Source organism: Pseudomonas abietaniphila, assembly GCF_900100795.1.
GTDB classification, from domain to species: Bacteria; Pseudomonadota; Gammaproteobacteria; order Pseudomonadales; family Pseudomonadaceae; genus Aquipseudomonas; species Aquipseudomonas abietaniphila.
Genome location: NZ_FNCO01000008.1, coordinates 1 through 230,686, shown reverse-complemented (window position 1 = coordinate 230,686; position 230,686 = coordinate 1). Strand labels below are relative to the sequence as shown.

196 protein-coding genes, 1 tRNA gene, 4 pseudogenes and 1 riboswitch (1 of these 202 cut by a window edge) are annotated in these 230,686 nt (G+C 58.6%); of the genes and pseudogenes, 96 read left to right on the top strand and 105 right to left on the bottom strand.

Going from position 1 to position 230,686, the window contains the following annotated elements:
- The 3 genes from gcvT to BLS87_RS17200 form a co-directional block, all read left to right on the top strand.
- A protein-coding gene (gene gcvT, locus BLS87_RS17210; protein ID WP_074753785.1) for a glycine cleavage system aminomethyltransferase GcvT crosses the window boundary here: on the top strand, positions 1-109 show its 3' portion. Its footprint begins 1,013 nt before the window's first position; only the last 109 of its 1,122 coding nucleotides appear in the window; its start codon lies off the left edge, out of view; its stop codon occupies positions 107-109.
- A gap of 393 nt (positions 110-502) precedes the next feature.
- Positions 503-715, top strand: a complete 213-nt coding sequence (locus BLS87_RS17205) for a cold-shock protein (protein WP_010220199.1) — start codon at positions 503-505, stop codon at positions 713-715.
- A gap of 96 nt (positions 716-811) precedes the next feature.
- Complete coding sequence (locus BLS87_RS17200; protein WP_074753783.1) at positions 812-1,300, top strand: RDD family protein; 489 nt, start codon at positions 812-814, stop codon at positions 1,298-1,300.
- Between the two features lie 49 nt (positions 1,301-1,349).
- Here BLS87_RS17200 and lptG read toward each other — a convergent pair whose 3' ends face one another.
- A complete protein-coding gene (lptG, locus tag BLS87_RS17195) occupies positions 1,350-2,411 on the bottom strand; it encodes an LPS export ABC transporter permease LptG (protein ID WP_074753781.1) in 1,062 nt (353 codons plus the stop codon).
- On the bottom strand, positions 2,404-3,522 hold the full coding sequence (gene lptF / locus BLS87_RS17190) for an LPS export ABC transporter permease LptF (RefSeq protein ID WP_074753779.1): 1,119 nt from the start codon (positions 3,520-3,522) through the stop codon (positions 2,404-2,406). Before lptF ends, lptG begins: the two co-directional genes overlap by 8 nt.
- Positions 3,523-3,841: 319 nt before the next feature.
- On the opposite strand from lptF, the gene BLS87_RS17185 reads away from it, so the two are divergent.
- The 5 genes from BLS87_RS17185 (at position 3,842) to rlmF (ending at position 10,453) form a co-directional block, all read left to right on the top strand.
- Positions 3,842-5,329, top strand: coding sequence for a leucyl aminopeptidase (locus BLS87_RS17185; RefSeq protein WP_074753777.1), 1,488 nt, complete (start codon positions 3,842-3,844; stop codon positions 5,327-5,329).
- A gap of 72 nt (positions 5,330-5,401) precedes the next feature.
- Positions 5,402-5,830 carry a DNA polymerase III subunit chi gene (locus BLS87_RS17180; protein ID WP_074753776.1) on the top strand — a complete coding sequence of 143 codons (429 nt, stop codon included), beginning with the start codon at positions 5,402-5,404 and terminating at the stop codon, positions 5,828-5,830.
- 7 nt (positions 5,831-5,837) lie between these two features.
- Positions 5,838-6,275, top strand: a complete 438-nt coding sequence (locus BLS87_RS17175; protein ID WP_074753774.1) for a DNA polymerase III subunit chi — start codon at positions 5,838-5,840, stop codon at positions 6,273-6,275.
- A 136-nt stretch (positions 6,276-6,411) separates the two neighbouring features.
- Positions 6,412-9,258, top strand: coding sequence for a valine--tRNA ligase (locus tag BLS87_RS17170; RefSeq protein ID WP_074753772.1), 2,847 nt, complete (start codon positions 6,412-6,414; stop codon positions 9,256-9,258).
- 169 nt (positions 9,259-9,427) lie between these two features.
- Positions 9,428-10,453, top strand: coding sequence for a 23S rRNA (adenine(1618)-N(6))-methyltransferase RlmF (gene rlmF, locus BLS87_RS17165; protein WP_074753770.1), 1,026 nt, complete (start codon positions 9,428-9,430; stop codon positions 10,451-10,453).
- Positions 10,454-10,552: 99 nt separating this feature from the next.
- Here the strand turns inward: rlmF and BLS87_RS17160 are convergent, their stop codons facing one another.
- Positions 10,553-10,834 (bottom strand): HU family DNA-binding protein, encoded by a 282-nt coding sequence (locus tag BLS87_RS17160; RefSeq protein ID WP_074753768.1) that lies wholly within the window; start codon positions 10,832-10,834, stop codon positions 10,553-10,555.
- 353 nt (positions 10,835-11,187) lie between these two features.
- Here BLS87_RS17160 and yejK point away from each other — a divergent pair, with 353 nt between their 5' ends.
- Complete coding sequence (gene yejK, locus BLS87_RS17155; RefSeq protein ID WP_074753766.1) at positions 11,188-12,189, top strand: nucleoid-associated protein YejK; 1,002 nt, start codon at positions 11,188-11,190, stop codon at positions 12,187-12,189.
- A 4-nt stretch (positions 12,190-12,193) separates the two neighbouring features.
- Complete coding sequence (locus BLS87_RS17150; protein ID WP_074753764.1) at positions 12,194-12,550, top strand: glutaredoxin family protein; 357 nt, start codon at positions 12,194-12,196, stop codon at positions 12,548-12,550.
- A 146-nt stretch (positions 12,551-12,696) separates the two neighbouring features.
- Here BLS87_RS17150 and BLS87_RS17145 read toward each other — a convergent pair whose 3' ends face one another.
- The 11 genes from BLS87_RS17145 to BLS87_RS17095 form a co-directional block, all read right to left on the bottom strand.
- Positions 12,697-14,916, bottom strand: a complete 2,220-nt coding sequence (locus BLS87_RS17145) for an alpha/beta hydrolase (RefSeq protein WP_143024408.1) — start codon at positions 14,914-14,916, stop codon at positions 12,697-12,699.
- Positions 14,917-15,393: 477 nt separating this feature from the next.
- On the bottom strand, positions 15,394-16,326 hold the full coding sequence (locus tag BLS87_RS17140) for a glutathione S-transferase family protein (protein ID WP_074753760.1): 933 nt from the start codon (positions 16,324-16,326) through the stop codon (positions 15,394-15,396).
- A 64-nt stretch (positions 16,327-16,390) separates the two neighbouring features.
- A complete protein-coding gene (locus tag BLS87_RS17135; protein ID WP_074753758.1) occupies positions 16,391-16,720 on the bottom strand; it encodes a GIY-YIG nuclease family protein in 330 nt (109 codons plus the stop codon).
- Positions 16,721-16,803: 83 nt separating this feature from the next.
- On the bottom strand, positions 16,804-22,212 hold the full coding sequence (locus BLS87_RS17130) for an NEL-type E3 ubiquitin ligase domain-containing protein (protein ID WP_341845435.1): 5,409 nt from the start codon (positions 22,210-22,212) through the stop codon (positions 16,804-16,806).
- A gap of 123 nt (positions 22,213-22,335) precedes the next feature.
- Positions 22,336-22,821: a nuclear transport factor 2 family protein gene (locus BLS87_RS17125; RefSeq protein ID WP_074753756.1), complete on the bottom strand. Its 486-nt coding sequence runs from the start codon at positions 22,819-22,821 to the stop codon at positions 22,336-22,338.
- Between the two features lie 87 nt (positions 22,822-22,908).
- Entirely contained in the window at positions 22,909-24,204 is a 1,296-nt protein-coding gene (locus BLS87_RS17120) for a CynX/NimT family MFS transporter (protein ID WP_074753754.1), read from the bottom strand.
- A gap of 1,110 nt (positions 24,205-25,314) precedes the next feature.
- Entirely contained in the window at positions 25,315-25,443 is a 129-nt protein-coding gene (locus BLS87_RS34945; protein ID WP_279616216.1) for a hypothetical protein, read from the bottom strand.
- 84 nt (positions 25,444-25,527) lie between these two features.
- A complete protein-coding gene (locus BLS87_RS17110) occupies positions 25,528-26,292 on the bottom strand; it encodes an amino acid ABC transporter ATP-binding protein (protein ID WP_062386562.1) in 765 nt (254 codons plus the stop codon).
- 10 nt (positions 26,293-26,302) lie between these two features.
- Positions 26,303-27,400, bottom strand: a complete 1,098-nt coding sequence (locus tag BLS87_RS17105; RefSeq protein WP_074753751.1) for an amino acid ABC transporter permease — start codon at positions 27,398-27,400, stop codon at positions 26,303-26,305.
- A gap of 10 nt (positions 27,401-27,410) precedes the next feature.
- Complete coding sequence (locus BLS87_RS17100; protein WP_074753749.1) at positions 27,411-28,592, bottom strand: amino acid ABC transporter permease; 1,182 nt, start codon at positions 28,590-28,592, stop codon at positions 27,411-27,413.
- A gap of 65 nt (positions 28,593-28,657) precedes the next feature.
- Positions 28,658-29,689 carry an amino acid ABC transporter substrate-binding protein gene (locus tag BLS87_RS17095; protein ID WP_074753747.1) on the bottom strand — a complete coding sequence of 344 codons (1,032 nt, stop codon included), beginning with the start codon at positions 29,687-29,689 and terminating at the stop codon, positions 28,658-28,660.
- 489 nt (positions 29,690-30,178) lie between these two features.
- On the opposite strand from BLS87_RS17095, the gene BLS87_RS17090 reads away from it, so the two are divergent.
- A complete protein-coding gene (locus BLS87_RS17090) occupies positions 30,179-30,835 on the top strand; it encodes an alpha/beta hydrolase (protein ID WP_074753745.1) in 657 nt (218 codons plus the stop codon).
- A gap of 107 nt (positions 30,836-30,942) precedes the next feature.
- A complete protein-coding gene (gene rhlB, locus BLS87_RS17085) occupies positions 30,943-32,412 on the top strand; it encodes an ATP-dependent RNA helicase RhlB (RefSeq protein ID WP_074753743.1) in 1,470 nt (489 codons plus the stop codon).
- 109 nt (positions 32,413-32,521) lie between these two features.
- Here rhlB and moaE read toward each other — a convergent pair whose 3' ends face one another.
- The 5 genes and pseudogenes from moaE to BLS87_RS17060 all read right to left on the bottom strand — a co-directional run.
- A complete protein-coding gene (gene moaE / locus BLS87_RS17080; protein ID WP_074753741.1) occupies positions 32,522-32,983 on the bottom strand; it encodes a molybdopterin synthase catalytic subunit MoaE in 462 nt (153 codons plus the stop codon).
- Between the two features lie 2 nt (positions 32,984-32,985).
- Positions 32,986-33,237, bottom strand: coding sequence for a MoaD/ThiS family protein (locus tag BLS87_RS17075; protein WP_074753739.1), 252 nt, complete (start codon positions 33,235-33,237; stop codon positions 32,986-32,988).
- On the bottom strand, positions 33,234-33,719 hold the full coding sequence (gene moaC / locus BLS87_RS17070; protein WP_074753737.1) for a cyclic pyranopterin monophosphate synthase MoaC: 486 nt from the start codon (positions 33,717-33,719) through the stop codon (positions 33,234-33,236). The genes BLS87_RS17075 and moaC overlap by 4 nt, the downstream gene beginning before the upstream one ends.
- A 235-nt stretch (positions 33,720-33,954) precedes the next feature.
- The gene (locus tag BLS87_RS17065) at positions 33,955-35,349 is read right to left on the bottom strand and encodes a PhoH family protein (RefSeq protein WP_074753735.1); all 1,395 of its coding nucleotides are present in this window, start codon (positions 35,347-35,349) and stop codon (positions 33,955-33,957) included.
- Positions 35,350-35,777: 428 nt separating this feature from the next.
- Positions 35,778-36,941, bottom strand: a pseudogene (locus tag BLS87_RS17060) (polysaccharide deacetylase family protein); the annotation flags it as partial.
- Positions 36,942-37,259: 318 nt separating this feature from the next.
- On the opposite strand from BLS87_RS17060, the gene yaaA reads away from it, so the two are divergent.
- Positions 37,260-38,039 (top strand): peroxide stress protein YaaA, encoded by a 780-nt coding sequence (gene yaaA, locus BLS87_RS17055; RefSeq protein WP_074753733.1) that lies wholly within the window; start codon positions 37,260-37,262, stop codon positions 38,037-38,039.
- A gap of 62 nt (positions 38,040-38,101) precedes the next feature.
- On the opposite strand, the gene BLS87_RS17050 is transcribed toward yaaA, so the two are convergent.
- The 3 genes from BLS87_RS17050 to BLS87_RS17035 all read right to left on the bottom strand — a co-directional run bounded on the left by BLS87_RS17050 (position 38,102) and on the right by BLS87_RS17035 (position 47,454).
- Complete coding sequence (locus BLS87_RS17050; RefSeq protein WP_074753731.1) at positions 38,102-38,722, bottom strand: hypothetical protein; 621 nt, start codon at positions 38,720-38,722, stop codon at positions 38,102-38,104.
- A 527-nt stretch (positions 38,723-39,249) separates the two neighbouring features.
- Positions 39,250-45,705 carry a two-partner secretion domain-containing protein gene (locus BLS87_RS17040; protein ID WP_074753727.1) on the bottom strand — a complete coding sequence of 2,152 codons (6,456 nt, stop codon included), beginning with the start codon at positions 45,703-45,705 and terminating at the stop codon, positions 39,250-39,252.
- Between the two features lie 30 nt (positions 45,706-45,735).
- The gene (locus BLS87_RS17035; RefSeq protein WP_074753725.1) at positions 45,736-47,454 is read right to left on the bottom strand and encodes a ShlB/FhaC/HecB family hemolysin secretion/activation protein; all 1,719 of its coding nucleotides are present in this window, start codon (positions 47,452-47,454) and stop codon (positions 45,736-45,738) included.
- Positions 47,455-48,330: 876 nt separating this feature from the next.
- On the opposite strand from BLS87_RS17035, the gene BLS87_RS17030 reads away from it, so the two are divergent.
- The 12 genes from BLS87_RS17030 to BLS87_RS16975 all read left to right on the top strand — a co-directional run bounded on the left by BLS87_RS17030 (position 48,331) and on the right by BLS87_RS16975 (position 65,079).
- Positions 48,331-49,647, top strand: coding sequence for a nucleotide sugar dehydrogenase (locus BLS87_RS17030; protein ID WP_074753723.1), 1,317 nt, complete (start codon positions 48,331-48,333; stop codon positions 49,645-49,647).
- A gap of 131 nt (positions 49,648-49,778) precedes the next feature.
- Positions 49,779-51,260, top strand: a complete 1,482-nt coding sequence (gene alg8 / locus BLS87_RS17025; RefSeq protein ID WP_074753721.1) for a mannuronan synthase — start codon at positions 49,779-49,781, stop codon at positions 51,258-51,260.
- A gap of 63 nt (positions 51,261-51,323) precedes the next feature.
- A complete protein-coding gene (locus BLS87_RS17020) occupies positions 51,324-52,496 on the top strand; it encodes a PilZ domain-containing protein (protein ID WP_074753718.1) in 1,173 nt (390 codons plus the stop codon).
- Between the two features lie 2 nt (positions 52,497-52,498).
- Positions 52,499-53,911, top strand: coding sequence for an alginate biosynthesis TPR repeat lipoprotein AlgK (algK, locus tag BLS87_RS17015; protein ID WP_074753714.1), 1,413 nt, complete (start codon positions 52,499-52,501; stop codon positions 53,909-53,911).
- On the top strand, positions 53,908-55,413 hold the full coding sequence (locus BLS87_RS17010) for an alginate export family protein (RefSeq protein ID WP_074753710.1): 1,506 nt from the start codon (positions 53,908-53,910) through the stop codon (positions 55,411-55,413). The genes algK and BLS87_RS17010 overlap by 4 nt, the downstream gene beginning before the upstream one ends.
- A 27-nt stretch (positions 55,414-55,440) precedes the next feature.
- Positions 55,441-57,072 (top strand): mannuronan 5-epimerase AlgG, encoded by a 1,632-nt coding sequence (algG, locus tag BLS87_RS17005; RefSeq protein ID WP_083370697.1) that lies wholly within the window; start codon positions 55,441-55,443, stop codon positions 57,070-57,072.
- A gap of 13 nt (positions 57,073-57,085) precedes the next feature.
- The gene (locus tag BLS87_RS17000) at positions 57,086-58,525 is read left to right on the top strand and encodes an alginate O-acetyltransferase (protein WP_074753706.1); all 1,440 of its coding nucleotides are present in this window, start codon (positions 57,086-57,088) and stop codon (positions 58,523-58,525) included.
- A 7-nt stretch (positions 58,526-58,532) separates the two neighbouring features.
- On the top strand, positions 58,533-59,669 hold the full coding sequence (locus BLS87_RS16995) for a mannuronate-specific alginate lyase (protein ID WP_074753957.1): 1,137 nt from the start codon (positions 58,533-58,535) through the stop codon (positions 59,667-59,669).
- Between the two features lie 215 nt (positions 59,670-59,884).
- Positions 59,885-61,450 (top strand): MBOAT family O-acyltransferase, encoded by a 1,566-nt coding sequence (locus BLS87_RS16990; RefSeq protein ID WP_074753702.1) that lies wholly within the window; start codon positions 59,885-59,887, stop codon positions 61,448-61,450.
- Between the two features lie 10 nt (positions 61,451-61,460).
- On the top strand, positions 61,461-62,654 hold the full coding sequence (locus tag BLS87_RS16985; RefSeq protein WP_074753698.1) for an alginate O-acetyltransferase: 1,194 nt from the start codon (positions 61,461-61,463) through the stop codon (positions 62,652-62,654).
- 38 nt (positions 62,655-62,692) lie between these two features.
- Entirely contained in the window at positions 62,693-63,349 is a 657-nt protein-coding gene (locus BLS87_RS16980; RefSeq protein ID WP_074753955.1) for an alginate O-acetyltransferase AlgF, read from the top strand.
- Between the two features lie 275 nt (positions 63,350-63,624).
- Entirely contained in the window at positions 63,625-65,079 is a 1,455-nt protein-coding gene (locus BLS87_RS16975; RefSeq protein WP_074753694.1) for a mannose-1-phosphate guanylyltransferase/mannose-6-phosphate isomerase, read from the top strand.
- Between the two features lie 92 nt (positions 65,080-65,171).
- Here BLS87_RS16975 and BLS87_RS16970 read toward each other — a convergent pair whose 3' ends face one another.
- Positions 65,172-67,979 (bottom strand): RHS repeat-associated core domain-containing protein, encoded by a 2,808-nt coding sequence (locus BLS87_RS16970; RefSeq protein ID WP_074753690.1) that lies wholly within the window; start codon positions 67,977-67,979, stop codon positions 65,172-65,174.
- 229 nt (positions 67,980-68,208) lie between these two features.
- Positions 68,209-71,025, bottom strand: coding sequence for an RHS repeat-associated core domain-containing protein (locus BLS87_RS16965; protein WP_074753686.1), 2,817 nt, complete (start codon positions 71,023-71,025; stop codon positions 68,209-68,211).
- 163 nt (positions 71,026-71,188) lie between these two features.
- Here BLS87_RS16965 and BLS87_RS16960 point away from each other — a divergent pair, with 163 nt between their 5' ends.
- The 3 genes from BLS87_RS16960 to BLS87_RS16950 all read left to right on the top strand — a co-directional run bounded on the left by BLS87_RS16960 (position 71,189) and on the right by BLS87_RS16950 (position 74,823).
- Entirely contained in the window at positions 71,189-71,653 is a 465-nt protein-coding gene (locus tag BLS87_RS16960) for a multidrug transporter (protein WP_074753682.1), read from the top strand.
- A gap of 27 nt (positions 71,654-71,680) precedes the next feature.
- Entirely contained in the window at positions 71,681-72,505 is an 825-nt protein-coding gene (locus BLS87_RS16955; protein ID WP_074753680.1) for an SDR family oxidoreductase, read from the top strand.
- Positions 72,506-72,723: 218 nt separating this feature from the next.
- On the top strand, positions 72,724-74,823 hold the full coding sequence (locus BLS87_RS16950) for a hypothetical protein (RefSeq protein WP_074753678.1): 2,100 nt from the start codon (positions 72,724-72,726) through the stop codon (positions 74,821-74,823).
- Positions 74,824-75,011: 188 nt separating this feature from the next.
- Here BLS87_RS16950 and BLS87_RS16945 read toward each other — a convergent pair whose 3' ends face one another.
- The 5 genes from BLS87_RS16945 to BLS87_RS16925 form a co-directional block, all read right to left on the bottom strand.
- Positions 75,012-77,276: a PI-PLC domain-containing protein gene (locus BLS87_RS16945; protein WP_074753676.1), complete on the bottom strand. Its 2,265-nt coding sequence runs from the start codon at positions 77,274-77,276 to the stop codon at positions 75,012-75,014.
- A gap of 434 nt (positions 77,277-77,710) precedes the next feature.
- A complete protein-coding gene (locus BLS87_RS16940) occupies positions 77,711-78,565 on the bottom strand; it encodes an efflux RND transporter periplasmic adaptor subunit (protein ID WP_074753675.1) in 855 nt (284 codons plus the stop codon).
- An 18-nt stretch (positions 78,566-78,583) separates the two neighbouring features.
- Positions 78,584-78,784, bottom strand: coding sequence for a DUF1656 domain-containing protein (locus BLS87_RS16935; protein WP_074753673.1), 201 nt, complete (start codon positions 78,782-78,784; stop codon positions 78,584-78,586).
- A complete protein-coding gene (locus tag BLS87_RS16930; RefSeq protein WP_074753671.1) occupies positions 78,774-80,972 on the bottom strand; it encodes an FUSC family protein in 2,199 nt (732 codons plus the stop codon). The genes BLS87_RS16935 and BLS87_RS16930 overlap by 11 nt, the downstream gene beginning before the upstream one ends.
- 267 nt (positions 80,973-81,239) lie before the next feature.
- Positions 81,240-82,751 (bottom strand): efflux transporter outer membrane subunit, encoded by a 1,512-nt coding sequence (locus BLS87_RS16925; RefSeq protein ID WP_074753669.1) that lies wholly within the window; start codon positions 82,749-82,751, stop codon positions 81,240-81,242.
- Positions 82,752-82,932: 181 nt separating this feature from the next.
- Between BLS87_RS16925 and BLS87_RS16920 the strand changes: the two genes are divergently transcribed.
- On the top strand, positions 82,933-83,880 hold the full coding sequence (locus BLS87_RS16920) for a LysR family transcriptional regulator (protein WP_074753667.1): 948 nt from the start codon (positions 82,933-82,935) through the stop codon (positions 83,878-83,880).
- A gap of 205 nt (positions 83,881-84,085) precedes the next feature.
- On the top strand, positions 84,086-85,060 hold the full coding sequence (locus BLS87_RS16915; protein WP_074753665.1) for a 2-hydroxyacid dehydrogenase: 975 nt from the start codon (positions 84,086-84,088) through the stop codon (positions 85,058-85,060).
- 187 nt (positions 85,061-85,247) lie between these two features.
- On the opposite strand, the gene BLS87_RS16910 is transcribed toward BLS87_RS16915, so the two are convergent.
- On the bottom strand, positions 85,248-86,147 hold the full coding sequence (locus tag BLS87_RS16910) for a DMT family transporter (RefSeq protein ID WP_074753663.1): 900 nt from the start codon (positions 86,145-86,147) through the stop codon (positions 85,248-85,250).
- Between the two features lie 133 nt (positions 86,148-86,280).
- Between BLS87_RS16910 and BLS87_RS16905 the strand changes: the two genes are divergently transcribed.
- Positions 86,281-87,156, top strand: a complete 876-nt coding sequence (locus tag BLS87_RS16905) for a helix-turn-helix domain-containing protein (protein ID WP_074753661.1) — start codon at positions 86,281-86,283, stop codon at positions 87,154-87,156.
- 177 nt (positions 87,157-87,333) lie between these two features.
- On the opposite strand, the gene BLS87_RS16900 is transcribed toward BLS87_RS16905, so the two are convergent.
- The 3 genes from BLS87_RS16900 to BLS87_RS16890 all read right to left on the bottom strand — a co-directional run bounded on the left by BLS87_RS16900 (position 87,334) and on the right by BLS87_RS16890 (position 91,475).
- The gene (locus tag BLS87_RS16900) at positions 87,334-89,676 is read right to left on the bottom strand and encodes a TonB-dependent siderophore receptor (RefSeq protein ID WP_074753659.1); all 2,343 of its coding nucleotides are present in this window, start codon (positions 89,674-89,676) and stop codon (positions 87,334-87,336) included.
- A gap of 183 nt (positions 89,677-89,859) precedes the next feature.
- Positions 89,860-90,870, bottom strand: coding sequence for a FecR family protein (locus BLS87_RS16895; RefSeq protein ID WP_074753657.1), 1,011 nt, complete (start codon positions 90,868-90,870; stop codon positions 89,860-89,862).
- Positions 90,867-91,475, bottom strand: a complete 609-nt coding sequence (locus tag BLS87_RS16890; protein ID WP_083370696.1) for an RNA polymerase sigma factor — start codon at positions 91,473-91,475, stop codon at positions 90,867-90,869. The genes BLS87_RS16895 and BLS87_RS16890 overlap by 4 nt, the downstream gene beginning before the upstream one ends.
- Before the next feature lie 264 nt (positions 91,476-91,739).
- On the opposite strand from BLS87_RS16890, the gene BLS87_RS16885 reads away from it, so the two are divergent.
- The 3 genes from BLS87_RS16885 to BLS87_RS16875 all read left to right on the top strand — a co-directional run bounded on the left by BLS87_RS16885 (position 91,740) and on the right by BLS87_RS16875 (position 93,474).
- Positions 91,740-92,159, top strand: a complete 420-nt coding sequence (locus tag BLS87_RS16885; RefSeq protein ID WP_074753655.1) for an HPF/RaiA family ribosome-associated protein — start codon at positions 91,740-91,742, stop codon at positions 92,157-92,159.
- A 428-nt stretch (positions 92,160-92,587) separates the two neighbouring features.
- Positions 92,588-92,917 (top strand): DUF3509 domain-containing protein, encoded by a 330-nt coding sequence (locus BLS87_RS16880; protein ID WP_074753653.1) that lies wholly within the window; start codon positions 92,588-92,590, stop codon positions 92,915-92,917.
- A gap of 221 nt (positions 92,918-93,138) precedes the next feature.
- Positions 93,139-93,474 carry a YXWGXW repeat-containing protein gene (locus tag BLS87_RS16875; protein WP_074753651.1) on the top strand — a complete coding sequence of 112 codons (336 nt, stop codon included), beginning with the start codon at positions 93,139-93,141 and terminating at the stop codon, positions 93,472-93,474.
- A 76-nt stretch (positions 93,475-93,550) separates the two neighbouring features.
- On the opposite strand, the gene BLS87_RS16870 is transcribed toward BLS87_RS16875, so the two are convergent.
- Positions 93,551-94,039, bottom strand: coding sequence for a phosphate-starvation-inducible protein PsiE (locus tag BLS87_RS16870; RefSeq protein WP_074753649.1), 489 nt, complete (start codon positions 94,037-94,039; stop codon positions 93,551-93,553).
- Positions 94,040-94,293: 254 nt separating this feature from the next.
- On the opposite strand from BLS87_RS16870, the gene BLS87_RS16865 reads away from it, so the two are divergent.
- Positions 94,294-94,554: a YebG family protein gene (locus BLS87_RS16865; RefSeq protein ID WP_074753647.1), complete on the top strand. Its 261-nt coding sequence runs from the start codon at positions 94,294-94,296 to the stop codon at positions 94,552-94,554.
- A gap of 69 nt (positions 94,555-94,623) precedes the next feature.
- Here the strand turns inward: BLS87_RS16865 and BLS87_RS16860 are convergent, their stop codons facing one another.
- The 12 genes from BLS87_RS16860 to BLS87_RS16800 form a co-directional block, all read right to left on the bottom strand.
- Positions 94,624-95,685 (bottom strand): alpha/beta fold hydrolase, encoded by a 1,062-nt coding sequence (locus BLS87_RS16860; protein ID WP_208605175.1) that lies wholly within the window; start codon positions 95,683-95,685, stop codon positions 94,624-94,626.
- Between the two features lie 5 nt (positions 95,686-95,690).
- On the bottom strand, positions 95,691-96,449 hold the full coding sequence (locus tag BLS87_RS16855) for an HvfC/BufC N-terminal domain-containing protein (protein WP_074753645.1): 759 nt from the start codon (positions 96,447-96,449) through the stop codon (positions 95,691-95,693).
- Entirely contained in the window at positions 96,446-97,288 is an 843-nt protein-coding gene (gene bufB / locus BLS87_RS16850; RefSeq protein WP_074753643.1) for an MNIO family bufferin maturase, read from the bottom strand. The genes BLS87_RS16855 and bufB overlap by 4 nt, the downstream gene beginning before the upstream one ends.
- A 435-nt stretch (positions 97,289-97,723) precedes the next feature.
- On the bottom strand, positions 97,724-99,055 hold the full coding sequence (locus BLS87_RS16840) for an acetamidase/formamidase family protein (protein WP_074753639.1): 1,332 nt from the start codon (positions 99,053-99,055) through the stop codon (positions 97,724-97,726).
- 97 nt (positions 99,056-99,152) lie between these two features.
- Positions 99,153-99,428, bottom strand: coding sequence for a BufA2 family periplasmic bufferin-type metallophore (gene bufA2, locus BLS87_RS16835; protein ID WP_074753637.1), 276 nt, complete (start codon positions 99,426-99,428; stop codon positions 99,153-99,155).
- 68 nt (positions 99,429-99,496) lie between these two features.
- Complete coding sequence (locus BLS87_RS16830; protein ID WP_074753635.1) at positions 99,497-100,273, bottom strand: alpha/beta fold hydrolase; 777 nt, start codon at positions 100,271-100,273, stop codon at positions 99,497-99,499.
- 60 nt (positions 100,274-100,333) lie between these two features.
- Positions 100,334-100,774 carry a DoxX family protein gene (locus BLS87_RS16825; protein ID WP_074753633.1) on the bottom strand — a complete coding sequence of 147 codons (441 nt, stop codon included), beginning with the start codon at positions 100,772-100,774 and terminating at the stop codon, positions 100,334-100,336.
- Positions 100,774-101,049 (bottom strand): BufA1 family periplasmic bufferin-type metallophore, encoded by a 276-nt coding sequence (locus tag BLS87_RS16820; RefSeq protein WP_074753949.1) that lies wholly within the window; start codon positions 101,047-101,049, stop codon positions 100,774-100,776. The genes BLS87_RS16825 and BLS87_RS16820 overlap by 1 nt, the downstream gene beginning before the upstream one ends.
- Positions 101,050-101,504: 455 nt before the next feature.
- The gene (locus tag BLS87_RS16815) at positions 101,505-102,611 is read right to left on the bottom strand and encodes a dihydrolipoamide acetyltransferase family protein (protein WP_074753631.1); all 1,107 of its coding nucleotides are present in this window, start codon (positions 102,609-102,611) and stop codon (positions 101,505-101,507) included.
- Positions 102,612-102,629: 18 nt separating this feature from the next.
- Positions 102,630-103,634 (bottom strand): alpha-ketoacid dehydrogenase subunit beta, encoded by a 1,005-nt coding sequence (locus tag BLS87_RS16810; protein WP_074753629.1) that lies wholly within the window; start codon positions 103,632-103,634, stop codon positions 102,630-102,632.
- Positions 103,624-104,724, bottom strand: a complete 1,101-nt coding sequence (gene pdhA, locus BLS87_RS16805) for a pyruvate dehydrogenase (acetyl-transferring) E1 component subunit alpha (RefSeq protein ID WP_074753627.1) — start codon at positions 104,722-104,724, stop codon at positions 103,624-103,626. Before pdhA ends, BLS87_RS16810 begins: the two co-directional genes overlap by 11 nt.
- 104 nt (positions 104,725-104,828) lie before the next feature.
- A complete protein-coding gene (locus BLS87_RS16800) occupies positions 104,829-105,851 on the bottom strand; it encodes a Glu/Leu/Phe/Val dehydrogenase family protein (protein ID WP_074753625.1) in 1,023 nt (340 codons plus the stop codon).
- Positions 105,852-106,057: 206 nt separating this feature from the next.
- Between BLS87_RS16800 and BLS87_RS16795 the strand changes: the two genes are divergently transcribed.
- A complete protein-coding gene (locus BLS87_RS16795; protein WP_074753623.1) occupies positions 106,058-106,861 on the top strand; it encodes a SirB1 family protein in 804 nt (267 codons plus the stop codon).
- Here the strand turns inward: BLS87_RS16795 and BLS87_RS16790 are convergent.
- The 7 genes from BLS87_RS16790 to BLS87_RS16760 all read right to left on the bottom strand — a co-directional run bounded on the left by BLS87_RS16790 (position 106,858) and on the right by BLS87_RS16760 (position 115,310).
- Positions 106,858-110,310, bottom strand: a complete 3,453-nt coding sequence (locus tag BLS87_RS16790) for a dermonecrotic toxin domain-containing protein (protein ID WP_074753621.1) — start codon at positions 110,308-110,310, stop codon at positions 106,858-106,860. The two genes, BLS87_RS16795 and BLS87_RS16790, sit on opposite strands and share 4 nt — an antisense overlap.
- Before the next feature lie 265 nt (positions 110,311-110,575).
- Entirely contained in the window at positions 110,576-111,100 is a 525-nt protein-coding gene (locus BLS87_RS16785) for a hypothetical protein (RefSeq protein ID WP_074753619.1), read from the bottom strand.
- 189 nt (positions 111,101-111,289) lie between these two features.
- Positions 111,290-112,201, bottom strand: a complete 912-nt coding sequence (locus BLS87_RS16780) for an SDR family oxidoreductase (RefSeq protein ID WP_074753617.1) — start codon at positions 112,199-112,201, stop codon at positions 111,290-111,292.
- Positions 112,202-112,327: 126 nt separating this feature from the next.
- On the bottom strand, positions 112,328-113,302 hold the full coding sequence (locus BLS87_RS16775) for an alpha/beta fold hydrolase (RefSeq protein WP_074753615.1): 975 nt from the start codon (positions 113,300-113,302) through the stop codon (positions 112,328-112,330).
- The gene (locus BLS87_RS16770; protein WP_167362077.1) at positions 113,302-114,063 is read right to left on the bottom strand and encodes a class II aldolase/adducin family protein; all 762 of its coding nucleotides are present in this window, start codon (positions 114,061-114,063) and stop codon (positions 113,302-113,304) included. The genes BLS87_RS16775 and BLS87_RS16770 overlap by 1 nt, the downstream gene beginning before the upstream one ends.
- Positions 114,064-114,240: 177 nt before the next feature.
- Positions 114,241-114,927, bottom strand: a complete 687-nt coding sequence (locus BLS87_RS16765) for an LrgB family protein (RefSeq protein ID WP_074753612.1) — start codon at positions 114,925-114,927, stop codon at positions 114,241-114,243.
- Positions 114,924-115,310, bottom strand: coding sequence for a CidA/LrgA family protein (locus BLS87_RS16760; RefSeq protein WP_074753611.1), 387 nt, complete (start codon positions 115,308-115,310; stop codon positions 114,924-114,926). Before BLS87_RS16760 ends, BLS87_RS16765 begins: the two co-directional genes overlap by 4 nt.
- Before the next feature lie 141 nt (positions 115,311-115,451).
- Between BLS87_RS16760 and BLS87_RS16755 the strand changes: the two genes are divergently transcribed.
- Complete coding sequence (locus BLS87_RS16755) at positions 115,452-116,324, top strand: LysR family transcriptional regulator (RefSeq protein WP_074753610.1); 873 nt, start codon at positions 115,452-115,454, stop codon at positions 116,322-116,324.
- A 3-nt stretch (positions 116,325-116,327) separates the two neighbouring features.
- Here BLS87_RS16755 and BLS87_RS16750 read toward each other — a convergent pair whose 3' ends face one another.
- Positions 116,328-116,783, bottom strand: a complete 456-nt coding sequence (locus BLS87_RS16750) for a flavodoxin (RefSeq protein ID WP_074753609.1) — start codon at positions 116,781-116,783, stop codon at positions 116,328-116,330.
- A 98-nt stretch (positions 116,784-116,881) separates the two neighbouring features.
- On the opposite strand from BLS87_RS16750, the gene BLS87_RS16745 reads away from it, so the two are divergent.
- Together BLS87_RS16745 and BLS87_RS16740 are read left to right on the top strand one after the other, a co-directional pair.
- Positions 116,882-117,328 carry a PAS domain-containing protein gene (locus tag BLS87_RS16745; RefSeq protein ID WP_074753608.1) on the top strand — a complete coding sequence of 149 codons (447 nt, stop codon included), beginning with the start codon at positions 116,882-116,884 and terminating at the stop codon, positions 117,326-117,328.
- A gap of 82 nt (positions 117,329-117,410) precedes the next feature.
- Complete coding sequence (locus BLS87_RS16740) at positions 117,411-118,016, top strand: hypothetical protein (RefSeq protein ID WP_074753607.1); 606 nt, start codon at positions 117,411-117,413, stop codon at positions 118,014-118,016.
- A gap of 79 nt (positions 118,017-118,095) precedes the next feature.
- Here BLS87_RS16740 and BLS87_RS16735 read toward each other — a convergent pair whose 3' ends face one another.
- Positions 118,096-119,043, bottom strand: a complete 948-nt coding sequence (locus BLS87_RS16735) for a MerR family transcriptional regulator (RefSeq protein ID WP_074753606.1) — start codon at positions 119,041-119,043, stop codon at positions 118,096-118,098.
- A gap of 219 nt (positions 119,044-119,262) precedes the next feature.
- Here BLS87_RS16735 and BLS87_RS16730 point away from each other — a divergent pair, with 219 nt between their 5' ends.
- The 6 genes from BLS87_RS16730 (at position 119,263) to BLS87_RS16705 (ending at position 122,703) form a co-directional block, all read left to right on the top strand.
- Positions 119,263-119,832, top strand: coding sequence for an antibiotic biosynthesis monooxygenase (locus BLS87_RS16730; RefSeq protein ID WP_074753605.1), 570 nt, complete (start codon positions 119,263-119,265; stop codon positions 119,830-119,832).
- A 338-nt stretch (positions 119,833-120,170) separates the two neighbouring features.
- Entirely contained in the window at positions 120,171-120,881 is a 711-nt protein-coding gene (folM, locus tag BLS87_RS16725; protein WP_074753604.1) for a dihydromonapterin reductase, read from the top strand.
- A gap of 21 nt (positions 120,882-120,902) precedes the next feature.
- Positions 120,903-121,463, top strand: a complete 561-nt coding sequence (folE, locus tag BLS87_RS16720) for a GTP cyclohydrolase I FolE (protein WP_074753603.1) — start codon at positions 120,903-120,905, stop codon at positions 121,461-121,463.
- Positions 121,464-121,467: 4 nt separating this feature from the next.
- Positions 121,468-121,839 (top strand): dihydroneopterin triphosphate 2'-epimerase, encoded by a 372-nt coding sequence (folX, locus tag BLS87_RS16715; RefSeq protein WP_074753602.1) that lies wholly within the window; start codon positions 121,468-121,470, stop codon positions 121,837-121,839.
- A gap of 233 nt (positions 121,840-122,072) precedes the next feature.
- Positions 122,073-122,369 (top strand): DUF1244 domain-containing protein, encoded by a 297-nt coding sequence (locus BLS87_RS16710; protein ID WP_074753601.1) that lies wholly within the window; start codon positions 122,073-122,075, stop codon positions 122,367-122,369.
- Positions 122,362-122,703 carry a HopJ type III effector protein gene (locus BLS87_RS16705; RefSeq protein WP_074753600.1) on the top strand — a complete coding sequence of 114 codons (342 nt, stop codon included), beginning with the start codon at positions 122,362-122,364 and terminating at the stop codon, positions 122,701-122,703. Before BLS87_RS16710 ends, BLS87_RS16705 begins: the two co-directional genes overlap by 8 nt.
- Positions 122,704-122,887: 184 nt before the next feature.
- Here BLS87_RS16705 and trxB read toward each other — a convergent pair whose 3' ends face one another.
- Entirely contained in the window at positions 122,888-123,850 is a 963-nt protein-coding gene (gene trxB, locus BLS87_RS16700) for a thioredoxin-disulfide reductase (RefSeq protein WP_074753599.1), read from the bottom strand.
- Between the two features lie 176 nt (positions 123,851-124,026).
- Positions 124,027-124,626 carry a peroxiredoxin gene (locus tag BLS87_RS16695; RefSeq protein ID WP_074753598.1) on the bottom strand — a complete coding sequence of 200 codons (600 nt, stop codon included), beginning with the start codon at positions 124,624-124,626 and terminating at the stop codon, positions 124,027-124,029.
- A gap of 261 nt (positions 124,627-124,887) precedes the next feature.
- Between BLS87_RS16695 and cysZ the strand changes: the two genes are divergently transcribed.
- The 3 genes from cysZ (at position 124,888) to BLS87_RS16680 (ending at position 127,403) form a co-directional block, all read left to right on the top strand.
- On the top strand, positions 124,888-125,643 hold the full coding sequence (gene cysZ / locus BLS87_RS16690) for a sulfate transporter CysZ (protein ID WP_074753597.1): 756 nt from the start codon (positions 124,888-124,890) through the stop codon (positions 125,641-125,643).
- Positions 125,644-125,649: 6 nt separating this feature from the next.
- Positions 125,650-126,126: a hypothetical protein gene (locus BLS87_RS16685; protein WP_074753596.1), complete on the top strand. Its 477-nt coding sequence runs from the start codon at positions 125,650-125,652 to the stop codon at positions 126,124-126,126.
- Between the two features lie 110 nt (positions 126,127-126,236).
- Positions 126,237-127,403, top strand: coding sequence for a glycosyltransferase family 4 protein (locus tag BLS87_RS16680; protein WP_074753595.1), 1,167 nt, complete (start codon positions 126,237-126,239; stop codon positions 127,401-127,403).
- A 112-nt stretch (positions 127,404-127,515) separates the two neighbouring features.
- Here the strand turns inward: BLS87_RS16680 and BLS87_RS16675 are convergent, their stop codons facing one another.
- The 3 genes from BLS87_RS16675 to BLS87_RS16665 form a co-directional block, all read right to left on the bottom strand.
- On the bottom strand, positions 127,516-128,619 hold the full coding sequence (locus BLS87_RS16675) for an NADH:flavin oxidoreductase (protein ID WP_074753594.1): 1,104 nt from the start codon (positions 128,617-128,619) through the stop codon (positions 127,516-127,518).
- 291 nt (positions 128,620-128,910) lie between these two features.
- Positions 128,911-129,393, bottom strand: a complete 483-nt coding sequence (locus BLS87_RS16670) for a glutathione peroxidase (RefSeq protein WP_074753593.1) — start codon at positions 129,391-129,393, stop codon at positions 128,911-128,913.
- A 133-nt stretch (positions 129,394-129,526) separates the two neighbouring features.
- Positions 129,527-130,012 carry an FKBP-type peptidyl-prolyl cis-trans isomerase gene (locus BLS87_RS16665; RefSeq protein WP_062386835.1) on the bottom strand — a complete coding sequence of 162 codons (486 nt, stop codon included), beginning with the start codon at positions 130,010-130,012 and terminating at the stop codon, positions 129,527-129,529.
- On the opposite strand from BLS87_RS16665, the pseudogene BLS87_RS16660 reads away from it, so the two are divergent.
- From BLS87_RS16660 to BLS87_RS16650, 3 genes and pseudogenes are all read left to right on the top strand, one after another.
- A pseudogene (locus tag BLS87_RS16660) lies at positions 130,011-130,344 on the top strand (DUF3565 domain-containing protein). The gene BLS87_RS16665 and the pseudogene BLS87_RS16660 overlap by 2 nt on opposite strands.
- 76 nt (positions 130,345-130,420) lie before the next feature.
- Positions 130,421-132,514, top strand: coding sequence for a phosphate acetyltransferase (gene pta, locus BLS87_RS16655; protein ID WP_074753592.1), 2,094 nt, complete (start codon positions 130,421-130,423; stop codon positions 132,512-132,514).
- Between the two features lie 84 nt (positions 132,515-132,598).
- Positions 132,599-133,498: an acyltransferase gene (locus BLS87_RS16650; protein ID WP_074753591.1), complete on the top strand. Its 900-nt coding sequence runs from the start codon at positions 132,599-132,601 to the stop codon at positions 133,496-133,498.
- Positions 133,499-133,559: 61 nt separating this feature from the next.
- On the opposite strand, the gene BLS87_RS16645 is transcribed toward BLS87_RS16650, so the two are convergent.
- Positions 133,560-134,258 (bottom strand): YiaD family glycine zipper/OmpA-like lipoprotein, encoded by a 699-nt coding sequence (locus BLS87_RS16645; RefSeq protein WP_074753590.1) that lies wholly within the window; start codon positions 134,256-134,258, stop codon positions 133,560-133,562.
- 124 nt (positions 134,259-134,382) lie between these two features.
- On the bottom strand, positions 134,383-135,027 hold the full coding sequence (locus BLS87_RS16640) for an MBL fold metallo-hydrolase (RefSeq protein ID WP_074753589.1): 645 nt from the start codon (positions 135,025-135,027) through the stop codon (positions 134,383-134,385).
- A 499-nt stretch (positions 135,028-135,526) separates the two neighbouring features.
- Here BLS87_RS16640 and BLS87_RS16635 point away from each other — a divergent pair, with 499 nt between their 5' ends.
- From BLS87_RS16635 to BLS87_RS33795, 4 genes are read left to right on the top strand one after another with little or no spacing between them, the layout of a single operon-like run.
- Positions 135,527-136,879, top strand: coding sequence for a hypothetical protein (locus BLS87_RS16635; protein WP_074753588.1), 1,353 nt, complete (start codon positions 135,527-135,529; stop codon positions 136,877-136,879).
- 21 nt (positions 136,880-136,900) lie between these two features.
- Positions 136,901-137,083: a hypothetical protein gene (locus tag BLS87_RS34195; protein WP_074753587.1), complete on the top strand. Its 183-nt coding sequence runs from the start codon at positions 136,901-136,903 to the stop codon at positions 137,081-137,083.
- Positions 137,071-138,330: an ATP-grasp domain-containing protein gene (locus tag BLS87_RS16625; protein WP_074753586.1), complete on the top strand. Its 1,260-nt coding sequence runs from the start codon at positions 137,071-137,073 to the stop codon at positions 138,328-138,330. The genes BLS87_RS34195 and BLS87_RS16625 overlap by 13 nt, the downstream gene beginning before the upstream one ends.
- 34 nt (positions 138,331-138,364) lie before the next feature.
- A complete protein-coding gene (locus BLS87_RS33795) occupies positions 138,365-139,249 on the top strand; it encodes a carbamoyltransferase N-terminal domain-containing protein (protein WP_208605174.1) in 885 nt (294 codons plus the stop codon).
- 8 nt (positions 139,250-139,257) lie between these two features.
- Here the strand turns inward: BLS87_RS33795 and BLS87_RS35240 are convergent, their stop codons facing one another.
- From BLS87_RS35240 to BLS87_RS16610, 3 genes and pseudogenes are all read right to left on the bottom strand, one after another.
- Entirely contained in the window at positions 139,258-139,581 is a 324-nt protein-coding gene (locus BLS87_RS35240; protein WP_244165853.1) for a CZB domain-containing protein, read from the bottom strand.
- 96 nt (positions 139,582-139,677) lie between these two features.
- Positions 139,678-140,292: pseudogene (locus tag BLS87_RS35235) on the bottom strand (methyl-accepting chemotaxis protein); the annotation flags it as partial.
- Positions 140,293-140,440: 148 nt separating this feature from the next.
- The gene (locus tag BLS87_RS16610) at positions 140,441-141,253 is read right to left on the bottom strand and encodes a sulfite exporter TauE/SafE family protein (protein ID WP_074753583.1); all 813 of its coding nucleotides are present in this window, start codon (positions 141,251-141,253) and stop codon (positions 140,441-140,443) included.
- 115 nt (positions 141,254-141,368) lie between these two features.
- Between BLS87_RS16610 and BLS87_RS16605 the strand changes: the two genes are divergently transcribed.
- Entirely contained in the window at positions 141,369-142,154 is a 786-nt protein-coding gene (locus tag BLS87_RS16605; protein WP_074753582.1) for an AraC family transcriptional regulator, read from the top strand.
- A gap of 355 nt (positions 142,155-142,509) precedes the next feature.
- On the top strand, positions 142,510-143,709 hold the full coding sequence (locus BLS87_RS16600) for a cyclic di-GMP phosphodiesterase (RefSeq protein WP_074753581.1): 1,200 nt from the start codon (positions 142,510-142,512) through the stop codon (positions 143,707-143,709).
- Between the two features lie 50 nt (positions 143,710-143,759).
- Here BLS87_RS16600 and BLS87_RS16595 read toward each other — a convergent pair whose 3' ends face one another.
- From BLS87_RS16595 to BLS87_RS16565, 7 genes are all read right to left on the bottom strand, one after another.
- Positions 143,760-144,032, bottom strand: a complete 273-nt coding sequence (locus BLS87_RS16595; protein ID WP_425262227.1) for a helix-turn-helix domain-containing protein — start codon at positions 144,030-144,032, stop codon at positions 143,760-143,762.
- On the bottom strand, positions 144,029-145,360 hold the full coding sequence (locus tag BLS87_RS16590) for a type II toxin-antitoxin system HipA family toxin (protein ID WP_244165851.1): 1,332 nt from the start codon (positions 145,358-145,360) through the stop codon (positions 144,029-144,031). Before BLS87_RS16590 ends, BLS87_RS16595 begins: the two co-directional genes overlap by 4 nt.
- Before the next feature lie 101 nt (positions 145,361-145,461).
- Entirely contained in the window at positions 145,462-148,227 is a 2,766-nt protein-coding gene (locus BLS87_RS16585) for a winged helix-turn-helix domain-containing protein (protein WP_074753579.1), read from the bottom strand.
- A gap of 419 nt (positions 148,228-148,646) precedes the next feature.
- Complete coding sequence (locus tag BLS87_RS16580) at positions 148,647-150,011, bottom strand: DUF1329 domain-containing protein (protein WP_074753945.1); 1,365 nt, start codon at positions 150,009-150,011, stop codon at positions 148,647-148,649.
- A 15-nt stretch (positions 150,012-150,026) separates the two neighbouring features.
- Positions 150,027-151,886 (bottom strand): DUF1302 domain-containing protein, encoded by a 1,860-nt coding sequence (locus BLS87_RS16575; protein WP_074753578.1) that lies wholly within the window; start codon positions 151,884-151,886, stop codon positions 150,027-150,029.
- A 367-nt stretch (positions 151,887-152,253) separates the two neighbouring features.
- Positions 152,254-153,930, bottom strand: a complete 1,677-nt coding sequence (locus tag BLS87_RS16570; protein ID WP_074753577.1) for a fatty acid--CoA ligase — start codon at positions 153,928-153,930, stop codon at positions 152,254-152,256.
- A gap of 173 nt (positions 153,931-154,103) precedes the next feature.
- Entirely contained in the window at positions 154,104-154,733 is a 630-nt protein-coding gene (locus BLS87_RS16565; protein ID WP_074753576.1) for a LysE family translocator, read from the bottom strand.
- Positions 154,734-154,821: 88 nt separating this feature from the next.
- On the opposite strand from BLS87_RS16565, the gene BLS87_RS16560 reads away from it, so the two are divergent.
- The 3 genes from BLS87_RS16560 (at position 154,822) to BLS87_RS16550 (ending at position 157,698) form a co-directional block, all read left to right on the top strand.
- Positions 154,822-155,787: a 2-hydroxyacid dehydrogenase gene (locus BLS87_RS16560; protein WP_074753575.1), complete on the top strand. Its 966-nt coding sequence runs from the start codon at positions 154,822-154,824 to the stop codon at positions 155,785-155,787.
- A gap of 77 nt (positions 155,788-155,864) precedes the next feature.
- Positions 155,865-156,863, top strand: coding sequence for a class I SAM-dependent methyltransferase (locus BLS87_RS16555; RefSeq protein WP_074753574.1), 999 nt, complete (start codon positions 155,865-155,867; stop codon positions 156,861-156,863).
- A gap of 39 nt (positions 156,864-156,902) precedes the next feature.
- A riboswitch (yybP-ykoY riboswitch) is annotated at positions 156,903-157,024 on the top strand.
- A gap of 89 nt (positions 157,025-157,113) precedes the next feature.
- Positions 157,114-157,698 (top strand): TMEM165/GDT1 family protein, encoded by a 585-nt coding sequence (locus BLS87_RS16550; protein ID WP_074753573.1) that lies wholly within the window; start codon positions 157,114-157,116, stop codon positions 157,696-157,698.
- Positions 157,699-157,833: 135 nt separating this feature from the next.
- Here the strand turns inward: BLS87_RS16550 and BLS87_RS16545 are convergent, their stop codons facing one another.
- Entirely contained in the window at positions 157,834-158,652 is an 819-nt protein-coding gene (locus BLS87_RS16545; RefSeq protein ID WP_074753572.1) for a M48 family metallopeptidase, read from the bottom strand.
- A gap of 294 nt (positions 158,653-158,946) precedes the next feature.
- On the opposite strand from BLS87_RS16545, the pseudogene BLS87_RS35230 reads away from it, so the two are divergent.
- Positions 158,947-160,230: pseudogene (locus tag BLS87_RS35230) on the top strand (methyl-accepting chemotaxis protein); the annotation flags it as partial.
- 15 nt (positions 160,231-160,245) lie between these two features.
- Complete coding sequence (locus BLS87_RS35225) at positions 160,246-161,088, top strand: methyl-accepting chemotaxis protein (RefSeq protein ID WP_425262231.1); 843 nt, start codon at positions 160,246-160,248, stop codon at positions 161,086-161,088.
- Positions 161,089-161,312: 224 nt separating this feature from the next.
- Here BLS87_RS35225 and BLS87_RS16535 read toward each other — a convergent pair whose 3' ends face one another.
- Genes BLS87_RS16535 through BLS87_RS16525 form a run of 3 tightly spaced genes read right to left on the bottom strand, consistent with a single transcriptional unit; the run spans position 161,313 to position 162,445 of the window.
- On the bottom strand, positions 161,313-161,942 hold the full coding sequence (locus BLS87_RS16535) for an SOS response-associated peptidase (protein ID WP_074753570.1): 630 nt from the start codon (positions 161,940-161,942) through the stop codon (positions 161,313-161,315).
- Positions 161,943-161,993: 51 nt separating this feature from the next.
- Complete coding sequence (locus tag BLS87_RS16530; RefSeq protein ID WP_074753569.1) at positions 161,994-162,254, bottom strand: putative signal transducing protein; 261 nt, start codon at positions 162,252-162,254, stop codon at positions 161,994-161,996.
- Entirely contained in the window at positions 162,254-162,445 is a 192-nt protein-coding gene (locus BLS87_RS16525) for a CPXCG motif-containing cysteine-rich protein (protein WP_074753568.1), read from the bottom strand. Before BLS87_RS16525 ends, BLS87_RS16530 begins: the two co-directional genes overlap by 1 nt.
- A 130-nt stretch (positions 162,446-162,575) precedes the next feature.
- Here BLS87_RS16525 and BLS87_RS16520 point away from each other — a divergent pair, with 130 nt between their 5' ends.
- Positions 162,576-163,739 carry a 1-acyl-sn-glycerol-3-phosphate acyltransferase gene (locus BLS87_RS16520; RefSeq protein ID WP_083370693.1) on the top strand — a complete coding sequence of 388 codons (1,164 nt, stop codon included), beginning with the start codon at positions 162,576-162,578 and terminating at the stop codon, positions 163,737-163,739.
- A gap of 207 nt (positions 163,740-163,946) precedes the next feature.
- Here BLS87_RS16520 and BLS87_RS16515 read toward each other — a convergent pair whose 3' ends face one another.
- Complete coding sequence (locus BLS87_RS16515; protein WP_074753566.1) at positions 163,947-164,216, bottom strand: hypothetical protein; 270 nt, start codon at positions 164,214-164,216, stop codon at positions 163,947-163,949.
- A 138-nt stretch (positions 164,217-164,354) separates the two neighbouring features.
- On the opposite strand from BLS87_RS16515, the gene BLS87_RS16510 reads away from it, so the two are divergent.
- Positions 164,355-164,558 (top strand): hypothetical protein, encoded by a 204-nt coding sequence (locus BLS87_RS16510; protein ID WP_074753565.1) that lies wholly within the window; start codon positions 164,355-164,357, stop codon positions 164,556-164,558.
- A gap of 69 nt (positions 164,559-164,627) precedes the next feature.
- On the opposite strand, the gene BLS87_RS16505 is transcribed toward BLS87_RS16510, so the two are convergent.
- Positions 164,628-165,209, bottom strand: a complete 582-nt coding sequence (locus BLS87_RS16505; RefSeq protein ID WP_074753564.1) for a YajG family lipoprotein — start codon at positions 165,207-165,209, stop codon at positions 164,628-164,630.
- Positions 165,210-165,453: 244 nt separating this feature from the next.
- Here BLS87_RS16505 and BLS87_RS16500 point away from each other — a divergent pair, with 244 nt between their 5' ends.
- A complete protein-coding gene (locus BLS87_RS16500) occupies positions 165,454-165,687 on the top strand; it encodes a hypothetical protein (protein ID WP_074753563.1) in 234 nt (77 codons plus the stop codon).
- A gap of 732 nt (positions 165,688-166,419) precedes the next feature.
- Positions 166,420-167,925, top strand: a complete 1,506-nt coding sequence (mqo, locus tag BLS87_RS16495; protein WP_074753562.1) for a malate dehydrogenase (quinone) — start codon at positions 166,420-166,422, stop codon at positions 167,923-167,925.
- Between the two features lie 85 nt (positions 167,926-168,010).
- Here mqo and BLS87_RS16490 read toward each other — a convergent pair whose 3' ends face one another.
- The 5 genes from BLS87_RS16490 to BLS87_RS16470 form a co-directional block, all read right to left on the bottom strand.
- Positions 168,011-168,475, bottom strand: a complete 465-nt coding sequence (locus tag BLS87_RS16490) for a hypothetical protein (protein ID WP_074753561.1) — start codon at positions 168,473-168,475, stop codon at positions 168,011-168,013.
- A gap of 199 nt (positions 168,476-168,674) precedes the next feature.
- Positions 168,675-168,962: a PA4642 family protein gene (locus BLS87_RS16485; protein WP_074753560.1), complete on the bottom strand. Its 288-nt coding sequence runs from the start codon at positions 168,960-168,962 to the stop codon at positions 168,675-168,677.
- A gap of 68 nt (positions 168,963-169,030) precedes the next feature.
- Complete coding sequence (locus tag BLS87_RS16480; protein ID WP_074753559.1) at positions 169,031-169,522, bottom strand: hypothetical protein; 492 nt, start codon at positions 169,520-169,522, stop codon at positions 169,031-169,033.
- Positions 169,523-169,629: 107 nt separating this feature from the next.
- Positions 169,630-170,082 (bottom strand): hypothetical protein, encoded by a 453-nt coding sequence (locus BLS87_RS16475; protein ID WP_143024404.1) that lies wholly within the window; start codon positions 170,080-170,082, stop codon positions 169,630-169,632.
- A 142-nt stretch (positions 170,083-170,224) separates the two neighbouring features.
- Complete coding sequence (locus BLS87_RS16470) at positions 170,225-170,782, bottom strand: hypoxanthine-guanine phosphoribosyltransferase (protein ID WP_074753557.1); 558 nt, start codon at positions 170,780-170,782, stop codon at positions 170,225-170,227.
- Positions 170,783-170,981: 199 nt separating this feature from the next.
- Between BLS87_RS16470 and upp the strand changes: the two genes are divergently transcribed.
- Together upp and BLS87_RS16460 are read left to right on the top strand one after the other, a co-directional pair.
- Positions 170,982-171,620: a uracil phosphoribosyltransferase gene (gene upp, locus BLS87_RS16465; RefSeq protein WP_074753556.1), complete on the top strand. Its 639-nt coding sequence runs from the start codon at positions 170,982-170,984 to the stop codon at positions 171,618-171,620.
- A complete protein-coding gene (locus tag BLS87_RS16460; RefSeq protein ID WP_074753555.1) occupies positions 171,620-172,900 on the top strand; it encodes a uracil-xanthine permease family protein in 1,281 nt (426 codons plus the stop codon). Before upp ends, BLS87_RS16460 begins: the two co-directional genes overlap by 1 nt.
- A gap of 165 nt (positions 172,901-173,065) precedes the next feature.
- On the opposite strand, the gene hemH is transcribed toward BLS87_RS16460, so the two are convergent.
- Positions 173,066-174,094, bottom strand: a complete 1,029-nt coding sequence (gene hemH, locus BLS87_RS16455) for a ferrochelatase (protein WP_074753554.1) — start codon at positions 174,092-174,094, stop codon at positions 173,066-173,068.
- 14 nt (positions 174,095-174,108) lie between these two features.
- Positions 174,109-175,011 (bottom strand): TIGR01777 family oxidoreductase, encoded by a 903-nt coding sequence (locus BLS87_RS16450; RefSeq protein WP_074753553.1) that lies wholly within the window; start codon positions 175,009-175,011, stop codon positions 174,109-174,111.
- 301 nt (positions 175,012-175,312) lie between these two features.
- Between BLS87_RS16450 and BLS87_RS16445 the strand changes: the two genes are divergently transcribed.
- The 12 genes from BLS87_RS16445 (at position 175,313) to BLS87_RS16390 (ending at position 185,736) form a co-directional block, all read left to right on the top strand.
- Positions 175,313-176,299, top strand: coding sequence for an NAD(P)/FAD-dependent oxidoreductase (locus BLS87_RS16445; RefSeq protein ID WP_074753552.1), 987 nt, complete (start codon positions 175,313-175,315; stop codon positions 176,297-176,299).
- On the top strand, positions 176,296-176,511 hold the full coding sequence (locus BLS87_RS16440) for a TIGR02450 family Trp-rich protein (protein WP_074753551.1): 216 nt from the start codon (positions 176,296-176,298) through the stop codon (positions 176,509-176,511). Before BLS87_RS16445 ends, BLS87_RS16440 begins: the two co-directional genes overlap by 4 nt.
- 485 nt (positions 176,512-176,996) lie before the next feature.
- Entirely contained in the window at positions 176,997-177,977 is a 981-nt protein-coding gene (locus BLS87_RS16435) for a YbgA family protein (protein WP_074753550.1), read from the top strand.
- 12 nt (positions 177,978-177,989) lie between these two features.
- Positions 177,990-178,919, top strand: coding sequence for a MerR family transcriptional regulator (locus BLS87_RS16430; protein ID WP_143024403.1), 930 nt, complete (start codon positions 177,990-177,992; stop codon positions 178,917-178,919).
- Between the two features lie 9 nt (positions 178,920-178,928).
- Positions 178,929-180,374, top strand: a complete 1,446-nt coding sequence (phrB, locus tag BLS87_RS16425) for a deoxyribodipyrimidine photo-lyase (protein ID WP_074753548.1) — start codon at positions 178,929-178,931, stop codon at positions 180,372-180,374.
- Positions 180,367-180,792: a nuclear transport factor 2 family protein gene (locus BLS87_RS16420; RefSeq protein WP_074753547.1), complete on the top strand. Its 426-nt coding sequence runs from the start codon at positions 180,367-180,369 to the stop codon at positions 180,790-180,792. The genes phrB and BLS87_RS16420 overlap by 8 nt, the downstream gene beginning before the upstream one ends.
- The gene (locus BLS87_RS16415; protein ID WP_074753546.1) at positions 180,789-181,565 is read left to right on the top strand and encodes an SDR family NAD(P)-dependent oxidoreductase; all 777 of its coding nucleotides are present in this window, start codon (positions 180,789-180,791) and stop codon (positions 181,563-181,565) included. Before BLS87_RS16420 ends, BLS87_RS16415 begins: the two co-directional genes overlap by 4 nt.
- Entirely contained in the window at positions 181,562-182,809 is a 1,248-nt protein-coding gene (locus BLS87_RS16410; RefSeq protein ID WP_074753545.1) for an NAD(P)/FAD-dependent oxidoreductase, read from the top strand. Before BLS87_RS16415 ends, BLS87_RS16410 begins: the two co-directional genes overlap by 4 nt.
- Positions 182,806-183,603 (top strand): DUF1365 domain-containing protein, encoded by a 798-nt coding sequence (locus BLS87_RS16405; protein WP_074753544.1) that lies wholly within the window; start codon positions 182,806-182,808, stop codon positions 183,601-183,603. Before BLS87_RS16410 ends, BLS87_RS16405 begins: the two co-directional genes overlap by 4 nt.
- Complete coding sequence (locus BLS87_RS16400; RefSeq protein WP_074753543.1) at positions 183,590-184,852, top strand: SAM-dependent methyltransferase; 1,263 nt, start codon at positions 183,590-183,592, stop codon at positions 184,850-184,852. The genes BLS87_RS16405 and BLS87_RS16400 overlap by 14 nt, the downstream gene beginning before the upstream one ends.
- Entirely contained in the window at positions 184,845-185,360 is a 516-nt protein-coding gene (locus BLS87_RS16395; RefSeq protein WP_074753542.1) for a DUF2878 domain-containing protein, read from the top strand. Before BLS87_RS16400 ends, BLS87_RS16395 begins: the two co-directional genes overlap by 8 nt.
- A 58-nt stretch (positions 185,361-185,418) precedes the next feature.
- The gene (locus BLS87_RS16390; RefSeq protein WP_074753541.1) at positions 185,419-185,736 is read left to right on the top strand and encodes a YkgJ family cysteine cluster protein; all 318 of its coding nucleotides are present in this window, start codon (positions 185,419-185,421) and stop codon (positions 185,734-185,736) included.
- Between the two features lie 142 nt (positions 185,737-185,878).
- Here BLS87_RS16390 and BLS87_RS16385 read toward each other — a convergent pair whose 3' ends face one another.
- From BLS87_RS16385 to hemA, 6 genes are all read right to left on the bottom strand, one after another.
- Positions 185,879-186,397, bottom strand: a complete 519-nt coding sequence (locus BLS87_RS16385; protein ID WP_074753540.1) for an acyloxyacyl hydrolase — start codon at positions 186,395-186,397, stop codon at positions 185,879-185,881.
- A 112-nt stretch (positions 186,398-186,509) separates the two neighbouring features.
- A complete protein-coding gene (gene murI / locus BLS87_RS16380; protein ID WP_074753539.1) occupies positions 186,510-187,310 on the bottom strand; it encodes a glutamate racemase in 801 nt (266 codons plus the stop codon).
- A gap of 32 nt (positions 187,311-187,342) precedes the next feature.
- Complete coding sequence (locus tag BLS87_RS16375) at positions 187,343-188,095, bottom strand: molybdopterin-synthase adenylyltransferase MoeB (RefSeq protein ID WP_074753538.1); 753 nt, start codon at positions 188,093-188,095, stop codon at positions 187,343-187,345.
- The gene (prmC, locus tag BLS87_RS16370) at positions 188,089-188,922 is read right to left on the bottom strand and encodes a peptide chain release factor N(5)-glutamine methyltransferase (RefSeq protein ID WP_074753537.1); all 834 of its coding nucleotides are present in this window, start codon (positions 188,920-188,922) and stop codon (positions 188,089-188,091) included. Before prmC ends, BLS87_RS16375 begins: the two co-directional genes overlap by 7 nt.
- Positions 188,923-190,005 (bottom strand): peptide chain release factor 1, encoded by a 1,083-nt coding sequence (gene prfA, locus BLS87_RS16365; protein WP_074753536.1) that lies wholly within the window; start codon positions 190,003-190,005, stop codon positions 188,923-188,925. It lies immediately after the preceding gene.
- Complete coding sequence (gene hemA, locus BLS87_RS16360; RefSeq protein WP_074753535.1) at positions 190,002-191,279, bottom strand: glutamyl-tRNA reductase; 1,278 nt, start codon at positions 191,277-191,279, stop codon at positions 190,002-190,004. Before hemA ends, prfA begins: the two co-directional genes overlap by 4 nt.
- 258 nt (positions 191,280-191,537) lie before the next feature.
- Here hemA and BLS87_RS16355 point away from each other — a divergent pair, with 258 nt between their 5' ends.
- The 9 genes from BLS87_RS16355 (at position 191,538) to BLS87_RS16315 (ending at position 199,799) form a co-directional block, all read left to right on the top strand.
- Entirely contained in the window at positions 191,538-193,265 is a 1,728-nt protein-coding gene (locus BLS87_RS16355; protein ID WP_074753534.1) for a tetratricopeptide repeat protein, read from the top strand.
- A gap of 3 nt (positions 193,266-193,268) precedes the next feature.
- Positions 193,269-193,886, top strand: coding sequence for a lipoprotein insertase outer membrane protein LolB (lolB, locus tag BLS87_RS16350; protein WP_074753533.1), 618 nt, complete (start codon positions 193,269-193,271; stop codon positions 193,884-193,886).
- Between the two features lie 2 nt (positions 193,887-193,888).
- The gene (ispE, locus tag BLS87_RS16345) at positions 193,889-194,740 is read left to right on the top strand and encodes a 4-(cytidine 5'-diphospho)-2-C-methyl-D-erythritol kinase (RefSeq protein WP_074753532.1); all 852 of its coding nucleotides are present in this window, start codon (positions 193,889-193,891) and stop codon (positions 194,738-194,740) included.
- Between the two features lie 35 nt (positions 194,741-194,775).
- Positions 194,776-194,850: transfer RNA gene (locus BLS87_RS16340), tRNA-Gln, on the top strand.
- A gap of 47 nt (positions 194,851-194,897) precedes the next feature.
- A complete protein-coding gene (locus tag BLS87_RS16335) occupies positions 194,898-195,839 on the top strand; it encodes a ribose-phosphate pyrophosphokinase (RefSeq protein ID WP_037018241.1) in 942 nt (313 codons plus the stop codon).
- A 139-nt stretch (positions 195,840-195,978) separates the two neighbouring features.
- Complete coding sequence (locus BLS87_RS16330; protein ID WP_074753531.1) at positions 195,979-196,584, top strand: 50S ribosomal protein L25/general stress protein Ctc; 606 nt, start codon at positions 195,979-195,981, stop codon at positions 196,582-196,584.
- Positions 196,585-196,659: 75 nt separating this feature from the next.
- A complete protein-coding gene (pth, locus tag BLS87_RS16325; RefSeq protein ID WP_074753530.1) occupies positions 196,660-197,244 on the top strand; it encodes an aminoacyl-tRNA hydrolase in 585 nt (194 codons plus the stop codon).
- Positions 197,245-197,265: 21 nt separating this feature from the next.
- Entirely contained in the window at positions 197,266-198,366 is a 1,101-nt protein-coding gene (ychF, locus tag BLS87_RS16320; RefSeq protein ID WP_074753529.1) for a redox-regulated ATPase YchF, read from the top strand.
- Positions 198,367-198,554: 188 nt separating this feature from the next.
- Positions 198,555-199,799, top strand: a complete 1,245-nt coding sequence (locus BLS87_RS16315) for a tyrosine-type recombinase/integrase (protein WP_074753528.1) — start codon at positions 198,555-198,557, stop codon at positions 199,797-199,799.
- Positions 199,800-199,982: 183 nt separating this feature from the next.
- Here the strand turns inward: BLS87_RS16315 and BLS87_RS16310 are convergent, their stop codons facing one another.
- The 3 genes from BLS87_RS16310 to BLS87_RS16300 are packed head-to-tail and all read right to left on the bottom strand — an operon-like array spanning position 199,983 to position 204,963.
- A complete protein-coding gene (locus BLS87_RS16310; RefSeq protein ID WP_074753527.1) occupies positions 199,983-202,484 on the bottom strand; it encodes an Hsp70 family protein in 2,502 nt (833 codons plus the stop codon).
- The gene (locus tag BLS87_RS16305) at positions 202,481-202,834 is read right to left on the bottom strand and encodes a hypothetical protein (protein WP_074753526.1); all 354 of its coding nucleotides are present in this window, start codon (positions 202,832-202,834) and stop codon (positions 202,481-202,483) included. The genes BLS87_RS16310 and BLS87_RS16305 overlap by 4 nt, the downstream gene beginning before the upstream one ends.
- A gap of 8 nt (positions 202,835-202,842) precedes the next feature.
- On the bottom strand, positions 202,843-204,963 hold the full coding sequence (locus tag BLS87_RS16300; RefSeq protein WP_074753525.1) for a tetratricopeptide repeat protein: 2,121 nt from the start codon (positions 204,961-204,963) through the stop codon (positions 202,843-202,845).
- Between the two features lie 355 nt (positions 204,964-205,318).
- Here BLS87_RS16300 and BLS87_RS16295 point away from each other — a divergent pair, with 355 nt between their 5' ends.
- From BLS87_RS16295 to BLS87_RS16270, 6 genes are all read left to right on the top strand, one after another.
- Positions 205,319-205,648 carry a hypothetical protein gene (locus BLS87_RS16295; RefSeq protein WP_074753524.1) on the top strand — a complete coding sequence of 110 codons (330 nt, stop codon included), beginning with the start codon at positions 205,319-205,321 and terminating at the stop codon, positions 205,646-205,648.
- Positions 205,649-205,744: 96 nt separating this feature from the next.
- Complete coding sequence (locus BLS87_RS16290) at positions 205,745-206,713, top strand: DUF932 domain-containing protein (protein WP_074753523.1); 969 nt, start codon at positions 205,745-205,747, stop codon at positions 206,711-206,713.
- 78 nt (positions 206,714-206,791) lie between these two features.
- Positions 206,792-207,793, top strand: coding sequence for a YqaJ viral recombinase family nuclease (locus BLS87_RS16285; protein ID WP_074753522.1), 1,002 nt, complete (start codon positions 206,792-206,794; stop codon positions 207,791-207,793).
- Positions 207,794-207,882: 89 nt separating this feature from the next.
- Positions 207,883-208,779, top strand: coding sequence for a recombination directionality factor (locus BLS87_RS16280; RefSeq protein ID WP_074753521.1), 897 nt, complete (start codon positions 207,883-207,885; stop codon positions 208,777-208,779).
- Positions 208,780-208,833: 54 nt separating this feature from the next.
- On the top strand, positions 208,834-209,046 hold the full coding sequence (locus tag BLS87_RS16275) for a hypothetical protein (protein ID WP_074753520.1): 213 nt from the start codon (positions 208,834-208,836) through the stop codon (positions 209,044-209,046).
- 338 nt (positions 209,047-209,384) lie between these two features.
- On the top strand, positions 209,385-210,971 hold the full coding sequence (locus tag BLS87_RS16270; RefSeq protein WP_074753519.1) for a hypothetical protein: 1,587 nt from the start codon (positions 209,385-209,387) through the stop codon (positions 210,969-210,971).
- A gap of 202 nt (positions 210,972-211,173) precedes the next feature.
- Here the strand turns inward: BLS87_RS16270 and BLS87_RS16265 are convergent, their stop codons facing one another.
- From BLS87_RS16265 to BLS87_RS16215, 11 genes are all read right to left on the bottom strand, one after another.
- Positions 211,174-212,364, bottom strand: a complete 1,191-nt coding sequence (locus BLS87_RS16265) for a PDDEXK-like family protein (RefSeq protein WP_074753518.1) — start codon at positions 212,362-212,364, stop codon at positions 211,174-211,176.
- Positions 212,361-212,591 carry a hypothetical protein gene (locus BLS87_RS16260; RefSeq protein ID WP_074753517.1) on the bottom strand — a complete coding sequence of 77 codons (231 nt, stop codon included), beginning with the start codon at positions 212,589-212,591 and terminating at the stop codon, positions 212,361-212,363. The genes BLS87_RS16265 and BLS87_RS16260 overlap by 4 nt, the downstream gene beginning before the upstream one ends.
- Positions 212,592-212,593: 2 nt before the next feature.
- Positions 212,594-215,695, bottom strand: coding sequence for a type I restriction endonuclease subunit R (locus BLS87_RS16255; RefSeq protein WP_074753516.1), 3,102 nt, complete (start codon positions 215,693-215,695; stop codon positions 212,594-212,596).
- A gap of 74 nt (positions 215,696-215,769) precedes the next feature.
- Positions 215,770-216,774 (bottom strand): Fic family protein, encoded by a 1,005-nt coding sequence (locus BLS87_RS16250; RefSeq protein ID WP_074753515.1) that lies wholly within the window; start codon positions 216,772-216,774, stop codon positions 215,770-215,772.
- A 121-nt stretch (positions 216,775-216,895) separates the two neighbouring features.
- Positions 216,896-221,680, bottom strand: coding sequence for a DUF3320 domain-containing protein (locus tag BLS87_RS16245; protein ID WP_074753514.1), 4,785 nt, complete (start codon positions 221,678-221,680; stop codon positions 216,896-216,898).
- 143 nt (positions 221,681-221,823) lie between these two features.
- Positions 221,824-223,659: a GmrSD restriction endonuclease domain-containing protein gene (locus BLS87_RS16240; protein ID WP_074753513.1), complete on the bottom strand. Its 1,836-nt coding sequence runs from the start codon at positions 223,657-223,659 to the stop codon at positions 221,824-221,826.
- Between the two features lie 53 nt (positions 223,660-223,712).
- Positions 223,713-224,945 (bottom strand): PDDEXK-like family protein, encoded by a 1,233-nt coding sequence (locus tag BLS87_RS16235; protein ID WP_074753512.1) that lies wholly within the window; start codon positions 224,943-224,945, stop codon positions 223,713-223,715.
- Complete coding sequence (locus BLS87_RS16230; protein ID WP_074753511.1) at positions 224,942-226,267, bottom strand: restriction endonuclease subunit S; 1,326 nt, start codon at positions 226,265-226,267, stop codon at positions 224,942-224,944. The genes BLS87_RS16235 and BLS87_RS16230 overlap by 4 nt, the downstream gene beginning before the upstream one ends.
- Positions 226,257-228,182, bottom strand: coding sequence for a class I SAM-dependent DNA methyltransferase (locus BLS87_RS16225; protein ID WP_074753510.1), 1,926 nt, complete (start codon positions 228,180-228,182; stop codon positions 226,257-226,259). The genes BLS87_RS16230 and BLS87_RS16225 overlap by 11 nt, the downstream gene beginning before the upstream one ends.
- A 290-nt stretch (positions 228,183-228,472) precedes the next feature.
- Positions 228,473-229,132, bottom strand: coding sequence for a peptidase M15 (locus BLS87_RS16220; RefSeq protein ID WP_074753509.1), 660 nt, complete (start codon positions 229,130-229,132; stop codon positions 228,473-228,475).
- 76 nt (positions 229,133-229,208) lie between these two features.
- Entirely contained in the window at positions 229,209-229,496 is a 288-nt protein-coding gene (locus BLS87_RS16215; protein ID WP_244165850.1) for a hypothetical protein, read from the bottom strand.
- A 131-nt stretch (positions 229,497-229,627) separates the two neighbouring features.
- Between BLS87_RS16215 and BLS87_RS16210 the strand changes: the two genes are divergently transcribed.
- Complete coding sequence (locus BLS87_RS16210) at positions 229,628-230,503, top strand: helix-turn-helix transcriptional regulator (protein ID WP_074753508.1); 876 nt, start codon at positions 229,628-229,630, stop codon at positions 230,501-230,503.
- The last annotated feature ends 183 nt before the right edge of the window (positions 230,504-230,686 follow it).

Genomic DNA, 230,686 nt, shown 5'->3' with positions numbered 1-230,686 from the left:
CGCTTTCACTGCGCTGGACACCCCGGTCTGGGCCATCGTGCGCGGCAAGAAAGTCCCGATGCGAGTGACCAAAATGCCTTTCGTGGCACCACGTTACTTCCGCGGCTGACCCTCGCGTCAAAACTACTGCGGCACTGCAACAGTGCAAAAACTGTTTCCGTGCTGCAGTTTGCTACTTTTCGAAACAGCAATGAAACTGTCAGAAAACTGCACTTCCTCAAACCCTTAAACAGTAAAAACTATCGATTGACCGGCGCTGGTTAAAGTTTTCAAAAAACCAGCGAACCCCCCTGAAACCGGGCTTATTCGGGGCTTGTTTTTTCTGCGAGAGTTAGCGTAGAGTTTCTCGACTGTGTTTGCATGGGTCGCTGGGATCGTGACCTGGGCAGTAGCGCCAAAAGCAATGCTACATCCCGCTCTACGTTTCTTCTTCCTGCAACCAGCCCAGTACTCTTTCGTGTGAAAGGGACTGTCATTAATTTATGCTCCAAGGAATAAGAAAATGTCTCAACGTCAGAGCGGTACCGTTAAGTGGTTTAACGACGAGAAGGGTTTTGGTTTTATCACTCCAGAGAGCGGTCCGGATCTGTTCGTCCACTTCCGCGCTATTCAGGGCAACGGCTTCAAGAGCCTGAAAGAAGGTCAGAAAGTTACCTTCATCGCTGTGCAGGGCCAGAAAGGCATGCAAGCTGACGAAGTCATCGCTGAAGCCTGATAGCTGAAAGCATAAAAGCCCTTGATGGCGACATCAGGGGCTTTTTTATGCCTGCGATTCCGTACACTGCCAGCTCCACCGTGACGAGCGCCGTCCATGCCTAAACACCTGCTGCGTCCACAAGGCGAATTCCCTCCGGCTGGCCTGGGCCGACGATTCGCTGCGATCTTCTACGACGCATTGCTGTGCGTCGCCCTGCTGATGGTCACCACGTTCCTTTACAAGCTGATCTGGATGGCCTTTGTCGGCGAAGCCAAACTGCGCCAGTTGTCCGAGGCCGGCGCGCTGGACGGCGACCCTTTGCTCTCCACCATCCTGCTGTTTGCGCTGTTCGCCTTCTTCGCCAAGTTCTGGACCCACGCAGGCCAGACCCTGGGCATGCAGGTCTGGGGCATCCGCGTGCAGAACCCCGACGGCACCGGCATCAGCCTGTGGCAGGCGCTGCTGCGTTTTGTTGTCGCCATTGCCTCATGGCTGTGCGTTGGACTCGGGTTCTTCTGGAGCGTGTTCGACAAGCAGAAACGCAGCTGGCATGACATGTACTCCGACACCCAGCTGGTGCGGATTCCGAAACAGAAAAAATGACCACAAAAAAGCCGACCCTGAGGTCGGCTTTTTCCATTGCCAGCGGCGATCAACCCGCTCGGCGCAGCAACCAGATGCCTGCCAGGGCACACACACCCGCCGGCACCAGCACCGCAAACAGCGGCGAGAAGCCAAACACCAGGCTGGACGGACCGAGCAGGTCCTGGGCAATGCGGAAGGTGAAGCCCACCAGCACGCCCGTGAACACACGCTGCCCCAGCGTCACCGAACGCAGCGGACCGAAGATGAACGAGATCGCCATCAGCACCAGCGCCACCGTCACCAGCGGCTGCAGGATCTTGGTGTAGAACGCCAGCCAGTAGCGACCGTTGGCCAGCCCCTGATCGGCCAGATAGCGCGCGTAACCGTAAAGGCCGGTCATCGACAGCGACTCCGGCGGCAGAACCACCGTGCTCAGCAATTGCGGGCTGAGGGCAATGTTCCAGCGTTCTTCCGGCGCCGTGACCACCTCGGTGCGCCCTTCATGGAACAGCGTGGTAGAGACGTCCTTCAGCAGCCAGTAATCGGTCTTGAAATTCGCCTGCTTGGCGAAGCTGGCGCTGAGCATGTGACGCTGATCATCGAAACGGTAGCGGGTCACGCCATACAACAAGCCATCCGGCTGGACGGTGTTGATGTGAATGAATTCCTCGCCCTGACGGTGCCACAGACCGTGCCTGGCGCTTTGGGCGTCTCCAGAACCCTGAGCCAGCGAACGCGCGGCCTGAGCCGAGGCTTCGGTCACGGGCGCGACGTACTCGCCAATCAGCAGGCCGGCAATCATCAGCACCAGCATCGGTTTCATGACGGCCCAGACGATACGGCCGATGGAAACACCGGCAGCACGCATGATGGTCAGCTCGCTGCTGCTTGCCAAAGCGCCCAGGCCGATCAGGCAGCCTATGAGCGCGGCCATCGGTAGCATGTCGTACAGACGACGCGGCGCGGTCATCACCACAAAGCTGGTGGCGTCCATCAGGGTGTAGGTGTCGCTGATCTCGCTCATTTCATCGATGAACGCAAACAACGACGCCAGCCCCAGAATGACGCCCAGAACCCCAAGAATGGCAAACAGGACGCTTTTGCCGATGTAGCGATCGAGCTTAACCATGAGCCACCTCCGACACGCTGCGGCGACTCGCCATCTTCAAGCGCAACGGCTCCCAATACACCAACGCCAGTCCAATCAGCAGAAATATCGCATGCACCCACCACAGCCCCAGCAGTGCCGGTGTCTTGCCCTTCTCCAGGGCGCTGCGGGCTGCAATCAGAATGGTCAGGTAGGCCATGTACAGAAGGATCGCGGGCAGCAGCTTAAGGAACCGGCCCTGACGCGGGTTGACGCGCGACAGCGGTACGGCGATCAACGTCACGATGAAGACCAGGATCGGCAACGACAAACGCCATTGCAGTTCTGCGGAGTTACGCGGTGAAGGCTCACCGTTGAGCAGCTCACTGGTCGGAATCGCGTCGCGGTCGGTGACTTCATCGCTGATGTCGGGCTTGGGTAACAGCGCACCGTAGGTGTCGTACTTGATCACGCGATAGTCGGCCTGTCCCGGATTACCGTCGTAGCGATAGCCGTTTTCCAGGATCAGATAACGGTTGCCGTCAGGACGGATTTCCTGCTTGCCCTTCTCCCCGACTAGCACGGTGATCCCATGGTCTTTCTTTTCTTCGAGTTTCTTTTCGGAGATGAACACGCCACCGAGATTGATCCGGTCGTCGGTCATGGTTTCGGTGTACGTGACCCGGCTGCCGTCGCGAAGCAGCTGAAAACGGCCTGGGACCAGGGTGTCGAACTCGGTCATGGCATCCTGCTTGTTCAGCAGCAGTTGAAACTGATTGGCGCCCTGCGGTGCGAGGCTGAAACTCAGCCACGCAACCAGCAGCGACACCAGCGCGGCCGGCGCCAGCGTCATCCACAACAGACGCTGCTGGCTCATGCCCGTCGCCGCCAGCACGGTCATTTCGCTTTCGAGGTAAAGGCGCCCGTACGCCAGCAAAATGCCGAGGAACAAGCCCAGCGGCAGAATCAGTTGCAGGAACCCTGGCAGACGAAAGCCCATGATCAGAAACAGCACGCCCGGATCGAGTGCGCCGGAGGCAGCCTGGGCGAGGTATTTGATGAAACGGCCACTCATGATGATTACCAGCAGCACCGCGCTGACAGCGCTCAAGGTAACCAGCACTTCTCGGGACAGGTAACGGAAGACAATCAAACCAGACACTCCAGGGTTGTCACGCTCAGGCAGCCTGACAAAGAAATGGATCAGCCATGATGCGCGCGACGGCGAACCACCAAAAAAATATGCGGCATTATCCTGTGATTGGGTGTGTCTGTCACTGCGCGCGCGGGATACTTGCTGAACCGATGCTGACACGAGCGTGCCAAACGGGTGCTCTGCGGGGTTGTCATCTGACCTTTTGCAGGGTCAAACTGCGGGCCTTGCCGCTGGCACGGCGATGCGAGACACCTCCACTTGCGCCGCGCCGCGTACTCATTTTGCGATAACCCACAGTTTACTCGGGGACCCCGACATGGAATTGGTTGTTAAGAGCGTCAGTGCAGAAACCTTGAAGACCGCCACCCTGGTGGTTGCCGTCGGTGAAGGCCGCACGCTGAGCGATGCTGCAAAAAATGTCGACACCCTGAGCGGCGGCGCGATCAGCGCAGTACTCAAGCGCGGCGACCTGGCGGGCAAAGTCGGCCAAAGCCTGCTGCTGCACAGCCTGCCCAACCTCAAGGCCGATCGCGTCCTGCTGGTGGGCACCGGTAAAGACCCGGAATTGACGGATCGCCAGTTCCGCAAAATTGTCAGCGGCGTGCTGAACACCCTGAAAAGCCTGGGCGGCACCGACGCAGCCTTCGCGCTGGATCATCTGGCGGTCAAAAACCGTGACGTGTATGGCAAGGCGCGCCTGCTGGTGGAAACCCTGGCCGATGGCGAATACGTGTTCGATCGCTTCAAGAGCCAGAAGGTCGACCCCCGCGCCCTGAAAAAAGTGACGCTGCTGACCGCCAAGGCCAGCGTCGCTGACGTCGAACGCGCCGCCAAGCATGCTCAGGCCATCGCGGCCGGCATGGCCGTTACCCGCGATCTGGGCAACATGCCGCCGAACATCTGCCACCCGACTTACCTGGGCGAACAAGCCAAGGCACTGGGCAAGGCCAACAAAGGCCTGAAGGTCGAAGTCTTCGACGAGAAAAAAATCGCTGAACTGGGCATGGGCTCGTTCCTGGCGGTCGGTCAGGGCAGCGCCCAGCCGCCACGCCTGATCGTGATGCAGTACATGAACGGCAAGAAATCCGAGAAGCCGTTCGTGCTGGTCGGCAAGGGCATCACCTTCGACACCGGCGGCATCAGCCTCAAGCCAGGCCTGGGCATGGACGAAATGAAGTTCGACATGTGCGGCGCGGCCAGCGTCTTCGGCACCCTGAACGCCGTGCTGGCCTTGCAACTGCCGATCAACCTGGTGTGCATCGTCGCGGCCGCTGAGAACATGCCAAGCGGCAACGCGACCCGTCCTGGCGATATCGTCAAGACCATGAGCGGCCAGACCGTCGAGATCCTCAACACCGACGCGGAAGGCCGTCTGGTGCTGTGCGACGCGCTGACCTATGCCGAACGCTTCAAGCCACAGGCCGTGATCGACATCGCGACCCTGACCGGCGCCTGCGTCGTTGCCCTGGGCGGTCACACCACCGGCCTGCTTGGCAACAGCGACACGCTGATCGACCAGGTCCTGGACGCCGGCAAACGCGCTGACGACCGTGCCTGGCAACTGCCGCTGTTCGACGAGTACCAAGAGCAACTGGACAGCCCGTTCGCCGACATCGCCAACATTGGTGGCCCGAAAGGCGGCACCATCACCGCAGCGTGCTTCCTTTCGCGCTTCGCCAAGGCCTACGAGTGGGCGCACCTGGACATCGCGGGCACTGCGTGGCTGAGCGGCAAGGACAAAGGCGCCACCGGGCGTCCGGTTCCGCTGCTGACCCAATACCTGCTCGACCGCGCGGGCGTGTAAGACGCTCCGAAACGCACTGGGCCCTTCTCGTTTTAACGAAGGGCCCGGTTCGTTTCACGCTTTGGAAGGCCCATGACTCAAGTCGATTTCTACATTCTCCCCAGCGCCGATCCAGTCGCGCGTCTGGACTTCGCCTGCAAGCTCACCGACAAGGCCTGGCGCCTTGGGCATCGCGTCTACCTGCATTGCACTGACGCGCAGCAACGCGAGGAGCTGGACGCCCGCTTATGGCGTTTCAAGGGCGAGACGTTCGTGCCCCATGGTCCTGTAGAAGACGACAGCGACGCACCCGTGGCGCTGGGCATCGGAACCGACCCAGGCACTCATCAGGATTTGCTGGTCAATCTCGACCTGCGCATCCCCGAATTCTTCGAACGATTCGCGCGCATCGCGGAGATCGTGGTGGAAGACCCTGCCATCCGGCTGGCGGCTCGAGAGAGTTTTCGCTTCTACCGTGAACAGGGCTATCCTCTGCAGGATCACCGACTGCAGCGTCTTTGAGCACACGATGGATAATTCAAAAAACCTGAAAGACTCCGCCCACCTGCTGGATGACCTCGAGTCGATCCGCCAGCTGCTCGGCGACGACGGCTTGCAACCGCCCTTGCTGACCGACACCGTCGCCACCGAAGGCCAGATTCCCTTGCTGTTCGACGTGGTCAGCGGCCAGGTCGTGTCTGCCGACGAGCGGGATCACGATATCCCGACGCTGACGCCCGAACCCGTCGCCAAGGCAGCGCCTGCGGCCCCATCACCCGCTCAGCCAGAACCTCAGGCCAGCACGCCCAACCCGGACGACCTGCTGCACCTGGACAGCGAACTGCGCGCGGCCGCGCAGTTGATCATGCAGGACGTCATCGACGACTTCGCCCCGCACATCGAAAACGAAATCAAACGGCGACTGGATGCGCGGCTGGAACGGTTGTTGAGCCAATACAACAACTGACATCGCCTACACAGGATCCCGCCCTGCCTTGCGACCACTCATAAGCTTGCGTCTTATAGCTTGTAGCTTGCAGCGGCCGTGAAAAGCTATACTTCCCGGCTTTTCCGACTGAAAGCAGATCAGGTTCCCGCCGCGCATGGACAAGACCTACCAGCCGCACGCCATCGAAACTTCCTGGTACCAGACCTGGGAGTCCGAGAATTATTTCGCTCCGCAAGGCGCGGGCGACTCGTACACCATCATGATTCCGCCGCCGAACGTGACCGGCAGCCTGCACATGGGCCATGGTTTCAACAACGCGATCATGGACGCCCTGATCCGTTTCCGCCGTATGCAGGGCCGTAACACCCTGTGGCAGCCGGGCACCGACCACGCTGGCATCGCTACCCAGATGCTGGTAGAGCGTCAGCTCGAAGCACAGGGCCAGAACCGCCACGATCTGGGTCGCGAGAAATTCCTGGAGAAAGTCTGGGAGTGGAAGGATCAGTCCGGTGGCAACATCAGCCGTCAGATCCGCCGTCTGGGCTCGTCCGTTGACTGGAGCCGTGAGCGCTTCACCATGGACGACGGCCTGTCCGAAGCCGTGAAAGAAGCCTTCGTGCGCCTGCATGAAGACGGCCTGATTTACCGCGGCAAGCGTCTGGTCAACTGGGACACCAAGCTGCACACCGCGATCTCCGACCTCGAAGTGGAAAACCACGACGAGAAAGGCCATCTGTGGAACCTGCGCTATCCACTGGCGGACGGCGCCAAGACCGCCGAAGGTCTGGACTACCTGATCGTCGCCACCACGCGCCCGGAAACCATGCTGGGTGACGCCGCCGTTGCGGTGAACCCTTCCGACGAGCGCTACAAGGCGCTGATCGGCAAATTCGTCGAGCTGCCACTGGTGGGCCGTCGCATCCCGATCATCGCGGACGATTACTGCGACCCGGAATTCGGCACCGGCTGCGTGAAGATCACACCGGCTCACGACTTCAACGACTATGAAGTCGGCAAGCGCCACAACCTGCCGCTGCTGAACATCTTCGACAAGAACGCTCACGTGCTGGCCGCCGCTCAGGTGTTCAACCTCGACGGCACGCTGAATGAATCCATCGACGGTGCGTTGCCTGCCCAATACGCCGGCCTGGACCGCTTTGAAGCGCGTAAACAGATCGTCGAGGCGTTCGATGCCGCTGGCTTGCTGGTCAGCGTTGACGACCACGCTTTGAAAGTCCCGAAAGGCGACCGCTCCGGCACCATCATCGAGCCGTGGCTGACCGACCAGTGGTACGTTTCGACCAAGCCGCTGGCCGAACCTGCCATCGCCGCCGTTGAAGACGGTCGCATCGCGTTCGTGCCCAAGCAATACGAAAACATGTACTTCTCCTGGATGCGCGACATTCAGGACTGGTGCATCAGCCGTCAGCTCTGGTGGGGCCACCGCATTCCGGCTTGGTACGACGAGTCGGGCAAGGTCTATGTCGGTCGCGACGAAGTCGAGGTGCGCGCCAAGCACAATCTGGGGCCGGACGTTGCGTTGCAGCAGGACAACGACGTACTCGACACCTGGTTCAGTTCGGGCCTGTGGACCTTCTCCACCCTGGGCTGGCCTGAGCAGACCGATTTCCTGAAGACCTTCCACCCGACCGACGTGCTGGTCACCGGCTTCGACATCATTTTCTTCTGGGTTGCCCGGATGATCATGCTCACCATGCATTTGGTGAAGAACGAAGACGGCACCGCGCAGGTTCCGTTCAAGACCGTTTATGTGCACGGTCTGGTGCGCGACGGTCAGGGCCAGAAGATGTCCAAGTCCAAGGGCAACGTCCTGGACCCGCTGGACATCATCGACGGCATCGAGCTTGAAGCCCTGGTGCAGAAGCGCACCTCGGGCATGATGCAGCCCAAGCTGGCGAAGAAGATCGAGAAGCAGACGCGCGACGAATTCGCCGACGGTATCGCCAGTTATGGCACCGATGCCCTGCGCTTCACCTTCTGCTCACTGGCGTCCACCGGTCGCGACATCAAGTTCGACATGGGCCGCGTCGAGGGCTACCGCAACTTCTGTAACAAGATCTGGAACGCCGCGCGCTACGTGCTGGACAAGGGCGAAGACTGCGGCCAGAACGGCGAAGCCTTCGAGCTGTCGCTGCCTGATCGCTGGATCATTTCGCAATTGCAGCGCACCGAAGCCGAAGTGACCCGTCAGCTCGATCAGTTCCGTTTCGACCTCGCCGCTCAAGTGCTGTACGAGTTCATCTGGAACCAGTATTGCGACTGGTACCTGGAACTCTCCAAGCCAGTGCTGTGGGACGAAAACGCGCCGATCGAACGTCAGCGCGGGACCCGTCGCACGCTGGTTCGCGTTCTGGAAGTGGCGCTGCGTCTGGCGCATCCGTTCATGCCGTTCATTACCGAAGAAATCTGGCAGCGCCTGGCGCCGCTGGCCGGTATCGAAGGCAAGACCATCATGCTGCAACCGTGGCCGGTGGCGAACGAGTCGCGCATCGACGCGGCCGCCGAAGGCGATATCGAGTGGCTCAAAGGCGTGATGCTCGGCGTGCGCAATATTCGCGGCGAAATGAACATCGGCCCGGGCAAGCCTCTGCAATTGTTCCTCAAGAACGTCGGCGCTGAAGACCAGCGTCGCCTGGACGAGAACGAGCACCTGCTGAAGAAGCTGGCCAAGATCGAGTCGTTCACGGTACTGGCGGCAGGGGCTGAAGCCCCGTTGTCGGCGACCGCACTGGTCGGCGAGATGGAAGTGCTGGTGCCGATGGCCGGCCTGATCGACAAAGGCGCCGAGCTCGCGCGTCTGGACAAGGAAATCCAGCGCCTGCAAGGCGAAGTGCAACGCGTGGGCGGCAAGCTGTCCAACGCCGCGTTCGTCGACAAGGCACCGCCTGAGGTGATCGCCAAGGAACGCGCCAAGCTGACCGAGGCCGAACAGGCACTGGGCAAGCTGGCTGAGCAGCACGCTCGTATTTCCAGTTTGTAAGTGAAAAAAGTCAGCCAGCCTGATACCGGGCTGGCTGAATCCTGAACCCTGTAGGAGCGCGCTTGCCCGCGATTGCTTGATGTCTGCGCCGTTGGTGGTGGCTGACACACCGCAATCGCGGGCAAGCGCGCTCCTACAGGGTTTTGTGTTTTGACCGGAAACCTGCGTAATGAATAAACCCGAGTCACCCAAACAGCCGCGAAAGAAACCCAAGCCGCAGCCGATAAAGCCGCCTGCCGAGCCGCGTGAGAAGGCCAGCCTGCACCCGCGCAATCGCCATCAGGGCCATTACGACTTTCCTCGCCTGATCAAGGGCAGCCCGGAGCTGGGCACGTTCGTGATCACCAACCCGTACGGGAAGGAAAGCATCGACTTCGCCAACCCGGCCGCCGTGCGGGTGTTCAACCGGGCGTTGCTCAAGGCCTTCTATGGCATCGCGCATTGGGACATCCCGGCGGATTACCTGTGCCCGCCAATTCCCGGTCGCGCCGATTACGTGCATTTTCTGGCCGACCTGCTCGCTGAACACAACGAGGGCGTGATTCCCCGTGGCGCAGCGGTCAAGGCGCTGGACATCGGCACTGGGGCCAACTGCGTGTACCCGCTGATCGGGCACTGCGATTACGGCTGGCACTTTGTAGGGTCGGACATCGACAAGATCGCCCTCGCCTCGGCGACCACCATCGTCAAGGCGAACAACCTGGGCAAGGCGATCAGCCTGCGCCAGCAACACAATCGCAAGCTCATCCTGGTGGACCTGCTGCACGCGGACGAGCGCTTCGACATCACGCTGTGCAACCCGCCCTTCCATGCCTCGGCCGACGAAGCACTGCGGGGTAGCCAACGCAAATGGCGCGCGCTGGGCAAGGCCGATCCCAAACGCAAACTGCCCGTGCTGAACTTCGGCGGTCAAGCGGCTGAGTTGTGGTGCGAAGGGGGCGAATCGCGTTTCGTGACGCAACTGATCAGCGAGAGCGCACTGATGCCGACCCAAGTGCTGTGGTTCAGCACACTGGTGTCCAAGGCCTCTAATCTGCCGTTGATTCAAAGCACGCTGAAGAAGGTGGGAGCGGTCGAGAGCCGAGTTGTGGAGATGTCCCAAGGCCAGAAACAGAGCCGCTTCGTCGCCTGGACGTTTCAGGACAAGTCGCAGCAAACGGCATGGCGGGCGGATCGTTGGGGCGGCGCCCACTGACCCGCGCAAGCAGCGCGCTCCGATCGCTGAATTCCGGGCACAAAAAAACCGTGTCCGGATCGCTCCGTCACACGGTTTCTCTTACAAGCAGCGTTTTGCTTACTTGTTGACCGAGTCGGTCAGCACTTTGGCTGGAACGAACTTGACCACTTTCTTGGCGGCGATTTCGATGGCTGCGCCAGTCGACGGGTTGCGGCCGGTGCGAGCAGGACGCTCGGTGATTTTCAGTTTGCCGATGCCTGGCAGAGTGATTTCACTACCGGATTCCAGTTGGTCAGCGACGATTTGGCCCAATTGGTCGAGAGCGTTGCGCGCGGTGGTTTTTGGCGCGTCGATAGCTTCTGCGATATCGGCGATCAATTGGTCTTTAGTCAGAGCCATGGTGGTGTTCCTTCCCTATCAAATTCATATGGTTTGCAGAGTGTGTACAGACGCGAAATGTAGATACCGAAATCGGCCTTTGGTTCGGCCGGACGCCCACAAACTGCGTGCTTGGCGCGCTTCAGTGCGCAAGACGGGGCAAAACTAGCACAGAGCCAAGCAAATATCCGCACCTACCTACCCATTTGGTCAGCTTTATCACGTCTGAAGCGTAAAAAAGTCGTATATCGGGGTTTTGAGCAGTGTTTTCGGCCTTCCCGGGTCGATCCGGGGCTTGTCTGCGGTACACTTGCCGACTTTCGCACGGGTCCTGCCTCCACCCGTTCAGTTCCACTTCAAAGGCCGAGAATTCCATGCCGATCCGTCATGCCATCGTTCACCTGATCGACAAGAAACCCGACGGTACGCCCGCAGTCCTCCACGCTCGAGACTCCGAACTCGCCGAGTCCCAGGCCATCGAGAACATGCTGGCCGACCTCAACGAGAGCTACAACGCCAAACAAGGCAAAGCTTGGGGCTTGTTTCATCCGGAGTCGGGCGCTCATCCGTTCAGCGGCTGGCTGAAGGAATACATCGATGAGGGCAAGGACTTCACCGCGTTCAGCCGCGTTGCAGTCGAGCATCTGCAGAAGCTGATGGAAGAGTCCAACCTGTCGGTCGGCGGCCATGTGCTGTTCGCCCACTATCAACAGGGCATGACTGAGTACCTCGCCATCGCCCTGCTGCATCACAGCGAAGGCGTTGCGGTCAACGAGGCGCTGGACGTCACGCCTTCCCGGCACCTGGACCTGGGCCAGCTGCACCTGGCCGCGCGGATCAACATCTCCGAGTGGCAGAACAACAAAGCGTCCAAGCAGTACATCTCGTTCATCAAAGGCAAGAACGGCAAGAAGGTCTCTGAGTACTTCCGCGACTTCATCGGCTGCCAGGAAGGCGTCGACGGCCCCGGCGAGACGCGCACCCTGCTCAAGGCGTTCAGCGACTTCGTCGAGAGCGAGGACCTGCCCGAGGAGTCGACCCGCGAGAAAACCAAGGCGCTGGTCGACTACGCCAGCAGCCAGAGCAAGATGGGCGAACCCATTGCCCTCGAAGAGCTCTCCGGCCTGATCGACGAAGACCGCCCGCGTGCTTTTTACGAGCACATTCGCAACAAGGACTACGGCCTGTCGCCGGAAATCCCGGCCGATAAGCGCACGCTCAATCAGTTCCGCCGCTTTACCGGCCGTGCCGAAGGGTTGTCGATCAGCTTCGAAGCGCACCTGCTAGGCGACAAGATCGAGTACGACGAAGAAAAAGGCACGCTGATCATCAAAGGTCTGCCGACGCAGCTCACCGACCAGTTGAAAAGGCGCTGAACCCATGCTCGTGCGTACGCTGAAGAAGTTCGTGCTGATCCTGCTGGTCGTCGTGGTGTACCAGAACTGGGGCAAGATCGAACACTTCGTCAATCCGTCCCAGGCGGTCTCATCGCAGACTCAAGCTCAGGCGAAGGTAGTGATGTATGCCACCGACTGGTGCGGCTACTGCAAACAGACGCGGCGCTTCCTCGACAGCAAGGGCATCCCTTACACCGAATACGACATCGAGAAATCGGCCGAAGGGCGCAAAGCCTACGAGGCGCTCGGTGGACGGGGCATCCCTCTGATCGACGTGAACGGCACGCTGATCAGAGGGTTCTCACCGGATGAGATTCTGGCGGCGTTGAAACAGAGTTGACCCTCGCAGCGAAGGTTTGCGGCAGTGCGATTTCAAAAAAACGCCAGCACCGATGCTGCGCTCCCGATATACGTCGCACCGTCCTCTCTAGCCGTCCGTTCGGACGGCATTCCGTATGCAAACCCTGGCGCGCTGACCGGCCGGCACTAGTGCGCGGGAAGAATTAGCAGTGCGCGCTCCTGGTCAAACAACGCATTTGACAGTGCCATCGTCCTTATAACCGACAGGGACCTGTCATTGCCAAGATCGAAGTGTTCACCTTTGAACCCTCCTGCCGGAATTCTGAATGAGGCGGTGATCGAGGTTGTTTCGGGTTCAAAAACCAATGGGGGAGTATCAATACTCATAAAACTGTGGACGGTGTGCAGGATGTTCACGGCTAGTCGCAGAGAAACAGGACTCGAGCTCGCCTCGGATAATCTGACTTTTACCTCTATCTCCTGCTCCAGCCCAGTAGGCAAGGTAGAAACAGACTCCACACTTACGAAGGGAAGCGCTAACGGCTGGGGCTGCCCGAGAGACGGGGTCACCAACGCAATATCAGAAATATAAATATTGCCCCCGTGAGGCAAAACAAACGCCAGCGTGTCCAGAACCTTGGGCAAGTCTGCCGACATGGCACCCAGCGGCAACAAGACTTGCTGTTTGAGGAACGTATCCACGCCGGGAACAATTTCGGGGATCGGCCAGAGCACGCAGCCTTCCTGGCCGAGGTCCAAGCGACTTCCGTTCAGGTAAATCTGCACTTCTACGCCTGCATTATCATTCTCGACAGCAAAATGAGCCACGTGAAAACTGAGATGCGTATAACGCGAGGGATCGACCGAGACACCCTTCTCCGGTGGGCTGAGTAGCAGCTCGGCTGGAGATGACCCAGAGTCGCTTTTTAGGTTTAGAAACGTGTGGTAGCCGTAATGCGCATATCGCAGATCCTCGCCAAACGAGGGTTTGCCTTTCAGTTCACCACTGCCTTTCACAATTTCCCATTGCCAATCTCCTTGGCCGGGTGACGGATGATCGGCGTACATCGTTTCAAAGCTTTGTAACGTATAGCGACTTGATGAAGGAAAGTGCGCACTGCTCCTGACGTCTGCTTTAGGTAATGTGGGTGCTTTGACGGGTGAGCCGTCAAACAAGCTTAAAAAAGCCGGTTCCTTACCCAGCGTCAGGCGAAAAAAACCACTGATATATATCTCCGCTAGCCTACGCTGCTCACTTGCACTCAGGCGTGTAACTTCAACGTCACCCCATGCATTTTCCGCATCATCCGTGCCCAAAGGAAAACCAGGCGACCAGTACTTGTTGAAATAATTATGATTGGCGCCCAACCAAAAAACCGAACTGTGCAGGGCATCACCGGCAATGGCATACCGAGAGATATCAGAATAGATCTGCGACTCTAGATTCACAACATCACCATCCAGAAAAGGCAGAATGGCTGCGGTATGGATATTGGGCAGCGGTATCTTTTCCATCGCTGTGCCACCCAAAAATAAAGCCGCGCGGATACCAAAGCCCATTTTATGAACTCGATTCAGTGTAATTGCTCTGGCAATACCATCTCCACCCCGAGAGTGGCCGACCAGCCCTATGCTATCCAAATCCAGCCTGCCCGTAAGGTAAGACAGTTCAGGACAGTTACCGCTGTTCGCACGCGACAACAGTTGCAGGTGTTCCAGGATCAGATGCCCGCGTAACCTCCCACCGTCCGGTATATAGCCGCCTTCTTTTCGATTCACACCGTTGGCGGATACGGAGACGACAACATAGCCATGGCTGGCAAGTGCTGATGCTGTAGAGGCGTAGCCCTTATAATTAGGGAGGGCAGATTCATTTGCCGCGCAAGGCCAGATAATAGCTCCTGGCCCGCCACTCTCGCTCAGGCAGGTTTGGTGCCTTCCGTGTATAAAAACCACGATCGGACAGTGGAGTACTCGCGCAACCGGCAGATGCACCTCAGCGCGAAGCTCCACCTTGTCATCAATTCCGGGAAGCGCCAGTATTTCATCGCCAAAATCATATTCCTTGCGAGTCACCTTATATGGACCAAGCGAGGCAGGATCCGGAGCCGTCGGCCATGCTGATCGGTCACCACGCTTGTTGCTGGCAGCCGGTTGCCGTGACGACAGCTTAGCCTTGCGGGAGAACAGCTGGTGCGGCGTTGTAACCTCTGTGATCTTGTTGACTTGCGCAACAGAGATAAAAACTCTCAGAGTTTTCTGATCGGGCATCAACGTAGCATCACGCACAACACCATCAACAATCAGCGTGGGATACGCACCCTCCGGATAACCAGGCTCATCGAGAAGATACTCTATATAGTCCGCATTATGATCGCGACCGTATCGCCAGTTTATTTTACTCATCATCCATGACCCTCTCGCTGACCACTGAAATATCAATACTCGGGAAGCGACGGTTATCTGTCGCTTTACCCAGGAGCTAACAGCAGCCAACCAGCCCCGTCAACTATCAAACACCCTGCTACACACGACTCACCGACTGCAGCGCTCGGTGATTCAACGCGAACGGGAGGTGTAAAGTCCGGTGACTCATCAATCAAATCCGCTTGTTCGCGGCACTTCAATTGAAATACATACAACCCAGCCCCTTGGATTTCACAACAAGGACGGTCACAGGATGTGAAAGTAACTCATCACTTTCACTTTATCGAACGTTCAGAGAAATCATACACAACACCAACGCAATTACTACTGTCAGAAATGACAGCCACTCATCATCCAAGACGCATCATCAAGAACGCTTTCACGTAAAAAGCTTTTTGCTTATGCACTTGTATGATGAGGCATGACGTCACTCACGCCTTATCATCGATGCAAGGGTTAACCCTTCTGGATGCGAAACCCATAGCGCGGAACATGCACGTGCACGATCCCGGCACGCTCATCTTCACGGCGCAGAATGATTTCTTCGCGACCACTGAACACCAACTCGCCCTGCACAGCGTCTACCCCGTAATCCACCGCAGAGACGCTGACCTGCTGCCCCACCTCGAATCCGTTTGGATCAGTGAAGACCTCACCCGGCAGAGGCGCTGGCGATGCGTTGCGCGCGATCTCGATGGCGTCGGCCGGGCTCAACTCGCTGGCCGCGCCATGACCGAAGCCCACCACGCGCTGATACCAGGCCAGCACCGCCGGATAGTCATCGACAAAGGGAGCGGTGACAGGGGTCTGCTTGAGAAACCACAACGTATGCGCCACCGAGAAGTCGGCAATCGACGGAGCGCCCAACAGGAAATCACCGCTGCGCTCCAACTGCGTCTCCAGGCGCCCCATCAATGTCGGCCATTGATGCTGTGCCAGTTCCAGAGGCACGCGGGTCGCAGTACCGCCGTCGAAAAACGTCGCGCGGTCGGCGACGAAGGCTTTAACGCCCTCAGGCGGCACTTTGGCGAAGCGCACCGCCAGCGAAGCCGGCTGAAACACCAGGCTGACCGAGTGCAGGAACAGCACCGTGTCCGCCCAGTTCGCCAGGCTTGCCGAGGTGAACTCCTGGCCTTCGGGGAAAAACGTCGGCGATGACTTTTCAGCTTCAAGACGGCGGGCAATGAGCGCGGTGTCGCAGTAGATATCGGCACCGACCTGCAGCACCGGGGTTTTACGATAGCCACCTGTCAGCGCAGTGACGTCAGGTTTGGGCATGATCGGCGGGACGGTCACCGAACGCCACGACAGCCCCTTGAAGCCAAGCATCAAGCGCGCTTTCTCGGAGAACAGGGACGTTGGGTAATGATGAAGAATCAGTTCTGACATGCTTCGGGCCATCCGCAGGGGTAAACCAGCAGCTTAGCTGCCTGGGCGCGCGTGGCCTACCCGCTCAGGCTGATGGCGGCGCATCACCGCTGTGGATAAAGCTCGCCGCCAGCGCTTCTTTTGCCTGTTTGCGCAGTTTCTTGATCAGGCGTTCCTGGCGCAGCGCTTCGCCCTTGTCACGGCACGCTTCGACATACACCAGTGCAACAGCAGGGCTTGAAAAGAAAAAGCGCGCGCCCTTGCCGCTCTGGTGTTTTTGGAATCGGCGATAAGGGTCGTCGCTGATGCCGCAGTACAGAGCCCCGTTGGCGGCGCGCACCAGGTAGACGAACCACGGCTTGATCACCAGAGGGATCGGCGGCGCCTGGGTCTCATCAGCGGAGGGTGTCGGCATCATTCATCAACAAAGGCAGCAACGAAAAAGAGCAACGATTCTAGCAGACGCTGCTCCTGTTCTTGCCGCCTTTGCCGCGGTTGTCAGTTGCCGTAGGTGAGGCCAGCCTGAATCGTCAAGGTGGAAATCAGCTCGGCTTCACGCCGTTTCTGATCGTCATCCATCGCCTTCGCACGCTCCAGATAGGCTTGATCCAGTTCAGGAAACTGATCTTCCAGCCGCTCCCGCTCCTGAGCGAAAACGCTCTCCAGTTCAGCGAACGCCTGAGCATGGGACTCACGTAACCACTTCTGCCAGAACTCACAGTTCGAGGCCGTTCGCAGAAACTCATTGGACGTTTCGCTCTGCAGTACACGCGCCGCGACGTCGGAAATTTCAGTCTCGGTCAGGGCAGCCGCTTCGCGGTACAGCATGTTAGCCGGTGCCAGTGGCAGGTCGAGCCGCTCGGCAAGGCCGACGCGATATGCCATCCTGACTTCCGCTGCATCGCGCGCGCCGGTGTTCTCACGCGCCATTCGGTCGACGGTATCCAGACGGTAGAGCCGGCGCATCAGTCGATACAAGGTGCCGCCACGCTCGTTGTCGGGAATGCCGAGAAGCGAGGTGCGCGAAAACACTTGAATCTCGATCTGATTGAACTCCAGACGAACGCCGTCTTCGCAGGTCCTGTTGCTGATCGCTTCTTCGGCCATGCCATTGAGCAACACCCGAAGATCCGAGTCCGCAGCGGCGGCCTGCAACACTGCCCATAGCCGTGATGTCAGCGACGCCCTTGCCCTGAGGAAATCCGCAGAGCGCCGTAGTCGACCGATCAGGCTGAGCAGGCTGCGCGCATCGCCCGCCGCTTCGATTCCCGCCCAGGCCGTGCGCTGCATCGCCTGCGTGCTGTCATCGCCCACCAGCCAATGATCCACTGAGTCGGGGGCTTCATCAGAGCTGTCATCCTCCGAGTCGGTTTCCATGAAGTCATTGGGCAGGTCCATGTAAAACGCAAACGGTCGGTCGGGTCCCTCGCTCAGATGGGCGCGCTCCATCGTATCGAGGGTCAGCGGATTCCCGGTCAGAATGATCTCGCTGCGTGCCGTATGGCTGCGAGGATTATCCAGAAGAGCCTCTGGCAGTTCCGTCAGTCGGTTTTCTGCCAGAGACAACGAATACAGATGATTGGGCAGCAGCTCGGTGAGCCATGCAGGGCAGTGTTCGAGCCCCATGCTTTCCAACGTCAAGGACTCCCAGCGCCGATGAGTGATCGCCTGTGTGTCGATCGTTTCGCTCAGGCGATTGGCGCTGAGATCCAGATGACGTAACTGCGGCAACTGACAGAAGAAATCAAACGCAGCCTGATCGATCAGCATCCCGTGTCCCGACAGGCCGATCTCCCTCAGGTTGGGCAGCTCAAGCAGCGAGGCTGGCGGTGCCAGCAAAGGCGGCACTCGTGTGCCACTGATGTCGACCGTCGTCGCATTTTGAAAACGCCGGATCAGCGCATTCAACGACTCGTCGCCTGCGCGAATATCGTGCAGATCCAGGCCTGTAAACGTCTGGTAGAACGCCTCTGGCAAGGACAACGGGAAAGCTTCGAGAGGGACCGAGTCAAGCCTCAGCGGCAGCGAAACGCGCCCGCTTGCATTGCTTCGCCATTGCTCCAGCAGCGTGTCTCGCAGGGCAATTCGGACGCCTTGCGTCGGCATTGATGCGCCCGCATCCGCGACCCAGCGACTCAGCGCCGTTTCGATCTCGGTTTGCGTCGTCAACAAAGCGTCAATCAGCGGGCGCAGCCGGGCCGGTATGTACAATTCAAAGCGAAATGCAGCGCCAGGCCGCGCCTGATAAAGGCATGCTTCGATGACCGTACGACGGGGCAGCAGATTTCCCGACAGGTCGATGACCGTCGGTGAAGCCGCGCTGTGCATGTTGTGCAGAACATGATCCGGCAAATCGGTGATGCGGTTGTGTGACAGAGACACTTCCCCGACATGGCCGGGTATCCAGTCGTTGAGCCACAGCGGCCAGCGGGTCAATCGCGTTCGGTCGAGCACCAGGCGATCGAGCACAAGCGGTTCCATGCGCACGGTCAGGCTCAGCGAATCGAGGTTGTTGCCGGTCAAATCCAGCCGTTTCAACTGTCGCATGCGCCGGAATTGATCGAAGTCAGACAGGCTGAACGTGAGCTGTTGGCGGCTCAGGTCCAGCTCACGCAACAGCGGGCAGCTGTCGGCGATCACCTGAGGGAGCGCGCTCATGGGCGCCAACACGGGCGGGATGCCAGACGGGTTGACCACGGCCAGCGAGTGCACCCGCGTGAAGCGACGTAAAAACTGGCCGATCTGCTCGGCATAGTCGGCAGCGGACACGCCGTGCGCAAGCAGGTAGCTAAGGGATATCCGCTCCACACGTGCGAAGAAAAACTCAGGCAGGCGCACAGGAAAATCCATGATGGACGCGGCGGATATCTTCAAGACCGCAGCATCCGGGGCCGTCGAGAAGCTGGCGCTCTCCCACCACGCAAGAATGGCCTCCGCGATCCAGGTTCTGCTGTTCTCCTGCAACACGTTCATGCTTGGCAGTTCTGTTGAGCGCCATGCCCACGCGTCGAGGTCCGCGCGCAGGGCTGATCGCTCGTCCAGCAGCACGTCGAGACGCTGATTGAGGTCGCCGTTGGAGGCCTGTGGATGGGCACTGCGCAACGCATCCAGCGCGGTCTGCGGGTTCATCTGCCCCAGTTCCAGCCGCGCGATCTTGTCGAGCAGATGATCCTCCAGGACAAACCCCGGCAGGCGCCCTCTGCCGCTCAAGCCATACCCCAGTCGCCCCTTGAGCATGCGCTGCGGCTGATTGAAGCGCAGGGGTTTGGAGACCTGCCCGAGCAAGTCGGCACTCTGCTGACGATCCGAGGCCGCAAGCCTGGCCAGGCGCTCGTTCAACGCCTCGGCTTGCCAGACATGGGGCAGACCAATGGCCCGACGCGGCCCGTCCGGCAGCGCGTGCATCAGCGCATCACACAGGTTATTGCCGTCAGGCGGCATGCTGTTCAAGTCATTCCCTTGCGCGTCGTACGCCAGGTAGCCGCCATTTCGTCTCACCAGCGTTTTCGGTTCAGCGGCGTCGGCACTGCCCACGCTGTCGAGCAAAGGCCCGTGTCGACTGCCATCGCGCAGTTCGATGCGCACCGTGTCGGACCCTCCGGGCAACCTCGCAAGCAGGCGCAACCGCAGGGTGTCGGTATCGGGACTCACCACAGACTTGAGGTGAAACCCCTCCAGAGCGCGGTTCAGCCGGGTCTGACGCAACTGCCAGACGGCCGCCTCGGCGTGGCGCAAGGCAACCCGCCCAGTGTCCAGCATCTGTTGTCGCTCGACCGTTGACGCATCGGCCACGATGTCCTCGGCGACGTGCGACGGCAGCCCGGGAAAATCGCGTTGCATGCGTTGCACCGCAGGATCGTCCGAGTGCTCGCTGGCCTGATACAGCTCAGCAAATCGTTCGCGCGGTGTGCGGTCGCCGACATGCGGCTCCGATTGAACCCGAGCGTCCAGTTGAAAGCGCTTGATCGTGTCCCGGAGATGACCGGGTGGCACCGCTGACTGCCCGTGGACCTCGCGCAACAGCGCCTCGTCAGTACCCGTCACGGACAGAATCTGGCCTGCGGCGGCATCACTCAACCCCGCGACGCTGTGTCCAAGCCGCGTGAACAGCTTGCGGGCACTCCATTGCGCCACGTCTTCGCCGAAGTGTTTGAACGCGCCGACCCCGTTACGCTGCAACGGCAATGAGACGTGACGCATCGGATCGGGATGCTTGAGCGCCCACTTGTTGACGTGGGCTTCATGATGAAGCTCGTAGGTGCGGTCTTCGATCTGAATGTAGCGCTTGCCATTGACCGTGGTGACGCCGTCGATATCAGGACTGAGGCCCTCGGGTAACACCACATCGACCTGAAACGGCGAGATGTCAGGCTTCCAGAGTCGGGTCTGGCCGTTCGCCAACTTCACGGGAACCAGGTCCGCGATGAAGTGGTTGCTCTGTATGGGAGGCGGTTCAGGCAGGCGAGCGGTTGCCCCGGCTTTGGCCAGGGCGGCCATGAACGCGAGGTTCGTCGCTGCGTCCATTAAATGGCCAACGCCCTGCTCAAAGTCGTCATGACTGAGGTCTTCCAGGCCGTGATACACCTCGCTCATCAGCTCGGCGCTGGCATAAACGAACAGCAGATTGCCAAGCAACGGCACGTACAACGCCGCCACGTTGGCAAGGGTCAGCCCGAGGTTGAGCCAGCGTTGCAGACGCTTGCGGCGAGTCAGTGCATCTTCGTCCTCGGTAGGCACTGCCAGGAATCGAGCGTTGTCCTTGATCAGAGACATTTGCTGCGCATACATCGAGCGAAACAGATTGCCCTCGATCGGATCAGACTCAATCAACAGTTGGGCGGAGTGATCGGCTTGATGCTCCCACAATCCGGTAGTGAAGCGGTTGCCGTCCATGGGCTGCAAGGGGAACAGGTGCCGGTTCAACCGTTCGAAAAAACTGGCCCGGTTGCGCTCGCCGATCAAACTCGCAAAAAACTGCTGGTACTTGAGGTCCATCAACCGCGTGCGAAGGTCGCTCTCGATCTCTGCCATCAAGGCGTACTCTTTCATCGGGCAGATAGGGTCCTGCGGGATGTACAACACGATGGGGACCTGAGTGAAGGTCCAGGTCCGCGCCGGGCGAATCACGGTCACCCGCAAAATGTCGTGTTCGAGCAGCCTCAACCCTTGTATCAGCAACGGGTGACCGTCGAGTTTTGGGGAGGGGCGATTCATGGCCAGATCAATAATGGCCGAACCGAATGACGCAGAGACCTGTTTTCTGAGGGTTGCTGCACGGGCATACAGTTCCAGGTCGGCGCGGTCGTTGCTGATGAACAGACCGCGCATGTTGAGGCGCGCTACCTCGGGACCATCGCCGGCTCTGGATTCAGGCTCCAGCACGCTGTTGAGGTGGTCCTGGTATTTCTGCCCCAGGTTCAGGTGTCGGCTGAGGTCGACAAATTCTTCGTACTTCATCTTCTCAGGGTGTGGAAAACCGTCGGCACCGAGCAAGCTGAAGCGGTCGAAACCGCTGGTCACTGACTCCTCTCGCTCGTAGTTATGCATGGCGGCCTCCAGCAACGTATGCGTCACCGAGGAAGGCTCTGCGTGGCCGTGCAACGTGATGCCGAAGAACCTGTCCTGCACAGGATTGAAGCGCTTGCCGAAGCGGGCATCGAGCGCGTCGGCCAGGAGCGGTGTGCAAAAGGCGTCAAGGCCTTTGAGGGGTTCGAGCGCCTTTTTGAGGTCAGCCTTGCAGGTTCGACTCAGTCGAAGCGCCTCTATATAGGCCTTGCGCTCAGAAGGCGACGCCTCGATGAAGCCTGAAGGCAGTTGCGCCTGGAGGGTTGTCAAAACGGGGTCCAGGGCGAATTGCTGGCGCAGTTGTTCGAGTTTGCTTGCGTCGTTGTCCGGGGAAGTGGGCACAGTCGATGTCCTTATCAGCCTCAATAAAGACACGACGTAAACTGATTTTCGGCATGTGGACGCGTTACATAGTTACCGCATCAGAGGCGAATGCCCCTTGAGCGTGGACGTAAACGCACGGTGTCAGCGCCCTGTCTGAAACGCCTTCAAGCCCTTTTGCGCCTGCGCACGGATGGCGTTCTGCACGAGCGGCGTCCAGCCCAGCAGCGCCCCTTTGGCACCAAGCGCCTGACGCGACCAGCGCCACAGATCGAAATGGTCGTGGTGCTCGCAGATTTTGCCGTCGCGAAAGACGAAGCGTGCCTGGATGTCGTTGATCACCGTACGCCCGGTCTGGCTGAACAGGTAAGTCGCGACCCAATGTGCGCCGCCGGAGCGCTCGTCAGCGCGGACCTGGTCGAAACGAACCGAGAAATCCCGCGCCTTCGACGTCAGCATGCGCCACATGTCGCCTGCCTCACGACCGCGTAATTCCCCGAACACCGGGTCGCTGAACAGCACATCCTCGGTGTAGCAGGCCGCCATCGCCTCGGCATCCAGGCGGTTGAAGGCATCGTAGAACCGGTAGATCAGGTCGGTGTTGGATTGACTCTGATTGAGGTCGCTCATGCGTGGGGCATCCATGGGAAGAGATGACTGCACGATAAGCGCCAATCGCCTCTTTTGCCATGGACATTCGTGGCCCGAATAACCGCCTCAGATTTTCTCGCTGGTGACGTCTACGTACAGCGCGCGCCCGGCGCCCATGCCCGCCAGGATCGCGGCGACGCCGATGATGCCGAAAATCCAGCCCACGGCGCTCCAGTTGCCGGTCCAGTCATGCACCACACCGACGGCGAACGGGCCCAGCGAGGCCAGCGTATAACCCACGCCTTGCGCCATGCTCGACAGGTTGGCAGCGACGTGAGAATCACGGGAGCGCAGCACGATCAGGGTCAGCGCCAGACTGAACGTGCCGCCCTGCCCCAGCCCAAGAACCACGCCCCAGACCCACAACTGATTCAGTGGCGCATACAGGCAGCCGTACAAGCCCGCCAGGGTCAGCAGCATCACCAGCAGAATCGCCAGTCGCTGATCCTTGCCCCGCGTCGCCAGCCATGGGGCGGTCAGCGAGCTGAGCAACTGAACCATGATCGAGCCTGATAACAGCAACCCGGCTTCGGTCGGGGTCAGCCCGCGACCGATGAGAATCGACGGCAACCAGCCAAACACGATGTAGGCCAGCGACGATTGCAGGCCCATATACAGCGTCACTTGCCGCGCCAGACGGTCGCGGAACAGACCGCGCACGCGATAGGCCGCTTGATGCTGACCATGGCGCTGGCGCGTCTGCGGCCACCAGAAGAGTGCCGCGAGCACGGCCGGCACGATCCAGAATCCCAGCCCGAGGGTCCAGCTGCCTCCAAAATAGTGGCTCAGCGGCACAGTCGAACCGGCGGCCACTGCGGCCCCCAGACACAACGCCATCGTGTACACGCCGGTCATGGTCCCCGCTTGTTTGGCGAAGTCGCGCTTGACGATACCCGGCAGCAACACACCAATGATGCCAATGCTCGCGCCAGACAAAATGCTGCCGGCGAACAGGCCGACCTCGCCGAATGAACTGCGCAGGAGAATCCCGCAGGTCAGGGTCAGCAGAATGCCCAGGACGACGCGCTCACTGCCAAACCGCCGCGCCAGAATCGGCGCCAGCGGCGCGAACAACCCCAGGCACAGCACGGGCAGCGTCGTGAGCAGACCGGCCTTGGCCGCCGACAGCCCCAGGCTGTTTGACACCTCACTCAACAAGGGCGCCATGCTCGACAACGCCGGACGCAGGTTCAGCGCCACCAACACCAGCCCGAACAACAGAAACCACGGACGTTTCAACACGGGATGAGACTGCTGGACGTGGTCGTCATCGGCCTCCGCGTCGATCAGCAGTTCTTCGATTTCATGATGTTTGCGGGAAGGGGATAGCGTGTCGCTCGCCAAAGGCGCCTTGGTCGTCATGGGATTCTCGTGGGGGCAGGATGTGTAACAGCGCATTGCGCAAAGACGTAATCCTGTTGGAGTTCGGCAAAGAACACAAGTTTTGCGAAGATTGCGTACAGTTTTCCTCGGCCTGCTTTCATGCACTCAACCTGCGTCGAGCTTTAGACCTGCGGGAGCTTGGGCTGGGCGGCATTCCGATGAATGAGGTGGGTCAGCGGCATCCATGATGAACGACACACCGCGTTCGCCACCGTCGTAACCTCCGGCAGCTCCTACAGGTGACGCGTCGTTGCTGGCGAGGTGGCAGGCGCAAAAACATGGACACAGGGTCAGGTTTCCAGACGACCATCACGCACGTTCCTTGTAGGAGACGTCGGAGGTTACGACGGCAGCGAATGCGGTGGGTCAGTCGCCGCAGATTTAACTGTCACACCGCATTCGCCACCGTCGTAACCTCCAGCAGCTCCCACAGGTCTTGCCGCAGCTATGAGCTCTGGGTCTGCCTTGTCCTAAGGTCTCGAGGTAGCAACAGGTTCTGGGGCTGCCCGGCCCACAGGTCTCGAGGTAGCAACAAGCTCTGGGTCTACCCGGTACCTGTGGGAGACGTCGGAGGTTACGACGGCAGCGAATGCGGTGGGTCAGTCGCCTCAGATTTAACTGTCCCACCGCATTCGCCACTGTCGTAACCTCCAGCAGCTCCCACAGGTCTTGCCGCAGCCATGAGCTCTGGGTCTGCCCTGTCCAAAGGTCTCGAGGTAGCAACAGGTTCTGGGGCTGCACGGCCCACAGGTCTCGAGGTAGCAACAAGCTCTGTGGTCTACCCGGTACCTGTGGGAGACGTCGGAGGTTACGACGGCAGCGAATGCGGTGGGTCAGTCGCCGCAGATGTCGCTGTCCCACCGCATTCGCCACTGTCGTAACCTCCAGCAGCTCCCACAGGTCTTGCCGCAGCCATGAGCTCTGGGTCTGCCTTGTCCAAAGGTCTCGAGGTTGCAACAGGTTCTGGGTCTGCACGGCCCACAGGGCTCGAGGTAGCAACAAGCTCTGTGGTCTACCCGGTACCTGTGGGAGACGTCGGAGGTTACGACGGCAGCGAATGCGGTGGGTCAGTCGCCGCAGATGTCACTGTCACACCACGTTCGCCACCGTCGTAACCTCCGGCAGCTCCCACAGAGACTGCGTGGAAGCCTGTGTCCGAATCCGGATCCGTGTCGAGCGGCGACTGCTGTAATGGATCTCCAGCAGGATCGCCTTCATGGCTTCGGTCACCTGTAGGAGCGCGCCCCAAAACAAAAAACCCGGACACAAGGTCCGGGTTCTGAGGGTGTTACCGCTGCTGACTCAGTGCAGGATCTGGCTGAGGAACAGTTTGGTGCGGTCGCTTTGCGGGTTGTCGAAGAAGTCGTTCGGGGCAGCTTGTTCGACGATTTCGCCTTTGTCCATGAAGATCACGCGATTGGCCACGGTGCGGGCGAAGCCCATTTCGTGGGTCACGCAGAGCATGGTCATGCCTTCTTCAGCCAGACCGACCATGGTGTCCAGAACCTCTTTCACCATTTCCGGATCGAGTGCTGACGTAGGCTCGTCGAACAGCATGATTTTCGGCTTCATGCACAGGGCACGGGCGATGGCCACACGCTGTTGCTGACCACCGGACAGCTGACCCGGGTACTTGTGCGCCTGCTCCGGAATGCGTACGCGCTCCAGGTAGTGCATGGCGATTTCTTCCGCCTTTTTCTTCGGCATCTTGCGCACCCACATCGGCGCCAGCGTGCAGTTCTGCAAGATGGTCAGGTGCGGGAACAGGTTGAAGTGCTGGAACACCATGCCGACTTCGCGGCGGATGGTTTCGATCTGCTTCAGGTCAGACGTCAGCTCGGTGCCATCGACGATAATGCGACCTTGCTGGTGCTCTTCCAGACGGTTCAGGCAGCGAATGGTGGTCGACTTGCCCGAGCCCGACGGGCCGCACAATACGATACGTTCGCCCTGACGCACGTTCAGGTTGATGTCTTTCAATACATGGAACTGGCCGTACCACTTGTGTACGCCTTCCATCCGGATCATGCCTTCGGCGCCCAGAGGCTTGCTGATAGCTTCACTCATCACATAACTCCTAACGCTTGTGGCCTGTGTCCAACTTACGCTCCAAATGCATGGAGTAGCGGGACATACCGAAACAGAAGATCCAGAACACCAGGGCCGCGAATACGTAGCCCTCGGTCGCCATGCCGAGCCAGTTCGGGTCGGCGGCAGCTTGCTTGACGCTGTTAAGCAGGTCGAACAGGCCGATGATGATCACAAGGCTGGTGTCCTTGAACAACGCGATCACCGTGTTGACCAGACCGGGAATGACCAGCTTCAGGGCTTGAGGCAGAATCACCAGCCCCATCCGGCGCCAGTAACCCAGGCCCATCGCAGCGGCGGCTTCGTACTGACCTTTGGGAATCGCTTGCATGCCGCCACGCACCACTTCGGCCACATAGGCCGACTGGAACATGATCACACCGATCAAGGCACGCAGCAGTTTGTCGAAGTTCATGCCTTCTGGCAGAAACAGCGGCAGCATCACCGACGACATGAACAGCACGGTGATCAGCGGAACGCCACGCCAGAACTCGATGAAGGTCACGCACAGCACGCGGATGGCTGGCATTTCCGAGCGACGACCCAACGCCAGCACCACGCCCAATGGCAAAGCACCTGCGATACCAACGGTGGCGATGACCAGGGTCAGCATCAGGCCGCCCCATTGACTGGTCGCCACGTTGACCATGCCGAAGATGCCGCCATGCAGCAGGAAGTAGGCAACGATCGGGTAAATGACCAGGAACGACAGACCGTAGATGGCCTTGCGCGGCATCATCTTGATGAACAGCGGTGCGGCACCGATGATCGCCAGCCAGACGGTCAGGTCGACCCTCCAGCGCAGTGCCTGCGGGTAGTACCCGTACATGAACTGGCCGAAGCGCTGTTCGATGAACACCCAGCAGGCGCCAGCCTTGGTGCAGTCGGCGCGTGTAGTGCCGATCCAGTTGGCGTCGAAAATTGACCAGCTCAGCAAGGGGGGAACGATCAGCCAGATCAGGTAAATCGCGAACAGGGTCAACAGGGAGTTGATCCAGCTCGAGAACAGGTTCTGGCGCATCCATGCCACCGGGCCGAAGACTTTGCTCGGCGGCGGCATGTCGGGTTTGAAAGTATGGGATGTCATGCGCGTTTCCTCACCGCTCGATCAGCGCAATGCGCTTGTTGTACCAGTTCATCAGCAGGGAAATGCTGATACTGATCGCCAGGTACACGCTCATGGTGATGGCAATGACTTCGATGGCCTGGCCGGTCTGGTTGAGAACGGTGCCGGCAAACAGCGAAACCATTTCCGGATAACCGATACCCGCCGCCAGCGAGGAGTTCTTCGCCAGGTTCAGGTATTGGCTGGTCAATGGCGGGATGATCACCCGCAGCGCTTGCGGGATGATGACCTTGCGCAGCGTAGGACCTGGGCGCAGGCCCAGCGAACGTGCGGCTTCGGTCTGGCCGTGGCTGACCGACTTGATGCCCGAACGCACGATTTCGGCGATGAACGCCGCCGTATAAACCGTCAGGGCCAGGGTCAACGCCAGCAGCTCGGGGATCAATACCCAGCCGCCGACAAAGTTGAAGCCCTTGAGCTCAGGGATCTCCCAATGCACCGGCGCACCGAAGATCAGCGAACACAGCGCAGGGATGACGATGAACAGGGCCAGGCCCGCCCAGAATTTATGAAACGGAACGCCTGTCGCCTCGAAACGTTTATTTGCCCATTTGGCCATCAATACGATGGCGACGATTGCCAGAATCACACTGATCACGAACGGCCATGCAGCGTCGGTCGCGATCGCTCCGGGCATGTTCAGGCCACGACTGCTGACGAAGAACGAACCGAAGAAGCTGTGAGCGGCGCGAGGGCCCGGTAGCGTCAGGAACACCGCGAAGTACCAGAACAGGATCTGCAGCAGAGGCGGAATGTTGCGGAAGACTTCGACGTAGACCGTCGCCAGTTTATTGATGATCCAGTTGTTGGACAGACGCGCCACACCGACGATGAAGCCGAGCAGGGTCGCGAGAATCACGCCGATGAAGGTCACCAGCAGCGTGTTGAGCAAACCGATGAGGAAAACCCTCGCGTAACTATCCGATTCCGTAAACGGGATCAGGTGTTGCGCGATGCCGAAGCCGGCGCTGTTTTCGAGGAAACCGAAACCTGAGTTGATACCCCGGTGTTGCAGGTTGGTTTGGGTGTTATCGAACAGATACCAACCCATCGCGGCTACTGCGATAACCGTGATTATCTGAAATAGCCACGCACGCACTTTGGGATCGCTGAGGGATAGCCTCTGCTTTGGTGCGCTGATTTGATTTTGCATGGAGTGCCCCGGAAGAAATGCAACGAAGCACCCGGCCACGATTCACGTAGCCGGGTGCAGGTCAATCAACGCACAGGTGGCGCGTATTGAATGCCGCCGTTGGTCCAAAGGGCGTTCATGCCACGGTCAATAGCCAGAGGCGTGCTTTTGCCCAGGTTTTTCTCGAAGATCTCGCCGTAGTTACCTACTTGCTTGACGATCTGAACGACCCAGTCCTTCTTCAGTTTCAGCTGCGGGCCGTAGTCGCCGTCAGCACCCAGCAGACGGGCTACGTCAGGGTTTTTGGTGGATTTGGCTTCGGCTTCAACGTTCTTGGACGTGATGCCTGCTTCTTCAGTGTTCAACAGGGCGAAACCGACCCAGCGAACCAGGGTGGTCCACTCTTCGTCACCGCGAGCGACGACTGGGCCCAGTGGTTCTTTGGAGATGGTTTCAGGCAGAACGACGTAGTCGGCAGGTTTAGCCAGCTTCGAGCGCTGTGCATACAGCTGCGATTTGTCGGAGGTCAGCACGTCGCAACGACCGGATTCCAGCGACTTGGCGCTTTCATCGGAGGTGTCGAAGGTGATCGGGGTGTATTTCAGGTTGTTGGCGCGGAAGTAGTCGGAAACGTTCAGCTCGGTTGTGGTACCGGCTTGAATACAGATGGTCGCACCGTCCAGTTCCTTGGCACTCTTCACGCCCAGCTTGCTGTTGGCCAGGAAGCCGACGCCGTCGTAGTAAGTCACGAAGCCTGGGAACATCAGACCCATGCTCGCATCGCGAGAGCTGGTCCAGGTGGTGTTACGCGACAGGATGTCGATTTCGCCCGATTGCAGCGCGGTGAAACGCTCTTTGGCGTTCAACTGGCTGAACTTGACCTTGGTTGCATCACCGAAAACAGCGGCAGCAACAGCGCGGCAGAAGTCGGCGTCGATCCCCTTGATGGTGCCGCTTGCGTCTGGGACCGAGAAACCCGGCAGACCGTCGCTCACACCGCACTGGATAAAGCCTTTTTTCTGGATCGCATCCAGTTTAGCGCCCGCTTGAGCGAAACCAGTGATACCGAGTGCTGCTGCGGCGGCCACTACAGCCAGGGTGGATTTCAACATCTTCATTCAAACCTCCAGTTTGCTCTTTGTTGTGTAGGAGCTTTAGCCCCGTCGCACCCTTGTGAGGCATTAATGACCCGTGTTGGCTTGTTTTTGGGTCATGCGACGTAAGACCCGAACCCGAAACCGGTATCTTGCGTTTCGTCCACCGCGCCTGCGGATTCGATTTGGTCAAGCGGACTGAAGCCCCATGATGTCCTTGAACCCCGAGGTTCAAAGCGAATCGTGCCTGGAATCCCGATCAATGGACTCCGTGCTGCCCCGACGTAACAATAGGCTGAATGATTAATGGCCCATTAGTGTTACCGCCTGAGGTGAGCGCCTTCACTCCGGGGGATGTGTAGCAAAGCCCGTACCACCATGCTGGCAAAGTCGAATTAGCGACAGGTCAAGATCAAAACTTGTAACCTTGCGACATCTTCTTTCATATCTGAATCCGGCCATGCACCGCGTTAAAGCGCCGCGCCAGAGCCATCGCACACAAATGGAGCACACATGAGCGAACCCCTGATCATCGAGCCGGAAAAAACCGCCGATGCCTGCGTCATCTGGCTGCATGGCCTGGGTGCCGACCGCTACGACTTCATGCCCGTTGCAGAGGCGCTGCAAGAGACATTGCTAACCACGCGCTTCGTCTTGCCGCAGGCGCCCACCCGCGCTGTCACGGTCAACGGCGGCTATGAAATGCCAAGCTGGTATGACATCAAGGCCATGAGCCCGGCGCGCGCGATTGATCGCGACCAGCTGGAGGGCTCGGCGCAGCGCGTCCTGACCCTGATCGAAGCGCAACGAGACAGCGGCATCGACCCCGCGCGCATCTTCCTCGCCGGCTTCTCTCAAGGTGGCGCCGTCGTTCTGCACACCGCCTTCATGCGCTGGGAAGGCCCATTGGGCGGGGTTCTGGCGCTCTCGACCTATGCGCCAACGTTCAGCGATGAAATGGTCCTTTCGGCCAGCCAGCAGCGTATTCCGGTGTATTGCTTGCATGGCATCTACGATGAAGTCGTTCAAAACGCCATGGGCCGAACCGCTTACGAGCAGTTGAAAGCCAAAGACGTCACCGCGACATGGCAGGAATACCCAATGGGCCACGAAGTGTTACCGCAGGAAATTTCTGACATAGGTGTCTGGCTCGGGGATCGGCTGCGTTAAAACGCCATTTGTTCCTTTCATTTGTCGTGCGGATTTGGTATGGCACTACGCCGCGCCGGGTTCTTGCTTTACACTGCCCGGCGTACATTCCTTAATCAATCGACGAGATGACCGTGCTCAAAGCACTTAAAAAAATGTTCGGTAAAAGCGAGGCTGAGCAGCTCGCACCCGCTGCTCCCCTCCCCGTATCCAAAAGCCCGACCGAAGGCGCGTACCGGGAAACAGCCTCCCCTGTCGCGCCTGCTGCGCCAGCAGAGGTTTCGAGTCAACCCGCCGCTCCACGTCCCAAGGCCGAACGCCCACGTCGTGAGCGCGCGCCCAAACCTGTCGTCGCGCCATGGAAAGTCGAAGACTTCGTGGTCGAGCCGCAGGAAGGTAAAACCCGCTTTCATGATTTCCCGCTCGCCCCTGAGCTGATGCACGCCATTCAGGATCTGGGCTTCCCTTATTGCACGCCGATTCAAGCCGGTGTCCTGGGCTACACGCTCAAGGGCAAGGATGCGATCGGTCGCGCGCAGACCGGTACGGGCAAGACGGCCGCGTTCCTGATCTCGATCATCACGCAACTGACCCAGACCCCGCCGCCGAAAGAACGCTACATGGGCGAACCCCGTGCGCTGATCATCGCGCCGACCCGCGAGCTCGTGGTGCAGATCGCCAAGGACGCTGCGGCACTGACCAAGTACACCGACCTCAACGTGATGACGTTCGTCGGCGGCATGGACTTCGACAAACAGCTCAAGCAACTCGAAGCCCGTCATTGCGACATCCTCGTGGCAACCCCAGGCCGTCTGCTGGACTTCAACCAGCGCGGTGAAGTGCATCTGGACATGGTCGAAGTCATGGTGCTGGACGAAGCGGACCGCATGCTCGACATGGGCTTCATCCCTCAGGTGCGCTCGATCATCCGCCAGACCCCGCACAAAGGTGAGCGCCAGACGCTGCTGTTCTCCGCGACGTTCACCGAAGACGTCATGAACCTGGCCAAGCAATGGACCACTGACCCGGCGATCGTCGAAATCGAATCGCTGAACGTCGCCAGCGACACCGTCGAACAACATGTTTATGCCGTCGCTGCGGCGGACAAATACAAGCTGCTGTTCAACCTGATCAATGACAACGGTTGGGAACGCGTGATGGTCTTCGCCAACCGCAAGGACGAAGTGCGTCGCATCGAAGAGCGCCTGGTGCGCGATGGCGTCAACGCCGCTCAGTTGTCGGGCGACGTTCCGCAACACAAGCGCATCAAGACCCTGGAAGGTTTCCGCGAAGGCAAGATTCGCGTGCTGGTGGCCACCGACGTGGCAGGTCGCGGGATTCACATCGACGGCATCAGCCACGTGATCAACTTCACGCTGCCGGAAGTGCCAGACGACTACGTCCACCGTATTGGCCGTACGGGTCGTGCGGGCGCCGACGGCGTTTCCATCAGTTTCGCCGGTGAAGACGATTCGTATCAGCTGCCTTCAATCGAAGAGAAGCTGGGCCGCAAGATCAGCTGCGAAATGCCGCCGACCGAGTTGCTGCGGGCGGTGGTGCGCAAGCCACGGGTTGAGCCTGCGGCAGACTCTGAATAACGTCTTTGCCCTTGTAGGAGCGCGCTTGCCCGCGATGAGATCGTGCCAGCGATATTTATGTGGCTGACACACAGCCATCGCGGGCAAGCGTGCTCCTACAAAAATCGAGCTAAAGCTCGGCTTTTTTCCAGCGATCCGCAGCGGCGTGATCGCTGTCACGCCCTTCAACCCAGCGCGGCCCTTCTGAGGTGTTTTCTTTCTTCCAGAACGGCGCGCGGGTTTTCAAATAATCCATGACGAAATCGCAGGCTTCGAACGCGGCCTGTCGATGGGCGCTGGCGACGCCGACGAACACAATCGGCTCACCCGGCTCCAATTCCCCGACGCGGTGCAGCACCTCTATCTTGAGCAGCGGCCAGCGCTGCTGGGCCTCTTCGGCGATCTTGCCCAACGCCTTTTCGGTCATGCCCGGATAGTGTTCCAGAAACATCCCCGCCACGTCCCGGCCGTCGTTGAAATCCCGCACGTACCCGACAAAACTCACCACCGCACCCACGCCCACGTTGGCGTCGTGCATCGCGTTGACTTCAGCGCCAGGATCGAACGCCGTGGTCTGCACCCGAATCGCCATCTTCAACCTCCGGTCACAGTCGGGAAGAAGGCCACTTCATCGCCCGCTTCGACGGGTTCATTCAGCGAGCACAACGCCTGATTGCGGGCGCACATGATGTTCTGCTCAGCCAGCACGTCCCAAACCCCACCGCGCGCGAGCAAATGGTCACGGATCGCCCCGACCGTGGCGAAGCCGCCCTCAAGATCCTCGCTTTCAGTTCCCAGCGTCTCGCGGAAACGGGCAAAGAACTGAACCTGAACGTGAATAGTCATGGCGCCTCCCCTTTTTCATCGGCCACGAAGTGCCCGCTTTTGCCGCCCAGCTTTTCCAACAAACGCACGTGCTCGATGACCATGGCGCGATCAACAGCCTTGCACATGTCGTAGATCGTCAGCGCCGCAACGCTGGCGGCGGTCAGCGCTTCCATTTCCACACCGGTCTGCCCCGAGAGCTTGCAGCGGGCCACGATGTGGACGGTGTCGGCCCCTTCGGCATTGAGCTCGACCTTGACGCTGGTCAGCATCAACGGGTGACACAAGGGAATCAGGTCGCTGGTTTTCTTCGCGGCCTGAATCCCGGCGATACGCGCCACAGCAAACACATCCCCTTTAGGATGGCCACCGGCGACGATCATTTGCAGGGTTTCGGGCAGCATGCGCACGCGGGCTTCGGCCACGGCTTCACGGGACGTCACCGCTTTTTCAGTGACGTCGACCATATTGGCGCGACCTTGGGAATCGAGATGAGTAAGCACGGAGTGACTCCTGAACAGGAGTCGCGATTGTAAACCCTGAGACGCAGAAACTGTAGGAGCGTGGCTTGTCCCGCGATTGCGGTGGGTCAGCCAACGATGATGCAGATGATCTAACGCAATCGCGGGACAAGCCACGCTCTTACAAGGGATCTCTATCCAGGTGCTCAAAGAGGAGTTTGGCCCGTGAAATAAAGGGGCGCCGAAACGTCGGCGCCCGCTGATTCAAGCAACAGATTTAAAGATGACTCTCCGCATACTCAGCCAGGATCGAGCGTGGAACCCCTTGCAGGGTAATGTGCACGCCGTTGGGGAAATCCTTGAAGCGCTCCGTCAGGTAGGTCAGGCCGGAACTGGTGGCCGACAGGTAAGGGGTGTCGATCTGCGCAAGGTTACCCAGGCAGACCACCTTGGAACCGGCACCGGCACGGGTGATGATGGTTTTCATCTGGTGCGGGGTGAGGTTCTGGCATTCGTCGATCAGGATCAGACTTTGCTGGAAACTGCGGCCTCGAATGTAGTTAAGGGATTTGAACTGCAACGGCACTTTGCTGAGGATGTAGTCGACACTGCCATGGGTGTTTTCATCGTCCATGTGCAGCGCTTCCAGGTTGTCGGTGATCGCACCCAGCCAAGGCTCCATCTTCTCGGCCTCGGTGCCTGGCAAGAATCCGATCTCCTGGTCGAGACCCTGCACACTGCGGGTGGCTATGATGCGGCGATAACGCTTGCTGACCATGGTCTGCTCAATGGCAGCGGCCAGCGCCAGAATGGTCTTGCCGGAGCCCGCAGCGCCCGACAGGTTGACCAGATGAATATCGGGATCGAGCAGCGCGAACAGCGCCAGGCCTTGATAGATGTCACGCGGTTTCAGGCCCCAGGCTTCCTGGTGCAAGAGCGGTTCCTGGTGCATGTCCAGCAACAGCAATTCATCCGGTTTGACGCCTTTGACCCAGCCGACGAAGCCCTGCTCGTCGATGATGAACTCGTTGATGTGAACGGCCGGGATCTGCTCCGTCATCTGCACTTTGTGCCAGGTGCGGCCGTGGTCCTGGCGCGTGTCGACCTTGCTGACGCGATCCCAGAAGGAACCGGTCATGGTGTGATAACCCCGCGACAGCATCGACACGTCATCGACCAACTGGTCGGTGCTGTAGTCTTCGGCCGCGATCCCGCAGGCACGCGCCTTCAGGCGCATGTTGATGTCTTTGGTGACCAGCACGATGCGCATGTCCTTTTTGCGCGCATGCAGGTCGATCAGCTGATTGATGATGATGTTGTCGTTCAGATGCTCGGGCAGAAGGCTGTTAGGCTCTTCGCGCTTGTTCATCAGGATGGACAGATAACCCTTGAAAACGCCTGTACCGCGATCAATCGGTACGCCTCGTTCGACCTCCTCCGGGGTCGCTTCGCCCAGTGTCTTGTCGATCAGCCGAATAGCCTGGCGGCATTCCGCAGCGACCGAGTGTTTGCCCGCCTTGAGCTTGTCCAGTTCTTCGAGGACCGTCATGGGGAGTGCAACGTGGTGTTCTTCGAAATTCAGCAGCGCGTTTGGATCATGAATCAATACATTGGTATCGAGCACATAGAGGATTGGCTGGTTAGAGGAAGGGGTGCGTCCGTGGTCATCCATACTCGCTCACCTTTGTAGTAGCCAGGTAACGCGACACACAGTCGATGTCGCGCTACGGAAAGGCCGCCGAGGCTCTCTCCTTCAGGCAGAAGAGACGTGCGCAAAGTGGGGTCTGGAAGGACGCCACCTGTGTTGCAGGGTTCGGCGGTCTGTTGTCGTAATACCGCAAAACCGATGACATAAAAAAGCGTTTTGAGTGGAATTTGAAGTTTATTTCACAGCGTGACGAATAGCCCTTGGCGGATGGTTCCCACGCGTTTACAGTCGGAAGTCCGGTCGGGAGGAAATCCTCGAAAAAATCCGACCGATCCTACCGGCTTACTTCCCTATTCCCCTTGTTTTACGGGCTCTTCAGCCTGTTTTGTCGAAGACTGGCTGACATCCGGCATTTGATCCTCCGGTTGTTCGTCTGCAGGCTCCTCAGCGTCTTCATCGTCGGGCTCCGCCTGATCGGTTTCGTCCGACAGTTGCTGCGGATAAATATGACAGTCTTCCCACACCACACCACTTTGCGCGGTATTGGCCATCAGCCATGGCACGGCCTGTTGCGGTTTGTCCGTGCTGTCGTGGAACACAATGTTTCCGTGGCGCCATAGAAGCATCAGTGTCAGCACACGGTGCGCGGCCTGTTCGGCGCTGATGCGGCCGGTCGCGTCCTGGGAGTCGATGTTCCATAGCGAGACGCGCAGCTGCTGATCACGGAAAAACTGCGCGCTGTCCGCCCGGCGATGGCCGTACGGCGGCCGAAACAGCGGCACGAAGTTGTCTGGCAGGGTCTGCTGCACCAGCGCGGCACTGCGCTCGATTGAGTCCTGCCAGTCGTTCCAGTGCGCGTGCGAACGATACTCCCAGCCTTGAATACCCACACATTGCTGGCGATACACCGTCTGCAGCGCTTGTGCAGAACTGGCGTCCAGCCGGGTCTGCAGGTTTTTACCGAGCACGAAGAACGTGGCGTTGATTTTCTGCTGACGCATGAAATCCGCCAGCCAGTCGGTGGCGCCATCGGCGACCGTAGGGCCGCTCTCGAAATTAAGCAGGAAGGTGCGGTCGGGCATCTCGTCGCCGCTCAACTCGTCCGAGTTGTAGCGCTCGACCTCGCTGCTGGTCTGCGGAAACAGCGCCGCCATGCGCAGCAGTTCGTTCAGGTAACGCTGGTTGAAGGCATCGGCGGGCGCCGCCCAGCGGGCATAAAACGAATCGTCGGCGACTTTGTATTCGGCCGCGCGCTGGCGCAGCATCGGCACGTCATCGACCAGCACGCAGAACGAAGCGTCGGCTTCACAGGTCTTCTCGGCGGCTTTCCAGTTGTCAAACAACCGTGTCCACAGTCGATTCCGGATCAGGTTTACGGTGGCCACGTTGATCTGCCGCAAACCGAGGCGCTCGGCCAGCTGGATGTCGCTGATGTTTTCGCTCTCAAGCAACTGATGAGCAAAACTCAGGATCTCGGCACGCGAGGCCACATCGAACAGTTGAGGGGTCTCAAGGACCTCCGGCCAGACACTGCGATCCATCGTCGCAATCTCTCCGGTCGCCGCCTGCGCGTTGAACGCCAGCAGACAGGCACCGATCAATAACGGCATGCGCAAAACGACGTGCTCCCAATCCTTGAATGAAGAGGCCGAAACCGGCGAGGCACTATAGCGGATTTGGGTGAGACCCTCGTACATGGCTGATTACACCGACCTGTAGGAGCGTGGCTTGTCCCGCGATCTGCCGGGCACCGGCAGCAAAATCACAGACCGCGCTCATAGGTTTTACTGCCGCTTCGCGCCAGCTCGCGGGACAAGCCACACTCCTAAAGTCGATCGCATCGATCTGATCTGCACCGTACCTATCATCACCATAGCTGGAGTCATCCGGGCACAACCCCTAGAATCGCCCCCACGATTAAAGGAGACGACCGCATGCTGATGGTGATATCCCCAGCGAAGACCCTCGATTTCGAGACACCGCCCACCACCGAACGCTTTACCCAGCCTCAATACCTGGACCACTCACAGGAACTCATCACCCAACTGCGCGAGCTCACCCCCTCGCAGATCAGCGAGTTGATGCACCTGTCGGACAAACTGGCCGGCCTCAACGCTGCACGCTTCGGCAGCTGGACGCCCGCCTTTACGCCGAGCAACGCCAAACAGGCGCTGCTGGCATTCAAGGGTGACGTCTACACCGGTCTTGCCGCAGATACGTTGAGTGAAACCGAACTCGACTACGCCCAGCAACACCTGCGCATGCTCTCCGGCCTCTACGGCCTGCTGCGCCCGCTCGACCTGATGCAACCGTATCGCCTGGAAATGGGCACCAAACTCGCCAACGCACGCGGCAAAGACCTTTACGCGTTCTGGGGCGATCGCATCAGCGAATGGCTCAACGAGGCCCTCGCCGAACAAGGCGACGACGTGCTGCTCAACCTGGCGTCAAACGAGTATTTCTCTGCGGTCAAACGTTCAGCACTCAACGCCCGCGTCATCGACACCGAGTTCCGCGACCAGAAGAACGGCCAGTACAAGATCATCAGTTTCTACGCCAAAAAAGCGCGCGGCATGATGAGCCGTTTCGTCATCTCGGAGCGCATCAACAACCCGGACGACCTTAAGCAGTTCGATGTGCAGGGGTATCGGTATGCGAAGGAACTGTCCAAGGCGGACAAGCTGGTGTTTTTGCGGGATGAAATCCACGGTTAATTGCGTGGGTCTGAGGCTGGGGCGAGGCGTTTCGAGTCTGGCCCCAGCGAGTTATTCACGCGTCACCGCAAACCTTTCGCCAATGACTGACTGGCGATGGCGCTAACCCCGTTCAAGGCCAAACGCAAGGTTTCGGGTTCCGTGCCCAGACTCGCTGGCACATAGCCGAGATCGTTCCCGTCGGTGAACGGGGTAACGCCTTCGTTCTGCACCCACAACCGCTCGGTGCCTCGCTGCATCACGGCACCCACCTTGATAACCGGGTAAATCACGCCGCTGAACCCATGGGAAATCTGGAAGCCCCAATAATCGACCGTCAATTGAATATGTGCATCGGCCGTTGCTTCATCTCCAACGACGTTCAGCGAAGGGTTCTTGGCGAGTTCAGCGACGAAGTGCTGCTTCACCAGCGCCCCCAGGTCGATCTTTTCACTGTCGAGGGTTTTGATAATTTCACGTTGTGGAGAAGTCGACAGGCTATTCGCCAGAAGAAATCCCAAATACCCCCCAAACGCCATACCGGTGTTCTGCGCGCGGCCGAAATAATGAATCTCGCCCGGCTCCCATTTGACAGGAAGCACCTTGACCGTCTTGATTTGCTCACGATGTTCCGGGGAGAATTTCTGCCCCGCACAACCGGCCAATAAAACAGCGCACAACATCACAGCGAATATTTTTTTCATATCGATCCTTAATTTTAAAAAAGCGAAAAGCGCTTTTAGTTATGCGTCCATGCACACCCATCGAAAGTTATACCACCCCCATTATTAAACGCCGTAAACCATTAACGCCGTCAGAAAGGCAAATCGTCGCCTGCAAGAAGGTCATCATCTTTGGAGTCCCTTTTCACGTCTTAGATTTAAAACGGAACATCCGTAAAGCCACCCCCTAGGAGCACGCACTAACTAAACACCTCAAAAAACATCTGCAAGCAGCATTTTGATTTGTCTTGGCGAGCGTCGGTTAGCTGCTTTCTGGGATTGCTTTTGCACCTACTCAGGCATGATTTGCAACTCACTCCATAATGGTTTCAGCCCTATACTTTCCATATAGACCCCAAAATCGATGAAGGCTTTAACCCCTATGTCTTCGCATAAAAACCATGAGGCCTCGCACTCTTGACATACGAACAAGCAAGTCTTCTCAGCTATAATTTTTGCCTTGACAACATCTCCCTGCTCACACCTTGGACACAACATATAAATCGTCTCTACTTTACAGGATAGGCGGTAATGACCTGATTGGTCCCAGGTCGAACAATAACTTTAATACTCGTTTCTCCCGACGTACCAATCGCTCGGCCCATCGGAACAACATATGCACCCGGATCACCTACTACGGGACTACCTTTCTTGAGCCATGCTTCATCGACAGCGCCTAAAATTTCTTTTCTGTCCATACTAAACACGCTATGCGTTGTCTTGGCCGGATTCGGCTCCGCATGCTCTAAAACATGCAAAACTCTGTTTCCTTGAACCGATCCTTGCCCATACTCTAGACCAGCAGGAGTTGTCCAAATCCGGGTGGCCTTGTCAAATGTTAGCTCTACTGCACCACCCGTTGCTTTTGCACCGTACGGCACTTCCTGTCCGCTTTCAAAGCTCACTTGAGGGCGGGTGGGGCCGACATCGGACTCGGACGTTTGGTGTGTCGGTCGGGACGAGTTGTTACTGGTAGGTTTTGAAGGCCCGCTGTCAACGCGGGCGCCGCCGAGCAAAACCGCGCCCAGTTCATTCAGGAGCCGGCTGCCCTCTCCGTTTTTGATCGCGCCGAGTTCACTGGCGATCTGCAGGCGGGCCGCCATGTTTTCCTGTTGGAAGAAGGCGGCGATGAGGGTGCCTTCCTGGATTTCCCCCTTGGCGCAAAGCTCCTTGGCGAGGGCGTCGAGCTTGGGTTCGTCTTGCTGCAGTTGGTCCGAGATCTGTCGGCAGACGTCTGGGTTGGCCTTGCACAGCGAACCCAGTGCGGCGTTGTTGTCTTCGTTTTGTTTGGCGTATTTCTCGTGTATCTGGCGCTTTTCGGCGTCGCTCTTGCTCGCGGTAAGCTCGGCGTGCATGGCCTCCAGGTCTTTGTGCAGGAGGTAGTTGTATTCCGTTGCGTTCTTGGCGACCCACACGCCTTGCTGGAGTTTTTCGGCGTCGGTGTCTTTCTGGGCGGCAGCGGCGAGCAGGCCGATCATCTGGCTGCTCATGGTCAGCAGCGCTTCGTTGCCCTGAACCAGGCCGTCGAGGTGACCGACCACGGCTTCGTTGACGCCTGCGGCCAAAGCGCCGGTTTTGAAATCGCCGCCCGTGGCTTTGGCGAGCAGACCGCCCACCATGGCGTGGATCACGACTTTGCTGGGTGTACCGGTTTCTATGACGCCTGCGGTGTAGTCGCCGACGAGGTTGAACGCGGTGGCGGCCAAGGTATTGAACAGCGCGCCCTTGAGCGCTTCGTTCACACTACCGCCCTGACCGAGGGCTTTGCTGAGTGCGGTGGAGGTGACGCCTTGCAGGGCCTGATTCGCGGCAAATCCGCCAATGCCTTGCAAGGTGAATGTTGGAACCTTGCCCGCCGCTCCAGTCAGCGCATCGAAATGCCCGGCGGTCAGCCCGGCGGTGATGCCTGAAACGGCATAGCCCTTCAGGCTGTCGGACGAGGTCACTTCCTTGAGCACCGCGCCGAGGTTGCCGCGGTTATTGACGACCGACACCGCTGCCGTCGTGCTGGCGCTGGTCGCGACTGCACCGGCAGCGGCGGCGATGCTGGCCGCGGCGCCTGCTTCGGTCGCCGCGACCATCACAGTCGGTCCCACCGCCCATGCCATCAGAATCGCCACCGCGATCTGCGCCGCAGGCCCTAAACCGGCATTGTCATATTTGAACGATTCATGGATCTCGGCGACCTGGCGCCAGTCCACGTCGCCGCGTTGTTCAGCAGCCTTAAGCCACGCCAGTTGAGGGTCGGCCGTCACCATCGCCTCGATGGTCTGGCTGACGGTCTGTTGATCGACTTTTTTGACGTCGATCTTCAGCCCTTGCACGGCGTTAATGACGAGGTTGCCCTGCGCCGTCAGTTCGCTCTGGCGAACGGTTTCGTCGGTTCGGCCCTCGCCTTTCATGCTGAACCAGGCGAGGTCGCTGTCGTTCTCGACGTGACTTTCCTGATGCAGGTCTTTCACGGCCTCGAACGTCACCGCGCCGCCGCTGGTAAGGGTCAGGTCGTTGCCACTGTCCAGCTTCGCCCGTTGATAAAGCTGATCGCCGCCACTGACGAGGCTAAGGTTGCCGCCGGTCTTGATCCCGCTGCCGACGTGGGTGACGTCGGTGACTTCATCACGCTTGCTTTTCTCGGCGCCCCAGCCGCCTTTTTCCTGCATGTCGTACAGGGTCGAGGTGCTGTTTTGCCCGGCGAGCAAGCTGATCCGGCCGCCGCTGTAGAGCTGCGCGTCGTTAGCCGCCTCGATGTGGCTGGCGATCAGCGTGGTGTCGCCGACGGCGGTGGAGTTAAAGTCATGACCGGCGCTGAGCAGGCTGCCGACGTGCGTCTGCCGATCGTCGCGTTCGGTGACGCGTTTGTGGCCGTTCTTGCTGCGTGTTTCGACGCTGCGAATGTCAGTGGCGGAGACAACGGCGATGTCACGGCCAGCGTTGAGAAACAGGTCCTGCGCGGCGGAAGCCTTGCTGGCGACGACATTGATGTCGCGTCCAGCGGCGAGACTGAGATTGCCGCCGGTGCTGACAGTGGCGGCGAGATTTTCGACATCGGTGCTGACGGTGTAGCGATGGCCACCGTCAGCGATGTCATGTCGTTCGCGTGCGTTGACCGTGGCGAGCAGATTGATGTCGCGTCCGGCGGTCAGGCTGGCGTCGGTGCCTGCGCTGATTGCCCCGCGATTGCTGATGTCCTGGCCGGCGAGCAGCGTCAGGTTGTTATTCGAATGAATGACGCTCGGCCCATCAAGGACCGTGCGCATACCAGAGCCGTCTCGAACCTGAGCCGCCGTGCGATCGCTGATGATGTCGCCGTTGATCGCCACGAGACTGACGTCGCTGCCCCGAATCTCGCCGGCCATGGCGTTACGAATGCTGTCCTGAGCGAGCAGCGCCAGGGCGTTTCCGGCGTCGATCAGACCGCCCTGATACAGGCTGCCTGCGGTATTGATGCTGACCGTGTCTTTACCCCGCAAGGTGCCGACGCTCAGCAAGTCACCGCCGCTGACCAGCGCCAGCTCGCGGCCTTGAATCAGGGAGTTGCCTCGTACGTTGCGCGACTCGGCCTGCGCCAGATACAGGACGGGCACCAGCACGGTCTGCCCCTCGACGACACGGTTCTCCATCCAGACAATGTCGTGAGTCAGCGCGCCAACTTGTTCGGCGGACAATCCAACGCCAACGCTCAGGTTGAGCGCTTTTTTGCTGGCGGCGGCGTTGTCCATCAAGTAGCGGAATTGTTCTTCGTCGCTGCTCAGATCATCGGCAAGAAAACGCTGCCCCGTGCGCGCCAGCACAGCATCGCGGATCAGTCGCGATTCGTAGAACCCGTCGCCGAGACGACGCCATGTACCGTCGGCGCTGTACCCGAGCAAGCCGAGCAGGTAGTCCGAGCCGAGAAACCGGCTCAGATCGGTGAGGTTCGGGTTGCCTTCCACCAGGTAGCGTGCGGTCGGGTCCTTGCTCTTTATAAAGAGGCCATAGTCGCCTTGCGGCAGACGGAAGCCGCTGGCCGACGTTGGATCGAAACCCGCCCCTGCAAGGACATCGCCATCCGCCACGCGCTTGCTCAGGTCGATGTCAACCGGCCCGGTCTGATCGTCGCCCATCTGGCCTGTGAGCTGTGCCAGTGTGTTTTCGCGGATCGTGCCGTTCTGCACGCTGTTGGCAACGTTGAGCGTCATTTTTCCGCCCGACTGCAAGGTCGCGGCGTAAGCCATATCGCCGCTGTCGCGCCATTCGGTGACGTTGCTCAGCTCTTCAAACCGACCATCACTGGATCGCGCCTTGAGCAGTTCAAACCACGCCAGATCGAAATTCCCCGCCGCCAACGCCGCCTTGAAAGCAGGAACATCGACGAATTCCATCTGATCCCAAAACGCGGTGTCGATCTGTCCGGGCGTACCGATCTGCGTGACGTTTGTGCCGACGCGCGTACTTGCGCCCTGATTAAGCAGATCGTGAGCGGTGATGGTCAGGTCGCCGTTGGCAGCGAGCAGGCTGTAGCGGTTCTGAACCTGATCGGCGTCGAGGGTCATCGACTTGCCAGCCACAAGCCGCGCTGAAGCCGAATCCTGCGTCGCGCGCTCGATGTAGGTTTGCAGCAACGTGATCAAGCCACGTTTGAAGCTGTCGTGACCGTCACAATGCTGACCGCAGACCCAGTCCAGATCGCCGGCCACCAGCTCACGGCCCATCTCGAATTCGGCTTTGCCGTTCTCGATGAAGCGTGCCTTGATGTCGAGGTTGCCTTCACTTTCCACAGTGCCGGAGAGGTTGCTGAATACCTCGGCAAACCCGCCCTCCAGCGCGCTGAACCTGAAATTGCCCTGGCTGTAGACGTCGCCGTACAGATTACTGAAGCGGCCGCCACGCAGTGTCATATCACCGCCACTGAACAGCAGGCTGTCCGCGTGATTGCTGATGCCGTTCTGCGCGCGCAATGTCAGGGCGCCTTGTGCGCCGAGCGTGCCGCGGTTGTCGATGTTCGCGGCGTTGATCTGCAGGCTCTGGCTGGCGGTCAGGTAGCCAAGGTTGTCGAGCACACCACTCAGGGTCAACGTGGCATCCCCGGCGCTGCCGATACGACCACCGTTTTGCTGCACGCCGGACGCCGACAACGTCAGTTGTTTCAGGGTCTGAATCAGTCCGCTGTTGTAAACATCGCCCACGAACGCAAGGTTGAGGTCGCCATCACTGAGCAACTCGCCCGCATTGTCCAGGCTTGCGGCTGACACGTTGAGTCCCGCCGCACTGAACAGACGGTCCCCTGTTTTCAGAGTCAGTCCATTGTCGAGCGTGAGCTGCAAGGGCCCGGTGAACTGCACAGTGCCCAGGTCGGCCACCGCCCCCAACGCCCAGCGTCCGCTGCCGAGCACGTTGATCAGCCCGTCGCGTCCGTTATCAAATAACGCGCTGCGTACATTGAAATCTGCGTTGGACTCAATCACGCCGCCACGGTTGAACAGACTACCCCGCACATTGAAGTCAAGCGCACCGCCTGCCAGTTGCCCGCCGCTGTTGTCCAGCGTCGAACCGTCGAAGCGCATCACTCCTTTGGCGAAAATCGAACCGGCCTGATTGAGAAGCGTGTCGACCGACACCGTCAGGTCGCCCATCAGGCTGGTGATTTCACCGGCAGCCTGCGCCAGCGTGCCGTTGTCGAGCAAACCGGCCTGAATCGAAACGCTGCTGCCGACGATGTTGCCGCCACGGTTGTCTATCGCATCGGCGCCTGCGACCTTGACCTGCTGGCCACGCAGCTTGCCGCGATGGTTATCGACCTGTGTGGCGGTGACCGTGAGCGCCCGCTCGGCGGCGATTTCATTGCGATTGACCAGCGCATTGGCGCTCAACGCGATGTCGGTGCTGCGGATTGCACCTTCGTTCCGAACCTGAGCGGCGGTGACGGCAATGCGATCACGGGCGGTGAGCTTGCTGCGGTTGACGAGTTCGCCTGCGCTGCGAATCTCGATCACCGGTGCATTGACGTGGTCGCCATTGAGCGTGACGTCTTTTGCCTGAACCCGCACCGCCGACGAAGACGACGCGTTGGCCATGGTCAGTTGGCCATTCACGTCCAGTTGCAGGTCTCCGGCGCTGGCCGCAACATCGCCAGCTAGACGAACCCCGACACCGCCTTCAGTACCCACCAGCCGGATGCTGTTGGCGTACATGCCACCCAACGCCGAAGAGTCGATGGCAACCTGTGGTTTCGCCCTGCCGTCATCGGCCAGCGCCTTTGCATCCAGGCTTTGGGCATTTACCGCATTACGTCCGGCGACGACATTCAGATCCCGCGCATTGATCTGCGCATTGATCTTGACCGAGCGGGCGATGATGTCGAACCGGTCTACGGCGGTGGCATCAAGGCCTGCACCATCCACCATCACCTCACCCTGCTCGACCTGAAAACGATCAAGCCGCCCGTTTTCCAGTACGGGTTTGCCCGTGGTCAGCGTGGCGCGCGGCGAGTTGATGAAACCGCAGCCACTGCACGTGATGCCGTGGGGGTTGGCGACGATGACGTGGGCGGCCTGCCCCGCCACTTCAGTTGCGCCGCGCAACTGGCTGGCGTTGTTGCCAATGACTTCGTTAAGGATGATCCCGGCGGCCTGTCCGTGCAGGTTCGGGTTGCCAAGAATTTGCCCGCCCAATTGAGTGGACTGCGTCGGCCCGGTAGCGTTGTTGAGAATCAGACCTTGCGGCCCGACGTTGTAGTCCTGGAACTGGTTGTGCGACAGCCCCTGCCCGTTGGGCGCGGCAATGTTGACGATGGGTACGCCATTGCCAGCCTGTTGCTGACCCGGTCCGCCGGTGATGCCGTCGGCGTGTACCCACAGCGGATGCCAGAACATCGCATTGGCGAGAATCAGCGCCAGTCCGCGCTTGGGAATACCGCAGAAGCGATCACGAGACGTCAGCGCGGCCGAAGGCTGGCGCGCCAGAAAGGCAAAGTGGCGAAGATCCATGTTCAAGAAAATCCAGGGCAGCAGGTACGGTTACAGGAAAAAATCCAGGCGGAAAGAAACCGGCGTCTCGCGCTCGGCGAGGGCTTTGGGTCGTTCCAGGGAATGGGCGAAAGTGAGGCTGGCACTGGCATGCTTGCTGTTGGCGAACAGCTGTACGGCATGACCGGATACGCGTCCGTGTTGCCCGCCATCGAAGCGGCTGTGGCGGATGACACCGCGGTCATATCCCAGGTTTACGCCGTAGCCGGACACCACCGGGCGCAGCCAGTCAATCTTGACCGGCCGGCTCCAGCGCAGGTCGTTGCGCCAGTAACCGCCGCTGTCACCCGACAGGAATTGCTCTTTGTAACCGCGCACTGAAGATTCGCTGCCAAGACTCAAACGCTGGGGACTGAACAGCACGTCTTTGCTGTACTGCCCTGTGGCAAGACTGCTGAAACTGAATGACTCGCCAACCAGTTGAAAGGGTTTGAGCATGCTCAGCGTGGCGCTGTATTTGCGATATCGCGATTGCGGTTCACGGGTATTCGGGTTACGAGCATTCGCAGGCGCGGTACGCTGCGCACCAAAAGCGCCGACGCCTTTTTGCATGCCCAGCGAAACGTTGGCGAACACCGATCCCAGGCGGCGCCCGTGACTCAAACCAAGCTGTAATTCGCTGAGCCGGTTACTGCTACCGATCAACCGACTGCCTTCGATGTAGCTGTTGCTACGCAGATGAGAGGCACCCAGTTGCAGCGAAGTCTTACCCACCGCATCACGGTGAAGGACACGCTCGGCATGCCATTGATGACTGACCGTGTCCCCTGTCTGGGAGAAGGAAAAGCCATTGGCCCGAACGCGAGAACGATAGTGGCTGCGGCTCTGGGCATAGTTAAAACTCCACCACTTGTAAGGCAGGTCGTAATACACCATCGCGTTTTCCGAGTGGCGATGGCGATCGCTCACCGCGTCGCCGCCGGTGCGCACGGACAGTCGATCCGCCAGCCCCATCGGGCTGTCCCACTCCAGCCCGACATCTTGTTGCTGTTGACCAGTGCTCTTCTGTCCGTCGTTATGGCGCGACGCGCTGACTCGCCAAGGCTTCTGCCGCTCGTTGAGCACCAAGACCTCACTGCCCCCTACCTCTTTTCCAGGTTTGAGTTCGAGGCGGGCACGACTGGACGGCAATCGGTTGAGCTGATCGACCAGCTGCTCCAACTCACGCAGGTTGAGCAAGTCGCCGGTCTTGCCGGGAAACCCCATGCGCAACTCACGATCACTTGGAGCACCTTTCTCATACCCCATGAGCCTCTCCAGACGGCCCTCAACCACCAAAATCGTCAGCTGACCGCGCGACAGGTCCTGCCGGGGTAGATAGGCACGACTGGTGACCCGCCCGCCGTTCAGGTAGCGAGCGGTAATAGCCTTGAGTAGGTCGTTCAGTTTCTCCACACCCAGACATTTGCCCTCAAAGGGAGCAAGCATCTTTTTTTGATCGCGTGGCGACAAACTCCTCGAACCTTCCAGCGTAATGTTGCTGATCGGGAAACAGGCGGAGTCACGAGTTTCAGGACGGTTGGCAGACGCTGGCGCAGCCCCCTGAAGGTCTTTAAGTGCTTCCAGCTTGCGGCGCTGGTCCTCCAGCAACCGCTCTTGCCTGTCGAGAATGAGTCCCTGATCGCCAGGGTTGCTGAACGGCGCCGACAGGGCGCAATGGCTCAACAACACGCCGGTGCAGACAAGTCCGGCGCGGGTCCATGTGCTCACAAAAAGCGCTCCTATGAATAAAGGCGCGCAGAGTGAGGGCGAGGATGAGGCACGGATACCAAGCGTTGACTACGGCTCACGTAGGCTCTTACCAGAGTTCCAATCAGACTGTTCTGTCAGACGAACGGCCACACTGACAAGCCTTTGGCGCCAATAAAAAGGCAACTAAAAAGCCCCCGAGATTTTTCTCAAAAATTTAACAGCATTTTCGAGCAGTGGCGCATAGCCATTTTGCTCTAGTGGCACTCTTACATTAACTACCCGAAAACCCTTTATAACTAGGGGCTGAACGGGAAGTGCTATCAGAGTGCAACCATCTCCAACAAGAAAGATATTTCAAAAAATCTCAAAAAGAGGACGAGCGGCCAGGAACTTATGGGGAAGGCCTATGCTCCTACATCCCGTAACAATTCTCGCCCACCTTGTGAGACATCTCTTACATTCGGGCAGGACGAATCTGAAAGTTGCTTTTCAAGTAGTTAGACCGAAGGGTCATTGTGGTTCGTACAAGGAGAGAACGCACCAAACTAGTTGAGGTAAATCGAGCAAGCACCAACCGGGTGCCTGCAGCCACTGACGAGCAAGACAATACTGAATCATGGCCAAAAGCCTTGAGCCAGAGGCGCGGCAGCGACTCGCAACCATCCGCCGGAGTGCTATGCCATATCCCAGATCGGGAGTTCATATACATATATATGGATTACTCGACGCTTTAGATCTGTAACATCCGGGCCCGCCTCTGGAACAGGGCGCCCAACTTTAAATTCTGCCTGTGCTTGTTCACGACATTAACCTGCCGTGCGAACGAGTGCGCGAAAGTTGTAAGACAATTTTTATATCCAGCCAACTAATGGCGTGAAAATCGAGGAGATTACGATGCATATCAGCATCTTTGGTTTGGGCTATGTCGGTGCAGTATGTGCTGGTTGCCTCTCGGCGCGTGGTCATGATGTTGTCGGTGTGGATATCTCCAGCGCCAAGATCGACCTGATCAACCAGGGCAAGTCTCCAATCGTGGAACCAGGTCTGGGCGAACTGCTCGAAACCGGTATCAAGACCGGTAAACTGCGCGGCACCACGGACTTCTCCGAGGCCATCCGCGCGACCGATCTGTCGATGATCTGCGTCGGCACGCCAAGCAAGAAAAACGGTGATCTGGAACTGGACTTCATCGAGTCCGTCTGCCGCGAAATCGGCTTCGTCCTGCGTGAAAAAACCTCGCGTCACACCATCGTCGTGCGCAGCACCGTTCTGCCGGGCACCGTCGCAAACGTTGTCATCCCGATTCTGGAAGACTGCTCGGGCAAGAAAGCCGGCGTCGACTTCGGCGTTGCGGTGAACCCTGAGTTCCTGCGTGAAAGCACCGCGATCGCCGACTACGACCATCCTCCGATGACCGTGATCGGCGAATTCGACAAAGCGTCCGGTGACGTTCTGCAATCGCTGTACGAAGAACTCGACGCACCGATCATCCGCAAGGACATCGCTGTCGCCGAAATGATCAAGTACACCTGCAACGTCTGGCACGCGACCAAAGTCACCTTCGCCAACGAAATCGGCAACATCGCCAAGGCCGTCGGCGTGGATGGTCGTGAAGTGATGGACGTGGTCTGCCAGGACAAGGCCCTGAACCTGTCGCAGTACTACATGCGCCCAGGCTTCGCCTTCGGCGGTTCTTGCCTGCCGAAAGACGTGCGCGCCCTCACCTACCGCGCCAGCAGCCTGGACGTCGAAGCGCCGTTGCTCAACTCCCTGATGCGCAGCAACGTGTCCCAGGTCCAGAACGCCTTTGACATCGTCGCGGCAAGCGACACCCGCAAGGTCGCGCTGCTGGGTCTGAGCTTCAAGGCCGGCACCGATGACCTGCGTGAAAGCCCACTGGTGGAACTGGCTGAAATGCTGATCGGCAAGGGTTTCGACCTGAGCATCTACGACAAGAACGTTGAGTACGCTCGCGTCCACGGTGCGAACAAAGAGTACATCGAGTCGAAGATCCCGCACGTTTCGTCCCTGCTCAACTCGGACTTCGACGCCGTGATCGAAAACTCCGACGTGATCATCCTGGGTAACCGCGACGAGCGTTTCCGTGCATTGGCCAACCAGGCACCCGCCGGCAAACGCGTTATCGATCTGGTGGGCTTCATGAAAGGCACCACCACCGAAGACGGTCAGACCGAAGGTATCTGCTGGTAAGAAGCAGCGGCACGCGGCAAGCCACAAGCTGCAAGTTTCAAGTTCAAGCCCCGAGCTTCAGGCGTTCACGCGCTTGTTGCTCGAGGTGTGGGGCTTGCGGCTTGGTTGTAACTGACTCAGGGACCCCCATTATGCTCAGGCTAAAACACGGCTTACTTCAGGCCGCAGGTTGGCTGTTTTATTTAACCGTGCTGGCCGCCATCGCGATGGCGCTGCCGGTCACTCTTTTCGACTCACAGTCGAAAGACTTTATTTTCCTGGTCGGGATCGTCGGTATCTGGCGTTACTCGATGGGCGCAACGCACTTTGTGCGCGGCATGATTTTTCTCTACATCGTCTATCCGCACCTGCGCCGTAAAGTACGCAAACTCGGCAAGGCTGCAGATCCGTCGCACGTGTTCCTGATGGTCACCAGCTTTCGTATCGACGCGCTGACCACCGCTCAGGTGTACAACTCGGTCATTGAGGAGGCCATCGCCTGCGGCTACCCGACCACCGTCGTGTGCTCGCTGGTCGAGATGTCCGACGAACTGCTGGTCAAGGCGATGTGGGCCAAACACAACCCGCCTCCACACGTGACCCTGGACTTCGTGCGCATCGCCGGTACCGGCAAGCGCGACGGCCTGGCATTCGGCTTTCGCGCCATCTCGCGCCACATGCCGGATGACCGTGCCGTGGTGGCCGTGATCGATGGCGACACCGTGCTGGCCGAAGGCGTGGTCCGCAAAACCGTTCCGTGGTTCCAGCTGTTCGGTAACGTCGGCGGTCTGACCACCAACGAATTCTGTGAAGTACGCGGCGGCTACATCATGAGCGAATGGCACAAGCTGCGATTCGCCCAGCGCCACATCAACATGTGCTCGATGGCCCTGTCCAAGCGCGTACTGACCATGACCGGTCGCATGTCGGTGTTTCGCGCCACCGTGGTCACCGACCCGGACTTCATCGCAGACGTCGAAAGCGACTCGCTGCAGCACTGGCGCCTGGGCCGCTTCAAGTTCCTGACCGGTGACGACAAGTCCAGCTGGTTCAGCCTCATGCGCCTGGGTTACGACACGTTCTACGTGCCGGACGCCGCCATCAACACCGTGGAACACCCGCCTGAGAAGAGCTTCCTCAAGGCGAGCCGCAAACTGATGTACCGCTGGTACGGCAACAACCTGCGTCAGAACTCGCGTGCGCTGGGCCTTGGCGTTCGCCGCCTCGGTGTCTTCACCAGCATCGTGTTGTTCGACCAGCGCGTGTCGATGTGGACCTCGATTCTCGGCCTTACCGTCGCTCTGCTCGCCAGCTTCAAATACGGCGTGGCATTCCTGCTGGTTTACCTGCTGTGGATCGGTATCACCCGTTTCATTCTCACGTTGTTGCTGTCGTGTTCCGGGCATGCCATCGGCCCGGCTTACCCAATGATTCTCTATTACAACCAGATCGTCGGCGCACTGATGAAGATCTATGTCTTCTTCCGCCTCGACCGTCAGTCCTGGACCCGCCAGGACACAAAACTGAGCCGCGACATGGCCAGCTTCCAGGGTTGGTTCAACACCTGGTCGTCTCGAACCATGACTTTCTCGGCTGGCAGCATCTTCGTTGCAGTGTTGCTGACGCTGGTATGAAAAGGGTTCTGACGGGCTCTGAAAGCACAATGGATCAACTCGATTAATCAGGAATAAACCGCCATGAATACAGCCGTGAATGTGAACGTCGTCCATGAATCCGAAGCCCAGCGCCAACACGCACGGGTCAAGATCCCAGCCAAATTGCGCCTGCTCAATGGCCAGCCAAATGCACCGTTGGTGCGTGTCGAAGACCTCTCTGCCGGCGGCCTGAGCTTCGTCGCACCGAGCGGCGTGAAGTTTGCTGCCGGTCAGGTCATCAAGGGTCGTCTGCAGTTCCTGATCGATAACCTGGGCCTGGCCATGGACGTCGAACTTCAGGTTCGCGCCGTCGACGCAAGCAGCGGCCGTGTCGGTTGCCAGTTCCAGCATCTGGAGGCTCAGGACATCGCGACCCTGCGCCACCTGATCACTTCTCACCTGTCCGGCGACATCGTCAGCATGGGCGAAGTGCTTGCCACCCTGCAGCGCGACAACTTCACCAAGGCGCGCAAGAAGAAAGACAGCGGCAGCGGCCTGAGCGCATTCGGTCGTCTGCGTGCCGTGACGTTCAGCGCCGGTATCTTCGTCGTCGGTCTGGCGGCGTTCGGTTTCGTCGCCAAGTCGGTTTACGGCATGTACTTCGTCAGCCACTCGACGTCCGGTCTGGTCAGTGTGCCGACCATGGACGTGACCATGCCGCGTGACGGCACCGTGACCAGCCTCATCGCACCGAACGGCGATGTCGCAAAAGGCGCGCCACTGGCGTCGTTCAACACCAGCATGCTGGACGTACTCAAGGGCAACCTGGACCCGGACGAAATGCAGCCGGCAAAGATCGAAGAGCTCTTCGGCCGTCAACTCGCCGGTACGCTGACCAGCCCATGTGACTGCGTCGTCGGCAAGCAACTGGTTGCCAATGGTCAGTATGCCGCCAAGGGCGATGTGATCTTCCAGATGGTGCCGCGCAACGTTCCCGCCACCGTCGACGCCCGCTTTACCTACCGCCAGTTCGCCGACGTCCAGCCGGGTGCCCGCGTGAACTTCCAGGTCGCCGGCGAAGAAGGCACTCACAGCGGCAAGATCGTCAGCTCCACGGCACTGAGCCCGGCGGACCTGTCTTCGGACATGCGCGTCCAGATCCAGCCTGACGAATCGCTCAGCAGCACCCTGGCCGGTCGTCCAGTGGAAGTGGTCAGCGATCGCGGCCCGTCCCTGAACTGGCTGATCGACAAAGCCACGGCCGCAGGTTTGTAAACATGGCTAGCCCACTACGAAGCTTGTCAGCCCCTACGTTGTTGAGCCTGGCGATCGCGATCGGTCTGGGCGGCTGTGCCGGCCTGCCCGATCAACGCCTGGCCAATGAAGCCCTCAAACGCGGTGACACCGCGACGGCGGAGCAAAACTATCGGCAACTGGCGGACCTGGGTTATAGCGATGCACAGGTAGGTCTTGCGGACATCCAGGTCGGCACACGCGACCCGGAGCTGATCAAGCAGGCCGAAGCGACTTATCGCGCCGCCGCAGAAACGTCGCCCCGCGCGCAATCGCGCCTGGGCAAGCTGCTGGCCGTCAAACCCAACTCCACCGAAGCCGAGCAACGCGAAGCCGAGGGCCTGCTGAAGAAGGCGTTCGCCAACGGCGAAACCGGCACGCTGATCCCGCTGGCAATGCTGTATCTGCAGTACCCGCACACGTTCCCCAACGTGAACGCGCAGCAAAAGATCAACGAATGGCGCGCCTCGGGTTATCCGGAAGCGGGTCTTGCCCAAGTGCTGCTCTATCGCACCCAAGGCACCTACGACCAGCATCTGGGTGAAGTCGAAAGCATCTGCAAACAGGCCCTGCGTGCCAACGACGTTTGCTACATGGAACTGGCGACGGTCTACCAGAAACGTGGCGAAGCGGACAAGCAGGCGGCATTGCTGGAACAGATGCAGAGCGGTTATTCGATGGGCTCCGTCCCGGCGATGCGCGTCGACACCGTCGCTCGCGTACTGGCCGACTCGACAATCGGCAAGCCCGACGAGAAGACCGCCCAGCAACTGTTGGAAAAAGTCGCCCCCGGCTACCCGGCTTCGTGGGTCAGCCTGGCGCAGCTGCTGTACGACTATCCCGAACTCGGCGACGTCGACAAGATGATGGAATACCTGGACAACGGCCGTGCCGCGGACCAACCGCGCGCCGAGTTGCTGCTGGGTAAGCTGTATTACGAAGGCAAGCTGGTCCTGCCGGATGCGAAGAAAGCCGAAGAGCACCTGCTCAAGGCCGCGCCCACGCAGATCTCCGCGCATTACTACCTGGGTCAGTTGTACCGCCGTGGCTACCTCGGCCACCCCGACGCCCAGAAAGCCGTCGACGAGTTGCTGACCTCCGCGCGCGGCGGCCAGAACAGCGCCGACTTCGCCCTGGCGCAATTGTTCTCGCAGGGCAAAGGCATCAAGCCCGACCCGGTCAACGCCTGGGTGTTCGGTCAGCTCGCTCAGACCCAAGGCACGCCACAAGCGGCGGACCTTGCGCAACAGCTCAACGATCAATTGCCGCCTGAGAAGCGCGCGCAAGCGCAGAGCCTTCTCCAACGAGAACAGCAGGTCCGTGGCACCACGGCGCAGAACGCGCTGGCCTTGCAGACGCTGCAAGAAGAAAAAGACGGCGAGGACGCACCTCTATGAAGCTTAAGTTGAATCCTCTGATGGCGGCCGGGCTTGGTCTGGGTTTCTCCCTGATCTGGGCCACGCCGACATTGGCTGCCTTGACCGAAGACAAGAACTTCGGCATCGAAGTAAAGGCCACCGGCCAGATGGAAGATGACCGTGACCTGGGCACCCGAGGCGGTGGCGACGTCAACGGTATCGGTCTGGACCTGCGCCCATGGATGTACGGTCAGTGGGGTAACTGGAGCGGCTACGCGATGGGCCAGGTGGTCACTGCCACCGACACCATCCAGACCGACCCGCTGGACCAGCAGGCCACCGATGCCAACGGCCAGACCACCCAGCGTGTCCGCAAAACCTCAAGCAGCCGTGAAGTGGACGACAGCTATGCGGCCCTGCGTGAGTTCTGGGTTGGCTACAGCGGCTTCACGCCCTACCCCGGCGAGATCCTCAAGTTCGGTCGTCAGCGCCTGCGCAATGACGACGGCCAATGGCACGACACCAACATCGAAGCGCTGAACTGGACGTTCGACACCACCCTGCTGAAGGCAGAAGTGGGCGCGGCCGAGCGCTTCAGCGAATACCGCACGGACCTGACCGAACTGTCGGCTCAGGACAAGGATCGCCAGCACCTGTTCGGTGACGTGGAGTACCAATGGACACCGGGCCAATGGGCAGGCGTTCGTGCTCATCACAGTCACGACGGCGGCAGTCTGAAACACCCGGGCGAAGCCGTGGACGATCTGGACAAAACCTCCCGTGGCGACCTGACCTGGCTGGGCCTTCAGGCCAACAGCGATGCGTACAACTATCGCAACCTGAACACCGTCAACTACTGGGGCAGCGTGACCTGGCTGACCGGTGATCGCGATCGCCTCGCCACCACCTACGACCCTGCTGCCGATCAATACGTCGCGGGCGACAAGAACAACGAAAACGTCAACGGCTGGGCCACCGATCTGGGTCTGCGTTTCCGTTTGGACCCGATGTGGCAAGTGGGCGGTGCCTACTCTCGCGCCAGCAAGAACTACGAACAGAACGGCCTGGAAAGCAACCGCTCGAACTGGACCGGCACTCGCTCGCGCGTGCATCGCTTCGGCGAGGCGTTCCAGGGCGAAATGGCCAACGTGGAATCCGGCTCGCTGTTCGCGTCCTGGCAGATGCAGGACGAGTACGACGCCTCGCTGATCTACCACAAGTTCCGTCGTGTCGACGGTCACGCAGGTATCGGCGGCGCAGGCGTCAACCCGGCCCGCGAGAATGTCGATTCCGATGGCGTCAGCACGTTCGACTCCCTGCCGCTGGAAGACGGCCGCAAGGATCTGGGTCAGGAAATGGATCTGGTCGTGACCAAGTACTTCAAGCAGGGCTTGCTGCCTGCTTCGGTGAGCCAGTCGTTCGACGAGCCGTCTGCCCTGATTCGTCTGCGCGCAGGCGTGTTCAAGCCTGGCGATGCCTACCACAGCGGCGTGGACGATTACATGCACCGCGCCATCGTCGACGTTATCTGGCGCTTCTGATGCAAGCCGCGATAGGAGTGCAATGAGATGAACAGCCAAGCAAACAGTGTGCGTCACCGGGCATGGCCCCACGCGCTGCTGGAAAGCGCAGTACTCAGCAGCGCCTTACTGCTGGCAAGCACTGCGGCCATGGCCAGCACCGCGCCAGTAGCACCCGCTGCCGCCGCGCAACCGGCCGCCGGTGAAGAAGTGGTCAAAGGTCTGCATCAGGCGAAAACGTACACCATCTCCAGCCCGCCAACCGGCCCGCTGATGATGGACAAACCCAAACTGCCAGACCTCTCGGGCTATACCCAACAGGCCATGCAGAAGAAGATCGTGCGCAGCAAGGCGGCGAAGGTTTCGATTCGTCGCATGATGCAGGAAGACGCGCTGAAGGAGTTCATCGGCGGCGATAACAAGATGTCCGAATGGGTGGCCCGTCAGCACGGCATCCCGCAGGCGATCTTCGTCGACGACGGTTACATGAACCTTCAGGAACTCGCGAAAAAGGTGCCTAAACAGTACCTGAGCGAAACCTCGCCAGGCGTCTTTCTGGCGCGTCTGCCGATTGTGGTCGGCAAGAAAGGCATCCTGGAAATCGACAAGAAAACCAGCGAACTGCGCCTGTCGCAGGAGGCCGGTGCGTTTCTGGTGAACGACAACCAGTTGTTCGTGATGGACACGAAACTGACCGGCTGGAGCGAGAAAGCCAACGGCCCGTCGACGTTCAAGGCGCCGAAGGAATTCCGTCCGTTCCTGCTGTCCTGGGGCGGTACCCAGACCTACATGTTCAACACCAAAGTGGCGAGCCTGGGTTACAACAACAGCAAGTCGTACGGTCTGAGCATTTCGCAGTACACCCCGAACATGAAGGCGCAGATGAACCGCCCGGACCCGACCGGCTGGATCGTCAACTCCGAGTTCTCGGACATGTGGTACGGCTACTACTGCTATGAAACCCGGGACTTCGTGGTCAAGGGCAATACCTACCACGACAACATCGTCTACGGCATCGACCCGCACGACCGTTCCCACGGTCTGATCATCGCCGAGAACACTGTTTACGGGACCAAGAAGAAGCACGGGATCATTATTTCCCGTGAGGTGAACGACAGCTTCATCATCAACAACAAGAGCTACGAAAACCACCTCTCCGGCATCGTGCTTGACCGTAACAGCGTGAACAATCTGGTGGCGTACAACCAGATCTACCGCAACCACACCGACGGCATCACGCTGTATGAAAGTGCCGACAACCTGCTGTGGGGCAACCGCGTGTTCGCCAACAAACGTCACGGCATCCGGGTCCGCAACAGCACCAACATCAAGTTGTACGAGAACCTGGCCATCGGTAACGGCCTGATGGGCGTCTACGGCCACATCAAGGACCTCTCCGACACCGACCGCGACATCAAGCTCGACCCGTTCGACGCCGAAGTGTCGCTGATCATGGTCGGCGGCGAACTGACCTCCAACGGGTCTGGCCCGCTGTCCATCGATTCGCCGCTCAGCGTCGAGCTGTACAAAGTGTCGATGCTCGCACCGACCAAGAGCAGCGGGATCAGCTTCAACGGCGTACTGGGCGAACGCCAGGACGAAATCCTTGATCTGCTGGTCCGCCAACAGAAAGCCGTGTTGATCGACCCGGTCGAAAGCCAGAAACAACTCCGGGACTGAGGAAGCCATTTCTATGCACGCACACTTGATCAAATTGCTCAGCCTCTCGGGCCTGACCGCTGCACTGTTCGCTGCCAGCAACGCTGCGTATGCCGCCGACGCCACAGCGCCCAGCTTCACCGCAGAACCTTGCTGCAGCCTCTGCCCTGAAGCGCATGACGAGAAAAACTATGTCACTCGCTATCAGCAGAACTTCACCACGCTGGTCCAGGCTCAGGGCGACTGGCTGTTCCGGACCCGCGAAGACCTGCGCACCGAGTTCGACACCACGCCTGAAGGCTACCGTCGCATGCAACAGCTGCATGACGCCTTCAAGAGCAAAGGTGTGGAGCTGGTCGTGGTGTATCAGCCGACCCGGGGTCTGGTGGATCGCAACAAACTGTTCCCGGCCGAACGCGACAAGTTCGACTACAACACGGCGCTGCGTAACTACCAGGCGATGCTTGGTCGCTTCGCCAAAATGGGCTACACCGTGCCGGACCTGTCGCCGTTGACCAACGAGCAACAGGCGCACGATTTCTACTTCCGTGGCGACCAGCACTGGACACCATACGGCGCCCAGCGCACAGCAAAAATCGTCGCCGAGTCGGTGAAAAAAATGCCGGCTTTCGCTGACGTTCCAAGACGTGAGTTCGAGACCCATCTGTCAGGTCGCATGGGCAAGAAGGGCACTCTGCACAACATGGCCGGTCAATTGTGCGGCACCAGCTACGCGATCCAGTACATGGATCAGTTCGAAACCGAACCGAAAGGCGAAGCGGGCGACGGCGATCTGTTCGGTGATTCCGGCAACCCGGAAATCACCCTGGTCGGTACCAGTCACAGCGGCAAGAACTACAACTTCGCCGGCTTTTTGCAGGAATACATCGGTGCTGATGTGCTGAACGTCGCCTTCCCTGGCGGCGGCCTTGAAGGTTCGATGCTGCAGTACCTGGGCAGCGATGACTTCCAGAAACACCCACCGAAAATTCTCATCTGGGAATTCTCGCCTCTGTACCGCCTGGACCAGGAGACCATCTATCGCCAGATGATGTCGCTGCTGGACAACGGTTGTGAGGGCAAACCGGCGCTGATGTCCACCAGCACGACGCTCAAGCCAGGCACCAACGAGCTGTTGGTCAACGGCAAAAACGGCATCAAGGATGTGCGCAACGGCAGTAATCAGATCGACATCAAGTTCGCCGACACCTCGGTGAAAACCCTTCAGGCGCGCCTCTGGTACATGAACGGCCGCCACGAAGACCTGAAGATCGAAAAACCTGAAACATCTGAAACCGACGGGCGCTTCTCGTTTGAACTGCGCGACGACAAGGACTGGGCTGACCAGCAATTGCTCGCACTGGAAGTGCAGGGTCCCGAAGCGGGCGCTGCGCCACAGCAGGTCGAAGCGAAAGTATGCAAACGCAACGTGTTCCCGAATGTCGCGCATCAAACCGCGCAAGCCGGGTTATGAGGCTCTTATGCACACTCCAAAACTGATGCTCCCTACCCTTCTCTCGCTGGCCGTGCTGTCCGGCGCGACGTTCGCCACCAGCGCCAGCGCTGCGTCGACCCTCGTGCCGCCGCAGGGCTACTACGAAGGCGTCGAGAAATTCAAAAGCGGCGAAGGCAAATTCAGCTGTGAGGCCACTCCGCAGCCGTATACCGGCTCGCTGCAATTTCGCAGCAAGTACGAAGGCTCGGACAAGGCTCGCTCCACGCTGAACGAAGTCTCGGAAAAAGCCTTCCGCGACTCCACCAAAGACATCACCACCATGGAACGCAACACCAGCAAAGTGGTGATGCAGTACATGCGTGACGGTCGCCCCGAGCAACTGGACTGCGCGCTCAACATGTTGACCACATGGGCCAAGGCCGATGCGCTGGAGTCCAAAGACTTCAACCACACCGGCAAGTCGATGCGTAAATGGGCACTGGGCAGCATGTCGTCTTCGTACCTGCGCCTGAAGTTCTCCGAGTCGCATCCACTGGCGACCCGCCAGCAGGACGCGCAAGTGATCGAGGCCTGGTTCAGCAAGCTGGCTGATCAGGTGGTCAGCGACTGGGACAACCTGCCGCTCGACAAGACCAACAACCACTCGTACTGGGCAGCCTGGTCGGTGATGTCCACCGCCGTGGCGACTAACCGCAAGGATTTGTTCGACTGGTCGGTCAAGGAATTCAAGATCGCCGCCAACCAGGTCGACCCGCAAGGCTTCCTGCCTAACGAGCTCAAGCGCAAACAGCGCGCGCTGGCATACCACAACTACGCGCTGCCGCCGCTGGCGATGATCGCCAGTTTCGCCCAGGCCAACGGGGTCGATCTGCGTCCTGAAAACAACGGCGCGCTGAAGCGTCTGGGTGATCGGGTGCTGGCTGGCGTCAAGGATTCCGGCGACGAATTCCAGGCCAAGGATGGTCAGAAGCAGGACATGACGGACCTGAAGAAAGACATGAAATTCGCCTGGCTGGAACCGTACTGCTCACTCTACGACTGCGGCCCGGACACCTTGGACAAGAAGCACAAGATGCAGCCGTTCAAGAACTTCCGCCTCGGTGGTGACATCACCCGGACCTATGACCCGAGTCATGAGAAGGGTGAGAAAGGCGGTTCTTGAGCTCGACGCGTTGATCGTTCCCACGCTCCGCGTGGGCACGCATCCTCTGACGCTCTGTGTCGCCGTTGAATGGCGCGGAGCGCCGAGAGATGCATTCCCACGCGGAGCGTGGGAACGATCCAACCAGTAGGCGCATTCATGTTTCACCCCTCCATTTTTCATGGGGGGTTTGGGGGGGCTTCGGCCCTTGATGTTGGACAAATGGAGAGATAAGGATGGTTTTCTCATCCAACGTGTTCCTGTTCCTGTTCTTGCCGGTGTTTCTCGGCTTGTACTACCTGAGCGGGCAACGCTATCGCAACCTGCTGCTGCTGGTCGCCAGCTACGTGTTCTATGCGTGGTGGCGAGTGGACTTCCTGGCACTGTTCGCAGGTGTGACGCTGTGGAACTACTGGATCGGCCTGCGCGTGGGCGCTGCCGGAGTCAGGACCAAACCCGCCCAGCGCTGGCTGCTGCTCGGTGTGGCGGTCGATCTGTGCATCCTGGGTTATTTCAAATACGCCAACTTCGGCGTGGACAGCATCAACGCGATGATGACCTCTATTGGTCTTGAGCCGTTCATCCTGACCCACGTGCTGTTGCCGATCGGGATCTCGTTCTACATCTTCGAGTCCATCAGCTACATCATCGACGTCTACCGTGGCGACACGCCGGCAACGCGCAACCTCATCGACTTTGCAGCGTTCGTGGCGATCTTCCCGCACCTCATCGCAGGTCCGGTACTGCGCTTTCGCGACCTGGTGGACCAGTTCAACAACCGCACCCACACGCTGGACAAGTTCTCCGAAGGCTGCACGCGGTTCATGCAGGGTTTCATCAAAAAGGTCTTCATCGCCGACACCCTGGCAGTGGTTGCCGACCATTGCTTCGCCCTGCAACATCCGACCACGGGCGACGCCTGGCTCGGCGCGCTGGCGTATACCGCGCAGCTGTACTTCGACTTTTCCGGTTACAGCGACATGGCGATCGGCCTGGGTCTGATGATGGGTTTCCGCTTCATGGAAAACTTCAAACAGCCTTACGTCAGCCAGTCGATCACCGAGTTCTGGCGACGCTGGCACATCAGCCTGTCCACCTGGCTGCGTGACTACCTGTACATCACCTTGGGCGGCAACCGTGGCGGCAAGGTCGCGACCTACCGCAACCTGTTCCTGACCATGCTGCTGGGTGGTCTGTGGCACGGCGCCAATATCACGTACATCGTCTGGGGTGCCTGGCACGGTGTGTGGCTGGCGATCGAAAAAGCCCTGGGCCTGAACACCAACGCACGCACCTTCAACGTCGTTCGCTGGGCCTTCACCTTCTTGCTGGTGGTGATGGGCTGGGTGATCTTCCGCGCAGAAAACCTGCACGTTGCCGCCCGCATGTACGGCGCGATGTTCAGCTTCAGCGAGTGGCAACTGTCCGACCTCAACCGCGCCAGCCTCACCGGCTTGCAGGTGGCGACGCTGATCGTGGCCTACATCACCCTGGCGTTCTTCGGCCTGCGCGACTTCTACAAGAACCGCACACCCGCCAAGCCAACCAGTGACGCACCTGTTCAGGCCGACGGTCCTGCCACCGCGCAGCCAGGCCTGATCAAAGCCGTTCCGGGCGACACGCCGGGCAGCATTCATCAACCGGGTTACATCGTGGGCACCGAAGCGCAGGTTCAGCCTGCCTACTGGACCGCCGACTGGTCGCGCTACGTCATGCGCGCCCTGATCCTGCTGATGTTCGTAGCCTCGATTCTCAAACTCTCGGCGGCCAGTTTCTCGCCGTTCCTGTACTTCCAGTTCTGAGGAGCCTGACATGACCCGTTCATTACGTTTCCTCTACACCTTCCTGTTCCTGGCCATTCTGCTGGTACTGGGCCTGTGGTCGCTGCGCAGCTTCATCGGCTTCTCGACGTCCAAGGAAACCACGGTGCTTAACGGTCACTGGACCAAGGCTGTGGAAACCCACTACGACGAGGAATTCCCGATCAAGCGTCTGGGCACCAACCTCTGGGCCGCGCTGGACTACAAGGTCTTTAATGAAGGCCGTCCGGGCGTGATCCTGGGCAAGGATCAGTGGCTATACACCGACGAAGAGTTCGACGCGGTGGCCAACGGCGAGCAGAACGAAGCCGACAACCTGGCGATCATCGAAGGCGTGCGCGACACCTTGAAGAAACAGGGCACGCAACTGGTGCTGGCGATTGTTCCGGCCAAGACCCGTCTGTACCCGGAGCACGTCGGCGACAACAAACCGGCCGCACTGCACACCGACCTGTATCAACAGTTCCACGCGAAAGTGAGCCAGGCCGGCATCGTTGCGCCTGACCTGCTGGCACCGCTGCAAAGCGCCAAGGACAAAGGCCAGGTGTTCCTGCGCACCGATACCCACTGGACGCCGATGGGCGCCGAAGTGGTCGCGCAACAACTGGGCGAAGTGATCGCCAAAGAGACACCGTTGAGCGGCGATCCACAAACCTTCGTCACCGAAGCCAAGTCCAGCGCGCCGTACAAGGGTGACCTGACCAACTTCCTGCCGCTGGACCCGTTGTTCAGCAACCTGTTGCCAAAACCGGATGACCTGCAGCAACGCAGCACCAACCCGGCGCAGGCAGAAGGTGAAAGCGGCGACGCGCTGTTTGCCGACAACTCGGTGGCGGTCGGTCTGGTGGGCACCAGCTACAGCGCCAACCCCAACTGGAACTTCGCGGGTGCCCTGAAACAGGCCCTGCACAGCGATGTCGTGAATTACGCCGAAGACGGCCATGGCCCGATCCTGCCGATGCTCAAGTATCTGCAGACCGACGCCTTCAAGAGCAGCCCGCCGCAGGTGCTCATCTGGGAGTTCCCGGAGCGCTACCTGCCCGCTCACAACGACCTGACCGAGTTCGACCCGCAGTGGATCGCCGAACTCAAAAAGGCTCGTGACCCTCAACAAAATCTGGCTCAGACCGCCAGTATTTCTGGCTCCAACACCCCTTCCGAGACGCCCAACCGGGCGCAAAACTGAGAGGACTACTCAAAATGACCTTGCAGAACCCAACTCGTATGCCTACCCGTTCGACCAAGACCGGCCTGCTGAAAACCTGCGTCCTGGCCGCCAGCCTGGGCTTCGTCTCCCTCTCGGCATTCGCCGGTGGCGACGCTGCCCTGTACGGCCCGACCGCACCGAAAGGCTCGACCTTCGTGCGTGTGTACAACGCCAGCAACGCCGAAGTCAGCGCCAGCGTCGGCAACACCAGCCTCAACGAAATCGGCCCTCTGGCCAGCAGCGATTTCAGCTTCATGCCACAGGGCGACTACAGCGCCAAGATCGGTAGCAACACCCTGCCGGTGAAACTGGCAAGCGACCACTACTACACCATCGTCAACAACACCTCGGGCGCGCCGCAGCTGGTTGAAGAACCTCCGTTCAAGAACAAGCAGAAGTCGCTGGTGCGTGTGCAGAACCTGAGCGACAAGCCATTGACCCTCAAGACCGCCGACGGCAAGACCGACGTGGTCAAAGCCGTCTCCGCCAAGGGCACGGGCGAGCGTGAAATCAATCCGGTCAAAGTCAGCTTCGCGCTGTTCGACGGCGACAAGAAAGTCAGCGACCTGAAGCCGGTTGCCCTGGAGCGTGGCGAAGCCGCTGTGCTCTACATCACCGGCAATGGCAGCAACCTGTCGCCAGTCTGGGTCAAGCGCCCGACGTCGACTCAGTAAGAAATGAAACCTCGCCTTCGGCTGTTGATTCTGGCCGAAGGCCGTAGGCGCGCGCTTGCCCGCGAACAGTGGTGGGTCAGACGACCACCCTGTCGCAGCAAGATCGCAATCGCGAGCAAGCGCGCGCCTACAGAATTTCGCGGATGGCGCCGGGTGATGCGGAGCAAACACACCACGAGGGCGCCGACCGCAGCGGTACAAGAACAAGACAGACGAAACGACAGAACAACCGACGTATAGCCCATTCGAACGCTATTGCTATTTGGAGAATTAAAATGATTCCAGTGATCTTGTCAGGTGGCAGCGGTTCCCGACTCTGGCCTCTTTCGCGTAAACAGTTTCCAAAACAGTTCCTGGCATTGACCGGCGAACACACCCTGTTCCAGCAGACCCTCGAGCGCCTGGTATTCGACGGCATGCAACACCCGATCGTGGTGTGCAACAAGGACCACCGTTTCATCGTCGGCGAACAACTCGGCGCACTCGGCCTGGACACTCAGGCGGTGATCATGGAACCGTTCGGTCGCAATACCGCGCCTGCGGTCGCTATCACCGCCATGATGCTGGCCAACGAAGGTCGCGATGAGCTGATGCTGGTCTTGCCAGCTGACCACGTGATCGACGACCAGAAAGCCCTGCAACGCGCACTCGCGCTGGCCACCGTCGCGGCCGAGCGTGGCGAAATGGTGCTGTTCGGCGTCCCGGCCACCAAGCCGGAAACCGGTTACGGCTACATCAAGTCCACCGCCGATGCCCTGCTGCCTGAAGGCGTGAGCCGCGTGGCCCAGTTCGTCGAGAAGCCTGACGAGCAGCGCGCCATCGAATTCGTCGAGGCGGGCGGTTACTACTGGAACAGCGGCATGTTCCTGTTCCGTGCCAGCCGTTACCTGGAAGAGCTGAAAAAGCACGATCCGGACATCTACGACAACTGCCTGCTGACCCTTGAGCGCAGCAAGCACGACGGCGACAACATCGAACTGGATCAAGCCAGCTTCGCCTGCTGCCCGGACAACTCCATCGACTACGCCGTTATGGAAAAAACCCAACGCGCTTGTGTGGTGCCGCTGGATGCAGGCTGGAGCGACGTGGGTTGCTGGTCCTCGCTGTGGGATGTGCATGACAAAGACGCAAACGGCAACGTCACCAAAGGCGACGTGGTTATCCAGGACAGCCGCAACTGCATGGTTCAGGGCAACGGCAAGCTGGTCACTGTCATCGGTCTGGACAACATCGTGGTCGTCGAAACCAAGGACGCCATGATGATCGCCCACAAGGACAAGGTTCAGGGCGTCAAGCAGATGGTCAACACGCTCAACGAGCAAGGCCGCACCGAAACCCAGAACCACCTCGAAGTCTATCGCCCATGGGGCTCGTACGACTCCGTGGACATGGGCGGCCGCTTCCAGGTCAAGCGCATTTCGGTCAAGCCGGGCGCCAGCCTGTCGCTGCAGATGCATCACCACCGCGCCGAACACTGGATCGTGGTATCGGGCACCGCTCAGGTCACCTGCGACGAGAACGTGTTCCTGCTGACTGAAAACCAGTCGACCTACATCCCGATCGCTTCGGTTCACCGCCTGCGCAACCCAGGCAAAATCCCGCTGGAAATCATTGAGGTCCAGTCGGGCAGCTACCTGGGCGAAGACGACATCGAGCGCTTCGAAGACGTCTACGGTCGCTCGACACCCGGCATTGAAGCCGGCGTGAGAACCCAGACCATCGCACGCTGATCGATCTGTCATAACAACCAGCAACAACCGGTTGTCGTGCCCCCGTCCGCTCTCTGCGTATTCCCCATCCGCAGAGGGTGGGTGGGGGCTTTTTATTTGAATAGCCTGGAAAAACGGCGTGCCGAAGATCGCATCCAGGAATGTTCGCCTGGCTGGCTGCGAGAGAAAGCCTTGGGTTGATTTCCCTGATGCCAAGCGATGACCGCGAACGTTGCAACAGAGTCCGCATTGTTCAACAGCACATCGAGACGGGCGAGGTTATTTTCCCTGAATACACGCTTCCGATCGCTGCTGAGTGGCGACTCGCTGTATTTCGAGATCACTTTCTCGTAATAGGCCACATTCAACGGGTTCATGTTTTTCTCGTTTGGCCCCTTTGAAAGCAATTTCTGTGAATTCTTTTTAAAAGCGTCAATGTATTTCTTCTGCGCGCTGAACCCTTCTCCTGGTGTCTCAAGCTTCGAATCGACATATGCAAAATCCCGCGTGTGGTGGACCACGTGGCTGGTTTCGTGAATGAGGGTTTTCGCAACGTCAAGCGAATGCCCTTTTTCAAGGAACCACTGGGCCAAGGAGATCGACCTGTCCCCAGGCGTGTTGACGCTGGATGCATGTCCTTTGAGACTTGCGGGCAATTCGGCGAGCTCCAACCATCGCTCCTGATCACTGTCAAGTCTGTCCAGCAACCGACGCATCTCAATGAGTCGGCTGTTCAGTTCGTGGTCAAAATAAGCGGGTCTATCAGACCCAAAACTCGATGTGAGCGCCTCGTTAATGGCCGTTTGCTGCTCCATTGACGCGGGGCGACTCGTTACGAAGTCCAGGACATCTTTGCTCAGCTGCAAAACTTGTCGCATTTTCATCTGTGCGGGCTGTGGAAAGTTTGAAATACCGATTGCGATTTTTTTAGGTTCCTCTGGTTTAAGGCCGTACGGATCAACAAAAAAAAGCGGCCGATTGGCGGCAAAAACAAACAGATTGAGTCCACCTCTTTCTCCCGCCGGATCCGGGTTTATCCACCGCATCAACCACGGCGCGTAATACCTCAGGCCATAGTAATAAAGCCCCGTCGCATCTCGTTCCTTGCCTGAGTAGCGCAACGTCTTGTAGCTGACCTCAACGTCGCCACGTCCGGCAAACCAGGCCGTCTCGCCATACGGGTAATAGATTTCCTGACTGATCAGTTCCCCATCCGCGCTCAGCTCCAGTGTGCTGGAACCCAGATGGTCAGAAAGGCTGTAGCGGACCTGATCGTTTTCGAGGGTCTCGGGCTTTCCGGCTTGCCAGTGCAACACGCGCACATCGCTACGGCCCGCGGTGGCGGTGATGACATGCAGCACTTCGCCCGTCGCCGTGTTCGTGCGGATCTCCAGGCCAGGCAAGTAACGCACTTCGTTAAGGTGGGTGACGGTTCTGGCCTGGGTGGTCCTGACTTTACGCACACGCAGGCCCGCCGCGTCGTAGCGATAGACTTCACTGTCATTGATCCCGGACTCGCGTTCCACGGGCGTAACTTTAGTGAGTTGATTACGCACATCCCATTGCAAGGTCTGGCCGGGTTGCAAGGCTCGCAGATTACCGTTGGCATCGAAGGCCTCCGCAATCTGTTCTTCGCTCGGCGGCTGATCGGCTGTCTGCAGCACGCTGCGATTGCTCGTGCTTGCCGTCGCAAACCGTCGGGTGAAGCCTTGAGCCCCTGTATGAGTCAGCGTTTGCAGATTGCCAGCCGCGTCGTATTCATAACGCTGGGTGTAGCTGCCGAGTTCGTCAGCCTGAATGAACGTGCGAAACGCGTCGTTGGCAGGCCCACGATTCATCGTTTTCGCCTCATACCCCGTGGCCTCGATCAGTTGATACAACGTGTCGTAAGCAAACGTGCGCAGCGGTTCGACCTGCTGATTGGCGAAGTGGCGAACGGGTTGCGCCAGGTCTTCTATCTGCAAGACATTGCCCACCGGGTCGTAGGCGTAATTCAGATCCTGAAGACAGCCGTTGTCAGCGCGCAACCTGATCAAGCGGCTATCGACGGGATCGTAATCGAGCGCCGTAATAACGCCGTTACCAGCGGTTTCCGATGTGATGCGACCTTGCGCGTCGTAGGCGATATCGCTGACCAGAGTTTGCGGAGACTGTCCTCGCAACTGCAAATCTGTGGACGTGAGCTGCCCCGCCACGGTGTACGCAAATGCCTGAACAGTGCCCATAGCATCGGTCTGTTCGAGTGCATCGCCCAACGGTCCGAAACGCCAGATGGATTTAGCACCTTCACCCGGCTCCAGCACGGCATCTCGCTCAGAGACCAAGACCGGCCAATCAGGCACGCTGAGGTCTTTCACGAACCTGCGGGTCTGTTCGATCACCTCGCCCGTCAAACTAAACACCCGATTAGCCACCGAACCGGCTGGATCGTCATGCTGAATCAGCTGACCGCATTGATTGGCGAAGGCGTCATTGGCGCCACCATATGCCAGACGCTCGGCGCAGTGCCCGACAGTGTCATCACCTTCGAAAACGGCTGACGGACGCAGCAAAGAATCGTATTCCACACGCTGCCAATGCCCGCGCGCATTCCAACGGTGATCGCGCTGGCCCACCTCGTTTAACAACTCCGCGCTCCATCCGGCATCCACGCTGTCAACGAACAGCGCCCGTCCGGTCAGCGAATGGACAGACTTCAGATTGGCCGGACGCTCTGCGGCATTGCCCAAAACGCCCCCGAGTCGCGGATCCCAACGCTGAATCAAACGACCATGCACGTCGAAAGCCGAACGATCAACCCGCTCGGAAATCGACCCGCCTGGCTGCGCACGATGGAAAGAAACGGATCGAACCGGCAGGCCACGCGGCTCAACAACAGCAAGCGTCGGTGTATGGGTATGTAAGCTGTCCAGATCAGGCATGGCGAGTGCACTCCGTTGCAGTCATCCATTTAAGGCTAGCTCCTCGCCGGGCTGACGAAATACCGTCAGTCCGGCACGCATTCAACGGCGCACGGAACCCCGCCGGCATCTTCACCCGCTCGCCCGCCCTCTGTGTACTCCCCATCCGGAAAGAGTGGGTGGTTTTTTTATCGTTGCCCGGGGTTTGACCCTTTTCGTCAGGTCACAAGACTGTGAGTTCAGTGGACCCTCACCCGCCCACCCTTTTCTTGACAGATGAAATCCGGCTCAAAAACTCTGCCTTCGATGATTCTCGACGCTGGACATCATTTGACACATAACGTTCAAAAAAAGCATCCCAGTCCGTCGATAGCAGACTCGCTTTCGTCTCAGGGTTCTCTACGAATAGGTTTATCTGCGCATCACTGAGGTCAGAGCCCTTTATGGCCTCGTAGCCGGGCTCAAGGATCAGGTCGTGATCAATCGCAAAAGGGTTACCGGCTTCATCAAACACTATATTTCCATGCCGACCATCGTCGAGCCGGTCACGAGCATTCAAGAGAAAATCAAACACGTAGAGTTTTGAGCGTCTGCGGTCAAAAGCAGGTTTCGCCAGTGCGGGATGTACGTAACGTGACAGGACCTCTCTGTCCTTGCCGGGCTGTAATATTGTCGCTGGAACAAGATTCAGCTTCAGCGTCTCACTGAACTCATACGCAAAGACTTCGTTGCGTGCCCCTGATTTTTGTCGGGCCACCCCCTCCTCATCCAAAGCTGCCATCGAAGAATAGTCTTTATGAACAGCCCACTCGTTACTCTCAAGCGCAACCACCCAGGTTTCGTAGCTGCTGGACACATCTCTTATTGGACTGAACGTGAATGGCTCGGGTCCCGGCACCAGCCGTTCATAGGGGGCGGGCATATTTTGGGGCACGTTCTGCAAACGTGAATCCGGTACGGTTTGGTGCGGTACGGTCGGCAGCACGCCCCGGCTGATAGAAGAAGGTGGGCGGTCCGGAATCGGAGGAGGCCCGCCTCGCGGCATGGCTGAAGGTGGACGTTCCGGGATCGGGGGCGGAGCGCGTCCCATCAGCCCATCATGGTCCACCCGGTTGATCGGGTTCCCCCTGACCATGCGATAAACATTCAAGCCGTCTATAGTCCCCGCCGGATCCGGATTTATCCACCTTAACAACCACGGCGCGTAATACCTCAGTCCATAGTAATAAAGCCCCGTCGCATCCCGTTCCTTGCCTGAGTAGCGCAACGTCTTGTAGCTGACCTCAACGTCGCCACGTCCGGCAAACCAGGCCGTCTCGCCATACGGGTAATAGATTTCCTGACTGATCAATTGCCCATCCGCGCTCAGCTCCAGTGTGCTGGAACCCAGATGGTCAGAAAGGCTGTAGCGGACCTGATCGTTTTCGAGGGTCTCGGGCTTTCCGGCTTGCCAGTGCAACACGCGCACATCGCTTCGGCCCGCGGTGGCAGTGATGACATGCAGCACTTCGCCCGTCGCCGTGTTCGTGCGGACTTCCAGGCCGGGCAAGTAACGCACTTCGTTAAGGTGGGTGACGGTTCTGGCCTGGGTGGTCCTGACTTTACGCACACGCAGGCCCGCCGCGTCGTAGCGATAGACTTCACTGTCATTGATCCCGGACTCGCGTTCCACGGGCGTAACTTTAGTGAGTTGATTACGCACATCCCATTGCAAGGTCTGGCCGGGTTGCAAGGCTCGCAGATTACCGTTGGCATCGAAGGCCTCCGCAATCTGTTCTTCGCTCGGCGGCTGATCGGCTGTCTGCAGCACGCTGCGATTGCTCGTGCTTGCCGTCGCAAACCGTCGGGTGAAGCCTTGAGCCCCTGTATGAGTCAGCGTTTGCAGATTGCCAGCCGCGTCGTATTCATAACGCTGGGTGTAGCTGCCGAGTTCGTCAGCCTGAATGAACGTGCGAAACGCGTCGTTGGCAGGCCCACGATTCATCGTTTTCGCCTCATACCCCGTGGCCTCGATCAGTTGATACAACGTGTCGTAAGCAAACGTGCGCAGCGGTTCGACCTGCTGATTGGCGAAGTGGCGAACGGGTTGCGCCAGGTCTTCTATCTGCAAGACATTGCCCACCGGGTCGTAGGCGTAATTCAGATCCTGAAGACAGCCGTTGTCAGCGCGCAACCTGATCAAGCGGCTATCGACGGGATCGTAATCGAGCGCCGTAATAACGCCGTTACCAGCGGTTTCCGATGTGATGCGACCTTGCGCGTCGTAGGCGATATCGCTGACCAGAGTTTGCGGAGACTGTCCTCGCAACTGCGAATCTGTGGACGTGAGCTGCCCCGCCACGGTGTACGCAAATGCCTGAACATTGCCCATAGCATCGGTCTGGTCGAGTGCATCGCCCAACGGTCCGAAACGCCAGATGGATTTAGCACCTTCACCCGGCTCCAGCACGGCATCTCGCTCAGAGACCAAGACCGGCCAGTCGGGCACCTCAAGATCATCTAAAAACCGACGCACCTGCTTCGTCACTTCTCCCGTCAGACTGAACGCCGAGTGGGAAACCGAACCCGCCCGATCGTCGTGACGAATCAGCTGACCGCATTGATTGGCGAAGGCGTCATTGGCGCCACCATATGCCAGACGCTCGGTGCAGCGCTCATTCAGGCCATCGCTTTCGAAAACAGCCCCGATACGCAACATCGAATCGTATTCGAACCGCTGCACATTCTCCCTGGCATCCCAGCGACAACGGCGCTCTCCCGCGCTGCCAAAGAACGCCACATCCCATCCGGCATCAACACGCTCACTCAACAACGGCTGAGCCGTCAGCGACGAAATGAAACTCAGGTTGCTCGGCGTGCCGGGATCTTGCCCCACGCGGTCCCACAGCCGCGGATCCCAGCGCCGGACCAGCCGACCCGCGGAATCATAGCCGCAGCGGTCCACCCGTTCAGCCACGGACTCGTCGGCACGCGTGCGATGAAAAGACACCGAACGAACAGCCAAACCGCGCGGATCGGTCACCGACAATGTGGGGGTATGAGTGTGAAGTGCTGAGAGGTTGCCCATGTCACATGCATTCCATTGCAATCATTCATTACAGCCTAGCTGCAACGTATCCCGCCTGAATGACCTTCAGTCTGGATCCATGGTCATCGCGATAAAAACGCCAATTGGTCTTCCCACACCCTTTAGGTACGATGCCCCCATCTGCATTCGCGAGTCCGAAGACATGATTATCGGCGCCGTATTGATCTTTACCTGGCTGGTCCTCTTGCTGCGCTACCCCTCCAAGGCATTACCCGTCTCACTGGCGGCAGCCGTTGGGCTAGGCATTGTGGCGGGTGTGGTGGTCTGGCAAGACAAGCGCGACGCGCAACGGCTGGAACGCCTGCAGTTGCGTCTGGATTACGCACCCCAACAATGCCCGACCGGCAGGCCATTGCTGGTGCTGATCGATAACGGTAACGATGTCCCGTTGCAGGAACTGCGCTGGAAAGTGGGAGCCTATGCCCCAGGCGATACCGTCAACCTGGCCGACGACACCTACACAGCACCACGCTACCGCGGCCCCGGCGAGCTGTTGCCGGGCAGCCAATGGCAGGATTGCCTGCCGTTGCCGCCTCTGCGCAATGGTTACCGACCGCAAACGCTCGAGTTTCGCGCCGAACGGCTGCAAGGCACCTTTTCCGACTGACGCCTCACCTTTCAAGGAATGAAACACATGCCCCTCGTCTTGATTACCGGTTGTTCCAGCGGCATCGGCCGCGCCATGGCGGATGCGTTCAAAGGGGCCGGCCACGAGGTCTGGGCCACAGCGCGCAAGACTGCCGATGTGGATGGGCTTATCGGCGCGGGGTTTCGCGCGGTGCACCTGGACGTCAACGATGCGGCGGCACTGGACAGGCTGGCGGCCGAGCTTGGCCGACACGGCAAGGGGCTGGACGTGTTGATCAACAACGCGGGTTACGGCGCCATCGGCCCGTTGCTCGACGGCGGCGTGGAAGCGATACGCAGGCAGTTCGAGACCAACGTGTTTTCCATCGTCGGGGTGACGCGCGCGCTGTTTCCACTGCTGCGCCGCAATAAAGGCTTAGTGGTGAATATCGGCAGTGTGTCCGGTGTTCTGGTCACCCCATTTGGTGGCGCCTACTGTGCCTCCAAAGCGGCGGTCCACGCGATGAGCGACGCCTTGCGCATGGAGCTGGCACCCTTCGGCGTTCGCGTCCTGGAGGTCCAGCCGGGCGCCATCGACACCCACTTTGCCAAGAACGCCAGCCATGAAGCCGAACAAGTGATTCACGAGGGATCTGCCTGGTGGCCGTTGCGCGAAGGCATTCGCGCTCGCGCAAACGCATCACAAGGGAATCCGACCCCGGCCAGCGATTTCGCCCACGACGTGCTCAACGCCGTGCAGCAACCTAAACCACCCTATCTGCTGAGGTCGGGTAACGGCTCGCGGGCGCTGCCACTGCTCGCCCGCTGGCTACCGGCGCGATTACGGGACCGGATCCTGAGCAGGCGGTTTGGCTTGAACGTGAAACTCTGACCCCTGTCCGGCGCGGCCGAAAACCCGCGCAGACGACACCGCATCCGCCGACTCTCCTATCGGGGCCTGCGCTCGATCTGTCATCAAAAAAGGCGAAAACACGCCCGACAGGCGAAACAGGCCTACAGACAGATGCTTCGTTGAAAACCAGTATTTCTTGACGCTTCGAATGAACGAGGCGGCGGCACTCCGTGCCGTTAAACGTCAAGGAAGACTGTATGAATGACTTACCGCTGTACGAGCAAACCCTCATTTCTTATGACGCCGAGAACGGGGTCCCCATCCCGCAATGGCTGGATCCTGGACTGAAAGCCAGGGACAAGCTGGCCCGTGACGCAGCTGAGCAGCTTGGGAAATACATCAAGCCGAACCTGCTGGACCCGATCAAGTTCATCGAAATCGAAATTAACCGGATCATCCAACAGTCCAGTGCGACTCAAGTGACAAAAAACAGAACCAACGGCGGCACTCTCATTCTGGTCGAGTCCAACCCCAGACGCAGTTCAGGTCCGGGACTGATTGGCGCCGCCGCTCCCCCCACGCGCACCGGCAAATGGTTCGAGCTCCGGGAAATTGCGACCGACCGTTATCGGGCAGCGCTCAAGGGGCAAGACAACATCAAGGTTCGTTGGCCGCTGGACTTTCCCAAGGACCTGATCAACGCGCTTGAAACCGCCAACATGCAGAGGATCTACAGTGACCAGGTCGTCGCACACTTCTCGCACCCGGCCACCGAAGACACCTATCGGCTGCTCGCCGATCAGGCGTTGGTGAGCCGGCTTGCGGATTACGCTGAACTCGACACCACCAGCGAGAACAGCCGAAACCTGATCGCCGCCTACCTGGCCAGCAAAATCAAACTGAAGACCGTGTATTTCCGAGATCAATACGTGGTCACCCAAGCTGCTTGCCTCGAAGCGCCCGACACACTCGCCAACGTGACGCCACGCTCGGCACTGCTCGTGTTTCTTGGCGCGCCGCCCGATCAGGCGATCATGGAGCTGCCTGGAGACGGCGCTGCCCGTAGAGCAGCCATCGAGTCGTCACCCTTGTTGGAAGAGTATGTGTTCATTCGTTTGTCGATTTACGACCGACTGAAAATCGGCACGTTTGACATGAATTACACCGGCATCGAGAAACGGGGAAACAACTACCTGCGCGATCCGTCGCTGACGTTTTATGAGTCCAACGACATTCTTTCCCACCTGTATCACACGAATCAGGAACGCCTGCTTTCAGATATCGACACGCTGGTCTCGACGGATGCTGAACGCACAACCGACCAGTTGTTGGAGATCGCGAACGCAGTGCTGACCGCAGCGGCGATGATCGTACTTACACCGACCATCGGAGCAGGCCTTGTGGCTCGACCACTCGTTTCCTTTCTGTTCAGCATGTGTTCGGTGGGCGTCGAAATCGCCCGAGGACGTCTGGCGGACCACCCCGACGACGCGGAGGAGCACTACAACGCCGCCACAATCGCTGCCCTGACCGAGATAATTCCGCTGCTGTTACCCCAGCTGACGGGCATCGCAGCGAGCCGAGCGACCCGACAGGCAATCACCAGTAACGCCCTCAAACGCTTGCGATTCATCGGCGTCACGCCGCCTGTCTATCGGGACATCCCGAAAATCAGCCGCTACATCATGCCTTCAGAGCTGGGGGCCATGCATCTGAAGCGCCGACTGCTCGAGCGGTTGAGAAAAGGCCCGGAGGCAGCACAAGACATGGTGTACGAATATGCGCGCACCATGAAAAAAACCATCAAGGGGCATGACGTGGTGATCTACCGGGGCCAGGTATTTCGGGGTGACATGCGCCCGCCGGAAATCATCTTCGAAAAAGGCTTCGAACTTCGCACCCCGCTGAAAGATATCCAGGAAGACATTCATCAGATCACAGGGGTAAAGGGCGGTTTTGGTGGCGGCCGAGATGCGCTCGATCCCGACGGCAAGGGCATTTCCACGTCAGCGTTTTATTACCGTGAACACACAGGGGCCTTTGTGTATGGAGGAAAAAAAGGCGGTTACACCTACATCATCGATAACGTCGATGTCGACGGCTACCACCTTTACGCCAACCACCACATGGCCAAGTACCCCAACTCCCGCCCGATCAACCTCAGCCCGACGGAAATCAACTACGGGGAGAACATCCCCGCAGACATGATTCTGGGCGCCTACGACAAATATGACCGATTCATTCCCAACGACTTCGCCATGGAAATGTTTGCAAGGCGCCGAGCGAGTGAAATCGGCGTTCAACTGGCAGAAGCCGCAGCGCGCGCCGCAAAAATTCCGGCGCACATTGACCGCTGAATGACGACGCCAACGCCAGCCCGCGCGGCCCGGCTGCCTCGAGATCAAGCCGGGCGTCAGTGCTGCTCGACGCCCGGGTTCACGATCACGGTGCAGGTGATACCCGCCGCCAACATCATGCTATTCGGTTCGTTAGCCGAGTGAATACGTAGCGGATAGCATCTCCAGAGGCTGCGCTGTGAATGTGTTCACTCAGCTAACGGCGGTGTGAATCGACGCACCTCAGAAAACAAATGCTCCAGCCCTTCGGTCCCCTCAAGGATGACGCACCACGTACCTCCACCCTTTTTTTCAACAACCAACCATGGGTCAGTCACATCTATATATTTGACCCTCCCGAAAATCGGCAAATGCCTCACCGTGTAGACCATCACCTCAGGCACCGGGTCCCAAGACAATCTGAACGGATACTGCCCATCGTCCTCAAGGCGAAAGTTGGTAATTTTCGGTGGAAAGTAGACGGCCGGCGAGCGAACAGGCTGATTTTCAAAATCCAAAGCCGTTACATACCAACGCCCCACTCCATCTTTTTTGACCTCGAGCCTTGGTTCAGTCACGTCATAAGTCGTTGTTCCTTCGGCGCCCTCCCATACCACGGTATATTTTTGGGCGCCGTCGATCTCAGTCCACTGAAATGTAAAAGGATACTGCCCGTAATACTCCAGTTCAAACTTGTAAAACTCAAGAATCGGAGATGAAAAACCGACAGTATCTGAGCGAATCCGCTGCCCGATCACAGTCGCTTCAACATGCCACTTGCCTTGCGCCCCGCGTTCAATTGATACTCGAGGTTGATTAACAATACGGGACTCAACGCGCCCATCCGTTTTCTCCAAAACAACCTCATATTCAGATACCGTCGGCACCGCGTCCCACTCCAATACCAAGGGGTAAGACACGTCTGGAGTGGTTCGGCGGAAGTTGCTGATTTCGGTAGGCACCTCTGGCGTGAATAGAATACTCTCAGAGTACACCCAGCTTCCCGAAACATTAGCTCTCACCGAAAAAAGCCCCCTGTGGTCGCTTTCGATAATCAACGGTGGCTTGGTAACAGCAATGTGTTGAACGCGGTTTTCATAGGTGACCTCAACCTCATAGCCTCCCGCGTGCGACGGAAGAAGGTCCCACGACAATTCGATTGGATAGAAGCCGTCATGAGTCTTGATAGCGAAGTTAGTAAACTTCATGGGAGGAGGATCGATACATCTGTAGCCCTTGAATTTCAGATCATACTTAAGACGGGCTACGCCCGGATAACTCAGCTCAAACTTGGGCGCACCGTAATCTGAACCTGACATATGCAAAATCAAACTTCTCCCCGACGCATTTTCAATCCCCAACACTGCGCCATCTTCTACTGACCCTTGATAGACAGGCAAGTATACATTCGCCACCGCGGCTCGAATGACTACGTAAATACTAGGGGTTTGCAAAGGCGGTATTTCGAAATCATCATCATCATATTCCACAAAAATATTTTGATGCTGACTATAGATTTTAGCCCTAACGAAGTTCGCATGAATACAATAATCAATATACTTCCCCCTCGTCGCCCAATCAGTGTTGATGATGTGAAACTTCTGAATATACGCATTGATTCCAACGACGTCATTGGAGTAAAACCACTCACCAATTTGCCCTTGAAAATCATCAGGAACCCCAAGGCCTGCGAGCTGATGGCACTGAATACTCTCAAGCCCCCCGTCAGGTTTATGCCGGGTAGACGTCGAGTCCATAAATTTCTTCAAATCATCGGTCGATATCCAACCTGTGCCAGCATACTTCTGATCCAGGTCCCAAGTGAAGGTCTCATCGCGTATCACATCATGGTAAGACACCACGACCCGACCGGTCCCTCGCCAAAGTTCCCTCACGTAAAGATTACGCTGATCCTCGCGTATGATCAGGTCGCCAAAATAATCTTTTACAAGCTTCATCAGTTCATGATGAGCTTCATTGGTGAAGTTCTTGAATTGATGAAAATCCAGAATGACAATTTCCCGCTTGGGGTCGCCCTTTGGGAATATTTCATTTCGCCAGTTGGTAACCGCCTGCAATACGTCGCCCCTTACGGTACGACCCGACGGGGCTCCGTGGAAAAGTTGAAATCGCCTAGGATCGTTTACAGAATACCCGGAGAAAAACTGTACCCGTAGGTCAAGCACCCTGATGCCGGACATCAGTTGATACCAGGGAGATCTATCTTGGGTGCTCTCGTTAGACGCAGTATAAGGGGCTTCCTTATCCATGCCTGAATCATGAGTCCCCGGTAGTATCAAATCCACAATCCTCAAATCGCCGGCACCCGCATAATAGCTCATCCACGTGCCACGGTGCTCATTGATGGCGGATATCTCAACGCCCGTGCGCTGATTAGGGTCTTGGGGGTCGGGTGGAATAGTCACCGGCCGCGCAGGAGCGTCACCGCCGAGAGGTACTAGAAAATCGTCCATTTTTTTCTTCCTGAAGTCAGGCACAGTCGCCCTAACTAAAAGTAGATCAACCCCAGGAAAACTAACGGGTACGCGGACGACGGGAGATAAAACCTGGCAAGGAAAAAAATATCTATATCAATGAGTTACCACAACAAAACGTCCGAGCATTTTAATTAGAATTTTTCTCGATAAATCAAATCGCGATTTGCTATAAAGCTTCAAATCGACAAACTCGGGAACAAGGCCGAATTAGATACTTGCGAAACGCGGACATGCACAAGCGTGCGTGTCTATACCCCACTTAAAACAGTCGGTATATCGCCGGCCCAATGGATTCGGCGCCCCGCTTGCAAGCAGAAGCTTACTTTCAGGCGCCGTTTTGACAGGAAGATCGTGCTCCCTCGCCCCTTAGGCACACGTTGCCAGGCTTCACAGCACTGGCGGCCCCATCATCACTGCGGATTAACAATCACAGTGCAGGTGATCCCTGCCGCCAACACAACGCTGTCCGGCACGTGGTCCAGATGGATACGTACGGGCACGCGTTGCGCCAGGCGGACCCAGTTGAACGTCGGGTTGACGTCCGCGATCAGCTCGCGGCTTTCAGGGTTGTCACGGTCGTAAATGGCGCGGGCGATGCTTTCGACGTGGCCTTTCATCACTTCGCCACTCATCAACTGCATGTCGGCTGGGTCGCCGACTTTGACATGGGGCAGTTTGGTTTCTTCAAAGAAGCCATAAACCCAGAACGAGTTCTTGTCGACGACGGCCATCTTCGCCTCGCCTATCCGGGCGTAGTCGCCACGGTGGACATTGAGGTTGGTGACATAACCGTCCACGGCGGCCAGCACCTTGGTGCGTTGCAGGTTCAACTGCGCGGCTTCCAGTTGCGCCACGGCCAACTGGTAATCCGCCTGAGCGGAGTTGGCGACGTTGGAGGCGTCCTCACGGTTCTCGGCGGAAATCACCAGCGCGTCCAGGTCCTTGCGACGGTTCGCGTTGACCTTGCGCATTTCCCAGGTCGCCTTGCGTGACGCCACCATCGCTTCGGCCTGCTTGACCGCCAGTTGGTAGTGTTCGGGGTCGATCTGCATCAACAGATCGCCTTTTTTCACCGGCTGGTTGTCCTTGACCGGCACGTCGATGACCACACCGCTGACGTCCGCCGCGACGTTGATCACGTCCGCGCGCACTCGCCCGTCACGGGTCCAGGGGGTGTCCATGTAGTGGACCCACAGCAAGCGGCCAATCCAGATGGCCAGCGCCAGAATCAATAATGTCGCGATCAGACTGATGAACTTTTTCATCTCGAATTCACATAGGCCTCAACGGTAAACGGTCAGCGCCATCGCGCCAAAAATGCAGCTGAACAGGCTCAGGCGCAGCAACGCCGGGTGCCAGAAAAAACGGTACAGATCGAGCCCGGACATCAAGCGGTCCAGCGCCCAGGCGAGCACCATGGCGACCAGAAACATCACCGTGATGGTCGGCATGTAAACGCCATGGAAGGCGATTTCACGAGGCATGGGAAAGTCCTTGCGGCGGCTCAACGGAAGACTGTGCAGGCGCATAAGCCGCTAACGGCGGTTGCGGGTCCAACAGGCACGTGCGGATGAAATGCAGGTAGCTCTTCACCCGGCGCAGTGCCGAGGTGTCGAAATGCGGGGCGAACGGCTCGTCAGTGTTCTGCACGCAGAAGATCGCATGGTCCACCGCATACAGGCTGCGAGCCAGATTGTGCCGGTCGGGCTGAATGAACAGACGCACCAGTGAGCGGCCCATCGCGCGAATCGCCTGACGCCACGGCTGGGACTCAGCGTAGCTGGGGTGCACCGGCAAGATGGCCTGCTCGCGACGCAGCTCGATGATGGCGTGGCCGATCTCCTGCACCACGAACATCCAGCGCAGCAGGCTGCGCTGGACCACTGGTTGCCCGGCCGCCAGACCGTAGGCTTGATGCACGAGGTCGCGGATGCGGCTTTCGAAGTTCGAGCGCAGCCCGCGCAAGGGTGCGCTGATCGCAAAACTCACCTGTTGACGCAAGTCGTCTTCCAGACGCCGCCACAGCCAGCGACTGTTCGGCGGCAGAATGATCGCGCCCGCCACGGCACACAACAGCATGCCGATGACCATCGCGATGTAGTCGTTGATGAAGGTGTAGGGGTTGTAGACGGTGAGGTTGTCCGGCACCGACCCGATACTGAAAAAGATCAGCAGGCCGATACCGACACCGGCCCACTGCGGCCGTGTCGTGAGAAACGCGCCGAGAGCGAATACCGGGGCCAACACCATGCACAGCAACGGGAAACCGTCGATCAGCGGCAGCACAAAAAACGTTTGAAAGAACCCCAGCACAGCGCCGAGCGCGGTGCCGCAGGCCATCTGGAACGACATCCGTCGCGGGTTGGCGGTGGTGGCCGACAGGGCCACGGTGGCGGCCGACACCAGGGTCATCGTCGCCCCGCTCGGCCAGGCCGTCGCCACCCAGTACACCGACATCACGGCCATCACCACCAGGGCGCGCACCCCGGACGCCAGCGACAGCGTCCAGTTGGTGGTGTTGACGAACGGCTCGACCCACTTCTCCCGCGCATGGCTGTGATCGGCCAGCGAGGCATGGGTCTGGGCATAGTCGTGCATATCGTCGACGAAGCGATAGAGCAATTCGTAGGCGGTGTGGAAGTCCAGCAGCTCGTCGTCACTTGGCGCGCTGTCGACGAATTCGGCACGCAGGTGCCGTACCTGCTCTGGCAGACCCGCCTTGAAGTCGCTCAACCGGCTGGCCAGCTGATTCGCATCGGTGTCGGTCAGGGCACGACCGGCAAAAGGCTCCAACAGCTCGGCCAGCTCGTTCAGCCCCGGCTCGATGGCGTGCACCGACGGGGTCAGGCCGCGACTGCGCAAGCGTTCAAGCAACTGGTGCAAGGCGTTGAAACGCGTGGTGATGGTCATGAACTCGCTGTTCAAGCGGTTCAGGCGTCCATTGCGCCGACGCATGTGCGGGTCTTCGAACACCGTGACGGCACGCAAGCCTTCCAGCCCTACGGCGTCGGCGATGAAGCGCACGTTGCTGGCTTCGAAACGCTGCGGATCGCTGTTGCCGCGCAGGCCGTCGATGGCGAACCGGGCAAAGGTCCCGAAACGCTGGTAGAGCGCGTTACGCATGGCCGCGCCAGTGCTCTGCGGCAAAATCGCGGCAGTCACCAGCGTCGAGCAGAGGATACCCAGGGAAATTTCCAGCAGGCGCCAGACCGCTGCCATGAATGAGGTGTCGGGATGGGCCAGCGCCGGCAGACCGGTGAACGCCGCCGTGTAGCCCGCCAGCACGAACCCGTACGCACGAAAGTTGCGATAACGCGCGGCCCCGGCACAGCAGAACGCGACCCACAGCGACAGAAGCAAGAGAAACGGCTCACTGTCCTGAGGGAACAGCGCCATCATCACCACCATGACCACCGACCCGGCCAGCGTCCCCAGCAGACGATAGAAGCTCTTGGCAAACACGTGGCCGCTTTGAGGTTGCATGACGATGAAGACAGTGATGACGGCCGTGCGCGGCTGCGGCAATTCAAGCCGCATCGCCACCCAATAGGTCACGAACGCCGCTATCAGCACCTTGAAGATGTAGATCCAGGTCACCCCGTCACTGCGCGCCCAGCCGTTGAGTTCGCGACGCCATTCCAGGGATCTGAACCAGGTCAGTGCCGTGTTCATTTCAGTTCAAGACCTGCGGCGACGGGGGGATCGATTCGCGAGCAAGCTCGCTCCCACAGGTTTTGTGTTGGATCGTAAATATCGCAATCGACGCTAAACCATTGTAGGAGCGTGGCTTGTCCCGCGATCGGCCGGGAACCGGTCGTAAAATAGGGCGACTCGGTTGAGTCAGGCACACCGCGCGCGATGATTGCTGCCGGCTCACGGCAGATCGTCCGGATGCGGCCCAGACACAAGCCACGCTCCTACAGATCCGGGCCTGCTTGATCATTTATCAAACACCGTCAACGCAGCCGGGGTCTTCGGCGCGGCGGTCTTGTTGGCCGCTGGCGAATCGTTACCGGTCATCAAGCCACCGCCCAACGCCACCACCAGTTCGGCATGCACCGTCAGACGCGCGGCTTGAACCTGCTGCTGGATCTGCTGCTGATGGAACAACAAGGTCTGCGCGTTGAGCACGTTCAGGTAATCGGTCAGGCCACGCTGGTAGGCGATCATGGCGATGTCATACGTCTTCTGCGCGGCAGCCACCGACTGGTCGGCGAACCCTTGCTGTTTGTTCATCGACTCGCGGCGAATCAACTGATCGGAAATGCTCTTGAGCGCGTTGACCAGCGTCTGGTTGTATTGCGCCACGGCGGCGTCGTAACCGGCAGAGGCCACGCCCAGCTCTGAGCGTAGACGTCCGCCGTCAAAGATCGGCAGCGTGATCGCCGGGCCGACGCTGTAGTTGAATTTCTTGCCGGTCAGAAACTCCAGCATGCCCCCGCCCGTGGCCATGTAACCCAGGCTGCCCATCAAGTCGACGTTGGGGTAGAAACCGGCGTGAGCGACATCGATGCCCCGGGCCTGCGCAGCCACTCGCCAGCGGCTGGCAACCACGTCCGGCCGTTGACCCAGTAATTGCGCTGGCAGCGCGGACGGCAGTTTGAGCGCGGCGTTGAGCGACAGGGTCGGACGCTGCAGGCTGGCGCCCTCACCCGGCCCCTTGCCGGCCAACGCCGCGATCTGGTTGCGGCTCAGGGCAATGGCTTCGTCCAGCGCGTCGATCTGGCGATGGGTTTCGGGCAGCGGCGTTTCGGCCTGACTGACCTCGAAATGCGTGCCGATGCCGCCCTTCAGACGACGTTGCGCAAGGTCAACAATCTGCTGTTGTTGCGCCAGCGTCGCTTCGACGATGTCGCGCTGGGCGTAATTCAGCGACAGCTGAATGTAGGCGCGGACGATGTTGTCCTGCAATTCCAGCTGAGCCTGACGTTCTTCGGCGGCGCTCATGTGCGCCATGTCCAGCGCCTCTTCGGTGTTGTTGCTTTCCCGACCCCAGAGGTCAAGGGAATAGCTCAGGCCGATGGAAGCGTTGTTGTCCCAGGTGCTGGTGTTCGACAGCTCCCCCGGGCCGTAGAACTGGTCGGTTGGCCAGTTATGACGTTTGAGGGTGCTGTCGCCCGTGATGTGCACCGACTCTGCCGACTCGGCGATCCCGGCCATGGCCTTGGCTTGACGCACGCGCGCCGCCGCGATGGCCAGACTCGGGCTGCCGAGTGCGGCGAGCTCGATCCAGTGATTGAGTTGATCGTCACCATAAGCGCGCCACCATTGACCGTCGGGCCAGTGGGCATCTTTCGCCGCCGCTTTGATCGCGTCATCGGTGGCCAGGTTGTCGGGCGACAACGAGGTCCCTTGAGGGGCAATACCGCCGGTTCCAATGCAGCCGCTGATGAGTAACGTTAAAGCCCAGACACTGAGGGGCTTAAGCCCTCTGAGGATGCGACGCGACACAGCTGCAATTACCTGAATGAAAGGGGAGTGGAACGAGCGGCGATTCTAGGATGCGGCTTGTGCGGCGATAAGCCGGGACTTGTGTGAATCTTTGTTACCGAACCGAAGATAATCCTTTGGTATGGCTGACATGGATCAGCAACTTCATGTCACAATTTGCTATCTCACCAGAGAACGGCCAATGGACACTCTGCAAAACATGCGCGCCTTCAGTTGCGTGGCACAAGCAGGCAGCTTCACGGCTGCCGCGGCTCAGCTGGACACCACCACCGCCAACGTTTCGCGCGCTGTCTCAAACCTGGAAGCACACCTGCAAACCCGACTCCTGAATCGCACCACGCGACGCATTGCCCTGACCGAAGCCGGCAAGCGTTATTTGCTGCGCTGCGAGCAGATTCTGGGTTACGTCGAAGAAGCCGAAGCCGAAGCCAGCGACGCCCACGCGCGCCCGGCGGGCCAGTTGAAGGTGCATTCGATGACAGGCGTTGGACAGCATTACGTGATCGACGCGATTGCGCGCTATCGACGCAATCACCCGGACGTGTCGTTCGACCTGACCATGACCAACCGCGTGCCCGACCTGCTTGAAGAGGGTTACGACGTGTCGATCGTGCTGGCCAGCGAACTGCCGGACTCGGGATTCGTGTCCCAGCGCCTTGGCATCACCTACAGCATCGTCTGCGCCTCCCCCGCCTACATCAAGGCGTTTGGCATGGCCTACAAACCGGCGGACCTGCTCAATCATGCCTGTCTGCGCCTGGTCAGCCCGGTGTTCCCCCTGGAGAAGTGGGCGTTCGACGGCCCCGAAGGCCAGGAAACCGTGACCATTGCCAGCTCGCCGTTCCTGGTGAACTCGGCAGACGCCATGAAAGCGGCCATCAGCAGCGGCATGGGCATCGGCATCCTGCCGATCTATTCGGCCATCGAAGGCCTGCGCAACGGCTCGCTGGTTCGCGTGCTGCCGCAGTACCGTTCCCATGAGCTGAACCTGTACGCGATCTACCCGTCGCGCCAGTACCTGGATGCGAAGATCAAGACGTGGGTCGAATACCTGCGTGGCTCCTTGCCGGAAATCATGGCGGCGCATGAGGCGGATTTGCAGACGCACGTGTTGCCGGAGACGGTGTAGCAGAAACGCCGCGCACCTGTAAGAGCGCGCTTGCCCGCGATGAGTCCGGTACATCCGACACATTCCCATCGCCCGATCCATTGCAATCGCGGGCAAGCGCGCTCCTACAAAAACGGGGTGCCCTATCTCCCCCTCGCCAATCAAACAACAAGAATGTTAGCGTGCTACGCACTTCCCATCTGAACCGCCCGAGAGAAGCTATCCGATGAAAAAGACCGTCCTTGCCTTCAGCCGCGTGTCCCCGGAAATGGCCGAGCGCCTGCAGCAAGACTTCAACGTGATCATCCCGGACCCGAAAAAGGGTGATCTGAACGAGCAGTTCAATGAAGCCCTGCCGCACAGCCACGGCATGATCGGCGCTGGCCGCAAGCTGGGCCGCGAGCAGCTGGAAAGCGCGAAACAGCTGGAAGTGGTGTCGAGCATCTCGGTCGGTTACGACAACTACGACGTCGGTTACCTCACCGAACGCGGCATCATGCTGACCAACACTCCGGACGTGCTGACCGAAAGCACCGCCGACCTGGGTTTCTCGCTGATCATGAGCAGCGCCCGCCGCGTCGCCGAGCTGGACGCCTACACCAAGGCTGGCAACTGGAAGCGCAGCATCGAGGCGCCGCACTTCGGCACGGACGTCTACGGCAAGACGCTGGGCATCGTCGGCATGGGCAACATTGGCGCCGCCGTTGCACGCCGGGGTCGTCTGGGCTTCAACATGCCGATCCTGTACAGCGGCAACAGCCGCAAGACCGCCGTGGAGCAGGAACTGGGCGCGCAATTTCGTACGCTGGATCAATTGCTGGCCGAGTCCGACTTCGTGTGTCTGGTGGTGCCGCTCAGCGAGAAAACCAAACATCTGATCAGCACTCGCGAACTGTCGCTGATGAAGAAAGGCGCCATTCTGGTGAACATCGCCCGCGGTCCGATCGTCGACGAACCGGCGCTGATCGAAGCGCTGAAAAACGGCACCATTCGTGGCGCAGGTCTGGACGTTTATGAGAAAGAGCCGCTGCCTGAATCGCCGCTGTTCCAGCTGAGCAACGCGGTGACCCTGCCGCACATCGGCTCCGCGACCCACGAAACCCGCCAGGCCATGGCCGACCGTGCGTACGACAACCTGCGTGCCGCGCTGTTGGGTGAGAAGCCACAGGATCTGGTGAATGCACAGGTGTGGAAGGGCTGAAGGTTTTCAGCGCCTGATCCGACGATTCGCGGGCAAGCGCGCTCCTACACTGGAACGCGTTGATGATGATCGTTTCCGCAGTCCCCGGGGAATGCCGCCCGGGACGCTCTGCGTCCAGTTGCGGCCAGGCTGACGCGGTGCGTCAGTGCATGCATGCCCACGCGGAGCGTGGGCACGATCAACCGTTTCAAGCCAGTTTCGCCGCCACTGGCGCCACCACCTTCGGCTTCCTGAACACCAGCACATTCCCCACCATCACCAACACCAGTCCCATCAACGCGGGCACGGTCCATTGGTAACCCTCGGCGTACGCCGATACGTTCAGCGCCACCACCGGGAACAGCACCGTGCAGTACGCCGCACGTTCTGGGCCCATGCGTCCGACCAGGGTCAGGTAGGCCGTGAAGCCAATGACCGACCCTGGAATCACCAGGTACAGCAGCGAGCCGATGTAACGCGTGTTCCATTCAAAGCCGAACGGCGTGCCACTCACCAGGCAGTAGATGCAGAGCATCGTGGCGCCATACAACATGCCGTAGGCGTTGGTGGTCAGCGGACGCAGGCCCGCTTTCTGTTGCAGGCTGGAAAGCATGTTGCCCGCCGAGAAGCACAGCGTGCCGAGCAACGCCAATCCAAGGCCGATCAGCGTCTCGTGGCTTGCGCTGTGCCCGGACAGCTCAGGCCAGAACAGGCAGGCAAGGCCAATGAGGCCCAAGGCCCCTCCGGCCAGCACATTGCGCGCGATCCTCTGTTTGAAGAACACCCGCGCATTGAGCGCGTTCCACAAGGTCGAGGTTGAAAACACCACGGCAACCAGGCCGCTGGGGATCCATTGGCTGGCGTGCAGGAAGCACATGAAGTTGACGCAGAACAGACACACCCCCTGCGCAAGGCAGATCAACTGGCCACGACGATTGACCTTTTGCAGCTTGCCGCTGACCAGCAACATCGCGAACAGGATCAACGCGGCAAGGCCGAAGCGGTAAACGATCGACACCGGAATCGCCACCTCGCCCAGTTGCAGTTTCAGGGCGATCCAGGTCGTACCCCAGATCAACACAGTCAGCAGATACAGCGAGATGTTCATGACAGGCTCCTCATTGAGGCCTCAGTCTGCGTATCAGCCTCGGTCGCCACTTGCAAAAACTTGCGCATTTGATCGCCGGACGGCTGGCAGCGCAGGCGCTACGGAGTAGGATGCGAGCCGTAGAGGAGCCGCCATGTCGTCACTGGACACCATCCAAGTCTTTCAAGCCCTGAACAGCTCGCCTCACGCGCAGCTGGAGCAGAGTGCATCGCTGGGTGACGGTGTGGTCGCGGCGTTGTGGAACAACCGACACGACGCGCAGGACTATCACGGCCCCAGCCATCACACCCTGTCCTGCTACATTTCGGGCGGCACGCAGACGTATCGCCGCGACCAGCCCGACAAGAAAGGCGCGCCAGGCAAGCTCTGCGTGCTGCCCGCCGGGCATCAGTCGTCGTGGGTGGTCAACGGTGACCTCAGGCTCGCGCACCTGTACATCAATCCGGAGCAGTTCGCCCTCAACTGCGTCACCCTGCTTGACCGTGAGCCCCGGGAAATGATGCTGCGGGAAAACACCTTTATCGATGATCCGCAGCAAGCCGAGCGTTTCCATCGCCTGATCAGCATGAACTGGAGCGAGCCCGGCGAGCGTCTGTTGACCAGCAGCCTGGCCCACGAACTGCTCGATCACATGATCCTGAGTCAGGTTGGCCTGCGTGACGGTCTGCGCTTGAAAGGCGGACTGGCGCCACATCTGCGCCGACAACTGGTGGCGTTCATCGAACAGAATCTGGCGGAGCCGCTGAGCCTGGGGCAACTGGCGAGGATGTGCGCGCTGTCGGAATATCACTTTGCGCGTATGTTCCGCGAAAGCTTCGGCCTGCCGCCCCATCAATACTTGCTCGCCCGCCGCCTGAATCGCGCCCGGGAGTTGCTGCGCAGCACCCGTCTGCCGTTTGGACACATTGCCCTGGAGTGCGGATTCGCCAGCGCCAGCCATTTCAGCAATCGCTTCAGGCAAGCAATGGGCGCGACGGCCGGGGAATACCGGGCGGCGTTTCAGTCATGAATGTCATGGAAGGACACGGTTCATCCTGTGGGAGCGAATTCATTCGCGATGAGGGGGTACAGTCGGCACAGCTCTATCGCCTGGAAAGTTTTCGCGAATGAATTCGCTCCCACAGAGGTCGCGCTCAGCCCGCCACACCTTCAAACGCCCAACAGCAAGCATCAGGCAGCAGAACGTTTAAAACTCCAGCGTCGTCGCCACGATTACTTGCCTCGAATCCCCCACCGACACGAAATAACGGCTCACTGCCGAGCTGTAGTAGGTGCGATCGAACAGGTTCTTCACGTTGAGCTGAACCTTCACGTTCTGGCCGTCCAGCTTCGTTTCATAGGTCGCGAAGGCATCGGCGACGGTGTAACCCGGCAGGTCGAAATCGTTGTCCGGGTCGCCTGCGCGCTCACCCACATAATGAGCGCCCGCCCCCGCGCGCAATCGGTCAGAACCCAGCACCGCGCCGAAGTCATACACCGCTGACAGCGAACCGCTGTGCCGGGGTACATTCTGCAGCCGATTGCCCTTGAGCGTCGGGTCTTGCACCACCCAGGCATCGGTGAAGGCGTAGCTGCCGATCAGGCTCCAGCGTTCCGACAGCTGCCCGCTCAGGTCCAGTTCTGCGCCGCGCGAACGCACGTCACCTGCGGTTGTGTAGACCGTATTGGCCGTGAGCGAATCGAAGTTGGCGACCAGTACGTTGCGCTTTTTGATGTCGAACAACGCCAGCGTCCCGCTGATTCGATCGTCCACATCCCATTTGGCGCCGAGCTCCCAGGCTTTCGATTCTTCCGGCAAGGTGGCCGAATCCAGCACCGTCCCACCCGCCAGCGTCGCGATGGTGGAATTGGGTTTGAACGACTCGGTGTAACTGCCGTAGAACGACAGTTCATTGGTGTAGCGGTACACCAGCCCGGCGCGGGGAATCCATTTTTCACCGTTCAGGTCGGTGTTGCGCGTGAACGGAATGCCTTTACCCGCCTGCTGATCGAACCTCTCATAACGCCCACCGACGACCGCTATCCATTGATCGGTCAGGTGAACCGAGTCCTGAATGAACACGGAGTCGGTGCGCAGGATGTCCAGTTGGTTGCTGTCCGGTGCGCTGACCTGCGTGCCCTCCACTTCCTGGCCATACACCGGGTCTACGTAACTGAAGGTGGTCAGGCTTTTTTGCCGAATCAGTTCGCCGCGATAGATCTTGCGGTACTCGTCGTCAAACCCGACCAGCAGATCGTGCTGAATCCCTGCGACACCGACGTGACCGGCCAGGGTCAAGGTGGTGAAGCGGTCGGTGCTCAACGAATCGCGGGTGCCGTCCATGGAACGGGTCAGCGTGCCATTGGCCGGGTTCACTGCAGTCACGCGCACCTGACTGGCGTCGTAGGTTTCACGGTTGTAGCTGTAGCCCAGATGGCCTTTCCAATTGTCGTCGAACGCGTGATCGGCCTCGAGCCGATAAAGGTCCGAGCGACCTTCCATGTTGTTGAAAGGCTCGTCCAGGCGACGGGTCGCGGGGATGTTCAACGGGTGGTTGGTGCGGGGATCAATGGCCGTTCCACGGTCGAAAGGCGACAGGAATTCTCGGTGCTCATAGGCCGCCAGCACCTGGGTGCTGTCGCCGAACCAGGCCAGCGAAGGGGCGACCAGTGTTTCACGGTGCACGCCGTAGTTACGCCAGTACTCTTCGTCCTCATGATCGAGAACCATGCGATACGCCAGTGCTGAATCGCCGAGCGCGCCGGTGCTGTCCAGCGTTGCACCTCCGCCATTCTTACCCGATTCATAGCGGGAGCCGCGCGCGGTCAACGCGTTGTACGCCTGCCGTTCAGGGCGTTTGCTGACGACGTTGATCACCCCGCCCGGGTCCTGAATGCCGTACAGCACCGATGCCGGCCCCTTGAGCACTTCAACCCGCTCAGCCGTGGCATTGAGGTTGCGCCCCTGCACAACGGGCATTGCGTCACGCATGATCGAGCCGTCGCGGTTGTCGCCAAAACCGCGCTTCATCAGGGTGTCCTGCGTACTGCCCAACGTGTTGCCCTGAGTCACGCCGCTGATGGCAGTGAGGGCATCGTCGAGGTTGCGCGGCGCTTGATCGCGCAGCACCTGAGCCGGAACCACGCTGACGGCTTGCGGGTTTTCCAGTCGAGGCGTGGAGGAGCGCATCACCGAGGCCGTGACGGGCAGCTGGTAAGTCGGCGGCGCAGTGCGCGGCGAGTCGATCTGCGTCACCCCTAGCGTGATCGCCCCTTCGCTCGATGCGGATTCAAGGGTAAACGTGGTGTCGGTGGCGCGTCGAAACCTCAGACCGGACGTGCCCAGCAGCCGCTTCAGTGCCTGTTCGGCGGTCAGCGATCCACTGACCGCCGGCGCATCGATGCTGTACGGCGTGTCCTGGGTGTAAATCACGCCCTGTCCGGTTACCCGACTGAAATCGCTGAGGGCCTGAGGCAGAGGTTTGGCGGGAATCGAAAAGTCATAGGCAGGCTCCGCCCCCTGGGCGCACACGCTCCAGACAGTCAGCATGGAAATTCCGAACCAGACCTTCAATCTGCAAACCTCGAGATTCGCCCCCGAAAATCTATCGGCGGACACGATTCCCGCAGGAGCCGGCTTGCTGGCGAAAGCGTCAGATCAGTTCATGTTGACTGACACAACGCCTTCGCGAGCAAGCTCGCTCCCACTGGGGATGTGCTGTTGCGCGATCAATCAGCGGATCACAATCACCCGCCCCAACGCCTCGTACTGCTCGAACCCGACCACCGACTTCAAAGCCGCCAGCACGGCTAGCGGGTCCTTGCTGGGAAAGCTTCCACTGACGGTCTTTGCGGCCAACCGCTCGTTGAGCACGACGATGCGCCCGGGGTAATAACGGCTCAAATCGTCGATCACTTGCGCCAGTGGCGTTCGGTAATAATTGAGCCAGCCCTGACGCCAGGCCAGTTGGCTTTCACTGTCGACAACGCTCGGATCGCGGGTATGGGTCCGGTCATAACTGACCCGTTGTCCTGCCGTCAAAATCTGCTGCGGCTCGTCCACGCCCGCCCTGACGCCGACGCGCCCCGACAGCACGGTCACCTGCGCCCCACCCGGCTGTAAACGGACTTCGAACTGCGTACCCAGCACTCGGGTTTCACCTTTTCCACCCTCGACCACGAATGGCTCGCCGGTGTGCGTGACCTGGAAGAACGCAGCGCCCCGACGCAATTCCACATGGCGCTCGCCCGGGGTGAAATGCACGGCGACGGCGCTGTCGGCATCCAGAGTGACCCGCGACCCATCGGCCAGCATCACGCTGCGGACCTGCCCCGGCGCAGAGACATAATCCGCACCGAAATCGTCGATCCAGCGCTGCGGCTGAACACCCAGGCCGACACTGACCATCAGCACCAGACAGGCCGCTATCGCCAGACCCGCGCTCCAGCGCATCAGGGGCTGGCGGCTGCGACCTGCAGGACGCGGTGCGTCCATTGCCTTGAGCAACGCTTCAAGCGCGACGGCGTCTTCACCGGCCAGCTTCGCAGCGGGTGCTTCGGTCATCTCCCACATCACTTGAGCCTCGGCATACGCCTGCGCGTGGGCGGGATCGGCCTTCAGCCAGCGGCTGAAACGGGTCTGTTCGGCCACTGTCGGCTGATCATGCAGCACGCTCAGCCAGCTCAGGGCCGTTTCGTGGTGTTCAGGCGTAACGACGAGGGTTGTGTCCGAAGGCGCTTTCATCGACGCGCCTCCTCGGACTTCGTCCGGAGCGGGACCGCCTGCGCGGTGCCTTGACCCAGGCTCGCTTTGCAGGCTTGCAAGGCGCGCATCATGTGTTTTTCCACCGCGCTTTGCGAAAGCCCCATGACGGTGGCGATCTCGCCATATTTGCGACCGTGGATGCGATTGAGCAAGAAGATCTGCCGCGTCTTTTCCGGCAATCCGCGCAATGCCGCTTCGATGTGTCGCAAATCAATACTGGCTTCCAGCGCGGCCTGCGGTACGTCGCTGCACAGTTGCGGCTCGTCAGGTATCAGCGCTTCATGAAGCCGGGCGCGGGTGCCCTCGTTACGCAGATGATCGATGGCGATGTTCCCCGCGCAACGCAGCAAGTAGGTGTTGAGCTCTTCCACCTGCACCAGCGGACGTCGCCAGAACCGAATGAACAGGTCCTGCACCAGATCGGCCGCCGTCGCACGGCACCCGACACGCCGACTCACCAGCGCTTCCATTTGCGGGCGCTGGGTCAGGAACACCTCAAGGAAGCGTGCGCGCGCAGCTGTCGGGGCGTTTTGATCGATCTCGGGTGAAACCGAATCGAGGGCGGGTGGCGGGAGATCAATCATGGCGCGATATTAATGATAAATATTCTCATGCGCAAAAGAATCTGACGGGAAACCCCCGTCGTTGCGGGCTAATCCCGCCTTTAGGTGGTTCTTCGCATCACAGGTGCCCCGCGTCCTTCAACGTGAAGATTGCGCACCGGAAATATTTTCTCGCATCTGGGGGTTGAATTGTTTCTTCATCGGCGCCAACACTGTGAATGAGGGCAGACGAAAACTTCAGTGTCGTCGAGACTCTCCCGAGCAAGCCAAAGTAAGGGAAGAACTATGCAAATCCAGGTCAACAGCGATAACCACATCGAAAGCAGCATCCGACTGGAGGAGTGGGTACGAACCACCGTTGAAAGCACGCTCGAACGCTACGAAGAAGACCTCACCCGCGTCGAAGTCCATATCCGCGATGAGAACGGCGATAAGCCCGGCCCGCATGACATCCGCTGCCAGATGGAAGCCCGGCCAAAAGGACACCAACCTATTTCCGTGACCCACAAGGCCGACTCGCTGGATCAGGCCGTGGACGGCGCCGCCGTGAAACTCGATCACGCGCTGGAACACCTGTTTGGCAAACTGCGCAGCAAACGCGGCGGAGTCACCACCCTCAGCAACGTTAAAGGCGACGACTCGGATAACCCCGACGCCCTGCTACAGGAAGAATTCCTGGAAAAAGACGAAGCCCTGCACGGTTAAGCCAGCGGCTTGAGACATTCAATCATTCAATAAACAAGGGCGGGCCTGTGGAGACAGGCCCGCCCTTTTTATTTTCAATTTGAAGCGCACACAAACCATGCAGACAGCGCCCTAATGGTGCCTGCGTGCAACTAGAACGGCACTTCGCTACTACTTACTCATTAGTTATAAAGAGTAAACCGCATCACACTTTCCGCGCTGAAAGGATTCATGGTCGCTTTAAAAGCCCCGCCCGTCCCGCATGGCCCGAACCCTGCAAGGGTCAAAACGTCGAGCCTTTAACCTCTGCAGACCACGCCCTTTCCGGCCCGATGGGCAGCTGACTCGCCAACACAGACGCAGTTTGTTTATACCGTTGATCCTGCGTCGAGAACTAAAAGGACAAACGTTCAGTCAATTCATGCAGATCGATAATCAGGTAACAGGCCATGGACAATCCTTTTCAACAGATCACCGATGCTTTTCACCCAGACTACCGGGTTAACCTGAGTATCCAGGGCCTCGACGGAACCATCATGCTGACACTTTCCAACGAGTCAGGTGTGGTCGCTAAACGTTTGATCAGCGCTGAACAACGTAATTCACCCAAGCGCCTGCGTCGCTTGATCGAGAGCGTCCAATTCGGCATCGCCATCGAACAAGGTCACAGCGCCATCAAGATCCTCGCCGCCATGACCGATGGCGACGTAAAACAATTGGCACCGCCGGTCGCCAATGCCGCAATGCTCAACCGTGCCAACCAGGCGATGGGCCTCTGATCGATGGCTCAAATCTTCTAATGGAGGCGAACATTTCCCGTCGCCTCCCCCTTCGCTCCTGCTGTCCTGTCGCAATGCCGGTGATCGCTTCCCCGCTTTAACTTCCCGCCGATTCAGCCCTCAGACAGAGACGACCTGTTACAACAAATCTGTATCGAGCCAACACGCCCCGAGCAACGCAGAGGGTGGTGGCCGGATGTGGACACGTTGGAGGTAGCGGAATGTATCTACGGTATTTAGCGCTGGCTGGCGTTCTGGTGATGGCCACCGGCTGCGTGGAAGAAAGGGTTGTGCATGAGCGGCGCGGGCCGCCGCCGCGCGCCGAGCATGTCGAAGTCATCGCCCCGCAGGCGCCCCCGGAACGCATTATTGAAGAAGAACCGGCGCCGCGCCCCGGCTACATTTGGTCCCGCGGCTACTGGCGCTGGAACGGCAACCGCTATGTCCCGGTTCATGGTCACTGGGAAGCCGTGCGGCCTGGGTACCGCTACCAGCATCCGTACTGGGAAAACCGGGGCGACGGCTGGCATTACCATGTCGGGGTTTGGGTGAATTGATCACCTGATCATCATGCAGAAAGAAAAATGCCCCGCATCGACGGGGCATTTTTCATTCAGGCCGGCAAAACGTCATTTATAACTCGCCCTTCTCGTCGATCACCGCCCCTTTCGTTTTGCCATGAGGGTCCGGGACCTTCACCGACGGAAATTGTGAGGAGGCGTAACGCACCACAAGAATCGCGAACGCCAGCAGCAAAATCGCACCACTGAGGTACACGACGCCCAGATCCGGCGGCGCATGGTGCGACACGTCGGAGATGAGCAAGCGCGTCAACGCGGTGATTGCCACGTAAATCAGGAAGCGCACGGGCATGTGGTTGGTCTTGAAATAGATCCCGACCATCGCCCCCAACTCCAGGTAGATGAACAAGAGCAGGATGTCATCGACCGTGATGTGCCCTTTTTCCAGCATCCCCAGAAAGGCCATGACCGCGGCCCACGCGGTGACCGCGCCGATGGCGAACAGCGCCAGGTAATGGAAGGTCTCGACGAACAGATTGCCCAGTGACTCGGCACAGCTGTGCACCTGCTGACGAAGGGATTCGGCCCAGTTGATTTTCACGATGTACTTCCTTGAGTGATTCAGAGCAATGATGCCGCGCACGCATGAAGCTTTTGCTTGCGCAATTGGCCAAGCATTAAAGGGGCCATTGGCTACCTTTGAGAACGTGACCGGATGTCGCAAGGCGTTGTGGCGCTAAAAATGCGTATGAATTGCCACTACCCAAGCGGCATCGATTCCCTTATGCTGCGCACTGTATAAATAAACAGTACCCGCTTGAAGATTAACTATCGTGAAGGCATATGAGGTGGTAAATGGCCGTCGAAGTGGTATACCGCAGCAGCCGAGATCTGGAGCGTTTGTTCATGGATAAAGCCGAAGCTGACCGTCATGACAAGATGCTCGAACTCGCCGAGCTGCTGTCCAGCGTATTGAGCAAAGCCGTGCCGTCCCTGTCCGAAGCACAGGTCGAAGAGGCTGGCATCTACATGGCGAAGAACCGCGACGTCTTCGCCCGCGCGTTCAAGAACCAGCCCGATGCATTGAATGAATTATTGAGTGATGCGGCGGAGTAACGCTAAAACCCCGTGTGGGAGCGAGCTTGCACCCACACGTCAGTCTTCTCTCAGCAAGACCGTTTTAACTCACGTCCTCCACTTCCCGCTGCGCACCAATGCTGCCACAGCATCGGCAAACGCCTGCGGTGCTTCTTGCGGCAGGTTGTGACCAACGTCAGGGATCTGCCGATGCTCCCGAGTCCCGATGAAGTGCGCTGCCGATGAGGTGCCATCGGTGGCAGCGATCACGCCATCGGCCATGCCGTCCAGGGTAATGGTCCGGGCGCTGATCGGCGGGTTTTGAGCGAGCTTTTTTTCGATCTCTTCATAGTCGGCCGCACCGGGCGCCAGGCCCATGCGATGACGATAGGAATGAATGACCACGTCGACGTAATCCGGGTTGTCGAATGACGCCGCCGAGCGCTCGAACGTCGCGTCATCGAAACGCCAGGTCGGCGAATTGCTCTTCCACAAAAGGCGCGCCATTTCGCGTCGATTCGCTTGCAGTCCGGCGCGGCCACGCGCGGTCTGAAAATAATGCTGGTACCACAAACCCCATTCAACCTGTGCCGACAACGGTTCGCTTGCCTTGGCGATGTCCTGAATCAGGTAGCTGTTGACCGAGACCAACCCGACACACCGCGAAGGCTTCAATGCTGCGGCGACACACGCGGCACGACCACCCCAGCCAAACCCTGCGAACACCGCTTCCGGAATGTGCAACGCCGTGATCAAGTCCAGCACGTCCTGCCCGATCGCGGCTTGCTGACCGGAACGTGGCGTGTCTTTATCCAGAAACGTCGTGCTGCCATGCCCGCGCAAATGCGGAACGATCACCCGCATACCCTGCGCGGCCAGGATCGGCGCCACCTCGACGTAGCTGTGAATGTCGTAGGGGAATCCGTGCAGGAGCACGACAGGGCGGCCGTCTTCAGGACCCGCCTCGTAGTAACCGATGTCGAGCACATCGGTGGTGACCTGCTTGATCGGCCCCAGCGCGGCGGCCGTGCCGGAGGATTTCACCGCAGCCTTTTTTTCGACAGGCTCATAGGCTGCCATCGCAGGGGTCAGATCACTGAGTGCAAACGCTGCAACGCCTGCCGCAGAGGAGGTCAGAAAATGCCGACGGTTGAGGGTGAACGTGGACATTGTTTTCATTCCTCAGCCGCTTCGACATCAATGATCAGCTCACTGCCAAGCCAGCTCGCGAGTAACGCACCCGCCCTTGCCACGCCCTCCTGCTCACCCAGCCTAGCCACGAGCATCTCGCACAGGTCGATAAAGCTGCCGTTCTGCTGGAGCTGAACCAGTGCCAGGTACTCCACGGCGTCGACCTCTCGCAACCGGGACGTAAACCCTCGCCGCCAAACGATAAGGCCGCCCGCCTCTGCTAGCATTTCGCTGTCCGGTGGCGTACGCCCCTCACATAACGCCGACCAGACCGCTTCGACGTTGGTGGTCATGACTTGTATCCGTAACGATGGCGTGAAACACAACCGGGCGTGGTCCCAGTCGACGGTCGCCAATGCGTCGGGGGAAAGCGGTGTGGCATCTCTGGCCACGAACGCCTCACTCAAGGCCTGTTCGATCCAGGCGAGCTCGTGAATGTCAGGGTTTTCGGGAAAACGTCGACGCAGGGTCTCGCCGAAATGCTCGGCGTAGGCATCCAGCGTCCACGCGTAAGGTGGACAGTGGTCGATATGGTCGATGGCCGTATGACGGAATGCTTCCTCGCCCAGCCAGGTGCGCAATTGCGGGAAGGCATGTTCCAGGCAACTCACCAACTGTGCCCGGTAATTATTCTGATACACCGCAAGGCCTGCGGCGGCGTGAACACTCAAACGGTCGGCCGCGTCTTCGGATGCATCGACCAGCCATGACTGAAAATCACGCTGCATCTCGGCGAGGGTCATGCGGCTTCTCCTGCGCGGCGTGTCGTTTCGGCAGCGCCCAACGCACGGGCGATGGACAACTCCTGCAGCAGTTCGCCGAGGGGCGGAATATCGTCGTCGCGTTCGATCATGGTGGCGACCGGACCGAGCAACGAAATGGCTTTGGCGTAAAGGTCCCAGACGTCGGTACACACCGGGCTGTCGTGGGTGTCGATCAACAGATCGGGCCCCTGACTGTGTCCCGCGAGGTGGATCTGACGCACGCGCTCAGCCGGAATACCATCGAGAAACGCCAACGGGTCGAAGCCATGATTGCTGGCGCTGACGTAGACGTTATTGACGTCGAGCAGCAATTCGCAACCGGTACGACGGGACATCTCGGCGATGAATTCCCACTCGGTCATGGCGGCGTCCGGAAAGCTCAGGTAGCTGGAGGGGTTCTCGAACAGCATGGTCCGACCCAACACGTCTTGAGCGTGATGAATATTGGCGCACACCCGCTCCAGCGCCTCCTGTGTGTACGGCACTGGCAGCAGGTCGTGGGAATTGAAGCCGCCGATGCGCGACCAGCTCAGATGATCGGAAACGAACAACGGTTCGATTTCGTCGACCAGGCTTTTCAGGCGCTTGAGGTAATCAGGGTTAAGGCCGTCCGCCGAGCCGATCGACATGGACACACCGTGCAACACCACCGGATGACGCTCACGCATTTGACGCAGAATGTTGCGCGGCTGTCCGCCCTCGACCATGAAGTTTTCCGAGATGACCTCGACGAAATCTACCGGAACCTGAGTCTCCAGGAAGTCACGGTAGTGCTCGCGACGCAGGCCCAGCCCGTATCCTGAAAAGAAAGCTGACATGATGCGTACCCCGCAGAAAGGATTGCTACGACGCCTTAACGAGCCACTCAACCGGGCTCTGTATAGCGACTTTCGGTGTACAGATTTAAACGTCCCGCTGTATCCCCTCTGTGTCCCGCGAGGCCCGCAAAATCAAGCCCGTGTATCCAGCGACAGTCCGTACACAGTGCGGTACAAATTCGGGGCGAATGCGCCAGCTCATAAAACCAACGGGCCCGTTTTGCGGTCGCTCCGCGCTAAATCGCTGGCAAGCCGGGCTCCCACCCCCTCCGGGGAGAAGTCGGCATGCATGTCGACATAGAGTATTTGAGTCTTACCGAAGGCCGTGGGCGTTGAGCTGGCTGACGAATGCAGTGTGACCGCCGAAAGGAAGGGGTCGGTCTGGCCAAAAACGTACATCAGCAAACTCAACCCCACAGGGTTTGAACACGACGATCAGAGATGATATTTCTCGCGCACCAGATGACCGATGCCCATACGATCCAGAATTGGCATCGGGCACAGAAACGTGACGCGTACAGTCCCAGGCAAGCGACTGATCTCAATGGACCCCGCAATGGTCGCGCGGTTGCGCACTTCGTCGTATGAAAGACCGGTCACAGCCGCAGCACGACTCAGCCCGTTTTCAGTGGCGACGTTAAGGTTTTCACCGCTCCCCAGAAAAGTGATCGGACCGTTTTCTTCGATCTCGGTCTGCCCCCAGCGTGCGCCTAACGCCTGCACCTTGCGCCGCTGTTCGGGGGACATGGGTCTGGCCATCGGTGGCAGGTCATCGAAATTCTGCAGCAGGATCGGCCCTTCGATGGTGAGGTTCTTGATCACCTCGACGGTCAGTTCCGTTTCGCCCGAGACATCGGTGGCGTGCCCGGCGATTTCACCGTTGCCTTGCTGGGCATGCATGTCACCCATGTATACCCCGGCGCCTGGCACCTTGACCGGGCAGATCAGGATGCAGCCCTCACGCACCGAGTTGGTGTCCATATGGCCATCGGTCTTCGCTGCATGCAGTTCTTCACGGGTCATGCCGAAACGATGCGGTGCGTCGATCAGGTACTGACCGAAATCGGCGCAGTTGTGGGAGTCCGGCAAATCGCGCGCTGGCGTGGTACCAATGTTGCCGAGAAACGGACGCATGTGCGCGGCAACGCCTGGCATGTCGGCGCGAGCCAGCGACAGGATCGAATGCTGTTCGGCGAGTTCGGGCAAGGCCGACATTTGAGATGCATTGCCCGCCAGGCGGTTGGCGATCTCCTGACTGACCGTCAGGCTGACCTGGTTTTCCGGATCCAGCACGATCACGTAACCATTGCTGAAGCGAAACGCGTTGACCTCGGCGCCGCAGTTGTCGCAGCGGATGGCGTCTTCACCCACGCCTTCGACATGACTCGCCGGGTGTTCGGTGCCGCAGTCGGAACAGAATTTAGAGACAAAAGGATCACCGTGATAGCGTCCCTCGACAAAGCTCATGACCCCCGATGATGTCGCAATGGACGTCACGCGCATCCGGGTAATCTTCAGTGCCACGGCATCACCGACTTCAGCACCGACAATCGCAACGGGTTCTGTGACCTCATGGCCACCCTGAAACGCAGGTGTGATCATCGGTCCCCAGCATCCCGGCGGGGTACCGGTGATAAGGGTGCCACCGTCGGACAGCGGGCCCAGCATCGGCTGACTCGGGCCGATGATGCCATGGGTGTAACGATTTACGGTCAAGCGATCGACGGGAGTCTTCCCGATGATCGATTCAGGCTGGGCAGTCTTCAATGGTCGATCCTCCGCGTTGTACAAGCCGCAGCCGCCACCAACGACGGCAGATAAAAAGCAAAAAGCCCGTCGCACTGGACGGGCTCTGTCACCCGCCTTATTTAGGCTCGGTCAGGGTGCCACCGGCTTTCAGGCATTCGGAGGGAGTCTTGACGATCACGCCTTGGCCCTTGCAGCTGTTCAGGCCTTTGCAGTCATTCTTGGCAGTCGCGCACAGGCTTTCACCTTTGCAACCGTTGACGCCGTAGCAACGGCCTGGCTTTTCGGCGCTGGCATCGGCAGCCGATGCGCCGACGCTGAAGGAAGCCGATGCCAAGGCAAGCAGAGCGGCGGCGGTGGCGATGCTGAAGCGGGATTTGTTCGAAGCGATCATGGTGTTCTCCAATTGCGGTCGGGGTAAATCAACAAAGGTGTGTTGAATCGGTGGCGTGAACGTCAGGCTTACTTGACGGCCAGCGCGGCGTCTTCGATCACCTGAGCGACGGCTTCAGGCTGCGAGATGTAAACGGAGTGGCTGGCCTTGATTTCGGTGACCTTGGAACCGGCGCGCTTGTACATCCAGCGCTGCAGATCGGGGCTCAGGGCGCGGTCATCTGTGGCGACGATTGCGTAGGTCGGCTTGTTGTGCCAGGCCGCGGCCCAGGCTTGCGCACCAAAGGTGGCAGCGGTCGCAGCAGGTTGCGAAGCGGCCATGAAATCGGTGCGGTTGGTGGTCAGGTCCGCCGCGAAGTCGGCATTGAATTTGGTGCGATCAAAGAACAGATGACCGTCGCGAGTGGGTCGCACGTCATCGCTTGGCGCAGGCATCGAGGCGATCAACTGGCCCATGCTCTCACCCACTTCAGGTTGCAGAGCAGCCACGTAGACCAGCGCTTTGACCTTGTCACGGATGCCGGCGGCGCTGATCACGCCACCGCCCGAGCTGTGACCGACCAGCACCACCGGGCCGACCTGCTGGTCGAGAATTTCGCGGGTGGCAGCAATGTCTTCGTCCAGGTTGGTCGCAGGCTGCTGCACCACGGTGACCTTGTAGCCCTTGTGTATCAGGATGTCGTGCACGACTCGCCAGCCCGAACCGTCAACGAAAGAACCGTGAACGATCACGATGTTTTTCGCGCCAGTCGGTGCGACGGGTGCAGCAGCGGGTGTCGCCGCAGAGACGAAAAACGGAGCGGCCACGGCCATGACGCCGAGGGCGAGTTTGGAAACTGTACGCATGGTGACTCTCCGGGGGCCTGTTCAGCCCCGCTCAGGTTTCAGTTTTTTTGTGTTGCGAACTCAATGGCGGGCGGCGCGAGGCCGTCCGAAAAACAGGTGATCCAACGACCATCGTCCGGCGCCATACACCACCAGCGGCAGAAGTAATCCGGCCCACGTCAGGTGAGTTGGCCAGGCGTCCGGGTACACGAAAATCTCGATCACCGCCGTCATGCCCAACAGCGCAGCGGCAGCCGGTCGTGTCAACAAGCCAAGCACCAGCAGAATCGGAAACAGATGCTCGGCATAGGTCGCCAGGTGTGCCGCCAGATCAGTCGGGATCAACGGCAGCGCGTATTCGTACTGGAACAGCTGAAACGTCGAGGGCTTGATCGTCAGCAGACCGGTTACTTTCGTACGGCCCGACAAGAAGAACACCGACGCAATGCCGACCCGGGCGATCAACAGCAACGCACTGGGCATGGCGGCCCGCAGCGTCGGCGCCAGAATCGAACCGCGCATCACTTCTGTTCCGTCAACGAGCCAAAGCCCTTGGGCGTCTTGATGGTGGTGCACGTGCCTTTGTCGACCAGCACCCAGGCATCGCCCTGATAGTCCGCGACCGCAGTGGCGGCGCACGAAGTGCCTGGGCCGGCAGCGCAGTCGTTCTGACCGGCGAGGGACACGCCGTAGCACTTCTCTTTCGGGCTGGCCTGATCGGCAGCGGAAGCGGTGCCGGCCAGAGCGGTCAGCGACAACGCGAGTGTGGCGGCAAGGGCGGCGTATTTAGTGTTCATGGTCATCTCCAAAACGTTAGGGACTGGGCCGAGTCCGGCATCCTTCTTGGGTTTCAACGTTGAAACCGGCGACGCCTTTCGGTGAGGAGATTTAATCGCGGGCCTGTATCTCGACTGTGTCGCCCGGCGCGCTGAAGCCTGAGCAGATGTATCTGCCGGGCATGGGTATACAGTCCGATACAAAGCCAGATGGAATAAAACCGACGTTGAGAAATGTTCGCGTAACGGGAGGAAGGGGATCACTGTGGGAGCGTGGCTTGTACCTGGGCCGCATCCGGATGATCGGCGGGGCACCCGTCGTAAAACCTGCGTATGCGGAATGCCAAACCGACCGCATTCGCAGGTTTTACTGCCGCTTCGCGCCAGATCGTCCGGATGCGGCCCAGGTACAAGCCACGCTCCTACGGCCTACGGCCAGAAGCAGGCTTGCGACATGTTCACCCTTCTCCTCGTGGCTACTCCGGCTTCTCCAGCTCATCCACCAACGCCCTGAAAAACCGTGCCGCCTCTCCCCCGGTCACTGCTCGGTGATCGAAAGTCAGCGACAGCGGCAGGATCGGATGAACCACCACCTGGCCGTCCAAGGCCACCGGCTCTTCACGAATGCCACCCGCGCCGATGATCGCTACCTGCGGGGGCACGACGACTGGATTGGCGTAACGGCCAAACAGCGTGCCGAAGTTGGACAGGGTGATCGTCGCACCCATCATTTCCCGCGGCGGAATCGAGCGGGCCTTGACGTCCGCCCGCAGGCGATTCATGCCCTCTTTCAGGTCCGCCGACTGACGATTGCCGACATCGCGCAGCACCGGCACAAACAAGCCGTCGGGCGTGTCCACGGCAATCCCCAGGTCGAGGTTGTCGTGATGCTTGATCGAGAGTGATTTGCCGTCGAACCAGCTGTTCAGCACCGGCTCCACCTTGCACGCCGCCGCCATCGCTTTGCCGATACGAATCAACGGATCGCGCGCTGAACCCCAGCGATGCAGATCGGCGTCGCCGAAAATCGTCACTGGCACCACTTCGGCGTGGGACTTGGCCATGTTCAGCGCCATGCTGCGCCGCACGCCGCGCAGTTTTTCGCCGCCAAACCTGTCGCGCTCCGCCTGGGAAGCGTTTTCCACATCGGCGCGGGTGATCAGACCGTCGCTGCCCGAGCCGCTCAGCGCATTGAGGTCCACGCCCAGTTGTCGCGCCAGTTGACGCACCGCCGGTGTGGCGCGGGTCGACATGTGCTCGCGGGTTGAAGGCGCAGCGCCGACGAAGAATTGATCGTCCTGGCTGTTTCCCCCGCCCTCCAGACGGCCGACCACCGTGCCCGCATCGCCCTCGCCTTCGAACGCCATCAGCGGCTCACCGACATGCAGGATGTCGCCATCGCCGCCATAGACCTTCGCCACCACACCGTCATACGGCGCAGGGATGTCGACGATGGCTTTAGCGGTTTCGACAGACACCACGAGCTGATCGGCTTTCACCGTGTCCCCGGCCTTGACGTGCCACTGGACGATTTCCGCTTCCTGCAACCCTTCGCCCAGATCGGGCAGTTTGAAATATTTCATCGCAAGCCTCCTCGGCCGTCAGGCGAAATTCAGGGCGCTGTCGCAGGCGTGAAGAATGTCTTCGACGCTGGGGATATACAGCTGCTCCAACCGGTAAAGCGGCGGCGGAATGTCCGGCGCAGTGACCCGTTGAATCGGCGCCTGCAAGTCCAGAAAGACACGCTCATAAAGGCTCGCGGCAATGTCCCCGCCCAGCCCACCCGAACGGGGCGCTTCGTGGACGATCACGCAGCGGCCGGTTTTTCGCACCGAGGCCTCCAGCGTGTCGAGGTCCAGCGGTTTGACACACGCCACGTCGATCACCTCCGCCGATACACCCTGTTCGGCCAGAGCACTCGCGGCCAGCAGGGTTTCGTGGACGCTCGCCCCCCAACTGATGAGCGTGATGTCGCTGCCTTCACGCAGGGTAAAACAGGTGTCCAGCGGCAGGCGCTTGCCATCGTCGACCAGCGTCTGCGGATTCATGCGGTAAAGCCTTGTGGGCTCCAGAAAGATCACAGGGTCAGGATCGTCGATGGCCGCGAGCAACAAGCCGTAAGCGCGGGCGGGCGACGACGGGATGACGACGCGCAAGCCCGGCACGTGGGCGAACATCGCCTCGGTGCTTTCGCTGTGGTGCTCCGGCGCACGAATCCCCGCGCCCATTGGGGAGCGCATGACCATGGGGCAACTCAGCCGACCGCGCGTGCGGTTACGCATGCGCGAGGCATGGGAAACCAGATGCTCCATGGCCGCATAGATGAAGCCCATGAACTGGATTTCCACCACGGGTTTGAGCCCTTGTGCAGCCATGCCGACGACCAGTCCGCCCAGCATGGTTTCCGCCAGCGGCGAGTCGATCACACGCTTGAAGCCGAAGGCATCGCGCAAGCCTTGCGTCGCCCGGAACACGCCACCGTTGACGCCGACGTCTTCACCCAGCACGACGACGTTTTCGTCTTCGCTCATGGCCCGGTGCATCGCCAGGTTCACCGCCTCCAGCAGGCTCAGCTTTTTATCTGCTGTGGGAATGTCATTCGCCATGACCGGCACCTCCATTGCGACGTGCCACGCGCTCAAGGAACCACTCACGCTGATCGGCCAGCGGTGCCGGCCACTTCGCGTACACGTGATCGATCACTGATTCCGGCGCCTGATTGCCTGCGCTTTCGAAGTTATCGACAGACTGCTGAACCAGACCCTGGCATTCGGCGATCAGCGCCTGTTCGCGGTTTTCGTCCCAAACGCCCTGACTGGCCATGAACGACTGCAGACGTTTGATCGGTTCTTCCTGCCACGCCTGCTTCACTTCTTCGGCCGCCCGGTAGCGCGTGGCATCGTCGGCGGTGGTGTGATCGCCCAAGCGATAACTCAGGCACTCCAGCAGAACCGGCCCCTTGCCCTTGCGTGCGCGTTCCAGCGCAATCTGCATGCGGTCGTAAACGGCGAGGATGTCGTTACCGTCCACCTGCTCGCCATGAAAGCCGGCGCCAATGGCCTTTTGCGCCAGCGTCGGCGCGCCGCACTGAATACGCCGAGGCACGGAAATGGCCCACTGGTTATTGTTGATGACGAACACCACCGGCAATTGCCAGGCGCCGGCCACGTTCAACGCTTCAAGAAAGTCGCCCTTGCTGGTGGCGCCATCCCCGCACGTGGTCACGGCCACGCGGTGCTCACCGCGAATCTTGAACGCGCTGGCCACACCACAGGCATGCAGCGCCTGGGTCGCAATCGGGACACAGAGCGGAAAGTCCTGCGCCACGGCCGGTTCGGCGTAATCGCTGCCACGCTCGTCGCCGCCCCAATACAGCAGGATTTCTTCCATGCGCACGCCCCGCATCAACTGCACGGCGGTGTCGCGGTAATAAGGGATCAAGACGTCTTCAGGGTGCATCAGGCTGCCAATGGCAACACCGATCGCTTCCTGGCCCAACGTTGGGGCGTATGTCCCGATGCGTCCGGTGCGCTGCAATGCGACGGCCTTCTGGTCGAAGAGTCGGGTCAGCACCATTTGGCGATAGAGACGGGTGAGCAGGTTGAAGTCATCGGCCCAGGGAGGGAGTTCTCCGGTCAGACGACCGTCGGGGGACAGATAACGGGTGTACGCAAGATCGATCTTGTTATTGGACATTGCACACTCCTGAGCACGCGACGACGCCTGAGGGACGCACGCGTGATGGTCACCACTCGCCACTTGTGGTCGCGAGCCTGGTTCGAAAGGCGCCGGTAAGGCGCCTACTCGATGTTCAACAGGCGTTCTGCCAATGCATCGGCTACCCGCGCGGGTGAGCGCTTCTCGGCCTGGGCATGGGCAAATACTTCAGTCAGCCGTGTTCCTATCTGGGACAGATGCGCGGTGATAGTGTTCTGGTTTTCTCCTTGATGTTGCAGCGCGACGTAGATCAATCCGCCGGAATTGATCACGTAATCAGGTGCATAGAGGATGCCGCGGGATTCGAGCTGGTCGGCAATGGCCGGGCAGCTCAGTTGATTGTTGGCCCCGCCGGCCACCGCCGCGCAGCGCAACTTGGTGACACTGTGGCTGTTCAGCACACCCCCCAATCCGCAGGGCGCCAGGATGTCGCAAGGCGTGCTGAGCAAGGCCTCGCTGGACACCGGCTTGGCGCCCATCTGCTCCATCGCCAGCTGTACTTTGCCGCTGTCGAGATCGGCGACCAGTAATTCGGCACCCGCCGCATGCAGTTGCTCTGCCAACGCGTAGCCGACATGCCCCAGGCCCTGAATCGCCACGCGCAACCCTTCCAGATTATCGCTGCCCAGCCGGGCCATGGCGGTGGTGCGAATACCGGCGTACAAGCCCATGGCGGTGTACGCCGAAGGATCGCCCGATTCCGTGGTGCTGGTGACGTGCTGGGTGTATTGAGCGATGCAATCCATGTCTTCGCTGGACGTGCCGCTGTCCATCGCCGTGATATAGCGGCCATCCAGCGTCTGGATGAACCGCCCAAAGGCTTCGAACAACGCAGCGCGATCAGGTACATGCGCAGGCCGCAGAATCACGGCCGTTCCACCGCCCAACGACAAGCCAGCCAGAACCGCCTTGTAGCTCATATTCTTGGCCAACTGAATAGCGTCTTCGATGGCGCTCTCTTCATTTGGATAGGACAGGTAGCGACAGCCACCCAGAGCAGGGCCCTTCCGACTGCTGTGGATTGCGACCACGGCTTTAAGGCAAGTCTGTGGGTCGACAATCAGGTGCAGCGATTGAACGCGTGAGCTTTGCATGAGAGCGAACATAGGCAGTGCTCCCGTTTTTTTGTATTGCGAGTATAGGCGCTGACAGAAAAAACGACGGGCCTCGTCGGACATATCCAGACAATCTGTCGGCATACGTTCGGCGGAGCGCGTCAGCCCATAATCGGCACTGGACGAACGTCGCCGCCAGGGCTACAACGGAGCATCCAGAACACTGTTTCAGACGCCTGATCCAGATGGAGAAGTCGATGAATCCACGCCAACACTGCCTCGACTGCCTGCAGCGTACGCCCCCGTCGACGTTCGACGCAGCGCTGTGGATATCGGTCGAGCACGACGCCACGGTCGACCCGCAAACAACACAGGAACTGATCGCTCAATTGCAGCGCCGGATCAGTGCCTCGCTGCCTTTGTTACCGGCAGCAGAATTGGCCCAGCCTCTGTTACGGCAAATGGCGACGATCGGTTTTCAACAGGACGACGTTGCCCAGCCCAAACCCCAGGTGGCGTTGCTGCACAGGGTGGTGGAACGGCGTCGCGGGCAACCGTTGGGCCTTGCGATGGTTGCGCTGGAACTGGCCAGACGCATGGAAATTCCGCTGGAGGGTGTAAATTTTCCGGGGCATTTCCTGCTGCGCGTACCGGGTGCCGACCATACGCTGGACCCGTGCGATGGCCGCAGGCTGTACCCCAAAGATTGCCGCGAATTATTGCTGCGCCAGTTTGGACCGGACATGCCGCTCAAATCCGAACACATGCGCACGGCAACGCCTCAAGCGATGCTTCAACGGCTATCCCGCAACCTGCGTCACTTGCACCAGATCAACGACGATCTGCTGTCCTCACTCAAAGATGCCACGCGGGTCATGGAACTGGGCCCAGGCAATGCCAGTGATTACCTCGCCCGCGCCAGCCTGTATCAGAACCTCGAATGCCCGCAGGCCGAACGTTTCGACCTGGAGCATGCGTTGTTATTGAGTGACGATCCCGTGCAGCGCATCCGGTTGACCCAGCGGTTAGTGCAACTCCCGTCGGGTCAAGCCATTCATTAGGCCGTCAGCCGATAGGCGGCACCAAGATCGAGCTTTTTCCAGGCCCAGACACCCGCGCGGGTTGCCACGATGGTGCCCAATCCATTCCCGCCCATAATCAGCGCCCTGACACCATCACCCCCCAGAGCGATGCCCATCGCTCCCGCGATAAACAAAGGGATCGCGGCGGCTCGGTCGCCGGAGCCATAGGCGTCAAAAGCCTGGATGAACGTCAGCGTTGTGTTGAGTAATCCCCATCCTAAACTCAATTGAGGGAAGGGCAAAAATACGATGGTCCCCGTCCATTTGATAATCGTATACGCCAGCGCCATTCGTTTTTCCGCCACGCTCTGCGTCTGGCTGTCCACATCGGCAATCATGCGCTCGAACATATCGCCGTAGAGCTGATCGACATTGGCTATCCGGTATTCCGGCCGGTTATGGATCTTGATGACGTCTGGTTCGTGCCTGCGGCCTCGGATGAACCGGTCAAGGAACTCACCCATCAACTTCTGTCCGGCGTGTGAGACACGTGAAGCGTAATAGGTTCGCATCTTCTCGGAACCCAACAATTGGGCGAAGTCAGACAGCGGTCGATATTCAAGTCCATCTGGCGCACCTGGCGTATACAACACGTTGTATGCCGGGTCCTGGCTATTAAAATCCCTGAATATATAGACGCCCTCAATAATCTGACCGGCGATCCTGAGTGCCGACACCGCCGTATTCTCGACTGAGGAGATGACCGGCGCGCCCACCGCAAGTCCGTCGATTGTTTGGCACAGCCAGGTATATTGAGCCAACGTCAGATGACCTTGGTGAAACATGACCAACGCTCCCCGGGTCATCTCGTACTGAATACGTTTTCCGAGCAACGCTTTACGACGATGATGAAGCGGATTCTTGCGCTCCAGAAACTCACTGTTCAGATGATTCATGTAGTGAGCCGCCAGATCCGCCTCCCGTATCTGTTTATCCATGAAACTGATCAGCTTCGATGGAAAACGGGTCACGTCCAGTCCGACCGACGAGTACAGATGGATGTGCGGACTGTAGCGTTTGATGTCGTCGCTGCCATGCATCATCAGGTCCGTCAGCGATCGCAAATCACTGCTTTCGCCGAAATCAGGCGTTTCGGTATAAGGAATGCCAAGCCCCAGGTACAACGTGTCAGGGTCGACATGCCCCGCATAACCGGCGCTTTGCAGATACGCATTGAGTAGCTTGCTCGTCTCCTTCTGAACATAATCACGCAACGGCATCAAACTCGGACTGAGCTTGGCGAACACGCTATTCAACCCGGTGATTCGGGCATTTAACATCGCGAGAATCGAAGCATTGGCAGACGATGGCAAGTCGGCGACCGATCTTGCCTCCCCATTGAAAAAAGGAAAGCTGCTCAGCGCCTTTTGCCGGACCAGGCCGGCCAGATTGCTTTCGAAGTTCGGCCCCGTACTGCCCACGAACCGACAACTGTCGGCACCCCAAAGAGAAGGCGTCAGTTGAGTCTCGTTAAGGAAGGCAATCGCTTCGGACTTGGAAGGGCCGAACAACTGATCATGGAGGTAGGTGCGGCCAGACTCGTCAGACAGCCATCCTCCGACTTGAAAGCTCAATTCGCGCCATGAACGAAATTCGAAGAAATCGCGTCCGTTGGGGCCGCCAGGGGCATACAGCACGAAATGCTCATCGGTCTGCGTGCGCTCCGCGATGACAATCATGTCCCTGAAGCGTGAATCGGTAGCAGTCAGGTGGAGGCTGCCAACGCAGTGAACGGTTCCCGCGGGCGTCAGGTCACCGCGGATCATGTGAACGAGATCATGACTGCGGTCCTGCTGTAAATGCCCCTGCATCTTTGCAGCGTGGGCGCTGAGGGCTATCGCGCTGTCGCGATGGCGAGTCATGGCATGCAACACGTTTTCGTCATTCATGCGCTGCTCCAGCGCTTTTTCATAGCGAGCGTGAAGATTCAGCTGATCGAGCATTTCCTTGACGAATGCGGCGGAAAAATCGGCGTGTAGCTGATCGGGCGAAGGTGAAAATCTCATTCTTGACGCGACAATCGGCATCCCCTGGACAGCGAACTCCAGGAGCGAGTAGTCGTAAACGGTGTGCAGTGAATCATCCAGCCTGAGTTCGATAGTGTCGTGAACGTTGATCCGGACCTGACTCGGATCGATAGCCCGGCCCAAATGGTGGCGCATGTACTGCGTCATCTCTGCTTGAGCGAATGTTTCGAGGGAGTGGAGGTGACCGAACAGCTCGTCCACTTTCCTTCTACGATCAGCGTGAGCATGCTCCAGACGAATCAAATACGCTTTCTCTCCGGCATCGCCATACTTGCGCCAATGGGGTTCTGCGATCTCGCTCAGTTTGGCTACCCATGAATTGAAGCTCTGCCCCATGGCCTCGTCGAGATGAGCACAGGTTTGTACGCGCTCCAATTGCGTATAGAACACCTGGCGGTCGGTTTCGTCATGCCCCTGCGCCAGCAAAAACCGGCAATCCTCGGTCTGCTTATGCCGCACCTCATGCACATGAGTGTTGATGAGGGAATCGTTCATGGCCTCGAATGTCCACGCGCATGGGTCGACAGCGCCCGGATCGCCAAACTGCACGAGGTCCCTGATCAATAAGGCATCCTTCAGTGGGCCGGCCAGCTTGCTGCTCAAGCCCTCTCGCAGCCTGTCAACGGATTCGAAACGCTCTATACCGCGCGCTGGCATGATCAGGAAAGTCACGCCTGCAGGTTGCCCGTCGTCCTGTATGGACTCACTCACGACGTAGGCTGAAGGCACCCTCACCCGGGTACCGTCGGCGATGGTCCATGTCAGACCAAATACACCATCGGTTGAACTGCCCTCGATCACGCCTGACAGCCATTTCTGCTCCTGCGTGGAGACCATCGCCGAATACCCACACAACACAAGTTCGGTGTCCAGCGCCGAACACTGCTGACGTATCAGCGCCTCGACCGTCGTCCCCACGGGCTGCTGGCCGTCAGACGCCGGAACAGGTTTTTGCCAAAACCCGTCGAGCTGCGCTTGATAGGACTCGGACAGGGTGCCTGAAAGATGCACGACGGCCTTTCTCAAGTCCTGATTGTGCCCGGGAGAAAGCGCATGTTCGGCATCGAGCGAATCGTGTCGGGTAAAGAATGCTGCACCGACATTCTCCAGCACCGAATCACCGTGACGCATGGCGTCTACGAGCAAATCAGGCAGCGCAATCGAGGCAATGTGCTGATCGCTGTCGAGGCGGTTGAAGAAAATGGCATCTGCACTGGAAACCTTCAGACCGGTCGACCTGACAGTGCCAGCAAGCAGGTTCGACGCGACTTCCCGCAAGGTCATGTTTTGAGCCAACAGCTCACTGGACTGCGCGCAGGCCTCGGTCAGGTTGGCCAGTTGCTGCGTCATGTATTCGGGACGCCCCTCGGAGGGGGTCAAGGTAGTTGCTGAATCGTTCATCGGTGTAGCTCCAAGGTTGATTATTCGTCCCCCTCCCGGCATCCAGCCGATCGGGAAAACAGACAAATAATGAAAATGAGCACCCATGAAACGGTAGAGACGCCACGTTCGATCAATAATTATGTATCGCGCGAGAATTTATGACCGACGTGGCGTGTAGGAAAATTAGAGAGCGAACCTGTTTCCCCTGCTTATTTGAGAGAGCAGGTCTTGGCATCATCAGAACAAGGAACGGCACTCTAAAATCTGCAGGCTTTCCATGGCGTCATACACGAATATTGACCAACGATCTTTCGCGAGGCGCCTTGCCGTACTTCTCGAGTGCCATCAATACAGAAAGGGATGCATTGACCTCTATCAACTCGCCCTCGGCTATTTCATTCCCGTTATAGACAGGGTCCGTCAATCGTTTGAACTGCGACGTTAAATATTCGTAAGCGTTCAATCCCGTATCCATCGTGATATTTTTCCCTGCCGCATCAAACTTTGCATTCAAATTGGAGAGTGACTGGACAAGGTCGGTATCGATCAATCCTTGCTCTGCCAACAACGTTCCGACTTCCAGCAATTGTCGGTTACTGGTTTTCCGAGGATCAAACCCGCTCAAATCGATGTTCAGGCCTTCGAGCTTTTTGGATTCCGGGATGCTCTTGTCCGCCCAATACTGACGCACCCGCTGCTTCACCGCTTCTTCCTGAGGACTTAACCCAGACTTCACCTCAAAGCGTTTGTCTGGAACGGCGAAGTACGTTTTCAGCCGTTGATCCACCTTGCTCAAATTACCAATCATGCTGCCTCCCGAAGATAAACGTGGTCTTCAGGGATGTCGGGCGCGGGCCAGGCAAGTTGAACCGTTGTTCTCGAAGAAGGAATCATTGCCTTATTTAGAGAACAATCCTACAAATAGCGAAACAACCCTCCTACAAAAACGGCCAGATCGATCACTCGAACTGGCCGCTTTCAGCCACACAGAAATGAATCAGCCGCCAAACTTCTGCAAGTTCGCCATCATTTCTTTCAAGGCCTCGACGTTGTCCGCTGGGTGGGCGGCGTCGGTGAAGTCGCCGATGGCGCCCCATTGCGCCGCGACGTCCTCCGGGGTGAAGCCTGCCCGCGGGTCGAAACCGGCGCCGAGGCTGCGCTCCCAACGCACTTTGCCCATCCAGCCGCCGCCGACTTCGTAGAGCCCGGCGCTGTCCTGGCATTGCTCGCTGCCCAGGTACACCACCAGCGGGCTGACCAGTTCAGGTTTGAGCAGTTCGAAGACGCTGGCCGGGATCAGGCCTTCGGTCATGCGCGTGCCGCCGGTGGGCGCGATGGCGTTGACCAGGATGTTGTTTTTACGGCCTTCGAGGGCCAGCGTGCGGGTCAGGCCGTAAAGCCCCAACTTGGCCATGCCGTAGTTGGACTGACCGAAGTTGCCATAGATGCCGGACGTAGAAGACGTGAAGATCACGCGGCCGTAGTTTTGCTCCCGAAGGTGTGGCCACGCGGCGCGGGTCACTTTGTAAGCGCCCTCAACGTGAACGCGGTAAACCAGGTCCCAGTCGGCGTCCTCCATCTTGGCGAAGCTCTTGTCGCGCAGGATGCCGGCATTGTTGACCACGACATCGACTCGCCCAAACGCATCCAGCGCGTTTTGCACGATCTTGTCGCCATCGGTGACTGAATCATGGTTGGCCACGGCCTGACCGCCCAGTTCGCGAATTTCCCCCACGACCCGATCGGCCGCCGAGGCATTGGCACCCTCTCCGTGGGCCGAACCGCCCAGGTCGTTGACGACAACGCGTGCACCGTGTCGAGCGAACAACAGCGCGTGCGCGCGTCCCAGCCCGCCGCCCGCGCCCGTGACGATCACGACTTTGTCTTCGAAACGTACGGATTCACTCATGTTGCTCTCCCCCGATGGTGGTGCTCGTTCTCCGCGCCCGGCTTGCGGGCGCGCTCTGGCTTGGCAGATGGGTCAAGAACGCGCGAAACAGTCATCGAGTGTCAACCAGTCATGCGCTGGTCACAATCAACACGAGGCACTCTGAATGGTGCTCGATAACGCAAAGGGATGATCGGGGATTTTGTTGTTCTGGACGGCGCGAGGCGGCACGGTGCAAGGCCTGCGCTCGGCAATGTCGGCACGAAAGCGTTGATAATGACGCAGCACCAGCGCTGGCGCTTCGGTGTGTGGGTAACGACCGATATCAGGGATCGTCACGGTGTCCGGGTCGGCAATCAGCTCGCGGTAACGCTCGACCATGTGCTCCCCGGAGACCGGATCCATGGCGCCGTTGATAAGGCGCATTGGCACCTGACTGCTCTGCATGGCCTGCACCCAGCGCTCGCGCTGGACAAGACGTTCGGGAATGTAGCTGATCAGCCGGTACAGGATGTGGTGCCCGCGATTATTTGAAATCAGGCTCCAGAAATCATCCAGTTCACTTTCGCTGGGGCGCGTGTTCGGCCCGAAAATACGGCTGAAGTCGCGGTCCAGGCTGCAGCGGTCAAAGGTCCGCCCCACCAGCCAGCCCACCGGACTCAGCAACAGCTTCTGCACCAGTAGCGCGCGATGGGTTTCCGGGAACAGGCCGCCGTTGAGAAACACGCAGCTGGCCATCGCGAAGCTGCCTTCACGGTGCCTGGCCAGCAGTTCCTGGGCCACGCTGTCGCCGTAGTCATGGGCCAGAACATGAACCGGCTGCTGCACCTGCAAGTGATCCAGCAACGCCTGCTGCAGGTCGGCCTGTTCCACGAGGCTGTAATCGTGATCGCGGGGTTTGGCCGAATCACCGAAACCCAGCATGTCGCAGGCAATCACCTGGTACTGACGGCTCAACGGCTGCCACAGGTAATTCCAGTCCCAACTGGCAGTAGGAAAGCCGTGAATCAATAACAGCGGCTCGCCCTGCCCGGCCACCCAATAACGAATGGTCTGCCCGCGAAACACGAAGTCGTGCCCCTGCGTGCGCCAGACGCTGAGAGGGATCTCCGCCGGCCTCATTACTGCGAATACCCCGGCGAAAACTGGTCGAGTTTGCGCAACAGGGCTGGCCAGGCCAATGCTCCGCCCATGCCCTCGGCGCTGCGGGTCACGCCGGCGATCATTGCTTTGGCGCCAGCGAGGATCTGCCCGTCGATGGGGATCAATTCAGCCCCGCCGCCCTGGGCAAGCACCTGGATTTCGCAGGCACGCTGAAAGGTGAACATCATGAGGAAGGTGTCGGCAATGCTGGAGCCACAGGTCAGCAAACCGTGGTTATTGAGCATGAGGAAGCTGCAGGCGCCCAGATCCGCTTGCAGCCGCGCTTTCTCGTCATGATTCAACGCGACGCCTTCATACGCGTGATACGCCAGACTCGCCAGCACGAACAGCGACTGTTGGCTGATCGGCAACACGCCCTGCTTCTGCGCCGAAACGGCGACCCCTGCGGCCGTGTGGGTGTGCATGACGCAGGCCACGTCGTGACGAACCTCATGCACCGCACTGTGAATGGTGTATCCGGCGGGGTTGATGTCGTAAGGACTGTCCATGAGCTTCTTGCCCGACTGATCGACCTTGACGAGGCTCGACGCAGTGATCTCATGAAACATCAAACCGTAAGGGTTGATCAGGAAGTCTTCAGTGCCGGGAATCTTGGCCGAGATGTGCGTGAAAATCAGATCATCCCAGCCATGCAGGGCGACCAGCCGATAACAGGCCGCAAGATCGACCCGGGTCTGCCATTCAGCAGGGCTGACCTGATCCTTGACGGTGGGATTGATGGGGCTGACGGTATCGGCGACGGCCTGTGCGACATTCACGATCGGCGTTCCTCGGCGGTTATTCTGCTCTAATGGATCAGCAGTCTAGACAGCCGTTGGCTTCGCGGTACTTGCCTTGGCAGCCACCTTAATGGCCCGGCGAGTCAACACCGCTCTGAGGGCTCTGGAACAAGACTCTCAGAGCATCCAGACCAACAGCGGCGCTGCAAACAGATTCAACAATCCGGTCAGCACCATGACCAGTCCGGCCACCGAACCTTCTTCGCCGCCCACTTCTCGCGCCCGGCTCACACCGGCGCCGTGCGCCCCCACGCCGAACAGCGCGCCGCGGGCCAGCGCAGTCCGCAATGGCAGCCATTTGAGCAACACGCCGCCCAGCGCGGCACCGAACACGCCGGTACACATCACGAATACGGCGGTCAACTCTGGAACCCCGCCCAGGTCATGGGCCAGCGGCATCGCGAAGGGTGTGGTAATGGAACGAGGCACCAGCGACATCGCCACCGAGGTGTCCAGGGCAAACACTTTGGACAGACCGAACGAGCTGGCAATCGAGGCCGCACTGCCCGCGAGCATGCCGATCAACAGCGCATGCCAATGGCGCGCCAGCAACGCGCGCTGCTGCCAGATGGGGATGGCAAACGCCACGGTGACCGGGCCGAGGACCAGCATCAGCCAATGGGTGTTGGTGGAATATTCGGCGTACGCGGTGTGCAGGGGCAAAGCAATCGCCAGCAGCACGGTGGGCACCAGAATCAGTGGCGACAGCAGATACCGCCCTGTGCGGCGGTACAGCCAACGGCTGGAAACGTAGGCCAGGACCGTGATCAGCAGCCAGAAGATCGGCATCGGCTCGAATGTCATGCCTTGCCCTCCGAGCGATCTCTGAGACGACAGACCATTTCGACGGTGAACGCCGTGACCACCATCACCATCAACGTGCTGAAACCGATCACCAGCATGATGCGCCAGCCCTCAGTGCGCACCAGGGTCCCGTAGTCCAGCAGACTCATCAGCGGCGGAATGAAGAACAGCAGCATCTCGGCGAGCAGCAGGCCTGCACCGGTTTGCAGCGTCGAGGGCTTCACAAGGCCTGTAGCGAAGGTCAGCAGCAACAAAGCCAGTCCGATCACGCCACCCGGGATCGGCCAGTTCAGCCAGGACGCGATCTCGCAGCCAACCTGATAAACCGCCAACAAGGCAGTGAGTTCGGCCGTGATGCGGGCGAGACGAGCTAAACGTTTCATGGTCTTTCAGTCCTCTGAGGACTGCAGTCTATCGATTCATCTACCATCCCAAAAACGAATTGTAAGACTTTTAACTATTCCAGAACGGAATCAAATTCGCCATACTCGCGCCATATCCATTAGAAGCAGGCGCTCGATTGCATGGAATTCAAACAGCTGCGCAGTTTCGTCGAAGTCGTGCGCGAGGGCGGCTTCACCCAGGCGGCACGGACGTTGTTCATCAGCCAGTCGGCAGTGAGCAAACAGGTGGCTCAACTGGAGGAAAGCCTGGGCGTGACGCTGCTGGATCGGCACGGTTCACAGGTCACCCTCACGGCTGCGGGCAAGGTCGTGCATCACCGGGCAGAGGAAATGCTCATGCTGCGCAATGGCTTGCTGCGCGAGCTGGACGATTTGAGCAACCTGGCGCGCGGCGAATTGCATTTGGGATTGCCCATGCTGGGCAGCGACACTTTGTTTGCCAAGGCGTTTGCCGAATACCGTCGGCTGTATCCAAACGTCACCATTCACCTGCTTGAAGGCGGCAGCCGCGCCATCGAACAGGCCGTGATGACGGGCGAACTCGAGTTGGGCGCAAGCCTTACACCGGATGATCCCGCGTTTGCGTCCCAGCCTTTCTGCGACGAACCGCTGGATGCGCTGCTCCCTGCCGACCATCCGCTGGCTCACCTGAAAGAAGTCGAACTGAGCCAACTGGCCGACACGCCGTTTCTGCTATATCAGCGCAGCTTCGTGCTCAATGACCGGTTGTTGCAGGCTTGCCAGCAGGTCGGCTTCACCCCCAAAGAAGGTGGGCGTAGCGGACAGGCCGACTTCCTTGCTGCACTGGTCGCGGCGGGTCAAGGCGTGGTGCTGTTGCCTCAGGTGGTCGCCAAGGCGCTGGTCAGGCCAGGCGTCGTGCATGTCACGTTAAAGGCACCGACCCAACTTCGCTGGGACATCGCTTTCATCTGGCGTGAAGGCGCTTATCTGTCCAAAGCCGCCCAAGCCTGGCTGGCGCTGCTAAGGCAGTAGATGTCAGGCGCCGAGCTTGCTCACGAAGTCAGCCAGCCAAGGTTCGGCGTCGCCTTCAGGGTTAACGGTTTCGCTGGCGTCCAGACGCAACATGTCCTGCACTTCACGCACCCCAAGCTCCATGAACAGCTCTCGCATCTGCTCGCCGCCGCCACAGAAGGTATCGCCATAACTGGCGTCGCCCAGGGCAATGACGCCGCCCGGCAATCCGCGCCATGCAGCAGGCAATACGTCTCGGATCTGCGAGTAGAGCGGCTGAAGGTTGTCCGGCAACTCACCCAGGCCGGTCGTCGAGGTGACAGCCAGAAAGGCCTCGGGGGCGAAGGCTTGCAGATCCGCCAGACTGACGCGCGGATTGAACAAGACCTCGTGGCCGGCGTCCTTGATAATCTGCTGGGCGTGTCGGGCAACTTCTTCGGCCGAGCCGTACACCGAGCCCGAAACAATGGCGACTTTCATTCTCTGATCCTGTGACTGAGTAAAATCGTGCGGCATTATGCCCCAGAAGGGCGCAATGTCTTAGAATGCCGGCTTTTTGATGCCCTAGGGAGCGACCCATGATCAGCGCAAAACTGATGCAGTTGGTGGTCGATGCGTCAAACGACGGCATCGTCATTGCCGAGCATGAGGGTGACGATAACATCGTCATCTACGCCAATAAGGCCTTCGAGGAGCTGACGGGGTTCAGCGCCGAAGACATCCTTTATCAAGACTGTCGCCTTCTGCAGGGCGATGACCGCGATCAACTGGCACGCCGAGCGATTCGCGAAGCGCTGAAGAAGTGCCAGCCCTGCCGTCAGGTTCTGCGCAACTATCGCAAGGACGGCACGTCGTTCTGGAATGAGCTGTCGATCACCCCGGTCTTCAATGAGGCCGAAAAACTCATGTATTACATAGGCATCCAGAAGGACGTGACCGAGCAGGTGCTGATGCAACAAAAAGTTGTCGAATTGCAGGCCGAACTGGCGCAAGCTCGCACTGAACTGGCCGCGTTGAAGCGGTAACATCCTGAAACTGACGAACGGCAGCAACCAACAATCGAATTTACTGTCTGCTTTTTCAATAACCGGTTAATCGAGCTTGACCATGCAGCGCGACACGATCCTCACGCAGGATGAACTGGACTTCATCCAGAACATGCAGCACAACCCCAAGCTGAACCTGCGCGACAAATCCCGCAGCCTGGTGGTTAACGGAGGCGTTCAGATCCAGGATCTGCTGACGCGTCTGGCCGCGCACGAGCAAGTCACTATTCAAGCTCAGTTCGACAATCAACAGATGACCTTCCCGCTGCACCTGGTCGAAGACGAATTCCACGCGCTGCATCTGGAACTGGGTGCCCCCAGCATCTTCGAAGAAGGCCCGCGTATTCGCCCTTGGCGTCTTGCCCTGCCAGAGCCCGTTGCCCTCGAAACCGAGAAAGGGTCACTGACCGCGCTGTGGGTGCACGAAATTTCGTTCAAGGGCATCTTGCTGGAAATCCGCAAGCAGACCAAACCGCCGAAGTACTTCTCTGCCTGGTTCACACCGACGGGCCTTGCGCCCATCGCATTGCGCGGCACATTCGAACGCCTGACCGAACAAGGCCTTGCCGCTTATCGCCTGAGTCAGAACAGCAAAGAAGACACCGAGCGTCTGCGTCAGTACATCCTGCAGGAACACCGCAAGATTCATCCTTCGATGCACCTGTAACGCCGCGACACGCTGCCAGTCTCACGCTGCACGGCAGAGCTGCGGCGCCCTCACCTGCAGCTCACGCTCGCGATAGCCCCTAAGTGTCCATCCGTCCCGCCAGAAACTGCTGCAAGCGGCGCTGCATCAACAGTCCGTCGCTGCCCAGACACCCAATCGCGGACCCCGCCAGGCTGTCCTGAATGACGTCGGCCATTTCACCTGCCACCAGCAATGGGCACTCAAGACCCAGCCCCAGCCGTATCAACCGCTTGGGCGCATCGCTCGCCGACACCTGAGTGGAGAACAGCACCAGTGCGTCGGGTTTCATTTTCCCGCAGACCAGACTCAATTCTTCCAGCGGCTGCCCGGGCGCGAGCACACTGACCGCCAGCTGAGGCGTGGTCATCAGCAAACCAGCGACCCACAACTCAAGCTCGCGACATCCTTGCGGCATAGCGGCCAGCAAGACACGCTGTTGCGCCGAGCTCCGCGTCAGCTGCACGCGCTGAAGGGTTCGCGCCCGCAGAAAACTGTCCAGGAACAACCACTCGCTGGTCTGTCCGAAGGTGTCGTGGCGCAGGGCGAATTCACGCCAGACCGGCATGACCACATCCTCGAAAACCACCGGCAGCGGATACGTTGAAAAAATCTGCCCATAGAGCTGATCCAGACGGCGCTCGTCAAAGTCGTTGACCGCCTGACGCAGTTGCGCCTGCCACGCTTCCTGCTCGGCGCTGTCGATGACGCTGTGAAGGCCGCGCATGCTGCCGTCAAGGTCGCGGGTGCCGGCCAGAATCTTGCCGACCTTGCCCACGGCCACGCCACGGTCGATCCAGCCCCTGATGCTGCGCACGGTTTCAATATCCGCTGCGGAGTAAAGGCGGTGACCGCTTTCTGTGCGCGTTGGCACGATCAGCCCATAACGACGTTCCCACGCCCGCAGCGTGACCGGGTTGACGCCGGTCAGCCGTGAAACCTCACGGATAGGAAACAACGCTTGCTGATGGCCTTCGTCGACCGAGGAAACGGGGAGCACATGAGACATCGGGAAAAGCCTGTCGCGAAATCGAATGAGGTGCTGATTGTACGCCTGCCGTTGGGCGTATGAGGGGCCTGGAGGGCCAAAGACTTCTGGCTTTATACAGGGATTCAGGAATAATCCTTGCTTGCTTTTCTCAACGAAGCTGACGCGACGCCATCACCCCGGCGTCACGCCATGTGATTTCCCTACCCGGGAACCTCACTCGTTTATCGGAGATACACAATGTCTACCTCACCCGTCACGCTGATGGTTGCCCGTCGCGTCGCCCATGGCCGCTATCAGGAATTGATTGCCTGGCTGCATGAAGGCGAACAACTCGCTACCGATTTCCCCGGCTACCTGGGTTCAGGTGTGCTCGCACCGCCTCCGGGAGACGACGAATTCCAGATCATTTTCCGCTTCGCCGATGAAGCCACCATGCACGCCTGGGAGCACTCCGCCTCCCGACGCTCCTGGTTGGTGCGCGGCAGCGGCTTGTTCGCAAAAAATTCCGTACACCGCGTGCGTGGTATGGACGGCTGGTTCGGCACCGTCGGCCAGCGCCCTCCTCGCTGGAAACAGGCCGTGGCCATCTGGCTTGCGTTCTTCCCGGTGTCGCTGATCTTCAACTATGTACTGGGTCCGCTGCTTGCACAGTTCGATTTGCTGCCGCGCATCATGATCAGCACCTTGATGCTCACGCCGTTGATGGTGTTCTGGTTCATTCCACTCTCCACGCACTTGTTGTCCGGCTGGTTAAACAGCAGCACACCTGCTGCCGCGCCACCCGCCGAATCCGCGTCGACCCGATGATGGACAGCGCGCATTCTCAAGCAAGCGCGCGCTCATAACGAATGGCAGACGAAACGCGAATCGCACCGGTTCCGGCCCGCGCCCTACGCTGTAGGAGCGCGCTTGGCCTGGAATGCGCCTGACAAGACGCTGCAACGTTGACTGCCCTACCGCTCCGATCTGTAACAGCCAAACGCCCCCTCTTGCCTCATAGTTGTACAGCACTGACCATTGGGTTAACTTTGCCACAGGCGGTCGACCTCTGATGGCGCAATGAAACCAATTGCCGCCAGCGCTTCAGATATCGGCACGCCCGCAACCTCCCGGTTTTCTTCTCCCTGATCAACGCGTGAGCTGCCATGGCTTCCTCTCTTGCCCCTGTCCTGATCACTGGTGCCAGCCAGCGCATCGGCCTGCATTGCGCCGAACGGTTGCTGGACGACGGTTATCCGGTAATTGTCAGCTACCGCAGCGAGCGGCCCGGCGTGCAGTTGCTCAGAGACAAGGGCGCCATGGCGATTCAGGCTGATTTTTCGTCGCAAGAAAGCGTGATGACGTTCATCGCGCAGCTCAAGGACATCACCGACCGTCTGCGCGCGATCGTTCACAACGCCTCAGAATGGCTGGCCGAAACACAAGGCGACGAAGGCGACGTGTTCATGCGCATGTTCAACGTGCACATGCTTGCCCCGTACCTGATCAACCTGCATTGCGCCGAACTGCTGCGGCGCTCGACGACGGCAGACATTATTCACATCGGTGACGATGTCACGCGCAAAGGCAGCAGCAAGCACATCGCCTACTGCGCCAGCAAAGCGGGCATGGACAACCTGACCCTGTCGTTCGCGGCCCGATACGCGCCAGACATCAAGGTCAACGGCATCGCCCCTGCCATGCTGATGTTCAAACCAGACGACGATGCGGCGTACCGCACTAACACCCTGGCCAAATCGGCATTGGGCATCGAACCCGGTCCGGACGTGATCTATCAGAGCCTGCGCTACCTGATGGACAACCCATACGTCACCGGCACCACACTGACCGTAAACGGTGGACGGCACGTCAAGTAAGCCGCCCCGAGGAACCCTTTGATGACCTTGTCACTGCCACAACACTACCGTGAAATCCTTGTCGGCCTGGGCGAAGACCCGGAGCGCGAAGGTCTGCTAGACACCCCCAAGCGCGCGGCCAAGGCCATGCAATACCTGTGTCACGGCTACGACCAGACGCTGGAAGAAATCGTCAACGGCGCGCTCTTCGCGTCCGACAACGACGAGATGGTGATCGTCAAAGACATCGAACTGTATTCGCTGTGCGAACACCATCTGCTGCCCTTCATCGGCAAGGCCCACGTGGCGTACATCCCGACGGGCAAGGTGCTGGGGCTGTCGAAGATCGCGCGCATCGTAGACATGTTCGCGCGTCGCTTGCAGATTCAGGAAAACCTGACCCGCCAGATCGCCGATGCCATCCAGGGCGTGACCAGCGCTGCCGGTGTGGCGGTGGTGATTGAAGCCCAACACATGTGCATGATGATGCGCGGCGTGGAGAAGCAGAACTCGACCATGAACACGTCGGTGATGCTTGGCGCGTTCCGCGAATCGACCACGACACGCATGGAATTCCTGCAACTGATCGGACGGAGCAAGTAGTCCCATGGCAAGACTCGAACCAGGCACCGCACGCATCCGGGTCAAAGACCTGTGCCTGCGCACCTACATCGGTATCAACGAAGACGAAATCCTCAACAAGCAGGACGTGCTGATCAACCTGACGATTCTGTATGCGGCTCAGGAAGCGGTTCGCGACAACGACATCGATCACGCCCTGAATTACCGCACCATCACCAAAGCGATCATCCAGCACGTCGAAAACAACCGATTTGCCTTGCTTGAGCGGTTGACGCAGGAAGTGCTGGACCTTGTGATGAGCCACGAACCGGTGCAATACGCCGAAGTGGAAGTCGACAAGCCCCATGCCCTGCGCTTTGCGGAGTCGGTGTCCATTACCTTGGCGGCTGAACGCTAGACCGTTGCGGCCGTAGAAGCACGCTTGCTGGTGATCGCGGTCCAGGAGGCGCCAGTGACATTGTAGGAGCGCGCTTGCCCGCGATTGCGGTACATCAGGCGCTACATCGGTGTCTGAAAGAATATTCGCGGGCAAGCGCGCTCCTACAATGTCCGTGTACGTCGGACAGCCATTGCCCGCCCCGCCTGGCACTCTTATCATCCGCCCCATCATTTTTTCACACAGAGCCCGTCATGACCGAGCAACAACGCCTCGAACTCGAAGCCGCCGCCTTCCGTCGTCTGGTTGCGCACCTGGACAGCCGCAAGGACGTGCAGAACATCGACCTGATGAACCTGTCCGGTTTCTGCCGCAACTGCCTGTCCAAGTGGTACAAAGCCGCCGCCGACGAAAAGCAGATCGACATCACCCTCGACGACGCCCGCGAAGTGGTCTACGGCATGCCGTACAGCGAGTGGAAATCCCGTTATCAGAAAGAAGCCAGCGCCGACCAGCAGGCCGCGTTTGCCAAGGAAAAGAAACATGACTGACCTGAACGCCCTGCGCGCCAGCCTCAACAGTGGCGAGCACGTATTCGCTGACACCCTGGCGTTCGTTGCTGCGCACTACGACTACCAGCCGCAGGCGTTCAGTAACGGTGCGGTGGAAAACGCCGCAGGCCAGAACGAAGGCTCGTGCAAGACGCTGGGTCTGGCTGTGCTGGAAGGTTTAAGCGACGACGAAGCGCTGCTGGCGTTCGGCGAGCACTATCGCTCGGTGGTTGCGACCCCTGAAGGCAGCGACCACGGCAATATCCGTGCGCTGATCGCCCATGGCCTGGCCGGGGTCAACTTCAGCGCACAGCCGCTCACTCGCAAGGCCTGAGCCAAACGCAGAAGTACGTTTTGCCGCTCAACTGTAGGAGCGCGCTTGCCCGCGATGAGGTGTATCCGCTTCGCATGTGGCGCTGGAAAAATCGGTTCGCGGGCAAGCGCGCTCCTACAATGAACGCGATCAACAGGCACAAAAAAACCGGCTCAATGAGCCGGTTTTTTGTTGGAGCGTGCAATCAGAACGAGGCGTTCGCCAGACCGTCCAGGTAACGCTCGACGTCCAGTGCCGCCATGCAGCCGGCGCCAGCCGAGGTGATTGCCTGACGATAAACGTGGTCAGCCACGTCACCCGCCGCGAACACACCGTCAACGCTGGTGGCCGTCGCATTGCCTTCGCGACCGCCCTGAACCACCATGTAGCCGTCTTTCAGCGCCAGCTGACCGTCGAACAGCGAAGTGTTCGGGGTGTGGCCAATAGCGATGAAGACGCCGTCGACTTTCAGCTCCGATGTGCTGCCATCGTTGTTCTTCAGACGCGCACCGGTGACGCCCATGTTGTCACCCAGCACTTCGTCCAGTGTCGCGTTCAGCTTGAGCTCGATCTTGCCTTCGGCGACACGTGCGTGCAGCTTGTCGATCAGGATCTTCTCGGCACGGAAGGTCTCGCGACGGTGAACCAGCGTCACTTTACTCGCGATGTTGGCCAGGTACAGCGCCTCTTCAACGGCCGTGTTGCCACCACCGACCACTGCCACTGGCTTGTTGCGGTAGAAGAAACCGTCGCACGTCGCACAGGCCGAAACACCTTTGCCCATGAACGCCTCTTCGGACGGCAGACCCAGGTAGCGAGCGCTGGCGCCCGTGGCGATGATCAGCGCGTCGCAGGTGTAGGTGCCGCTGTCGCCCTTGAGGGTGAATGGCTTGCCGGCCAGATCCACGGAGTTGATGTGGTCGAAGACGATTTCGGTTTCGAAACGCTCGGCGTGCTCGCGCATCCGCTCCATCAATACCGGGCCGGTCAGGCCATGGGGATCGCCCGGCCAGTTGTCGACTTCGGTGGTGGTGGTCAGCTGACCACCCGCCTGCATGCCGGTGATCAGCAGAGGCTTGAGGTTGGCGCGTGCTGCATAGACCGCAGCGCTGTAACCGGCAGGGCCGGAGCCGAGAATAATCACTCGGGAATGACGTACATCAGACATGACACACTCCTATCGACCGGCCATCGTTACGTGTGGTCGGAGTTACTGAAATCTGGACCGGCGCACCGGCTGAATTAAAAAGGACCCGCGAGCGCGCTTGGGGAAGGTTGACTCGCCAATCCTGAAAATCTGGAAGCTGCGACCGAAGTCGCAGCGACGGTATTACAAGCGCTTCATTACAAGCTCTTGGCGTTTTCAGCCAGGTAATCGGCCACGCCCGAAGCGTCAGCCTTCATGCCTTTCTGGCCTGGACGCCAGCCAGCCGGGCAGACTTCGCCGTGCTGCTCGGTGAACTGCAGTGCTTCGACCAGACGCACCATGTCGTCCACGTCGCGACCCAGCGGCAGGTTATTCACCACTTGATGCTGAACCACACCCGCCTGGTCGATCAGGAACGAACCGCGCAGCGCAACGCCGTCTTCGTGTTCGATACCGTAAGCGCGAGTGATCTCGTGCTTGATGTCAGCGACCATGGTGAACTGGACCGGGCCAATGCCGCCCTTTTCAACCGGGGTGTTGCGCCATGCAGCGTGGGTGAAGTGCGAGTCGACGGAAACGCCTACCACTTCAACGCCCAGGTCGCGGAATTTAGCGATACGGTTGTCGTGCGCGATGATTTCCGACGGGCACACGAACGTGAAGTCCAGAGGCCAGAAGAACAGCACGACGTATTTGCCACGCAAAGAGGACAGCTGGAAGCTGTCGACGATCGAACCGTCACCCAGGACTGCCGCTGCGGTGAAGTCAGGGGCTTGTTTGTTTACCAGAACGCTCATTGAGACTCCTTCGAGGTTCAAAGTGAATGGGAATAGGTCTAAAAGTTGCCCGCAAGCTTATCGGGGCGGCGAAGATTAAGGAAATATCGTTTCACAATCCAGCTCATAGACCGTACCTATTCCGACAAACCGTTTCGTCTCGCGTGTCGATAGACTTTACCGTCGCCAGATTGTTTCGGCGAATGTCACGACGCTCATCCGGCTTCCGCCGCCCACGCAAAGCCGGTAAGGTCGGCGCGTTTTCAACGATTGGAGGATCACATGCCCGCACCCGCCCTGTCCGGCCCGCAATACCTGCGCGAAGGCCTGAAACTGGTCCTCAGTCCCGGCCTGCGTTTGTTCGTACTTCTACCCCTGACCATCAATCTGGTGCTGTTCAGCGCCCTGATTTATTTCGCGGGCCACGAGTTCAGTATGTGGGTCGATTCGTTCATGCCCACGCTGCCCAGTTGGCTGAGCTTCCTTAATTACATTCTCTGGCCTCTGTTCGTGGTGCTTGTGGTGCTGATGGTGTTTTTCACCTTCACCATGATCGCCAACATCATCGCCGCACCGTTCAACGGCTTTCTTTCGGAAAAGGTCGAAGTCGTGCTGCGGGGCAACGATGACTTTCCGGCGTTCAGCTGGGGCGAACTGATCGAAATGGTCCCGCGCACCCTGAGCCGCGAAATGCGCAAACTCGGCTACTTCCTGCCGCGCGCCATCGGCCTGTTCATCCTGTCCTGGATACCCGTGGTCAACATCATCGCCGCGCCGCTCTGGCTGCTGTTCGGCGTCTGGATGATGGCGATTCAGTACATCGACTACCCGGCCGACAACCACAAGATGAGCTGGCAGGACATGCTCGCCTGGCTACGCGCCAAACGCTGGCAGAGCATGAGCTTCGGCGGGATCGTGTACCTGGTGCTGCTGATCCCGGTGGTCAACATCCTGATGATGCCCGCCGCGGTGGCCGGGGCGACTTTGTTCTGGGTGCGCGAGCGTGGGGCGGAGACGCAGGTGGAGCGGGTTCGGTAAGCGAATATGGAAAAGGCCTCGTTTGAGGCCTTTTTATTGGGCGACTGCCAGCGTACCAACAACAAAATCAGGACGTTTCCTACTCAACTCTTCCCTACGTCGCACGCACCACCTGTTCAATCATGGACCTCCCTCTTCAAGCGCGGCACCGCGCTCGACATCAGGAGTGTTATCACCATGGAAACGAACCGTATAAACGCCACCTCCGCCAAGCTCCCTCTGCCGGCCTCGGCCTTGCTGACCCAGAAGCCCAAGCCAGAACCCAACGCTCCCCAGTTCATGCAAGCGCTCGCCGAGGCCGTTGAAACAGCCACGTCAAAAACGCTCCCGAGCGAGCCCGGCACACTGTCGAGACTCGTGAAGCCCCGCTCTCACCTCGATCTCGTCAGCCTGAATCCGGTTCAGACTGGTTATGTGCCCGCCTCGGCCGCGCTAGAGAAGGTCGGAAGCTCACGGCTCGTGCCATTTGTCGCTGGGGGATGAGGCCCACCTCGCGCCCTTTGCAGCAGATACTCACAGCCATTGTTCAACAGTCACAAATCCATCACTCAACCGCCATACAAGCGCAACGCCGGCCTCTGAAACTGGGTGTCATGAGTAAATCCCTGCACATCACCCTGATTACCGAAACCTACGCACCCGAGATCAACGGCGTTGCCAATACGCTGAGCAGGTTGTGCGACGGATTACGGCTGCGCGGGCATCGGGTGGAGGTGATTCGGCCGCGGCAGAACGACGACGAATCGCGCGGGAACGGGGATGATTTGATGCTGTGTCGCGGCTGGCCTATTCCGGGGTATCCGGGGTTGCAGTGGGGTCAGTCGTCGATGCACAAGCTGCTGCGTCGCTGGCAGCGCAGTCGTCCGGATGTGCTGTACATCGCCACCGAAGGGCCGTTGGGGCTTTCGGCGTTGCGTGCGGCGCGACGGCTTCGCATTGCGATCGTCAGCGGCTTCCACACGAATTTTCAGCAATACACACGCCAATACGGGCTGGGGTTTATCACCCGCCTCTTGACCTCCTACCTGCGCTGGTTCCACAACCGCTCGAATGCCACGCTGGTGCCCAGTGTCAGCCAGAAAACCGAGCTGGAACGGCGCGGCTTCGAGCGCCTGGCGTTGTTGTCCCGCGGGGTGGACTGTCAGTTGTTTCACCCATCCAGGCGGTCAGCGTTCCTGCGCGAAAGCTGGGGCCTGGAGCCTGGCGACACGGCGGTGCTGCACGTGGGGCGTCTGGCGCCGGAGAAAAACCTCGGTGTGCTCAAGGCTACGTTCGACAGCTTGGCGAGCGCCTACCCCGAGAAAAGACTCAGGCTGGTGATCGTCGGCGACGGCCCGGTGCGCGCCACCCTGCAGGAGCAACTGCCTGACGCCATCTTCTGTGGCACACAACGCGGCGAGGCCTTGGCGACCCATTACGCATCGGGCGATCTGTTTTTGTTTCCGAGCATGACCGAGACATTCGGCAACGTGGTCCTGGAGGCCTTGGCGTCCGGGCTGGGTGTCGTCGCCTACGACGAAGCCGCAGCGGCCCAGCATATTCGGCACGGGCACAACGGCGCCGTCGCGATGTCCGGCGATGAAGAAGGCTTTATCGATGCTGCGCGCTGGATGCTCGAAGACGACGAGAACCTGCGGCGCGTTCGTTTGAACGCCCGGCAACACGCCAGCCGTCAGGGTTGGGCCGGGATCATCGAATCGTTCGAGAGCTATTTGCGCGCTGCCAGCGAGACGGGCGACGGAGTGGTATTAGGGGTGTGACATCGCACCTGTGGGGGTGAGTTTGCTCACTCCCACAGGGTATTCATTCTGCCAGGCCAGCGGGATTATTCAGCAAGCGGCGGCCAGGCTTCTCCGAAAAGAAAACGTCGGGTTACTCCAGCTTACCCAACGCATCGCGGCTGAACGGCAGGATGTCTTCTTCGCGACCATCACGCACTTTCACGGCCCAATCCGGATCGACCAGCAGCGCGCGGCCGACCGCCACCAGATCGAACTCGTCATCACCCAGACGCTTGAGCAGGTTTTCGAGGCTCGCCGGTTGCGCGACTTTGTCGGTGTTGACCATGAACTGCAGGAACTCGCCATCCAGGCCGACGCTGCCGACAGTGATCGTCGGTTTGCCGGTGAGCTTGCGCGTCCAGCCTGCCAGGTTGAGGTCGGAGCCTTCAAACTCCGGCTCCCAGAAACGGCGCGTCGAGCAGTGGAAAATGTCCACGCCAGCGTCGGAAAGCGGTTTAAGGAAGGCAGCCAGCTCGTCCGGCGTTTGCACCAGACGTGCGGTGTAGTCCTGCTGTTTCCACTGCGAGAAGCGGAAGATGATCGGGTAATCGGGGCCGACCGCTGCGCGCACGGCCTTGATCAGCTCAATGGCGAAACGCGACCGCTGGGCCAGATCACCGCCGTACTCGTCGGTGCGCTGGTTGGTGCCCTCCCAGAAAAACTGATCGACGATATAGCCATGGGCACCGTGAATTTCCACGCCGTCCATGCCGATGTCCTTGGCGTCTTTTGCCGCTTGGGCAAACGCTGCGATGACATCATCGATGTCCTGCTTGCTCATGCCGTGCACGACAACGTTGCCGTCCTTCAGCTTTTCAGTCGGCCCGTACGCGGGGACCGTGCCATCTGGCTCGGTGCCAAGACGACGCACGGCACCCACGTGCCACAACTGGGGGACGATCTTCCCGCCTTCGGCATGGACCGCTTCAACCACTTTTTTCCAGCCAGCAAGCGCAGCTTCGCCGAAAAACTGGGGGACGTTCGGATAACCGTTCGACGCCTTGTGCCCGACGGTGGTGCCTTCGGTGATGATCAGGCCGACGCCGGCAGCGGCACGGCGACGGTAGTACTCGATGACTTTGGCATTCGGCACGCCACCGGGCGAGAACGAACGGGTCATCGGCGCCATCACAACGCGCGTCGGTAATTCCAGGCTGCCCATGTGGAAGGGTTTGAACAAGGCTTTGACTGGCATGCAAGCGTCCTCGGCATCGGAAATATTATGAAGGTCATACAGAATGAGCTGAGCGCACGTCGATGCGAAGCACTATTGATTGGAGTGATTAAGGCTTAAAAGCAGGGGTGGATAGATGGGTCCCAGACAATGCTGCCACGCAAATCAGATGTGGAAGCGAATTCATGCGTGGGGCGTCGGTACGGCTGACAAGGTCTTGCCGATGCGCCACTGATCGCGAATGAATCGCGCTCCCACAGGAAATTCAGGATTACGTGAGAGCGTCGTAGACGGCTGCAACGAAGGGCGGCTTCAGTGAAGCGCTTTTTCAATCGCTTGAATCACCGCAGGATCATCCGGCGTGGTGCGTGGCGAAAAGCGCGCCAGAACGCGACCGTCCTGACCCACGAGGAATTTTTCGAAGTTCCAGGTGATGTCGCCCGGAAATTCCGCGCCTTCACCCGCCAGCATCTGGTACAGCCTGTGGCGATGAGGGCCGTTCACGTCGAGCTTGTCGCCCAGCGGGAAGGTGACGCCGTAGTTCAGCGAACAGAACGCCTGGATCTCATCCTGAGTGCCAGGTTCTTGTCCGGCAAACTGATTGCAGGGCAGGCCCAGGACACTGAAACCTCTGTCCTTGTACTTCTGATACAGGTTTTCAAGCGCGGCGTATTGAGGCGTCAGGCCGCATTTGGACGCCACATTGACCACCAGGACCACTTTGCCTTTGAGCGGCGCGAGAGGCAGTTCCTGGCCATCCAGAGCTTTTAATTTCAGGTCGTGAAATATACTCATGACGAACTCCCCTACTCACCATACAGAAAAAAGCTTTGGCCGAAAAAGGCGCCCTGTCAGGCCGCGAAAACAAACTGTTTTTCGCAAAGCCCGCGAGGACGCCTGGCCAGCTAATTGAGCTTAGCAGGACAAATCAGTGGTGATGGCCACCTTCGCCATGCACGTGGCCGTGGGCCATTTCTTCTTCGCTGGCATCACGGATGGCAACGATCTTGACCTGGAAATTCAGGCGCTGACCGGCCAGAGGGTGGTTGCCGTCGACAGTCACGTCGTCGCCGTCCAGATCACGAATGGTGACGATCTGCATCTGGCCATCGGGGGCGGAAGCGTGGAACTGCATGCCGACTTCCAGTTCGTCGACACCTTCGAACATGCTGCGATTCAGGGTGCTGACCAGTTCGGCCGAGTATTCGCCGTAGGCGTCTTCAGGCTCGATGGAGACTTTCAGTTCGTCGCCGATGTCCTTGCCTTCCAGTGCCTTTTCCAGACCCGGAATGATGTTACCTGCGCCTTGCAGGTAAACCAGCGGCGCGCCGCCGGCAGAACTGTCGATGACCTCACCAGCGTCATTGGTCAGGGTATAGTCAATGGAGACAGCCTTGTTGGCGGCGATCGGCATGGGGCGAGACCTTTTGCAAATAGAGATATGAGCGAACAAGTCTAACCAAGCACTCGCGCGAAAGCGAACGCAACTCAGACGGACGGCCCCGATTGCACGACCCCACTTTGCCTGGAAGCGACACCACGATTATCGGCTTTCGCCAGGACGAAGACGGTCACTGGATTGCCGAGCTGTCCTGCGGCCACACCCAGCACCTGCGCCATCAGCCCCCGTGGCAGTCACGGCCCTGGGTGCTGGATGCCGGCACGCGTCAGGAAAAAATAGGTCAGTCCTTTCGTTGCGGCTGGTGTGCGCAGGCGGCAGATAACGATAACCTTGTGCCCCGTTGAGACGCTGCGACTGAACAGCGTCCTGTTTTATCCGGTCCATCACGGCCTTTGCACTGCTCATTTTCGAGAAGCCCGCATGCAGACTTTCTTTATCGCGCCCACAGACTTCGGTGTGGGTTTGACGTCCATCAGCCTCGGGCTTGTACGTACCCTGGAGCGCGCCGGACTCAAAGTCGGTTTTTTCAAACCCATCGCCCAGCCCCATCCAGGCGATCTGGGTCCCGAGCGCTCGACCGAACTGGTCGCCCGGACCCACGGCCTCAAACCGCCAAAGCCGCTTGGCCTGGCCCATGTCGAACGCATGCTTGGCGAAGGCCAGCTCGATGAGCTGCTGGAAGAAATCATCAACCTGTATCAGGAGGCCTGCGTCGGTCGCGACGTGCTGATCGTCGAAGGCATGGTGCCGACCCGCAGCGCCAGTTACGCAGCGCGGGTCAACCTGCACATGGCCAAGGCGCTGGATGCGGACGTGATTCTGGTGTCGGCGCCTGAAAACGAGGTGCTGACCGAACTGTCCGGGCGTGTCGAGTTGCAGGCGCAGATGTTCGGCGGCCCGAAAGACCCCAAAGTGCTAGGCGTGATCCTCAACAAGGTGCGCACCGACGAAAGCATGGAAGTCTTCTCGGCGCGACTGAAAGAGCATTCGCCGCTGTTGCGCAGCGGTGATTTCCGCTTGCTGGGCTGTATTCCGTTCCAGGCCGACCTGAACGCTCCCCGCACCCGTGACGTGGCGGATTTGCTCGGCGCTCAGGTGATCAACGCCGGTGATTACGAACAGCGACGCATGTCCAAAATCATCATCTGTGCGCGCACGGTGCTCAATACGCTGCAGCTTCTCAAACCGGGCGTGCTCGTGGTGACGCCAGGAGATCGGGACGACATCATCCTGGCGGTCAGTCTGGCAACATTGAATGGCGTGCCGCTGGCCGGCCTGTTGCTGACCAGCGACACCTTGCCCGACCCGCGCATCATGGACCTGTGCCGTGGCGCGCTGCAGGCGGGGCTGCCGGTGTTATCAGTGAGCACCGGCTCTTACGACACAGCCAACCAGCTGAATCAGTTGAACAAGGAAATCCCGATCGACGACCGCGAGCGGGCGGAAATCATTACCGACTTCGTCGCCAGCCACCTGGACGCCAACTGGTTGCACCAGCGTTGCGGCACACCACGCGAAATGCGACTGTCCCCGGCGGTGTTCCGCTATCAGCTGATTCAACGCGCGCAAGCGGCGAACAAGCGCATTGTGCTGCCGGAAGGCGCAGAGCCCCTGACCGTACAAGCCGCGGCCATTTGCCAGGCTCGGGGTATCGCGCGTTGCGTGCTGCTGGCCAAACCGGAAGACGTGCAAGCGGTTGCCCGCGCCCAAGGCATCGAACTGCCGCCGGGCCTTGAAATTCTCGACCCCGAGCTGATTCGCGAGCGCTATGTGGCGCCGATGGTCGATCTGCGCAAAAACAAAGCCCTCAACGCCCCCATGGCTGAGCAGCAGCTGGAAGACCCTGTGGTGATCGGGACCATGATGCTGGCGCTCGATGAAGTCGACGGTCTGGTGTCCGGCGTCATTCATTCCACGGCCAATACGATCCGTCCGGCGCTGCAACTGATCAAAACCGCGCCAGGTTGCACACTGGTGTCGTCGGTGTTCTTCATGCTGTTTCCTGAGCAGGTGCTGGTGTACGGCGACTGCATCATGAATCCGCACCCGACCGCCCAGGAACTGGCCGAAATCGCCGTGCAGAGTGCAGACTCAGCGGTTGCATTTGGCTTGTCGCCACGGGTGGCGATGATCAGTTACTCCAGCGGTAATTCGGCCAGTGGCGAGGAAGTGGAAAAGGTGCGTGAAGCCACGCAACTGGCGCAGGAATCCCAACGCAACCTGTTGATCGACGGTCCGCTGCAGTACGATGCCGCCGCCAACGAGAACGTGGCTCGTCAGCTCGCGCCGGACAGCCCGGTCGCGGGTCGCGCCAATGTGTTCGTGTTCCCTGATCTGAACACCGGCAACACGACGTACAAGGCGGTGCAACGCAGTGCGGACTGCGTGAGCCTTGGCCCGATGCTGCAAGGTCTGCGCAAGCCGGTGAACGACTTGCCGCGTGGCGCTCAGGTCGATGACATCGTGTACACCATCGCGCTGACTGCGATTCAGGCGGCGACCCTGCCGCAATAAATGTCGGTCTGCAACATCGTCCACTCACAATAACGCCGCCGGGAACCCACCGGCGGCTGTCTTACCTTCGGAGTTCGATCCCTCATGGATTTCTTGCCCGCCCCTTTGCGCGGCGTCATCGCCTCGCTGCTGTTGGCGCTCAACACGATTGTCTGCTGCACGCCGCTGTTCATCGTTGCGATCTTCAAACTGTGCCTGCCCTTCCCCGCCGCACAGAAGGTCACTGACTGGCTCATGAGCCACATTCACGAAGCCTGGATCAGCAACAACAATGTCTGGATGAACCTGCTCGGCCATACCCGCTGGCACATCAGCGGACTGGAAGGTCTGGATTATCAGCATTCGTATCTGGTCACCAGCAATCACCAGAGCTGGGTCGACATCATGGTGCTCCAGTACGTCCTCAACCGTCGCATTCGTCCGCTAAAGTTCTTCCTGAAGCAAGAACTGATCTGGGTGCCGGTGATCGGGTTGGCCTGGTGGGCGTTGGGCTTCCCGTTCATGAAGCGCTACACCAAGGCGTATCTGGCCAAACACCCGGAAAAGAAAGGCAAGGACCTGGAAACCACCCGCCGCACCTGTGCGAAGTTTCGCAACAACCCGGTGGGGATTTTCAACTTCGTCGAAGGCACGCGCTTCACCAAGGGCAAACATGCCCAGCAGCAGTCGCCCTTCCGCTACCTGTTGAAGCCCAAGGCCGGCGGCATCGCGTTTGTGCTGGACGCCATGGGCGAGCAACTGGAGTCCATCGTCAACGTGACCATTCATTATCCAGCGGGCCAGCCGGGCTACTGGGACCTGCTGTGCGGCAAGGTGCGTGAAGTGGTCGCGCACTTCGAAGAAGTGCAGATTCCGCCACAGTTCATCGGCAAGAGTTATGACCAGGACGATGCGTATCGCCTGGAATTCCAGCAGTGGATCAACCGCCTGTGGGAAGAAAAAGATGCGCGGCTGACGCAGATGCATGAGCAGTACCCGGGCTGAGCGCGCCTAAACGAAAAACCCCGGCACGCGGGCCGGGGTTTTCGTGTGTCACTCGATCAACTTACTGCTGCTGGTACTGCTGGCCCGGAATCGGCTTGAGGTTGACCTCTACACGACGGTTCTGGGCGCGGCCATTGACGTCGGCGTTGCTGGCAATCGGCGAATCGGGACCTGCACCACGCACCGACAGGTGTGAGGCATCGACGCCCTGCGAGGTCAGATAAGTCGCCACGCTTTGTGCGCGCTGTTGCGACAGGTCCATGTTGTGCTGACGGCTGCCGGTACTGTCGGTGTAACCGACGATCTCGATCACGTTCTGGTTGTACTGCTTCAGCGAGCCCGTCAGGTTGTTCAGCGGTGAATAGAAGCTGCTCGCGATGGCAGACGAGTCGGTAGCGAAGGTAATGTTGCCCGGCATCACCAGCTTGATGGTGTCGCCCTGACGCTGCACTTCAACGCCCGTATTGGCCATGCTGGCACGCAGCGCGGCTTCCTGTTTGTCAGCGTAGTAACCGTAACCGGCCGAAGCCGCGCCCACCACGGCAGCGCCGATCAGCGCGCCCTTGCCACGGTTGTTGTGGTCGATGGCGGCACCGGCGACGGCACCGGCCAGCGCACCCAGACCACCGTATTTGGCGGTTTTGCTGATGCCGCCGGAATTCTGTGCCTGCCCCTGATTGTCATAAGGATTTTGCGATGCGCAGCCCGACAGCACAGCGAGTGCGGTGGCGGCGATGATCAAACGGCGAAATGTGAACATCAAGGAGAGCTCCTGTTTTGCTTTTCTGTGGCGTGGCACTGTCGAAGAAGTGACAAAGCCCCGGCCATGCAGGCGATTAGAGCACGACACCTGTTAAAAATTCCTTAACCGATCCTGAACAGCCCTACGCCCGGACGAAAGGGTTCTCACGCATCTCGTCGCCCAGCCGAGTGTCGGGGCCGTGACCTGTCACCACCGTTGCCTCCTCGTCCAGCGTGTACAGCCGCTCCTTGATCGAACGCACAATGGTCGCCTGATCACCACCCCACAAGTCCGTACGCCCAACGCCACGCTTGAACAACGTGTCGCCGGCGATCAACAGCTTGGCGTCCTCGAACCAGAACGACATCGACCCCGGCGTATGACCCGGCGTATGCAACGCCACACCACACCCACAGGCCAGCTCTTCGTCGTCTGCCAGCCAGCGATCTGGCGAAGGCACCGGCACATACGGAACACGAAACACCTGACATTGCGTTTCCAGGTTGTCCCACAAAAATTGATCTTCTTTGTGCAGGTGAAGCGTCGCCCCGGTCTTCTCCTTCAACTGCCCCGACGCCAGAAAGTGATCCAGATGCGCATGGGTATGAATGATGCTCACCACCTTCAACCCATGAGCTTCGAGCCTCGCGAGGATCAGCTCATGATTGCCGCCCGGATCGACCACAATCGCCTGTTTGGTGACGGGATCGCCAATGATCGTGCAGTTGCACTGCAAAGGGCCGACGGGGAAGGTTTCGCGGATGAGGGCAGGTTTGGGCGTTGACATAGAGATCCTGGGCGATTGGTCGGGCATAGACGTAGGTGGCTGACGAGCCTCCCTATGTTGGCGGTTACCTCATGCTCCAGGCAAATCCCCATGAAGATATATCGGATATACCGACGTCTTCGACCCAGAGTGTGTAAAAACAGCCTCAAGCATTAAACATTAAACATTAAACATTAAACATTGTCGGCGCGAAGCGCCGGCCTTTGTTCTTCCCAGGAAGGTCATTCGATTTATTGACTCCTTTTCCCGGAAAAAATCAAAAATAAGAAGGGCTTGACATCCCAATTTCAGGATTGTAATTTTCGCCACATGACACCGAAGTACATATCGAAAAAATTTAAAATTGGTATCTAGGCGCAAATGCAATTTGCGAATTGAGTGAGGCAAATTGTGAGACTTTGGTGAACTGCAGGAGTTCGCCGAATTATGTCCATTACAAGTACGCGAGAGTAAAAGCTTAAGTTTTATTCAGACTAGTTTGTTTGGAGCTATGTAGATTATGGAAAATCGTTTCGATTATTTTCTGAATATTCAGAAAATCGCAGATTACGTTGGTTATGAAAATGATTTTTGGCCGCTCAGCAGCGAATACGCGCTGTGTTGTATTGACCTGACTGAGGCGGCTAAAGCGGTAGACGCCAATGTAATGAAACAATTGGTCTCACTCGGCGATATTATTGAGTCGGAGTGGACGAAATCCAAACGAGCCGACGGACAAGCCCTTTCCAATTTCAACAATACTGGCGCTATCTCGCAGGCCATGCTTGAAGTGGCTACATGTTTTGCGCCAAGTGCAGACCGGCAAGCGATTGAGCTCAGGGCCAAGGCGTTGGCCGTGGGCTATAGCCCGCAAATACTGAAAGAACTACTGGCCATACATGAAGAGTGTACCGTGGTAGCTGGGTTGGTCTCGACATGGTATGGCAAGCAGAAGAATCGAATGCCCACAGCTTTTGCGTGCGGTAAGGAGCAACGCAAGCAGGAATTTGTCGAAAAAACTTATCAGTACACGGACCAGGTTCAAGCCTACTTAAAAGGGCTTCATACTGACCTTTCCTTGAGTGAGCCACCGGTCTTTTCTTCGACCAATCTCTTTTTTATGGCCGGAGAGGGGAACCGCCATCCCAAGCACATAGCCTATTTTTTACCTGGGGATGAAGGCGTAAGCCATTCTGATTTTCGTAAGACCTGCTATTTTTCCAACGTGCATCTCGCACTTATTGAATGTTTTGCTACGCCTTTGGCAAAACGTCATCTGAACCTGAAGGAGCAAAGCACTACAAGTGCTTTGGCCACCGACTCCATTCCGGTTCTTGGTGTGTTCGGACATGAACTCGGCCATTTTATCTTCAGACCCGAAAAAAATTTTCAGTCGCTCAATAAAAAGAACAGATGGGTCTCGGTTGCGCTACAGGAAGTGGTTGCAGACGTCTTTGGAATATTAATTTTGGCTGAGGTTTGGGCGGAGCACGTTGGTGTTACCCGGTCAGAAGTAATCCAATACTATTTGTCGGAATGCCTGCGGTATGTCGACAGGGGATTGGGTTACTTTCCAGACAGCGATGGTATGTTCTTGCAACTGAACTATCTTGTTCAATTCGGCGCCCTTACGCTTGAGGGTGATGACAACGATTATTTGACCGGCCAGCCTGAGGTTGTGATTGCTGGCTTGCGATCTCTAGCTCGCGTACTTGCGGACAGTGTATTGAATGGGGATGAGGTACTTGCTCTTGCGTTGTATAAAACGTATGGCCCAGAAAACAGAAAACCGGTGCAATCGTTGTTGAATGGGCTTGTGAAAAACCCGCCTAAAGCTTTGGCTTATCATCAGGGAATTATTAAGGAAGAGTAACGCTGTGACTGGCAAAATCAAATGCTCTATGTGTGCTATGAAAAAGGCGAGCAGCGCTATAACGGCTTTACCCGCTTGTATAGCCAGGAGCAGTTGTCAAATATGCTTAAGGCGGCAGGCTTCAGAAGTATAAAACTGGCAGGCGACTTCAACGGCTCGCAAAAAAAGCCAACAGATCGACTGGTGATTACATGCCTGAAATGAATGAAAAATACATCTGCCTTATCGATGCCTACTCGTCAGGTGCGAAATTGGCAAGGTACCTTGACGAAAACCATGATGTGCGAATTCTTCACATTCAATCATCGGTTCAAATATTGCCTATCTATAAGGCATCCTTTGAAAGGGCATTATTTGAATCTAATTTTATTTTTACAGGCGACTTTTCGGAACTGGACAGGTGGTTAAAAGCGTATCCGATTACCGAAGTTATCGCCGGGGCTGAAAGTGGTGTCATGTTGGCAGATGAAGTTGCCGCTCACCTCAGGCTTCAAGGTAATCCTGTAAAAAGTTCTGAACAGCGTCGCAACAAATACTTAATGGGTGAGGCGCTGAGGCGCGCTGGTTTGCCGCACGCTCATCAGTTAAAGATGAATGCCCGGAATGATCTGGATGAACAGATCGCCATGATAAAAAAGTGGCCTGTTGTAGTGAAACCACTAAATAGCGCTGGTAGTGATGGCGTCAGCATTTGTCACAACGGCACAGAGCTAAAGACGAAAGCAGCTCTGCTGTTTGGCCAAGTTAATAAGCTGGGTAGTGTGAACGATGAACTTTTGGTACAAGAGCGGTTGTTTGGTCAGCAGTATATCGTCAACACCATCAGTGAGCGCGGCCGGCATTTTATTACAGAAGTATGGAAAGACGACCGTATCGAAGTGGAGGGCGCGGGGCTCATTTACGATAAAGAATTGAATATGGACATTGATGATGCCAGCTTGAAAGATATTAATCATTACACCTTTCAGGTTCTCGATGCGCTGGAGATCACTCATGGTCCTTCACATGTTGAATTGATGTGTACAGAAGAGGGGCCACGACTGATCGAAGTCAGTGCGCGGCTGCAGGGTGGGATCTCGCATAAGGCAGTCAGCACTGCAATTGGTGAAAGCCATATCTCAATAACAGCTCTTCTGTTGGGCAGCCGCCCGAAATTACACAAGTATCTTACGACGAGGTCGAGAACGGCTGAGCTAATGGCGGTCTCGTTAATCAGTAAAAGTGATGGAGTCATCGTTTCCAGCCATATTGAAGATACTGTTTGCAAACTGGACTCATTTTATGAGTTTGTGAGCTGTCCTACGATAGGTGATACCTTGCACAAGACTATTGATTTGTTCACCTGTCCGGGCGTTCTCTATCTCCTTCATCAGGATTCGTCGGTGCTGCAGAGGGACTATCAAAAAATCAGGGAGTGGGAGCGACAGGGCAAATTATTCACCACAGCCTGAAATAAATGATTGCTGATTCTTATCAAGGAGCGATTTGAAGATTTTTTCCATGAAACCAGGGCAAGATGGTGCCGTGGCGCTGATCGATACTGATACGGCTACTTTGGAGTGGTCCTATGAGGCCGAAAAAGATAGCTTTCCCCGATACGATGTTTTTAACCCGGCGCTGCTGATGGATTGCGCACGACAGTTGGACACCCTCCCCGACGTTGTTGCAGTGAGTGGATGGGCAAAAGGTGGGTTTGCTGCCAACAGTGATATTGGTAGCGGCTATTACGGTTTCGATGGGGCAAAAAACATTTCCAAAAATATTAGCTTTTTTGGAAATACTGTACGGTATTTCAGTTCCAGTCACCTGCGTTCCCATATTATGTCGGCTTATGCCATGTCCCCCTTTCCTCAAGGCAAGGCTTGCTACGCCCTGGTCTGGGAAGGTGCCATGGGAGATTTTTATCTTGTAGACGAAGAGGTTAACATTTCACATCTTGGCACGGTGATGATCACGCCGGGCAATAAATACGGCTTCCTATATGCATTGGCTGACCCTACTTTCCGATTGCCGAAAGGCAAGCAACGCCTCGGCGATGCTGGAAAACTCATGGCGTTAGAGGAAGCTATCTCAAACCTTGAGGCCCATATCCCCGAGATGGCAGCCGGTGCGACCCCAGTTGCGTACTTCCGCGCTTTGGCAGCCGGGCATACCGTCTTGCAAGTCCAAGGCACAAATGTCCCAGCGTTAGATGCTGATGGCACGACCCGGATCGTCGCAACGGCCAAACCTCGCCGTAAAGTCACCGTTGGCAAAGTGGTAAAGGTGCGCAGGCTGAATATCAGTGCCTGGGTTATGCGTCCGGACCCAATGGCTCCGGCAAAAGCACGATTAAATCCGATAATTCGCCAAACCGGGTCTCGACTATGAACCCTTGATCAAGATCCCAACCGACTCTTCAACAACATCTTCACCGCCTGCATCACGGTCACGTTCGCCGCTTCCATTTTTCCGACATGCTCCAGGGTCTTTTCCAACTCGCCTTGTGCGTGGGCATCGATGGCGGCCTGGCCGCTGCTGTGGACGAGTTGGTGCGGGACCTCAAGGCGGCGGAATTCGGCGGTGCGTGGCTGGGTCGGGTCTTGTTGTTCGTAGTACCACTGGCCGAACAGGCATTCGGTTTCGTCGGGCAGGATCAGTGGTTCGGGGCGAGGGTTGAGCAGGCGGTCGTAGACGGCGACCTTCAGGGTGAGCTCTTCCATGTTGGCCAGTTCAACCCTGGACAGCAGATGCGACCGGTCGATTTCGCGCTGCATGGTCTGCGCTTCGTCGTACATGCCGGCCATGGCCCGGGTGGTTTTGTCGATGACCGCGGAGAAGGCGCCGGACGCTTGGCTTTGTTCGGAGATGGCCTGTTTGGCCACGCTGATGTCTTGCTGGATCGCCGAGGTTTCCTTGACGATTTCCTGGGTGGCCTGCGCGGTTTTTTCCGCCAGGTGACGGACCTCTCCGGCGACCACGGCAAAACCGCGCCCCGACTCGCCCGCCCTCGCAGCTTCAATCGCCGCGTTGAGCGCCAGCAGGTTGGTCTGGCGGGCGATGTCGCTGATCAAATCGACAATCCGGTCGATCTCTCCGGCGCGCCCAACCAGATGATTGATCACCTGCTCCAGTGCATCGACGCCCGCCTCCATGACCCGCGACTGCTCCTGCAAATGGGTGATCTGCTCGCGATTGTCGATGGCTGAACGGGCAACGTTGTCGGCGCGCTGGTGGTTGACCTTGAGCTGACTATTCAGCGCAGAAAATGACTCGCTTACGTGGGAAAGGGAATTACCACACGTCAGCAGGTTCTCTGACAGGCCACGATAAAAATCGCGGTGGCGCTGGTCGTCCTCTCGCAACGCTCGCAGTTCGCGAAGTGAAGACGCTATTTCGTCTGGCGTCGGTCCGCTGGGCGTTCCAAGAGCCATTGGCGCATCGGGTAAGACTGTTTTTTTGCGCCACACGAAATTCATCCCCATCCTCCTGCACCCGGCAATCGCGGGCGAAAGCGCGGAAACTACGGGCCGGGCACACGCGGGGAAAGAACCAATTGTGCGATAAACGCGCAGACCGCCGTTACGGTACGAGCATGCTCAACAGCACGAGGGCCAGCAGCCCGATGTACACCCGTGCATGCAGTTGATCCGGGATGCGTCCTACCCACCGAGTCGCCAGGCGCATGCCGAACCACGCGCCAATGGTCAGCACGGCAAACGCGATGACATCGACGTAGCCGACATGGCCAGCCCCCAACCCCGTAGCACTCGACGTACCGGCGAGCATATAGACCGCCGTGCCGACCATCGCAACGGGCAGGCTCAGCGGATTGGCCATGGCAGTCGCCTGAGTCATGCTTAGCCCGCGACGACGCAGCAGCGGAACGGTCATGACGCTGCCGCCTACGCCCAGAAAGGTCGCGATGGCGCCTATGACGGTGCCGCCAAATACCGTGGCCCCGCGGCTGAGCGACGTAGGCTTAGCGTCGGTGACGGGCGCGACGAATCCACGCCGAAACAGGCAATCGGCAATCGTGACGACCAGGTACACAACGAAGGCGATCCGCATCACCGTCCCGCTGACCACGCCGGCAGCCAGCGCGCCGAGCAGCGAGCCGATCCCGATGAACCCGGCGAGCGGCCAGAGCCACGCCCGGAGCAGCGTCCCGACCCGCGCAGATCGGCGGGTACTCAAGGCTGCGTTGACGATCATTACACACGTCGAGGTTGCCACGGCCACATGCATCGCAGCCTGCTCCGCCAATGCGCCGCCCGCTCCGCTCTTCAACACGCCGTACAGCACAGGCACGACCACAAACCCGCCGCCAAACCCGAACAGCACGGTGGTCATGCCCGACAAGCCACCGAACAACACCAATAGCACATACGTCATCGCGATCCATCCTCACAACCCAGAGGCGAGAACCATAGGCAGTTTTCCCTCGACGAACTTGAGCATTCGAGCCAATGATGTTTGCGTTTCGGCCAGACGCTTGAAGTGAACCGTCATGCGCAATACCTCCATCGATACCCTGGACAACACACCTCGCCCGGTCATCGCAATCGGCACTGATTACCCGGACGGCTACCTGTTGCGCCGTCATCAGCATCGGCGTGCGCAATTGCTGTACGGCTCGACCGGCGTGATGAAGGTCAGCACCAGACAAGGCGACTGGGTGGTGCCGCCGCAACAGGCCGTGTGGATTTCCCCGCAGGTCGAACATGAAGTGCTGATGCTCGGTGTCAGCACGCGCAGCCTCTATATAGAGCCGTCAGCCGTGCCTGTTTCGCGCTCGTCATCTGAGGTGATCAGTGTGTCGCCACTGTTGAGGCAACTGTTGATAGAAGCCGTCGAGATGCCGCTGGCATACGAGGAACAGGGTCGCGACGGTGTGTTGGTGACGCTGGCGTTGTTAGAGATCAGCCATGCCCAGGCATTGCCATTGCACATTCCCCTGCCCACGGATCCGCGATTACAGGCTCGCTGCCGGGCGTTTCTGCAGCGACCGGACATTCATCAATCACCACTGGACTGGGCGCAAGACTTGTTTGTCAGCGAGCGTTCGTTCAGCCGGTTGTTCCGCGAGCAGGCACAGATGAGTTTCGGCCAATGGCGCCAGCGTGCCTGTGTGGTGCTGGCCCTGTCCCGCCTTTCTTCGGGGGAGCCCATTACGCGAATTGCGCTCGATCTGGGGTACGAAAGCCCGGCAGCGTTTTCCACCATGTTTCGCCGCCTGACTGGGCGCACGCCCAGCCATTTTTTGAACAACGCGGCGACAGCGGGCAGTCGTTGACGGCCCCACAGAAAACGCCTGCTGACCGAGGCTTTTTTCAAAATTTGTGGCTACAGTTTTCCGGTTGGGCTTCGCTTGGTAAGGATAATCAGGGTCAATCGGAAGCCCTCGGGCATTTAATTTTTGTATCTGTCTTTCGTGGCATTCGAGCAGTGCTGGCTAACTCCTTGTTTGGTCAGAACAAAAGCCGAAAACCTCTCATTGCACGCACAGATTCCGTTGATATATTTTTCAAAAAACCGCTCATATACTGGCATTGCGCAACCATTGGAATGGATGGCGTTCGGGATGATAAGACGTCGGCTCGATGACCCTCGCACGGTAGCCCAGACCTGACGCGTATAGAGCACGCCCCATGATAAGAAAAATCGCCGTTTCCGATCTGACACTGGGCATGTACATCCATGAGTTCTGCCGCCCTCGAATCAACGATCCCTTCTGGACCACCCATGTCGAGCGCGAATTGCGCGATGAGGCGGTGCTAAGGCGCATTCAGGCATCCACCCGCGAAGTGTGGATCGATACCCGGCTGGGCAGAGGTCCAGACGGGACACATTCACCGCAACTCGATAGCGCGGCCTCGCGACCGGACACCGATACATCCCCTGCCACGATGGAGAAAGAGCTGGCGCGCGCGAAGCTGATCTGTGGTCGCGCGAAAACGGCAGTCATGACCATGTTCAGCGACGCGCGCATGGGACGCTCCATGAACACCGAAGACGTCGATCTGCTCGTCGAGGAAATCTCGACATCGGTGATGCGCCACCCTCACGCCTTGATCAGCCTCTCGCGCCTGAAAACCTCCGACGAATACACGTACATGCACTCGGTCGCGGTCTGCGCGCTGATGGTAGCGCTTGCCCGGCAAATGGAGCTGGATGAAGAGCTGGTGCGTGAGGCTGGCGTCGCCGGGCTGATGCACGATGTCGGCAAGATGATGATTCCTCCTGCGATCCTCAATAAGCCCGATCGCCTGACATTCGAAGAATACGAGGCCATGAAGTATCACCCGCAAGCCGGGCTCAAGATTCTTCAAGGCAGCCAGCAAGTCACCCAGACCGTGATGGATGTGTGCCTGCATCATCATGAAAAGGTCGACGGCAGCGGTTATCCCTACGGCCTCAAGGGCGAGGAAATCAGCGTGTTCGCCAGGATGGGCGCCATCTGTGACGTGTACGACGCCGTCACGTCCGACCGCCCCTACAAAAAAGGCTGGGACGCGGCCCGGTCCATCCGCGAAATGGCCTCGTGGAAAGGCCACTTCGACGAGAAGATCTTCCAGCACTTCGTCAAAACCGTGGGCATCTATCCGGTGGGGGCATTGGTCCGACTGAAAAGTGAGCGTCTGGCCGTGGTCATCGAGCAAGGCGAAAAATCGTTGCTGCACCCCAAGGTCAAAGTATTTCTGTCGACCCGAACCAAGATCGCGTTCCAGCCGGAAGTCGTCAATCTCGCCGACCCGAATGAACCCGATGCCATCGTCAAATACGAACTGGCTGAAGAGTGGGGCGTGCGGGACGTGGATAACCTGTGGGCGGTCAGTACGGCAAGTTGATCACTTCTCGCGTCCAGGGTTGGCACGGGATGACGGCGGGCCGACCTGACTCACCCACGACGCAGCGGCACAATGCCCACCCGCATGCCAAAAGGCTTGAACACTGCATTGAGCGTCTGGAGCGTGGGGTTGCCTTCGTCCTGTTCGATCTGGCGCAACGTGCGCAGTGAGATCTTGCACATCCCCGCGAATTGTTCCTGCCGTAATCCCGTGACCTCGTTACGCAGCCGTTTGACAGCGGTGCCGATACTGATCGTCCCTGCCGATAACTGCTCCTTCAACTCATCGAGAATGATCCCGCGCTGACGAATCTCGTCCATCATGCGAGCCCCCAGGCCCGAAACGTCGGGTGCAAACGGGTCAAGGCAATTCGTGGGTGCTTGAAGGTCTTCTGCGGTAATCCCCCCTCGCTCAGCAGGTCCGGCAGCGCAAGCAGGCGTCGCGCGTCAGCCTTGAGCCCCTCAAACAGTTGATCGGGGTCCGCCCATGGCGCCAAGGAACGGCACGCGGCCAACCAATCTACCTCGCCAGCGCGCTCAATCGGATCAGGCCATTTGGTCGTTCGGGTCACGCCCTCCTCGTCCATGACCATGGGTGCAAGATCGTAGATCGGAGCCAGTCCCAAACGCTTTTCATCACGCAATATCGAGGTATTGCGACCGTGGTTATCGCTGTTCCCCAGAACCTGATTGATCAGATCGCGGCGCAGGTATTCGGCAACGAGTGCCGGGATTTCATCGTCCTGACCATTGCTTGACCACGCATTGGCCAGAACAGTGATGGCCTGAACGTGGGACATGTAGCTGCCCGGCCGGGTGATGTCTGCTAGCGAATACACCGACTCTACGCCCAGTCTGCGGACACCCTGAGCAGTCACCCTGCGATCAAAGCGTTTCATCCACAGGCTTGGTTTTCTGGCCTCCTCCAGACTCATCCCGTCGCACGAGACGACGTCTACGCCAATCACCTCCAAGGCTTGGTAGTAACAAAACTCACTTCTGAGGATCGTGCGATCCGTCTCATTACCCTTGTTCCGGGAAAACTTCACAAACCAGTGCTGGTGGACGTTCTCGTCGGCCAGCGTAGCGTCGGGATGCATCAAACCGTCGGCATCTTCAGCGAGCAACAGCTTGGGCGCCTCGCCGCCAGCCCCCGTCGCACCACCTACCGCAGCGCCTTGTTCATAGGCGTACTCCAGAAAACGGCTGTCACGGGTCACCACTTCGTTTCGATCGAAACCGATGCTATTTCCCGTTGCTAGTGCCTCTAGAGACTCTTTGATCCTGAGGTGTCCAACCGGAGCAGGCGTGCAACGCTCAAGCAGTATCAGATCTGCCGAGGTGTGGTTCCTTTCCGGAATCGCCAGTCGTGCCAACAGAAATCTGCGGGCCGCCCCAGCGGGCAGAATATCCAACAGGAATGCGGGCAGACCTGGCGTTCGGTACAAATCCCAAGACAAGGGAATTCTGGCGCTGACAGATTGGCCGGTGGAACTCCCTAACGCATTCAGGTGATCGACCAGGTAGTGTTGGTCATACGCAAAGCTACAAGGACTGTTCTGACCCAGTTCCGGTTTTTCGAACTCCAGGTGCATGACATCCCGCCAAGAGCCAGAGGTATAAAGCTGTAAGGTCAAGCGCATGGCGGTCATTCGGCAATTTAATGCCTAAACCATAGATCGATACGTCTAAAAAGGCAATTTAATGCCGAAAATAACGCCAGAGACACAACAATCGGCATTTAAGTACCGATTTAAACAGTCTTGAATAACCCCAACTCCTGGGCCTTGGCAACCGCCTGAGTCCGGCGCTCGACCCCCAATTTGCTGTTGATATGGCTCGCGTGGGTCTTGACGGTGTGCAGGGAGATGAAGAGCCGTTCGCTGATCTCCTGGTTCGAACACCCCTGGGCGATGAGTTGCAGCACGCCGAGTTCGCGGGCGCTGAGTGAGTCGTTGCTGTGGCAGGCTGAAGGCTCACTGACGTCGCGCACGCATGGCATGTCTTTGCCAGTGCCAGGCGGCAGTTGACTGAGCAGGTACTCGACGAGTCGGCACGCAGGGCGTTTGAGCAGTTGCTCTCGCAGCCAGTCCGGGTATTTGCGAATCAGGCTCAGAAACGGCAGAACTGCGCCGCCGGTTGCGGCCTGAAAGCTGCGCTCAAGCAGGCGTTGGGCCTTGGGACGGTCGGCCATGTCCAGCGCCAGCAGGATGTGCTGATTCATCGCGTTCAACCCCAGCAGACCCGCGCCCATGTGCTGTGCGCGCTCTTCCAGCTGGGTCAGGCGCTGAACGGATTGCTCGGTTCGACCTTGGATCGTGTCGAGCATCGCACTCAGCAACTCGATGTGTTGCGGCATTTGCGGAAGGCACTCCGGCGCTGCTGCGGGATGATCGCCGCCGTAGGTTTGCCCGAGACGCAGCAACCAGGCATCCGCCAGATCGATACGGCCCTGTGCCAGCCAAAGCTCGCACTTGGCGAGGGTGATCATCGCCAGGTAATACACCGGGGGCACGTCCCAGATATGCATCAGTCGCTCGGCCTCGGCGAGCTCGGCGAAGGCTTCCGCAAAGCGCCCTTCCCGACCTTCAAGCCCTGCAATCACGCAGTGGCCGATCAACACGCTGATGTCGCGACAGGCACGGGCCTCGGCCAACCCGGCGTTCAGTCGCGCGCGCCCGGCATCGGGCTGCAACAGCTGCACAAGCAAATAACCCTCGTACAGCGTCAGTCGCGCGCGCACTGCGTACAAGCGCTGTGAAGAAAGTCCGTTCAAACGGCGCAGCCCTTGGCGCACCTCATCAAGGGAGCGCAGGGCTTCGCCTCTGGCGTGCAGCGTTCGTGCGCGGTCGTAATGCGCCAGCGCTTCGAACAACGGATTCGCCACCCGCTGCGCCAGCTCCAGCGCCTCTCTGTTCAATGCCCGCGCGCGCCACAGGTCGCCTTCGGCAATCGCCAGGTTCGCCAGCGTCGACAGGCACAGCAGCCGCTGTCCATAACGCTTTTGTGGAAGACTCACCAGCGCCTCACTGCAGTAGCGGTGGGCCGTTTCGCTGTCGCCTCGACCTCTGGCGATGATGCCGCTCAGCGCCAGCCACTGGGCGAGCATGGATTTTTGCGCCGTGGCGGACGGGGCGGGCAGGAAACGGCTGAGGTGATTGCCCAGTTCTTCGGCGGCGTCCAGTTGACAGGCCAGCCCCAGCGCCCAGGCATACAGCACGATCAGCCGCGGCGTGCTGACCAGCAGGCTGTCAGGCAGGTCCATTTTCCAGCGCAGCAACATGCCGACGTTTTGCTCGGCGAGCAGTTGCTCTTCAGAAAGGTTTTGCACGAGATTGGCCGCCACATCCAGGTGACCGGCGCGCAACGCCTGCTCGATCGCCTCATCCAGCAGGCCCTGCTCGCTGAACCAGCGGCAAGCGTTCAAATGCAATCGCCGTTGTTGCGGCGCAACGCTGGTGCCCGCGCGCGCGCGCAGCAGATCGGAGAATAAATGGTGGTAACGGAACCAGCGCCCGCTCTCGTCCAATGGCACGAGGAATACCTGATGCGCTTGCAAAAAATTCAGCATCTCGGCGCTGTCGTGACTGTCGCGTGCGGCGTTGCACAGCGCACTGCAGAAGCGCTCCAGACAGGCCGTTTCATAGAGGAACGCTTGAACATCGGCAGGCAGGCAATCGATGACTTCTTCAAGCAGGTAGTCACGGATCAACCCTTCGCCGCCGTTGAGTTCCTGGGTCAGCGTGTTGCTGCCTGCTTCGGCCGCGGCCAGCAGCCAGAAGCGCAAACCGGCCACCCAGCCCTCGCTGCGTTGGAGCAACGTGTGCAGCGCTTCCTCGGTGAGGGAACTGCTGTGCTGGTCCAGTACGGCCAGGGACTCGTCGTCAGTCAGGCGAAGGTCTTGCTCGGACAGCTCCAGCAACTGACGCGACAAGCGCAGGCGTGCCAGGTGCCAGTCCGGCCGCTGACGGCTGGTGACCATGACGATCATGCCGGCAGGCAAATGATTGAGCAGAAATTGCAGGCAGCGGTCGAGCACCGGACCTTGCACGAGGTGATAGTCGTCGAGCACCAGGAGCAGCGGCTTGCTCAACATCAGGTGCATGCCCAGTTCGTCCAGCAGGCTGTCGAGCCACTCTTCAAAGGCAAAGGGCTGATGCCGCTGACGCATCTTCAGCAGGCCAAGGGCCTGGCCGCCGAGTTGGGGGAAGAATTGTTGAAGGCCGGACAGAAGACGCTCAAGAAAACGCCCCGGATCACTGTCGCGCTGACTCAGCCCCAGCCAAAGGTTTTGCCATTGATCGGGCAGGCTCTGACAAAACTCCACGGCCAGCGAGCTCTTACCGAAGCCGGCCGGCGCACTGATCAGCAACAGGCGGCCAGACAATCCCGCACTCAGCCGCTCGCACAGTCGCGGTCGGGCGACATAGCCTTCGGGAAGGGGTGGGCGGAAGAAACGTCCTTCCAACGCAGTGACTGCGTGATTTGCGAATCCTTGCAAACGCGACAGATCAGTCATGGCCGGCTCTTGTTAGAAGTGCTTGTTATTCGGCGTTCAGATGTCGGGAGACTAGCGGCTAAGTCAGCGCTTTTGAAGATTGTTAGACGAAAGACTGTAAGAAAACATATCCAATCAACAGGGCGAATGTTGCTTTATATGTTTTGAGGAGGTGTTGCAGAGGCTCGTCCAGCCTGTGGGAGCGAATTCATTCGCGATGGAGCCTGAGGTCGATGCATCTATGTCGCGTGCAGGTTTTTTCGCGAATGAATTCGCTCCCACAGGGAAATCGTAGAAGGCCCAATTAAAAAACACCCCGACGAATCGGGGTGTTTTCTTTTGCGCTATGGGGTTCAACCATAGGGTAAAGCGGCGGAGGACAACGGTGCGCAGTAGCTGTGATCAACGGTGCACGGCTCTCCGCCAATTCGGTTACACGATCAGCGCACGCCTTCCTGACGCAGGGCGTTAGGCTGGAACTCGCTGGTGGTGGCCGTGAAGCCGAAGTCGTAAGCGCGTTTCTCTTCGTTCTTCATGCCCAGCGCCAGGTAACGGCCCGATTGCAGGTCGTACAGGGTTTCAACGGCGTACCACGGCACTTGCTTGTCGTAATAGTTCTCGGCATGGGCCTCGGCGACGCGCCACAGTTGGCCGCGACCGTCGTAGTGGTCGATCACCGCAGCCTGCCAGGTGTCTTCGTCGATGAAGAAGTCACGTTTGGCGTAGATGTGGCGTTGACCTTCTTTCAGGGTGGCGGTCACGTGCCAGACGCGGCGCAGTTCATAACGCGCCAGATCCTGGTTGATGTGGCCAGGACGGACAATGTCCGCGTACTTGAGCTTCGGATCGTCGAGCTTGTAGCTGTCGGACGCGATGTACATTTCCTGCTTGCCGATCAGTTTCCAGTCATAGCGATCCGGCGCGCCGTTGTACATGTCCAGGTTGTCGGAGGTACGCAGACCATCGGCCGCAGTACCCGGGCCGTCGTAAGACACTTGCGGCGCACGACGCACGCGGCGTTGGCCGGCGTTATACACCCATGCCGCGCGAGGCTCTTTCACCTGGTCGAGGGTTTCGTGCACCAGCAGCACCGAACCTGCCAGACGTGCTGGCGCCGTCACTTCCTGCTTGAAATAGAACAGGATGTTGCCTGGGTTCTTCGGATCGAAATCCTTCATCTTGTCGCGGAAGACGAATTGGTCCTCGAAATACACCGGGCTGAACGAACCGTTGGTTTGCGGCGTTACCTGCACCACCAGCCGCTTCACGCTGCCGCCGCGATAGCGGGTGATGTGGTTCCAGATCACTTCCAGGCCGTCTTTCGGAATCGGGAACGGCACGGCGGTTTCGAAGTTTTCCAGACCGTTACCGCCACCGACCAGCTTGGTGTTGACGGCGTTTTTCTTGATGGCGGCGAACACGTCAGCAGGCACGGTCGCGCCACGGTGTGACGGGTAGACCGGCATTTTGAAGGTGTCCGGGTAACGCTTGAACATCGCGTATTGGCCCGGCGCCAGATTGTTCTTGTACTGCTCCACGTTCTGCGCAGTGATGATGAACAGCGGCTTCTCGTTAGCGTACGGGTTGGCAAGGAAGCCCTTTGCATCCACGGCGCCCGCATTGGTCGGCAACGGGCTCCACGCCGGGATGGTGTTGGCAGCATTACCCGCCTTTTCCGCGCCCATCGGCGTCAGGGTCGTGCCCAGCTTGGCGGCTTCATCGGCAGAAACTGCGGCCATCACGCCGGTCGCCAGCAATGACAGGCTCAGTACTCCGACGTGCAACAGACCCTTTGTTATTTTCATGTTCATAAGTCGTCCTTAGAAGTTCATACCGAAGCTGAGGGCCACGAAGTCGCGGTCATCCACTGTGGAGTACTTGCCGTCGAAGAAGTTGGTGTAGGAAAGGTTGGCGGTATAGGTGTTCTGATATTCCGCTTCCAGACCCAGGCTCACAGCCTTGCGACCTTCTTCGAAGTTGCCGCCAGGGCCGGGCGAGTAGCCGCTGACGTCATGGGACCAGGCCACGCTTGGCTTGAGGTTCACACCGGCGAACACACTGTTGTAATCCCAGATGGCGCGAGCGCGGTATCCCCAGGACGTGGCCGTCGTGTAGCCATCGTTATTACAGTTGGTGTTCAAGCTGGCGGCATTGGGCAAGCCACCGCCTTGAGCAGTCGAGTTGTTGAGCACGTTACAGAAATTGCCGGGCAACGATCCCGGGCCGAACACGGGGTCCCGGCCATAACGCGCATCGGATTTGCTTTCCAGTCCACCCACATGAGTAACGCCAACTTCCGCCACGGTGGTCAAACGGCTTGCGCCCATCACCTGATCAAAGAAGTGCGTCAAGGTCGTCTGGAATTGAGTCACTTCCTTACGGTTATAGCCATGAAGATCCTGACCCGGCGTGCCGGAAAGCACGGAAGCATTTGCAAAACCCGGGATCGGCGTAACGCCCGCAAAGAGGATGTCGGTGGTACTCAACTGCACTGGCGCATTAGGGCGGTAGCTCACCTCACCGCTCCATGCCGTGCCGGTAGGCAATGTGGTCGAGAAGCTCAAGCCGTACAAGCGAATGTCTTCCGGGTACTCAACGAAATAGTTGGAGTTGCCCGCGACGATCAATGGGCGCAATGCCGCCAACGGTCCCAATGGACGGGTAAACGCTGCCCCAGGTGCACCTTGCGCACTGAAAATCGGGCTACGGCTGTGGTAGTTCATGAAATAAGCGCCGAATTCGGTATCCAGCGGCTCGAAGTTATAGTGCATGGCCACACCAAACTGGCCACTGTCTCGAGCGTCACGGTCTGGACCACGACGGACGAGCACGCCTTCGTTGTTCACGTTCACGCCAAGTGCCGTCAGGGTTGGCAAGGCTGCCGCTGGAATGGTCGAGCGTTTGTTCAAGACGCGCAGGTTATCGCTGCAACCGTCGGCAATGACGTCAGGTTGCGAAAAGAACGTTCCGCAGTTGTCGACAACGGTCTGATCCCACTCCAACTGGTAGAACGCTTCGGCCGACAGGTTCTCAGTCAGGCTCTGGGACAGGTAGAACATGTTGACGGGAATCAGGCCTTCCTTGATTTCCGAGCCAGGACGGCGGAACGCGGACACATCGATAGGGTTGATCGAGTTGATACCGCCGCCGATGAATGTACTTTCACCCCAACTGATGACCTGCTTACCGAAGCGCACAGAGCCTGGCTCATCGGCAATGGAGTAGTTGTGGTAGACAAATGCGTCGAGCAACTGGAAGCCCGAGGACTTGGCGCCCTCTTTGCGACCGGAATCGCTGATGTCCTTGAACTCGCGGCTTTCATCCTTGAGCTCGAAGTCGTACCAGTACTTCCCTCGCATGAACACGCCCGTGTCCCCGTATTTCAGCTCGAGATCGTGTACGCCTTTGAAAATCTTCGAGAAGGTTTCGCCCCGCTTGAAGTTCAAGTGACCGTCGTCGGAAGTCTGCGACAGCCCCCTGCCGCCGTTGTTTACGCCGATTAGATCCTTGTTGGGCTTGGCGGTCGACCAACTGGCGCCGATGGAGAGCGACGAGTCGAAACTACCTTCGATTTCACCGATGTTGAAACTGACGCCGAATGCAGGACCGGCGAGCGTGGAAGCGAGGCTGACGGCCAGAGGCAGTTTTGCCCGGCGCCAGAACAGGTTTGCTGATGTCATCGACGCTACTCCATGTGCTTTTATTTTTATGGCAGTGGGTGCTTCCAGAAACGACTCAGGCGAAAAAGTCCGCAGTGCCTGGGTGTCAACGCTTGTTCGGGCAGCCCATGTAAAGCTGCTAAACGACGTAGCGTTTTTCTCCGGTTCCAACCTACTGCCGACTATAGCCAGCAGGTGCTACTGCTTGATCCCTCTAAAGTGTGATTTGCAGCGTCAAAGCGTCTGGCACGGTGATTTCGACGTGCTGACCGGCGCGGCAAAGGGAGGATGGCTGAATTTCGGGATTTGGCAAGGAAGACGCCGGGCGAGAGCGCTCGCGGCACATTGCCATGACCGGAATCAGGGCAATGCGCGCGATAAAAAAAGTTTAGAGAGTAGAGAGGAAGGCGCTGTTAGTGCTCTGCCATTCGATGATGTCCAGGCGAATTCGCTTCTTGTCGAGCTTACCGACGCTGGTCTTGGGAATTTCGGTAACAAGGGCGATCTGGCTGGGGATTGCCCACTTGTTGATATGCCCCTGCTCCACGAACGGCTTGAGGTGTTCCTTCAACGCTTTGGCATCGATGACGTGCCCCTCATGGGCGACCAACAGCGCAAAAGGCCGCTCGCCCCACTGCGGATCAGCGATCCCGACAACCGCCACTTCACGCACGCCAGGATGGCGGCTGCACAGGTCTTCCAGCTCCAGCGACGACACCCACTCGCCACCCGTTTTGATCACGTCCTTGATGCGGTCCCGGATGTCGATGCCGCCCATGCTGTCCAGCGTGGCCACGTCGCCGGTGTGCAACCAGCCGCCCGCCCACAGCTCCGCGCCCTTCTCGGGCTCTCGGTAATACCCTTCGGTGAGCCACGGCGCGCGCAGCACCAACTCGCCTTGGGTCTCGCCATCGGAGGGCAGAAAGTTACCTTCGCCGTCGACGATCGCAGCCTCAACCAATACGCCCGGCGCGCCGGCTTTGATCCGGTACGTGGTGCGTTCGTCTTCGCTGCCCGCCATCAATTCTTCGTTCAAGTGCGCCACCGACACCAACGGACCGGTTTCGGACATGCCATACGCCGCGGTCAGCTGAATGCCCTTGGCCTTGGCCGCGTCATACAGCGAACGGTTGAGTGAGCTGCCGCCGATGATGATGTTCCAGCCGGTGAAATCGACGTCTTTGGCCGCTTTGGCATTGAGCACCATCTGCATGATGGTGGGCACGCAGTGGGAGAAATTCACTTTCTCCTTGCGCCATAACTCGACCAGCAGTTCAGGGTCGTACCGGCCGGGATAGACCTGCTTCACGCCAAGCATGGTCGCCGCATACGGCACGCCCCAGGCATGAACGTGGAACATCGGCGTGATGGGCATGTACACCTTGTCGGTGCACAACAACCCTTCGACGCTGCCCATGATCGTGGCCACGGCCATGGTGTGCAGCACCAGTTGGCGATGGGTGAAATACACGCCCTTCGGATTGCCGGTGGTGCCGGTGGTGTAGAACGTCGTCGCCACCGAGTTCTCATCAAAGTCCTCGAAGCGATACTGCGGGCTTGCCGCGGCCAGCAGGGTTTCGTACTCACCGATCAGGTTTGGCAAGTCGGCGGTCTTGTCGCCGGTATCGGAGATCAGCAGGGTCTTTTCAACCGTGGTGAGTTTGCTTTCGAAGCATTTATACAGCGGCAGGAACTCGCTGTTGACCAGCACAAGCTTGTCTTCGGCGTGGTTCATGGTGAACAGGATCTGATCCGGAGAAAGGCGCACGTTGATGGTGTGAATCACCGCGCCAATCATGGGAATCGCAAACATGCATTCCAGATACCGGTGGCTGTCCCAATCCATGACGGCAACCGTATCGCCCGCTTTTACCCCTGCCTCGGTCAGCACATTCGCAAGGCGGCAGATGCGCTCGTTGAGGGTCAGATACGAATAGCGTGATTGGTCCCGGTAGACGATTTCCCGCGTTTTTTCATAGCGGCTGCCCGACATCAGCAAGCGTTTGATCAACAGAGGGTACTGGTACGCGCCATCAGCTGGCGGAATCACGCGTGTCTGCAGCATAGGAATCCCTTTTCAAGATGCATGTGCGGTGCTGAAAATATGCACTCTAGAGCCATCACTCGCCACTCAAATCAGCCAAAGGGATGATTCGAATGACGAGTGACCATGCAGGCATTGCGCCATTTGAAAGGGCAAAACGGTCTTGCGGGCACGTTATGGCCTGGGTCGATATTTCAGTTTGCCTGGGTAAACGCCAGCTTCACGCCCAACGCCACCAGAACCCCACCCATGGCGCGGTCAAACCAGTGCCCCATGCGGGCGAAGCCTGCACGCACCCGTGGCTGGCTGAACAGACGAGCCACCAGGCAGAACCAGATGCCCGTCGCCAGCGCCAGATAAATACCGTAACCCGCCTGCACCAGCATCGGTGTGTGCGGATTGATCACGACCGTAAACAACGACAGGAAGAACAATGTGGCCTTGGGATTCAGGCCATTGGTCACGAAACCGGCGGTAAAGGCACCGCGCGCCGTGCGCTCACCTTTGGCGATGTCCACTGGTGCATCCGAAGCATTGGCCGGTTTGGCGCGCAAAGCCTTGATGCCGATGTACAACAGGTAGGCTGCCGCCGCCCATTTCAATGCGTTGAACAGCACGATGGATTGCGAAACGATCAGCCCGATACCCAGCAGCGAATAACCCACGTGCAGGAAAATCGCCGTGCCCACGCCCATGGCGGTGTAGGTCCCGGCCTTGCGGCCATGGGTCACGCTTTCACGGACCACGACGGCAAAATCGGGACCTGGGCTGGCAACCGCCAGCAGATGAATCAGGGCAACGGTGAGAAATTCCGTCCAGTACATGTGGGGACTCCAGGCGTTTTTACGAGCGGCAGGCTCTGGTAGGCTCGCTACCTTACGCCTCCCACTCACCGAGCAAAAGGTACAGCTGATGTCGAGTCAAAGCAGAGCAGTTTTCCTGGATCACACCTCACTGGACCTCGGCGATCTGGACCTTGCACCCTGGCGTGAATCCTTCAGCGAACTGATCCTGCATTCCAGCTCTACGGCGGATCAAGTCATTGAAAGACTGCAGGGCGCGCAGGTAGCAATTTCCAACAAGATCATGATCGATGCCGACGCAATCGCTGCATGTCCTGACCTGAAGCTCATATTGGTGACGGCGACAGGGGTCAATAATGTGGACCTTGAGGCCGCCCGCAAGCATGGCGTCGTGGTGAGCAACTGCCAGGGTTATGGCACCCCTTCGGTGGCGCAGCACACGTTGATGTTGCTGTTGGCGATGGCCACGCGACTGCCGGACTATCAGCAAGCGATTCATCAAGGCATGTGGCAAAAATCCCGGCAGTTTTGCCTGCTGGATTTCCCCATTGTGGAGCTGGAAGGCAAGACGTTGGGCCTTCTGGGGCATGGCGAACTGGGTGGGGCGGTGGCGAAGCTCGCCGAAGCCTTCGGCATGCGCGTTCTGCTGGGCCAGATCCCCGGCCGCCCTGCTCGCCCCGACCGTTTGCCCCTGCACGAACTGTTGCCACAAGTGGACGCGCTGACGTTCCACTGCCCGCTTAACGAACACACTCGCGACATGATCGGCGCTCACGAATTGAGCCTGATGAAGCCCAAAGCGTTCATCGTCAACACCGCCCGTGGTGGTTTGATCAATGAGCAGGCGCTGGCCGATGCCCTGCGCAACGGTCACCTCGCCGGCGCTGCAACCGACGTGCTGACCGTTGAGCCTCCGGTCAACGGCAACCCGCTGCTCTCGGGCGATATCCCTCGCCTGATCATCACCCCGCACAGCGCGTGGGGCAGCCAGGAAGCCCGGCAGCGTATCGTTGGCCAGGTGAATGAGAATGCCTTGGCGTTTTATGCGGGCAAGCCCATCAGAGTCGTCAGCTGAGGCCTGTTGATCGGGTAGGAGCGCGTGCTCTACCCCTTTCTCCTGATAAACTTCGCTCTTTTTTTCAGGAGCCGAAGATGGACCCGCGCAGTGAAGTGTTACTCCGTCAGGCCGATTTGTTTCAGGGTTCTCTGCTGCTGACCGGCCTGCCTGCCGACGACCTGCTGAACACGCTGCCCAACGCGCGAGGCTGGAGCTGGCATGCGGGTGACTTCGCAGCGCTGGACGCACGCTTCGCCGGTCGCACTCACTTCGGCACCGAGGCGCCGGGTGAAGCATTCGACGCCGCCGTGTTGTTCCTGCCCAAAGCCAAAGACCTCACCGACTACCTGCTCAACGCCCTAGCCTCGCGCCTGCAAGGCCGGGAGCTGTTCCTGGTCGGCGAAAAACGCGCAGGCATCGAGGCGGCGGCGCGTCAGCTGAGCCCGTTCGGACGCGCGCGTAAACTGGACAGCGCCCGCCACTGTCAGCTGTGGCAAGTCACCGTCGAAGAAGCGCCTCAGCCAGTCGAGCTGAACAGCCTCGCTAAACACTTCGAGATTGAGATGGAAGGCGGCCCTTTGAAAGTGATCAGCCTACCGGGCGTTTTCAGTCACGGCCGGCTCGACCGGGGCTCGGCGCTGCTGCTGGAGAATCTCGACCGATTGCCCACCGGTCATTTGCTGGATTTTGGATGCGGTGCCGGCGTGCTGGGTGCTGCGGTCAAACGTCGCAGCCCGGACATGAACGTCACCCTGCTGGATGTCGACGCATTCGCCACCGCCAGCAGCCGCTTGACGCTGGCGGCCAATGGTCTTGAGGGCGACGTATTGACCGGTGACGGCATCGACGCCGCGCCCCATCATCTGGACGTCATTCTGACCAATCCGCCCTTTCATACCGGCGTCCACACCGACTACGCCGCGACGGAGAACCTGCTGCGAAAAGCACGCGAACACCTGAAAAAAGGCGGCGAACTTCGCCTGGTTGCCAATAGTTTCCTGCGCTATCAACCGATCATCGAGCAGCACCTTGGCGTATGTGCCGTCATGGCCGAAGGTCAGGGGTTCAGGATTTACCGCGCCAAACGTGCGTGAAAATTAGCGCTTGCCGAACACGATTCGTGTAGGCAGAATCCGCTCCGTCCTAGGGGAGTAGTCTCCCACGAGCGCCACGCTCGTCCGGCGCGCATCAACATACTTGGTCCTCAGACCATGGTGCGTGCGACCCCAGATCCGCTTAGACGGATCGGTGGTTTGACAAGACCTATGACACGAACATCCTGACCCGGGGCGGGGAGGTTGTACGTGTCATAGCCGTGTCGACCCGCCCCTTAGGAAAATCCTGATGCTGGAATCCCTGTTGGTCCCTACCGCGGTCGTCGCACTGGCCGAAATCGGTGACAAGACCCAACTCCTCGCGCTTATCCTCGCAGCCCGCTTTCGCAAGCCTTGGCCGATCATCGCCGGCATTGTCGCGGCTACGCTGGCCAACCACGCTGCGGCCGGTGCCGTTGGTGCCTGGTTCAGCAGTTTCTTCTCCGACGCCATGTTGCACTGGATCCTCGCCGCGAGCTTCACCGCCACCGCGTTGTGGACGCTGGTCCCGGACAAGATGGATGACGATGAAGCCAGCACCGCGCGCAAGTTCGGCCCTTTCATGACCACGCTGATCGCATTCTTCATCGCCGAAATCGGTGACAAGACGCAGATCGCCACAGTGATGCTGGCGGCGCAATACTCCTACCTGTGGCTGGTGATCCTGGGCACAACGCTGGGCATGCTGATTGCCAACGTACCGGTGGTGCTGGCGGGTAACTTCGCAGCAGAAAAACTGCCGCTGACGCTGATTCGCCGATTGGCAGCCGGTGCGTTCTTCATCCTGGCGATCGTTGCGGTGTACAAGGCGATGCAGGTCAGCGGCTGGGTGTAACCCGCAGCTGACACACCTCTGTGGGAGCGAGCTTGCTCTGGGCCGCATCGGACGACAGCGTCAAGTCAGATACATCAATGTCGACTGATGAATCGCATCGCGGGCAAGCGCGCTCCTACAGTGATCTGTGTTAGCTCAAGACTTCGGCACCTGCTCGTACAGAGGCATCACCTTCGGAATGGCGGCCTGTAACGAGGCAATGCGGTTCGCCGAAGCCGGGTGAGTGCTCATGAACTCCGGCTGCGATGCCCCGGCTTGAGCTTCCATCTTCTGCCAAAGCGTAATCGCGGCATTCGGGTTGTAACCGGCACGTGCCGACAGCTCAAGACCTAACAGGTCAGCTTCATTCTCGTTGGCCCGGCTGTTCGGCAGCGTGAGGCTGTAATTGACCACGGTGTCGGCCAGCGCGAGGCTGTCCTGCCCCAGGCCCAGCAACGAACCCGCGCCCTGCTTCGCCATCTGAATGCCGTACGCCTTGGACATGGCTTCACGCCCGTGTTCGCGCAAGGCATGCGCGATTTCATGACCCATCACCGCTGCCAGCTCATCGTCACTGAGCTTCAGCGTGTCGATCAGCCCGGTGTACACGATGATTTTGCCGCCAGGGCCGCAGTTGGCGTTCAGTTCATCGCTCTTGATCAGGTTCACTTCCCATTGCCATTGCGCCGCATCCGGACGCAGTTTCGGCGCCTGGGCGATCAGCCGGTTGGCAACATTCTGCACGCGCTTGGCCTCGGCGCTGCTCTTATCCAGCACGCCTTTGGACGTGGCCTCGGTAACGGTCTGCTGATAGGACTGGGCATACATCTGGTTGACCTGATCGGTCGACAGCATGCTGAACATGTATTGCTTGCGCTCGACACCCACCGAATCTCCGCTGGTGGTGTTGACGGCCTGACAGCCTGCAACCAGCAGCGCTGCGCTCAAGGCACAAAGAGCAAAGGTCTGACGCATTGTGTATCTCCTTCCAAACAAGGCGCTCATCCTAGGCGGTACGCCGCCCGAGTGCCAGATGGCAGCCGTTTGCCATGCAAATAGACCTGTAAAAAACGCACATCCGTACCAGCTTTAAAACACTTCTCCTCTCTCTTTCCAAACTCATGAACGCCTTTAAATCCGGGCCATCCAGCCAACTTGCCCAAAAGCGACCCATAGGCATCAAAAACGGCCATTTCGTCGTTTTCATCTCATGGAAATTCAGGGCAAGGCGATAGCTCTTTCAGGCGTAATTTCGCGTCCGGAGCCCTTATGAAGTTCAAATCAATCCAGTTTTCAGTGGCCGCACTGGCGGGTGCCATCGTGCTCAGCGTGGTGGCGGCCCTCGTGCTCTACTCGCTCTTTTCAGGCGCCCGCACGCAAGCACTGGTGGACCAACGCACCACGGCGCTATTCGAGCAAGCCACCGAGCAACGCCTGACGGCCATTGCACGCACACAAGCCAGCGACATTCAGCGCGAACTGGAAGCGCCGCTCAACACGGCCGCCGGACTGGCCACGACCAACGCCGTCATCGGCATGAAGGACGCCAAAGGCGAGCCGTTGCTGAAGATCAGCCGTGAGCAGTTGCTCAACGTGTTGCATGAAACGGTCGTGCGCAACCCGAAAATCCTGGGCGCCTACATCGGTTGGGAACCTAATGCCCTTGACCACAATGACGTGGCGTATGCCGAAGCGCCAATCACCGGTGTCGACCCCAAAGACGGCCGGTTCATGGCCTGGTGGTACCGCAAACCTGACGGCACGTTCAATCTGGAGAAACTGGCGAGCCTGGAAGACCAGAAAGTCCTGTCCACCGGCATTCGCTCGAGCGAGTACTACCTGTGCTCGCGTGAAACCCGCAAACCCTGCGTGATCGACCCCGCGCCTTATAAGGTGGGCGGCAAGATGGTCATGCTCTCCTCATTCATCGAGCCCATCATGGTGGACGGCCAGTTTCAGGGCATCGTCGGGGCCGACCTGTCGGTAAACTTCATTCAGGACATGCTCGAAACCGCCGACAAGAAACTCTACAACGGCGCGGGTGATCTGGCGCTGATTGCCACCAACGGCCGCCTCGTGGCCTACACCAAGGACACCAGCAAGCTGGGCGAGAAAGCCAGCGAGATCCTCGACGCCAACGAAGTCGCGAACCTGACAAACCTGACCAAAGGGGACGTTCGTTACGACATCGACAAGGAGCACGGCCACATCGAGCTGTACCTGCCCTTCGGTATCGGCAACACCGATGCACGCTGGACACTGATGATCCGCATGCCGGTCAGCGCGGTGATGGCGGACCTGCAGAAGCTGCAAGGCGACCTGGCGCATCAGCGCGACACGGATATTTTCGGGATGACCATGGTTGGCTTGTTGATCGCCGCGCTGGGCCTGCTGATCGTCTGGTTCGTCGGCCGTGGCATCGCCCGTCCGCTGAAGCAGATGGTTGCGATGCTCGACGACATCGCCAAAGGCGAAGGCGATCTGACGCGTCGCCTGACCAGCGATCGCGCCGACGAGCTGGGCTCGATTGCCAGCGGTTTCAACACCTTCCTGGGCAAGTTGCAGGTCATGATCAGCCAGGTCGTCACGTCGGTGCAGAAGGTCAGTGATTCATCCGAGCACACCGCCGACATCGCCATTCGCACCAACAAAGGCGTGCACAAACAGATGGCCGAGATCGATCTGGTCGCGACCGCCGTGCACGAAATGACCGCGACCGCGCAAGACGTCGCGCGCAATGCGACTCAGGCCGCACAAGCCGCCAACCATGCGGACGACGCCGCCAACCAAGGCATGCGTATCGTCCACAACACGTCGGCCTCCATCAGCGAGCTGGCGGTGGAAATCGGCCGCGCAGTGAGCGTGGTGCAGACGCTGGCCAAGGACAGTGAAAACATCAACGCGATCCTCACGGCCATTCGCGGGATCGCCGAGCAGACCAACCTGCTGGCGTTGAACGCAGCGATTGAGGCAGCCCGCGCCGGTGAACAGGGACGCGGGTTTGCGGTGGTGGCCGATGAAGTGCGCAATCTGGCGCAGAAGACGCAGCAAGCGACCGAAGAAATCCAGACCATGATCCAACAGCTGCAAAGCGGCACGCGGCAAGTGGTCAAGGTCATGGAAGACAGCCAGAGCAAGACCGACGAAAGTGTTGGGCATGCCGCCGAGGCCGCACAGGCCCTGGAAAGCATTACCAAGGCTGTGTCGGTGATCAACGACATGAACACCCAGATCGCCAGCGCGGCGGAAGAGCAAAGCGCGGTCGCCGACGACATCAACCGCAACGTGATCAATATCGGTCAGGTGGCGAACGAAGTGGCCGGTGGCGCGGATGAGTCGAGCCAGGCGAGCGCCGAACTGACCAAACTGGCAGAGCAGCAGCGCCGGTTGATCAATCAGTTCAGGGTTTGATGAGCTTCAGTAGGGCGCCAGTTTTCTGAGTGTGCCGGCTTGCTGGCGAATGCGGGGTGTCAGTCACCGTCTATGTACCTGACCCACCGCATCGCTGCCCTCGTAACCTCGGACGTCTCCTACAGGTACTGCGTCGTTCCGATGATTTGCGGTCGATATCCAATCTGTAGGAGCCAGCAAGCCGGCTCACAGGTTCGGCGCACAGTCTGAAATAGGCGCCCGTATTACAGCGGCGTCAGGCATTCCGGCGCATTAAGCTTCGGATCGTTCACCAGATTGGCCAGCGGACGCTCTCGCAGCTGCCTCTGCGGTGCGGCGAGCAACGACTGCAACGTCACCAGCGAGCTGTCAGGGTCGAGCCAGGCAGCCTGCCCTTCTTCATCGAGAATCAGCGGCCTGCGCTGATTCATCGCCGCTTGCGTCACCACCGCCACGCTCAGATAGACGTGCTCTTGCACCGGGTAAGCCTCCCAGATCGCCGCGAAATACAGCGTCGAGCCCTCGGCCGGCGTCAGCCAGAACGGCCGCTTGCGCACCGTACCGCGCCACTCGTAGAAACCGTTGGCGGGGAGCAGACAGCGGCGCTCACGAAACGCCTGACGGAACATCGGTTGTTCGGCCAGGGTTTCTGCCCGCGCGTGGGCAGGCGTTCGCGACATGTCGGTCAGCCAAGGCGGAGTCAGTCCCCAGCGCGCTCTGGCCACTTGACGCCCGGCCTCGCCCTCCTCGCTCGCCCGGACCATCAGCACCGAATCGTGGGGCGAAATATTCCACTGCGCCTGCTGGTCCGCCGGAAATCCGGGCAAGGCCGCAAACGCGGGCGTCCAACGAAACAGCGCATAACGTCCACACATGGGCTCAGGGCAACTCTTCTGAAAAGCGAATGAAGCCGCGCAGGACAGGCCTCAGCACAACAACACATCGGGGTAGCTGTCAGGCTCATCGCCCGACAACGGAAAGGCGCCATTGTACTCAGTGATCAACTGGCGTGCCCGATCGGCCTCGTCATCCTGCACCGCCAGCCCCAAAAGGCCGAACACCGGCAACTCACCGATCCCGCCCAGCAAGTGGCGTCCGGTGATGTGCGACTCGATGCCTTCACTGGCGAGCATGGACTGCAACAGCTCGCCTTCCATCATGTTTTCCGGTTCATAGATTTTGCGCATCAGTCGTTCTCGGCACGGACGTCCAGATCCCATTGTTCGCCATCGGTTTGCAGATGAAATTCGATGGGACGACAGCACACATGACAATCTTCGATGAAGTTGTGGTCGCCTTCCGACAGGTCCAGGACCGTTTCTCCCGGTTCGCCGCAATAAGGGCACTCGTAAGGCGCTGCAGGTTGTATTTCGTGCATCACAGTCTCCGAGAGCAGTTTTGCGTATAATCGCCGACTTGTTTGCAGGCCGAGCTTAATTTCTCACCATCCGGGCGTAAAACCGGACTCGACCTACCTTTACCCTAGCCGTTTCCAACAAGAGAGCATGATGGGCGAATTCGATGCCATCCGACCGTACGACGACACCGAAGTAAAAGCCGTACTCAACCGGCTACTGGGTGACAAGGCGTTCCTCGCGATCCTCACGCATTTCCGTTTTCCACGTCTGGCCGGTTCCCTCGGCTGGATCCTTCAGCCTGCCATCGCGCGCAAGCTGCGCCGTCAGTTTGCCGGCATCGAGACCGTCGCGGCCTTGCAGGACAAGGTCGAGCATTACGTCGACCATACGATTGAACGGGCCACCGATGGTGTGACCTACACCGGCGTGGAGCAGTTCAAGTCCGGCGTGGCTTACCTGTTTCTGGCCAACCACCGGGATATCGTGATGGACCCGGCGTTCGTCAACTATGCCGTGTACCACGCAGGCTTGCCGACGCCGCGGATCGCCATCGGCGACAACCTGCTGCAAAAGCCGTTCGTCAGCGACCTGATGCGCCTGAACAAGAGCTTCATCGTGCATCGCTCCATCACCGGACGCCGCGAAAAAATGGCGGCGTACCAGTTGCTGTCGGCCTACATCAATCACTCGATTCGCAACGACTGCCAGTCGATCTGGATCGCACAGGCCGAAGGTCGCGCCAAAGATGGCGACGACCGCACCGAGTCGGCGATCCTCAAGATGTTCCACATGAGTCGCAAGGACGAGCCGTTTGGCGAAGTCATTCAGTCGCTGAACCTGACGCCGGTCTCGATCAGCTACGAGTACGACCCATGCGATCAGGCGAAGGCCCGCGAGCTGTACATCCGCGCGACCACCGGCAGTTACACCAAGGCACCGGGCGAGGACGATGTCAGCATCGCGCTGGGCATCACCGGCTACAAAGGCCGCGTCCACGTCAACTTCGCACCACCGATTACCGAGCTGTTCGACGACACCAAGCAACTGGCGATCGAAATGGACCGGCAGATCCTCGGCGGCTACCGCCTGTTCCCGGTGCATTATCTGGCGTACGCGCAGTGGGACGATGCCGATCCGAGCCTGAAAGTACCTGCCGCTGCAAAGATTTTCCCGGCCGACGAGCTGGAGCGCGCGAAAGAAGAATGGCAACGCCGCCTGGAGGGCTGCGCCGAAGAGCACCGTCCGTATCTGGTGCTGCAATACGCGACGCCAGTGCGCAATCAGTATCGGGTCAAGGCGGGACTGCCGCTTTAACATCAGTCGCTTCACGAAAAACGGCGCCCCGACAGGCGCCGTTTTTTATTGCCTCACAGATGAGGCGGCAACCACAACAAACCCTGTGTGCGGATTCGTTCGCGGTCGGCCTGCGGGATCAACGCATCTCTGGCGCCTGAAAGACTTTTCGCGAATAAATTCGCTCCCACAAAGGCCCGAGCGCACGGCCCGCGATGGGCGAGGAGATCAAAGTTTGGTGCTCACCCATGAGAGCAGCAACGCAAACCCCAGGCACGCCGCACCGATGCGATAACTCAGGCGGATCATGCGCAGGGTGGGTACGTCCATCAGGTGCATGGGCTCATCGATAGGCGCTTGCTCGGTGAGTTTGTGCAGTTGCGTGGTTTCACGTTGCTCGAGGTTGCGGGTGGTGTGCAACAGCCAGATCCCGGGTCCGGCGGCGAGTAGCGCCAATGCGTTGAGGACCATTGCGGGGGAGTGCTGGAGGAACGACATGGGGCCTCGATGGCGCCAGATCAGGGCACCGCAGGTTCAGTTGGATCTGACGATAAAGGTACTGCGTGTCACCTTAACGTCACCTGAACCGTTCACTGTGTAGCACCTCAACTCGACCACCCGGATACGGAGAGCGTCATGCTGCACGCCCACAACCAGGACCGCCTTTACCTCATCGCCCCGAGTGACGAACAGGAAGCGCTCATCGACGCGCTGGCCTTCAACGTCCAGGACAGGCATTGGCTGGTGTACTGCGCACTGGGTGGCCACGCACATAACGACCTGCCGGAGATGGACCTGGAAACGGGTTACAGCTTTCTGGATTTCTACCAGGCGGCGTAAACCTAAGCCCCAACAAAAAGCCCCCGGCTTCTCACGAAACCGGGGGCTTTTGTCATACAGCCAGTCGAGTTACTGACCCAGCGTGCGACCGATGGTCTGATCCTGGAACAGACGGGTCAGCGCATCGCTGAGCACGTCGCTGATCAGTTTGGTGTTCGTTTCTTCGTTGGGCGCCATGCCGAAACGCTGGTCCAGCGACGCTGCGTAACGACCGCTGTAGCTGTGACCGTTGTTCTGCACGTCAGCGCGGAAGGTCGAACTGATGTTCGCTTCAGTCACGTACAGGCCTTCTTTGGGCGACTGATACTTGAGGTCCGCAAGGGTGATGGTCAGCTGTGGGCCGTTGCCGCCTTGAACAGGCGTAAAGCCCAGCAGACGCACGGCAGCTTCGGCCTGGGCCTGGAGCTGCGGAACCACTTGCTGGCTGTTGACCGTAATCGAACTGGTTTCAGGGTACAGCCCACCGCGGGTGCCAAGGGTCTGCGACTGGCGACCGTCGACAACCCGAACCACCACTTGCTGACCGTGCCCGACAGGCGCCAGCTGGCTGTTCAACTTGGGTTGTGGGCTAAGCGACTGCGGGCTGTGGGCACACCCCACCAGCGTCAGACTGCCTACAGCAAGCAAACCGAACAAAACGCGACGCAACATGCTCATTTCTCCATGGGCCAAGGCACAAATTGTGCCGCAGTATAGCGACCTCGCAAGGTCGCTCACTAGCGTAAAGATACGACAAAGTGCCATCGCACCGGTTCCTGACGGCCTCGTTATTCGTGACAGCCAAAAGATACGCGTCGACACCATTACGCAATGTGGACGTCATGGGGATGTCATCGCCGCACGGCATACTTTTCTCAAAGGCCCAACAGCGCTTCCCACATCAAGGAGTCTTCCCATGGACTTTCTCTGGTCTCTGTTCTCGCTTCGTCGCCGTTATCGTCACTATGCTCGCCTGGACACATACGGCGTGTGCGTTTCGTTCAAGCACTGCGCCGTAGCACCTCAGGGTCATGACTGGGTGGAAATCACCGAAGCCAATCTGACCTGGCTGCACCAGCCTCTGCCCGCCAGCGCCCGCATCACGCCCCGCGCGCGTGCGATTACCGCCCGGCAATTGCTCAGCATCTGACCGAACGGCGAATAAAAGTCATTTTTTCTGGATCAATTCTGCGCGTTTCATCGCTATAATCTCCCCCCGATTATAAGGACGTCTCCTGATCGGGCCTCGCAGCATCGTTGATACCGCGTATCAACTCCTCCGTATCGCCCACAGAGAGCCTTCCACACAGACATGTGCAGCCCGGTGTGTCCGCGGCGCAGGCGCAAAAACGTCGATTCGCTCGAACCTTTTGCGCACGCCAATGCCCACACTGTGTTTGAACCTGATCTGCCAGAGCTGCCATCGCGCAGCCCTTTTTGAGGTTTGCGTCTCCAAAAGAGCGCAAAAAAAACGGGTTTTCACAACTTCACAAGAGTGTGGCGAGCAAATGAATAGTTACGCGTTTGTACATGCACCATTAGCGTCTGACCCAGCCCCCTTGCAAAGGACCGACTGCAGCGCAGCCTCCACAACCGGAGTCTGAAGCCTGTCCACTACGGATTTGGTTGCATAACCGGACGTCTTGACGATAGTCGAATGGCTGTTCGGGCCGAAAAATGCGTTCATGCTTGCACTACAAAAGCATCGACCAGGCCCCTGCGGTGGCGTCCGCTGAAGATGCAAAAAATTGCGAAGAATCGGACATGCCGATCCCGGCCGGGTTGTACGAGGCACTGCGCGAACCCCGCGCCGCCCGCACCCGGCAACTGACCTCGGGGTCCATGCCGTCAATTTGGTGCTGCAGATTTTGGAGACGCGTTAATGGCGCATAACGAAGCAGTCGATGTGGTACTGGTCGGGGCAGGCATCATGAGTGCCACCCTTGCAGTGCTGCTCAAGGAGCTCGACCCAAGCCTCAAGCTTGAGGTTGTCGAACTGATGGATTCCGGTGCCGCAGAGAGTTCCAACCCATGGAACAACGCCGGCACCGGCCATGCAGGCCTGTGCGAGCTGAACTACACGCCGGAAATGGCCGATGGCTCCATCGACATCAAAAAAGCGATTCATATCAACACTCAGTTCGAAGTCTCGAAGCAGTTCTGGAGCTATCTGGCTCGCACGGGCACCTTCGGTTCCTCGCGCTCGTTCATCACGCCGGTGCCGCACCTGAGCTTCGTTCAGGGCGAGAAAGGCATGGCGTACCTTAAAAAACGCTACGAAGCGCTGCGCAAACACCACGCGTTCGCATCGATGGAGTACACCGAAGACAAGGCCACGCTGGCCGAGTGGATGCCGCTGATGATGCCGGGCCGTCCGGCTGATGAGCCGATCGCCGCCACGCGCGTCATGCACGGCACCGACGTGAACTTCGGCAACCTGACCAATCAATTGCTCAAACACCTGTCCAGCGCTCCCGATGCGCAGGTCAAGTATTGCAAGCGCGTCACGGGCCTGAGCCGTAAAGGCGATGGCTGGAGCGTGACCATCAAGGACGTCAACAGCGGTGGCACACGCGAAATCGACGCCAAATTCGTGTTCCTCGGCGCCGGTGGCGCGGCCCTGCCGCTGCTGCAGATGTCGGGCATCGAAGAAGGCAAAGGTTTTGGCGGCTTCCCGGTCAGCGGCCAGTGGCTGCGCTGCGACAACCCTGAAGTGGTAAAACGTCACCAAGCCAAGGTCTACAGCCAGGCTGCGGTGGGTTCCCCGCCGATGTCGGTTCCACACCTGGACACCCGCGTGGTCGACGGCAAGACCTCCCTGCTGTTCGGCCCGTACGCCGGTTTCACCACCAAGTTCCTCAAGCACGGTTCGCTCATGGACCTGCCGCTGTCGATCCGCGCCGCCAACATCGCACCGATGCTGGCCGTAGCCCGCGACAACATGGACCTGACCAAGTACCTGATCAGTGAAGTGCGGCAGTCCATGGAACAGCGTCTGGATGCCCTGCGTCGCTTCTACCCTGAAGCGAAAGCCGAAGACTGGCGCCTTGAAGTGGCCGGTCAGCGTGTGCAGATCATCAAGAAGGATCCGAAGAAAGGCGGCGTTCTGCAATTCGGTACCGAACTGGTTTCGGCCAAGGACGGTTCCCTTGCGGCGCTGCTGGGCGCATCCCCGGGTGCTTCGGTCACTGTTTCGATCATGCTCGACCTGATCGAACGCTGCTTCCCTGAAAAGGCTCGTACCGAATGGGCCGCCAAGCTGAATGAGATCTTCCCGGCTCGGGAGAAGATTCTGGAAACCGACGCGCAGCTGTATCAGCGTGTCAGCGCCCAGAGCGACGAGAGCCTGGACCTGGTCCCAAGCAGCCAGGCGGCAAGCTTCGCTTGATTCAGAGCCTGCTCTGAATCGGTGAGATTACTGAAAGCCCCGCCCACGCAGCGGGGTTTTCAGTTTTAATGCGTCAGATGGCGCATCACTTCATCGAAAACTTCACCGTGTAACTGCCCATCGAATCGGTGCCTTTGGTCACCGCAGCGCTGCATTCGGCAGGTACGGTGCCAATGGAGTTGGCAGTGGCAGTTTTCTCAGGTGCGGGGTTTACCCCGACCCATCGGAAAACCACCTTGTGAGACATCCTGAACTCGCACTTCTGCCCTTCGGTGTTCGCATAGCGAAACACCGCGGCGTCATTGCGGGGATTATTCAACGTCACGTTGATCGCCCGCCCACTGTTTTGAGCCGGTATGAGATAGCTGCTTAAACTCGCTCCCTTAGGCTCCCAACTGGCGTACGTCATGTGGAGATCCTGCTCTTTGTCGTTCCATACCTCGACCGCAACCTTCATGGTCTTGGGGTAGGCCGCATAGGCAGCAGGGATCATGGCGAAGACCGCCAGCAAGGCGATGAATCCGCCCAGAATACGATTGAATACGTTCATGCGTTAAATTCCTTTTCGTTTGATGTTCCGGGCATCCTGCCCGGACCGATGCGTCTCAAGACACACGAGTCAGTATGAACATGCCAACGTTTTTTAAAAGGAAAAGACGCAGTTAGATGCAGTAGGAAAGATCATTCAACGATGAAGTAAGACGGTGTATCAAACGAGCGCCGCAATGGCGCCCGTCAGACATCAAAACTTAACCGCGCGCCTTTTCGATCAACGCGATATATTCCTCGGCGTTACGCTGATCCTTGATCAGTGCAACAAAGTCATGACCTTGGGCGTCTTTGCCATCCAGGTCGTAGCCCGCTTCCTTGAAGAACACCAGAAAACGCCCGAAGTCATCGATGCGCAGGCCACGATAGGCTTTGATCAGCTTGTGCAGGGACGGGGAAGTCGCATCCACCGGCTCGAAATCCAGGAACAGTTTGATCTGGGCGTCGCCGATTTCATCGCCAATCACCTGCTTCTTATCTTTACGCATTGCTGACTCCAACTGACTTGCGGGACATTTTCACGGGCGGGCAGTTTACCCCTCGCCCGACCACAGGCTCAACGCGCGCGTACACTGCCGGTGTGCACATCAGCCCAGACATGACCATTGGCGTAACTGAGAAACTGGCAATAGACCTTTTCGTTGCGCAGCAAATCCACCAGCACGCGGTATTGGCTGGCAGGGTAATACAGGGTCAAGGTGCGGCTTGGCTCGTCGTAAGCGGGTTTTTTCAGGCTTTTGCTTTCGCCGTCAAAATGAACAAGCACCTCGGAGATCGTGGCGCCCTTGTTCATCGGCTTGCCCTTGAGGCGCAGGGTCAGCGGTGAAGTCACAGGAATCGGCTGCTGATTGGACTGACGCTGGCTGCCCACCACCACCGAATAGTCCGTGATCTGCAGCAATTGCTGCTGTTCGGGTTCTCCTTCACGCACCGACAACTCATCGGGCGGCAGGTATTGGGCGTGCATGGGTTCGGCGACAACAGGCGCGGCCATTGGCAGGCTCAACAACACCAGCAAGGCAGCTCTAAGGCGAAAGGACAAAGGCATGATGGCTCCCCGAAAAATCAGGGGAGCACTCTAGCATGGAGAAGACGTGCCTCAGCCCGGGGCGGGCAGGACGTTTTCACGATTTAATGCGTGCGCTTTCAGGTGACTCAATTCATCTCGACCTGGACGGCGTAACCGCGACCCGGGGTGTTGTTGAGGACCTTGGCGCGACAGGTCGCTGGCTCACTGCCTTGGGACTGAGCGTCTGCCCAGTAGCGAGGGAGGATGGTGACGTTACCGCCGCTCTGACTCGGTCGCATGTCGTGACCCAGACGAAACAGGCAGACCTTGTGCGCGCTGCTGTAGCGGAACGAGGCCTGATCGACAGTGGGGTTGTTCAACGGGATGTTGACGACCGCAAACGTGCCGGGCGTGACGCGATAACTGGCTGCCGACTCACCGGCCAGGCTCCAGCTCGAGGAGGTCAGGTCCAGCGCGCGCTGGCCTTGATTGACCACGTCCACGGTGGCGATGAGTTGCGCGGCCTGAGCCGATTGAGCGAGGAACATTGCCGAGGCGAACGCGGCGGCAATGCCGGCGCTCATATGTTTCAAATTCATGTTGCTAACGTCCATTCAAGTAAAAAGGCTGTGCCCCGGATCGATCTCTGTCTCTCCGGGTACTGTGCCGAGTTTGCTGAAATGGAACGTTTACGAAATGTAAGAAAGCCGATTCAGGAAGTCAGACGCTTCCTTGATCGCCTTACATGCCTTTAACGGCGTAGATGCCGGCGGCGTTGCGCCAGTAACCCTTGTAATCCATGCCATAACCGAAGATATACCGGTCGATGCACGGCAGACCGACGAAGTCGGCTTTGAGGTCAGGACGCGCCTTGCGGTCGTGGTCCTTGTCGATCAGCACGGCCGTGTGGACGGCGCTCGCGCCTGCGTGCTTACAGAAGTCGATGATCGCGCCAAGGGTATGACCTTCGTCGAGGATGTCGTCGATGATCAACACGTCGCGGTCAATGAACGACACCTCGGGCTTGGCTTTCCAGAACAGCTCGCCGCCGCTGGTTTCGTTGCGATAACGCGTCGCGTGCAGATACGAAGCTTCCAGCGGGAAGTTCAGGTGCGTCAGCAGCTTGCCGGCGAAAATCAGGCCACCGTTCATCACGCAGAAGACGACCGGGTTACGTTCGGCCAACACACTGTTGATTTGCTGACCGACGCGGGCGATGGACGCCTCGACTTCGGCCTCGGTGTACAGGCAGTCAGCCTCGCGCATGATTTGACGGATATGCTCGAGATCAGCGGACATGACGCTCTCCAAGGGGGGCTGTGGAAGGAAAAGCGGGCAAAGGTACGCATCGGACAACGTCAGGGCAAGTCTTTCTGGACTAACGTTGCACTGGCGTCCCATTAATGTCAGAAACGCGATCCTAACCGGTAAGACAAGTTACAGCTGAATAGATTAATCTAAGCCGTTTTTTTTGCCCGCCCGCTGGAGCCGTCCCCTTATGCCCATTCGTGAGATCCGCCATCCGCTGATCCGTCACAAACTCGGTCTCATGCGCCGAGCCGATATCAGCACCAAGAACTTTCGTGAACTGGCTCAGGAAGTCGGCGCACTGCTGACCTACGAAGCGACCAAAGACCTGCCGCTGGAGACTTACGACATCCAGGGCTGGGCCGGCACTGTCCAGGTCGAGAAGATCGCCGGCAAAAAGATTACCGTGGTCCCGATCCTGCGCGCGGGCATCGGCATGCTCGAAGGCGTCCTCAGCCTGATCCCGGGCGCCAAGGTCAGTGCCGTGGGCGTCGCACGCAACGAAGAAACCCTTGAAGCGCACACCTACCTGGAAAAACTCGCCCCCGAGATCGACCAGCGTCTGGCCTTGATCATCGACCCGATGCTGGCCACCGGCGGCTCGATGGTCGCCACGATCGACCTGCTGAAAAAAGCCGGTTGCCGCGACATCCGCGCCATGGTCTTGGTGGCTGCGCCGGAAGGCATCGCCATCGTCGAGAAGGCGCATCCGGACGTGAACATCTACACCGCGTCCATCGATGAACGCCTGAACGAACAGGGTTACATCATTCCGGGCCTGGGCGATGCCGGTGACAAAATCTTCGGCACCAAGCAAAAGGACGCCTGATGAAGCAGGACGAGTTTAACGATCCACTCTGGCGCACCGTATTGTCGGGCGCGCAGATGCTCTTCGTGGCCTTCGGCGCCCTGGTCTTGATGCCGCTGATTACCGGGCTCGACCCCAACGTCGCATTGTTTACCGCAGGGTTGGGCACGCTGTGCTTTCAACTGGTGACAGGCCGTCAGGTGCCGGTATTCCTGGCGTCCAGCTTCGCTTTCATCACCCCGATCATTCTCGCCAAGGGCCAATTCGGCCTCGCGGCGACCATGGGCGGCGTGATGGCGGCAGGCTTCGTCTACACCTTCCTGGGCCTGGCGGTGAAGATCAAAGGCACGGGTTTCATCGATCGGCTTCTGCCGCCGGTGGTGATCGGGCCGGTCATCATCTCAATCGGTCTTGCGATGGCACCCATTGCCGCCAACATGGCCATGGGCAGAACCGGTGACGGCGCGGCTGAGCTGATCCCCTATCACACCGCCATCGTGATCTCGATGGCGGCACTGCTGACGACATTGATCGTTGCGGTGTTCGGCAAAGGCATCTTCCGCCTGGTCCCGATCATCTCCGGTGTGTTGGTGGGATTTGCCCTGTCGTTCTATTTCGGCGTGGTGGATGTCGCCAAGATCGCCGCCGCACCGTGGCTGGACATCCCTCATTTCACGGCGCCGGAGTTCAACTGGCAGGCGATCCTGTTCATCGTGCCGGTGGCGCTGGCCCCAGCGATCGAACACATCGGTGGCGTGATTGCCGTCGGCAGTGTGACGGGCCGTGATTACCTGAAAAAGCCCGGCCTGCATCGCACGCTGCTGGGCGACGGCATCGCGACCACGGTCGCTGGCGCTTTCGGCGGCCCGCCCAACACCACGTATGCCGAAGTGACCGGCGCGGTGATGCTGACCAAGAACTACAACCCCAAGATCATGACCTGGGCAGCGATCTTCGCCATTACACTGGCCTTCATCGGTAAATTCGGCGCGCTGCTGCAGAGTATTCCGGTGCCGGTGATGGGCGGGATTCTGTGCCTGTTGTTCGGCTCTATCGCCGCAGTGGGCATGAACACGCTGATCCGGCACAAAGTCGACCTGGCCGAGGCGCGTAACCTGGTGATCGTTTCGGTGACGCTGGTGTTCGGTATCGGCGGCGTGCTGATCGGCACGGGCAACGGCCCGGATGATTTCGGGATGAAGGGCATTGCCCTGTGCGCAGTGACGGCGATTGTGCTGAACCTGATCCTGCCGGGCAACGATGCCTGGAAGAACAAGCATCTGGATGATCAGTTGCCGTAGCTTGCGCAGTTGTGTTTTTTGTAGGAGCCGGCTTGCTGGCGAATGGCGTCGATCAGTGACGAAGATGTCGACTGTAACCCAGCATTCGCCAGCAAGCCGGCTCCTACAGTAGGCCGCATGCAGTCAGTCAATCCCGGGATAGCAAATACGCGCATCTCACTCTGCTCAGACCACCATCGCTGGCGCCCGCTCGCACAGCGTATTCAGAGCTTTCGCCCAGTTTGGATCATCGTTCAGGCAAGGGATCAAAATCAGCTCCTCGCCCCCCGCTTCCTTGAACTGCTCCGCCCCGCGATCCCCGATTTCTTCCAGCGTCTCGATGCAGTCGGCCACGAATGCAGGGCACATCACCAACAGCTTCTTAACGCCCTGCGCCGCCAGTTCAGCCAGATGCGCTTCGGTGTAGGGCTCGATCCACTTGGCCCGCCCAAGACGCGACTGAAACGAGACCGACCACTTGCCATCGGGCAGTCCCATCCGCTTGGCGAACTCGGCGGACGAGCGCATGCATTGAGCGCGGTAACACACGGCAAGGACTTCAGGCGAAGCGTTTTCACAGCAGTTGCCGCCCTTGAAGCAATGGTTGCCCGTCGGGTCCAGCTTGGTGATATGCCGCTCAGGCAACCCGTGGAAGCTCAGTAACAGGTGATCAAAATCCTGCGCCAGATGCGGGCGCACGCTCTCTACCAATGCCTCAAGGTATTCGGGCTGATTAAAGAACGGCGGGACCAGCGAGAAATCGAAGTGCAGTTTCCTGTCCCGCACGACCCGCTTCGCCTCTTCGATCACCGTGGTCACGGTGCTGTCGGCAAACTGAGGGTACAGCGGGGCCAGGGTGACCTTCTTGATGCCCTGCGCCGCCAGGCGGGTCAGTACTGTTTCAATCGACGGCTCGCCATACCGCATCGCCAGCTCGACCGGGCCCTGCGTCCATTCCTGAGTCATGGCCTGCTGCAGACGCTTGCTCAATACCACCAGCGGCGAGCCTTCGTCCCACCAGATAGAAGCGTACGCATGGGCAGATTGTTCAGGACGTTTGATCAGGATGAGCGACACCAACAAACGCCGGACCGGCCACGGCAGATCAATAACGTACGGGTCCATCAGGAACTGATTGAGGTAGCGGCGAACGTCCGCTACTTCGGTGGAGGCTGGCGAACCCAGGTTAACCAGCAGCAACGCGTGATCGGTCATGCAACACCTTGATGTCAGTGGCGGCCTAGAAGATTTTTCAGTGCCGCGTGCAGATCGGTGAATCGGAAAGTGAATCCGGCGGCCTGCAGCCGGCTCGGGCTGGCGCGCTGGCCGCCCAGCAGCAATATCGACAACTCGCCCATGAGCACCTTCAACGCAAAAGCGGGCATGGGCATGAATGCCGGACGGTGCAGGATCGCGGCGAGCGTCTTGGCGAAATCGCGATTGCGGACCGGTGATGGCGCGCAGACATTATAGGGACCTTGGGCGTCATCCCGGTTCAACAGAAAATCAATCGCCGCGATTTGATCGTCGATATGGACCCACGGCATCCATTGCCGTCCATTGCCGATCGGCCCGCCCATCCCTAATTTGAACGGTGGCAACAGGCGCTGCATCATGCCGCCGTCACGGGCCAGCACCAAGCCAGTTCGCAGCAATACCACACGAATCCCAAGCCCCTCCGCCCGCTGCGCGGTTTCCTCCCAGGCGATGCACAGGCGACTGGCAAAGTCTTCGCTGACCGGCGCCGAGCTTTCATCAAGCTCTCGCTCCCCACCGTCGCCGTACCAGCCCACTGCAGATCCTGAAATAAGAACGCGGGGCTTTTGCTCCCGTCGTTCAAGCCAGGTCATGAGTTGTTCAGTGAGGGTGATGCGGCTGTCCCATAACAGCATTTTGCGTTTACGGGTCCAGGGCCTGTCGGCGATCGGGGCGCCCGCCAGGTTGATCACGGCGTCGACCGTCTGGTCGCTGATGTCGTCCGGGTGCGCAATTCCGCGCACCCCAGCGCCGCAAAGACGCGGGACGTCTTCGGGCTTGCGACTCAACACCGTCAGTTGATGGCCTTGATCGCGCCAGTGTCGACACAAACGACGACCTATCAACCCTGTACCGCCGGTCAGCAAGATGTGCATGTCGGTGTTCCTCGCGTGGCGTTCATCGCAAATCGGTAGTCTATTTCTTCACAAACAATGTGCTTGTGAACGAAGCGAATAATGGAACCATAGGCCACGCTATAGAGAACGCCTCCTCACCCGTACGTTCGATTGATCCGTTCGAACAGTTGAACGATTCAGGTAAAGCGTCAGACTCAAGAATGAGCCCTGAGAAAGGTCAGCGTCCTGCGCGTCGAAGGACGATAAGTTATACCGAAGATCGGCATTGTACAGGTTTTAACTACGGCGTAGTCTGTGTAGACAAGGTAACGAGGCCCCTATGACTGTACCCATCGCAATCATCGGTACCGGTATCGCCGGACTCTCCGCTGCCCGAGCATTGCAAGCCGCCGGGCATGCCATCCACCTTTTCGACAAGAGCCGCGGCAGTGGCGGAAGAATGTCCAGCAAGCGCAGCGATGCAGGTGCGCTGGACATGGGCGCGCAGTATTTCACCGCTCGCGACCGCCGTTTCGCTGCCGCCGTTCAGCAATGGCAGGCCGACGGTCACGTCGCCGAATGGACACCACTGCTCTACAACTTCCATGGCGGCCAATTGAGCCTGTCGCCCGACGAGCAAGTGCGTTGGGTCGGCAAGCCGCGCATGAGCGCAATTACCCGGGCCATGCTGGGCGATATGCCGGTTACGTTTTCCTGCCGCATCACCGAAGTATTCCGGGGCGAAGAGCACTGGAACTTGCTGGACGCTGACGGTCGCAGCCATGGCCCGTTCAGTCAGGTGGTGATCGCGATTCCGGCTCCGCAGGCCTCCACGCTGCTCGCCGCCGCGCCTAAGCTGGCCAGCGTGGTTGCAGGCGTGAAGATGGAGCCGACCTGGGCGGTCGCCCTGGCGTTCGATACGCCTTTGGAGACGCCGCTGGAAGGCTGCTTCGTGCAGGACAGCCCCATCGACTGGCTGGCGCGCAATCGCAGCAAACCGGGCCGTGACGACAAGATGGACACCTGGATCCTGCACGCCACCAGTGCCTGGAGCCGTCAGCATCTGGACATGCCCAAGGAGCAGGTGATCGATCACTTGCACGGTGCATTTGCCGAACTGATCAATTGCTCGATGCCGGCGCCTGCGTTCACCCTCGCCCACCGCTGGTTGTATGCACGGCCCGCCGGGGGACGTGAAGTCGGCGCGTTGTCCGATCCGGATCTGGGTCTGTATGTGTGTGGCGACTGGTGCCTGTCCGGTCGTGTCGAAGGCGCATGGCTCAGCGGCCAGGAGGCGGCACGTCGCTTGCTCGAACACTTGAAATGAATCGACTTAACCCGCGCAAATTGCTGCTGTCGAAATGGACAGCAGCTCATCCCCAGCATCGCGAAAAACATTTCCTGGTCACCGAACTGTTCTGCGACGAAGAAGGCATCGTTCTGGAAATCGAGTTGCAGGCCGTGCTCACCAAGCGCAGCGAACGTCTGACCTGGCAGACACTGCAGGATGAGCAGACGTGGCGGATGGGGTGGAAATAGTCCAGCGTGCCCTGCCCTCCGGGAATGACACTCCAATGGCAGGCGCCAGCTCGCTGGCGACAATATCGGCGTCATGCTCAAGCCTTTGGAACGCCGCGAACCCTGTAGGAGCAATCGGAGGTTACGACGGTCGCGAACGCGGTGTGTCATTCACCGTTGACGCTACCGACCCACCGCATTCGCCAGCAAGCCGGCTCCTACAATATCCGCGTCATGCTCAAACCTTTGGAACGCCGCGAACCGTGTAGGAGACGTCCGAGGTTACGAGGGCAGCGAACGCGGTGTGTCATTCACCGTTGATACTGCTGACCCACCGTATTCGCCAGCAAGCCGGCACAGTTTCTGGGCATGCAATCCACCCCCCAGTCAGCAAATCCCTCAAGCAACCTTGTACAAATAATTTGACTTGTACAACCTTGAACCTATGATGAAGACACGTTGTACAGCCAAAAAAGGTTGTACAAGATGTTGATCGAGGTTTTGCCATGTCCACGCCACCGACCCCACAACAGCAACCCGCGTCAAAACCCAAGCTGGGCGTCAGCGCCTGCCTGATGGGTGTCGAGGTTCGATTCAACGGCGGGCACAAGGAATCGCACCTGCTGACGCGCGCGCTGAATGAGTATTTCGATTTCGTCCCGGCATGCCCGGAAGTTGCGATCGGCATGGGCATTCCGCGCGAAGCGATTCGTCTGGTCGGCGACCCGGAGCATCCTCAAGCCGTGGGCACGGTGCGCAAGGAAATGAATGTCACCCAGGCCCTCGCCGAATACGGCGAGCACATGGCCGAAGAAATGGACGATATCTGCGGCTACATCTTCATGCAGAAATCCCCGTCCTGCGGCCTTGAGCGTGTGAAGGTCTACCGCGATAACGGCGCACCGTTCGATGCCGGTGGACGCGGCATTTATGCCCAGGCGTTCTGCGCCAAGCATCCGGACCTGCCGGTGGAAGAAGACGGCCGGCTGAATGATCCCGTGCTGCGGGAAAATTTCATCACCCGCGTTTACGCCTACGCCGCCTGGCAAGCACTGCTGAAGAACGGCATCACGCGACGGGCGCTGACCGAATTTCACTCGCGCTACAAATACCAACTGATGGCCAACGACCCGGTTCAGTACAAAGCCTTGGGCAATATGCTGGGCAACATGGGACGCAGCGACCCCGTCGAGATTGCGCCTCGGTATTTCAGCGAGCTGATGAACGCCCTGAAGAAGCCCGCCACACGCCGGACCCACACCAACGTCCTGCAGCACCTGTGCGGTTATCTGCGCGACACCATCAGCGGCTCGGACAAGCAGGAAATTCAGGCCGTCATCCGTCAGTACCACCAAGGCATAGTGCCATTGGTCGTGCCGCTGACCTTGCTCAAACATCACTTCCGCCAACACCCCGACCCGTACATCGCGTTACAGGTTTACCTGCAACCGCATCCGGAAAACCTCAGCCTGCGTAACGCGATCTGACCGATGAAGAATATGACCTCTGAACCCTTGGATGACGACCCCCAGGCCGACTCCGAAACCTTCGAAGACGGCTGGTTGCCGATTCGCGAGGTCGCTCGTCTGACCGGTGTGAATGCGGTGACCCTGCGCGCCTGGGAGCGCCGCTATGGTCTGATCGTGCCTCACCGCACGCCCAAGGGTCACCGTTTGTACAGCACGGCGCACGTCGATCGCGTGCTGACAATTCTGACCTGGCTCAACCGCGGCGTTTCCGTCAGTCAGGTCAAGCAATTGATCGACAATGAGCAGTCACCGCCGCTCAGCGTTGAAAACGACTGGGATCGGCTGCGACAAAACCTGCTGGAGGCCATCACTGCACTGGCCGAGCGGCGACTGGACGACACGCTCAATCAGGCGATGTCGCTGTACCCGCCGCGCACCCTGTGCGAACAACTGCTGATGCCTTTGCTGGCTTCACTGGAGCAGCGTTGGCAGGGTCAGTTCGGCGCGCAGCTGGAGCGCGTGTTTTTCTATTCGTGGCTGCGCAGCAAATTCGGCGCCCGGCTTTACCACAACAACCGTCAGGTCAGTGGTGCACCGTTATTGCTGATCAACCATTCCGACGTGCCCATGGAACCTCATGTGTGGCTGACCGCCTGGCTATTGAGCAGCGCCGATTGCCCTGTGGAGGTCTTCGACTGGCCTTTGCCGCCGGGTGAGTTGCCGCTGGCGTGCGAGTACCTCAAGCCGCGGGCGGTGCTGTTGTACTCCAGCAAATCGCTGAACCTGGCCCAGCTCCCTCGCCTTCTGAACAACATCGACTGCCCGACATTAATTATCGGACCCACGGTGCGCATCCATTCGGCCGAGTTATCCGTATCTGTCAGTGAGGTCCCCGGACTCACCCTTGCCGAAGACCCTTTGACCGCCCAGGCCACGCTGCAAAGCCTGGGTCTTATCTAAGGAATGAACATGCAACTCATCTGGCTGCGCAGCGATTTGCGCGTACACGACAACACCGCATTGAGCGCTGCCATGGAGCAGGGCCCCACGCTGGCCGTGTACATGATCAGTCCCGAGCAGTGGCACAGCCATGACGACGCGCCGTGCAAGGTCGACTTCTGGTTGCGCAACCTGGCTGCGCTCAAAATCGAACTCCAAGCGCTGAACGTGCCGCTGGTGATCGTGCACGCCGCGACCTGGGACAAGGCGCCCAAAGCGCTGCTCACGCTGTGCACGACCCACGGGATCGAGCAGGTTCACGTCAACGAAGAGTACGGCGTCAACGAGACTCGACGCGATGAAGACGTCGCCGCAGCGCTGGATAAACACGGCATCGGCTTTCACAGCCATCTGGACCAGCTGTTCTTCAAGCCCGGCAGCGTGCTGACGAAAAGCGGCGGGTATTTCAAGGTCTTCACCCAGTTCCGCAAGGTCTGTTACGCGCGCTTGCACTACTCGGTGCCAGCGGTGGTGCGCCTGCCCGGGAAGCAATCGGCATTGCACATCAAAAGCGACGATGTTCCGGAGCAGGTCACCGGTTTTGCCACACCGTCCGATGCGCTGCGTGCACTGTGGCCTGCGGGCGAAAGCGAAGCCCGGCGGCGCCTCGAAGCCTTCACCGACGAACAAGTGCATTACTACCAGGATGAGCGCGACTTCCCGGCCAAGCCCGGGACCAGCCAGCTTTCGGCGTACCTGGCCGCGGGCGTCGTCTCCCCTCGCCAATGCCTGCATGCGGCGTTGCGCAGCAACAACGGCGAATTCGAAACAGGAAACGCAGGCTCGGTGACCTGGATCAACGAGCTGCTGTGGCGCGAGTTTTATAAACACGTCCTGGTCGGATTCCCTCGCGTGTCGCGCCATCGCGCGTTCCGTCCTGAAACCGAGGCGTTGAAGTGGCGTCATGCGCCAAAGGACCTGGAAGCCTGGCAACAAGGGCGTACCGGGCTGCCGATCATTGACGCAGCGATGCGTCAGTTGCTGGAAACCGGCTGGATGCACAACCGTCTGCGCATGATCGTGGCGATGTACCTGACCAAGAACCTGCTGATCGACTGGCGTGAAGGCGAACGTTTCTTCATGCAGCACCTGATCGACGGGGATCTTGCGGCGAACAACGGTGGTTGGCAGTGGAGCTCGTCCACCGGCACCGACGCGTCACCCTATTTCCGCATCTTCAATCCGCAGAGCCAGTCAGAACGCTTCGACCCGGAAGGCCGGTTCATCAAAACCTGGATTCCGGAGCTGGCCGACCTCAACAAACGGGATATTCATAACCCTTCGGCGCTGGGCGGGCTTTTTGGCGTTGCCGATTATCCGGCGCCGATCGTCGACCTGAAATCCAGTCGCGAACGCGCGCTGACCGCCTTCAAATCGCTGCCTCATCGACAAGCAGAGACTCAAGACCATGAGTGAATTCCTGCGCGATTACGCCCGGCGCTTCGCCGAACTCGACAAGGGGAACCTGCACCTGCTCGGCGAGCTGTACAGCGATGATGTCGCCTTCACCGATCCACTGCACGATGTTCACGGGCTGCCTGATCTGCGTAAGTACTTCGAGGACCTGTACGCCAACGTCACCGACTTGCAATTCGAGTTTCACGCCTTCGATCAGGTACGCGAAGGCAAGGGCTATTTGCGCTGGACCATGAGCTACCGCCATCCCCGTTTGAAGCAAGGTGAGCCGATCCTGGTTCACGGTTGCTCGCACTTGCTGTGGACGGACAACAAGGTGTTTCAGCATCGCGATTTCTTCGATGCCGGAGCTTTGCTTTATGAGCACCTCCCCGTGATGGGCAGGATGATCCGGTGGCTCAAAGGGAGATTGGCATGAAGCGACGTATCTGGCTGACCGGCGCCAGCAGCGGCATCGGGCTGGCGCTGGCCGAAGAACTGCTGAAAGCAGGCCATCAGGTCGCGCTGACGGCGCGCACCCTCGAGCCGCTTGAAGCGCTGGATCAACGCTTTGCACATCAGGTATTGCTCGTACCCGGCGACGTCGCCGATCCCGAAACCGTGACCGCCATTGGCGAGCGCATCGCTCAGGTCTGGGGAGCCGTGGACACGGTGATCCTCAATGCAGGCACGTGCGAATACATCGACGCGAGTCAGTTCGATGCCGGTATGGTCGAGCGCGTGGTGAAGACCAACCTGATCGCCACCGCGTATTGCATTCAGGAAGCACTGCCCCTGCTGAGACTGGGTGATCGTCCGCATCTCGTCGGTGTGGCCAGTTCGGTTGCGCTGCTGCCGCTGACCCGCTCCGAAGCCTATGGAGCGTCGAAAGCCGGCTTGCGCTACCTGCTTCAATCCTTGCGCATCGATCTGGCGCAGGAAGGCATCGAAGTGACGGTCGTCAGCCCTGGCTTTGTCGACACCCCGCTGACGGCAAAAAACGACTTCCCGATGCCCATGCGCTGGTCTGCGCCAAAGGCCGCGCGGTACATTGCCGAACGCCTGGAAAAACCCCGCCGGCCGCTTGAAATCGCCTTTCCATTCGTATTCATTCTGCTGCTCAAGGCGATCGCCATCCTTCCCTTGCGCCTTCAATTGGCGCTGTGCAAACGCATGGTCCGCACATCGGCCAAGACCGGGGCGACCTCATGAAAATCGCGATCATCGGCAGCGGTATCTCGGGCCTGACCAGCGCCTGGTTGCTCAACCGCATGCATGACATCACCGTGTTCGAAGCCGATGACTGGATCGGCGGTCACACGCACACCGTCAATGTGTCCGTGAATGGCAAACAACACGCCATCGACACCGGGTTCATCGTCTTCAACGACTGGACCTACCCCAACTTCATCAAGTTGCTGGGCAAGCTGGGCGTGGCGTTCAAGCCCACCGAGATGAGTTTTTCAGTCTGCGACCCGCACAGCCGTACCGAATACAACGGCAATAACCTCAACAGCCTGTTCGCCCAGCGCAGCAACCTGCTGTCGCCGACCTTCTGGGGCATGCTGCGGGACATCCTGCGCTTCAATAAACAGGCATTCGCCGATCTGCAAAGCCAGCGCATTGCCGCGGACACCACGCTCGGCGCCTACCTGAAAGCGGAAGGTTACGGCCGGCGGTTTACCGAGCACTACATCGTGCCCATGGGCGCGGCCATCTGGTCGATGTCACTGGCCGACATGCTCGCCTTTCCGCTGCAGTTCTTCGTGCGTTTTTTCAAGAACCACGGTTTGCTTTCGGTCAGCAACCGCCCGCAATGGTGCGTCATCGAAGGCGGTTCCAGCCGTTACATCGAACCACTGACCGCGTCGTTTCGCGACCGCATCCGCCTGAAATGCCCGGTCACCCGGGTCGAGCGTGACAAAGAGGGCGTGACGATTCACAGCGCTCAGGGCAGCGAGCGCTTCGACAAGGTGGTTTTCGCCTGCCACAGCGACCAGGCGCTGGCGATGCTGGCCGAGCCGAGTGCCACCGAGCAAGAAATACTCGGCGCCTTGCCCTACGCCGACAACGACGTCGTGCTGCACACCGACACCCGACTGCTGCCCAGCCGCCCACTGGCCTGGGCGAGCTGGAACTACCGGCTGGGCGGCGCGGGCGATCAATCGGCCGCCGTGACCTACGCGATGAACATTCTGCAAGGGATCGAAAGCGATACCACCTTCTGCGTCAGTCTCAACCAGACATCAGCCATCGATCCGGACAAGATCCTTGCGCGCTATCGATACGCTCATCCGCAATACAGCCTCAAGGGCATCGAGGCTCAAGGGCGCTGGCAAGAAGTGTTCGGCGCCCAGCACACCTATTACTGCGGCGCTTACTGGGCCAACGGTTTTCACGAAGACGGCGTGGTGAGCGCGTTGCGCGTTGCTTCTGCCTTTGGGGAATCGCTGTGAACAGCGCCCTGTACAGCGGCTGGGTGAGCCATCGGCGCTTTTCGCCCAAGGCCCACGCGTTCACGTACCGGATCGGCATGCTCTATCTCGACCTGGAAGAGCAGGACGCCGTGATGCAGCTGTCGCCCTTCGCCGGTATGAGCCGTCTGGCGCCGTTTTCCTTTCGCCAGAGTGACTATTTGCGTGAATACACCGGACGCGGCATCTCGCTGACCGGCGCCGTACGCGACATTGTGCGCAAGGCGCTGGGCCATGCACCGCTGGGCCGTGTGTGCCTGCTGACCCAGGCGCGCAGCTGGGGGCTGTCGTTCAACCCGGTGAGTTTCTTCTACTGCTTCGAACGTAACGGCAACCTGGCGGCGATTGTCTGCGAGGTCACCAACACGCCCTGGCGTGAGCGCTATCACTATGTGCTGCCGGCCGACGCCGAGGGTCACCAGCATTTCGCCGTGGCGAAGGCCTTTCATGTCTCACCCTTTCTGCCCCGGGATCTGGAATACCGCATGAGTTTCAGCCAGCCGAGCGACCGGCTGGGCGTGCACATGGCGGACTGGCAGGGCGAGCACAAAGTGTTTGACGCGACCCTCAACTTGCAGCGTCAAACGCTGAGCCGCGCTGCCCTGCATCGTCATCTGCTGAGTTTCCCGTGGATGACCGCCAAGACGTGCCTCGCCATTTACTGGCAGGCACTGCGCCTGTTCGCCAAACGCATACAGATTTTTTCCCATCAGGCCGCCGAAGGCTCGTACCGCAGTGCTGCCGTTGACAAGGATAGACGCCATGAAAAGCAGTAGCGCCATTGCCGGTTTCAGCACCAACAACCTGACCTCGAACCTGTTACGACGTGGCGTGCTGAGGCAACTCGCGCACCTTCGTCACGGACAGTTGGTGGTCTACGAAGGCGATGAGCGGCAGGTGTTTGGTGCTGCGGGCGCCGTGCTACTGGGCGAGATTCACGTTCAGGATGCGGCCGTGTGGGGGCTGGTGGCCAGCAACGGGTCGATCGGCGCTGGCGAGGCCTTCATTCATGGCTACTGGACAAGCCCGGATTTGACTGCGGTCATCCGGGTATTCGTCAGCAATCTGGATGTACTCGATGCACTGGAAGGTGGTCTGGCGCGTCTCAGCCGCCCTTTCGTGCAGGGCCTGCACTGGCTCAACCGCAACACGCGCAAAGGCTCGCAGAAAAATATCGCGGCCCACTACGACCTGGGCAACGACCTGTTCGAGCAATTTCTCGACCCGACCATGATGTATTCGGCCGCGCAGTTCCTGACGCCTGATGACACGCTGGAGCAGGCGCAGTTGAACAAGCTGGAGCGGATCTGTCAGAAGCTTTCGCTCAAACCCACCGATCACTTGCTGGAGATCGGCACGGGCTGGGGCAGCATGGCGATCTATGCCGCCCAGCACTACGGCTGCAAGGTCACGACCACGACCCTGTCCAAGGAACAATTTGCCTACACCGAAAAACGTATCGCCGAGCTCGGTCTGCAGGACCAGGTGACGCTGCTGCTCAGCGACTACCGTGACCTGACCGGGCAATACGACAAGCTGGTGTCCATCGAGATGATCGAAGCGGTCGGTCACCGTTTTCTGCGGACCTATTTCAAGCAGTGCACGCAGCTGCTCAAGGACGACGGTTTGATGCTGCTGCAGGCAATCACGATCAGGGAGCAGCGATACGAGCAGGCAAAACGCAGCGTCGACTTCATCCAGCGGTACATCTTTCCGGGCGGCGCCCTGCCTTCCGTCACCCGAATGCTGGAAATCGTCAGCGATGACACCGACATGAATCTGCTGCACATGGAGGATTTCGGGTTGCACTACGCAAAAACCCTGCGCCTGTGGCACGACAACTTCCGCCATGCGGCCGGCTACCTCACGGAACTGGGCTACGACGATTATTTCCTGCGCCTGTGGGAGTTTTACCTGTGCTACTGCGAGGGCGGATTCATGGAACGAACCATCGGCACCGCGCAATTGTTACTGGCAAAACCCAAGGCTGTGCCGCAGCCGCTTCTGGGACGTTTCGATGCTTAAGAACCTGACAAACGCCGCGCTGTTCCAAATCGGCTGGTTCACCTGTGTGCTCGGTGGGAACAGTGGCTGGCTGCTGATCACGTTCGTTATTTTTGTCGTCCACCTGCTCCTGATCGGCTCGTGGCGCAGTGAGGGGAAGCTGCTGATGACGGTGTTCGCGCTGGGCTGTGTGCTCGACAGCGCGCTGATCAAGTTGGGCGTTTTCGATTTCGGGGAAGCCGGCAAGGTCATTCCGCTATGGCTTGCCTTGCTGTGGCCGCTGCTGGCCACAACGCTGGGGCATTGCCTGGCCTGGTCGGCCAGGCCCTGGTGGCTGGCGAGTGCACTCGGCGCCGTCGGAGGACCGGCCTCCTACATCGCCGGATCCCACCTCACTTACGTTCAGTTGCCGCTGGGCGTATGGCCAAGCGTCCTGATACTCGGCGCGATCTGGGCCGTCATCTTCCCGTTGCTGCACTGGCTGGCCCACTATTTTCGCGACGCCCGTGCGCATGAGGTATCGGCGTGAAGGCTGCGTCCGTCAGACCAGCCACCGGCCTGTTCGACACTGCTTTACACTGCGCCGCATGACTTCCATACCCCTGCTCCAACTCCCCGTAGAACCCGCCGAACCTGTGGTTACGTGTTCAACCTGCGCCGCGTGCTGCTGCCAGCTTGAGGTGATGCTCATCACCGACACGGGCGTGCCTGAACGGTTTATCGACACCGACGATTGGGGCGGCGAAGTCATGTTGCGCCTGGACGACGGCTGGTGCGCGGCACTGGATCGCGACACGATGATGTGCACGATCTACGACAAGCGGCCGTTGATCTGCAGGGAATTCGAGATGGGTGCACCGGAGTGCATCACTGAGCGGGAAGGGATTGCGACGGCGTATTTGTAACCCGTGACCACACGTTCGGACTGCAACCACTGTGGGAGCGAATTCATTCGCGAAAAATTGTTCAGCCGATGAAGAGGTGTCGGCTGTACTGGCCAATCGCGAATGAATTCGCTCCCACAGGTTATCCCAGGCGACTGAACGCTTAGAACGGCATCGTGTAATGAATCGCGTAGCTTTCAATACCGTCGTTATTGGTGGTCATGCCGCCGTTGGAGTAGTGAGTGGCTCGCAGGCCGACTTCATGACCACCGGCAAAGCGCAGACCGAAGCCCAAGCGGTCTTCGAACTGGAACGCACTGCCCAACTTGTTGCCTTCGACTTCCGTGCGCTGGAATACCGCTGCACCGATACCGGCTTCGATGTAAGGCTTGACGCTTTCGCCGGAGAATTCGTAAACGAACACCGGAGAGAACGACAGGCTGTTGTTGCTGGAACTCTTGTCACCTTCCCAGTACGTGTAGGCACCACTCCAGTAGCCGGTCAGACGACCCACACCGGTTTGCCACCAACTCTTGTCCCAATCAAATTGCGCGCCCAAACGATAGGTCATTGTCGATTCGCCGGTGTGCCCCACCGAAAACTCAACCCCATCCGCTTGTGCGATCGCACTTTGCCCCGTTAACGCGGCCGCAATCGCAGCCAAACAAAACAGTCGCTTCATCTGAAACTTCCCATTTCCGAGTGCAGTTAGAAATTTTTATATCGACAGACGTGGTGTAGAAATCTGCCTGCGAACAATAGTTCAGTCAAAAACAGCGCTATTCACGTTTTTTTCACGAACCGAAGCTTCGCACACTGTCAGATTTTTTCCATAGTAACGGTAGGATGTTTCTGAAATTGTTTGGATCGCCGCTGGTCCAGAACTGCGCCGGTTGGGGATGGCCGCTCGCGAGCAGATCGCGCTGGCTGAGTAAACGCTGCAACTGCCGGGCGACAGCGGCGCCCGTGTCTATCAAGGTGATCGAAGCCGGGATCATTTCCCGCAGCAGCGATTTAAGAAAGGGGTAATGGGTGCAGCCCAGGATGATCGTGTCGCAACCTGCCGCCAGCAGTGGCTGAACGTAACTGTGCAGCAGTTGGCGGATTTCCGGACTGACCAGATCACCGGTTTCAATCAGCTCCACCAATCCGGGGCACGGCTGAGTGATTACCTGCACATCGGCAGCGAAACGGTCCAGCAAGGCTGCAAACTTGGCGCTTTGCAGGGTGCCGGTGGTGGCGAGCACACCCACCACACCGCTCTGGGTCGCAGCCGCTGCGGGTTTGACCGCCGGCTCCATGCCGACGATCGGCCAGTCCGGATAACGCTCGCGCAGATCGGCAACACCCGCCACGGTTGCCGTATTGCAGGCCAGCACCAGGGCCTTGGCGCCTTTATCACGAAAGAACTCTGCGATGGCCACGCAACGCTGACGAATGAACTCCGGGGTCTTCTCGCCGTAGGGAATATGGCCGCAATCCCCGACGTACAGCAGGGACTCATTGGGCAACAAACGACTGATTTCGCCCAGTACGGACAAACCGCCGACACCCGAGTCGAACACCGCAACCGGCGCGTCGTTGTCTCTAGCCATGCCTGATGATTCCCTTCATGGCTCTATTCAATTCAAGCCCCCGCGCCACAGACGCTGCAGCCAGGATCCCGTTTGACCTTGAGCTCGCGGAACCGGGTGCCCAACGCATCGATCAACAGCAGCCGACCTACCAACGGCTCACCAAATCCGGCCAGCAACTTCAGTGCCTCGAGCGCTTGCAGGCTGCCCACCAGGCCGACCACTGGCCCGATGACGCCCGCCTCGCTGCAGGTGAGCTCGGCTTCGCTGCCATGCCCGTACAGGCAGTGGTAGCACGGGCTCTCGGCGCGACGTGGATCAAACACCGACAGTTGCCCTTCGAGGCGAATTGCGGCGCCGCTGACCAGCGGCTTGCCGGCCGCCACACACGCGGCATTGACGGCCTCGCGGGTGGAAAAGTTATCCGAGCAGTCGAGTACCAGATCCACAGCCTCGACGGCAGCGGCGAGAGAGTCGACATCCAGCGCCGCACGGTGCGGCACCAGCTTGATTTCAGGGTTGATCGCGGTCAGGCGAGTGATGGCCGAATCGACCTTGCTCTGTCCCACGCTCTGGGTGTCGTGAATGATCTGGCGTTGCAGGTTGGTGAGGTCGACGCTGTCGAAATCTGCCAGATGCAGCTCACCCACACCGGCGGCCGCCAGGTAAAGCGCGACTGGAGACCCCAGACCGCCTACGCCGACCACCAGCGCGCGGCTTTGCTTGAGGCGCAACTGGCCGTCGATGTCCACCTGCTGCAATAGAATCTGCCGGCTGTAGCGCAGCAGTTCTTCATCGGTCAGCACGGCACGCGTCCGAAGGTGATGCGTTCGTGATCACCCAGATCGCGGCGGGTCTGGATCTGCTCGAAACCATGACGATTGAGCAACTCACGCACGGCCGCACCCTGATCGTAACCGTGCTCCAGCAACAACCAGCCGCCGGCTTCCAGGTGCGCAGGTGCCTGCGAAACGATGAGCCGCAGGTCGTCCAGGCCGTCGGTGCCCGACACCAGCGCACTGCTCGGCTCGAAACGCACGTCGCCTTCAACGAGGTGAGGATCGTTGGAGGCAATGTAAGGCGGGTTACTCAGGATCAGGTCAAAGCGCTGACCTTCCACTGCGCTGAACCAATGGCTGCGCATGACGTGCGCATTGTCCAGGTGCAGGCGCTGGCGATTGCGCTCGGCCAGTTCGACCGCCTCGTCGACGCGATCCACCGCTGTGACGGTCCACTGAGGGCGATCTTTGGCCAGCGACAAGGCAATGGCGCCCGTCCCGGTCCCCAGGTCGAGCAAGCGATGAGGGATCGCACTGGGCAACAGTTCCAGCGCGGTTTCCACGAGCATTTCTGTCTCTGGACGAGGAATCAGCGTGTGGGTCGCGACTTCGAGGTCGATGTTCCAGAAACCCTGCTGGCCCAGAATGTAGGCAACCGGTTCGCCCGTACGACGGCGCTTCAGAAAACCATCGAATGCCTGCGCGGCTTCGGTGCTGACGATGCGCTCAGGCCAGGTGTGCAAAAAGCTGCGCGGCTTGCCCAGGGCAGCCGCCAACAGCAGTTCGACATCCAGCCGGGCTGTCGGAGAATCCGGCAGTTCAGCGTTTCTTAACAAGCTGGCGATGATGGTCATTTACTCACCCAGTGCCGCAAGTTGATCTGCCTGATACTCGGCAAGCAACGGTTCTATCACTGCATCGACTCCACCCGCCAAAACTTCATCCAGCGAGTACAGCGTCAGGTTCACGCGATGGTCCGTCACTCGCCCCTGTGGAAAATTGTACGTCCGGATACGCTCCGAACGATCGCCCGATCCCACCAGCAGCTTACGCTCGCTGGCGATCGCATTGGCGGCCGCAGCAGTCTGCTGATCGTTGAGCTTGGCCGACAACCAGGCCATGGCCCGGGCGCGGTTCTTGTGCTGGGAGCGTTCTTCCTGACACTCGACGACAATACCGGTCGGCAAGTGAGTGATGCGAATCGCCGAGTCAGTCTTGTTGACGTGCTGACCACCCGCACCGGACGACCGGTAGGTGTCGACCCGCAGGTCCGCCGGATTGATCTCGATGGCTTGCTGCTCATCAGGTTCAGGCAACACCGCCACGGTGCAGGCCGAGGTGTGGATACGGCCCTGGGATTCGGTTTCAGGCACGCGCTGAACACGGTGCGCGCCGGACTCGAATTTCAGTTTGCCATAGACGTTGTCCCCTTCGACCCGGGCGATGACTTCCTTGAAGCCACCATGCTCACCCTCGTTCTCCGACAGGATCTCAACCCGCCAGCCGCGACGCTCGGCGTAACGCGAATACATTCGGAACAGGTCGCCTGAGAAAATCGCCGCTTCGTCACCACCGGTGCCCGCACGAATCTCGAGAAAGACGTTGCGACCGTCGTTGGGGTCCTTGGGCAGCAGCATCTTCTGCAGCTCGCTTTCCAGGACTTCGAGCTGATCCTTGGCCTCGCGCACTTCCTCGACAGCCATTTCGCGCATGTCCGGATCGCTGTCCTTGAGCAGTGCCTGGGCACCTTCAAGGTCGCTCTGCACTTTCTGCAGCTGCTTGTAGGCCTGGATCACCGGCTCGACTTCGGCGTACTCGCGGGAGTAGGCGCGGAATTTGGTCTGATCGGAAATGACTTCCGCATCACCCAGCAGCGCGGTCAATTCCTCGAAACGGTCGCTGAGCACGTCCAGCTTATTGAGCAGTGAAGCTTTCATTGCGGGGGTTTATCCGTGGAGCCCTCATTGAGGGCAAAGAGTTCCTGGGCCATGGCCAGCGCATCGACGCGGCCTTCGGCGGACAGCTTTTTCAGTTGCACGCTCGGCGCATGCATCAGTTTATTGGTCAGGCCTCGTGCCAGCGCCATCAATACATCTTCAGCGTTACTGCCGTTGGCAAGCATGCGTTGCGCTTTTTGCAGCTCTTCATCACGCAAGCGTTCGCTTTGCTGACGATACGCCTTGAGCACGTCGACCGCCGCCAGTTCGCGCAGGCGCGACATGAAATCGTCGACGCCCAGACTCACCAGCTCCTCTGCTGCCTGGGCTGCGCCCTGACGGCTCTTGAGGTTTTCGGCGACGACTTCGTGCAGATCGTCCACGGTGTAGAGGTAAACGTCGTCCAGCTCGCCGACTTCCGGCTCGATGTCACGCGGGACCGCGATGTCCACCATGAAAATCGGCTTGTGCTTGCGCAGCTTCAGGGCACTTTCCACCGCGCCCTTGCCCAGAATCGGCAACTGACTGGCCGTGGAACTGATGACGATGTCGCTGTTGACCAGTTCGGCGGGAATATCGGCCAGCAACACCGCATGCGCACCGAACTCTTCGGCCAGGATGCTTGCGCGCTCCAGCGTCCGGTTGGCGACAACGATACGCTTGACCCCCAGATCGTGCAGGTGTCGGGCGACCAGCGTGATGGTCTCGCCGGCCCCGATCAACAGGGCCTGGCTGCGCTGCAGGTCACTAAAGATCTGTTTGGCCAGGCTGACGGCGGCAAACGCCACCGACACCGGGTTCTCACCGATGGCGGTGTCGGTACGCACCTGCTTGGCCGCGCTGAAGGTGGCCTGAAACAAACGGCCGAGCAGCGGGCCAATGGTCCCCGCTTCCCGAGCCACGGCATAGGCGGACTTCATCTGGCCGAGAATCTGAGGCTCGCCCAGCACCAGCGAATCCAGCCCGGAGGCGACGCGCATCATGTGGCGCACCGCCGCGTCTTCCTCGTGCACATACGCACTGGCACGCAGGTCTTCGATGTTCAGATGGTGATAATCGGCCAGCCAGCTCAGGACCACGTCGGCGGTGAGGTGATCCTGCTCTATATAAAGCTCGCTGCGATTGCACGTCGAAAGAATGGCCGCTTCCCGACTCTGGGTCAGGCGGCACAGCTGCTGTAACGCCTCAACCAGCTGCTCAGGCGTAAATGCCACGCGCTCGCGGACATCCACTGATGCAGTCTTATGGTTGATACCCAGAGCAAGAAAGGCCATTCAAGGTCGCTGATGGTGACGTGAAGCCGGCAATTGTCCTACTTCAATAGATTCAGGACAACCACCGCAATACATTCAGAACGACCAGGACAGTCTATTGTCCCTATAGAGATCCGCTTCGCCGCGATGCACCTGCGACAAATTGTCCAAGCGCAGGCCGTAGATTAAGGGTCTTTAGTTTTCTCGTGGGCTGTGGGTTTGCTCCCTGCCTTGTGTCATGATGCTTTCAAACCGCAGGTAAGCCGCCCTCTCTTCTATATGAATAAATCCTCCGCGTTGTTCCTTGCCCTTGTCGTTCTTGGTGGCTGTCAGTCCACGGCCCCTGTTTCCACGGAGCCTGCTGCTCCGGCGAAAGAAGCGACGCCCGCACCTGAAGCCAAGCCTCAGGTTTACGGTTCGTTCACCCAGGAAACGGTCGTCAGCCTGCTGACCGCCGAGCTTGCCGGGCAACGCAATCGCTTCGACATTGCGCTGGACAACTACGTGACCCAGGCGATCCAGACCCAGGATCCGGGGATTTCCGAGCGCGCCTTCCGCATCGCCGAATACCTGGGGGCCGATCAGGCCGCACTGGACACGTCGATGATCTGGGCGAAAAACGACCCGACCAATCTCGAAGCTCAACGCGCGGCCGCCATCCAGCTGGCGCGCGCCGGGCGCTATGACGACTCCATGCGCTATATGGAGAAGGTGCTGCAAGGCCAGGGTGATACCCACTTCGACTTCCTGGCGCTGTCGGCAGCCGAAACCGACTCCAACACCCGCAAGGGCCTGCTTACCAGCTTCGATCGCCTGCTGGCCAAGTACCCGAAAAACGGCCAGCTGATATTCGGCAAAGCCCTTCTGCTGCAACAGGAAGGCGACAACACCGCTTCGTTGAAACTGCTGGAAGACAATCCGCCGGGCGAAGGCGAAGTCGCACCGATTCTGCTGCGCGCGCGCCTGCTGCAAAGCATGAATCGCGGCAAGGAAGCGCTGCCGCTGCTGGAAAAAAGCATCAAGAAGTACCCGGACGACAAACGCCTGCGCCTGACATACGCGCGCATGCTGGTCGAACAAAACCGCATGGAAGACGCAAAGGTCCAATTCTCGAGCCTTGTTCAGCAGTACCCGGATGACGACGAGTTGCGTTACTCCCTGGCGCTGGTCTGCCTGGAAAACAAGGCGTGGGATGAAGCACAGGGTTATCTGGAAGACCTGGTTGCCCGGGGCAGCCATGTCGATTCGGCCCATGTGAACCTGGGTCGTATCTATGAAGAGCGCAACGACCCGCAGAGCGCTCTGAGCGAATATTCGCAGGTCGGTCCAGGCAATGATTACCTGCCGGCGCAGTTGCGTCAGGCCGATATTCTGATGAGCAACGGCAGCACCGCCGAAGCGTCCAAGCGCTTGGCTCAGGCCCGCGCCGACCAACCGGATTACACCATTCAGCTGTACCTGATCGAAGCGGAAACCCTGACCAACAACAATCAGAGCGACCGTGGCTGGCAGGTACTGACCCAAGCGCTGAAGCAATACCCGGATGATCTGAACCTGCTTTATACCCGCGCCATGCTCGCGGAGAAACGCAATGACCTGAAGCAGATGGAGACCGATCTGCGGGCGATTCTCAAGCGCGAGCCTGACAACGCCATGGCGCTCAATGCGCTGGGTTACACCCTGTCCGATCGCACGACGCGCTACGCCGAGGCCAAGGAATTGATCGAGCGCGCGCATCAGCTCAACCCGGAAGATCCGGCGGTGCTCGACAGCCTGGGCTGGGTCAATTACCGCCTGGGTAATCTCGACGAGGCCGAACGCCTGCTGCGTGAGGCGCTGGAGCGCTATCCCGATCACGAAGTCGCCGCGCACCTGGGTGAAGTACTGTGGGCCAAAGGTCAGCAGCGTGAAGCTCGAAAAGTGTGGGGCAAGGCCCTCGAACAGCAACCTGACAGCCCGGTCCTGCGCAGCACCCTCAAGCGCTTGACCGGCTCTGAGACCCTCTGATTTATGTTATTGCGCCACGTACTTGCATTCAGTCTGATCGCCCTGCTCGCCGGTTGCGCCGGCATCACGCCCCACGAAGCCGTTCAAGGCAAGGGCGACGCCAACAGGTGGCGCGCCAACAAAGAACAGCTTGCCAGCCTCGACGGTTGGCAAATCAACGGCAAGGTCGGCATTCGAGCGCCGAAGGACTCAGGCAGCGGCACGCTGTTCTGGCTGCAACGTCAGGATTATTACGACATTCGCCTCTCCGGCCCGCTCGGTCGGGGCGCGGCACGCTTGACCGGCCGCCCGGGTGCCGTGTCGCTGGAAGTTGCCAATCAGGGCCGTTACGACGCGCCGGATCCGGAAACCCTGCTCAAAGATCAACTGGGCTGGAAGCTCCCCGTTTCGCATCTGGTCTGGTGGGTCCGCGGCCTCCCCGCACCTGACAGCAAGAGCAGCCTGACACTGGACGGCGACAGTCGCCTGTCCAACCTGGAGCAGGACGGCTGGCAGATCGAATATCTGAGCTACACCGAACAGAACGGCTACACGCTGCCCGAGCGCATGAAACTGCACGGTCAGGACCTGGACGTCACGCTGGTCATCAAGGACTGGCAGCCGCGTAAGCTGGGGCAGTAAGCATGTCCCGGCCCCTTCTGACACTGCCTGCTCCAGCCAAACTCAATCTGATGTTGCACATCCTCGGCCGTCGGCCGGATGGCTATCACGAGTTACAGACGATCTTTCAGTTTCTCGATTACGGCGATGAACTGAGTTTCGCGCTTCGTGAGGATGGCGAAGTCCGTCTTCAGACAGAAATCGAGGGCGTTCCTCACGACAGTAACCTGATCGTGAAAGCGGCTCGCGCACTTAAAGAACAATCCGGCTGTGAACAGGGCGTCGATATCTGGCTGAAAAAAGTGCTGCCCATGGGCGGTGGAATCGGCGGCGGAAGCTCCGACGCCGCGACCACCCTGCTCGGCCTTAATCATCTCTGGCAACTGGGCTGGGACGAAGATCGCCTCGCGGCGCTGGGGCTCAAGCTCGGGGCTGACGTGCCGGTTTTCGTGCGTGGACACGCCGCATTTGCTGAGGGCGTGGGCGAAATCCTTACCCCCGTAACCCCTGAAGAACCGTGGTATGTCGTGCTTGTGCCGCAAGTATCTGTAAGTACAGCAGAAATTTTTTCAGATCCACTGTTGACACGTGACACGCCTCCCATTAAAGTGCGCCCCGTTCCCAAGGGAAACAGTCGAAATGACTGCTTACCGGTTGTAGCAAGGCGTTATCCAGATGTTCGTAACGCTTTGAATTTGTTAGGTAAATTTGCCGAAGCAAAATTAACCGGAACTGGAAGTTGTGTGTTTGGGGCCTTCCCAAACAAAGCTGAAGCTGATAAAGTCTCGGCCCTTCTTACAGAGACCCTTACAGGGTTTGTAGCAAAAGGCAGCAACATCTCGATGTTGCACCGCAAGTTACAGACACTGCTCTAAGAGAACCGAGTGCCAGGCACTCGTGCAACAGATACAGGGGCGTCGCCAAGCGGTAAGGCAGCAGGTTTTGATCCTGCCATGCGTTGGTTCGAATCCAGCCGCCCCTGCCATTTTCCTATAGTCATCCAGGCATACCCTAAGCCTCCAGGTACTGCGCGTGTCCAAGATGATGGTCTTTACGGGGAACGCCAACCCCGATCTGGCTCGGCGTGTCGTACGTCAGCTGCATATCCCTCTCGGTGACATTTCTGTCGGCAAGTTCTCCGACGGCGAGATTACCGCTGAGATCAATGAAAACGTTCGCGGTAAAGACGTATTCATTATTCAGCCGACCTGCGCTCCGACCAACGATAACCTGATGGAACTCGTCGTGATGGCTGATGCCTTCCGTCGCTCCTCGGCTACTCGTATCACAGCTGTTATCCCTTACTTTGGTTACGCCCGCCAGGATCGCCGTCCGCGTTCCGCTCGCGTGGCGATCAGCGCTAAAGTGGTTGCGGACATGCTCACCGTCGTCGGTATCGACCGGGTGCTGACCGTTGACCTGCACGCTGACCAGATTCAAGGCTTCTTCGATATTCCGGTAGATAACATCTACGGCTCCCCGGTTCTGGTGGATGACATCGAAGACCAACGATTCGAAAACCTGATGATCGTTTCCCCGGATATCGGTGGCGTCGTGCGTGCACGTGCTGTTGCCAAATCCCTGGGCGTGGATCTCGGGATCATCGACAAGCGCCGTGAGAAGGCCAATCACTCTGAAGTGATGCACATCATCGGTGACGTCGAAGGTCGTACCTGTATTCTCGTCGACGACATGGTCGATACCGCCGGCACCCTGTGCCACGCGGCCAAAGCCCTCAAAGAACATGGCGCTGCCAAGGTCTTTGCCTACTGCACACACCCTGTGCTGTCGGGCCGTGCGATCGAGAACATTGAAAATTCCGTGCTGGACGAACTGGTGGTCACTAACACCATCCCGTTGTCCGCCGCCGCACAAGCCTGTGACCGTATCCGTCAACTGGATATCGCACCGGTAGTCGCTGAAGCGATGCGTCGCATCAGCAATGAAGAATCGATCAGCGCGATGTTCCGTTAAGGGCCCTGCCCTTTTCAAACACCGTTGACGAAAAGCGCCCCGCCCCAACACTCCCTGTTGGGGCGGGGCTTTTTTGCCCATACCGTGTCTGGCGCTGGTCGCAAACGCCGCTCGGTCATGGCTATTTTGGAGATACAAAATGACTGACTTTACTCTGAACGCCCAAGCGCGTACTGACCTGGGGAAAGGTGCGAGCCGCCGCCTGCGTCACGCGAAACAAGTTCCAGCCGTTGTTTACGGTGGTAACAAAGACGCTGCTTCGATCACCATCGAAGCCAAGGAAATGGCCAAACTGTTCGAAAACGAAGCTGCTTTCAGCCACGTCATCGAACTGAACGTTGATGGCGCCAAGCAGAACGTGATCGTTAAAGCGATGCAACGTCACCCTGCCAAGCAGTTCATCATGCACGCCGACTTCATCCGCGTCGTCGCTGGCCAGAAGCTGACCGCTACCGTTCCTGTGCACTTCATCAACGAAGAAGCACCGATCAAGAAAGGCGGCGAGATCTCGCACACTACCACTGAACTGGAAGTGTCCTGCTTGCCTAAAGATCTGCCTGAGTTCATCGAAGTTGATCTGGGCGCGCTGGAAATCGGCGACAACGTTCACCTGTCCGACGTCAAAGCACCTAAGGGTGTTGAATTCGTCGCTCTGGCGCACGGCAAGGACCTGGACATCGCTAACGTCCACGCTCCTCGCGTCGTTCAGGAAGAAGAAGGCACCGCAGAAGGCGAAGCAGAGTAATTATTACTCGCTAGCCGGTTGAACCCGTGATGGTGCCCTGCACCGTCACACTCGACCCAAGGAAGAGCCCCTGACGTGACCGCCATCCAACTGATCGTCGGCCTGGGAAACCCCGGCCCCGAATACGAACAGACCCGGCATAACGCAGGGGCTCTTTTCGTTGAGCGTATTGCCAGCGCCCAGCGCGTCAATCTGACCGCTGACCGCAAATATTTCGGCCTGACGGCTAAATTCAGTCATCAAGGCCAAGACGTTCGTCTGTTGATTCCCACCACCTACATGAACCGTAGCGGTCAGTCCGTTGCGGCGCTGGCGGGTTTCTTCCGGATTCCTCCGCAAGCCATTCTGGTGGCCCACGACGAACTCGACCTGCCTCCGGGTGTCGCCAAACTCAAACTGGGTGGCGGACACGGCGGGCATAACGGACTGCGCGACATCATTGCGCAGCTCGGTAACCAGAACGGCTTCCATCGCCTGCGGCTCGGCATCGGCCATCCAGGCGACGCCAGCATGGTTTCCAATTTTGTCCTGGGTCGTGCGCCACGCGCCGAGCAGGAAAAACTGGACGCCAGTATCGACTTTGCCCTCGGCGTGCTGCCGGATGTACTCGCTGGCGACTTCGCCAAGGCGATGCGCGTCCTGCACAGCCAGAAGGCCTGACATCACTCGAGGGGAAACACCATGGGATTCAACTGCGGCATCGTCGGCCTGCCCAACGTCGGCAAGTCCACCCTGTTCAACGCCCTGACCAAATCCGGTATCGCGGCGGAGAACTTTCCCTTCTGCACCATCGAACCGAACAGCGGCATCGTGGCGATGCCCGACCCACGCCTTCAGGCGCTGGCTGACATCGTCAATCCGAAACGCATCCTGCCGACCACGATGGAGTTCGTCGACATCGCGGGCCTGGTCGCCGGCGCCTCCAAAGGTGAAGGCCTGGGCAACAAGTTCCTGGCCAACATCCGTGAAACCGACGCCATCGCTCACGTGGTCCGCTGCTTCGAAGACGAGAACGTGATTCACGTCTCCAACAGTGTCGACCCGAAACGCGACATCGAGATCATCGACCTGGAGCTGATCTTCGCCGACCTCGACAGCTGCGAAAAACAGCTGCAGAAAGTGGCGCGTAACGCCAAAGGCGGCGACAAGGACGCAGTGGTCCAGAAAGGCCTGCTGGAAAAACTCATCGCTCACTTCACCGAAGGCAAGCCTGCGCGCAGCCTGATGAAGAACATGGGCGCTGACGAGAAAGCCGTGATCAAGGGCTTTCACCTGCTGACCACCAAGCCGGTCATGTACATCGCCAACGTCGCTGAAGACGGTTTCGAGAACAACCCGCACCTGGACGTGGTTCGCGCGATCGCCGAGGAAGAAGGCGCCATGCTGGTGCCGGTCTGCAACAAGATCGAAGCCGAAATCGCCGAACTCGACGACGGCGAAGAGAAAGACATGTTCCTCGAAGCCCTGGGCCTCGAAGAGCCGGGTCTGAACCGCGTTATCCGCGCCGGTTACGAAATGCTTCACCTGCAGACTTATTTCACTGCCGGCGTCGAAGAAGTCCGCGCCTGGACCGTCCGCGTCGGTGCCACTGCACCTCAAGCCGCTGGCGTGATCCACACCGACTTCGAAAAAGGCTTCATCCGCGCCGAGTGCGTCGCTTACAACGACTTCATCCAGTACAAGGGCGAAGCCGGTGCGAAGGAAGCAGGCAAATGGCGCCTGGAAGGCAAGGACTACATCGTCAAAGACGGTGACGTGCTGCACTTCCGCTTCAACGTCTAAACAAACATTCGGATCCTATCGGATCTTGCTGGACACCAAACCCCTTGAATTTAGCCGATTCAAGGGGTTTTTCTTTTCCACCAACATCCCTCAGAGCACATTGATATCCACACCTTTACCGGGTACGCTACCGGGTATAGCAATCTCATACCCGGAAAATTAACCGGGTATAGCGCGCCGGAGCAAATATGCCACTTACCGACACTCAGTGCCGCACTGCAAAACCCAAGGAGAAGCCTTACAAGCTCACAGACGGCAATGGCCTCTATCTTGAGGTAAAGCCAAACGGAGTTAAGGCTTGGCGCTATCGATTCGAACTGAGCGACGGCAATACGAGGAAGGAAAGCGTATTTGCCATTGGGGAATACGTGGTCGCCCCCAAGGGTGAAACATCCGAGCAGGCCGAAGATCGCCGCAACGGCCGGCTTCTTACGCTTTCCGAGGCGCGCGAAGCACGCTCTAAAGCACGCTCACTGGTTGTGCAAGGCATCAACCCTGCGCATCATCGCCAGCAGGAACGTGTAAAGCGCGACCACGAGAAAGCAACCACCTTCGAGGCCGTGGCCAAAGAATGGCTGGCCTTAAAAGACTGGGAGGAAACAACTAAGTCCAAGCGGCTTGGAATGTTGAAACGTGTCATTTTCCCGAAAATTGGTGACATGCCTGTAAAAGCAATCACACCAGCACACATCCTGGACGTACTAAGATCGGCCGCCAAGGACAACGGGCTATCAGTAGCCAATGAAGCAAAACGCACCATGTCTAGCATCTTCGAGCTAGCCATTGCCACCCTTCGCGCCAGTACCGACCCCGTTCATCCAGTGCGCAAAGCGCTACCCAAAAACAAAACCCAACACAAGCGAGCACTTTCCACAGATGAGATCGGCCAGCTGCTCAGGGACGTTGACTCCCATGGTGGCCGCCATGAAACGCTCTGTGCGTTCCGACTTATGTGGATGACTCTAAGCAGGCCCAATGAAGCAGCTGAGGCTCAATGGTCAGAATTTGACCTTGAAAAGGCCCTATGGCGCATTCCTGCCGAACGAATGAAAAAGCGTAAAGAGCATATAAACCCACTGCCCACGCAGGCAGTGGAGATGCTGCAGGCTCTAAAAGGCGTTACGGGGAAGTACGCTCATCTGTTCCCGCACCGAGACGTCCGCACCCGCCCTATGGTTTCAGCCTCGTTTCGCCAGATGCTTAACGTCCTAGGCTGGGGTGGCAAATACAGCCCACACGCCACTCGAACTACAGGCAGCACCAGACTCAATGAAATGGGCTTTTCCGCAGACTGGATCGAAATGCAACTGGCTCACACCGAACAAAATACAGTGCGCGTCACCTACAACCATGCGAAATACCTGACCGACAGAGCACAAATGATGCAGCAATGGGCTGATTTGCTGGATCAATGGAAAAAGGAAAGCACTTAGATGGGCATTGATACTGATGGCGGACTGGGCCGAGTTCTGCACGAGCCAAAAGTGACTACTGAGCAGCCAGTAGCAACAGGCAAAAACCGGCCAAAAGCAGCCTGTCGTTACTGCCTGAAATCGACCCATACCGGCCGGTCGTAGAGCGACGGGCCGATGAAGACCCGCCGCGAACGGCGCTGCTTAAACGATACCGGTATAGAGTCGCACGTCTTCCTCTGCGCGCTCGGTATCGGGAACAAGCATCCACAGTTGACCATTTACATCACGCAAATCGTCCCAGTTCTTGGTCGCAACCAGCCGGCGTCCATGGTCGATAAGTTGCTTGGCCTGCGCTTGATCATTCATGGTCGGCCGTATCTCTTCCAGATGCTGGAACATACCAACTAGGAAGTCGGGCTGGCGAGCTAGGATTTGGAAGTGAAGTCGCTGCAATTCGCTCGTCGCAGCGTCAATACGCTCTGGGTTGGTTGAGTGGATATGCAACTCCTCTCGCGCCAGGATTTCCTTCAGCTGATGCCGCTCGCGATCGTTGCCCGACTCTTGAACCATGGAGGCCGTATCGGACTTGACCTGGAGATAGTTTGCTTTTGCAGCATCGATCCGCTTGGATGCTGTCAGCTCAAAAATCCCTTGAGCAATCTTGCACTTCTTGTCTTCGAGTTTGAAGCGATCATCGGTCACGTCATCGCTAGAAAGCGATGCGCTCTCAACGATAAGCGACTGGAGTTCGTCATTCAGTTTCTCCAACTTAGCTGCGCCATCATGGTTCTGGTTCGCCTGAGCGTCATCAATCTCTGCCTGGATCTTCGTTTCGAGCTGAAGCACCTCGGTGGCCAACAAGCGGGTATCGACGTGGCGGGCCTGGCCCTTGAAGACCTGAGAGAACTCTTGTCCAGTAACGTTCAGGTAGGCGGACACCGTCAAATCTCGTGACTCCGACATTTCGAAGGTCAGATCTACCTCTGTGCCGCGAAGAAGGTCACGGCTAATTTGCTCACCGGTGATAGCCAATATTCCAATCGGCTTATTGGTCGATGAATGTTTTTCGGATGGTCCTTCAACGACCATGATGGTGATGGCGTCACGAGAGCCTTTGACGATGGTCTTGGCGATCTCAACGGTGCGCTTCCCTTTGGTAGGTAGCACGCAGTTCTTAGCAAAAACAAGGTCGAGTCGTGTGTCCTTGCTAGAAAGATCGTCCTTAACTAGACAAATGTCTTCAGGAAGCATCTGACCGGCTACGCTGTAGCGCCCCTGTGCAATCTGGATCGAATCAAAGCCAACATCGATGATGTTGTTCTGGCCGTCAAGGATCTTGAAGGTAAATAGATTGAAGGATCCTTCTCGCAGCGGAAGATCTTCAGCGATACGGGTCGTGAGGGGCTTCAGACCACTGTCAAAGGAGCCGTCGTCATTTAAGATTCGATAGAACATACCGGCGGTATGCCCTTCTACCTTGGCGGTAAAGGTTTCTTCGCTTTCCTGGGAGTTGCGGTTGTAAACAGCACGAAACTTGATTTGTGAATTCGTCGAGGCTTTCGGCGCAGCGCCTTCCTGCTTGAATTCCTTGCTGCCCGCAAAGTAAGCAGCTCCGATGGTAATCGCGCTGGTCGGATCAATCGATGTATTGACCGGGATGTTCATCATCTCCTCAACGCGCTTGCGAACGTAGGGACTGTAGGTCGAGCCACCCACCATCAAGATGAACTTGAGATCACGCGATTGCAGGGAGTTGCGCGTCAGGATCTTTTTCATCATATCGACAGTGCCATCCACTGCGTCCTTGATGACGTTTTCGAATTCGGAGCGAGTGATGGTCAGGATGGTGTCAATGGCATTGCCTTCGTCATCCTCAAGGTCACGAATCATGCCCAGATCGATTTCCGCGGATGCCTTGGTGCTCAATTCGATCTTGGCTTCCTCCGCCTTGTGCAGCAAGACAGTCCAAAGCTTGTTGTATTTGCCTTTCTCGCTTTTCATTTGAGCAAGAAGGTCCTCGAAGTTTCCGCGGCGGTTGATCTCCGGAACCAGAATCTTCTCAACGATCATCGAGTCAAAGTCAGATCCACCTAAATAGTTGTCACCTTCGTGATCAACCACCGTTAATTCCCCTTCGACAATCTTGACCAATGCTACGTCAAAGGTACCGCCGCCCAGGTCATAAACAATCCATTGGCTGTTCCGAAGGTCGTCGCTCTTTTCCTTGTTCGCATACGCCAAACTAGCTGCAATCGGCTCTTGTAGCAGGACAACATGCTTGAAGCCGGCTGATATTCCTGCGTCTTTGGTGGCGTTTGACTGCACCGTATCAAATGAGGCGGGTATGGTGATTACCGCAGCTTCGACTGCTTCGCCGGAATGAACGAATCCCTTTAGCTCCTTGAGGACAAAAGCTGAAAGATCGATCGGAGTCTTGGATGCATTCAGTGACTGAATCTTTACGGTTTCTGTAGTTCCCATCTTTCGCTTGAAGCGGCTGGCAACGCTCTTCGGGTCCTTTTCGGCATAAGTGCGAGCCTGGTCACCTACCATGATTCGGTCATTTCGGAAGCCTATGATCGACGGGAGCGTTTCCTTGAAGCCGTTGGGATTCTTGAATACCTCGACTGACCCTTTGTCAAATTTAGCGATCAGCGAGTTGCTGGTTCCCAGGTCAATCCCGAAATTGATCATCTTTGTCATTGTGATGTCTCCTCCTTGCTCTGTACTACAACGATCCCTTTTTGCACAACTCGTGAAACCGGGCCATTTACCAGCCTAATCACAGGCTTGATGACCTCAGTGACTACCAGATTCTCAGTGCCTGCACCGACAATGGTGGCTTCGAGGTCAGTGCGTGTCTCTTTGAAGGGCTGTCCCAGCGGATCTTCAATAATCAAGGACTGCTGTTCGAACTCCTCCTTGATTCGGTCAATGTTGCGTTTAGCGTGTCCAGGGTCGCCGTGAACTTCTAGCTTTCGTTCTATTTCATAAAGGCTGTTCAGTACGACAAGCGTCCATCGTGGTATTTCAATTGGCGGGGGAATGGACATGACTATCCTCAATCGCGGTTGAATGACATTGGAAATAATCGGAGCAACATGGCGTTTGGAACGTCACGTAAGCTGATAGGAGGAGATTTCTTTCCTCTAAATTTGTCTATTACTATGGCTGAGCCATTCTGAAGCACGACATCTATCCCACTCCAAGGCACTTGATTTTGGCTGCTGAAAATCAGCCATTTTGATTCGAAACTCATGCCAAATTGGGTGACCTGGACCGGACCAATTGTCAGGGTTCCGCCACGCTTTAGCTCGTCGAGGAGGTTTTCCATCACGTCGGGAATGATGTAGTGAAACGCGGCATTGATGAGCGTTTCGAACAGCTCATCCTGTTTGACGCGGTCGGAAGATGTCCATGTGACCATGTACTCCTTTCCAGTCCGCCGCTTAGCGGCGAATAAATAGTTATGTAAACCATTTTGCTCGACCATTATTCCCCAGCGTAAGGCTCGGATTTCATTTGCTGGGCACAGGTCACCGTTATCGGAAACGCCTTCCTTCGTAATTTTCCAGTGACGAGCATTCCCGAAGGTCAAGTGAGACTCGTGCTCTCGTTGCTTTTTGATCATCTCAGAGATGGCTTCGAAGTCTTCTTTCAAACGCTGTGTCAGCTCAATGGACTTGAAGGAAAAATCTTTACTTTTCTCAATAATCGCCAAAGAAAGTTCCGAGTCTTCATGGACGTTGTGCGCATCAATGGCAATGCTTCTGACCAAACCTACCGCTTCATTTTGCAAGTTGCGGAAGTAGGGCGGCAGCAGATTCAGGATGCTGATGATCTTGTGCGTCTCCAGAACCTCCTCGATCTGTTTGACAGTGACTTTAATAGCCTCTGCCTGATCCTTGAGCTCCCGTAGGGGGATCAATATGGAGTCCGCCTCTCGTAATGCGTTTTCAAAGCAGCGATCGGCATAGGAGGGCATGACCCAGCGACGGCCATCTAGCAATGCCTCTATGACGGGCACATTCCTGGCTGAAACGGCCTTACTAAAGATGCGGTCGTACTGAGCTGAAAATGGATCGCTTAACCACTCCCTGAGCGCTACGGAAACACTTACTCGCTCGATAAAATCGAGGGGCGACCACTCTTCGTCCAGAAGGAAATGGTTGATGTCGCCTTTTGACAAAAATTCCAAAAGAGGCTTGCACTTATATACTTCCCAGTGATGGGAGGCGACCTCTATGTCGGACAACTTTTCCGCTAACTCAATCGCCTTTGAACGATCGACAGTTAGCCCAGGCATCCAATGTAGTTTTCCCTCCTCAAGCTCAATTTCCTGAAGTAACGTCTTTTTCCATTTCTGGACAACCTTGGGTTCAAGATCACCGAAATCGAAGTCTTTCGGGCAATTCAGGAGCTGGAAAGGGTTGATGTAGATCGAGTACCACTGATCTTCCGCCTGGCAGAGTGACTTTCGGGACGACTGAACCTTGCGAGCCAAATCCAAAAGTCGAGTCTTGACAGGCTGGATGCGGCCTGGTGCCTTTTCGTGAGTTACATCTCTGCGCAGGACTAGGCGCCAACAGTCGACCGCATCAACGTCTTGGGAAACGTCATCCATGTTGTAGGCGAGGCCAAGGTTGAACAACGATGCGGTGTCGTCGCTTTGGTGCGCGTTGCGCGACCAGTATTTGATGGCATCAAAGCCATGGTTGTTGAGGAAATGTAGGATGCCTAATCGATTAAGTTCCCATGAACTGAGACCCTGAAGTTCATCGAGCTTGGTGAGTACGAGGATTTCTTCCGCTCGCTTCTCAGCGTCATCGTTCTGTCCGTAGATATGAGCAAGACCTCGTAGCGCCTCAAGCTCATCATTGTCACAGTTAAGTGCAGTTTCGTACGAGCTTGCTGCTTCCTCAGGAGCCCCTAGGTCAAACTCCAAGCTGCCCCGTTTTGCCCACGCCTGGGCAAAGTATGGGGCTTTGTCGTTGGTTTCCTTGAGAGCTTCAAGGGCAGCCTCTTTCCTGCCTAGGGAAATATTGCTCAGTGCTAGAAGCCACCAGCCATCAGCATTGTCGGGATCCTGGATCGTGGCTAATTTGGCAGAAATTACTGCTTCCTCGTATCGGTCGCGTTTACGTTGATCTCTAGCTTTTTCTAGCAGCTCTTCTACGTCCATATTCGTATTCCGATCCCGTCCTAGCATTTGAGTTTGCAAGGTCCATCTGATCACAGTGGATCGGCTTTCTTCAAGGAGGCTGTCGCGTCAACCGCCTAACTATGCCGCTCTTTTCTCGACCTGTTGCTCTCGATCTGGGGTCAACAGCACGGTAAAGCCGAGAGGGCTATTAGTAACCTTGAGCAAGCCCTGTCAGCCCCATAGCGACATGGATTTAACCCATCATGAAGGTCCACTTTTGGCCGACTCCAGCCCATTGCGCCTTTGGTTACGCAGCTGCAAAGCAGCCATTCGATCCGAAAAAATCTCAACCACACATTACTGCAATGACATCACCACCAAGAAGGTTCGACATATGTCATTGCAGTGTCCTCGCTGTAACTCCCCCAAAGTTGCTTCATTCCATCAAGCCATGAAAATTGGCGCGGCCATCGGCACCGTAGGCGGTGTTGCGCGTGGTGTCAGCGCTGCGCTGGCCGGCGGCCAAGCAGGTGTGCTAGTTGGCACTATCGCTGGACCTTTCGGCATCACGCTTGGCTATGTATCAGGTGCCATCCTCGGTGGCCTAGCCGGCGGGGTTGGCGGTTGTGCGCTCGGCGCGCAGCTGGGCGATACGCTCGACCGCCACGTATTGGCCCATAACCTCTGCTTGCTCTGCGGTCATCGCTTCAACTTGCCGGCCTGATCTGGCCACACCACACCTTTTCTATCCATATCGTCCGGACGGTGCTGCGCAGGGCGCGGCGCTTTATGCCGGCCTGCACCCAAAGGAATCTCAACCATGGCTCATCTCGTCGAAACTATGGCCTACGCTGGCGCTGCTCCGTGGCACGGCCTGGGCAATCAGCTCACGCAAAATCAACCCATCGAAGTCTGGCAACGTGAAGCCGGTATGGACTGGCAGATCCAAGAAAGCCCTGTGCATTTCAAATCAGACAGCATCGGCCCGCTTGGCGCTATCCATTCGTTCCCGGAACAGAAAGTGCTGTTCCGCTCGGACACCAAGGCACCGCTGTCGGTGGTCTCCAACCGTTACCACACGGTGCAGCCGCGTGAGGTGCTGGAGTTCTACCGGGATCTCACCGAGGTCTCTGGCTATGAGCTGGAAACCGCTGGCGTGCTCAAGGGCGGTCGCAAGTTCTGGGCGCTAGCGCGTACCGGTCAGGGCGCAGCAATAAAGGGTAATGACCAGGTGAACGGCTACTTGCTGCTTGCCACATCCTGCGACGGCACCCTGGCAACCACAGCAACCCCTACCACCGTTCGTGTGGTGTGCAACAACACCCTCACCATCGCCCTGGACGGTACCAGCCGCGCCATCAAGGTGCCGCACAACACGCGCTTTGATTCAACGGTGGTAAAGAAACAGCTCGGCATCGCCGTCTCGCAATGGGACGACTTTATGTACCACATGCGTGCGCTGGCCGAGCGCAAGGTGCAGTGGCATGAGGCGCTGGGTTTCTTTATGAATGTGCTGTGCGAGACCAATCCGACAGGCGCTCTGCCAGAGGTGCTTCCCAACGAACGTGCACTGCGCAAGGTCCAGGAGCTGTATGAGGGGCGTGGTCGTGGCAGTCAGTTGGACTCTGCCCGTGGCACCGCCTGGGGCCTGCTCAACTCTGTGACCGAGTTTGTCGATCACGAACGCCGCGCCCGTAGCAACGAGTACCGCATGGACTCGGCCTGGTTCGGCCAAGGCGCGCAGATCAAACAACGTGCCCTGGACACGGCTCTTCAACTGGTCGCCTGACCGCTTACTTACCCACCCCATAACGCCCGATCAGCCTGGTTGCTGATCGGGCGTTTATATTTCCGCAAGGTGAACGCTATGACAGCTACTCCGTTGAGCAGCACCAGCAAGCCGCGCCCGGCGCTGCGCTTGATCAGTACCAAGGAACTACCGCGTGAAGACTGGTTGGCGGTGCGCAAGCAGGGCATTGGCAGTTCTGATGCTGGCGCGGCCGTTGGCCTAAACCCCTATAAGTCGCAGCTCGAGCTATGGATGGAGAAAACCGGTCGTGACACCACGTTACCGAAGGCAGATCCGCACGATGAAGAAAGCCCGATGTACTGGGGCAATGTGCTGGAACCGGTCGTGGCCTGGCATTACAGCAAACGCACGAAGAACAAGGTGCGACGCATCAACGCCGTGCTGCAACACCCTGATCCTGAACTGCCGTGGATGCTGGCCAACATCGACCGCGAGGTGATCGGTGCTGACGATGTACAGATTCTTGAATGCAAGACAGCCGGCATAAACGGCGCACGCCTCTGGAAAGAAGGCGTGCCTGAGTATGTGCAGCTGCAGGTAATGCACCAGCTCGCCGTCACCGGCAAGCAGGCGGCAGATGTGGCGGTATTGCTGGGCGGCCAGACGCTTGAGATCCACCGCATCGAACGGGATGAGCAGATGATCGCTCGCCTGATCGAGCTGGAGCGTAAGTTCTGGCACTACGTCGAGACCGACACGCCACCGCCTGCTGATGGCTCAGCCTCAGCGGAAATGGCACTGCGCGCACTCTACCCGGAGGACAACGGCCAGACCGTAGACTTCAGTGGCCGTGCCGGTTTAGCAGCGGCCTACCTGGAGCTCAAGGCGGTGCGCCAATCCATCAGCGAGAAGGAAACCCGCGAGGCCCAGCTCAAGCAGATGCTGCAACAGGCAATGGGGGATGCCACCCGCGCGGAGTTCAGCCACGGCTTTATCAGCTGGAAGAAATCCAAGGACAGCACCGTCTTGGACGTCGAAAGCATGCTGAGCGACAAACCTCATCTGCAAGCGCGATACAGCAAAATCAAGCAAGGCAGCCGGCGCTTCTTGGTCGGCTAATCCCAACCCGCTCAACCATTCCCTCCCTTGGCCAGTCCATGCAGTTAGCGCTGCGTGGCTGGCCTTTTTTCGTTTCAAGGAGAACCACCATGCTCAAAGGTCTAGCAATCACCCCGCCAGTACTTGGGCGGATTTCTATCGGTAAGATCATCGAGAAAAATGGCAAACGCCTGCCGGAGAAAGATGATCAATTCACTATCACCTCCCAGGTGCAAGCCAAGGACGGCTGGCTGCTGCACCCACTTAATGATGAGCTGCGCAAAAGCCAGGAAGACAAACTGCGCAGCATCCCGGTGCGCCTGCTGTTCAACGAACCGGAACTGAACTTTCGCGCTGACTACACGCTGTTTGATCGACAGACCGGGCGGCCGTTGTGCGTCGGTAATGGCGAGACGTGTAAGCGAGTTACCCAGGACGGCATGCAATCACTGCCTTGCCCCTCACCGGACGCCTGTCCACTGGCTAAGGGCGGTGCTTGCAAGCCCTATGGTCGGCTGAATGTGCTGATCGGTGATGACGATCCGCTCGGCAGCTTTGTATTTCGCACCACCGGTTTCAACAGCATCCGCACCCTGGCTGCTCGCCTGCATTACTTCCAGGCCATTTCTGGCAATCGACTGGCTTGCTTACCGCTGGAACTGCGCCTGCGTGGTAAATCCACCCGGCAAAGCCATGGCACGCCGATCTTCTATGTCGACCTCACCGTGCGTAGCGGCATGGATATGGCCAAAGCGCTACAGGCTGCCAACGAACTGGACACACAACGGCAAAACGCTGGCTTCGATCAATCCGCACTGGATGAGGCTGCACGCCGTGGCTTTGGCAACGGCGCATTCGAGGACTGCGAGGAGGATGCCGGTGCCGTGATCGAAGAGTTCTATTCGAGCGCGGAAACCACTACTGCCAAGGTCCAGGGTGAAGTGCTGCAACCAGCTACCAAGTCACTTGCGGGCAAGCTGGAAGTGCTCGCCTCATCAACCAACTGAGCACTACCCCCCGATTGAGCCTATCGGCCAGTCGGGCTCTTTCGGAGAGCCGTCATGACCTTGCTTCGATTTCTGCTGTGCCTGTTCATCTTCATCGGCGCACTGGCTGCGGCTGGAGTTCTAGTGCTGAGCATTCTGCTAATGCTGCGTTTTCCGCCGTTGCTGATCGCCGTAGTCCTGGCGTGTTGGATCCTGAACCGCCTGCTCAAGCTACTGCACACGCTCCGCTCAAATGCCCCCACGTCAGATTCCGCGTCGCAGCGGTGACCTCATAAACCTTCATAAGCGGCCTGCCAGGGCGTGGCCGCATTCACTCATCTGGAGAATGAACCATGCTCAGACAGTGTTTGATCTGCGAGTCCAGAGCCGTCCTGACGCAGGAAGCAGCCATGGGTATTTCAGCGAGCGCATCTTGAGATAACAGAAGCGCTAGGCGGCGCGCTGCACCGCAGCTCCCAGCGTAACGAGGTCATTACTTCAGTAGCCGTATTGCAGTCAGAGCCAGCAACAACCAGACTACAAAAAAGATGCTAGCCCGAGAACTGAATGAGCGCATCTCTAGCATGTGAACACCACCAGTCCAGTAAGAATATAGAGGGAACTAAATGAAGCGAATAGCATTAATATCCGCACTTGCAATGGCTCAGGGCTGCGGCTCATCAGATGATGCTGCGCCATACATTGACGCAGACTCGACATTCAGCTGTAAAGAAGTAAATCTTAGCCAATACCACAACAACATAGCCAATTCGTTGAGGATGATTGATACCGGAGTTTCACAACTAAAATCCGCATACACGGAAGAAACATTAATACAGACATTCTTCAGAGAAACAGTAACCAAAAACGCCACCTACCACCTAATCCTCAGACAAAAAGCTATCGAGGCATGCGCTGCAAACCCGGAGAATGGCGTAAATCAAGCACTAACAGATGGACTCAACTCTCTATACAAACAAAGCTTTGAAGACATGCGCCTAGCTACATGCCGCTCTTTCGGAAACGAATTCGACAACGAACAAATTCTGAACGAAATGCAAAACCCGAGTCAGAAATTACCATTTGGTGACATCACAGCACTTAATATAAAACCTATCCTAGCAGACAACCGCTATGGCGCAGCTTACTTTGCAAATGAAGTCCCTAGTCACTGCGAAGACAACCCTAACGAACGCATCTGGGACGCTTATGACTCAGTCGCACAGCCAGCTCTGAAAACAATCACTAGCGAACAGCAAGCTGCGCAAAAGATTAAAAACGAGCAAGAGGCCGCAGAAAAGAAACGTATATCAGAAGAACTCCACCAGGAGAACCTCAGGAAATACGGTAAAGACCTCTACCAATCAGGCACGCCAGGCTGTGAAGATTTTAAAGCGCTGCATGAGCTAAGTATCTTTGCAGAGAATGATCGCAGCACATTTCAAAGCGCCCTAAACGATACAGTCAACTCAATCCCCAAACTCAGCACTGAACATCAACGCAGTGCATTTCAGCACGCACTTGAGTCCAATCACGAGAACACAGTACGTATAATCGCAAACAACTGCTCAACCAGCATCGAACAGGCCGTATTAACAATACCGGCAGTCATGGACTCTAGGAGTGAAATAATAGACGAGCTAACAAGTCTCGCTCAGAAGAACAGGGGAATAGAAGGAAACGCTGCCGAACTTGCTCTGAAGCATGCATTAGAATGCGAGCAAGGGACAAACAGCCAAAATTCAGTCTGTTTCAACAGCGCACAAGACTTCTTAAACTACAGTCTAGCCCCACTGCAGATAAAAGAGCTAGAAAATAAACTCGAAAAGCTAGAAGCACAAAAACAAATTAAACCAAGCGACTTCGAACTTGGCTCATATGGCAACGACTGCAAACAGCGGCTTATAAATCAAGGCCTTCGCGATAAAGAGTACGACGTAGCAGCCCAAGAAAAATGCACCCCCGAGGCACTCACTGAGTATTTTGCGCCACTCAATAAAGACATCGACGCGATGAAGAAAGACATCGCCCAACTAACAAAATTAACAGCTGTAAATCAAGATAATACTCTAGCACCTAACAGCAACTCGATAGAGGAATGCCAAGCGCTTTGGATCTCCGCGTATCAAGCAGAGATAGGAGAGGACGCCATGATAAATTCAGAGCAACTTGATGAGTGGAGGGGATGGTGCCACGAAGGTAAGAAGCCGTAACTAGAGTCCGTGATCGAGTGGCCAGGTAGCAAAGAACGGGACTCAGTACCCATTTCTTTGCTACTTATTAATTTTTCGGTTACTTACTGAAGCGGTTTCGCTCGCCAGAACAGCACAGATGCTAACCGAGCTCCGCTAGGGATTACTAACGCAGTAAATCGAAGGGGGCACTGGCACTGCCCCCTATTTTTTTGCGCTCAGCTCACCGATTAGCTGCGTCCTGCAAGGCCGCATTGATTTCCTGCACATACGTTGACGCGACCCCCAAAGCGATAGCCAGATCGTCTTGGGTGAAGTCATTACCATCAGTCAGAACCCTGCGAGCCTCGTCCAACCCTAACCGTGAAGACACATAACGTACCCCCGGCCAATGCTTGGCTGACTCGGCGGAAAGCGGTAAGGGAAAGCCCCCCGCAAAAGCGACAAGATCCGACTCTCGGATGAATGGAAAAACACCCAACCAGTTGTGCTTGTAGATTTTTACCCAAACCCCAGTGGGCCAATGCAACAGCCGGATGTGCAGGGAGTAGAAAATGACGGCCTTATCGTCTTTGGATCGCTCACGCTCAACTTGAAGCTGGTCTGGATCAACGCCCAGAACTGGCTCTTTGCCTAGACGCTCTTCCAAATCGACAAATGCACCAACCACCTTGCGTTCAATACAGCTGTCATATTGCCGCACGATCTCTTTGTAGGCAGCCTCGTTCTTACTGAAAAGCTCCCAGCACAACGCTTGAGTCCGAGTACTTCCAGTCATATGTAGCTCGATATGGTTTACAAACTGGTCAATGAAAACAGCAGCGTTTGCAGCCAACCCAGGCGAACGTTTGCAGGCCCTACAGATCTCAGCAATCTGCCCATAATCCATGCAATACACCGGTACGCCGTCCTGCGTATTGGCCGTCTTGGGGACTCGCCCATTTGGACTCAAGAAGACCATTGCCTGCTTAAACCCAGGAAAACGCTCACATAATGTCGCTTGATACCGGGCAACCTGCTTCTCCTGCTCACCGGCATCCAACTTGTTCTCGATGCCAATGACCAGTTGATGCGCAGGAAAGACGATTACCAAATCAATGCAATTCAGCTCTCGGTAGACCTGAGAGTGCACATTCGATTTAGCGACTGCTAATAACGCCCCTGGATCCACCGCTTCGCCAGAGAACAGCCTCGTTTGCGGCTGCAGCAGCGCCATAACGAATCGATTGAGAAAATCCGGTCCCAAGTTGTGGAGCCCGGCGCGATTCAGAAACGTTGCCAGGATGCGGGAATGCACCAGCTCCTTGCTATGAATACCCATTGCCCTGAAAGGCTCAAACTGGTGAGTAAAATCAGCCAACTCCGCGAATGCCGGATCCTGCATAAGGGTCTCAACCACCTCTGGGGAACTCATTGGCGAGCCCCCTGTAACAACTCCGCCCCGGCATCCCTTTTCAACAACTCATACTCCATCACCAAGAACACATCCCGCGCCGACTCATCGCTGAGTAATTTGGTCGCCATGCTTGCGTGGCTGCTCATCGCACCGGCAATGGTTTGAATCGCCCGAGCAGGTAAGTAGGCCTTGATCGCCTGCTCCACACTGCTCTTATGAAACAACGATCCCTGCATGCTATCCATAGCTACATCCACGCCTCGCACAGCGTCTCTGCCTGCGCCAGCACCAGCTGGGCAGCTTCTTCCTGCTGATCTGGCGGGTATTTGTATTTGCGTAGAATGCGCTTAACCATTAGCCGTAGCTTCGCACGCACGCTGTCGCGACTGCTCCAGTCCACGCTAACGTTCTGGCGCAGGTTATCGGTCAATTCATGGGCGATCTTAGCGAGTGTCTCGTCACCCAGCTCACGCACCGACGCCTCGTTATTGGCCAGTGCGTCGTAGAAGGCCAGTTCGTCATCATTCAGGCCAAGCTCATCACCACGCTTGCTGGCGGCGGCGAACTTCTTGGCCATCTCGATCAGCTCTTCAATGACCTGAGCCGTTTCGATGGAGCGGTTCTGGTAACGCTTGATCACGCTGTCGAGCAACTCGGAAAATTTCTTTTCCTGGGCCAGGTTGCTGGCGAACTTGCTCTTGATCTCCCCCTCCAGCAACCGCTCCAGCAGCTCCACTGCCAGGTTTTTCTCCGGCAGGTTGCACACCTCTGCGAGAAAGTCATCATCCAACAGGCCAATATTGGGTTTATCCAGGCCTACCGCAGCGAACACATCCACCACTTCGCCCGAGACCACGGCATTGCCGATGATCTGGCGAATGGCCAGTTCGCGCTCTTCGTCGGTTTTCTTTTTGGCGCTGATTTCGCGTTTGGTCAGCATCACCTTGATGGCCTGCAGGAAGGCCACCTCTTCACGCACGGCCTTGGCTTCATCCAGCGTGCAGCACAGAGTGAAGGCCTTGCTCATGGCCAGTGCATTGTCGGCAAAGCGCTTTTTGCCGTCCTTCTCACCCAGCACATGGTTGGCGGCACCCGCCAGCAGCTTGTGCCCGCCACTTAGGTAGTCGCTGTAGTCAAAGCCATGCAGCAGGCTACGCAGCACATCGAGCTTTTCCTCCAGCACGGAGTAAGCCTCATGGGCATCAACAGTGGGCCGCCCCCGGCCCTTGCTGGCTGTGTACTCCTTGAGCGCCGCTTTCAGTTCGTTAGCAATGCCGATGTAATCGACTACCAGACCGCCCTGCTTGTCCTTGAACACCCGATTTACCCGTGCAATGGCCTGCATCAGGTTGTGGCCCTTCATCGGCTTGTCGACGTACAGGGTGTGTACGCAAGGGGCATCAAAACCAGTCAGCCACATATCCCGCACTATCACCAACTGCAGCGGGTCCTTCGGGTCTTTGAAGCGTTTCTCCAGGCGTTTTTTCACCTGGTTGGGGTAGATGTGTGGCCGCAGCAGCGCCTTATCCGAAGCACTGCCGGTCATCACGATCTTTATCGCGCCCTTCTCCGGATCTTCGTCATGCCACTCTGGGCGCAGCGCGATGATCTCGTTGTACAGATGCACACAGATCTCGCGACTCATGGCTACCACCATGGCCTTGCCGCTTTGCGCCTGATTACGCTCCTCAAAGTGGGCAACAAGATCGGCCGCCACACTCTGAATACGCGGCTCAGCTCCCACCACCTTTTCCAGCGCCGCCCAGCGGGACTTCAAGCGCGACTGCTGGTCTTCTTCCTCATCCTCGGCCAGCTCATCGACCTCATCGTCGATATGCGCCAGCTCACTGTCTTTGAGCGACAACTTGGCCAGCCGCGACTCGTAGTAGATGGCTACGGTCGCGCCATCTTCCTTCGCCTGCTGCATGTCGTAGATGTGGATGTAATCGCCAAAAACCGCACGGGTATCGCGGTCTTCGCTGGAAACGGGCGTGCCGGTAAACGCCACGAAGGTGGCATTGGGCAAGGCATCGCGTAGGTGCTGGGCGTAGCCGACCTGATAGCGGGCACTGGACTCGGCAGCCTGCAGGCCGGGGGCTTTTAGCGAAGCACTAAAACCGTACTGCGTGCGATGCGCCTCGTCTGCCACCACCACGATATTCGAACGATCCGACAGCACCGGGAAGACGTCTTCATCTTCACCCGGCATAAACTTCTGAATGGTGGCAAAGACGATGCCGCCGCTGGGGCGGTTGGCCAATTTCTCACGCAGATCACCGCGTGTTGCCACCTGCACCGGCTGCTCACGCAACAAGTCCTGCGACAGCGAGAACACGCCAAACAACTGGCCATCCAAGTCATTGCGGTCGGTGATCACCACAATGGTGGGGTTCTCCATCGCGGCTTCCTGCATTACCCGTGCGGCGAAGCAGGTCATCGTGATGCTCTTGCCTGACCCCTGGGTATGCCACACCACGCCGCCCTTGTGCGTACCACCTGGACGCGAGGCGCTGACCACCTGCTGGATCGCCGCCCGCACCGCATGGAACTGGTGATAGCCGGCAATCTTCTTCACCAACCGGCCGTCATCCTCAAACAGGACGAAATAGCGCAGGTAATCCAGCAGCATTGCCGGCTGCAATACGCCGCGCACCAGCGTCTCCAGCTCGTTGAATTCACCCAGCGGGTCCACCGAAACCCCGTCGATGGTGCGCCAGCGGGCGAAGCGCTCAATATCTGCCGACAACGAGCCCATGCGCGCCTCACTGCCATCGGCAATGACCAGGATCTCGTTGTACTGGAAGACGTCCGGGATCTGTTCCTTGTAGGTCTGGATCTGATCGAAGGCCTTTACCAGGTCGGCATTCACATCCGCCGGGTTCTTCAACTCCAGCAGCACCAGCGGCAGACCGTTGACGAACAGGATGATGTCCGGCCGCCGGGTGTGCTTGGGCCCCTGAATGCTGAACTGGTTGATGGCCAGCCACTCGTTGCCGCGTGCATCGGCCCAATCGATCAGGCGCACAAAGTCGCCACGGGTTTCGCCGTCCTTCTGATACTGCACCGGCACACCGCTGACCAGCAGGCGATGGAACTGACGGTTGGCCGAGAGCTGAATGGGCAGCCCGAGATCCAAAATCTGCTTGAGTGCATCCTCACGCGCCGCCAACGGCACCAACGGATTAAGCCGCGTAATGGCGCGGCGCAAGCGCTCAACCAGCAGCACCTGGCGGTAATGCTCCCGCTCCGGACTGTCGCCATCGTGGGCGATAGTCGGGCCGTAGAGGTGGCTGTAGCCAACCTCCGCCAGCCAGCCAAGCACTTCTTTTTCCAGCTGATCTTCGGTCATTACTGCTCAATCCTTGATCTGTCGAACGCATCGACATGGCGACAAAACATGTTCAAAGCACTGAAACCGAGGCCTTATTCCGGGGCGTCGATCCCACCCGCCGGCAGGACCTGCCAGACGCCACCCTTATTCGGACCAATCCGGCGCACGCGCTCGCCGGCCTTGAGTGCGGCCAGCTGTTTCTCCACCGCGCGCGGTGACAAGCCGAGGCGCTCGGCGGCCTGCCTGGCTGTCAGCGTGGGGTTGGCAGCCAGCAACGCCAGCAAGGGCGTTTGTTCCGAACTTTGTTCCGAACTTTGTTCCGAACCGCTCGCCTGTGCGTCCAGCGCTTCGGCCAACGCCTGCTGCAGCGCCTCCAGCATGAACTCCACGAAGGGCGTGGCCTCAGCGGCCTGGTCTGCGGCAGACAGGGCGGCGTAATAAGCATCCTGACGGTCGCGGATTACGCTTTCCACCGGCAGCCAGGCCAGCACCGGGCGCCAGCGGCTGAGAATCAGCGTCTGCCACAGGCGGCCCATACGGCCGTTGCCATCGGCGAACGGGTGGATGAATTCGAACTCGTAGTGAAACACGCAACTAGCCAGCAACGGGTGCACGTCGGTGGCGGCCATCCAGCCGAGCAAATCGTCGACCAGCTGCGCCACACGGCTGGCCGGCGGCGCCATGTGCATGAGTTGCTCACCCCGATAAATGCCAACCCCGCCGCTACGGAAGTGACCGGCATCATCGATCAGGCCATGCAGCAGCCGGCCGTGGGCGGCCAGCAGGTCCGCACGACTGGCCGGATTCCAGCCGGGCATGGTTTCGTAGGCGGCGAACGCGTTGCGCACCTCCTGGATCTCCCGGGGCAGCCCGAGCACGCGCTTGCCATCGAGCACGGCGGTGACCTGCTCGACGCTCAGGGTGTTGTTCTCGATGGCCAGCGACGCCTGGATGCTGCGGATGCGGTTGCCCCGGCGCAATTGCGGGGTCATTGCCGCCTCCTCGCGCGCCGTCAGCCGGCCGACCTGTTCAGCGATTGCCGCGACCAGGGCGAGCATGTGCGAGGTAAGGGTCAGCGGCGGCTGGTAGCGGTTCATGCACTCATCCCTTGTAGTTGTTCCGCAGCAGGCCGGCAGAGAAATTGATCAATTGCTCGCTATCCTAATCAAAGGAATCCATCCATAAGTAACTCCTTCCCCGAGCCGCAGAAACAAGCATTCATGCCAAATTAGCGGCAGCAGTAATAACGCCATCAACCACACGTAGTCGGCCTTGAGAGGCAAGCACACCGACCCTCTCTTCTAGGATGCCTGCTATTTTCGATGTGGCGCGGCCAAACCCCAAGAGGCCTAGCGCACCCGAAATGGCATCCTCGCGACTCATCGAAAAGCCGAGGGTTACCGCCTCTACTAAAGCCTGATCTAGCTCCTCAGGCGCGACCCATTCAAATTTGCGCTCGGCTGACTCCCAGTGAGCACGACTGCGAATAGGAATAGCCCGGCTTTCGGCTGAATACACAAAGCCACCACGCCCGTGAAACAGCCTGTGCCGCACGCCAAGACGAATAGCCTCCTCCACCGCAGTTGTGATCCTCGATCCAGCCCGGGTCACACCAAACGCCTCCATCAGCCGCCGAGTGACTTCGCTGGTATGCACCGGAGCTTCCACCTCAACCACCGTCCGAATCATTTGCATCAAACGCTCTGGCTTTTCTTGATGCAACTCAGTCAGCGATGCCACAGGACTCAGGCGAGCTTTCACATAAGGTTTGCTCGAACTAGGCATTGGTTCTGCAGCTGGAGAACCCCGGACAATCTCATGCTTAGCTTCGGACACGACCTGAGGTAGCGCATGACGGCCCTCAGCAATCTTGGCTCGAGCCGCCTCAATAGCGGCTACAGCACGGGTGATTTCTTGCTGCCGATTGCGAAACCAATCCGTGCTCCAGATCCGATGGAAGTTCCACCCTAAGCCCTCCAATACCCCCTGACGCAGGCGATCACGATCACGTGCAGATCGCGAGCTGTGGTATGCAGCACCATCACACTCGATGGCCAGGACATAGCGCCCCGGATACTCAGGATCCTTAACAGCGATGTCGATAAAGTACCCAGCAGTTCCTACCTGCGGCTCAACCTCATAGTTCCGCTCGCGAAGCGCCTCTATCACCTCCAACTCAAACGGCGAGTCAGCAGCCTTACCCGTCTCTCGAGCCACTTCAAGCTCACCAGTCTCGGCATACTTGAGAAAGTTTTTCAGTGCTCTGACGCCGAGGCTCGCCCCGGCATCAAGCTCAAGCTCGTCGGCTCTGAAGTTACAGAAAACCCGCATCGCCAATTTGGCACGGGTGATCAGAACGTTGAGGCGGCGATGGCCCCCTTCACGATTCAGCGGGCCGAATTCCTTGGCAATCCGACCGGACTCATTTCGTCCATAGCCGATGCTGATAAAGATCTTGTCCCGCTCATCGCCCTGGATGTTCTCCAGGTTTTTGACAAAGAAAGGCTCACTACCCTGCGCTGTGAAGAACGTTTCGGCCTCAGGCATTTGCCTACGCAGCAACTCGATCTCGACCTGAATCAGATCGCGTTGCGCCACGCTGAATGCGGCGACCCCCAGCGATAGCTCAGGCGTTCGAATAGCATGCTGCATGACTGCCTGCGCAACGGCTTTGGCCTCCCCTTTATTGGTACGGGTACGACCCCGGTCATACAGAGCATCAGGCAAGTATTCAAAGCTGACTCCACTGGCATGTGGATGCTGGCCCGCAGAGGGAAAGACCAGCAGCTTGCTGTCATAGAACTCAACGTTGGAAACCGCAATCAACGACTCATGGCGGCTTCGGTAGTGCCAACGGAGATAGCGCTCCTGGCTACCGGCCGCCTTGAACATGCTCAGGATGCTTTCGATGTCGGCGGTTGCAGCATCCTCGTCATCTAGCTCGACATCTCGACTGAAGAAGTCGGTAGGAGGCATCTGCCGAGTATCTCCGACCACAACCACCTGTTTACCGCGCATGATCGCGCCAAATGCATCAACCGCCTTCACCTGGGAAGCTTCGTCGAATATCACCACGTCGAACTCAAGCTTCCCTGGCGGGAGGAAATTTGCAATCGACATAGGGCTCATCATGAACACTGGCTTGATCTGTTGGATCGCCCGGCCAGCCTTCTCAATCAGTTGCCTGATTGGAATATGCCGGCGCTTCTTGTTCAGTTCAGCCCGTATAACAGCCATCTCGCCTGGCTGGTTGATATTGGGCTTACCCTCCCAAACCTGCTTAGCCAAATGCGTTTGGGCATGATTGAGCGAGGCCAAATCAAGTGTCTTGAACCGTGCGATCTGGTGCTCGTGTTTGATCCGGTCGAACTGCTGCAACGCTAGGTTCTCGGCATAAACCCTCTGCACCAAGCCGGAATACCAGGAAAAGTCCAAAATTGCAGTTAACTGTTTGGGTTCATCACTGCTGATGGAAATCTCGAGCAAATCGTCCAGCTTGGCCTTGCGTAGCTGTTCCGCCAACACATTGAACCGGGCCATTTGGTAAAGCGCATTCAGGCTTTCCTGCCACAGCTGCAACCGCGTGCCAAGGGAGGCCAGGCCAAGCTTTCTGACATCGGCTTTGGCGTTCTCCGCCTGCATTCCAGTGACTTCAAGCGCGCTCCGAATCGCCTTGTCTAACCCGACAACATGTTGCTCTATTCCGCTCACCGCATCGCCCAAGCCACTGGCATCGGTATGCCCGGCTAAAAAGGCAATGATGCCCTGGGGAATCTGACCATTTCCCAGATCGTCATGCAGCTTGATCACCCAAGCACTCAACCGTTCGAGCACTGCCCAATCTGTTTTCTGACGTTGCCATTGGGCACCGAAAAGCGCGCTACCCAATGCCTCATGCTGGTCATAAATCTTCTTGTTCTGCTGATAAGCCAGTACTGAATCAACCAGCTCCAGCATGCCCGCATTGGTCTTGGGTAATGTCTCGCTAGCAAGCCCTTGAAGGCGTGTACGTGCCGCTCGGAAACGGCCCGAGAAGATCTTCCACCACTTCTCACCGTAGGCCAGCAGGTTCTGCCTAACCTCCAAGAGGTCCTGATCCCACGCCGCGTCGATTAACTGGCTGTCGTGCTTTGAGCGGCAAGCCGTCATACGCTCACCAGCATCCAATAGCTCTCGAATCACATCACGCCGTGACTGCCATTCGCCAGTAGAAAGCTGTATCCCTTCCAGTCGCGGTGCGTCAGCCGCACGCCGTGCAGCACGACACACCACATCGACATCTGCCAAGGTGGCCGGCTGAGTCAGCATCAACCGTTCAGAGAGTGCTGAAGCGGCCGACTGCAGCGCAGAGAGATGAGAACATGCCAACTGCAGTGCATCGTTGGCGCTGTTCTGTTCGATTGGTGAAAAGAACGTCCGCTCACTTCCCCAGAAAACACTCCGATCAGGGCGTCCCATTTCCTCCAGATGCAGGAGCAACTCCTCAATCAGCTCACGCCGCTTTTGTTGCTCGGCATAGCTCCAGGCCGCCATCGGCGCGAAAGAAATGACCGGCAATCCGGCATAAACACGTTTCAGCTTCAGATAACGACCGAGTACCTCAACAAAAGGCAAGCCGCTCGCACCCGCGGTTGAGCTCACAGCCTTGCAATAGTGATTGAGGCCATCTTGCAGCTCTTTCAAACTGGCAAGGTCATCCTCGCCCACTTTAGTTAGCGGTCTGCCCTGATCCAGCGTTCGGCCTAACTCTTTTAGCACCGACTGCTTGGTTGACTTATGGCTATGCAGTTCAAGAACAGCATCGCCCAGATGGCTCTCGTCCAGACGACGCTTAACCACCTCAAGCGCAGCCATCTTCTCGGCAACGAACAGCACCGTTTTCTTCTGGCCGATCAGCTCCGCGATGATGTTGGTGATCGTCTGCGACTTACCTGTGCCCGGTGGCCCCTGAATTACCAGGTTGGAACCTTCACGCACCTCCAAAATGGCTTCTGTCTGGCTGCTGTCGGCGTCTTTCACAAAGCGTATATCGCCCGGGTTGATCACCGAGTCGATATTCACATCCTCCGGATATGCGGCTCGCATATCGCCGAAGCCCGAACCAAGCAGGCGCTTCATCACAGCATTGGCATCAGGCTGCTTTTCTTCCGGCCAGCTCTTCGGATCGAGATCCTTGAACATCAAAAACTTGCCGAACGAGAAGAAGCCCAGCGCAATCTCGTTGCTGGCAATCGCCCAACGCTTTTGCTTGCTGACTACATCAGCCACGTCGGCGTAGAAGCGGCCCAGGCTGTGCTCATCGGTCGCGAAACTCTCCTCATCGAATGCGCAAGAGGCCATATCCAAACCAAAATCAGTCTTGAGCTTGGCGACCAAAGAAAGGTTCGCCATCAGCTCATCACCCGAGTACTTCAGCTTGAAAGCATCTTTGGCGCCACTGCGCTCAAGACTGACCGGCAGCAATAGCAAGGGAGCCTTGCGCAGATTTTCGGAGCTGTCCGCCTCGTACCAATGCAAGAAACCAAGAGCAAGAAACAGCGTGTTCACGCCCTGCTCTTCAATAAAACCTTTGGCCTCGGTATGAATCTTCAGCAGCTGCAGGAAAAGACGCTCGTCATCGATGGCAGTCTGCAAACGAGTATCCAGATGGCGGCGAGCCTTGCCCGGCTCATCCGCACCCGCCTCGTCCGTGACGCTGGACCAGCCCAGACTATCCAGCTCCTGCAGCAATTCAGTGTCACTCGCTGAGTCAGTGTCAGATTCAGCCTCTGCATCCCCAGGCTTCGCAGTCTTTGCCAGTTCCGCCAACTTTTTGCGCGCCATCGGCGCAAAGGTCATGCCCTTCTCTTGGCGATAGAGAATGTTGAACACCTCCTCGGACAGCTCATCAACCACCAATAAGGTCTTAGCTGTCTTGCGAAAGTTGAGCATGTTGTTACGAAGCCCAATGTCCAGCAGCTCTTTGCGGCTGCTCTGTAGCTTCTGGCTGATCACTGAACTCATAGAGAACCCACTTCTGAACTCGCAAACCAAACGGCTGGAATCACCCAGTTACCGGAGCAGTTACTCATCGGCGGTCAGCCCGCACGGCGAACAACGCATTAGCCAAGCCCCAAACGGCTGAACACTGCGAGCGTTGCCAGTGCTCACAAGCGCTCCTTGGCCGCGTCTAGGTCAGACGCAGCATGAGTCGACGAAGACCCGCCACACACGCCCGCACCACCAGAGGACAGCAACTCAAACCCCTGCCTTACCAGCTTTGCAATCAAACTGCGCCGCTTCTTGAGAAAGTCGAAGTAACCCAGCGTTTCCCAGCCCAAAGACAGTGCATGCAATTGATGCATGCGCTGCCAGGCTTCTTGGCTGAACTGCTCTCTGATCGGCGGCAGATACGCGGTCGGCGCATCATCGGAAATCTGAATGTTCTCGCTCCACTCGATCAGCGCGTAGTTGGCAAGCTGGTTAGTCTGGCGCTGTTCCACAATGCCAGAACTGACCAACCAGGCTTTTGGGAACAGGTGATGTCGCTCCAGCGACTCCTTGGTACTCACAACGGCTGGATCAAGCAGATCGCTAACCTTTTTATGCGAGAACAACACGGGAGCACTCAACAGATTCTGGGCTGCCACGAAGGCAAAAAACTCGGGGCTGCGCGCCGACGAACTTTCCATGCTGAACGGCAACGTGATGTCCCAGAAGTCTCCGGTAAGCTCACTGGCCATCTTGCTCTCCAGCAGCTCGGCGAACGCCGTCGCGGTAGTGATACCCCGTAGATCGGCAAGATCCGCGTCCAGCTTCGACTCTGGCGAGGACGAGTAACGGCCTTTCAGCGTGATGAAGAAGAACCAGCGCCCGATCAGGCGCTGCAACTGCGCCTCTGGCACCTTTAGCTCCACCCTGCCAATCAGGTAGAACACATAGCCGTACATCAGCGCCAGCTCGGACGAAACCATCTGCCGGCTGCGAAAGCCAGCTCCCACCAAGGCACTTAGGTATTGATGCCAGTGGGTCAGGTTCAGCACATCGGCCTGCGCTGCCTTCAGCTTGGCAAACTGCTGATCGCGAACCGCCGCAGAATACTCACCGGTATCAGCATCCTTGCCCCGTAGCACCTGGTAGACGGACTTCAGTCGCGCACGACGAAACGCCAGCGCCACAGACACCCGCAAGAGCTGGTCAGGATCGGGCTCGATAAAGTGATTGAACGATGACTTGCCCTGGGCGGGCTGCCTGGAGTCTGCACAGAACTTCTCCAGCGCCAGCCGCCCTTCATGCCAGAACACCGAGAGCAGGGTCAGAATGAAGTCCGCCTGATTGAGCTTCTTGCCCTCGCTGTTAATGCGCACGAAGATCTCGGCGACGTGCTCCTCATCCACATTTTCAGCAATTTCCAGCGCCGTGAATGGGTAACCCTTGAGGTTGATCAGCTGCTGGATATTGTCAGCAATCCGCTCTTCCTCCGCTTCATCCAGCGCTTCGCGTTCACTCAGCTTGTCGATGAAGGCATTGATGAGCTTGCGGCTATTTTGCCCCTCCGCCCACAACACAGAGATATTGGCGATCCATTCCGGGTCACGGCGAATGCTGTTGTCAGCCACCTCGAACCGCCCACTCCGCGGGTGGAAGGCAATCTCGATCTGGCGCTTCTTGTAGTTCTCATCGAGCACGGTCTGGCCGCGAAACACCGCATAGAGCGATGTCAGCCGCTGCTGCCCATCCACAATCAGACGATTGGGAACGTCATGCACCTTAGGACCGCTGCCGATGCTGCGGCTCTTGTCATCGCTTTGATTGGCCCAGAACAGGAAGTAGCCAACGGGGAAGCCGCGGTACATGGAATCGAACAGGTCGCGAACCTTGGTGTTCTTCCAGACAAAGGGCCGCTGAATATCCGGTAGGCCGATATCGCCTGTCTCAATGTAATTCAGCAGATTATCCAGGCTGTAATCCACTCGTTTGAAGCATATTGCGCTATCGGCCATGGCAGTCGAAATCCTTTATTCGGCAATTGGTGTCTGTTCGATCAAATGCTTGCTCAACGCATCGCCGCATCCACACCAGCAAGCGCAACTCTGACCTCTAGCGCCAGCTTTACAATTCGGCTTACCAAACCCTGTTCACTCTTGTCGCCAATGCGCAACCAAGGCTCAGCGGAGGTCGCCCAGTTGCGTTCGTCGTCTCTCAACACATGATCTTGCGCGCCTGTACCGACGTACCACGGCCAGACATGACCACGCTGTCTGACACCAAAAGCGCTATCCATGGCATCGGCAACGATCCCAGCTTTGACAGCATCCACCTGAATCTTTGTGTGTTCCCGGCAAATCCCCCAGTCCAGCGCATTCAGCCCCGCTCCCCCAAACTCAAAGCGCAAAGTTAGCTGGTGGCCGGAGTTCAGTTTCACACCAAAACCTGCCTCCGTACGACCATTGGTGAGCGCCTGATCTTCCCAGACCAAGCCCAGCTCTTCAGCCTTCAGCGCTTGCTCCAAAGCGGTTCTGAACTCCTTCAACAACTGCGCTTTTACTTGAGCGATAGATTGCGCCACCTTAAGCGCCGCCTCGAGATGACCTGGCTTTTGCAGGATGACCTCCTTGATTTGCTCTGCCTCGCTCACATCAATCTCTCCATTAACCTGCTGGCGTACATAGGCGCTGAGCGCCTCCACAAATAGCCGCACCTTGGGTGCGCGGGCATGGCAGGCGCTGTCATCCAGCCATTCGGCAATCCGTAAAAAATCCAGGCGCAAGAAGTTGCCGGTTTGCTCCAGCGCCTTGCGCTGATCCTCGCTCAAACTGGCTTCGGAAGGGTCCCAGTTGCAGGCATATACCAGCAGCCACTGCCCACCTCGGGCCGACAGCTGCAGAAAGCGCGCGTAGTCTTCGAGCTGCTTGTCCTGGTCGGCGGCCCACGGCTTGTTTTCGATGCCGATCACTCCACCACGAAACTCAAGGTAGATATCGAGGAAGCGGCCGCTGTGGGTGCGTTGTTCAAGCTCAACGCGCAGCAGATCCTGCGGCTCAAAACCGGGTTGCCCCAAGCGCTGCAGCAGGCCGCGCAAAAACAGTTCGCCTTGGCCGTGCTCGCCTTTTATATCCAGCAACAGACCGAGATAGCGCGACAGCGCCACCTCGTTATTGCGCAGGTGATCCACCAGGTTAAAGTCCGGGGCCAACTCAGCGGCATAGCGCTGTTTGGCTTCGGCCAAGGATGCTGCGCGAATACGCACGGCATCCAGCAGGTTGATTACGGCTGCTGGTGTGGTCATGCCAGCGCCTCCTCAACGGCTTGCTCTGCGTCGGGCAAGCGCAGTTGGCCGGAGATTAGGCGGGGTAAGAGGGTGTCGCGGAGCTGGGTGAGGGATCGTAATTTCTGCTCATTGTTTTCTACTGCTGCATCAAGTGGCGCGACAACAGCCTCAAAAGCACTCAGGACTTCTGCAGATGGAACGACTACAGGCAGAGACTGGAAATCTTTCTTATTGATTGATCCGAATACCGTGCCTTCACCGTCGTACATTTCAAAATACGGCTTGAGGCAACGAACAGCATAAAAAACAAAGCTTTGGTGGCCCTCAGGATGGCGCAATCCCGCCACTCCCCGGCCAAGTGCACATGCCTCAAGCGCAATATTTACATCACCAACTGGAGCCCGGACGCTTACGAGCGTATCGCCTGCACCTGCAAGCCTTGTCGGTTCAGTACAAAAAATCCGTTGCTTAGGAAAGCGGAAGCCAAAGTCAGTCCGCCCCTGATAAAAAGGCAATCCTTCACCAGTCTCATTGTAAGTATCACCAGGCGGTGACTGTCCCATTGTAAGAACGAACGAAAGACCAACAGTTGAGTAACACCACCCCTTCGGCACCAAGCCCAGTTCGGACTTTTCGAAGCTATCGGGGAACAGAGCGGCGGTGGTGGCGCCCATCCCTTCCGGCTGGCGGCCTTCGGCCTTGGCGCGCACGGGGTCGAAATCGACGAACCAGGATTTGAACAGCGCCTGAGCGATGGCTTCCAGGGTGGCGTTGGTTTCGCGTAGCAGGGTGATGCGGTCTGTAAATAGATCGAGCGTATCAGCTATAGCTTTTTGCTCGTGCAGTGTTGGTAGGAGTAGCTGATGCTTACGCAACTGACCTAAATTGAAACCTGGTACTGAGCTACCTATGCCGTTATCAATAATCTCAGCTTGTTTTTCTGGTCCTGAAAAAACGTAGTAAACGAACCGTGGGTCTACTCGTTGCTCATCAACAGTAAGCTTCATCTGCTTATTGGAGATGATGTAGTTTTCGTATGCAGCATCACCATCAATCAGGCCAATCTGATTGATGGTGCCCCAGCAAGTGAAAATCAGATCTCCTTTACCCACCAAGCAGCGATCAAACTCGCGTGCTTTTTCATTCGAGACAAAAACTAAACCTGAGTCATCTAGCTTGATCTGAATATCGGCGCTCAAATTGGAGCCACGGATAACCGGGACCCCTTCGGCTTGGAAGTATTTCGAACTGATGCTTGAGCCGAAAGGCCCCGTAGCCATTGCACTAGAACGCTTTGCTGCAATGTCTTCAACGCTTGTGGTTTGCCAATCAGAACTCATACCCCAGTCCTCCCAGCTTCTGCCGGATCAACTGGTCGAGTTCTGCGCCCTTCTCCATCTGCTCGCCTAGCTGCTTTGTCAGCCGCTGCATTTTCTCGGCAAAGGCTTCGTCGTCATTCTCCACCTCTTCGGCACCGACATAGCGGCCCGGCGTCAGCACATGGCCGTGCTCGGCGATTTCCGCCAGCTTTACGCTGCGGCAGAAGCCGGCGATGTCCTGGTATTCGGCAATCTCGCCGCCCACATCCAGCGGCTCACCGCGCCAATTGGCGACGGTTTGGGCGATGCGTTCGATATCGGTATCCGTCAGTTCGATCTGCACGCGGCTGACGCTGGTGCCGAGTTTGCGGGCATCGATAAACAGCACTTCGCCGGGGCGGGCGGTTTTCTGTTTGGTGAGGAACCACAGGCAAGCAGGAATCTGGGTGTTAAAGAACAGCTGGCCAGGCAGCGCGACCATCACTTCCACCGCGTCGGCCTCGACCATGGCTTGGCGGATATCACCTTCGCTGTTCTGGCTGGAACTCATCGAGCCGTTGGCCAACACAATGCCGGCGCGGCCATTGGGTTTGAGGTGGTAGAGCATATGTTGCAGCCAGGCGTAGTTAGCGTTGCCTTGCGGCGGCGTGCCATACACCCAGCGCGGGTCGCCTTCGAGGCTGCCGTGCCACCAGTCGCTGATATTGAACGGCGGGTTGGCCAGCACAAAGTCGGCACGCAGGTCAGAATGCTGGTTGCGCACAAAGGTGTCAGCCGGCTCTTTGCCCAGGTTGAAGTCGATGCCGCGAATGGCCAGGTTCATCGCCGCCAAGCGCCAGGTGGTGGGGTTGGCTTCCTGCCCGTAGATGGACACATCGCCCAGCTTGCCGCCGTGGGCTTCGATAAATTTCTCGGACTGAACAAACATGCCGCCCGAACCGCAGCACGGGTCATACACCTTACCGTGGTGCGGGTTAAGCACGGCTACCAGGCTTTTTACGATGCTGGCCGGCGTGTAGAACTGCCCGCCGCGCTTGCCTTCGGCGCTGGCAAACTGGCCGAGGAAGTATTCGTAGACCTGACCGAGCAGGTCACGGGCCTTGCCGATGTCGTCACCAAAGCCGATAGTGGAGATCAAATCCACCAGCTCGCCGAGCTTGCCGTCCGGTAACTGAGCGCGGGCGTAGCGTTTGTCGAGGATGTTTTTCAGCCGTGGGTTTTCCGCCTCGATGGCGGCCAGGGCATCGTCGATGCGCTTGCCAATGTCCACCTGTTTGGCAGCTGCACGAATCGACTCCCAGCGCGCCACTTCGGGCACCCAGAACACGTTCACTTCGCGGTAGTAGTCGCGGTCTTCCAGCTCGGCGTTAAGCGCCTCCGGATCATCGTCGCCCAGGTAGTAGTCGTCGTTTTCATCCAGCAGCTTGTGCGTAAGCTCCTCGCGGCGACCGGCGAAACTGTCGGAGATGTACTTAAGAAAGATCAGCCCGAGCACGATGTGCTTGTACTCGGCGGCATCCATATTGGCGCGCAGTTTATCGGCTGTAGCCCAGAGGGTTTTCTCCATGGCCTCAATGCTGGTGGCTTGCTGCTTGGGCGCTTTGACCTTTTTCACCGCTGCAGCGGCTTGCACCACATAACCGGCAGAGACTTCTTCAGTGTTCACGGGAGCCATGCGCTCACGGGCCTTGTTCAACACCTGATCCGCCAGGCTGCTGCCCGAGGCTTGCGCGCGCAATACCGAACCACCGCGACCACGGCCTTTGATCAGCACGCCCTGCTCGATCAGCGCATCACGGGCCGCCCAGAGCTGCTCTTCACTGATCTCCGGCAACTGCGCTTTTAGCCGCTCAAACAAGGTTTGATTGCCGATGCTGCTGCCATCTACCGGCACAGCGGCCAGCAGGGCTTCGCTAAGTTGGGCCAAACCACTCATGCAACACTCCTCATGCGCGCTGCACAAAGGCTGCGCGCCGATACTTAAACGATGATGGCAAAGGACCTGGGGTATGCGGGACGGCTGTATAACGAGTATTGGGCTGTGTGCCAATACGATTGGAGAGGCCATCCCTGGGATACTGCAGCCTGCCATGCTGTGATGTTCGTCACCTTATCCATTGGCCGCACATGGGTAAAGCCATGCGCGATGCTTTTCTGCCAGCATGGTCTGTTAACCGCCCAATCAATGCGCGCCATGAATGACCCAAGCAGCTTGTCGACCTACTCTTAGGCCACCCCCACCCCAAGACTGGCCAGCCACGGCCGCACGATTGCTTTGCGCTCATCCAGGTTTAACGTGGCAACGCCATCTTTCACCAACGCCTTTTTGTCACCAGTGTGCGGATTATTGACATAGGTGCTAATGCTTGGGAGCGCATTCGGATTGCCACTCCAGCGCAAATTAAATGCGGCCAGCTTGGGGAACCAGAACTGACTGGTGTAAGGCAGATTGTCGTGAATCCACCACGCCAGGGGCGTCCAATCTTTGTGCTCTTCATACCAGGGCAACAAGGCAGGCACTACAATGCAGGCTGTCGCACCTAAGTGCCCTTCCGCATCCAGGTAGTCCCAGATGTGCGAGGCGTAGTTTTTCTCGTTGGCGGCGCAGCTGTATTGGTTACTGTTCTCCGCCCCTTTGGCATTGACGGCTGGTGCTCGGTAGGCCGAACGAATGACGATCCGCCCGAAGCGATCCTGCAGCGGCTCCAACAACTGCTCGCAAAGCCCGCGCCCCGCTTCGATGGCGCGATCCGGGTAGTCCGGAATATTGGGGATACCTTCAATCTGGCTGATTTCCGAGTACAGGAAATCACGCATGAAAAAGTGCTTGGAAAGCCTGACCCGACCCAGATCTTCCAGAGCCTGTACTGATGCTGGTTTCTTCATCCTGATTTGCTCCGCTGTGACTAACATCCGTTGCCTGAGGTTGTACCCGACAGCGTTTAGATTTGTCTGCAGGTGATTAGCTGTCGTGTTGTATCTGCCGGGCTTGTTGCTGCGCAAACTCAAGCTGGCGCTGTAGCTGCTCGACGTGTGCCTTTTCCGCCCGCAGGCCAGCAGTTAGCTCGCATATCTCATTCTCCAACTGATAAACCCGCGCCTGCATTTGCTTAAGCTGGGCCTGTGAGTTTTGCAAGGCTGCAAAGGCCTCACGCCGCTGCAGCACCTGCAAGCACAGGGCAACGCCAGCCCCTTGCACCAGCAGTATGCAAACACCCATCACGACCCATGACAGCCCAAATCCAAACACGCTTAGCTCTCCCTGTATCAGCTCTCTATGTTGCAGCCGGCTTGAACGACAGCGCCAAGATATGTAGCCTGAATAGACATATCTAGAGTGTTTGCCCGTACAGGTAAAGTTTTCGTGCAGATGGAGTGGCTATGAAACGCAAGCAAGAAATCGAATCGGTGCGCTGGGACTTGGCGTTGCGTTATCGCTTGATCGAGACCGTGGTCTGGTGGGAAGGCCGGCTGACCACCAACCACCTGATGCAGAGCTTCGGCATCAGCCGCCAGCAGGCGTCAAAAGACATCAACACCTACATCAACGAGCACGCGCCAAAGAACCTGGAATATGACAAGCATTTGAAGGGGTATGTGCCGAGCAAGCAGTTCAAGCCGCTCTTCATCGACGAGAGCGCCAGCGCCTACTTGCACCTGCTCAACCAAAACCATGACCGCGCCCCGCATGTGGACGGCCTGGCATTGGCCTATGCACATACCGAAGTGCTACAGGTGCCGGATCGCACCGTGCGCCCGGAACTGCTGCGCCCTCTCCTTCGCGCCTGCCGCGAAGGCCTGCGCCTTGAATGTGAGTATGTGTCCTTCACTACGCCGGACGCGGAAACCCGTCTGATCGCCCCGCACACGTTGATCTACACTGGCATGCGCTGGCATGTGCGGGCGTATTGCGAGAAGAACAGGGATTACCGCGACTTCGTGCTCAGTCGCTTTCGCGGTGTGCCGGAGTTAATGGACGACGAGACCGAAAATACTCGCGAGCAAGATCCGGGCTGGAGCAGTCTGGTGCAGGTCATTATCGAACCGGACTCACGCCTGAAACCCGAGCAGCAAGCCATTATCGAAACCGACTACGGCATGCAGGATGGCCAGTTAGTAATCGAGACTCGCGGCGCGCTGGTGCAGTACGTGCTGCAGCGCTATCAAATCGACACGGCCAAGGTGCATGCCAAGGCGACAGCGCAGCAGATTGTGGTGGTGAATTTGGATGAGTTGCAGGGGTGGCTTTATCACTGAAGCTTAAGCCATGGGGCGATTACAGACAAAAAAGCACGGTCATCGCCACAAACTCAATGGCGATGATCGGCCCTGATTTCTTTATAGCTGGGCGGTTGCAGGAGCTGAGTGCAACACGGTCATTGAATTGAAGCTGGAGCATCATGCCGCATAGTCATGGCCTTCTGCATCACCTCACCCATA

What these genes read in the sequence shown, in the direction of transcription:
- BLS87_RS17145 (WP_143024408.1), bottom strand. Translation starts at nt 14,916, where the DNA reads ATGAGTAAAATAAACTGGCGATACGGTCGCGATCATAATGCGGACTAT.
- BLS87_RS16915 (WP_074753665.1), top strand. Translation starts at nt 84,086, where the DNA reads ATGAAAAAGACCGTCCTTGCCTTCAGCCGCGTGTCCCCGGAAATGGCC.
- BLS87_RS17200 (WP_074753783.1), top strand. Translation starts at nt 812, where the DNA reads ATGCCTAAACACCTGCTGCGTCCACAAGGCGAATTCCCTCCGGCTGGC.
- BLS87_RS16440 (WP_074753551.1), top strand. Translation starts at nt 176,296, where the DNA reads ATGAATCGACTTAACCCGCGCAAATTGCTGCTGTCGAAATGGACAGCA.
- BLS87_RS16460 (WP_074753555.1), top strand. Translation starts at nt 171,620, where the DNA reads ATGAAGCAGGACGAGTTTAACGATCCACTCTGGCGCACCGTATTGTCG.
- BLS87_RS16235 (WP_074753512.1), bottom strand. Translation starts at nt 224,945, where the DNA reads ATGACCACACCAGCAGCCGTAATCAACCTGCTGGATGCCGTGCGTATT.
- BLS87_RS17095 (WP_074753747.1), bottom strand. Translation starts at nt 29,689, where the DNA reads ATGAAGATGTTGAAATCCACCCTGGCTGTAGTGGCCGCCGCAGCAGCA.
- BLS87_RS16640 (WP_074753589.1), bottom strand. Translation starts at nt 135,027, where the DNA reads ATGTCAACGCCCAAACCTGCCCTCATCCGCGAAACCTTCCCCGTCGGC.
- BLS87_RS16530 (WP_074753569.1), bottom strand. Translation starts at nt 162,254, where the DNA reads ATGCGCAAAATCTATGAACCGGAAAACATGATGGAAGGCGAGCTGTTG.
- BLS87_RS16695 (WP_074753598.1), bottom strand. Translation starts at nt 124,626, where the DNA reads ATGAGCGTTCTGGTAAACAAACAAGCCCCTGACTTCACCGCAGCGGCA.
- BLS87_RS16505 (WP_074753564.1), bottom strand. Translation starts at nt 165,209, where the DNA reads ATGTTGCGTCGCGTTTTGTTCGGTTTGCTTGCTGTAGGCAGTCTGACG.
- BLS87_RS16330 (WP_074753531.1), top strand. Translation starts at nt 195,979, where the DNA reads ATGACTGACTTTACTCTGAACGCCCAAGCGCGTACTGACCTGGGGAAA.
- murI (WP_074753539.1), bottom strand. Translation starts at nt 187,310, where the DNA reads ATGGCTAGAGACAACGACGCGCCGGTTGCGGTGTTCGACTCGGGTGTC.
- BLS87_RS16520 (WP_083370693.1), top strand. Translation starts at nt 162,576, where the DNA reads ATGGGCGAATTCGATGCCATCCGACCGTACGACGACACCGAAGTAAAA.
- BLS87_RS16400 (WP_074753543.1), top strand. Translation starts at nt 183,590, where the DNA reads ATGAAAAGCAGTAGCGCCATTGCCGGTTTCAGCACCAACAACCTGACC.
- BLS87_RS16545 (WP_074753572.1), bottom strand. Translation starts at nt 158,652, where the DNA reads ATGCGTCAGACCTTTGCTCTTTGTGCCTTGAGCGCAGCGCTGCTGGTT.
- BLS87_RS16305 (WP_074753526.1), bottom strand. Translation starts at nt 202,834, where the DNA reads ATGTCCATTCCCCCGCCAATTGAAATACCACGATGGACGCTTGTCGTA.
- BLS87_RS16395 (WP_074753542.1), top strand. Translation starts at nt 184,845, where the DNA reads ATGCTTAAGAACCTGACAAACGCCGCGCTGTTCCAAATCGGCTGGTTC.
- BLS87_RS16585 (WP_074753579.1), bottom strand. Translation starts at nt 148,227, where the DNA reads ATGACTGATCTGTCGCGTTTGCAAGGATTCGCAAATCACGCAGTCACT.
- BLS87_RS17075 (WP_074753739.1), bottom strand. Translation starts at nt 33,237, where the DNA reads ATGACTATTCACGTTCAGGTTCAGTTCTTTGCCCGTTTCCGCGAGACG.
- BLS87_RS16415 (WP_074753546.1), top strand. Translation starts at nt 180,789, where the DNA reads ATGAAGCGACGTATCTGGCTGACCGGCGCCAGCAGCGGCATCGGGCTG.
- BLS87_RS16230 (WP_074753511.1), bottom strand. Translation starts at nt 226,267, where the DNA reads ATGAGTTCTGATTGGCAAACCACAAGCGTTGAAGACATTGCAGCAAAG.
- yaaA (WP_074753733.1), top strand. Translation starts at nt 37,260, where the DNA reads ATGCTGATGGTGATATCCCCAGCGAAGACCCTCGATTTCGAGACACCG.
- hemA (WP_074753535.1), bottom strand. Translation starts at nt 191,279, where the DNA reads ATGGCCTTTCTTGCTCTGGGTATCAACCATAAGACTGCATCAGTGGAT.
- BLS87_RS17160 (WP_074753768.1), bottom strand. Translation starts at nt 10,834, where the DNA reads ATGGCTCTGACTAAAGACCAATTGATCGCCGATATCGCAGAAGCTATC.
- BLS87_RS17010 (WP_074753710.1), top strand. Translation starts at nt 53,908, where the DNA reads ATGAAGCTTAAGTTGAATCCTCTGATGGCGGCCGGGCTTGGTCTGGGT.
- moaE (WP_074753741.1), bottom strand. Translation starts at nt 32,983, where the DNA reads ATGGCGATTCGGGTGCAGACCACGGCGTTCGATCCTGGCGCTGAAGTC.
- BLS87_RS16760 (WP_074753611.1), bottom strand. Translation starts at nt 115,310, where the DNA reads ATGAAACGTTTAGCTCGTCTCGCCCGCATCACGGCCGAACTCACTGCC.
- BLS87_RS16555 (WP_074753574.1), top strand. Translation starts at nt 155,865, where the DNA reads ATGGACCCGCGCAGTGAAGTGTTACTCCGTCAGGCCGATTTGTTTCAG.
- BLS87_RS16825 (WP_074753633.1), bottom strand. Translation starts at nt 100,774, where the DNA reads ATGCGCGGTTCGATTCTGGCGCCGACGCTGCGGGCCGCCATGCCCAGT.
- BLS87_RS16220 (WP_074753509.1), bottom strand. Translation starts at nt 229,132, where the DNA reads ATGAAGAAACCAGCATCAGTACAGGCTCTGGAAGATCTGGGTCGGGTC.
- BLS87_RS16750 (WP_074753609.1), bottom strand. Translation starts at nt 116,783, where the DNA reads ATGAAAGTCGCCATTGTTTCGGGCTCGGTGTACGGCTCGGCCGAAGAA.
- BLS87_RS16855 (WP_074753645.1), bottom strand. Translation starts at nt 96,449, where the DNA reads ATGACCCTCGCCGAGATGCAGCGTGATTTTCAGTCATGGCTGGTCGAT.
- algK (WP_074753714.1), top strand. Translation starts at nt 52,499, where the DNA reads ATGGCTAGCCCACTACGAAGCTTGTCAGCCCCTACGTTGTTGAGCCTG.
- BLS87_RS16900 (WP_074753659.1), bottom strand. Translation starts at nt 89,676, where the DNA reads ATGCTGACTGTCTGGAGCGTGTGCGCCCAGGGGGCGGAGCCTGCCTAT.
- BLS87_RS17170 (WP_074753772.1), top strand. Translation starts at nt 6,412, where the DNA reads ATGGACAAGACCTACCAGCCGCACGCCATCGAAACTTCCTGGTACCAG.
- BLS87_RS16970 (WP_074753690.1), bottom strand. Translation starts at nt 67,979, where the DNA reads ATGCCTGATCTGGACAGCTTACATACCCATACACCGACGCTTGCTGTT.
- BLS87_RS16735 (WP_074753606.1), bottom strand. Translation starts at nt 119,043, where the DNA reads ATGTCTCATGTGCTCCCCGTTTCCTCGGTCGACGAAGGCCATCAGCAA.
- BLS87_RS17180 (WP_074753776.1), top strand. Translation starts at nt 5,402, where the DNA reads ATGACTCAAGTCGATTTCTACATTCTCCCCAGCGCCGATCCAGTCGCG.
- BLS87_RS16595 (WP_425262227.1), bottom strand. Translation starts at nt 144,032, where the DNA reads ATGATGGACGAGATTCGTCAGCGCGGGATCATTCTCGATGAGTTGAAG.
- phrB (WP_074753548.1), top strand. Translation starts at nt 178,929, where the DNA reads ATGCAACTCATCTGGCTGCGCAGCGATTTGCGCGTACACGACAACACC.
- hemH (WP_074753554.1), bottom strand. Translation starts at nt 174,094, where the DNA reads ATGACCGATCACGCGTTGCTGCTGGTTAACCTGGGTTCGCCAGCCTCC.
- BLS87_RS16385 (WP_074753540.1), bottom strand. Translation starts at nt 186,397, where the DNA reads ATGAAGCGACTGTTTTGTTTGGCTGCGATTGCGGCCGCGTTAACGGGG.
- BLS87_RS16625 (WP_074753586.1), top strand. Translation starts at nt 137,071, where the DNA reads ATGCCTGAAATGAATGAAAAATACATCTGCCTTATCGATGCCTACTCG.
- lolB (WP_074753533.1), top strand. Translation starts at nt 193,269, where the DNA reads ATGTTATTGCGCCACGTACTTGCATTCAGTCTGATCGCCCTGCTCGCC.
- BLS87_RS16285 (WP_074753522.1), top strand. Translation starts at nt 206,792, where the DNA reads ATGACAGCTACTCCGTTGAGCAGCACCAGCAAGCCGCGCCCGGCGCTG.
- BLS87_RS17040 (WP_074753727.1), bottom strand. Translation starts at nt 45,705, where the DNA reads ATGGATCTTCGCCACTTTGCCTTTCTGGCGCGCCAGCCTTCGGCCGCG.
- BLS87_RS16895 (WP_074753657.1), bottom strand. Translation starts at nt 90,870, where the DNA reads ATGAAAGCGCCTTCGGACACAACCCTCGTCGTTACGCCTGAACACCAC.
- BLS87_RS17120 (WP_074753754.1), bottom strand. Translation starts at nt 24,204, where the DNA reads ATGACGACCAAGGCGCCTTTGGCGAGCGACACGCTATCCCCTTCCCGC.
- trxB (WP_074753599.1), bottom strand. Translation starts at nt 123,850, where the DNA reads ATGTCTGATGTACGTCATTCCCGAGTGATTATTCTCGGCTCCGGCCCT.
- upp (WP_074753556.1), top strand. Translation starts at nt 170,982, where the DNA reads ATGCCCATTCGTGAGATCCGCCATCCGCTGATCCGTCACAAACTCGGT.
- BLS87_RS16420 (WP_074753547.1), top strand. Translation starts at nt 180,367, where the DNA reads ATGAGTGAATTCCTGCGCGATTACGCCCGGCGCTTCGCCGAACTCGAC.
- BLS87_RS17125 (WP_074753756.1), bottom strand. Translation starts at nt 22,821, where the DNA reads ATGAGCGACCTCAATCAGAGTCAATCCAACACCGACCTGATCTACCGG.
- BLS87_RS16945 (WP_074753676.1), bottom strand. Translation starts at nt 77,276, where the DNA reads ATGGACGATTTTCTAGTACCTCTCGGCGGTGACGCTCCTGCGCGGCCG.
- BLS87_RS16685 (WP_074753596.1), top strand. Translation starts at nt 125,650, where the DNA reads ATGGAAAAGGCCTCGTTTGAGGCCTTTTTATTGGGCGACTGCCAGCGT.
- BLS87_RS16290 (WP_074753523.1), top strand. Translation starts at nt 205,745, where the DNA reads ATGGCTCATCTCGTCGAAACTATGGCCTACGCTGGCGCTGCTCCGTGG.
- BLS87_RS16865 (WP_074753647.1), top strand. Translation starts at nt 94,294, where the DNA reads ATGGCCGTCGAAGTGGTATACCGCAGCAGCCGAGATCTGGAGCGTTTG.
- BLS87_RS17100 (WP_074753749.1), bottom strand. Translation starts at nt 28,592, where the DNA reads ATGCAAAATCAAATCAGCGCACCAAAGCAGAGGCTATCCCTCAGCGAT.
- BLS87_RS17140 (WP_074753760.1), bottom strand. Translation starts at nt 16,326, where the DNA reads ATGTCAGAACTGATTCTTCATCATTACCCAACGTCCCTGTTCTCCGAG.
- BLS87_RS16985 (WP_074753698.1), top strand. Translation starts at nt 61,461, where the DNA reads ATGACCCGTTCATTACGTTTCCTCTACACCTTCCTGTTCCTGGCCATT.
- BLS87_RS16930 (WP_074753671.1), bottom strand. Translation starts at nt 80,972, where the DNA reads ATGAACACGGCACTGACCTGGTTCAGATCCCTGGAATGGCGTCGCGAA.
- BLS87_RS16600 (WP_074753581.1), top strand. Translation starts at nt 142,510, where the DNA reads ATGATAAGAAAAATCGCCGTTTCCGATCTGACACTGGGCATGTACATC.
- BLS87_RS16815 (WP_074753631.1), bottom strand. Translation starts at nt 102,611, where the DNA reads ATGAAATATTTCAAACTGCCCGATCTGGGCGAAGGGTTGCAGGAAGCG.
- rhlB (WP_074753743.1), top strand. Translation starts at nt 30,943, where the DNA reads ATGACCGTGCTCAAAGCACTTAAAAAAATGTTCGGTAAAAGCGAGGCT.
- BLS87_RS16755 (WP_074753610.1), top strand. Translation starts at nt 115,452, where the DNA reads ATGGAATTCAAACAGCTGCGCAGTTTCGTCGAAGTCGTGCGCGAGGGC.
- BLS87_RS16955 (WP_074753680.1), top strand. Translation starts at nt 71,681, where the DNA reads ATGCCCCTCGTCTTGATTACCGGTTGTTCCAGCGGCATCGGCCGCGCC.
- BLS87_RS16280 (WP_074753521.1), top strand. Translation starts at nt 207,883, where the DNA reads ATGCTCAAAGGTCTAGCAATCACCCCGCCAGTACTTGGGCGGATTTCT.
- BLS87_RS16830 (WP_074753635.1), bottom strand. Translation starts at nt 100,273, where the DNA reads ATGCGTACAGTTTCCAAACTCGCCCTCGGCGTCATGGCCGTGGCCGCT.
- BLS87_RS35225 (WP_425262231.1), top strand. Translation starts at nt 160,246, where the DNA reads ATGATCAGCCAGGTCGTCACGTCGGTGCAGAAGGTCAGTGATTCATCC.
- BLS87_RS16775 (WP_074753615.1), bottom strand. Translation starts at nt 113,302, where the DNA reads ATGAGGCCGGCGGAGATCCCTCTCAGCGTCTGGCGCACGCAGGGGCAC.
- BLS87_RS16745 (WP_074753608.1), top strand. Translation starts at nt 116,882, where the DNA reads ATGATCAGCGCAAAACTGATGCAGTTGGTGGTCGATGCGTCAAACGAC.
- BLS87_RS17020 (WP_074753718.1), top strand. Translation starts at nt 51,324, where the DNA reads ATGAATACAGCCGTGAATGTGAACGTCGTCCATGAATCCGAAGCCCAG.
- bufB (WP_074753643.1), bottom strand. Translation starts at nt 97,288, where the DNA reads ATGTCAGCTTTCTTTTCAGGATACGGGCTGGGCCTGCGTCGCGAGCAC.
- rlmF (WP_074753770.1), top strand. Translation starts at nt 9,428, where the DNA reads ATGAATAAACCCGAGTCACCCAAACAGCCGCGAAAGAAACCCAAGCCG.
- BLS87_RS16890 (WP_083370696.1), bottom strand. Translation starts at nt 91,475, where the DNA reads ATGATTGATCTCCCGCCACCCGCCCTCGATTCGGTTTCACCCGAGATC.
- BLS87_RS16880 (WP_074753653.1), top strand. Translation starts at nt 92,588, where the DNA reads ATGGACAATCCTTTTCAACAGATCACCGATGCTTTTCACCCAGACTAC.
- BLS87_RS16820 (WP_074753949.1), bottom strand. Translation starts at nt 101,049, where the DNA reads ATGAACACTAAATACGCCGCCCTTGCCGCCACACTCGCGTTGTCGCTG.
- BLS87_RS16935 (WP_074753673.1), bottom strand. Translation starts at nt 78,784, where the DNA reads ATGCCTCGTGAAATCGCCTTCCATGGCGTTTACATGCCGACCATCACG.
- pdhA (WP_074753627.1), bottom strand. Translation starts at nt 104,724, where the DNA reads ATGTCCAATAACAAGATCGATCTTGCGTACACCCGTTATCTGTCCCCC.
- algG (WP_083370697.1), top strand. Translation starts at nt 55,441, where the DNA reads ATGAACAGCCAAGCAAACAGTGTGCGTCACCGGGCATGGCCCCACGCG.
- BLS87_RS16225 (WP_074753510.1), bottom strand. Translation starts at nt 228,182, where the DNA reads ATGAGTGGTTTGGCCCAACTTAGCGAAGCCCTGCTGGCCGCTGTGCCG.
- BLS87_RS16500 (WP_074753563.1), top strand. Translation starts at nt 165,454, where the DNA reads ATGGACTTTCTCTGGTCTCTGTTCTCGCTTCGTCGCCGTTATCGTCAC.
- BLS87_RS17050 (WP_074753731.1), bottom strand. Translation starts at nt 38,722, where the DNA reads ATGAAAAAAATATTCGCTGTGATGTTGTGCGCTGTTTTATTGGCCGGT.
- BLS87_RS17205 (WP_010220199.1), top strand. Translation starts at nt 503, where the DNA reads ATGTCTCAACGTCAGAGCGGTACCGTTAAGTGGTTTAACGACGAGAAG.
- BLS87_RS16575 (WP_074753578.1), bottom strand. Translation starts at nt 151,886, where the DNA reads ATGACATCAGCAAACCTGTTCTGGCGCCGGGCAAAACTGCCTCTGGCC.
- BLS87_RS16315 (WP_074753528.1), top strand. Translation starts at nt 198,555, where the DNA reads ATGCCACTTACCGACACTCAGTGCCGCACTGCAAAACCCAAGGAGAAG.
- BLS87_RS16260 (WP_074753517.1), bottom strand. Translation starts at nt 212,591, where the DNA reads ATGGATAGCATGCAGGGATCGTTGTTTCATAAGAGCAGTGTGGAGCAG.
- BLS87_RS16435 (WP_074753550.1), top strand. Translation starts at nt 176,997, where the DNA reads ATGTCCACGCCACCGACCCCACAACAGCAACCCGCGTCAAAACCCAAG.
- BLS87_RS16475 (WP_143024404.1), bottom strand. Translation starts at nt 170,082, where the DNA reads ATGAATTTGAAACATATGAGCGCCGGCATTGCCGCCGCGTTCGCCTCG.
- BLS87_RS16565 (WP_074753576.1), bottom strand. Translation starts at nt 154,733, where the DNA reads ATGTACTGGACGGAATTTCTCACCGTTGCCCTGATTCATCTGCTGGCG.
- BLS87_RS16705 (WP_074753600.1), top strand. Translation starts at nt 122,362, where the DNA reads ATGACTGACCTGAACGCCCTGCGCGCCAGCCTCAACAGTGGCGAGCAC.
- BLS87_RS16780 (WP_074753617.1), bottom strand. Translation starts at nt 112,201, where the DNA reads ATGAGTGAATCCGTACGTTTCGAAGACAAAGTCGTGATCGTCACGGGC.
- BLS87_RS17150 (WP_074753764.1), top strand. Translation starts at nt 12,194, where the DNA reads ATGCTCGTGCGTACGCTGAAGAAGTTCGTGCTGATCCTGCTGGTCGTC.
- BLS87_RS16590 (WP_244165851.1), bottom strand. Translation starts at nt 145,360, where the DNA reads ATGACCGCCATGCGCTTGACCTTACAGCTTTATACCTCTGGCTCTTGG.
- BLS87_RS16410 (WP_074753545.1), top strand. Translation starts at nt 181,562, where the DNA reads ATGAAAATCGCGATCATCGGCAGCGGTATCTCGGGCCTGACCAGCGCC.
- BLS87_RS16510 (WP_074753565.1), top strand. Translation starts at nt 164,355, where the DNA reads ATGCTGCACGCCCACAACCAGGACCGCCTTTACCTCATCGCCCCGAGT.
- BLS87_RS17090 (WP_074753745.1), top strand. Translation starts at nt 30,179, where the DNA reads ATGAGCGAACCCCTGATCATCGAGCCGGAAAAAACCGCCGATGCCTGC.
- prmC (WP_074753537.1), bottom strand. Translation starts at nt 188,922, where the DNA reads ATGACCATCATCGCCAGCTTGTTAAGAAACGCTGAACTGCCGGATTCT.
- BLS87_RS16605 (WP_074753582.1), top strand. Translation starts at nt 141,369, where the DNA reads ATGCGCAATACCTCCATCGATACCCTGGACAACACACCTCGCCCGGTC.
- BLS87_RS16965 (WP_074753686.1), bottom strand. Translation starts at nt 71,025, where the DNA reads ATGGGCAACCTCTCAGCACTTCACACTCATACCCCCACATTGTCGGTG.
- alg8 (WP_074753721.1), top strand. Translation starts at nt 49,779, where the DNA reads ATGCTCAGGCTAAAACACGGCTTACTTCAGGCCGCAGGTTGGCTGTTT.
- BLS87_RS16355 (WP_074753534.1), top strand. Translation starts at nt 191,538, where the DNA reads ATGAATAAATCCTCCGCGTTGTTCCTTGCCCTTGTCGTTCTTGGTGGC.
- BLS87_RS16795 (WP_074753623.1), top strand. Translation starts at nt 106,058, where the DNA reads ATGAATCCACGCCAACACTGCCTCGACTGCCTGCAGCGTACGCCCCCG.
- BLS87_RS16515 (WP_074753566.1), bottom strand. Translation starts at nt 164,216, where the DNA reads ATGTCGTTCCTCCAGCACTCCCCCGCAATGGTCCTCAACGCATTGGCG.
- BLS87_RS16250 (WP_074753515.1), bottom strand. Translation starts at nt 216,774, where the DNA reads ATGAACCGCTACCAGCCGCCGCTGACCCTTACCTCGCACATGCTCGCC.
- BLS87_RS16295 (WP_074753524.1), top strand. Translation starts at nt 205,319, where the DNA reads ATGTCATTGCAGTGTCCTCGCTGTAACTCCCCCAAAGTTGCTTCATTC.
- BLS87_RS16480 (WP_074753559.1), bottom strand. Translation starts at nt 169,522, where the DNA reads ATGCCTTTGTCCTTTCGCCTTAGAGCTGCCTTGCTGGTGTTGTTGAGC.
- BLS87_RS16920 (WP_074753667.1), top strand. Translation starts at nt 82,933, where the DNA reads ATGGACACTCTGCAAAACATGCGCGCCTTCAGTTGCGTGGCACAAGCA.
- BLS87_RS16980 (WP_074753955.1), top strand. Translation starts at nt 62,693, where the DNA reads ATGCCTACCCGTTCGACCAAGACCGGCCTGCTGAAAACCTGCGTCCTG.
- prfA (WP_074753536.1), bottom strand. Translation starts at nt 190,005, where the DNA reads ATGAAAGCTTCACTGCTCAATAAGCTGGACGTGCTCAGCGACCGTTTC.
- BLS87_RS16785 (WP_074753619.1), bottom strand. Translation starts at nt 111,100, where the DNA reads ATGATTGGTAATTTGAGCAAGGTGGATCAACGGCTGAAAACGTACTTC.
- folM (WP_074753604.1), top strand. Translation starts at nt 120,171, where the DNA reads ATGGCTTCCTCTCTTGCCCCTGTCCTGATCACTGGTGCCAGCCAGCGC.
- BLS87_RS16765 (WP_074753612.1), bottom strand. Translation starts at nt 114,927, where the DNA reads ATGACATTCGAGCCGATGCCGATCTTCTGGCTGCTGATCACGGTCCTG.
- BLS87_RS16300 (WP_074753525.1), bottom strand. Translation starts at nt 204,963, where the DNA reads ATGGACGTAGAAGAGCTGCTAGAAAAAGCTAGAGATCAACGTAAACGC.
- BLS87_RS16485 (WP_074753560.1), bottom strand. Translation starts at nt 168,962, where the DNA reads ATGCGTAAAGATAAGAAGCAGGTGATTGGCGATGAAATCGGCGACGCC.
- BLS87_RS16950 (WP_074753678.1), top strand. Translation starts at nt 72,724, where the DNA reads ATGAATGACTTACCGCTGTACGAGCAAACCCTCATTTCTTATGACGCC.
- ychF (WP_074753529.1), top strand. Translation starts at nt 197,266, where the DNA reads ATGGGATTCAACTGCGGCATCGTCGGCCTGCCCAACGTCGGCAAGTCC.
- BLS87_RS17110 (WP_062386562.1), bottom strand. Translation starts at nt 26,292, where the DNA reads ATGAGTGAAGCTATCAGCAAGCCTCTGGGCGCCGAAGGCATGATCCGG.
- BLS87_RS16550 (WP_074753573.1), top strand. Translation starts at nt 157,114, where the DNA reads ATGCTGGAATCCCTGTTGGTCCCTACCGCGGTCGTCGCACTGGCCGAA.
- BLS87_RS17000 (WP_074753706.1), top strand. Translation starts at nt 57,086, where the DNA reads ATGCACGCACACTTGATCAAATTGCTCAGCCTCTCGGGCCTGACCGCT.
- BLS87_RS16390 (WP_074753541.1), top strand. Translation starts at nt 185,419, where the DNA reads ATGACTTCCATACCCCTGCTCCAACTCCCCGTAGAACCCGCCGAACCT.
- BLS87_RS16680 (WP_074753595.1), top strand. Translation starts at nt 126,237, where the DNA reads ATGAGTAAATCCCTGCACATCACCCTGATTACCGAAACCTACGCACCC.
- BLS87_RS16210 (WP_074753508.1), top strand. Translation starts at nt 229,628, where the DNA reads ATGAAACGCAAGCAAGAAATCGAATCGGTGCGCTGGGACTTGGCGTTG.
- BLS87_RS16860 (WP_208605175.1), bottom strand. Translation starts at nt 95,685, where the DNA reads ATGTCCACGTTCACCCTCAACCGTCGGCATTTTCTGACCTCCTCTGCG.
- BLS87_RS16975 (WP_074753694.1), top strand. Translation starts at nt 63,625, where the DNA reads ATGATTCCAGTGATCTTGTCAGGTGGCAGCGGTTCCCGACTCTGGCCT.
- BLS87_RS16470 (WP_074753557.1), bottom strand. Translation starts at nt 170,782, where the DNA reads ATGTCCGCTGATCTCGAGCATATCCGTCAAATCATGCGCGAGGCTGAC.
- BLS87_RS16255 (WP_074753516.1), bottom strand. Translation starts at nt 215,695, where the DNA reads ATGACCGAAGATCAGCTGGAAAAAGAAGTGCTTGGCTGGCTGGCGGAG.
- BLS87_RS16790 (WP_074753621.1), bottom strand. Translation starts at nt 110,310, where the DNA reads ATGAACGATTCAGCAACTACCTTGACCCCCTCCGAGGGGCGTCCCGAA.
- BLS87_RS17105 (WP_074753751.1), bottom strand. Translation starts at nt 27,400, where the DNA reads ATGACATCCCATACTTTCAAACCCGACATGCCGCCGCCGAGCAAAGTC.
- BLS87_RS16635 (WP_074753588.1), top strand. Translation starts at nt 135,527, where the DNA reads ATGGAAAATCGTTTCGATTATTTTCTGAATATTCAGAAAATCGCAGAT.
- BLS87_RS16580 (WP_074753945.1), bottom strand. Translation starts at nt 150,011, where the DNA reads ATGAAAATAACAAAGGGTCTGTTGCACGTCGGAGTACTGAGCCTGTCA.
- BLS87_RS16910 (WP_074753663.1), bottom strand. Translation starts at nt 86,147, where the DNA reads ATGAACATCTCGCTGTATCTGCTGACTGTGTTGATCTGGGGTACGACC.
- BLS87_RS16905 (WP_074753661.1), top strand. Translation starts at nt 86,281, where the DNA reads ATGTCGTCACTGGACACCATCCAAGTCTTTCAAGCCCTGAACAGCTCG.
- BLS87_RS16810 (WP_074753629.1), bottom strand. Translation starts at nt 103,634, where the DNA reads ATGGCGAATGACATTCCCACAGCAGATAAAAAGCTGAGCCTGCTGGAG.
- BLS87_RS34945 (WP_279616216.1), bottom strand. Translation starts at nt 25,443, where the DNA reads ATGAAGGCGATCCTGCTGGAGATCCATTACAGCAGTCGCCGCTCGACA.
- bufA2 (WP_074753637.1), bottom strand. Translation starts at nt 99,428, where the DNA reads ATGATCGCTTCGAACAAATCCCGCTTCAGCATCGCCACCGCCGCCGCT.
- BLS87_RS16610 (WP_074753583.1), bottom strand. Translation starts at nt 141,253, where the DNA reads ATGACGTATGTGCTATTGGTGTTGTTCGGTGGCTTGTCGGGCATGACC.
- BLS87_RS34195 (WP_074753587.1), top strand. Translation starts at nt 136,901, where the DNA reads ATGCTCTATGTGTGCTATGAAAAAGGCGAGCAGCGCTATAACGGCTTT.
- BLS87_RS16265 (WP_074753518.1), bottom strand. Translation starts at nt 212,364, where the DNA reads ATGAGTTCCCCAGAGGTGGTTGAGACCCTTATGCAGGATCCGGCATTC.
- BLS87_RS16645 (WP_074753590.1), bottom strand. Translation starts at nt 134,258, where the DNA reads ATGTTCACATTTCGCCGTTTGATCATCGCCGCCACCGCACTCGCTGTG.
- BLS87_RS16730 (WP_074753605.1), top strand. Translation starts at nt 119,263, where the DNA reads ATGTCTACCTCACCCGTCACGCTGATGGTTGCCCGTCGCGTCGCCCAT.
- BLS87_RS16670 (WP_074753593.1), bottom strand. Translation starts at nt 129,393, where the DNA reads ATGAGTATATTTCACGACCTGAAATTAAAAGCTCTGGATGGCCAGGAA.
- mqo (WP_074753562.1), top strand. Translation starts at nt 166,420, where the DNA reads ATGGCGCATAACGAAGCAGTCGATGTGGTACTGGTCGGGGCAGGCATC.
- cysZ (WP_074753597.1), top strand. Translation starts at nt 124,888, where the DNA reads ATGCCCGCACCCGCCCTGTCCGGCCCGCAATACCTGCGCGAAGGCCTG.
- BLS87_RS16430 (WP_143024403.1), top strand. Translation starts at nt 177,990, where the DNA reads ATGACCTCTGAACCCTTGGATGACGACCCCCAGGCCGACTCCGAAACC.
- BLS87_RS16940 (WP_074753675.1), bottom strand. Translation starts at nt 78,565, where the DNA reads ATGAAAAAGTTCATCAGTCTGATCGCGACATTATTGATTCTGGCGCTG.
- BLS87_RS16560 (WP_074753575.1), top strand. Translation starts at nt 154,822, where the DNA reads ATGTCGAGTCAAAGCAGAGCAGTTTTCCTGGATCACACCTCACTGGAC.
- BLS87_RS16270 (WP_074753519.1), top strand. Translation starts at nt 209,385, where the DNA reads ATGAAGCGAATAGCATTAATATCCGCACTTGCAATGGCTCAGGGCTGC.
- BLS87_RS16525 (WP_074753568.1), bottom strand. Translation starts at nt 162,445, where the DNA reads ATGCACGAAATACAACCTGCAGCGCCTTACGAGTGCCCTTATTGCGGC.
- BLS87_RS16875 (WP_074753651.1), top strand. Translation starts at nt 93,139, where the DNA reads ATGTATCTACGGTATTTAGCGCTGGCTGGCGTTCTGGTGATGGCCACC.
- ispE (WP_074753532.1), top strand. Translation starts at nt 193,889, where the DNA reads ATGTCCCGGCCCCTTCTGACACTGCCTGCTCCAGCCAAACTCAATCTG.
- BLS87_RS16450 (WP_074753553.1), bottom strand. Translation starts at nt 175,011, where the DNA reads ATGCACATCTTGCTGACCGGCGGTACAGGGTTGATAGGTCGTCGTTTG.
- BLS87_RS16995 (WP_074753957.1), top strand. Translation starts at nt 58,533, where the DNA reads ATGCACACTCCAAAACTGATGCTCCCTACCCTTCTCTCGCTGGCCGTG.
- BLS87_RS17175 (WP_074753774.1), top strand. Translation starts at nt 5,838, where the DNA reads ATGGATAATTCAAAAAACCTGAAAGACTCCGCCCACCTGCTGGATGAC.
- yejK (WP_074753766.1), top strand. Translation starts at nt 11,188, where the DNA reads ATGCCGATCCGTCATGCCATCGTTCACCTGATCGACAAGAAACCCGAC.
- BLS87_RS17135 (WP_074753758.1), bottom strand. Translation starts at nt 16,720, where the DNA reads ATGCCGACACCCTCCGCTGATGAGACCCAGGCGCCGCCGATCCCTCTG.
- BLS87_RS17185 (WP_074753777.1), top strand. Translation starts at nt 3,842, where the DNA reads ATGGAATTGGTTGTTAAGAGCGTCAGTGCAGAAACCTTGAAGACCGCC.
- BLS87_RS16740 (WP_074753607.1), top strand. Translation starts at nt 117,411, where the DNA reads ATGCAGCGCGACACGATCCTCACGCAGGATGAACTGGACTTCATCCAG.
- folE (WP_074753603.1), top strand. Translation starts at nt 120,903, where the DNA reads ATGACCTTGTCACTGCCACAACACTACCGTGAAATCCTTGTCGGCCTG.
- BLS87_RS16990 (WP_074753702.1), top strand. Translation starts at nt 59,885, where the DNA reads ATGGTTTTCTCATCCAACGTGTTCCTGTTCCTGTTCTTGCCGGTGTTT.
- BLS87_RS16570 (WP_074753577.1), bottom strand. Translation starts at nt 153,930, where the DNA reads ATGCTGCAGACACGCGTGATTCCGCCAGCTGATGGCGCGTACCAGTAC.
- BLS87_RS16445 (WP_074753552.1), top strand. Translation starts at nt 175,313, where the DNA reads ATGACTGTACCCATCGCAATCATCGGTACCGGTATCGCCGGACTCTCC.
- BLS87_RS16535 (WP_074753570.1), bottom strand. Translation starts at nt 161,942, where the DNA reads ATGTGTGGACGTTATGCGCTGTTTCGTTGGACGCCCGCGTTTGCGGCC.
- folX (WP_074753602.1), top strand. Translation starts at nt 121,468, where the DNA reads ATGGCAAGACTCGAACCAGGCACCGCACGCATCCGGGTCAAAGACCTG.
- BLS87_RS16800 (WP_074753625.1), bottom strand. Translation starts at nt 105,851, where the DNA reads ATGTTCGCTCTCATGCAAAGCTCACGCGTTCAATCGCTGCACCTGATT.
- BLS87_RS17030 (WP_074753723.1), top strand. Translation starts at nt 48,331, where the DNA reads ATGCATATCAGCATCTTTGGTTTGGGCTATGTCGGTGCAGTATGTGCT.
- BLS87_RS16310 (WP_074753527.1), bottom strand. Translation starts at nt 202,484, where the DNA reads ATGACAAAGATGATCAATTTCGGGATTGACCTGGGAACCAGCAACTCG.
- BLS87_RS16675 (WP_074753594.1), bottom strand. Translation starts at nt 128,619, where the DNA reads ATGCCAGTCAAAGCCTTGTTCAAACCCTTCCACATGGGCAGCCTGGAA.
- BLS87_RS35240 (WP_244165853.1), bottom strand. Translation starts at nt 139,581, where the DNA reads ATGGAAGAGCTCACCCTGAAGGTCGCCGTCTACGACCGCCTGCTCAAC.
- BLS87_RS17065 (WP_074753735.1), bottom strand. Translation starts at nt 35,349, where the DNA reads ATGGATGACCACGGACGCACCCCTTCCTCTAACCAGCCAATCCTCTAT.
- BLS87_RS16245 (WP_074753514.1), bottom strand. Translation starts at nt 221,680, where the DNA reads ATGAGTTCAGTGATCAGCCAGAAGCTACAGAGCAGCCGCAAAGAGCTG.
- BLS87_RS16240 (WP_074753513.1), bottom strand. Translation starts at nt 223,659, where the DNA reads ATGGCCGATAGCGCAATATGCTTCAAACGAGTGGATTACAGCCTGGAT.
- BLS87_RS16960 (WP_074753682.1), top strand. Translation starts at nt 71,189, where the DNA reads ATGATTATCGGCGCCGTATTGATCTTTACCTGGCTGGTCCTCTTGCTG.
- BLS87_RS16275 (WP_074753520.1), top strand. Translation starts at nt 208,834, where the DNA reads ATGACCTTGCTTCGATTTCTGCTGTGCCTGTTCATCTTCATCGGCGCA.
- BLS87_RS16490 (WP_074753561.1), bottom strand. Translation starts at nt 168,475, where the DNA reads ATGAACGTATTCAATCGTATTCTGGGCGGATTCATCGCCTTGCTGGCG.
- BLS87_RS16665 (WP_062386835.1), bottom strand. Translation starts at nt 130,012, where the DNA reads ATGCCGATCGCCGCCAACAAGGCTGTCTCCATTGACTATACCCTGACC.
- BLS87_RS16710 (WP_074753601.1), top strand. Translation starts at nt 122,073, where the DNA reads ATGACCGAGCAACAACGCCTCGAACTCGAAGCCGCCGCCTTCCGTCGT.
- BLS87_RS16885 (WP_074753655.1), top strand. Translation starts at nt 91,740, where the DNA reads ATGCAAATCCAGGTCAACAGCGATAACCACATCGAAAGCAGCATCCGA.
- lptG (WP_074753781.1), bottom strand. Translation starts at nt 2,411, where the DNA reads ATGGTTAAGCTCGATCGCTACATCGGCAAAAGCGTCCTGTTTGCCATT.
- BLS87_RS16650 (WP_074753591.1), top strand. Translation starts at nt 132,599, where the DNA reads ATGGATTTCTTGCCCGCCCCTTTGCGCGGCGTCATCGCCTCGCTGCTG.
- pta (WP_074753592.1), top strand. Translation starts at nt 130,421, where the DNA reads ATGCAGACTTTCTTTATCGCGCCCACAGACTTCGGTGTGGGTTTGACG.